232 protein-coding genes, 2 tRNA genes and 4 pseudogenes (1 of these 238 running past the window's edge) are annotated in these 220,106 nt (G+C 60.9%); 131 read left to right on the top strand and 107 right to left on the bottom strand.

Features of this window, described 5'->3' with window-relative positions; all coding sequences use genetic code 11:
- Positions 1-2,443: the 5' portion of a bifunctional diguanylate cyclase/phosphodiesterase gene (locus DMO26_RS04045; protein WP_117190742.1), read on the bottom strand. The gene continues 737 nt to the left of window position 1, outside the view; only the first 2,443 of its 3,180 coding nucleotides appear in the window; the start codon lies at positions 2,441-2,443; its stop codon lies beyond the left edge, outside the window.
- Positions 2,444-2,724: 281 nt separating this feature from the next.
- Between DMO26_RS04045 and DMO26_RS04040 the strand changes: the two genes are divergently transcribed.
- On the top strand, positions 2,725-2,985 hold the full coding sequence (locus DMO26_RS04040; protein ID WP_117191026.1) for a DUF1344 domain-containing protein: 261 nt from the start codon (positions 2,725-2,727) through the stop codon (positions 2,983-2,985).
- 67 nt (positions 2,986-3,052) lie between these two features.
- Here the strand turns inward: DMO26_RS04040 and DMO26_RS04035 are convergent, their stop codons facing one another.
- From DMO26_RS04035 to DMO26_RS04020, 4 genes are all read right to left on the bottom strand, one after another.
- Positions 3,053-3,640 (bottom strand): histidine phosphatase family protein, encoded by a 588-nt coding sequence (locus DMO26_RS04035; RefSeq protein ID WP_117190741.1) that lies wholly within the window; start codon positions 3,638-3,640, stop codon positions 3,053-3,055.
- Between the two features lie 22 nt (positions 3,641-3,662).
- Positions 3,663-4,481, bottom strand: a complete 819-nt coding sequence (gene fabI / locus DMO26_RS04030) for an enoyl-ACP reductase FabI (protein ID WP_117190740.1) — start codon at positions 4,479-4,481, stop codon at positions 3,663-3,665.
- Positions 4,482-4,632: 151 nt separating this feature from the next.
- Complete coding sequence (locus tag DMO26_RS04025) at positions 4,633-5,751, bottom strand: DnaJ C-terminal domain-containing protein (protein WP_117190739.1); 1,119 nt, start codon at positions 5,749-5,751, stop codon at positions 4,633-4,635.
- 201 nt (positions 5,752-5,952) lie between these two features.
- Entirely contained in the window at positions 5,953-6,411 is a 459-nt protein-coding gene (locus DMO26_RS04020; protein WP_117190738.1) for an RT0821/Lpp0805 family surface protein, read from the bottom strand.
- Positions 6,412-6,466: 55 nt separating this feature from the next.
- On the opposite strand from DMO26_RS04020, the gene pdxH reads away from it, so the two are divergent.
- Complete coding sequence (gene pdxH, locus DMO26_RS04015) at positions 6,467-7,087, top strand: pyridoxamine 5'-phosphate oxidase (protein WP_117190737.1); 621 nt, start codon at positions 6,467-6,469, stop codon at positions 7,085-7,087.
- 81 nt (positions 7,088-7,168) lie between these two features.
- Here pdxH and DMO26_RS04010 read toward each other — a convergent pair whose 3' ends face one another.
- Together DMO26_RS04010 and DMO26_RS04005 are read right to left on the bottom strand one after the other, a co-directional pair.
- Positions 7,169-8,209, bottom strand: a complete 1,041-nt coding sequence (locus DMO26_RS04010) for a polysaccharide deacetylase family protein (protein ID WP_117190736.1) — start codon at positions 8,207-8,209, stop codon at positions 7,169-7,171.
- A 110-nt stretch (positions 8,210-8,319) separates the two neighbouring features.
- Complete coding sequence (locus DMO26_RS04005) at positions 8,320-9,111, bottom strand: sulfite exporter TauE/SafE family protein (protein ID WP_117190735.1); 792 nt, start codon at positions 9,109-9,111, stop codon at positions 8,320-8,322.
- 129 nt (positions 9,112-9,240) lie between these two features.
- Here DMO26_RS04005 and DMO26_RS04000 point away from each other — a divergent pair, with 129 nt between their 5' ends.
- The gene (locus DMO26_RS04000; protein WP_117190734.1) at positions 9,241-9,549 is read left to right on the top strand and encodes a nucleoside triphosphate pyrophosphohydrolase family protein; all 309 of its coding nucleotides are present in this window, start codon (positions 9,241-9,243) and stop codon (positions 9,547-9,549) included.
- A 2-nt stretch (positions 9,550-9,551) separates the two neighbouring features.
- Here DMO26_RS04000 and maiA read toward each other — a convergent pair whose 3' ends face one another.
- The 4 genes from maiA to DMO26_RS03980 form a co-directional block, all read right to left on the bottom strand.
- Positions 9,552-10,205, bottom strand: coding sequence for a maleylacetoacetate isomerase (maiA, locus tag DMO26_RS03995; RefSeq protein ID WP_162894704.1), 654 nt, complete (start codon positions 10,203-10,205; stop codon positions 9,552-9,554).
- Positions 10,205-11,620 carry a metalloprotease TldD gene (gene tldD / locus DMO26_RS03990; RefSeq protein ID WP_117190733.1) on the bottom strand — a complete coding sequence of 472 codons (1,416 nt, stop codon included), beginning with the start codon at positions 11,618-11,620 and terminating at the stop codon, positions 10,205-10,207. The genes maiA and tldD overlap by 1 nt, the downstream gene beginning before the upstream one ends.
- Positions 11,621-11,706: 86 nt before the next feature.
- A complete protein-coding gene (locus DMO26_RS03985; RefSeq protein WP_117190732.1) occupies positions 11,707-12,195 on the bottom strand; it encodes a YcxB family protein in 489 nt (162 codons plus the stop codon).
- Positions 12,196-12,225: 30 nt separating this feature from the next.
- Complete coding sequence (locus DMO26_RS03980) at positions 12,226-12,867, bottom strand: invasion associated locus B family protein (RefSeq protein WP_226951185.1); 642 nt, start codon at positions 12,865-12,867, stop codon at positions 12,226-12,228.
- Positions 12,868-13,279: 412 nt separating this feature from the next.
- Here DMO26_RS03980 and coxB point away from each other — a divergent pair, with 412 nt between their 5' ends.
- From coxB to DMO26_RS03905, 15 genes are all read left to right on the top strand, one after another.
- Positions 13,280-14,164 (top strand): cytochrome c oxidase subunit II, encoded by an 885-nt coding sequence (gene coxB, locus DMO26_RS03975; protein WP_117190731.1) that lies wholly within the window; start codon positions 13,280-13,282, stop codon positions 14,162-14,164.
- 18 nt (positions 14,165-14,182) lie between these two features.
- On the top strand, positions 14,183-15,895 hold the full coding sequence (ctaD, locus tag DMO26_RS03970; protein WP_117190730.1) for a cytochrome c oxidase subunit I: 1,713 nt from the start codon (positions 14,183-14,185) through the stop codon (positions 15,893-15,895).
- A 162-nt stretch (positions 15,896-16,057) separates the two neighbouring features.
- On the top strand, positions 16,058-17,014 hold the full coding sequence (locus DMO26_RS03965) for a heme o synthase (protein ID WP_117190729.1): 957 nt from the start codon (positions 16,058-16,060) through the stop codon (positions 17,012-17,014).
- Positions 17,011-17,151, top strand: a complete 141-nt coding sequence (locus DMO26_RS03960; RefSeq protein WP_162894685.1) for a hypothetical protein — start codon at positions 17,011-17,013, stop codon at positions 17,149-17,151. Before DMO26_RS03965 ends, DMO26_RS03960 begins: the two co-directional genes overlap by 4 nt.
- 37 nt (positions 17,152-17,188) lie before the next feature.
- Positions 17,189-17,797: a cytochrome c oxidase assembly protein gene (locus tag DMO26_RS03955; RefSeq protein ID WP_117191022.1), complete on the top strand. Its 609-nt coding sequence runs from the start codon at positions 17,189-17,191 to the stop codon at positions 17,795-17,797.
- A gap of 51 nt (positions 17,798-17,848) precedes the next feature.
- A complete protein-coding gene (locus DMO26_RS03950) occupies positions 17,849-18,724 on the top strand; it encodes a cytochrome c oxidase subunit 3 (protein WP_117190728.1) in 876 nt (291 codons plus the stop codon).
- A 69-nt stretch (positions 18,725-18,793) separates the two neighbouring features.
- Positions 18,794-19,561, top strand: a complete 768-nt coding sequence (locus DMO26_RS03945; protein ID WP_117190727.1) for an SURF1 family protein — start codon at positions 18,794-18,796, stop codon at positions 19,559-19,561.
- Positions 19,562-19,625: 64 nt separating this feature from the next.
- Complete coding sequence (locus tag DMO26_RS03940; protein ID WP_117190726.1) at positions 19,626-19,991, top strand: DUF1304 domain-containing protein; 366 nt, start codon at positions 19,626-19,628, stop codon at positions 19,989-19,991.
- Positions 19,992-19,994: 3 nt separating this feature from the next.
- Complete coding sequence (gene ispH / locus DMO26_RS03935; protein ID WP_117190725.1) at positions 19,995-21,038, top strand: 4-hydroxy-3-methylbut-2-enyl diphosphate reductase; 1,044 nt, start codon at positions 19,995-19,997, stop codon at positions 21,036-21,038.
- A 273-nt stretch (positions 21,039-21,311) separates the two neighbouring features.
- Positions 21,312-22,277: a homoserine kinase gene (locus DMO26_RS03930; RefSeq protein WP_117190724.1), complete on the top strand. Its 966-nt coding sequence runs from the start codon at positions 21,312-21,314 to the stop codon at positions 22,275-22,277.
- Positions 22,274-22,714 carry a ribonuclease HI gene (gene rnhA, locus DMO26_RS03925; protein WP_117190723.1) on the top strand — a complete coding sequence of 147 codons (441 nt, stop codon included), beginning with the start codon at positions 22,274-22,276 and terminating at the stop codon, positions 22,712-22,714. The genes DMO26_RS03930 and rnhA overlap by 4 nt, the downstream gene beginning before the upstream one ends.
- Before the next feature lie 29 nt (positions 22,715-22,743).
- On the top strand, positions 22,744-23,472 hold the full coding sequence (locus DMO26_RS03920; RefSeq protein ID WP_117190722.1) for a class I SAM-dependent methyltransferase: 729 nt from the start codon (positions 22,744-22,746) through the stop codon (positions 23,470-23,472).
- 3 nt (positions 23,473-23,475) lie between these two features.
- The gene (locus tag DMO26_RS03915) at positions 23,476-24,285 is read left to right on the top strand and encodes an endonuclease/exonuclease/phosphatase family protein (RefSeq protein ID WP_117190721.1); all 810 of its coding nucleotides are present in this window, start codon (positions 23,476-23,478) and stop codon (positions 24,283-24,285) included.
- Positions 24,286-24,347: 62 nt separating this feature from the next.
- Positions 24,348-24,656: a Dabb family protein gene (locus DMO26_RS03910; RefSeq protein WP_117190720.1), complete on the top strand. Its 309-nt coding sequence runs from the start codon at positions 24,348-24,350 to the stop codon at positions 24,654-24,656.
- Between the two features lie 404 nt (positions 24,657-25,060).
- Complete coding sequence (locus DMO26_RS03905) at positions 25,061-25,993, top strand: HEPN domain-containing protein (RefSeq protein ID WP_117190719.1); 933 nt, start codon at positions 25,061-25,063, stop codon at positions 25,991-25,993.
- 114 nt (positions 25,994-26,107) lie between these two features.
- Here DMO26_RS03905 and DMO26_RS03900 read toward each other — a convergent pair whose 3' ends face one another.
- Both DMO26_RS03900 and DMO26_RS03895 read right to left on the bottom strand, forming a co-directional pair.
- Entirely contained in the window at positions 26,108-26,593 is a 486-nt protein-coding gene (locus DMO26_RS03900; protein WP_117190718.1) for a peroxiredoxin, read from the bottom strand.
- A 126-nt stretch (positions 26,594-26,719) separates the two neighbouring features.
- Positions 26,720-27,577 carry a protein-disulfide reductase DsbD domain-containing protein gene (locus tag DMO26_RS03895; protein ID WP_162894703.1) on the bottom strand — a complete coding sequence of 286 codons (858 nt, stop codon included), beginning with the start codon at positions 27,575-27,577 and terminating at the stop codon, positions 26,720-26,722.
- 164 nt (positions 27,578-27,741) lie between these two features.
- Between DMO26_RS03895 and DMO26_RS03890 the strand changes: the two genes are divergently transcribed.
- From DMO26_RS03890 to DMO26_RS03880, 3 genes are all read left to right on the top strand, one after another.
- Positions 27,742-28,347: a YqgE/AlgH family protein gene (locus DMO26_RS03890; protein WP_117190716.1), complete on the top strand. Its 606-nt coding sequence runs from the start codon at positions 27,742-27,744 to the stop codon at positions 28,345-28,347.
- Between the two features lie 95 nt (positions 28,348-28,442).
- Entirely contained in the window at positions 28,443-28,634 is a 192-nt protein-coding gene (locus DMO26_RS03885; RefSeq protein ID WP_117190714.1) for a CsbD family protein, read from the top strand.
- A gap of 101 nt (positions 28,635-28,735) precedes the next feature.
- The gene (locus tag DMO26_RS03880; RefSeq protein ID WP_117190712.1) at positions 28,736-29,803 is read left to right on the top strand and encodes a zinc-binding metallopeptidase family protein; all 1,068 of its coding nucleotides are present in this window, start codon (positions 28,736-28,738) and stop codon (positions 29,801-29,803) included.
- 199 nt (positions 29,804-30,002) lie between these two features.
- On the opposite strand, the pseudogene DMO26_RS03875 reads toward DMO26_RS03880, so the two are convergent.
- The 4 genes and pseudogenes from DMO26_RS03875 to thrC all read right to left on the bottom strand — a co-directional run.
- Positions 30,003-32,819: pseudogene (locus DMO26_RS03875) on the bottom strand (EAL domain-containing protein); the annotation flags it as partial.
- A gap of 92 nt (positions 32,820-32,911) precedes the next feature.
- The gene (locus DMO26_RS03870; protein WP_162894702.1) at positions 32,912-33,523 is read right to left on the bottom strand and encodes a GNAT family N-acetyltransferase; all 612 of its coding nucleotides are present in this window, start codon (positions 33,521-33,523) and stop codon (positions 32,912-32,914) included.
- A 30-nt stretch (positions 33,524-33,553) separates the two neighbouring features.
- On the bottom strand, positions 33,554-34,852 hold the full coding sequence (locus tag DMO26_RS03865) for a M16 family metallopeptidase (RefSeq protein WP_117190710.1): 1,299 nt from the start codon (positions 34,850-34,852) through the stop codon (positions 33,554-33,556).
- A gap of 37 nt (positions 34,853-34,889) precedes the next feature.
- Positions 34,890-36,281, bottom strand: coding sequence for a threonine synthase (gene thrC, locus DMO26_RS03860; protein ID WP_117191019.1), 1,392 nt, complete (start codon positions 36,279-36,281; stop codon positions 34,890-34,892).
- A 126-nt stretch (positions 36,282-36,407) separates the two neighbouring features.
- On the opposite strand from thrC, the gene DMO26_RS03855 reads away from it, so the two are divergent.
- The gene (locus DMO26_RS03855; protein ID WP_117190708.1) at positions 36,408-36,977 is read left to right on the top strand and encodes a PilZ domain-containing protein; all 570 of its coding nucleotides are present in this window, start codon (positions 36,408-36,410) and stop codon (positions 36,975-36,977) included.
- Positions 36,978-37,100: 123 nt separating this feature from the next.
- Here DMO26_RS03855 and DMO26_RS03850 read toward each other — a convergent pair whose 3' ends face one another.
- On the bottom strand, positions 37,101-37,790 hold the full coding sequence (locus DMO26_RS03850) for an HAD family hydrolase (RefSeq protein ID WP_117190707.1): 690 nt from the start codon (positions 37,788-37,790) through the stop codon (positions 37,101-37,103).
- A 139-nt stretch (positions 37,791-37,929) separates the two neighbouring features.
- Between DMO26_RS03850 and DMO26_RS03845 the strand changes: the two genes are divergently transcribed.
- Both DMO26_RS03845 and DMO26_RS03840 read left to right on the top strand, forming a co-directional pair.
- Positions 37,930-38,598 carry a GntR family transcriptional regulator gene (locus DMO26_RS03845; protein ID WP_117190705.1) on the top strand — a complete coding sequence of 223 codons (669 nt, stop codon included), beginning with the start codon at positions 37,930-37,932 and terminating at the stop codon, positions 38,596-38,598.
- A 189-nt stretch (positions 38,599-38,787) separates the two neighbouring features.
- On the top strand, positions 38,788-39,381 hold the full coding sequence (locus tag DMO26_RS03840; RefSeq protein ID WP_117190704.1) for a biotin transporter BioY: 594 nt from the start codon (positions 38,788-38,790) through the stop codon (positions 39,379-39,381).
- A gap of 12 nt (positions 39,382-39,393) precedes the next feature.
- Here DMO26_RS03840 and DMO26_RS03835 read toward each other — a convergent pair whose 3' ends face one another.
- Positions 39,394-40,074, bottom strand: coding sequence for an ArsR/SmtB family transcription factor (locus tag DMO26_RS03835; RefSeq protein WP_117190703.1), 681 nt, complete (start codon positions 40,072-40,074; stop codon positions 39,394-39,396).
- A gap of 128 nt (positions 40,075-40,202) precedes the next feature.
- Between DMO26_RS03835 and DMO26_RS03830 the strand changes: the two genes are divergently transcribed.
- From DMO26_RS03830 to DMO26_RS03815, 4 genes are all read left to right on the top strand, one after another.
- Complete coding sequence (locus DMO26_RS03830) at positions 40,203-40,532, top strand: NIPSNAP family protein (protein WP_117191018.1); 330 nt, start codon at positions 40,203-40,205, stop codon at positions 40,530-40,532.
- Positions 40,529-40,876 (top strand): antibiotic biosynthesis monooxygenase family protein, encoded by a 348-nt coding sequence (locus DMO26_RS03825; RefSeq protein ID WP_117190702.1) that lies wholly within the window; start codon positions 40,529-40,531, stop codon positions 40,874-40,876. Before DMO26_RS03830 ends, DMO26_RS03825 begins: the two co-directional genes overlap by 4 nt.
- 119 nt (positions 40,877-40,995) lie before the next feature.
- Positions 40,996-41,709, top strand: coding sequence for a transporter substrate-binding domain-containing protein (locus DMO26_RS03820; protein WP_117190701.1), 714 nt, complete (start codon positions 40,996-40,998; stop codon positions 41,707-41,709).
- A 138-nt stretch (positions 41,710-41,847) separates the two neighbouring features.
- Complete coding sequence (locus DMO26_RS03815; RefSeq protein WP_117190700.1) at positions 41,848-42,978, top strand: site-specific DNA-methyltransferase; 1,131 nt, start codon at positions 41,848-41,850, stop codon at positions 42,976-42,978.
- Positions 42,979-43,544: 566 nt separating this feature from the next.
- Here DMO26_RS03815 and DMO26_RS03810 read toward each other — a convergent pair.
- Both DMO26_RS03810 and mutY read right to left on the bottom strand, forming a co-directional pair.
- Entirely contained in the window at positions 43,545-44,156 is a 612-nt protein-coding gene (locus tag DMO26_RS03810; protein WP_117190699.1) for an HAD family hydrolase, read from the bottom strand.
- 22 nt (positions 44,157-44,178) lie between these two features.
- Positions 44,179-45,273 (bottom strand): A/G-specific adenine glycosylase, encoded by a 1,095-nt coding sequence (gene mutY / locus DMO26_RS03805; protein WP_117190698.1) that lies wholly within the window; start codon positions 45,271-45,273, stop codon positions 44,179-44,181.
- Positions 45,274-45,354: 81 nt separating this feature from the next.
- On the opposite strand from mutY, the gene DMO26_RS03800 reads away from it, so the two are divergent.
- The 6 genes and pseudogenes from DMO26_RS03800 (at position 45,355) to DMO26_RS34900 (ending at position 54,234) form a co-directional block, all read left to right on the top strand.
- Positions 45,355-45,888 carry a DUF721 domain-containing protein gene (locus DMO26_RS03800; RefSeq protein ID WP_226951184.1) on the top strand — a complete coding sequence of 178 codons (534 nt, stop codon included), beginning with the start codon at positions 45,355-45,357 and terminating at the stop codon, positions 45,886-45,888.
- A 144-nt stretch (positions 45,889-46,032) separates the two neighbouring features.
- Positions 46,033-46,737, top strand: a complete 705-nt coding sequence (locus DMO26_RS03795; RefSeq protein WP_117190697.1) for a DsbA family protein — start codon at positions 46,033-46,035, stop codon at positions 46,735-46,737.
- Positions 46,738-46,773: 36 nt separating this feature from the next.
- On the top strand, positions 46,774-50,235 hold the full coding sequence (locus DMO26_RS03790) for a chromosome segregation SMC family protein (RefSeq protein ID WP_117190696.1): 3,462 nt from the start codon (positions 46,774-46,776) through the stop codon (positions 50,233-50,235).
- A gap of 371 nt (positions 50,236-50,606) precedes the next feature.
- Positions 50,607-53,288, top strand: a complete 2,682-nt coding sequence (gene ppdK / locus DMO26_RS03785; RefSeq protein ID WP_117190695.1) for a pyruvate, phosphate dikinase — start codon at positions 50,607-50,609, stop codon at positions 53,286-53,288.
- Between the two features lie 83 nt (positions 53,289-53,371).
- Positions 53,372-53,806 (top strand): GNAT family N-acetyltransferase, encoded by a 435-nt coding sequence (locus DMO26_RS03780; RefSeq protein WP_404947015.1) that lies wholly within the window; start codon positions 53,372-53,374, stop codon positions 53,804-53,806.
- A 69-nt stretch (positions 53,807-53,875) separates the two neighbouring features.
- Positions 53,876-54,234, top strand: a pseudogene (locus DMO26_RS34900) (VOC family protein).
- A 58-nt stretch (positions 54,235-54,292) separates the two neighbouring features.
- On the opposite strand, the gene DMO26_RS03770 reads toward DMO26_RS34900, so the two are convergent.
- Complete coding sequence (locus DMO26_RS03770; RefSeq protein WP_117190693.1) at positions 54,293-54,559, bottom strand: hypothetical protein; 267 nt, start codon at positions 54,557-54,559, stop codon at positions 54,293-54,295.
- 106 nt (positions 54,560-54,665) lie between these two features.
- On the opposite strand from DMO26_RS03770, the gene DMO26_RS03765 reads away from it, so the two are divergent.
- Positions 54,666-55,559 (top strand): DUF1499 domain-containing protein, encoded by an 894-nt coding sequence (locus DMO26_RS03765; protein WP_117190692.1) that lies wholly within the window; start codon positions 54,666-54,668, stop codon positions 55,557-55,559.
- Between the two features lie 126 nt (positions 55,560-55,685).
- On the opposite strand, the gene DMO26_RS03760 is transcribed toward DMO26_RS03765, so the two are convergent.
- Entirely contained in the window at positions 55,686-56,597 is a 912-nt protein-coding gene (locus DMO26_RS03760) for an MBL fold metallo-hydrolase (RefSeq protein WP_117190691.1), read from the bottom strand.
- 269 nt (positions 56,598-56,866) lie between these two features.
- On the opposite strand from DMO26_RS03760, the gene DMO26_RS03755 reads away from it, so the two are divergent.
- The 11 genes from DMO26_RS03755 to cysN (DMO26_RS03700) all read left to right on the top strand — a co-directional run bounded on the left by DMO26_RS03755 (position 56,867) and on the right by cysN (DMO26_RS03700) (position 70,118).
- A tRNA-Gln gene (locus DMO26_RS03755) sits at positions 56,867-56,941 on the top strand.
- Positions 56,942-57,898: 957 nt separating this feature from the next.
- The gene (locus DMO26_RS03750) at positions 57,899-59,467 is read left to right on the top strand and encodes a DegT/DnrJ/EryC1/StrS family aminotransferase (protein ID WP_264319342.1); all 1,569 of its coding nucleotides are present in this window, start codon (positions 57,899-57,901) and stop codon (positions 59,465-59,467) included.
- Positions 59,468-59,478: 11 nt separating this feature from the next.
- Positions 59,479-60,249, top strand: coding sequence for a class I SAM-dependent methyltransferase (locus DMO26_RS03745; protein ID WP_162894701.1), 771 nt, complete (start codon positions 59,479-59,481; stop codon positions 60,247-60,249).
- A 1-nt stretch (position 60,250) separates the two neighbouring features.
- Positions 60,251-60,928, top strand: coding sequence for an acetyltransferase (locus tag DMO26_RS03740; RefSeq protein ID WP_117190688.1), 678 nt, complete (start codon positions 60,251-60,253; stop codon positions 60,926-60,928).
- Complete coding sequence (locus tag DMO26_RS03735) at positions 60,925-61,899, top strand: GNAT family N-acetyltransferase (protein ID WP_117190687.1); 975 nt, start codon at positions 60,925-60,927, stop codon at positions 61,897-61,899. The genes DMO26_RS03740 and DMO26_RS03735 overlap by 4 nt, the downstream gene beginning before the upstream one ends.
- A 1-nt stretch (position 61,900) precedes the next feature.
- Positions 61,901-62,818, top strand: a complete 918-nt coding sequence (locus DMO26_RS03730) for a glucosyl hydrolase (protein ID WP_117190686.1) — start codon at positions 61,901-61,903, stop codon at positions 62,816-62,818.
- Entirely contained in the window at positions 62,791-64,176 is a 1,386-nt protein-coding gene (locus tag DMO26_RS03725; protein WP_162894700.1) for a glycosyltransferase, read from the top strand. Before DMO26_RS03730 ends, DMO26_RS03725 begins: the two co-directional genes overlap by 28 nt.
- A gap of 9 nt (positions 64,177-64,185) precedes the next feature.
- Positions 64,186-65,094 (top strand): sulfotransferase family protein, encoded by a 909-nt coding sequence (locus DMO26_RS03720; protein WP_117190684.1) that lies wholly within the window; start codon positions 64,186-64,188, stop codon positions 65,092-65,094.
- 254 nt (positions 65,095-65,348) lie between these two features.
- A complete protein-coding gene (locus tag DMO26_RS03710; RefSeq protein WP_162894699.1) occupies positions 65,349-67,190 on the top strand; it encodes a glycosyltransferase family 61 protein in 1,842 nt (613 codons plus the stop codon).
- A gap of 114 nt (positions 67,191-67,304) precedes the next feature.
- A complete protein-coding gene (gene cysD, locus DMO26_RS03705; RefSeq protein ID WP_117190681.1) occupies positions 67,305-68,204 on the top strand; it encodes a sulfate adenylyltransferase subunit CysD in 900 nt (299 codons plus the stop codon).
- Positions 68,205-70,118: a sulfate adenylyltransferase subunit CysN gene (cysN, locus tag DMO26_RS03700; protein WP_117190680.1), complete on the top strand. Its 1,914-nt coding sequence runs from the start codon at positions 68,205-68,207 to the stop codon at positions 70,116-70,118.
- 126 nt (positions 70,119-70,244) lie between these two features.
- On the opposite strand, the gene DMO26_RS03695 is transcribed toward cysN (DMO26_RS03700), so the two are convergent.
- The 18 genes from DMO26_RS03695 to DMO26_RS03610 all read right to left on the bottom strand — a co-directional run bounded on the left by DMO26_RS03695 (position 70,245) and on the right by DMO26_RS03610 (position 91,700).
- The gene (locus DMO26_RS03695; RefSeq protein ID WP_205421171.1) at positions 70,245-71,132 is read right to left on the bottom strand and encodes a class I SAM-dependent methyltransferase; all 888 of its coding nucleotides are present in this window, start codon (positions 71,130-71,132) and stop codon (positions 70,245-70,247) included.
- Positions 71,133-71,266: 134 nt separating this feature from the next.
- A complete protein-coding gene (gene rfbA / locus DMO26_RS03690) occupies positions 71,267-72,136 on the bottom strand; it encodes a glucose-1-phosphate thymidylyltransferase RfbA (RefSeq protein WP_117190679.1) in 870 nt (289 codons plus the stop codon).
- 10 nt (positions 72,137-72,146) lie between these two features.
- The gene (rfbD, locus tag DMO26_RS03685) at positions 72,147-73,031 is read right to left on the bottom strand and encodes a dTDP-4-dehydrorhamnose reductase (RefSeq protein ID WP_117190678.1); all 885 of its coding nucleotides are present in this window, start codon (positions 73,029-73,031) and stop codon (positions 72,147-72,149) included.
- Entirely contained in the window at positions 73,028-74,092 is a 1,065-nt protein-coding gene (rfbB, locus tag DMO26_RS03680) for a dTDP-glucose 4,6-dehydratase (RefSeq protein ID WP_117190677.1), read from the bottom strand. Before rfbB ends, rfbD begins: the two co-directional genes overlap by 4 nt.
- A 16-nt stretch (positions 74,093-74,108) precedes the next feature.
- Positions 74,109-74,681, bottom strand: coding sequence for a dTDP-4-dehydrorhamnose 3,5-epimerase (gene rfbC / locus DMO26_RS03675; protein ID WP_117191015.1), 573 nt, complete (start codon positions 74,679-74,681; stop codon positions 74,109-74,111).
- 92 nt (positions 74,682-74,773) lie between these two features.
- Complete coding sequence (locus tag DMO26_RS03670; RefSeq protein WP_117190676.1) at positions 74,774-75,868, bottom strand: glycosyltransferase family protein; 1,095 nt, start codon at positions 75,866-75,868, stop codon at positions 74,774-74,776.
- Positions 75,868-77,553 (bottom strand): glycosyltransferase family 2 protein, encoded by a 1,686-nt coding sequence (locus DMO26_RS03665; protein WP_162894698.1) that lies wholly within the window; start codon positions 77,551-77,553, stop codon positions 75,868-75,870. Before DMO26_RS03665 ends, DMO26_RS03670 begins: the two co-directional genes overlap by 1 nt.
- A 291-nt stretch (positions 77,554-77,844) precedes the next feature.
- Positions 77,845-78,666: a sugar phosphate isomerase/epimerase family protein gene (locus DMO26_RS03660; RefSeq protein WP_117190674.1), complete on the bottom strand. Its 822-nt coding sequence runs from the start codon at positions 78,664-78,666 to the stop codon at positions 77,845-77,847.
- Position 78,667: 1 nt separating this feature from the next.
- Positions 78,668-79,435, bottom strand: coding sequence for an NAD-dependent epimerase/dehydratase family protein (locus DMO26_RS03655; RefSeq protein ID WP_117190673.1), 768 nt, complete (start codon positions 79,433-79,435; stop codon positions 78,668-78,670).
- 10 nt (positions 79,436-79,445) lie between these two features.
- On the bottom strand, positions 79,446-80,546 hold the full coding sequence (locus DMO26_RS03650; protein ID WP_162894697.1) for an FAD-dependent oxidoreductase: 1,101 nt from the start codon (positions 80,544-80,546) through the stop codon (positions 79,446-79,448).
- Positions 80,547-80,579: 33 nt separating this feature from the next.
- Entirely contained in the window at positions 80,580-82,418 is a 1,839-nt protein-coding gene (locus DMO26_RS03645) for a hypothetical protein (protein ID WP_117190671.1), read from the bottom strand.
- Positions 82,419-82,525: 107 nt separating this feature from the next.
- Positions 82,526-85,756, bottom strand: coding sequence for a rhamnan synthesis F family protein (locus DMO26_RS03640; RefSeq protein ID WP_162894696.1), 3,231 nt, complete (start codon positions 85,754-85,756; stop codon positions 82,526-82,528).
- A 63-nt stretch (positions 85,757-85,819) separates the two neighbouring features.
- Positions 85,820-87,007: a hypothetical protein gene (locus DMO26_RS03635; RefSeq protein ID WP_117190669.1), complete on the bottom strand. Its 1,188-nt coding sequence runs from the start codon at positions 87,005-87,007 to the stop codon at positions 85,820-85,822.
- Positions 87,008-87,052: 45 nt separating this feature from the next.
- Positions 87,053-88,135 carry a hypothetical protein gene (locus DMO26_RS03630; protein WP_117190668.1) on the bottom strand — a complete coding sequence of 361 codons (1,083 nt, stop codon included), beginning with the start codon at positions 88,133-88,135 and terminating at the stop codon, positions 87,053-87,055.
- Between the two features lie 7 nt (positions 88,136-88,142).
- Positions 88,143-89,372: a hypothetical protein gene (locus tag DMO26_RS03625; RefSeq protein WP_117190667.1), complete on the bottom strand. Its 1,230-nt coding sequence runs from the start codon at positions 89,370-89,372 to the stop codon at positions 88,143-88,145.
- 58 nt (positions 89,373-89,430) lie between these two features.
- Positions 89,431-90,084, bottom strand: coding sequence for an ABC transporter ATP-binding protein (locus DMO26_RS03620; protein WP_117190666.1), 654 nt, complete (start codon positions 90,082-90,084; stop codon positions 89,431-89,433).
- Positions 90,081-90,887, bottom strand: a complete 807-nt coding sequence (locus tag DMO26_RS03615) for an ABC transporter permease (RefSeq protein WP_117190665.1) — start codon at positions 90,885-90,887, stop codon at positions 90,081-90,083. Before DMO26_RS03615 ends, DMO26_RS03620 begins: the two co-directional genes overlap by 4 nt.
- 453 nt (positions 90,888-91,340) lie before the next feature.
- Positions 91,341-91,700, bottom strand: coding sequence for a hypothetical protein (locus DMO26_RS03610; RefSeq protein ID WP_117190664.1), 360 nt, complete (start codon positions 91,698-91,700; stop codon positions 91,341-91,343).
- A 255-nt stretch (positions 91,701-91,955) separates the two neighbouring features.
- Between DMO26_RS03610 and DMO26_RS03605 the strand changes: the two genes are divergently transcribed.
- Together DMO26_RS03605 and DMO26_RS03600 are read left to right on the top strand one after the other, a co-directional pair.
- Positions 91,956-92,032, top strand: a tRNA-Pro gene (locus tag DMO26_RS03605).
- A gap of 439 nt (positions 92,033-92,471) precedes the next feature.
- Positions 92,472-93,488 carry a hypothetical protein gene (locus tag DMO26_RS03600; RefSeq protein WP_162894695.1) on the top strand — a complete coding sequence of 339 codons (1,017 nt, stop codon included), beginning with the start codon at positions 92,472-92,474 and terminating at the stop codon, positions 93,486-93,488.
- Positions 93,489-93,570: 82 nt separating this feature from the next.
- Here DMO26_RS03600 and cysN (DMO26_RS03595) read toward each other — a convergent pair whose 3' ends face one another.
- From cysN (DMO26_RS03595) to DMO26_RS03585, 3 genes are read right to left on the bottom strand one after another with little or no spacing between them, the layout of a single operon-like run.
- A complete protein-coding gene (gene cysN / locus DMO26_RS03595) occupies positions 93,571-95,070 on the bottom strand; it encodes a sulfate adenylyltransferase subunit CysN (RefSeq protein ID WP_117190662.1) in 1,500 nt (499 codons plus the stop codon).
- Between the two features lies 1 nt (position 95,071).
- Positions 95,072-96,025 (bottom strand): sulfate adenylyltransferase subunit CysD, encoded by a 954-nt coding sequence (gene cysD / locus DMO26_RS03590; protein ID WP_117190661.1) that lies wholly within the window; start codon positions 96,023-96,025, stop codon positions 95,072-95,074.
- A gap of 39 nt (positions 96,026-96,064) precedes the next feature.
- On the bottom strand, positions 96,065-96,838 hold the full coding sequence (locus DMO26_RS03585; protein ID WP_117190660.1) for a phosphoadenylyl-sulfate reductase: 774 nt from the start codon (positions 96,836-96,838) through the stop codon (positions 96,065-96,067).
- A 361-nt stretch (positions 96,839-97,199) separates the two neighbouring features.
- Here DMO26_RS03585 and DMO26_RS03580 point away from each other — a divergent pair, with 361 nt between their 5' ends.
- Positions 97,200-97,655: an RrF2 family transcriptional regulator gene (locus tag DMO26_RS03580; RefSeq protein ID WP_117190659.1), complete on the top strand. Its 456-nt coding sequence runs from the start codon at positions 97,200-97,202 to the stop codon at positions 97,653-97,655.
- 33 nt (positions 97,656-97,688) lie between these two features.
- On the opposite strand, the gene DMO26_RS03575 is transcribed toward DMO26_RS03580, so the two are convergent.
- Entirely contained in the window at positions 97,689-98,444 is a 756-nt protein-coding gene (locus DMO26_RS03575; protein ID WP_117190658.1) for a carbon-nitrogen hydrolase family protein, read from the bottom strand.
- A 15-nt stretch (positions 98,445-98,459) separates the two neighbouring features.
- Positions 98,460-98,942, bottom strand: a complete 483-nt coding sequence (gene greA, locus DMO26_RS03570; protein ID WP_117190657.1) for a transcription elongation factor GreA — start codon at positions 98,940-98,942, stop codon at positions 98,460-98,462.
- A 325-nt stretch (positions 98,943-99,267) separates the two neighbouring features.
- On the opposite strand from greA, the gene DMO26_RS03565 reads away from it, so the two are divergent.
- The 8 genes from DMO26_RS03565 (at position 99,268) to DMO26_RS03530 (ending at position 107,059) form a co-directional block, all read left to right on the top strand.
- Entirely contained in the window at positions 99,268-100,317 is a 1,050-nt protein-coding gene (locus DMO26_RS03565) for a sulfate ABC transporter substrate-binding protein (RefSeq protein ID WP_117190656.1), read from the top strand.
- Between the two features lie 13 nt (positions 100,318-100,330).
- Positions 100,331-101,188 (top strand): sulfate ABC transporter permease subunit CysT, encoded by an 858-nt coding sequence (cysT, locus tag DMO26_RS03560; protein WP_117190655.1) that lies wholly within the window; start codon positions 100,331-100,333, stop codon positions 101,186-101,188.
- Complete coding sequence (gene cysW, locus DMO26_RS03555; protein WP_117190654.1) at positions 101,181-102,059, top strand: sulfate ABC transporter permease subunit CysW; 879 nt, start codon at positions 101,181-101,183, stop codon at positions 102,057-102,059. Before cysT ends, cysW begins: the two co-directional genes overlap by 8 nt.
- A 13-nt stretch (positions 102,060-102,072) precedes the next feature.
- On the top strand, positions 102,073-103,110 hold the full coding sequence (locus DMO26_RS03550; protein WP_117190653.1) for a sulfate/molybdate ABC transporter ATP-binding protein: 1,038 nt from the start codon (positions 102,073-102,075) through the stop codon (positions 103,108-103,110).
- A gap of 257 nt (positions 103,111-103,367) precedes the next feature.
- Positions 103,368-104,687 carry a phosphatidylglycerol lysyltransferase domain-containing protein gene (locus DMO26_RS03545; protein WP_117190652.1) on the top strand — a complete coding sequence of 440 codons (1,320 nt, stop codon included), beginning with the start codon at positions 103,368-103,370 and terminating at the stop codon, positions 104,685-104,687.
- Entirely contained in the window at positions 104,684-106,045 is a 1,362-nt protein-coding gene (locus DMO26_RS03540; RefSeq protein WP_117190651.1) for a virulence factor family protein, read from the top strand. The genes DMO26_RS03545 and DMO26_RS03540 overlap by 4 nt, the downstream gene beginning before the upstream one ends.
- A 110-nt stretch (positions 106,046-106,155) precedes the next feature.
- On the top strand, positions 106,156-106,569 hold the full coding sequence (locus tag DMO26_RS03535) for a DUF6152 family protein (protein ID WP_117190650.1): 414 nt from the start codon (positions 106,156-106,158) through the stop codon (positions 106,567-106,569).
- 19 nt (positions 106,570-106,588) lie between these two features.
- Positions 106,589-107,059, top strand: a complete 471-nt coding sequence (locus tag DMO26_RS03530; RefSeq protein WP_117190649.1) for a DUF6644 family protein — start codon at positions 106,589-106,591, stop codon at positions 107,057-107,059.
- Positions 107,060-107,151: 92 nt separating this feature from the next.
- Here DMO26_RS03530 and betA read toward each other — a convergent pair whose 3' ends face one another.
- From betA to betC, 3 genes are read right to left on the bottom strand one after another with little or no spacing between them, the layout of a single operon-like run.
- A complete protein-coding gene (gene betA / locus DMO26_RS03520) occupies positions 107,152-108,804 on the bottom strand; it encodes a choline dehydrogenase (protein ID WP_117190648.1) in 1,653 nt (550 codons plus the stop codon).
- Between the two features lie 28 nt (positions 108,805-108,832).
- Positions 108,833-110,296, bottom strand: coding sequence for a betaine-aldehyde dehydrogenase (betB, locus tag DMO26_RS03515; RefSeq protein ID WP_117190647.1), 1,464 nt, complete (start codon positions 110,294-110,296; stop codon positions 108,833-108,835).
- Between the two features lie 13 nt (positions 110,297-110,309).
- Positions 110,310-111,833: a choline-sulfatase gene (gene betC / locus DMO26_RS03510; protein WP_117190646.1), complete on the bottom strand. Its 1,524-nt coding sequence runs from the start codon at positions 111,831-111,833 to the stop codon at positions 110,310-110,312.
- A 181-nt stretch (positions 111,834-112,014) separates the two neighbouring features.
- Here betC and DMO26_RS03505 point away from each other — a divergent pair, with 181 nt between their 5' ends.
- The 4 genes from DMO26_RS03505 (at position 112,015) to DMO26_RS03490 (ending at position 116,342) form a co-directional block, all read left to right on the top strand.
- Positions 112,015-112,563, top strand: a complete 549-nt coding sequence (locus tag DMO26_RS03505; protein ID WP_117190645.1) for an HdeD family acid-resistance protein — start codon at positions 112,015-112,017, stop codon at positions 112,561-112,563.
- Positions 112,564-112,728: 165 nt separating this feature from the next.
- Positions 112,729-114,534: a bifunctional diguanylate cyclase/phosphodiesterase gene (locus tag DMO26_RS03500; protein WP_117190644.1), complete on the top strand. Its 1,806-nt coding sequence runs from the start codon at positions 112,729-112,731 to the stop codon at positions 114,532-114,534.
- Between the two features lie 91 nt (positions 114,535-114,625).
- The gene (locus DMO26_RS03495) at positions 114,626-115,624 is read left to right on the top strand and encodes an NAD(P)H-quinone oxidoreductase (RefSeq protein ID WP_117190643.1); all 999 of its coding nucleotides are present in this window, start codon (positions 114,626-114,628) and stop codon (positions 115,622-115,624) included.
- Positions 115,625-116,195: 571 nt separating this feature from the next.
- The gene (locus tag DMO26_RS03490; RefSeq protein ID WP_007751079.1) at positions 116,196-116,342 is read left to right on the top strand and encodes a DUF1127 domain-containing protein; all 147 of its coding nucleotides are present in this window, start codon (positions 116,196-116,198) and stop codon (positions 116,340-116,342) included.
- 73 nt (positions 116,343-116,415) lie between these two features.
- Here the strand turns inward: DMO26_RS03490 and DMO26_RS03485 are convergent, their stop codons facing one another.
- Positions 116,416-117,153: a DUF3750 domain-containing protein gene (locus DMO26_RS03485; RefSeq protein ID WP_117191014.1), complete on the bottom strand. Its 738-nt coding sequence runs from the start codon at positions 117,151-117,153 to the stop codon at positions 116,416-116,418.
- Positions 117,154-117,257: 104 nt separating this feature from the next.
- Here DMO26_RS03485 and DMO26_RS03480 point away from each other — a divergent pair, with 104 nt between their 5' ends.
- The 4 genes from DMO26_RS03480 to DMO26_RS03465 all read left to right on the top strand — a co-directional run bounded on the left by DMO26_RS03480 (position 117,258) and on the right by DMO26_RS03465 (position 120,471).
- Entirely contained in the window at positions 117,258-118,265 is a 1,008-nt protein-coding gene (locus tag DMO26_RS03480; protein WP_117190642.1) for an asparaginase, read from the top strand.
- Positions 118,266-118,550: 285 nt separating this feature from the next.
- Complete coding sequence (locus DMO26_RS03475; RefSeq protein WP_117190641.1) at positions 118,551-118,907, top strand: hypothetical protein; 357 nt, start codon at positions 118,551-118,553, stop codon at positions 118,905-118,907.
- Between the two features lie 21 nt (positions 118,908-118,928).
- Positions 118,929-119,390, top strand: a complete 462-nt coding sequence (locus tag DMO26_RS03470; RefSeq protein WP_117190640.1) for a PIN domain-containing protein — start codon at positions 118,929-118,931, stop codon at positions 119,388-119,390.
- Positions 119,391-119,628: 238 nt separating this feature from the next.
- Entirely contained in the window at positions 119,629-120,471 is an 843-nt protein-coding gene (locus tag DMO26_RS03465; RefSeq protein ID WP_117190639.1) for an SDR family NAD(P)-dependent oxidoreductase, read from the top strand.
- Between the two features lie 39 nt (positions 120,472-120,510).
- On the opposite strand, the gene DMO26_RS03460 is transcribed toward DMO26_RS03465, so the two are convergent.
- The gene (locus DMO26_RS03460; RefSeq protein ID WP_117190638.1) at positions 120,511-121,266 is read right to left on the bottom strand and encodes a DeoR/GlpR family DNA-binding transcription regulator; all 756 of its coding nucleotides are present in this window, start codon (positions 121,264-121,266) and stop codon (positions 120,511-120,513) included.
- A gap of 127 nt (positions 121,267-121,393) precedes the next feature.
- Between DMO26_RS03460 and DMO26_RS03455 the strand changes: the two genes are divergently transcribed.
- Positions 121,394-121,750: a DUF4406 domain-containing protein gene (locus DMO26_RS03455; protein WP_117190637.1), complete on the top strand. Its 357-nt coding sequence runs from the start codon at positions 121,394-121,396 to the stop codon at positions 121,748-121,750.
- An 85-nt stretch (positions 121,751-121,835) separates the two neighbouring features.
- Positions 121,836-122,462: a glutathione S-transferase family protein gene (locus DMO26_RS03450; protein WP_117190636.1), complete on the top strand. Its 627-nt coding sequence runs from the start codon at positions 121,836-121,838 to the stop codon at positions 122,460-122,462.
- Between the two features lie 31 nt (positions 122,463-122,493).
- Here the strand turns inward: DMO26_RS03450 and DMO26_RS03445 are convergent, their stop codons facing one another.
- The gene (locus tag DMO26_RS03445; protein WP_117190635.1) at positions 122,494-122,760 is read right to left on the bottom strand and encodes a hypothetical protein; all 267 of its coding nucleotides are present in this window, start codon (positions 122,758-122,760) and stop codon (positions 122,494-122,496) included.
- A 35-nt stretch (positions 122,761-122,795) separates the two neighbouring features.
- On the opposite strand from DMO26_RS03445, the gene DMO26_RS03440 reads away from it, so the two are divergent.
- Complete coding sequence (locus DMO26_RS03440; RefSeq protein ID WP_117190634.1) at positions 122,796-123,686, top strand: LysR substrate-binding domain-containing protein; 891 nt, start codon at positions 122,796-122,798, stop codon at positions 123,684-123,686.
- A gap of 53 nt (positions 123,687-123,739) precedes the next feature.
- On the opposite strand, the gene DMO26_RS03435 is transcribed toward DMO26_RS03440, so the two are convergent.
- On the bottom strand, positions 123,740-124,399 hold the full coding sequence (locus DMO26_RS03435; RefSeq protein ID WP_117190633.1) for a glutathione S-transferase family protein: 660 nt from the start codon (positions 124,397-124,399) through the stop codon (positions 123,740-123,742).
- A gap of 156 nt (positions 124,400-124,555) precedes the next feature.
- A complete protein-coding gene (locus tag DMO26_RS03430) occupies positions 124,556-125,944 on the bottom strand; it encodes a TIGR03808 family TAT-translocated repetitive protein (protein ID WP_117190632.1) in 1,389 nt (462 codons plus the stop codon).
- A 227-nt stretch (positions 125,945-126,171) separates the two neighbouring features.
- Here DMO26_RS03430 and DMO26_RS03425 point away from each other — a divergent pair, with 227 nt between their 5' ends.
- Positions 126,172-127,689: a sensor domain-containing protein gene (locus DMO26_RS03425; RefSeq protein ID WP_117190631.1), complete on the top strand. Its 1,518-nt coding sequence runs from the start codon at positions 126,172-126,174 to the stop codon at positions 127,687-127,689.
- A gap of 43 nt (positions 127,690-127,732) precedes the next feature.
- Here the strand turns inward: DMO26_RS03425 and DMO26_RS03420 are convergent, their stop codons facing one another.
- The gene (locus DMO26_RS03420) at positions 127,733-128,269 is read right to left on the bottom strand and encodes a MarR family winged helix-turn-helix transcriptional regulator (RefSeq protein ID WP_117190630.1); all 537 of its coding nucleotides are present in this window, start codon (positions 128,267-128,269) and stop codon (positions 127,733-127,735) included.
- A gap of 117 nt (positions 128,270-128,386) precedes the next feature.
- On the opposite strand from DMO26_RS03420, the gene DMO26_RS03415 reads away from it, so the two are divergent.
- From DMO26_RS03415 to DMO26_RS03395, 5 genes are all read left to right on the top strand, one after another.
- Positions 128,387-129,931: an MDR family MFS transporter gene (locus DMO26_RS03415; protein WP_162894694.1), complete on the top strand. Its 1,545-nt coding sequence runs from the start codon at positions 128,387-128,389 to the stop codon at positions 129,929-129,931.
- Between the two features lie 43 nt (positions 129,932-129,974).
- Positions 129,975-130,985 carry a ligase-associated DNA damage response exonuclease gene (locus DMO26_RS03410; protein ID WP_162894693.1) on the top strand — a complete coding sequence of 337 codons (1,011 nt, stop codon included), beginning with the start codon at positions 129,975-129,977 and terminating at the stop codon, positions 130,983-130,985.
- Between the two features lie 70 nt (positions 130,986-131,055).
- Positions 131,056-132,696, top strand: a complete 1,641-nt coding sequence (locus tag DMO26_RS03405) for a cisplatin damage response ATP-dependent DNA ligase (RefSeq protein WP_117190629.1) — start codon at positions 131,056-131,058, stop codon at positions 132,694-132,696.
- 61 nt (positions 132,697-132,757) lie between these two features.
- Positions 132,758-132,964 (top strand): hypothetical protein, encoded by a 207-nt coding sequence (locus DMO26_RS03400; RefSeq protein WP_117190628.1) that lies wholly within the window; start codon positions 132,758-132,760, stop codon positions 132,962-132,964.
- Between the two features lie 111 nt (positions 132,965-133,075).
- Positions 133,076-134,029 (top strand): alpha/beta hydrolase family protein, encoded by a 954-nt coding sequence (locus DMO26_RS03395; protein ID WP_117190627.1) that lies wholly within the window; start codon positions 133,076-133,078, stop codon positions 134,027-134,029.
- A gap of 7 nt (positions 134,030-134,036) precedes the next feature.
- Here the strand turns inward: DMO26_RS03395 and DMO26_RS03390 are convergent, their stop codons facing one another.
- Complete coding sequence (locus DMO26_RS03390) at positions 134,037-134,924, bottom strand: NAD(P)/FAD-dependent oxidoreductase (RefSeq protein ID WP_117190626.1); 888 nt, start codon at positions 134,922-134,924, stop codon at positions 134,037-134,039.
- A 138-nt stretch (positions 134,925-135,062) separates the two neighbouring features.
- Here DMO26_RS03390 and DMO26_RS03385 point away from each other — a divergent pair, with 138 nt between their 5' ends.
- The 3 genes from DMO26_RS03385 to DMO26_RS03375 all read left to right on the top strand — a co-directional run bounded on the left by DMO26_RS03385 (position 135,063) and on the right by DMO26_RS03375 (position 137,362).
- On the top strand, positions 135,063-135,527 hold the full coding sequence (locus DMO26_RS03385) for an Rrf2 family transcriptional regulator (RefSeq protein WP_117190625.1): 465 nt from the start codon (positions 135,063-135,065) through the stop codon (positions 135,525-135,527).
- 74 nt (positions 135,528-135,601) lie between these two features.
- The gene (locus DMO26_RS03380) at positions 135,602-136,426 is read left to right on the top strand and encodes a L,D-transpeptidase (RefSeq protein WP_117190624.1); all 825 of its coding nucleotides are present in this window, start codon (positions 135,602-135,604) and stop codon (positions 136,424-136,426) included.
- Positions 136,427-136,639: 213 nt separating this feature from the next.
- A complete protein-coding gene (locus DMO26_RS03375) occupies positions 136,640-137,362 on the top strand; it encodes a L,D-transpeptidase (RefSeq protein WP_117190623.1) in 723 nt (240 codons plus the stop codon).
- Positions 137,363-137,569: 207 nt separating this feature from the next.
- Here DMO26_RS03375 and DMO26_RS03370 read toward each other — a convergent pair whose 3' ends face one another.
- Positions 137,570-138,034 (bottom strand): carboxymuconolactone decarboxylase family protein, encoded by a 465-nt coding sequence (locus tag DMO26_RS03370; RefSeq protein WP_117190622.1) that lies wholly within the window; start codon positions 138,032-138,034, stop codon positions 137,570-137,572.
- Positions 138,035-138,298: 264 nt separating this feature from the next.
- Positions 138,299-139,366 carry an IS110 family RNA-guided transposase gene (locus DMO26_RS03360; RefSeq protein WP_117191011.1) on the bottom strand — a complete coding sequence of 356 codons (1,068 nt, stop codon included), beginning with the start codon at positions 139,364-139,366 and terminating at the stop codon, positions 138,299-138,301.
- A 288-nt stretch (positions 139,367-139,654) separates the two neighbouring features.
- On the opposite strand from DMO26_RS03360, the gene DMO26_RS03355 reads away from it, so the two are divergent.
- Both DMO26_RS03355 and DMO26_RS03350 read left to right on the top strand, forming a co-directional pair.
- Positions 139,655-140,539, top strand: a complete 885-nt coding sequence (locus DMO26_RS03355; protein ID WP_117190621.1) for an aminoglycoside phosphotransferase family protein — start codon at positions 139,655-139,657, stop codon at positions 140,537-140,539.
- Positions 140,540-140,599: 60 nt separating this feature from the next.
- The gene (locus DMO26_RS03350) at positions 140,600-141,007 is read left to right on the top strand and encodes a DUF6766 family protein (RefSeq protein ID WP_117190620.1); all 408 of its coding nucleotides are present in this window, start codon (positions 140,600-140,602) and stop codon (positions 141,005-141,007) included.
- Between the two features lie 59 nt (positions 141,008-141,066).
- Here DMO26_RS03350 and DMO26_RS03345 read toward each other — a convergent pair whose 3' ends face one another.
- Positions 141,067-141,846, bottom strand: coding sequence for a class I SAM-dependent methyltransferase (locus tag DMO26_RS03345; protein WP_117190619.1), 780 nt, complete (start codon positions 141,844-141,846; stop codon positions 141,067-141,069).
- Positions 141,847-141,920: 74 nt separating this feature from the next.
- Entirely contained in the window at positions 141,921-142,394 is a 474-nt protein-coding gene (locus DMO26_RS03340; protein WP_117190618.1) for a MarR family winged helix-turn-helix transcriptional regulator, read from the bottom strand.
- A 163-nt stretch (positions 142,395-142,557) separates the two neighbouring features.
- On the opposite strand from DMO26_RS03340, the gene DMO26_RS03335 reads away from it, so the two are divergent.
- Positions 142,558-142,980, top strand: coding sequence for an organic hydroperoxide resistance protein (locus DMO26_RS03335; RefSeq protein WP_117190617.1), 423 nt, complete (start codon positions 142,558-142,560; stop codon positions 142,978-142,980).
- 125 nt (positions 142,981-143,105) lie between these two features.
- Here DMO26_RS03335 and DMO26_RS03330 read toward each other — a convergent pair whose 3' ends face one another.
- The 3 genes from DMO26_RS03330 to DMO26_RS03320 all read right to left on the bottom strand — a co-directional run bounded on the left by DMO26_RS03330 (position 143,106) and on the right by DMO26_RS03320 (position 144,623).
- Positions 143,106-143,546: a hypothetical protein gene (locus DMO26_RS03330; protein WP_162894692.1), complete on the bottom strand. Its 441-nt coding sequence runs from the start codon at positions 143,544-143,546 to the stop codon at positions 143,106-143,108.
- Between the two features lie 210 nt (positions 143,547-143,756).
- A complete protein-coding gene (locus DMO26_RS03325; RefSeq protein WP_117190615.1) occupies positions 143,757-144,074 on the bottom strand; it encodes a hypothetical protein in 318 nt (105 codons plus the stop codon).
- A gap of 90 nt (positions 144,075-144,164) precedes the next feature.
- Positions 144,165-144,623, bottom strand: a complete 459-nt coding sequence (locus DMO26_RS03320) for a MarR family winged helix-turn-helix transcriptional regulator (RefSeq protein ID WP_117190614.1) — start codon at positions 144,621-144,623, stop codon at positions 144,165-144,167.
- A 54-nt stretch (positions 144,624-144,677) separates the two neighbouring features.
- Here DMO26_RS03320 and DMO26_RS03315 point away from each other — a divergent pair, with 54 nt between their 5' ends.
- From DMO26_RS03315 to DMO26_RS03290, 6 genes are all read left to right on the top strand, one after another.
- Positions 144,678-145,427 (top strand): DUF899 domain-containing protein, encoded by a 750-nt coding sequence (locus DMO26_RS03315; RefSeq protein WP_117190613.1) that lies wholly within the window; start codon positions 144,678-144,680, stop codon positions 145,425-145,427.
- A gap of 40 nt (positions 145,428-145,467) precedes the next feature.
- Positions 145,468-145,947, top strand: a complete 480-nt coding sequence (locus tag DMO26_RS03310) for a DUF1579 domain-containing protein (RefSeq protein ID WP_404947008.1) — start codon at positions 145,468-145,470, stop codon at positions 145,945-145,947.
- Between the two features lie 186 nt (positions 145,948-146,133).
- Positions 146,134-146,946: a VOC family protein gene (locus DMO26_RS03305; protein WP_117190612.1), complete on the top strand. Its 813-nt coding sequence runs from the start codon at positions 146,134-146,136 to the stop codon at positions 146,944-146,946.
- Positions 146,947-147,171: 225 nt separating this feature from the next.
- A complete protein-coding gene (locus DMO26_RS03300; protein WP_117190611.1) occupies positions 147,172-148,182 on the top strand; it encodes a M15 family metallopeptidase in 1,011 nt (336 codons plus the stop codon).
- Positions 148,183-148,327: 145 nt separating this feature from the next.
- Positions 148,328-149,020: a dihydrofolate reductase family protein gene (locus DMO26_RS03295; protein WP_117190610.1), complete on the top strand. Its 693-nt coding sequence runs from the start codon at positions 148,328-148,330 to the stop codon at positions 149,018-149,020.
- Positions 149,021-149,066: 46 nt separating this feature from the next.
- Entirely contained in the window at positions 149,067-149,684 is a 618-nt protein-coding gene (locus DMO26_RS03290; RefSeq protein ID WP_162894691.1) for a hypothetical protein, read from the top strand.
- 120 nt (positions 149,685-149,804) lie between these two features.
- Here the strand turns inward: DMO26_RS03290 and DMO26_RS03285 are convergent, their stop codons facing one another.
- Complete coding sequence (locus tag DMO26_RS03285; protein WP_117190608.1) at positions 149,805-151,325, bottom strand: ABC-F family ATP-binding cassette domain-containing protein; 1,521 nt, start codon at positions 151,323-151,325, stop codon at positions 149,805-149,807.
- 417 nt (positions 151,326-151,742) lie between these two features.
- On the opposite strand from DMO26_RS03285, the gene DMO26_RS03280 reads away from it, so the two are divergent.
- Positions 151,743-152,045: an alkylphosphonate utilization protein gene (locus DMO26_RS03280; RefSeq protein ID WP_117190607.1), complete on the top strand. Its 303-nt coding sequence runs from the start codon at positions 151,743-151,745 to the stop codon at positions 152,043-152,045.
- 63 nt (positions 152,046-152,108) lie between these two features.
- Here the strand turns inward: DMO26_RS03280 and DMO26_RS03275 are convergent, their stop codons facing one another.
- Positions 152,109-153,698, bottom strand: a complete 1,590-nt coding sequence (locus DMO26_RS03275) for a helicase HerA-like C-terminal domain-containing protein (protein ID WP_117190606.1) — start codon at positions 153,696-153,698, stop codon at positions 152,109-152,111.
- A 131-nt stretch (positions 153,699-153,829) separates the two neighbouring features.
- Here DMO26_RS03275 and DMO26_RS03270 point away from each other — a divergent pair, with 131 nt between their 5' ends.
- The 4 genes from DMO26_RS03270 to corA all read left to right on the top strand — a co-directional run bounded on the left by DMO26_RS03270 (position 153,830) and on the right by corA (position 157,072).
- Complete coding sequence (locus DMO26_RS03270; RefSeq protein WP_117190605.1) at positions 153,830-154,843, top strand: YihY/virulence factor BrkB family protein; 1,014 nt, start codon at positions 153,830-153,832, stop codon at positions 154,841-154,843.
- An 84-nt stretch (positions 154,844-154,927) separates the two neighbouring features.
- On the top strand, positions 154,928-155,317 hold the full coding sequence (locus tag DMO26_RS03265; protein ID WP_117190604.1) for a hypothetical protein: 390 nt from the start codon (positions 154,928-154,930) through the stop codon (positions 155,315-155,317).
- 114 nt (positions 155,318-155,431) lie between these two features.
- The gene (locus DMO26_RS03260; protein WP_117191009.1) at positions 155,432-155,716 is read left to right on the top strand and encodes an acylphosphatase; all 285 of its coding nucleotides are present in this window, start codon (positions 155,432-155,434) and stop codon (positions 155,714-155,716) included.
- Positions 155,717-156,037: 321 nt separating this feature from the next.
- Positions 156,038-157,072: a magnesium/cobalt transporter CorA gene (gene corA / locus DMO26_RS03255; RefSeq protein ID WP_117190603.1), complete on the top strand. Its 1,035-nt coding sequence runs from the start codon at positions 156,038-156,040 to the stop codon at positions 157,070-157,072.
- A gap of 40 nt (positions 157,073-157,112) precedes the next feature.
- On the opposite strand, the gene DMO26_RS03250 is transcribed toward corA, so the two are convergent.
- The 4 genes from DMO26_RS03250 to DMO26_RS03235 form a co-directional block, all read right to left on the bottom strand.
- Positions 157,113-158,414 carry a hypothetical protein gene (locus DMO26_RS03250; protein WP_117190602.1) on the bottom strand — a complete coding sequence of 434 codons (1,302 nt, stop codon included), beginning with the start codon at positions 158,412-158,414 and terminating at the stop codon, positions 157,113-157,115.
- A gap of 135 nt (positions 158,415-158,549) precedes the next feature.
- Positions 158,550-159,374: an aldo/keto reductase gene (locus DMO26_RS03245; RefSeq protein ID WP_117190601.1), complete on the bottom strand. Its 825-nt coding sequence runs from the start codon at positions 159,372-159,374 to the stop codon at positions 158,550-158,552.
- Between the two features lie 115 nt (positions 159,375-159,489).
- A complete protein-coding gene (locus DMO26_RS03240) occupies positions 159,490-160,527 on the bottom strand; it encodes an aldo/keto reductase (RefSeq protein WP_117190600.1) in 1,038 nt (345 codons plus the stop codon).
- 21 nt (positions 160,528-160,548) lie between these two features.
- Entirely contained in the window at positions 160,549-161,736 is a 1,188-nt protein-coding gene (locus tag DMO26_RS03235; protein WP_117190599.1) for an MFS transporter, read from the bottom strand.
- Between the two features lie 199 nt (positions 161,737-161,935).
- Between DMO26_RS03235 and DMO26_RS03230 the strand changes: the two genes are divergently transcribed.
- Together DMO26_RS03230 and DMO26_RS03225 are read left to right on the top strand one after the other, a co-directional pair.
- Positions 161,936-162,829 carry a LysR family transcriptional regulator gene (locus tag DMO26_RS03230; protein ID WP_117190598.1) on the top strand — a complete coding sequence of 298 codons (894 nt, stop codon included), beginning with the start codon at positions 161,936-161,938 and terminating at the stop codon, positions 162,827-162,829.
- A gap of 160 nt (positions 162,830-162,989) precedes the next feature.
- Positions 162,990-163,325 (top strand): hypothetical protein, encoded by a 336-nt coding sequence (locus DMO26_RS03225; RefSeq protein ID WP_117190597.1) that lies wholly within the window; start codon positions 162,990-162,992, stop codon positions 163,323-163,325.
- A 7-nt stretch (positions 163,326-163,332) separates the two neighbouring features.
- Here the strand turns inward: DMO26_RS03225 and DMO26_RS03220 are convergent, their stop codons facing one another.
- A complete protein-coding gene (locus DMO26_RS03220; protein WP_117190596.1) occupies positions 163,333-163,992 on the bottom strand; it encodes a glutathione S-transferase family protein in 660 nt (219 codons plus the stop codon).
- A gap of 156 nt (positions 163,993-164,148) precedes the next feature.
- Positions 164,149-164,889 (bottom strand): gamma-glutamylcyclotransferase, encoded by a 741-nt coding sequence (locus DMO26_RS03215; protein ID WP_117190595.1) that lies wholly within the window; start codon positions 164,887-164,889, stop codon positions 164,149-164,151.
- A gap of 255 nt (positions 164,890-165,144) precedes the next feature.
- Here DMO26_RS03215 and DMO26_RS03210 point away from each other — a divergent pair, with 255 nt between their 5' ends.
- Complete coding sequence (locus tag DMO26_RS03210; protein WP_117191008.1) at positions 165,145-166,038, top strand: alpha/beta fold hydrolase; 894 nt, start codon at positions 165,145-165,147, stop codon at positions 166,036-166,038.
- Between the two features lie 48 nt (positions 166,039-166,086).
- On the top strand, positions 166,087-166,239 hold the full coding sequence (locus tag DMO26_RS33525; protein WP_162894689.1) for a hypothetical protein: 153 nt from the start codon (positions 166,087-166,089) through the stop codon (positions 166,237-166,239).
- A 26-nt stretch (positions 166,240-166,265) separates the two neighbouring features.
- On the opposite strand, the gene tam is transcribed toward DMO26_RS33525, so the two are convergent.
- Positions 166,266-167,036: a trans-aconitate 2-methyltransferase gene (gene tam, locus DMO26_RS03205; protein ID WP_117190594.1), complete on the bottom strand. Its 771-nt coding sequence runs from the start codon at positions 167,034-167,036 to the stop codon at positions 166,266-166,268.
- 169 nt (positions 167,037-167,205) lie between these two features.
- Here tam and DMO26_RS03200 point away from each other — a divergent pair, with 169 nt between their 5' ends.
- Positions 167,206-168,093 (top strand): branched-chain amino acid aminotransferase, encoded by an 888-nt coding sequence (locus DMO26_RS03200; RefSeq protein WP_117191007.1) that lies wholly within the window; start codon positions 167,206-167,208, stop codon positions 168,091-168,093.
- Positions 168,094-168,096: 3 nt separating this feature from the next.
- On the opposite strand, the gene DMO26_RS03195 is transcribed toward DMO26_RS03200, so the two are convergent.
- The 6 genes from DMO26_RS03195 to DMO26_RS03170 form a co-directional block, all read right to left on the bottom strand.
- Positions 168,097-168,714 (bottom strand): alpha/beta hydrolase, encoded by a 618-nt coding sequence (locus DMO26_RS03195; RefSeq protein WP_117190593.1) that lies wholly within the window; start codon positions 168,712-168,714, stop codon positions 168,097-168,099.
- A gap of 107 nt (positions 168,715-168,821) precedes the next feature.
- The gene (locus DMO26_RS03190; RefSeq protein WP_117190592.1) at positions 168,822-169,145 is read right to left on the bottom strand and encodes a type II toxin-antitoxin system RelE/ParE family toxin; all 324 of its coding nucleotides are present in this window, start codon (positions 169,143-169,145) and stop codon (positions 168,822-168,824) included.
- Entirely contained in the window at positions 169,142-169,429 is a 288-nt protein-coding gene (locus DMO26_RS03185; protein ID WP_117190591.1) for a ribbon-helix-helix domain-containing protein, read from the bottom strand. Before DMO26_RS03185 ends, DMO26_RS03190 begins: the two co-directional genes overlap by 4 nt.
- Before the next feature lie 69 nt (positions 169,430-169,498).
- Complete coding sequence (locus DMO26_RS03180) at positions 169,499-170,245, bottom strand: sulfite exporter TauE/SafE family protein (protein ID WP_117190590.1); 747 nt, start codon at positions 170,243-170,245, stop codon at positions 169,499-169,501.
- A gap of 230 nt (positions 170,246-170,475) precedes the next feature.
- Positions 170,476-171,465, bottom strand: a complete 990-nt coding sequence (locus DMO26_RS03175) for a hypothetical protein (protein WP_117190589.1) — start codon at positions 171,463-171,465, stop codon at positions 170,476-170,478.
- Between the two features lie 140 nt (positions 171,466-171,605).
- Entirely contained in the window at positions 171,606-171,929 is a 324-nt protein-coding gene (locus DMO26_RS03170; protein WP_117190588.1) for a hypothetical protein, read from the bottom strand.
- Positions 171,930-172,102: 173 nt separating this feature from the next.
- Here DMO26_RS03170 and DMO26_RS03165 point away from each other — a divergent pair, with 173 nt between their 5' ends.
- From DMO26_RS03165 to DMO26_RS03155, 3 genes are all read left to right on the top strand, one after another.
- Entirely contained in the window at positions 172,103-172,705 is a 603-nt protein-coding gene (locus DMO26_RS03165) for a superoxide dismutase (protein ID WP_117190587.1), read from the top strand.
- Between the two features lie 95 nt (positions 172,706-172,800).
- Entirely contained in the window at positions 172,801-173,121 is a 321-nt protein-coding gene (locus DMO26_RS03160) for a DUF4440 domain-containing protein (RefSeq protein WP_226951181.1), read from the top strand.
- Positions 173,122-173,297: 176 nt separating this feature from the next.
- Positions 173,298-174,140 carry a metallophosphoesterase gene (locus DMO26_RS03155; RefSeq protein WP_117190586.1) on the top strand — a complete coding sequence of 281 codons (843 nt, stop codon included), beginning with the start codon at positions 173,298-173,300 and terminating at the stop codon, positions 174,138-174,140.
- A gap of 138 nt (positions 174,141-174,278) precedes the next feature.
- Here DMO26_RS03155 and DMO26_RS03150 read toward each other — a convergent pair whose 3' ends face one another.
- Entirely contained in the window at positions 174,279-174,992 is a 714-nt protein-coding gene (locus DMO26_RS03150; RefSeq protein WP_117190585.1) for a helix-turn-helix transcriptional regulator, read from the bottom strand.
- Positions 174,993-175,127: 135 nt separating this feature from the next.
- Between DMO26_RS03150 and DMO26_RS03145 the strand changes: the two genes are divergently transcribed.
- The 3 genes from DMO26_RS03145 to DMO26_RS03135 all read left to right on the top strand — a co-directional run bounded on the left by DMO26_RS03145 (position 175,128) and on the right by DMO26_RS03135 (position 177,358).
- Positions 175,128-175,769: a LysE family translocator gene (locus DMO26_RS03145; protein WP_117190584.1), complete on the top strand. Its 642-nt coding sequence runs from the start codon at positions 175,128-175,130 to the stop codon at positions 175,767-175,769.
- 155 nt (positions 175,770-175,924) lie between these two features.
- A complete protein-coding gene (locus DMO26_RS03140) occupies positions 175,925-176,365 on the top strand; it encodes a c-type cytochrome (protein WP_117190583.1) in 441 nt (146 codons plus the stop codon).
- A gap of 75 nt (positions 176,366-176,440) precedes the next feature.
- The gene (locus DMO26_RS03135; RefSeq protein ID WP_117190582.1) at positions 176,441-177,358 is read left to right on the top strand and encodes a c-type cytochrome; all 918 of its coding nucleotides are present in this window, start codon (positions 176,441-176,443) and stop codon (positions 177,356-177,358) included.
- Between the two features lie 90 nt (positions 177,359-177,448).
- Here DMO26_RS03135 and DMO26_RS03130 read toward each other — a convergent pair whose 3' ends face one another.
- The 5 genes from DMO26_RS03130 to DMO26_RS03110 form a co-directional block, all read right to left on the bottom strand.
- Positions 177,449-177,937, bottom strand: a complete 489-nt coding sequence (locus DMO26_RS03130) for a GNAT family N-acetyltransferase (RefSeq protein WP_404947007.1) — start codon at positions 177,935-177,937, stop codon at positions 177,449-177,451.
- Between the two features lie 187 nt (positions 177,938-178,124).
- Positions 178,125-179,087: a prolyl aminopeptidase gene (gene pip, locus DMO26_RS03125; protein ID WP_117190580.1), complete on the bottom strand. Its 963-nt coding sequence runs from the start codon at positions 179,085-179,087 to the stop codon at positions 178,125-178,127.
- A 64-nt stretch (positions 179,088-179,151) separates the two neighbouring features.
- Positions 179,152-179,460 carry a helix-turn-helix domain-containing protein gene (locus DMO26_RS03120; protein ID WP_117190579.1) on the bottom strand — a complete coding sequence of 103 codons (309 nt, stop codon included), beginning with the start codon at positions 179,458-179,460 and terminating at the stop codon, positions 179,152-179,154.
- 1 nt (position 179,461) lies between these two features.
- The gene (locus DMO26_RS03115; protein WP_264319341.1) at positions 179,462-179,653 is read right to left on the bottom strand and encodes a hypothetical protein; all 192 of its coding nucleotides are present in this window, start codon (positions 179,651-179,653) and stop codon (positions 179,462-179,464) included.
- 189 nt (positions 179,654-179,842) lie between these two features.
- Positions 179,843-180,259, bottom strand: a complete 417-nt coding sequence (locus DMO26_RS03110; RefSeq protein ID WP_117190578.1) for a MerR family transcriptional regulator — start codon at positions 180,257-180,259, stop codon at positions 179,843-179,845.
- A 120-nt stretch (positions 180,260-180,379) separates the two neighbouring features.
- On the opposite strand from DMO26_RS03110, the gene DMO26_RS03105 reads away from it, so the two are divergent.
- Positions 180,380-180,586, top strand: coding sequence for a hypothetical protein (locus DMO26_RS03105; RefSeq protein WP_117190577.1), 207 nt, complete (start codon positions 180,380-180,382; stop codon positions 180,584-180,586).
- Between the two features lie 50 nt (positions 180,587-180,636).
- On the opposite strand, the gene DMO26_RS03100 is transcribed toward DMO26_RS03105, so the two are convergent.
- Positions 180,637-181,212 (bottom strand): hypothetical protein, encoded by a 576-nt coding sequence (locus tag DMO26_RS03100; RefSeq protein ID WP_117190576.1) that lies wholly within the window; start codon positions 181,210-181,212, stop codon positions 180,637-180,639.
- Positions 181,213-181,355: 143 nt separating this feature from the next.
- Between DMO26_RS03100 and dmeR the strand changes: the two genes are divergently transcribed.
- Positions 181,356-181,628, top strand: coding sequence for a Ni(II)/Co(II)-sensing transcriptional repressor DmeR (dmeR, locus tag DMO26_RS03095; protein WP_117190575.1), 273 nt, complete (start codon positions 181,356-181,358; stop codon positions 181,626-181,628).
- 28 nt (positions 181,629-181,656) lie between these two features.
- Positions 181,657-182,670 carry a CDF family Co(II)/Ni(II) efflux transporter DmeF gene (gene dmeF, locus DMO26_RS03090; RefSeq protein WP_117190574.1) on the top strand — a complete coding sequence of 338 codons (1,014 nt, stop codon included), beginning with the start codon at positions 181,657-181,659 and terminating at the stop codon, positions 182,668-182,670.
- A gap of 7 nt (positions 182,671-182,677) precedes the next feature.
- Here dmeF and DMO26_RS03085 read toward each other — a convergent pair whose 3' ends face one another.
- From DMO26_RS03085 to DMO26_RS33520, 5 genes are all read right to left on the bottom strand, one after another.
- Positions 182,678-182,947 (bottom strand): hypothetical protein, encoded by a 270-nt coding sequence (locus DMO26_RS03085; protein WP_117190573.1) that lies wholly within the window; start codon positions 182,945-182,947, stop codon positions 182,678-182,680.
- A 135-nt stretch (positions 182,948-183,082) separates the two neighbouring features.
- Positions 183,083-183,634 carry a hypothetical protein gene (locus tag DMO26_RS03080; RefSeq protein WP_117190572.1) on the bottom strand — a complete coding sequence of 184 codons (552 nt, stop codon included), beginning with the start codon at positions 183,632-183,634 and terminating at the stop codon, positions 183,083-183,085.
- A 4-nt stretch (positions 183,635-183,638) separates the two neighbouring features.
- Positions 183,639-184,151, bottom strand: a complete 513-nt coding sequence (locus DMO26_RS03075; RefSeq protein WP_117190571.1) for a DUF1697 domain-containing protein — start codon at positions 184,149-184,151, stop codon at positions 183,639-183,641.
- A 42-nt stretch (positions 184,152-184,193) separates the two neighbouring features.
- Positions 184,194-186,302, bottom strand: coding sequence for a S9 family peptidase (locus DMO26_RS03070; protein WP_117190570.1), 2,109 nt, complete (start codon positions 186,300-186,302; stop codon positions 184,194-184,196).
- Positions 186,303-186,588: 286 nt separating this feature from the next.
- The gene (locus DMO26_RS33520) at positions 186,589-186,732 is read right to left on the bottom strand and encodes a hypothetical protein (RefSeq protein WP_162894688.1); all 144 of its coding nucleotides are present in this window, start codon (positions 186,730-186,732) and stop codon (positions 186,589-186,591) included.
- Between the two features lie 118 nt (positions 186,733-186,850).
- Here DMO26_RS33520 and DMO26_RS03065 point away from each other — a divergent pair, with 118 nt between their 5' ends.
- Positions 186,851-187,243: a DUF930 domain-containing protein gene (locus tag DMO26_RS03065; RefSeq protein ID WP_117190569.1), complete on the top strand. Its 393-nt coding sequence runs from the start codon at positions 186,851-186,853 to the stop codon at positions 187,241-187,243.
- Between the two features lie 103 nt (positions 187,244-187,346).
- Here the strand turns inward: DMO26_RS03065 and DMO26_RS03060 are convergent, their stop codons facing one another.
- Together DMO26_RS03060 and DMO26_RS03055 are read right to left on the bottom strand one after the other, a co-directional pair.
- Positions 187,347-188,507, bottom strand: a complete 1,161-nt coding sequence (locus DMO26_RS03060) for an AI-2E family transporter (RefSeq protein ID WP_117190568.1) — start codon at positions 188,505-188,507, stop codon at positions 187,347-187,349.
- A gap of 86 nt (positions 188,508-188,593) precedes the next feature.
- Positions 188,594-189,457 carry a VOC family protein gene (locus DMO26_RS03055; RefSeq protein ID WP_117190567.1) on the bottom strand — a complete coding sequence of 288 codons (864 nt, stop codon included), beginning with the start codon at positions 189,455-189,457 and terminating at the stop codon, positions 188,594-188,596.
- 201 nt (positions 189,458-189,658) lie between these two features.
- Between DMO26_RS03055 and DMO26_RS03050 the strand changes: the two genes are divergently transcribed.
- The 5 genes and pseudogenes from DMO26_RS03050 to DMO26_RS34310 all read left to right on the top strand — a co-directional run.
- The gene (locus DMO26_RS03050; protein WP_117190566.1) at positions 189,659-190,069 is read left to right on the top strand and encodes a universal stress protein; all 411 of its coding nucleotides are present in this window, start codon (positions 189,659-189,661) and stop codon (positions 190,067-190,069) included.
- 13 nt (positions 190,070-190,082) lie between these two features.
- The gene (locus tag DMO26_RS03045) at positions 190,083-190,415 is read left to right on the top strand and encodes a TraR/DksA family transcriptional regulator (protein WP_117190565.1); all 333 of its coding nucleotides are present in this window, start codon (positions 190,083-190,085) and stop codon (positions 190,413-190,415) included.
- Between the two features lie 84 nt (positions 190,416-190,499).
- On the top strand, positions 190,500-191,168 hold the full coding sequence (gene trhA, locus DMO26_RS03040) for a PAQR family membrane homeostasis protein TrhA (RefSeq protein WP_117190564.1): 669 nt from the start codon (positions 190,500-190,502) through the stop codon (positions 191,166-191,168).
- A 229-nt stretch (positions 191,169-191,397) separates the two neighbouring features.
- Positions 191,398-191,901 carry a GNAT family N-acetyltransferase gene (locus DMO26_RS03035; RefSeq protein ID WP_117190563.1) on the top strand — a complete coding sequence of 168 codons (504 nt, stop codon included), beginning with the start codon at positions 191,398-191,400 and terminating at the stop codon, positions 191,899-191,901.
- Between the two features lie 6 nt (positions 191,902-191,907).
- A pseudogene (locus DMO26_RS34310) lies at positions 191,908-192,033 on the top strand (short-chain dehydrogenase); the annotation flags it as partial.
- A 107-nt stretch (positions 192,034-192,140) separates the two neighbouring features.
- Here the strand turns inward: DMO26_RS34310 and DMO26_RS03025 are convergent.
- The 3 genes from DMO26_RS03025 to DMO26_RS03015 all read right to left on the bottom strand — a co-directional run bounded on the left by DMO26_RS03025 (position 192,141) and on the right by DMO26_RS03015 (position 193,764).
- Entirely contained in the window at positions 192,141-192,404 is a 264-nt protein-coding gene (locus DMO26_RS03025) for a hypothetical protein (protein ID WP_117190562.1), read from the bottom strand.
- A gap of 347 nt (positions 192,405-192,751) precedes the next feature.
- Positions 192,752-192,961 (bottom strand): hypothetical protein, encoded by a 210-nt coding sequence (locus DMO26_RS03020; protein WP_117190561.1) that lies wholly within the window; start codon positions 192,959-192,961, stop codon positions 192,752-192,754.
- Positions 192,962-193,137: 176 nt separating this feature from the next.
- Positions 193,138-193,764 carry a DUF1062 domain-containing protein gene (locus tag DMO26_RS03015; RefSeq protein ID WP_117190560.1) on the bottom strand — a complete coding sequence of 209 codons (627 nt, stop codon included), beginning with the start codon at positions 193,762-193,764 and terminating at the stop codon, positions 193,138-193,140.
- A gap of 524 nt (positions 193,765-194,288) precedes the next feature.
- On the opposite strand from DMO26_RS03015, the gene DMO26_RS03010 reads away from it, so the two are divergent.
- A complete protein-coding gene (locus DMO26_RS03010) occupies positions 194,289-194,699 on the top strand; it encodes a (R)-mandelonitrile lyase (protein WP_117190559.1) in 411 nt (136 codons plus the stop codon).
- Between the two features lie 4 nt (positions 194,700-194,703).
- Here the strand turns inward: DMO26_RS03010 and DMO26_RS03005 are convergent, their stop codons facing one another.
- Both DMO26_RS03005 and DMO26_RS03000 read right to left on the bottom strand, forming a co-directional pair.
- The gene (locus DMO26_RS03005; RefSeq protein WP_117190558.1) at positions 194,704-195,129 is read right to left on the bottom strand and encodes a GFA family protein; all 426 of its coding nucleotides are present in this window, start codon (positions 195,127-195,129) and stop codon (positions 194,704-194,706) included.
- Complete coding sequence (locus tag DMO26_RS03000; RefSeq protein ID WP_117190557.1) at positions 195,126-196,034, bottom strand: NAD(P)-dependent oxidoreductase; 909 nt, start codon at positions 196,032-196,034, stop codon at positions 195,126-195,128. Before DMO26_RS03000 ends, DMO26_RS03005 begins: the two co-directional genes overlap by 4 nt.
- A gap of 79 nt (positions 196,035-196,113) precedes the next feature.
- Between DMO26_RS03000 and DMO26_RS02995 the strand changes: the two genes are divergently transcribed.
- The 3 genes from DMO26_RS02995 (at position 196,114) to DMO26_RS02985 (ending at position 197,982) form a co-directional block, all read left to right on the top strand.
- Positions 196,114-196,482, top strand: coding sequence for a winged helix-turn-helix transcriptional regulator (locus DMO26_RS02995; RefSeq protein WP_117190556.1), 369 nt, complete (start codon positions 196,114-196,116; stop codon positions 196,480-196,482).
- Between the two features lie 124 nt (positions 196,483-196,606).
- Positions 196,607-197,485: an aldose 1-epimerase family protein gene (locus DMO26_RS02990; protein ID WP_117190555.1), complete on the top strand. Its 879-nt coding sequence runs from the start codon at positions 196,607-196,609 to the stop codon at positions 197,483-197,485.
- An 89-nt stretch (positions 197,486-197,574) separates the two neighbouring features.
- Positions 197,575-197,982: a GFA family protein gene (locus tag DMO26_RS02985; RefSeq protein ID WP_117190554.1), complete on the top strand. Its 408-nt coding sequence runs from the start codon at positions 197,575-197,577 to the stop codon at positions 197,980-197,982.
- A gap of 9 nt (positions 197,983-197,991) precedes the next feature.
- Here DMO26_RS02985 and DMO26_RS02980 read toward each other — a convergent pair whose 3' ends face one another.
- Complete coding sequence (locus DMO26_RS02980; RefSeq protein ID WP_117190553.1) at positions 197,992-198,897, bottom strand: LysR family transcriptional regulator ArgP; 906 nt, start codon at positions 198,895-198,897, stop codon at positions 197,992-197,994.
- A gap of 100 nt (positions 198,898-198,997) precedes the next feature.
- Here DMO26_RS02980 and DMO26_RS02975 point away from each other — a divergent pair, with 100 nt between their 5' ends.
- Positions 198,998-199,606 carry a LysE/ArgO family amino acid transporter gene (locus DMO26_RS02975; protein WP_117190552.1) on the top strand — a complete coding sequence of 203 codons (609 nt, stop codon included), beginning with the start codon at positions 198,998-199,000 and terminating at the stop codon, positions 199,604-199,606.
- Positions 199,607-199,688: 82 nt separating this feature from the next.
- On the opposite strand, the gene msrB is transcribed toward DMO26_RS02975, so the two are convergent.
- Complete coding sequence (msrB, locus tag DMO26_RS02970; protein WP_117190551.1) at positions 199,689-200,099, bottom strand: peptide-methionine (R)-S-oxide reductase MsrB; 411 nt, start codon at positions 200,097-200,099, stop codon at positions 199,689-199,691.
- A gap of 171 nt (positions 200,100-200,270) precedes the next feature.
- Between msrB and DMO26_RS02965 the strand changes: the two genes are divergently transcribed.
- The 10 genes from DMO26_RS02965 (at position 200,271) to DMO26_RS02915 (ending at position 209,085) form a co-directional block, all read left to right on the top strand.
- On the top strand, positions 200,271-202,616 hold the full coding sequence (locus tag DMO26_RS02965; protein ID WP_117190550.1) for a putative monovalent cation/H+ antiporter subunit A: 2,346 nt from the start codon (positions 200,271-200,273) through the stop codon (positions 202,614-202,616).
- 85 nt (positions 202,617-202,701) lie between these two features.
- Positions 202,702-203,157 (top strand): Na+/H+ antiporter subunit B, encoded by a 456-nt coding sequence (locus DMO26_RS02960; protein WP_117190549.1) that lies wholly within the window; start codon positions 202,702-202,704, stop codon positions 203,155-203,157.
- Complete coding sequence (locus DMO26_RS02955) at positions 203,157-203,534, top strand: Na+/H+ antiporter subunit C (protein WP_117190548.1); 378 nt, start codon at positions 203,157-203,159, stop codon at positions 203,532-203,534. Before DMO26_RS02960 ends, DMO26_RS02955 begins: the two co-directional genes overlap by 1 nt.
- Before the next feature lie 282 nt (positions 203,535-203,816).
- Positions 203,817-205,406 carry a Na+/H+ antiporter subunit D gene (locus DMO26_RS02945; RefSeq protein ID WP_117190546.1) on the top strand — a complete coding sequence of 530 codons (1,590 nt, stop codon included), beginning with the start codon at positions 203,817-203,819 and terminating at the stop codon, positions 205,404-205,406.
- Positions 205,403-205,876, top strand: coding sequence for a Na+/H+ antiporter subunit E (locus tag DMO26_RS02940; protein WP_117190545.1), 474 nt, complete (start codon positions 205,403-205,405; stop codon positions 205,874-205,876). Before DMO26_RS02945 ends, DMO26_RS02940 begins: the two co-directional genes overlap by 4 nt.
- A complete protein-coding gene (locus tag DMO26_RS02935; protein ID WP_117190544.1) occupies positions 205,873-206,280 on the top strand; it encodes a cation:proton antiporter in 408 nt (135 codons plus the stop codon). Before DMO26_RS02940 ends, DMO26_RS02935 begins: the two co-directional genes overlap by 4 nt.
- Positions 206,277-206,615, top strand: coding sequence for a monovalent cation/H(+) antiporter subunit G (gene mnhG / locus DMO26_RS02930; protein ID WP_117190543.1), 339 nt, complete (start codon positions 206,277-206,279; stop codon positions 206,613-206,615). The genes DMO26_RS02935 and mnhG overlap by 4 nt, the downstream gene beginning before the upstream one ends.
- 431 nt (positions 206,616-207,046) lie before the next feature.
- Positions 207,047-207,478, top strand: a complete 432-nt coding sequence (locus DMO26_RS02925) for a MucR family transcriptional regulator (protein WP_117190542.1) — start codon at positions 207,047-207,049, stop codon at positions 207,476-207,478.
- A gap of 358 nt (positions 207,479-207,836) precedes the next feature.
- A complete protein-coding gene (locus DMO26_RS02920; RefSeq protein WP_117190541.1) occupies positions 207,837-208,259 on the top strand; it encodes a helix-turn-helix domain-containing protein in 423 nt (140 codons plus the stop codon).
- Between the two features lie 4 nt (positions 208,260-208,263).
- Positions 208,264-209,085, top strand: a complete 822-nt coding sequence (locus DMO26_RS02915; RefSeq protein WP_117191006.1) for a DUF6456 domain-containing protein — start codon at positions 208,264-208,266, stop codon at positions 209,083-209,085.
- 210 nt (positions 209,086-209,295) lie between these two features.
- Here DMO26_RS02915 and DMO26_RS02910 read toward each other — a convergent pair whose 3' ends face one another.
- Both DMO26_RS02910 and DMO26_RS02905 read right to left on the bottom strand, forming a co-directional pair.
- Positions 209,296-209,718, bottom strand: coding sequence for a SufE family protein (locus tag DMO26_RS02910; RefSeq protein WP_117190540.1), 423 nt, complete (start codon positions 209,716-209,718; stop codon positions 209,296-209,298).
- Between the two features lie 299 nt (positions 209,719-210,017).
- A complete protein-coding gene (locus DMO26_RS02905; RefSeq protein ID WP_117190539.1) occupies positions 210,018-210,449 on the bottom strand; it encodes a DUF5330 domain-containing protein in 432 nt (143 codons plus the stop codon).
- 461 nt (positions 210,450-210,910) lie between these two features.
- Here DMO26_RS02905 and DMO26_RS02900 point away from each other — a divergent pair, with 461 nt between their 5' ends.
- Together DMO26_RS02900 and DMO26_RS02895 are read left to right on the top strand one after the other, a co-directional pair.
- Positions 210,911-212,461 carry a sensor histidine kinase gene (locus tag DMO26_RS02900; RefSeq protein WP_404947006.1) on the top strand — a complete coding sequence of 517 codons (1,551 nt, stop codon included), beginning with the start codon at positions 210,911-210,913 and terminating at the stop codon, positions 212,459-212,461.
- Complete coding sequence (locus DMO26_RS02895) at positions 212,433-213,407, top strand: peptidoglycan-binding domain-containing protein (protein WP_162894687.1); 975 nt, start codon at positions 212,433-212,435, stop codon at positions 213,405-213,407. The genes DMO26_RS02900 and DMO26_RS02895 overlap by 29 nt, the downstream gene beginning before the upstream one ends.
- A 76-nt stretch (positions 213,408-213,483) precedes the next feature.
- Here the strand turns inward: DMO26_RS02895 and DMO26_RS33515 are convergent, their stop codons facing one another.
- Positions 213,484-213,651 (bottom strand): Thivi_2564 family membrane protein, encoded by a 168-nt coding sequence (locus DMO26_RS33515; protein WP_162894686.1) that lies wholly within the window; start codon positions 213,649-213,651, stop codon positions 213,484-213,486.
- Between the two features lie 389 nt (positions 213,652-214,040).
- Positions 214,041-215,474 carry an IS1182 family transposase gene (locus tag DMO26_RS02890; RefSeq protein ID WP_117190537.1) on the bottom strand — a complete coding sequence of 478 codons (1,434 nt, stop codon included), beginning with the start codon at positions 215,472-215,474 and terminating at the stop codon, positions 214,041-214,043.
- Here DMO26_RS02890 and DMO26_RS02885 point away from each other — a divergent pair.
- Positions 215,473-216,060, top strand: coding sequence for a nucleoside deaminase (locus tag DMO26_RS02885; protein WP_226951178.1), 588 nt, complete (start codon positions 215,473-215,475; stop codon positions 216,058-216,060). The two genes, DMO26_RS02890 and DMO26_RS02885, sit on opposite strands and share 2 nt — an antisense overlap.
- A 335-nt stretch (positions 216,061-216,395) precedes the next feature.
- Here DMO26_RS02885 and DMO26_RS02880 read toward each other — a convergent pair whose 3' ends face one another.
- Entirely contained in the window at positions 216,396-217,262 is an 867-nt protein-coding gene (locus DMO26_RS02880; RefSeq protein ID WP_226951177.1) for a LysR substrate-binding domain-containing protein, read from the bottom strand.
- Between the two features lie 136 nt (positions 217,263-217,398).
- Here DMO26_RS02880 and DMO26_RS02875 point away from each other — a divergent pair, with 136 nt between their 5' ends.
- The gene (locus tag DMO26_RS02875) at positions 217,399-217,791 is read left to right on the top strand and encodes a tautomerase family protein (protein WP_117190535.1); all 393 of its coding nucleotides are present in this window, start codon (positions 217,399-217,401) and stop codon (positions 217,789-217,791) included.
- A 27-nt stretch (positions 217,792-217,818) separates the two neighbouring features.
- Here the strand turns inward: DMO26_RS02875 and DMO26_RS02870 are convergent, their stop codons facing one another.
- Entirely contained in the window at positions 217,819-218,154 is a 336-nt protein-coding gene (locus DMO26_RS02870) for a GIY-YIG nuclease family protein (protein WP_117190534.1), read from the bottom strand.
- A gap of 117 nt (positions 218,155-218,271) precedes the next feature.
- On the opposite strand from DMO26_RS02870, the gene DMO26_RS02865 reads away from it, so the two are divergent.
- On the top strand, positions 218,272-218,616 hold the full coding sequence (locus DMO26_RS02865; RefSeq protein ID WP_117190533.1) for a DUF1491 family protein: 345 nt from the start codon (positions 218,272-218,274) through the stop codon (positions 218,614-218,616).
- A 164-nt stretch (positions 218,617-218,780) separates the two neighbouring features.
- Here DMO26_RS02865 and DMO26_RS02860 read toward each other — a convergent pair.
- Positions 218,781-218,921: pseudogene (locus DMO26_RS02860) on the bottom strand (ATP-binding protein); the annotation flags it as partial.
- A 28-nt stretch (positions 218,922-218,949) separates the two neighbouring features.
- Positions 218,950-220,106: zinc ribbon domain-containing protein (locus DMO26_RS02855; RefSeq protein WP_205421169.1), on the bottom strand; the 1,157-nt coding region annotated here is incomplete at its 5' end.

The following is a 220,106-nucleotide window of genomic DNA, read 5'->3' as shown; positions in this document are numbered from 1 at the left end:
TGTCGATGCCCGTCAGCACCTCGTCGGCGGTGCGCTTCTGGCTGACGATCTCGGCCTGCAGGTTCTGCGTGAAGAACTCGTAGCGGTTGCGGCCAAGTCCCTTCGCCCGATAAAGGGCGATATCCGCGTTGACCAGGGTGCGGCGAGCGTCGACATTCAGGCCGCTTCCCTGGGCGATGCCGATCGACACCCCGCAACGACAGGAAAAGCCTTCGAAATCGATCGGCTGATGGAATTCCGCGATGATCCGCTGAGCGAGTTGGGCCATCTGCTCGGCACTGGAATTGCCGGTGGCGAGGATCACGAATTCGTCGCCGCCGATGCGGGCGACGATATCGGAGTTGCGGACGTTGCGGGACAGGATCCTTGAGGCATGCACGAGCATCGCATCCCCGGCCGCATGGCCGAGCGTGTCATTGATCTGCTTGAAGCGGTCGAGATCGAGGTGCAGGATCGAGAATTTCTGCCGTTCGTACTGACTTGAGCGGGACAGGCGATCGAGCTCGATGTCGAGCTTGCGGCGGTTGGCGAGCAGCGTCAGCGGATCGTGCAGCGAATTGTGCTCGATGCGGCTCTTGGCAAGCTCCAGCTCGGCGTTCTTGGCGTCCGCTTCGTCCTTGGCGGCCTTCAGTTCCTGGGTGAGGATCGCATCCTGGGTTACGTCGAAGGCGATGCCGACGACCTTTTTCGACCCGTCGCGTATCGTGTGAACCTTGCCGATGGAGCGAATATAGCGGATGGAACCGTCAGGCTGCGGGACGCGGACGACGAGCGGACCTGGCAGGAAGTTCTCGGTGAAGTGGTAGGAGCTGAGCTTGGCGAGCGCGCGGTCTTCGGGATGGATGAGCTCGATCCACTCATCCGCGGTGATCCTGCCGTCGGTATAGGCGATCCCGTGCAGCTGGCACATGCGCGGATCCCAGGTCTCGACATGCGTTTGCGGGTTGGATTCCCAGATGCCGCAATTGTAGGAGTCCAGCGCAAGGTCGAGCTTGGTTGACAATTCTTCGAGATCCTGCTCGCGGTTCGACAATTCGTCGAGCGCAAGTTCCAGCTCGGCATTCTTGATGTCGGTGTGTTCCTTGGCGTTTCTGAGCGTCTGCGCCATCGCCATGTCGCCCGTCACGTCCCAGACGATGCCGGTCGTGCGGTGGGTGCCATCGGCATTGCGGTAATTGGCACCGGCCGACCGCAGATATCTGAGGGCGCCGTTGGGCAGTTGCACGCGATAGATCTCGCTGCACGGCGCATTGCTGCAGGTACAGTTAAAGAAATGCTTCTCCGCTGCAGCGCGGTCTTCCGGATAGATCGATTTCAGCCAGTCGTCGAGACGATTGCCTTTACCGGCTGGCGGTTTGCCATGCAGCCCGGCGGCGCGTTTGTCCCAGTAGAGATGGTTGTCGCCGGTCACCTCCCAGATGCCCATGTTGGAGGCCTCCATGGCAAGATTGAAGCGCTGGGAGAGCTCGACGAGGTTGAGTTCGCGAAGCTTCAACACGGCGATATTGTGATTGCGCTCGGAAATCAGCGACGTCGCCATGAAGATCGGGATGAGGACCGCCAGAGCACCAAGCGCGATGCCGAACCGAAAACGCCATTGATCGGGTGGGGTCACGTCCCACCCCGATTGCGGAGCCGCAAGCAGCGTCCAGTTCGCGCCGCGAGGCGTGACTGACGATTGCATGGGGGACTGTCTCTCGATCTTGTCGTCGCCATAAAAGGCAAAGAATTCAGGTCTGTTCACATCACGCAATGCGACGTTGAGCCAATTCAGGTTGATGAAGTTCTGGTTTTCGGCCTGTTGCAGGGAGAACGTGACGCCGGAGGCTTCCATCAGTCCTTTTTCGTCGATCAGGACGGCCATCGCGCCCCAGGGTTTCTCTACGGCCTCCTCGTTGAGAATTGGCATGACCAGCGTCAGATGCTCCTCCTGGGTGCCGGTCAGGATCGACGGCCTGTTCCCGTTGCGGATGGAGATAAGATCGTTGGCGAGCCGGCCGAGATTGATCTCCCCGATGGCGCCGGCGGTGCCATGTCGTATGCCATCGCGGGTGATCACGCTGTCGAGCTGAAAGTCCGGCGCAATCGCCACGGCATGGAAATGGGGATTGTCATTGAACTCCTTGTCGACGAAACGCTTGAACATCTCCGTCGAACCGGCGGAGTCTTCCTGAAATGCGTGAAGGAGATGTTCTGCCGCGCGAATATCCACGTTGACGCGCGTCGCGATGCGCCGGTTGAGCAGTCCTGCGACCCGTTCGGTCGTGGCCCGCAATTCGCGGCGGTGGTTTTCCGTGTGGTTCAGATCGAGGAACACGCCGATGCAAATCACCAGCAGTGCAATCACGGACGCGATCGCGCTGGGGATGCCCCCCCGGCGGAAAAGGCGCAAAGACCTGGAAACGGACGGCAGCCGGATTTTCAATCGCGCAGGCCTTTTCATTAATACGTATGGCGTGAGAAAAAGCTTAGGTGATGGCGGTTAATTTACGATTGCACAGCAATCAACAAACTCATTGACCACTTGTTGTGCGGAAATACTTGGGGAGGTTTATGAGGAAACGCGAAACACAACCACAGGGTTTGTTTACTTTTCTGAAAATCGTTAATGATCAAGTCACTACTTGTACCGAAAATGTCATTCTCACGGGCGATTTTCGCCACAATCGGAAGGCTATCCTTGCGCCGGAACGAGACAATATCGATCTCATCAAAGGCCTCGAAATGCGTATTCTGATTGCCGCCCTGCTCGCCACGGCCAGCGTGTTCTCCCCGCTCAACAGCTGGGCGCAGAGTGCCGATGTGGAGGCCACCATCAAGTCCGTGGACGTCAGGGCGCTGAGCCTGACGCTGGACGACGGGAAGACCTACAAGGTGCCCGAGGAGTTCAATTTCGAAGGGCTGAAGAGTGGCGTTAAGGTGCTGGTCTTCTACACGGTCGTCGACGGCAGCCGTCTGGTGGACGACCTCGAAATTGTGCAGTAGTCTTCGGGAATTCGAATAGTATAATTTAAGAACATCCGATGAGACGGATGCCGGCGGAAGATGCCGCCTACAGCCATTCCATGTAGCTTCGATCCGTATCGATCTTGAGGATACGATCCTGGGGTGTGGGGGCGGCAGCCGCTTCCTCTTCCTCGATGTTCCCGATCAGCCGGAATAGCGACCGGATCACCCCGCCGTGGCTGATGCAGACCGTCGGGCCCTGGAGGGATTGCAGCCATGCGCCGATCCGCCAGCAGAGGATCTCGTAACTCTCGGCGGCTTCTCCGGGCGGAATGAAACTCCATTTTTCGAGTGCCCGGGCTGCCAGCCGGTCAGGCGAGAGGCGGCTGATCTCTTCCAGCGTATGACCTTCCCAATCGCCGAAAGAGAGTTCCACCAGCCGTTCGTCGGTGCGATAGGCAAGGGGATCGAGGCCCATCGCGCTGCGCAGCCGTTCCATGGTTTCGCGGGTCCGCGAGAGCGGACTGGCGATGAAGGTGAAATCCTCAGATGTGCCGATCATGTCGCGCAGGCGCTCGCCGTTTCTGGTGGCCTGGGAGCGGCCGAGCGCATTGAGCGGGATGTCCTTCTGGCCCTGCAACCGGCCCTCGGCATTCCAGTCCGTCTGTCCGTGGCGGATCATGTAGATGAGCACGGCGACGTTCCTGAAAAATCGATCAGTCCTTGATGACCGAAATGTCCGGCGCGTCCACGGCCTTCATGCCGACGACATGATAGCCGCTGTCGGCGTGATGGGTTTCGCCGGTGACCGAGCGCGACAGATCCGACAGCATGTAAAGGCCGACATCGCCCACTTCCTCGATCGTCACGGTGCGACGCAGCGGCGCATTGTATTCGTTCCACTTGAGGATATAACGGAAGTCGCCGATGCCGGAGGCCGCGAGCGTCTTGATCGGGCCGGCGGAAATCGCGTTGACGCGAATGTTCTTCGGGCCGAGATCGACGGCCAGGTATTTCACGCTCGCCTCGAGCGCGGCCTTGGCGACGCCCATGACGTTGTAGTTCGGCATGACCTTTTCCGCGCCGTAATAGGTCAGCGTCAGCATCGAGCCGCCATCGGTCATCAGCTTTTCCGCCCGTCTTGCGACCGAGGTGAAGGAATAGACCGAGATCTGCATCGTCTTGGCGAAATTTTCGGCCGAGGTGTCGACATAGCGGCCGGTCAATTCGTCCTTGTCGGAAAAGCCGATCGCATGCACGAGAAAGTCGATCTTGCCCCAGTGCTTTTCGAGGTTTTCGAAGACCGCATCGATCGTGGCCTCGTCACCGACGTCGCAATGGCCCGCCATGAAGGCGCCGAGTTCTGCTGCGAGCGGTTCGACACGCTTCTTCAGCGCATCGCCCTGATAGGTGAATGCTACTTCGCCGCCATGCTGGTGAATGGCCTTGGCAATGCCCCATGCGATGGAACGGTTGTTGGCAACACCCATGATGAGACCGCGTTTGCCTGCCATGAGGCCGGAAGCCTGAACCATACATAGTCCCCTGAAATTCTAGACGAATGCTGCCTATGACATAGGCAGCCCAAGGGTTCAAGCAGACTTGGATCATCTCGTGTTAGTGGACGTAACAAAGGGTGCGTAACGGTGAAAACCGACGCAAAACTGTCATATTCGAAGGTTTTTCTCAGACATAGAGCCCGTGGCGCATGTGCCGCATCAGGTCGGTGACCTTCTCGTTCGGTTTTTCCCACAGAACTACACGCAGTTCGATGATCAGGTCTCCGCGGCCGCCGGCGTCGTCGTAGAGGCCGAGACCGCCGAGCGTGACCGTCTGATCCGAGCCGGACCAGGCCGGAACGGTAACCGTGCGGTTGCCCTCCGGCGTCTCGACGGTCGCGTCGGTGCCGAGGACTGCGTCTTCGAGCGAGATCGGCAGGCTCGTACGCAAGTTGAAGCCGTCGATCCGGAACTGCGCTCCGCGCGCCATCTTCAGCGTGACAAGCAGGTCGCCGGGCTTCATGCCGGTCACCTTGATGCCCTGGCCCTTGAGCCGCACCACCTGGCCCTCGGTCATCCCCTTTTCGAGCGCGAAACGAACCTCGCGCTCATCGGCGAGCTTCACCGTGATCCAGTTCTGTTTCAGCAGGTCCTCGACCGTGACGGTGGCGTCCATGGAGACATCCGGCGCCTTTTCCGGAGTGGGTGCCGTGCCGCGAAAACGGCGCACCAGCGAGGCGATCAGGTCGACGGCCATGGCGGGCAGGGGCGGTTTTTCGGATGCGGTGTCGTTCTTGCCCGTCTCGGCCGAACCGCTCGCCGCCTGCGCCGAGGCTTTCGCCTGGGCCTGGGTCTGGGCTTTCGCGTGATCGCCGGCGGCAGCGCCGAAGATACGTTCAATCATGTCTTCCGGGGTTTCCCCGGCCTGGCCCGACTGGTTGGTCGCCTGGCCCTGAGCCTGACCTCCCTGCGACTGGGCGCGCTGCGCATTGGCGCGTGCAAGTTCTTCCATGACCTTCTCGGCATTGGCCTTGGCGGCCTTGGCGCGTTCCGCCGCCTCGCGAGCCGCGTGGCGTTGCTCCATGATCGTCTTGTGCATCTCCGCGGCGCGGTCGTAGCGCTTGCGGCGCTCGGGGTCCTTCAGGACCTCGTAGGCCTGGCCGATCTCGGCAAAACGGCTTGTCGCGGATGGGTCGTCCCGATTGTGGTCAGGATGGACTGTCTTCGCCTTGGAGCGCCAGGCCGCCTTGATTTCGTCGGCATCGGCGTTGCTTTTGACGCCGAGAACGGAATAGGGATCACGCATTGTCGGACCACCGGTTACCTGAAGCGGCGGGTCTCTGCATGGTCATCGAGCCCTCCGATACGCGTCACAATTTCGACAATCGGCCACCGGCTCCTCATGCTCCGGCCCGCGGATTGCCTGTTTTGAGCGAGCCTAGGTCAGGACTTCTGAATCAGAAGTTACAGGCGGAACAATCGCATTGGTTAAGGTAAACAAATCGTTTTATTGGCGGTCGAAGGCGGTCAGCAGCCAGTCGCCGCTGCCGGTCAGGCAGGCCTTGCCGGAAAACATCGCGATGCCTTCATAGGAATGCCGCGTCGTCGTGAAGTCGCGGCAAATCTGCCCCGCATTGCGGGCTTCGCGGATCTGTGAGACGACCCCGGCGCTGCCGGTCGCGGCATTTGCCCAGGGAACGGACGCGGCACCGACCTTGGCAAGATCGACCGAGGTCACTGCATTGCGCACCGTCGCTTCGTCCGAGAGCGTCGCGCCCGTGTGACGTGTTGCGCTGGGCACGGTGCCCGTGGCAATCGTTCGATCGATTTTCTCCGAACTGCCGAAGAGATCCATGCTGCTGGTGCAGCCGCCAAGCGAAAAAGCGGCAAGGCAGACGGCCGCCGTGCGGCGACCGAGGACGAACGACCTCTTTGTGCGGCTCTTCGACTTTGCTATCACTTCCACCAGGCGTCCTGTTCGAGAGAAATTTCGGGCACTCTTAGGGAGTATTTTAGTCAATATGTCTGAAAGCGGGTTAACAACCGGTGACTTTACGCAGGAGAACGAGCCATTTGCGCTCTTCGGAGCCTGGCTGAAGGAAGCCGAGGGCACAGAACCGAACGATCCGAATGCTGTAGCCGTGGCGACCGTCGACGAACACGGCATGCCCAATGTGCGCATGGTTCTGTTGAAGGGCTATGACGAAAACGGCTTTGTTTTCTACACGAATTTCGAAAGCCAGAAGGGCCGCGAAATCCTCGGCCAAAAAAAGGCCGCCATGTGTTTCCATTGGAAATCGCTGCGCCGCCAGGTACGTCTGCGCGGCGAGGTGGAGGTGGTGAGCGACGCGGAAGCCGATGCCTATTACGCGTCCCGCGCCCGCGGCAGCCGCATCGGCGCCTGGGCATCGAAGCAGTCCCGGCCGCTCGAAGGCCGTTTCGCGCTGGAAAAATCGGTGGCCGAATATACTGCCCGCTACGCGATCGGCGACATTCCCCGCCCGCCCTATTGGTCCGGCTTCCGCATCAGGCCGGTCTCGATCGAGTTCTGGCACGACCGCCAGTTCCGCCTGCATGATCGTGTCGAATTCCGTCGCGCGGTGCCGGACGGTCCGTGGGAAAAGGTGCGGATGTATCCTTGATGTGAGATGCCGAAGCTTGCTTTTCACCCTAACCCTTTCCCCGCGGGCGGGGAGAGGGTGGGGCAGGCGGAGATTAAATAGTCATCGCGCCAGCGTGAACGGAATGCCCGAAGCCAGCGCCGAAACATACCGCGGCTGCTGGTAGTAGCCGTTGAGTGAAATCCGCGGCAAGCCGGTCAGCCGGTTCGCCGATTTTTCGCAAAGCGTGCCGGGCTGGGTGGTGACCGCGACGGAAAAGCCGAGTTCGCGGGCGATCGCATAATCCCGTTCGGAAACCGCATGGCGGGTGCCGTAGGGGAAGGCGATCGTCTTCGGACGCTGGCCGATCAGCGCCTCGACCCAGTCGGCCGATTCCCGCATTTCGGCGCGCGCCTCCTGCGCCGGAAGCCGGGCGACGGCCCGGTGGCTGGTCGTATGCGCGCCGAGCGAGGCGAGCGGATGGGCCGCAACCGCTCTCAGCTCCTCGGCCGTCATGGTGAGATCGGCGGTAATCTGCAGCGGATCGACGCCGTATTTCCGCGAAAGGGCATCGATGCGCGAAACGGCGACCGCTTCGTCGATCTCGCCGACATAGGTGGAAAAGCGGTCGAAGGCGTCGAACCTGCGCGCCTCGGAGGTCAGGTCCAGGATTTCCGGCCCGTCGCCGAAATCGAAGCTGATCTCCCGTTCCCGGCCGAGCAGTTCGCCGAGTGTTTCCCACCATAGTGAATGGGTGCGTTCGGCAAATCCCCGCGTCACGAAGATGGTGAACGGCACGCCATGGCGCGCGAAGACGGGCAGGGCATGGTCCGCATTGTTACGGTAGCCGTCGTCGAGCGTGAAAGCCGCGAAAGGCTGCCGCGTCGGATTGGCGAGCCGCGACGGGATCTCGGCGAGCGGAATGAATTCGTATCCTTCCGCATAAAGACGTTCGATCGCGTCGTTCAGGAAATCCGGCGTGATTTCGAGATGGGCGCTGGTCTGCAGCGCGCGGATCTTTTTCGGCCGGACGTGATGAAGCGTGAAGATCGCGCCGCGGCCGCGCGCATTCGGCATCATTCCGGCCCGGGCGAGTGCTGCAGCCATGTCGAGCCCACCGGCCACCAGCCGGCGCTTGACATCGCGGCGCCAGAGCGCCTGCAATCTACCCTTCGCGTTCCCCACAACGATCACGCCTGCGTTACTTCCCGAGTGGCGCGACCCTACTCCCAAGTCTCTTAAACCTTGCTGAAGAAAACCGGCAGGAATCCGGATCAGGGCCGTAGCGTATCGAAAAGAGGCAATCCGAACAGCGCCGCCATGGCGATCAGGGTAAAACAGATGCGGCGGAAGGTGACTTCGCTGGCGACGCCGAACAGCCGGGAACCGAAGAACAGACCGATGCCGTAGCCCGGGCCGGCGACAAGCGCGATCAGCAGCACTTCGGCGGTCAGGATGCCGCTGATCAGATAGGAAACCGCCGAGATCACGGTGGATAGGGCGAAGTAGAGAATGAGATTGGCGCGCACCGTCAGCGGCGGAATGGCGCCGCCCAGCCAGTAGGCGACCACCGGCGGGCCGGAAAGCTGGGCCGCGCCGCCGAAAAGCCCGGCCAGCGCCCCGACGCCGATCGTCAGCGGCGCCTTCGGCCTGCCGTGGTACCGCCAGCCGGAAATCAGGAAGACGAGCAGGCAGAGCACCACGCCCGAGACCAGCCAGCGCAGCGTCACCGGGGGAAGGACCGCGAGCAACGCGGTTCCGGTCGGCACGCCGACCAGTGTGCCGATCAGCATCGTGCCCACCTCGCGCCGGTTCGCCCGCCGCCAGCCGTCCGGCAGCATCCCGAGCGTCATCAGGCCATCGATGACGAGCAGCAGGGCCGGAGCGATCTTTGGCCCCACTGAAGCACCGGCCAGCGGCACGAAGATCAGCGCTCCGCCGAAGCCGGAAAATCCGCGCGCCAGCCCCGCAATGAGGGCCGCGAAGAAGACGAAGGTAAGCTCGGCCGGCGAATGCCCCGGAAGCCATGCTTCGAGGAAGGCGGAAATCGGATCGGGGGAGGTCATGACACGGCCGTGATGCGGAATTGAGCGACGCCCGCACCTGCCGGAATTCGAGAGGGAGTGTCAAGCCGATCACACTGGACATCGGCATGGGAATCGTCGTTCTTCTATGGATACAAAAGGAGAACGAAGATGCTGAAGAAACTTGCCGAACAGTTCGAGGCCGCGTCACGCGCCTATGCCGAAAACCATGGAATGGTCCGCGATCCAGACTGGTTTCTCCTGAAACTGCAGGAGGAAATGGGAGAACTGACTCAGGCCTGGAACCGCAAGACCGGACGCGGCCGCAGGAAGGGCCGGACCGACGAAGATGTCGAGCGCGATCTTGCCGACGAAACCGCTGATCTCCTCGGCCACATCCTGCTTTTCGCTTACCAGAACCATCTCGACCTCGCGGTGGCGGTCGAGCGGAAATGGATGTTCAGGCCGGCGGTCGATTGATTTCAGCCTGCGTCGGAGCCTGGAAAATCCGGCTGGGCTTCGGGCCTGGCCCGGCGAAACGCTTCGAGCCCGACGCATTTCTCCTCGACCGCGAGCAGTTGCGGATAGGCGGAAAGATCGCAGCCGAGCCTGCGCGCATTGGCGAGCTGCGGGATGAGATGCAGATCCGCCCATCCCGGTTCTTCTCCAAAACAGAAGGTGAAACGCTCGTTTCTGGCCTGCAATGTTTCTTCGAGCCCGTCGAGGCCGAGCTTCAACCAGTGCACAACCCAGTGCTGCACCTGCGTGTCATCGAGATCGAAATCGGATTGCAGGAAGCGTCGCACGCGCTGGACGGTAATGGAGTGCATTTCAGAGGCGATCAGACCGGCAAAGCCGCGCGCCTGCGCCCGAAGCACCGGATCTGCCGGCAGAAGCGAGGGAAAGGGATAGGTCTCCTCCAGATAAGCGAGGATTGCCGAGGACTGCGGAATGATGCGTCCACCGATATCGAGCGCTGGCAGCAGCCCTTGCGGATTGAGGCGCCGGTACGTGCCCGGCGGCAGTGAGCCGACAGGCACGTAGGTGTAAGGAATGTCCTTGAGATTGAGGGCGATGCGCACCCGCTCGCCCGCCGAGTTTTTCCATCGCGACAGGAGGCGGATAGAGGCGGACATCAAGCCTTCGTCCCGCCCACCGTCACCTGGTCCATTCGGAGATGCGGCTGACCGACGCCGACCGGGACCCACTGGCCGCCCTTGCCGCAATTGCCGATGCCGGTGTCGAGCTTCATGTCGTTGCCGACCATGGAGACGCGCTTCATCGCTTCCGGGCCGTTGCCGATCAGCATGGCGCCCTTGATCGCAGGGCCGATCCTGCCGTTCTCGATCATATAAGCCTCGGTGCAGCCGAACACGAACTTGCCGGAGGTGATGTCCACCTGGCCGCCGCCGAAGGAAACGGCATAGATGCCCTTCTTCACCGAAGCGATGATCTCTTCCGGCGTCTTGTCCCCGCCGAGCATGTAGGTATTGGTCATGCGCGGCATCGGCGTATAGGCATAGCCCTGGCGACGGCCGTTGCCGGTCGGCGCCACACCCATCAGCCGGGCGTTCTGCCGGTCCTGCATGTAGCCGACCAGTTTGCCATTCTCGATCAACACGTTATAGGCCGAGGGCGTACCCTCGTCGTCGATGGTGATCGACCCACGACGGTTGTCGATCGTGCCGTCGTCGACCACAGTGACGCCGGGAGCCGCGACCATCTCGCCCATCAGGCCGGCAAAGGCCGAAGTCTTCTTCCGGTTGAAATCGCCTTCCAGACCGTGGCCGACGGCCTCGTGCAGCATCACGCCCGGCCAGCCGGAGCCGAGCACGACATCCATCGTGCCGGCCGGCGCGTCGATCGCGGAAAGATTGACGAGCGCCTGGCGCAATGCCTCGTCTGCACCGGTCTGCCAGTTGCCTTCCGTCACGAAATCGCCGAAGCCGATGCGGCCGCCGGTGCCGAAGGACCCGCTCTCCTGGCGGTCGCCTTCGCCGACGACGACGGAAATATTGATGCGCGTCATCGGGCGGACGTCCTGCACCCGGTGGCCGTCGGCGCGCAGGATGTCGACCACCTGCCAGCTTGCGGAAACAGTGGCGGTCACCTGCCGCACATGCTCGTCCTTGTTGCGCAGATAGGCGTCGATATCGGTGAGCAGCTTGACCTTCTCCTCGAAGCTCGGGCTGCCGATCGGGTTCTCGTCGCCGTAATATTTCTTGTTGGTGCGCTGAGGGGCGGCCGCATACGAGCCGGAATGACCGGCGGTGACGGCGCGCACCGCATCCGAGGCGCGGGAAAGGGCGGCTGCGGAAAGTTCGCCCGCATGTGCATAACCCACCGCTTCGCCGGCAACGGCACGCAGGCCAAAACCCTGGTCGGTGTTGAAGGAGCCGCCCTTCAGCCGGCCGTTGTCGAATGTCAGCGATTCCGCTTGGGCGTGCTCCACGAACAGCTCGCCGTCATCTGCTCCGGAAAGGGCTTGCGCCAGCATCGAGCGCAGCTTCGTCTCGTCGCTGTCGAAAAGGGAAAGAAGATCGCTATTCATGAGAGGCTCCTTGTCGTGCGGCCGCGCAGTCGGCGGCGCACCGGCTTATCCAACCGATGTAGGTCCAGGGAGGTGCCGAAGCAAGCCTATCGCGCGGAGGCGCGTGCACTGAGAAAGGCCTCGGCGTCTCGCGGCATGTTTTTGCGCGGCAGGACGTTGAAGGCGTTCGCGCCGCTGAACAGCATGAAGGATTTCGGCCGTTCCCAGATATCCGTCACGTTGTTCCAGTTGAGCCGGCCCTGGCCGAGGCTGGAATCGATACCGAAGCCTTCCGGATCGACGGTGATCAGGGCGCTCCGGTCGGCCATGCGCTTGTAACGACCGAATGTGCCGGCGGAATGGGCGCGCCAGACGATCAGACTGTAAAGCGCGGGGAAGCAGGCGATGATCAGCGCCAGGCCGGCCATGGTGAAATTGCCCTGGATGAGCAGGGCCAGACAGGCGACCAGCATCAGCCCGCCGGCAGCCCAAATCATCTTCTGTTCCACGATGGTGCGCTGCACGACGAAGGTAAGGACCGCTTCGCGCAGCACGTCGTCGTCGAAGCGCGCGGTGAACTGATGGCTGCCCTGCATGACGCCGCCTCCCTCTTTATAAGATGGCAGTCAGGGGAGGGCGTCGTAGCCCGGGCCGAAGCCCGTAAGTTCGATCGGAATGCCGACCCGGTCTTGGTCGGCGGATTCGCGCAGCGCGAAGACGGCGTTCTTGCCGGCGCGCAGGATCCGCATCAGCTCGTCGTCGATCTCCACTTCCACATAGCAGCCTTCCGAGAAGCAGCGTGTAAAATAGGCGCGGCCGATATTGTTGTTGTCGACATAGAGTTCCATGCCGTCCTTCAGGAGCACGCCGAGCGGTGCGAGGATGCGCAGGATCCTCGCCTTGCGGTCGGCGGTCTTCAGGATGACGACCGACAGCCCGACTTCCGGCCGGTCTTCGGCAATGACGTTCTGCATCAGCGCGCATTGCTCGGCCGTCGCACCAGCGGGCCGATCGCAGATGATCGACCAGGCGCCGTGATTCTCGCGGACATTGCCCGGCGGCTGGGAGGCAGGCTGCTGGGCCTGGACGCCCGGCGTGGTGGGCCGGGGCGGCTGGGGAACCGGCCTCTGTGTTGTTCCTGCCCCCGGTTGAGGCGCCGGTCTCGGGCCGGATTGCTGCGCGGCGGCCGGAAACGACGCGGCTGCCGTAAGCATGACGGCCAGACTGGCGTGGACCAATTGAGCGCGGATCGGAGAGGGACGGCCCATAAAAACCTCTGGAAGACGAATCAATGCGGCTATTCTTGTCGTCCGCCAGACGAAATGAAAAGCCCCGCCCTCTTTCCAGCCGAGTACGGCGAAAATGGGACCCCACTCCGGCAGGCCGTGCCGACATCGCTATAATGAAGAAATTGCCGGATTTCAGGGCCGGAACGGTCTATAGTCGCGGCGGTGCATGCGTCGGGAAGGCCGGAAATGCGTCGAAACGCCGAAAAAACCGCACGAGCGCAATTGAACATTCTGCCACGAATTCGGGGCTCGCCGCGAGGCGCAAAAATGCCGCATGGGCTTTTCCCGCCAGATATTGCGGCGGCAGGCAAACTGTGATTGAAGCAGACCATATATAGCTTGGATTCTGCGTTCGGTTTGTTCCAGATCAAACGCATGGGGAGAATTAGTGATGAACAGAGCTTATGCAGTGATGACGGCGCTCATCTGTCTGCTCTTTGCTTCCGCCGGTTATGCGGACCAGCCGCATCCATGGCAGCTTGACCTTCAGGCGCCCGCCACGCCGATCATGCACCAGATTCGCTGGTTCGAGCACTATACGCTCTGGTTCATCGTGCCGGTCACGCTTCTGGTTCTCGTTTTGCTCGTCGTCGTGGTGGTGAAGTTCCGCGCCAGCGCCAACCCGGTGCCATCGCGCACCAGCCATAATACGGCGATCGAGATCATCTGGACGCTCGGCCCGGTTTTGGTTCTCTTTTTCCTCGCCATTCCCTCCTTCAATCTTCTGAATGCCCAGCTCGAACTTCCCGAGGCCGACATGACGGTGAAGGCCACCGCCACCCAATGGCAGTGGAACTACGAGTATGAGGGGACGCCGGCTCCGGTCGCCTTCGACTCCTTCATGCTGAAGGAGGCCGACCGTGCTGCCGCCGGCAAGACGGATACCGCCGTCTATCCGCGCCTTCTTGCCGTCGACAACGAAATGATCGTTCCGGTCAACAAGACGGTCCGCGTTCTCGTCACCGCCGCGCCCTCCGACGTCATCCACGCTTTCGCGATGCCCGCCTTCGGCCTGAAGATCGACGCCGTGCCGGGTCGTCTGAACGAGACCTGGTTCAAGGCCGAGAGGGAAGGTCTCTATTACGGCCAGTGTTCCGAACTCTGCGGCAAGGACCATGCCTTTATGCCGATCGCCATTCGCGTCGTCACCGAAGACAAATACAAGTCATGGCTGGCGCAGGCCGCGACCGATCTTCCGGGCGCTTATAAGGCCTTGGTCGCCCAGGCCGACAAGCCGGTCGACGGCGTCGCCGTTGCCGCAAACGTATCCAAGTAATCAAGAGGAGTGAGGACAATGGCCGGACACTCGACAGACCAACATTCCGCTCACGACGATCACGCTCATGCCCGCACCTCTCATGACGATGCGCATGCTCACGACGATCACCATCACACGCCGACCTTCGCTCAGCGTTGGCTGTTCTCGACCAATCACAAGGACATCGGCACGCTCTATCTGATCTTCGCGATCATGGCGGGCATCGTCGGCGGCCTCATGTCGGTCGCCATGCGCATGGAGCTGCAGGAGCCGGGCATCCAGATCTTCCACGGTCTGGCTTCCATGGTCTACGGTTTCGAAGGTGATGCCGCGATCGACGGCGGCAAACATATGTTCAACGTCTTCACCACCGGCCACGCGCTGATCATGATCTTCTTCATGGTCATGCCGGCGATGATCGGCGGGTTCGCCAACTGGATGGTGCCGATCATGATCGGCGCGCCGGACATGGCTTTCCCGCGCCTCAACAACATCTCGTTTTGGCTGATCGTCCCGGCTTTCCTGCTGCTCGTCCTGTCGATGTTCGTCGAAGGTCCGGCAGGCGCCTTTGGCGTGGGTGGCGGCTGGACCATGTATCCGCCGCTTGCGACGATGGGCCATCCGGGGCCGGCCGTGGATCTCGCGATCTTCTCGCTGCACGTCGCCGGCGCGTCCTCGATCCTTGGCGCGATCAACTTCATCACCACGATCCTCAACATGCGCGCTCCGGGCATGACGCTGCACAAGATGCCGCTCTTCGCCTGGGCCGTTCTGATCACCGCTTTCCTGCTGCTGCTCTCGCTGCCTGTTCTGGCAGGCGGCATTACCATGCTGCTCACCGACCGCAACTTCGGCACGACCTTCTTTGCCCCGGAAGGCGGCGGCGATCCGATCCTCTATCAGCACCTGTTCTGGTTCTTCGGTCATCCGGAAGTCTATATCCTCATCCTGCCCGGCTTCGGCATCGTCAGCCACATCGTCTCGACCTTCTCGAAGAAGCCGGTCTTCGGTTACCTCGGCATGGCCTATGCCATGGTCGCGATCGGCGCCGTCGGTTTCATCGTCTGGGCCCACCATATGTATACGGTCGGCCTGTCGCTCGATGCTCAGCGTTACTTCGTCTTCGCGACGATGGTCATCGCGGTTCCGACCGGCATCAAGATCTTCTCCTGGATCGCGACAATGTGGGGCGGCTCGCTGACCTTCACGACCCCGATGGTCTGGGCGATCGGCTTCATCTTCCTGTTCACCGTCGGCGGCGTCACGGGTGTCCAGCTTGCCAATGCCGGCCTCGACCGCTCTCTGCACGACACCTATTACGTCGTGGCTCACTTCCACTACGTTCTGTCGCTCGGCGCCGTCTTCGCCATCTTCGCGGCCTGGTATTACTGGTTCCCGAAGATGTTCGGCTACATGTACTCCGAAGCCATCGGCAAGCTGCATTTCTGGGTTATGTTCGTCGGCGTGAACCTCGTGTTCTTCCCGCAGCACTTCCTGGGCCTGGCCGGCATGCCGCGCCGCTACATCGATTATCCGGATGCCTATGCCGGCTGGAACTATGTTTCCTCCGTCGGTTCCTACATCTCCTTCGTCGGCGTTCTGATCTTCCTCTTCGGCGTTTGGGAAGCCTTCGCTAAGAAGCGCGTCGCCGGCGACAATCCGTGGGGCGAAGGTGCGACCACGCTGGAATGGCAGATCTCCTCGCCGCCGCCGTACCACCAGTGGGAACAGCTGCCGCGCATCCGCTGAGCGGCGGGATTTCAAATGAGGGCATCGCGATGAGCGCGGTGCCCTGAAATACAGTGCAGCGTCCGGCACCGAAGTCGATTTGGAACGAACGATGCGCACTCGAAGTTACGGCGTTCTTTGCGTGTCGGGTTTGGCGCGCCGCGCTGTCTGCAGGACGGTTCAATGACGGTTATCGACAATCACGACGCTCTCGGCTCCGATGGAGGCGTCCGCCTCTCGGAAGCGAATGCGCGCGATTTCTTCGAACTCCTGAAGCCGCGGGTGATGTCCCTCGTGGTCTTCACCGCGTTTGCCGGCCTGATGCTCGCGCCCGGGCATATCAATCCGGTGCTCGGCGTGATCTCCATCCTCTGCATCGCGGTCGGCGCCGGTGCTTCCGGCGCGCTCAACATGTGGTATGACGCCGATATTGACGCGGTCATGACCCGCACCGCCAAGCGGCCGATCCCCGCTGGTCGTGTTCTGCCGCAGGAGGCGCTTGCCTTCGGCCTGACGCTTTCGGTCTTCTCGGTGGTGATCCTCGGCCTCGCGGTCAACTGGTTCGCTGCCGGCCTGCTCGCCTTCACCATCTTCTTCTACGCCGTCGTCTACACGATGTGGCTGAAGCGCTCGACGCCGCAGAACATCGTCATAGGCGGTGCCTCCGGCGCCTTCCCGCCGATGATCGGCTGGGCCTGCGTCACGGGTGGCGTGTCGCTCGACAGCATTCTTCTCTTCCTGATCATCTTCCTGTGGACGCCGGCGCATTTTTGGGCGCTCGCCCTCTTCAAGATGCGCGATTATGGTTCGGTCGGCGTGCCGATGATGCCGAACGTGGCGGGCGAAGCCTCCACCAAGAACCAGATCGTCGTTTATGCGGTGCTGACCGCGCTGAGCGCCGTCGCCCCGACTTTCACCGGTCTTTCGGGGATCGGTTACGGCATGTTTGCGGCAGTCCTTGGCATCCTCTTCGTCATCTGTTCCATCACCGTCTGGCGCATGCCGGACGGCGACGAGAAGATGGTGCCGGCAAAGAAGATGTTCGCCTATTCGATCTTCTATCTCTTCGCGATCTTTTCTGCGCTTCTGGCCGACCGGCTGCTGGCGGGATTGCCGAACCTTCTCGGAGGTGCGCTGTGATCGAGACCGTCAAGCTCAGCGAAGCGCAGAGGAAGTCGCGCCGCAACCGGAATATCGCGCTTGGCCTCGTGCTGGCCGGGCTCGTGGTCCTCTTCTACATCATGACGCTGGTGAAAATCGGCGGTCTCGGGCACTAAGGGGGTAGCGGTGACGGAGACGATTGAGAACGGCCAAATTCAGAACGGTCAGGCAAAGCGGGTCAGCAACAGCGCGATCTTCGCCGGATGCGTGGTTTTCGTCGCCGGCATGGTCGGCGCGGCATATGCTTCCGTGCCCCTCTATCGCCTGTTTTGCCAGGTGACCGGCTATAACGGCACGATCCAGCGCGTCGAGCAATATTCCGACAAGATCCTGGAGAAGCCGATCCAGGTGACCTTCGACGCCAATATCTCTCCCGGCCTCAACTGGGATTTCAAGGCAGCCAAGGCCGTCAACCCGAAGATCGGCGAGACCGTGCAGATCGAATATACGGCGACCAACCGTTCGTCGAAGCCGACGACGGGCACCGCAGTCTTCAACGTGACGCCGATGGAGGCTGGTGCCTATTTCAACAAGGTTGAGTGCTTCTGCTTCACCGAGCAGACGCTTCAGCCCGGCCAGTCGGTTCAGATGCCAGTGGTGTTCTTCGTGGATCCGGAGATCGCCAGGGCCGAAGAGACGAAGAAAATCAAGACCATCACCCTGTCCTACACCTTCTATCCGAGCGAGCCGGGCAAACCGGTTGCCGCTCTGCCGGAAGGCCAGAAGGCAGGCGCCCCGAAGACGGGCACAGGCAAACTTTAAGAGGGTTCGCCGGTTTTCCGGCGAAGCAGGCATTCATCCGGGGATTCTGACATGGCCGACGCGCATCAGAAAAATCACGACTACCACATCATCGATCCGAGCCCGTGGCCGATTCTTGCCTCATTCGGGGCTTTCGTGCTGACCTTCGGCGGAGTCGGCTACATGCGTTATCTGCATGGGGGCCAGTTCCATATCTTCGGTCTGGATCTTGCGACCCCGTGGCTGTTCTTCATCGGCCTCGCCATCGTGGTCTACACGATGATCGGCTGGTGGTCGGACACGATCAAGGAAGGCAATTCGGGGGCCCACACGCGCGTCGTCTCGCTGCACCTGCGTTACGGCATGATCATGTTCATCGCTTCGGAAGTGATGTTCTTCGCCGCCTGGTTCTGGGCCTTCTTCGACGCGAGCCTTTATCCCAACGAGGCGATCCAGGCGACCCGCGTGGAGTTCATGGGTGGCCAATGGCCGCCGAAGGGTGTCGAGGTTCTCGACCCCTGGCACCTGCCGCTCTACAACACCGTCATCCTGCTGCTCTCCGGCACCTGCGTGACCTGGGCTCACCATGCCCTGTTGCACAACGACCGCAAGGGCCTGGTGAGCGGTCTGGCGCTTACCGTTGCGCTCGGCATCCTGTTCTCCGCCGTCCAGGCTTATGAGTATATCCACGCTCCGTTCGCTTTCTCGAACTCGATCTACGGTGCGACCTTCTTCATGGCGACCGGCTTCCACGGCTTCCACGTGCTGATCGGCACGATCTTCCTGGCTGTCTGCCTGCTGCGTGCGATGGCCGGCGGCTTTACGCCGAAGCAACATTTCGGTTTCGAAGCCGCTGCCTGGTACTGGCACTTCGTCGACGTGGTCTGGCTCTTCCTCTTCTTCGCCATCTATATCTGGGGCGGTTGGGGTGCGCCGCTCGCTCATTGAGCAGGCGATACGGATCAAGGGGAGGGCGGCGAAAGCCGCCCTTCTGCATTTCAGGAACTGGATATCCCCATGCCGACCAAAGCCGTGCCGCAAGAGAATTCACCGGAAAAGTCCCGCAGCCGCGCCAGAACCGTCGCGACGGCTATCTTGGTGCTCCTGGCACTCGCTATTCTCATGTCGCTCGGCACCTGGCAGGTGGAACGGCTGCACTGGAAAGAAGACCTGCTGGCGGATATCGCTGAGCGCCGGGCCGCGGCACCGGTCGCGCTTTCCGAGATTGCGGCGATCGAGAAGTCCGGCGGGGATATCGAGTATCGGCGCGCGTCGATCACCGGCACCTTCGACCACGCGAAGGAGCGGCATTTCTTCGCGACCTTCCAGGGGCAGACCGGCTTTTACGTCTATACGCCGATGACGCTGGCGGATGGCCGCATTCTGTTCGTCAACCGCGGCTTCGTGCCCTACGAAATGAAGGACGCGGTTAAGCGACAATCCGGCCAGGTGACAGGCGAGCAGACGGTGTTCGGTTATGCCCGTGCGCGGCTTGCCGAAAAGCCGTCATTCATGGTGCCGGAGAACGATCTTTCCAAGAACATCTTCTACTGGAAGGATTTGGCCGCCATGACTTCGACCACCGGTCTCGATGCCGCGAAAATCGTGCCCTTTTTCGTTGATGTCGATGCCTCTGTCGTCAATCCCGGCGGCTGGCCGAAAGGCGGCGTGACCCAGTTCGACCTGCCGAACAGCCACCTGCAATATGCCATCACCTGGTACGGACTGGCCGCGGCCCTGATTGCGGTAGTGGCGGGCATGTGGTTTCGTCGGCGCCGGGCGTAATCGGCATGGCGTGGGCACCGGAGCCGGGCTATGTTTGCCGCCGGCAAGCAAGCGGGGTAGGACAATGGCCATTCTGGCGACGATCTTTGTAGCACTGACGGCGCTCTTGCATCTCGGCTTCCTGGTGCTGGAGATGTTTCTGTGGACCGGGCCGACGGGCCGCAGGGTGTTCCGCATGTCGCCGGAACAGGCGGAGACGACGAAGGTTCTGGCCGCCAATCAGGGCCTCTATAACGGCTTTCTTGCGGCCGGGCTTTTCTGGTCGCTTCTCCAGCCGGATGCCGTCTTTGCCTTCCAACTGAAGCTCTTCTTCCTTGTGTGCGTCATCATTGCCGCTATATATGGCGCGTGGTCGGTCAAGCCGCGCATCCTGCTCATTCAGGGCGGCCCGGCCATTCTCGCTCTCGTGCTGATATTGCTGGCGTTCTGATTGATGGCATCATCCCTTTCTGAAAAAAGCCCGCTGACCATTCGTCTCTGCGGCCCGCGCGGTTTTTGTGCCGGCGTCGACCGGGCGATCCAGATCGTCGTTCTGGCGCTGAAATCCTATGGCGCTCCAGTCTATGTCCGCCACGAGATCGTCCACAACCGATATGTGGTCGAAGGGCTTGAGGCAAAAGGAGCGATCTTTGTCGAGGAGCTCGACGAGATTCCCGCCGAGCATCGTCGGCAGCCCGTCGTGTTTTCCGCCCATGGCGTGCCGAAATCGGTTCCGGAGGATGCTCAGGCCCGCAATCTCTTCTATCTCGATGCGACATGTCCGCTGGTTTCCAAGGTTCACAAGCAAGCGATGCGCCATCAGCGGCTCGGCCGCCATGTTATTCTCATCGGCCATGCCGGCCATCCGGAGGTGATCGGCACCATGGGCCAATTGCCGCTGGGAACGGTCTCGCTGATCGACACGATCGCCGATGCCGAAGCCTATATGCCGGAAGACCCGGACAATCTCGGCTACGTCACCCAGACCACGCTTTCGGTCGATGACACCGCCGGCGTGATCGCCAAGCTGCAGGAGCGCTTTCCAAACCTCTCCGCGCCTGCCGCCGACAGCATCTGCTACGCCACCACCAATCGCCAGGAAGCGGTGAAGGAAGCGGCGCCCGGCTGTGATCTCTTCATTGTCGTCGGCGCACCGAACTCGTCGAATTCAAAGCGGCTGGTGGAGGTCGCGCTGAGGGCCGGCGCCAAGCGCTCGCTCCTGGTGCAGCGCGCCTCGGAGCTGAACTGGGAAGAGATCGGCGAAATCCGTACGCTCGGACTTTCCGCCGGTGCCTCCGCCCCGGAAGTCATCGTCGATGAGATCATCGCGGCCTTCAAGGAGCACTTCGATGCGGGGATCGAACTCGCCATCACTGCGGAGGAAACCGAAAACTTCCTCGTTAACCGCGAGCTTCGCGGTGTGCCGCTGACCCAAGAGGATATGGAATGGGTCAATGGGCGAGGACCGGTCGGCGCAGCCGGCGGGACGATCCAGTGAACCTTTCCGAGGGACGGGCGCCCTGCATCTTGGCGGACGGCCGCAACCTGAAGCCGATCAGAACCGCTCACCTTCTTCTGACTTGCCGGGCATCTTCCCAACAGGAAGGGAGACCAGCAAGACGCTCCGGTTTCCCGCCTATATCGACCCCTCCAGGCCGCAAGACGTTGCCCTTCCGTGATCTGCCCTCTTGTGGGATCGCGGCCCGGTGGGGCAAAGGGGAATACAGTTTCCGGCAGATGATTCTGCCTTCCTCCGGACTGTGAGACCATCTTGGCCGTTTACACCGATATCACCGAAGACGACCTCAAACGTTTCCTGACCGAATACGATGTCGGCGAGCTGACCTCCTATAAAGGCATTGCCGAGGGCGTCGAGAACTCCAATTTCCTGCTGCATACGACGCGCGATCCGCTGATCCTGACGCTTTACGAAAAGCGCGTCGAGAAGGCCGACCTGCCGTTCTTTCTCGGTTTGATGCAGCATCTTTCGGCGCGAGGCCTGTCCTGCCCGCTGCCTCTGCCGCGCCGCGACGGCGAGCTGCTCGGCGAGCTTTCCGGCCGGCCGGCGGCGTTGATCTCCTTTCTGGAAGGCATGTGGCTACGCAAGCCCGAAGCGAAACATTGCCGCGAAGTCGGCCGGGCGCTCGCCGGGATGCACCTCGCCGGCGAAGGTTTTGGGCTCAATCGCCCGAACGCCCTGTCGCTCGAGGGCTGGAAGACCCTTTGGGCGAAAGCCGCCGACCGCGCCGACGAGGTCGAAAAAGGGCTGCAGGACGAGATTTCCTCGGAACTGGAGTTCCTGGGCACCAACTGGCCGAAGGACCTGCCAGCCGGCGTCATCCATGCGGATCTCTTCCAGGACAATGTCTTTTTCCTCGGTGATGCGCTCTCGGGGCTGATCGATTTCTATTTCGCCTGCAACGACCTGCTCGCCTATGACGTGTCGATCTGCCTGAATGCCTGGTGCTTCGAGAAGGATGGTGCCTACAACCTCACCAAGGGTATGGCGATGCTGGAAGGTTATCGCAGCGTTCGGCCGCTTTCGGACGACGAGATTGCCGCCCTGCCGGTTCTGTCGCGCGGCTCGGCGCTGCGCTTCTTCCTGACAAGGCTCTATGACTGGCTGACGACGCCGCCGGGCGCGCTGGTGGTGAAGAAGGACCCGCTCGAATATCTGAGGAAGTTGCGTTTCCACCGGCAGGTTTCCTCGGCTGCGGAATATGGATTGGCGGCATGAAACAGGTCGAGATCTTTACCGACGGCGCCTGCTCCGGCAATCCGGGCCCTGGCGGTTGGGGTGCCATCCTGCGTTATGGCGAGACCGAGAAGGAAATGTTCGGCGGCGAGGCCGAGACGACCAACAATCGCATGGAACTGATGGCGGCGATCCAGGCGCTCAACGCGCTGAAGACGCCCTGCGAGGTCGAGCTTTACACCGACAGCGCCTATGTGAAGGACGGCATCTCCAAGTGGATCTTCGGCTGGAAGAAAAACGGCTGGAAGACCGCCGACAAGAAGCCGGTGAAGAATGCCGAACTCTGGCAGCAGCTGGAGGAGGCCCGCAACCGGCACAAGGTGACGCTACATTGGATCAAGGGCCATGCTGGGCATCCGGAAAACGAGCGGGCCGACGAACTGGCACGCCTGGGCATGGCGCCGTTCAAGAAGAGATAGGCTGCCGAACGGGCAGGCGAGAGGGTTTGATGGCCCAGAACATCTACGACACGCCGGACTTTTTCGAGGGTTACAGCCAGCTCGGCCGCTCTCTGCATGGTTTGGCTGGGGCTGCCGAATGGCCGCAGATCCGCTCCCTGCTGCCCGATCTGAAGGGGCTTCGCATCGTCGATCTCGGCTGCGGCTTCGGCTGGTTTTCGCGCTTTGCCGCCGGTGAGGGGGCGGCGTCGGTGCTTGGCCTCGATCTTTCGGAGAACATGATCGCGCGCGCCAATGCGCAGAACGCTCACCCGGTCATCACCTATGGCATCGCCGATCTCGAACAGGTCGAATTGCCAAAAGCCGATTTCGACCTCGCTTATAGTTCGCTCGCCTTCCATTACCTGGAAGATTTCGGCCGGTTATTGAGGCAGGTCCACGCAGCGCTGGTGCCGGGCGGCAAATTCGTCTTCACCATCGAACATCCGATCTACATGGCCTCCTTCCGCGCCGGCTGGCGGACCGACGAAACCGGCCAACGGTTTTGGCCGGTGGACCATTATTCCGTCGAAGGCAAACGCAGTACCGACTGGCTTGCGAAAGGGGTCCTCAAGTATCACCGGACCATCGCCACCACGTTGAACGCGCTGACCGATGCCAGCTTTACCACGCGCCGGCTTGTCGAATGGGCTCCTTCGCAGGCGCAGATCGTCGCCAACCCCGCCCTTGCCGAAGAAATGGACCGGCCGATGATTCTCATGATTTCCGCGGAGCGCTGAACGATGTCTCTTCGCCTCATTTCCCTCAATGCCTGGGGCGGGCGCGTCCATGCGCCGCTGATGGATTATCTGAGACAGGCCGATCCGGATGTGTTGTGCCTTCAGGAGGTCACCCACGTAGCGGGTTACGACGGCGACTGGTTGACCTTTCGGGAAGGTGCCTTCGAGCTGCCGCAACGCTCCAGCCTGCTTAATGACGTGGCATCGGTCCTCCCCGGACATAGTGCCTTTTTCGCCCCCGCCGCCTGTGGCCCGCTCTATGACGGCGACCGCGAAGTGATGTCCGAATGGGGGATCGCGACCTTCGTGCGCCAGGGCATGCCGGTCATCGGTCAGGCGCAAGGCTTCATCCACGGGGACTTTCCTGTCGTAGGTTTCGGTGAACATCCGCGCCCCCGCAATGCCCATGGTGTCCGCGTTTTCCGGCACGAGACCGTCTCGGCGGTGACGATCGTGCAGATGCACGGCCTTCGCGACCTCGCCGGCAAGGGCGATACACCGGCCAGGCTTGCGCAGGTGCACACTCTCGTGGCGCTTGTCGAAAAGGTTTGGCGCAAGGGCGAGCCTCTGGTCGTCTGCGGCGACTTCAACCTCCTGCCGGGCAGCGAGACTTTCGCGGTCCTCGGCGAGCTCGGTCTCACGGATCTCGTCACCACGCGGGGCTTCACCGATACCCGCACCTCCTGGTATCCCAAGGAGGGACGTTATGCTGACTATCTCCTGGTGACGCCCGAGGTAAAGGTTGCAAGGTTCGATGTCGTTGCCGAGCCGGAAGTGTCGGACCATCGGGCATTGCTGCTGGAAATCGCCTAAGCGTTATTGCGCTGAAATCCTTTCCCTCTATTCTGCCGCAAAACACAACGGGAGGCCGGTTCATGATCCTGCATTGCGTATTCGCGCGCTTTAAGGCGGCGCTTCAACCGGCGGACAAGCAGGCGCTTTATGACGCCGTCGCGGCCCTGAAGGAGGTGACGCCCGGCATCATCGACGTCAAATACGGTCCGAACGTCTCGCCGGAAGGGCTGAACGGCGGCTTTCTCGATGGTTTTGTGGTGACCTTCGAAAGCCCCGAGGCGCGTGATGCCTATCTCGTCCATCCCGAGCATATGGCCGTTGGTGAGCGTATCGTCGCTTCCACCGATGGCGGATTGTCGGGCCTGATGGTCTTCGATCTGGCAATCTGAGGCCGTGATACAGCCCTCGTGGCGCCTTAGGCGACTGATAACCCTCAGGGAGGGACGAGCTTCTCGAACGTTCCCCAGTTCGGAAGAATAACGGATCCGCCTGACGTGCGGGATACGATGTTCGTGAAGCTGCTTGCGGACTTGCGCTGTTTGCACATCGCTTTTGCCAAGGCTTAAACTGAACAAGACGGGACGACTGGCTCCGAGCCCGTGCAAGTTGGGTGAGGGAGTGTCTCACGGCACGGCCCGACGCCAAAATCTCGGCAGTGGTACCAGCTCCGGCTGCTAGCGAGCGCGACCTTAAGGTTGTATATCATTGAAGGAAAAGTTGACGATGGTTCAGCCTTCACCAATTCTGAACGCTCGCTTTCTGGCGTGAGGCGCGCGAGCCGCGGAAGGTAACAATGGACACAGGTGTTGGGGTGACTGACAACGAGGCCCTTGGGCATCTTCCAGACCGCAAGCAGCGGGAGCTTTCGCGCGCCTTGAAAATCATCTTCGAGGAGTTCGAAGCCGCCCAACAGACCAAGCTTTCGGAAAAACAACGCGCCGGCCGGATCTTAAAGGTTATCCTCTTTGGTTCATATGGCCGGGGCGATTGGGTTGAGGACCACAAGAGCGGTTACCGGTCCGACTACGACATCCTGGTTGTCGTCAACATCAAAAGCGTCGGCGAGGAAAATGAGCTGTGGCACGACGTTTCGGATCATTTTTTGCGGGAGCTGTTGGTTACGAAGACGATCGAGACGCCGGTCAACGTCATCGTCCATACGCTGCAGGACGTGAATGACCAGTTGGCGCGCGGAAGGCCGTTTTTCATCGATATCGTCCGCGACGGCGTCATCCTCTATGAAAAGGAAGGCCATCCGTTTGTTTCGCCGAAGCCTCTCTCGCTGCACGACGCGGTTGTGGAAGCCAAAGGTTATTTTGATCATTGGTACCCAAGCGCCGCAAGGCGTCTAGAGGTAGCAAAAGAAGAGTTTCGAAGGCGCTATTGGAATGATGCGGCCTTTGATCTCCATCAGGCGGCTGAACGCCTTTACCACTGCGTCTTGCTCGTCCTGACCCTGTACAGCCCGAAATCACATCGGCTTAAATCACTTCGCTCCTCGGCGGAGCGCATCGAACCGCGATTGATCGAGGTTTGGCCGCGGGACACGAAATTTGCCCGTCGTTGCTTCGAAAGACTCGATCGCGCATACGTGGATGCCAGATATTCACCCCATTACGAGATCACCGAGGAGGAGCTTCGGTGGCTGATCGAACGCATAGAAGTACTGCAGGAGCTCGTGGAACGCATCTGCAGAGAGAAGCTAGCGGGAGAGGCTAATTCGTGATTTCGGCTCGGCACTCAACTGCGCCGAGCCGTTTCCGCCGTGAACATCGATGTTAAAAATATCCAAGGGTTTGAGGCGCCTCAACGCCCTTTTCCAAAGCGGAACGCAAACGGGTCAGAGCTGTTCCAGCATTGCCGCGGCACCCGAAACGGTTGCCTGTCCGGGGCTTTCTTCGATGTTCAACGATTTCACCACGCCGTCTTCGACGAGCATCGAATAGCGTTTCGAGCGGATGCCGAGCCCACCGGCCGAAAGGTCCATATCGAGGCCAAGCGATTTGGTGAAGGCCCCGTCCCAGTCGGCAAGGAAGTGGATTTTGCCCATGCCGCCGGTCTGGCTCGCCCAGGCGCCCATGACATGCCAGTCATTGACGGCGATGACGGCGATGTCGTCGACGCCCTTCGCCAGGATCGCGTCGCGGTTTTCGAGATAACCAGGCAGATGGTTCAGCGTGCAGGTGGGTGTGAATGCGCCCGGAACGGCGAAAACTACGACCTTCTTGCCGTCAAAAAGCTGTTCGGTGGTGATTTCAACTGGGCCGTCGGCGGTCTTTTCCTTGAACTTGGCTGCAGGCAGTCTGTCGCCGATCGTGATGGTCATGAGAGATCTCCTCGGTTCTCGCGGGCACATGCCTCCGGCCCGCCTTTCGCGGCGCACTATAGACCTGACTTGTCATAAGACAAGCCAGAGAACAGGCCCTGCCGGCCTGTTTGGCGAGAGACCGGTCTATTCAAAGGCGAGCGAGGTTTCCATGGCGCGATTGCCGGCGACCACGAGAATGCCCCAGCGTTTGCCCTTGATATCATAACCCTTGGGAAGCTTTCCCACCGGCATGTCGAGCGAATAGCCGTCGCCATCTTGGCGGCCATTGACGCCGTCGAACAACACGTGTCCCTGAGGCCCGGTGACGATCACCTGCGGCGGGGCAAAGGTTCCCAACGGCAGCTTCAGCTTGAGGCTCAGCACTTCGCGCCCGTGTGTCATGGCATAGTGGGTGACGGCGAAATCGTCCGAAGGCGGTTCCGGCAGTTTCGAGGCGGCAGCATTCAGGATCATCGCCTCTTCGACCGGCGTGCCGTTGACGGGAGCGAGCTTCAGTGAAAATTCCGCCTGGAAGGGGATGCAGATATTGCGGCAGAGCCCGACGAATGCGGAAGCGCCAAGGTTCAGCGGTTTGCCGAATTGCTCGACCTGGAGCTCGAAGGGCAATGCCACCGGATGATCGTAGCCGATGTCCCGCAGCTTGCCGTTGTCTATCCGCTTCGGCACGGGATAGCCGATATGCGACAGCGTCACGCCGCCCGCCTTGGAAAACACCATTTGTGGCGGAATGCCGGCATCGCCCGGTTCCTTCCAATAGGTGATCCAGCCGGGCTTCGGTTCGATCTGCAACGCGCCGCGCACCGTCCCGTCAGGTTCCGGCGGCATGGCGACGATGCGCATGCGGCCGCCCTCGTTGATGGCCCAGGGCGTGGTCTCCGCACAGCTGATATTTGCCACGCCGAGAACCGCGCCCGCAGTAATACAGGCGGCGAGCGCGAGAGGTGCGCGGGTCGGAAGGCTTCGCAGCGAAATTGTCGTCATCGGCCAGACATTTAATCGATCAGACGGGTTCGGACCAGTCACGACCCCGCGAAAGCCGATCATTTTCGGTTGATTGATAGGCCGGACTGCCCCATCTTGATCAAATGGTAGGATCTAAAGCTCTCCCGCCCGGAGGCCGGGCCGGAAGGCAGGCCGGAGGCGTCATGGTTTTTTCGACCCTGAAAGACAAGCGCGAACGCGGCTTTCTGGACGGCCAGTTCCTGATCGCAATGCCCGGCATGCGTGACGGCAATTTCACCCGCGCCGTGGTTTATGTCTGCGCCCATTCGCCAGCCGGTGCCATGGGCTTCATCATCAATCGGTCCCAGCAGATCTCCTTTACCGACGTTCTGTTGCATCTGAAGCTCATGGATCAGAACGAGGCGATCATGCTGCCCGGCTCTACCCGTGATTTTCCCATCCTGTCGGGTGGTCCGGTGGAGACGGGCCGCGGTTTCGTGCTGCATTCGGATGATTTCACGAGCGAATCCTCCATTCCCGTCAGCGACGACATCTCGCTCACCGCCACGCTCGACATTATCCGCGCCATCTGCGACGGACGCGGGCCGGCGCGAGCCACGATGTTGCTCGGTTATGCCGGGTGGGGTCCCGGCCAGCTCGAGGCGGAGATCGTCAACAATGGCTGGCTGAACTGCCCTGCCACCGAGGACCTGATCTTCGACCGCATGCTGGACGGCAAATACGAAAAGGCTCTGGCCTTGATGGGCGTCAGCCCGGAAATGTTATCGAGCGAAGCCGGGCACGCTTAAAAACATTAAATCTTCAAATGGCTTGGAACGAAGCCCGCGCCGCCTGCGTTTTCTCCCCCGCAGGACGATGAATGTCCGCGGCGAGGAGAAAGAAGATGGGCAGCACCAGCGACAAGATGGCCGGCAAGGCCAATGAAATGTCCGGCAAGGTCAAGCAGGCCGCCGGCGATATGACCGACAATCCGAAACTCAAGGCCAAGGGCGGCGCCCAGGAAACCAAGGGCCACGCGCAGCAGGCCAAAGGCAAACTCAAGGACGCTGCCAAGGGCGTCGTCGATCGTATGTAAGGTCTCTCGGCCTCATTCGGCCTCATGTAGACTCAAGCCTGTTCCGGCTTCGGCCGGGGCAGGTTTTCTGTATCAGCTCCTCATGCGACGGGACCGTCCCCATGCGCCTCTACGACTGCGATCACTGCGGCCAGCCAATCCATTTCGACAATCGCTCCTGCGTCAACTGCGGCCATCGGCTGGCCTTCGTGCCGGAAATGATGGCCATGCATGCGCTTGAGGAAGAGGAGGACGGCACCTGGCGCCTCGTCGCTGTACCGGCCCACAAGGTGCGGCTCTGCGCCAACGAGTCGATGGACATCTGCAACTGGACGGTCCTTGCGAACGATCCCCATAGTTTCTGCCCCGCCTGCCGGCACAACCGGCTGGTCCCAGACGCCTCGACCGAGGTGGGCCTCAGCCAGTGGCGCCGCATCAGCCAGGCGCAGCGGCACCTCTTCTATTCGCTCTTGCGCTGGGACCTGCCGCGCACCAACCGCGCGGAAGATCCGGAAGGCGGGCTCGTCTTCGATTTCCTGGTGGACGAGGTCAAAAACGACGGCACCGTCGTGCCGGCCATGACCGGCCACGAGGATGGCCTGATCGCCATCCGCGCGGCGGAGGCGGATGACGTCACCCGCGAACAGGTGCGTGTTTCGATGAACGAGCCCTATCGCACCATGCTCGGCCATTTCCGGCATGAGACCGGTCATTATATCTGGGACAAGCTGGTGCGCGACCGCAGCAGGATCGCTGAATTCCGGGCCGTCTTCGGCGATGAGACGTTCGACTATGCGGAGGCGCTGAAACGCAATTACGAAGAGGGGCCGCCGCCGGATTGGCAAGACTTCTTTATCAGCACTTATGCAAGCTCGCATCCCTGGGAGGATTTTGCCGAATGCTTTGCGCATTACCTCCACATCGTCGATACGCTGGAGACCGCACACGCCTATGGCATGACCATCGAACCGCGGCGGCATGAGGAATTGGCTGCCGAAGTCGCCTTCAATCCCTATAATGCCCAGAGCGCCGAGCAGCTTGTCTCCGCCTGGATCCCCTTCAGCGTCGCGATCAACAGTCTGCACCGGTCGATGGGCGTGCCGGACCTCTATCCGTTCATCCTGTCGCCGGCGGTGGTGGCCAAACTGGAATTCGTCCACCGGCTTATCCACGACCATCTCAAAAAGTAAAACCCGCCTTTCGGTGGATCGAAAGGCGGGGGATAGTTTTGGGGCGCATTCAGAAACCCCATTAAATTAAGGGGTAAAATCACGGTTTCGTCAACCCGGAATATGCATTTTCATATTTTTGAAGATGCTTTCATATCCATCGTCTCGAAATATGCACCTTTGGTTGCAAATGCTGCCCTCGCCCTGATCCCTACGCAAGTCAGGCCCGTTTGGTCAGCGGAAAACGTTCTTTGAGGAGCTTCAGTACCGCATCGGCCGGGGCGGGCGGCCCGAACAGATAGCTCTGGCCGAAATGGCAGCCCATCTTGCCAAGTTCGGCGGCGTCCTCGTCCGTCTCCACCCCTTCGGCAACGACCGACATCTCCAGCGCGCGGGCCATCGCGATGACCGAGCGCAACAGGATGGCGCGTTTTTCCGCCGTATTTCGAACTAGCGCCTTGTCGAGCTTGATGGTGTCGAAGGGAAATTGCGTCAGATAGGCGAGCGACGAATAACCCGTGCCGAAGTCATCGAGCGCGAGGCTCAGCCCGGTCTCCTTCAGCTTGCCGAGAACAAGCCGCGCCTGTTCCGGATTTTCCATCATCAGCGATTCGGTAAGTTCTAGCTTGAGCTGACTCGGATTGACCTGCGTCTTCTGGAGAAGCGCCCGCACGTCGTTGTAGAGGTCAGCGTTGAGAAGCTGGGCACTCGAAAGGTTCACCGAAACGAACACTGGCAGGTCGCCGGTCTGGCCCTGCCAGGTCATCAGGTCGGACGCGGCGCGATCCATGGCAAAGAGACCGAGAGGTCCGATGAGATCGGAGGTCTCCGCGATCGGAATAAATTCCGATGGTGGAATAGGGCCGCGTTTGGGATGGTCCCAACGCATCAGCGCTTCGAAGCCGGCAAGTTCGCCGTCCTTCAACCGGATGATCGGCTGGTAGGCGAGCGACAGTTCCTTGCGTTCGATGGCGCGGCGCAGATCCGTCTCGATCTGCAGCTTGTCGGTGCCCGAAGCCCGGAAGGCCGGACGGAAGGGCTCCACACGATTGCCGCCGGCGCGTTTCGCCCGGTACATGGCAAGTTCCGCATCGGCGAGCATGCCAGTCGCGCTCTCCTGCTGATCGACCCATGAGGCAAGCCCGATCGAGGCCGTCAGGATGATTTCCCGATTGGCGAAGTTGATCGGCACCATGATCGCCTTGGAGACCGCGTCGGCGAAATCCGCCACCTTGGCCGGATCGCGCTCGGATACGAGGATCAGGCCGAACTGGTCGCCGGAAAGCCTCGCCAGCGTATCTTGTGGCTTCAGGAGGCGGCGCAGGCGGCGGGTCAGCGCGATTAAGATATTGTCTCCGGCGGCGATCCCGAGACTGTCGTTCACCTGCTTGTAGCGGTCGATATCGATCGCCATTACGGTCGGGCGCACGGTATCGCCGCTCGGCGCTAGCGTCAGCACCGATTGCAGGCGGTCGAGGAAGACCTGTCGGTTTGGCAGGCCGGTCAGGTTGTCGTGCAGCGCGTCCTGCAGCAGGCGTTCGACGGAATTCTTCTGTTCGGTGACGTCGATGATCGTGCCGACGCAGCGGATGATCTCGCCGTTGGAGCCAAGCACCGGCCGGGCGCGGATCTGCAGCCAGTGGAAATGCCCGTCTTCGGCGCGGATGCGGAATTCATGGTTCAGCCGCCCGCGACGATGCTCAAGGAGAACATCCAAGGTAGCGCGAAACCGATCGCGGTCGTCCGGATGCAGCCGCGGCACCCAGTTGCGGACCGGACCATGAATGGCGCCCGCATCGAGCCCGAGCCTCAGCGAAATATCGGGCGTAGTGACCACCCGGTCGCGCGCCACGTCCCAGTCCCAGACGGTATCGCCGCTGCCGGTCAGCGCCAGCGACTGACGCTCCAGATCGGAGAACAGGCCCTGCTGATAGGCGCCGCCGGCAAAGGCGTGCTGCATGACCGTGAAGCCGATCAGCAGCACGATCAACACCAAGCCGCCGCCGAGCGCCGGCTGGATGATGTCGTTGTCGAGCTTGCCGGTGACCGTCAGCCAGCCACCGAACAGCCAGACGAGAATGAGCGCCCAGGTCGGCACCAGGAGAATGGCGCGGTCGTAGCGGTTGAAGCCGAGATAGATGATCAGCAGAATGCCAACCGTGCCGGTGAGCGCGAAGGAAAGCCTGGCAATGCCCGAGGCGACGGAAGGGTCGTAGATCGCGACACCGCCGAGCAAAACCAGGCCGACGATCCAGGCAAGCGTCGCATAGCCCAGATGCACGTGCCAACGGTTGAGATTGAGGTAGGTGAAGAGGAAGATGACGAGCGAGGAGGCAAGCGCCACTTCCGCGCCGGCGCGCCATATGCGCTGATCGCCGGAAGTGATGGTGATCAGCTTATCGAGGAAGCCGAAGTCGACGCAGATATAGGCAAGCACCGCCCAGGCGAGCGCGGCGGATGCCGGCAGCATGGACGTGCCCTTGACGACGAAGAGGATGGTGAGAAACACTGCAAGCAGACCGGCGATGCCGAGCACGATGCCGCGATAGAGCGTGAACGAGTTGACCGTGTCCTTGTAGGCGTCCGGCTGCCAGAGATAGATCTGCGGCAGCGATGGTGTCGCGAGTTCGGCGACGAAGGTGATGGTCGAGCCGGGGTTCAGCGTGATGCGGAACCCGTCGGCGTCCGGGCTCGGAATGCGGTCGAGCGCGAAACCTTCCGAGGGCGTGATCGAGATGATGCGCTGCGAGCCGAGGTCCGGCCAGAACATCTTGGAATTGGCGAGCCGGAAATGCGGCGCGACGATCACCCGTTCGAGCTGCTCTTCGGAAACGTTGGAAAGCGCAAAGACGGCCCAGTCTCCTTGGTGCCCTGGAGAACTGGCTCGCACCTCGATGCGACGGCGGATGCCGTCGGAGCCGGCGGCTGTTGAGACCTGAAAGGCTTCGCCCTGATTGGTGTAGATATCCGTCGTCCGGGTCAGATCGAGCGCGGTGTCGTCTCGCGAAATCTTTACCGGCTCGGCAGCCCGGGCAACCGGGGCGGCAGCGATGATGATGGCTGCGACAAACATCAAGACCAGCGTCGGAAACCAGCGGATCAACGAGGCGATAGGCAATCTCCGGCCGCTCATGGTTTCAGCATCTTCCCGAATTCACCGTCTTCCGGTAACCGGGAGAACATCAGATGGTCGCGCCATTCGCCGTTGATTTTGAGGTATTTGCGCAAAAGACCTTCCCGCTCGAAGCCGGCCTTTTCAAGAAGCCGGACGCTTTTCCAGTTTTCCGGAATACAGGCTGCCTCGATCCGGTGCAACTGAAGTCCGTGGTAGATATACGGGATAGCCACGTTCAATGCGGCCAACATATGGCCTTGGCCGGCATGTTTTTCGCCCATCCAGTAACCGATCATGCAGCTTTGCGCCGCTCCCCGGCGGATGTAACCGATCGTCAGCCCGCCGAGCAGGACCTCGTCCCCTCGCCGGAACAGAAGGAGCGGCATGGCGAGCCCCGCGGCATATTCCTGTCCGCTCCTGACGACGCGCGCCCGAAACGAGCCCTCGGTCAGCTCGTCCGGCCGCCAGATGGGTTCCCAAGGCTGCAGAAAACCGCGGCTTTCCGAACGCAGCCGTTGCCACTGCTTGTAATCGGAATAGCGAGGCAGGCGCAGAAGATGGTTCTCGCCATAAAGCTCTGGTGTGTCCGGCTGTCGCGACAGGAACCGAAACACCGACTTCGCCATTATTATTCTGCTCCGGGCAGGGGGGCCGGCTTAGCCGGCAACCTTCTTGGTTTGAAACCCAGGCGAGGAAAGCGCCGCGGTGATATCGGTCATGGATGCGAGTTGATCAATCGGACCGACGGCCGACAGCGTGGGGACTGTATCGAAAAACAGCCGCCCCGCAAGATCGGTCAGCCGTTCGGTGGTGATGCCGGCGAGCCGTTCCATCATTTCCGGGTTGGGGATCGGCCGGCCGTAAAGCATCATCTGCCTGGCGATCTGGCCGGCACGGGCAGCCGGGCTTTCTTGGCCCATCAGCAGTTGGGCACGGATCTGGGCGCGAGCGCGGTCGATCTCCTGCTGTTCGATCGTCTCCGAGGCCTTGCGCAGTTCGTCGATGACGACCGGCACCAGTTTCGGCAGGTCGTCGCCACCGGTTGCGGCATGGATGCCGAAGATGCCCGTGTCGGAAAAGCCCCAGTGGAAGGCATAGACCGAATAGCAAAGGCCACGATGTTCGCGCACTTCTTGGAAGAGGCGCGACGACATGCCGCCGCCGAGGATGTTCGCAAGGATCTGCGAACAGTAGAAGTCGCGCATGTGATAGGCCTTGCCCTCAAAGCCGATCAGCAACTGCGCATCCATGAGATCGCGGGTCTCGCGGACGTCGCCGCCGATATAGCGGGCCGTATCGAAAATGGGCGGTGTGCTCGGCGTCAGCGGCAGGTTGGCGAAGCGCTCCTCCACCTGTTTGACGAATGCGTCGTGATCGACGGCGCCGGCGGCGACCACGAACATCCGATCGGTGGTATAATTGCGAGAGAGGTATCTGCGGATCTGGTCGGGCGTGAAGCTTTTGACCGTTTCCGGCGTGCCGAGGATCGGTCGGCCGAGCGTCTGGCCGCGATAGGCAGCTTCCGAGAAGCGGTCGAAAATCACGTCGTCCGGCGTGTCGTTGGCGGCCCCGATTTCCTGCAGGATGACATGCTTTTCGCGGCGGAGTTCTTCCTCATCGAACTCCGATTCCGTTAGGATATCGGCGAGGATGTCGACCGCAAGCGGCACATGGTCCTTCAGCACGCGGGCATAATAGGAGGTGGTTTCGGTGGAGGTGGCGGCGTTCAATTCGCCGCCGACATTTTCGATCTCCTCGGCGATGTCGCGGGCGCTGCGCCGGGCCGTGCCCTTGAAGGCCATGTGTTCGAGAAGGTGGGCGATGCCGTGTTCATCCTCGGTCTCGTTGCGTGACCCGGACTTGATCCAGACACCCAGTGCGACGCTCTCCAGATGCGGCATGTTCTCGGTGACGACGGTCAGACCGGAGGCGAGCCGGGTGATTTCTACATTCATATCCAAGTCTTTCCGGCGCCGCCGATACTCTTAGCACTCAAGCGCGGGCATGCTGGCCGATGAAGGTTTCGACGGCCTTAAGCGCAGGCTCCAAGATATCGAAGCGCTCCTCCCTTTGCATTAGATCAGCAAGCCATGATGGAAGCGCCGGATCAATTCCGCAAGCGGATTTTACCGCGGCCGGGAATTTGGCCGGATGCGCAGTCGCAAGCGTCACCATCGGGCTCGCCGGCTTTGCATTCTTCTTTGCGACGAAAACGCCGGTTGCCGTATGCGGGTCGAGGAGGTAGCCGGAGGCCGACAGCGTCTCGCGGATCGTCGCCGCGACCTGGCGTTCGGTGGCGCGTCCGGCGCGGAATTCGCGCTTGATGCTTTTAAGCGCATCCGGCTTGATCTCGAAAGCCCCGGACTGTTTCAGGCCGGCCATGGAAGAACGCACAGCACTTGCATCGCGGCCGTAGGATTCAAACAGCAGCCGCTCGAAATTCGACGAGATCTGGATGTCCATCGAGGGAGAGGTCGTCGCCTTGACGCCCTTCATCTCGTAGCGGCCGGTCTTCAGCGTGCGGGCCAGGATGTCGTTGTCATTGGTGGCGATCACCAGGCGGTCGATCGGCAGGCCCATCCTCTTGGCCACGTAACCGGCAAAGATATCCCCGAAATTCCCGGTCGGCACGGTGAAGGAGATTTTCCGATCCGGACCGCCGAGCGAGACAGCTGCGGTGAAATAATAGACCACCTGCGCCATGATACGCGCCCAGTTGATCGAATTGACCCCGGAAAGCTTCATGCGGTCACGGAAGGCCACGTCGTTGAACATTTCCTTCACCAGGTTCTGGCAGTCGTCGAAATTCCCCTTCACCGCAATAGCATGCACGTTGGCGGCGGCGGACGTCGTCATCTGCCGCTGCTGCACCGGCGAAACCTTGCCGTGCGGGAAGAGGATGAAAATGTCGGTGCGCTCGCGCCCGGCAAAGGCGTCGATCGCAGCCCCACCGGTATCCCCCGATGTTGCGCCGACGATCGTCGCGCGTTCGCCGCGTTCGGCCAGGACATAATCCATTAGCCGCGCGAGAAGCTGCATCGCCACGTCCTTGAAGGCGAGCGTCGTGCCGTGGAAGAGTTCGAGCACGAAATCGTTCGGGCCGGTCTGGACGAGCGGCACGACGGCCGGATGTCGGAAGGTGGCATAGGCTTCGCCGATCATCGCCTGCAGCCTGTCTGCCGGAATTTCGCCATCAACGAAGTGTTTCAGGACCTCGAAGGCGATGTCCTGGTAGGACTTGCCGCGCAGGGCCCGGATCTCCTTTTTGGTGAGGCTCGGCCATTCGCGCGGCACGTAAAGACCGCCGTCGCGGGCAAGGCCGGCCATCAGCGCGTCACGAAATCCGAGAGCAGGAGCTTCGCCCCGGGTAGAAATGTAGTCCACGACCGTCAATCCCCAATCGATTTTTATTCGCGCCGCTGATATAGACCATCGAAATCAGCGGTGAAAGACTGGAAAATGACATGTCCGGTCGCCAGCAATGTGATGGGATGGAAGAGGTTGAGTAACGTGTTTGGCAAGATTTCGCGTGGTCTTCTGGCGGTTTCCCTGGCGGCTCTCGCAGGCTGCAATTCCTCGTCGCCGACCGAAGGCTTGACGCCGACCGCCCAGGCAGCACCGCCTCAACAGGCCATAACGCCGGTCGTGCAGGCCTTTTGCCCGCCGGTGGTCATGCTGGAGCAGACGGCCATCCACCAGGTCTATGCCCGCGGCGGCGACAAGAACCCCGAAAAGCTTCTCTACCAGGCCTCGCTCGCCGATGCGACGCGCCAGTGCACCGCCAACGAAACGACCTTGACGATCAACGTCGTGGCCCAGGGGCGCCTCGTCCAGGGGCCGGCCGGCACACCCGGCAAGATCACCTTGCCGATCCTCGTCGAAGTGGTCGACGGCGACAACATCATCTATTCACAGAAAGTGGCGTTCCCGGTCGATATGCCTGCCGGCGGCACCCAGTTCATCTTCAACAAGCCGGACGTGCAGATCCCCAATGCCCAGGGCGGCGCCTCGCGCTTCACCCGCGTTCGGCTGGGATACGATACCGGCGCCCCGACGAAGAAGCCGACCCGCCGGAGCTGATTTCACCGAAAGCGGCGAAACAGCGGCCCGTAGAGCGGTCGGGGCGAATGTCCCGATCGAAGAGCTCCTACCCGTTGCCTCAATGCCCTAAGGCATTGAAATACGCACAGGGAAACCCCTTGTTCAGAACGCGCCCGCCCATTCGGTCAATGCGGCGATGACCGCCGGCAGGTCCATCATGCGGGAAATCACCGTCTCGGCGCCGGCATCCGTCAGCCGGTCTGCATGGCTCGGATAGGTGTGCGATGCGCCTGTGAAGCCAATGACCCGCATGCCGGCCGCCTTGGCGCCATGGATGCCGTGGGTGGAATCCTCGATCACCAGGCATTTGTCCGGCGACACGCCGAACTGCTTCGCCGCATGTAGGAAGATGTCCGGCTTCGGCTTGACGCGGTCGGGCCCGAGATCCTTGGCGGAATAGATATGCGGCGCGAAATAGGGCTTGAGGCCGACTTTTTCGAGCATCATGTCGAGCCGGTGGCTGCTGGAATTGGAGCAGATGCAGCGCTGCGTGGTGATCCGGGCGAGTGCGAACTTCACGCCGTCGATGATCTTCACGTCGCGGGCGAGGCGCGCGTCGAGCAGTTGTTCCGACTTGTCGAGCAAGGAAGCGGAAAGCGGGATATTGGCCTCCTGCTCCACCTGCAGCAAGATGTTCTTCCATGTCATCCCGGCGAAACGCTCGCCCATTTCCTCGACGCTGATGGGATAGCCGGCCTCCGTCAGCAGTCTCGATTCGACCTGCGCCGCGATGATTTCGGAATCGACGAGCACGCCGTCGCAATCGAAAATGATGAGGTCGAAACCGCTCATGATGGAAGGCCCTGTAGGTGAAGTGAGGGGCGCCTTTTATACCCGTCTTGCCAAAAGCTCAATCGATACTCCTGCATGGCAGCTGGAAGCGGAGCGGGCGGCTCTCGACAAGCCTCCGACAGCCATCTAAGGAACGCTTATGGGCAAGGAGCCGGAAGATACCATCGCCAGCCGCATCAGCCGGGTGCTCGCCGATCGCATCGTGCGCGGCGAACTTGCGCCGGGCGCCCGTCTTCGTCAGGATCACGTCGCCGAGGAATTTCGGACCAGCCACGTGCCCGTGCGGGAGGCCTTCCGCCGGCTGGAGGCGCAGGGGCTGGCGATCAGCGAACCGCGCCGCGGCGTGCGCGTCGCTTCCTTCGATCTCGCCGAAGTGCGCGAAGTGGCCGAGATGCGTGCCGCGCTGGAAGGGCTGGCATTACGCCACGCCGCCCGCCACCTGACGCCCGCCATTCTGGATGCTGCCGAAGAGGCGACCCGCGAGGGTGACGCCGCCGCCGATGTTCATGCCTGGGAGGAGGCAAACCGCCGCTTCCACCGGCTGATCCTCGCGCCCTGCGGCATGAAGCGCCTGCTCGCCTCGATCGACGATCTGCACGCCGCAAGCGCCCGTTTCCTGTTCTCCGCCTGGCAGACCGGCTGGGAAAAGCGCACCGACCACGATCATCGCGCCATCCTTGCCGCTCTGCGTCAGGGCAAGGCGGAAGAGGCGGCCGTTATTCTCCAGAAACACGTGCAATGGATCGGCCGCGGCCCGCAACCGACCCCTGCGGGCGTTGCTCGTGAGACTTTCGCCATCGTCGGCTGATCGCAATCAAAATTATAGATAAAATTTCCGCCGCGAAACCTCTCGGATATATGGGATTTCGGCAAATGCCTCCGTGCGATAACTGCCTCCTGCCCTTGATATTGGCTGTGGGTGGCTTGCTTTCTTCAAAAAAACACGCATAAAATAGATTGTAATAGAAATTATCTATAATATTGAAAGGAGAGCTTGATGTCCCTGAACAATTCCCGCCAAACGCTTGCATTCGATCCCTTTCGCCTTGCGGATCGATCTGTCCTGATGAAGGCGCTTTTCGTGCTGGCCGGCACGCTGGGATTGGCGATTGCCTCGCGCATCGCGGTACCCATGTATCCCGTGCCTGTCACCATGCAGACCTTCGCGGTGACGATGATCGGCGCTCTCTACGGCTGGCGCCTCGGGGGTTTCACCGTGTTGGCCTGGATCGCCGAAGGCATGATCGGCCTGCCCGTCTGGGCGAATGGCGCAAGCGGCATTCCCTATTTCATGGGGCCGACCGGTGGCTATCTCGTGTCTTTCCCCATCATCGCGGTGTTGACCGGCTGGCTGGCGGAAAGGGGCTGGACGGGCGAGCAGGTGATGGCGAGCTTTATTGCGCATCTTGCCGCCAACATCCTCTGCCTTGCGATCGGCGGCGTTTGGCTCGGGGCGATGATCGGTGCGGAAAAGGCATGGCTGCTCGGCGTCATGCCCTTCTTCATCGGCGCTGCGCTGAAATCTGCCCTGGCGGCGGCGGTGCTGAAGGGCGTCGCCATCTATGGCGGCAAGCTGCGGATCGAGGCCTGAAGGCGATGATGCTCAGACCGGAAACAGCGACAGGAATTTCCGCTCGCCTTCCGGCGTAAACAGCACGGCGCGGCTTTCCTCGCTGCGCCGTGCCCAGCCCTTTTCCATGAAATGCTGGAGCAGTGCCTTGCCGAGCGTGCCGGCCAGATGCGAGCGCCGTTCGCTCCAGTCGAGGCAGGACTTGCAGAGCGGCCGGCGGCTGGAGGCGAGTTTCGAAAGATCGATGCCGAGCTTGCCGAGTTCGGCGCGGCCTTCCTCGGTCATCGTCAGGTTCTCTCCGTCCGTCTCGATCGCGCCGCGCGCCACGAAACTGTCGAGCATCCTGACACCGTAGTCGCCGGCCAGATGGTCGTAGCAGACGCGCGCCTTGCGCAGCGCCGGATCCTTCGGTCCCGGCCGGTGGCGCAGATGGCCTCTGCTTGCCGCAAATCCCATCAGGCTTTCGAGGAGGGCGCCGACGGCGGCATCGGCCAGCGTGAAGTAGCGATGCCGGCCCTGCTTGCGTTGCGAAATCAGCCCGCCATCTTCGAGTTTCGACAGATGCGAACTTGCCGTCTGCAGCGTCACGCCTGCCGCCTGCGCCAACTCGGTCGCCGTTAATGCCTGGCCGCCGCTGAGGACGGTCAGCATGTTGGCGCGGGCGGGATCGCCGATCAGGGTGCCGATTCTGGCTATGTCCGGACCTTCTTTCATACTTCGACCATAACCGAAGCATCCTGGCTGCGCAACATGGCAAAACACTTCCGTCACCCGAGCGACGCCCGGAAAAGCATAAAGCGGTTTTCCGCCCGGAATTGCTTCAGAACGAAATGGAGAAGGCCATGATCACCTGTTTCATCCGTTACGAAATCGACCCTTTCAAGAAGGACGAATTCGCCGAATATGCCCGCAACTGGGGTCAAGCGATCCCGCGCTGCGGCGCCGACCTGATCGGTTATTTCGGTCCGCACGAAGGTTCGGCGACAACCGCCTACGGGGTCTATAACATCGAGAGCCTTGCTGCTTATGAAGCCTATCGGGCCCGTCTTGCGGCCGATCCGTCCGGCCGGGAAAATTATGCGTTCGCCAAACGCCAGCGCTTCATCCTGAAGGAAGACCGCATCTTCCTGACGAACGTGTCCGCACCCCACGGAGCTTTGGTTACGCCATGATCGCCGTCATTTTCGAAGTCGTGCCCTATATGGGCGAACGTCACAAATATCTGGATCTTGCGGGCGAACTGCGGGTCGAGCTCGAAAGGATCGACGGGTTCATCTCGATCGAACGTTTCGAGAGCCTCACCATGCGCGGCAAGCTTTTGTCGCTCTCCTTCTGGCGCGATGAGGAGGCGGTGCGTCAGTGGCGCAATCTCGAAGCCCATCGGGCAGCCCAGCAGGCCGGCCGCAACGGTATCTTCGCCGATTATCGCCTGCGCATAGGCCATGTCCTGCGCGATTACGGCATGTTCGAACGCGCCGAGGCGCCTGCCGACAGCCGCGAGGTGCATGCGGCCTGATGGCAGCACAACGTACCCTTTGAAAGGCCTGCCGCGACCTGTAGCGGCAGGCCTGACATTTTGGGAGGGGAAGGAAACTTAACGGAGCGTCTTCCGATGTTCCATGCTATACGCCATCCATGGCCGATTTCGCTTTTCTCATTGAACCTCCCTTCAACTATCGCCGACCGGATGGAAGCGTCACCGGCTGCGATGTCGAGCTTGCGCGGACGGTGCTTGCGACCATCGGCATTGACGATGTGGACATGGCCGAGACGGAATTCGCACAGCTCCTTCCTGGACTGGCGGACGGCCGCTGGCGGATGACGACCGGGCTTTTCGCGACCGAGGAGCGCCGAAGGATTGTGGGTTTCAGCCGGCCGATCTGGGCCCTGCCGGACGGGCTGCTGGTGCGGCGGGGCAATCCTCTGCATCTCGCCGGCTACAGATCCGCGGCGAAGGTGAAGGACTGCAGGCTTGCCGTCATCCGCGACCAGTTCCAGCATCGCTCCGCCGTCGAATTCGGCATGCCGGACGATCGCATCCTGGTCTTCGAAACCTATGCGGATGCCGCGACCGCCGTGCTTGAGGGACGTGCGGACGCCTATGCAAGTGTGGCGCGGGCGCATGCCGGTTACCTCGAACAGAACCGGGATCTGGCCCTGGAGATCGTGACCGTCGGGAGAGACGAGAAGGAACCGGCTTTCGGGTCATTCGCCTTTCACAGATCGGCTGATTCATTCAGGCAAGCGGTCGACGATGCTTTGCTTTCTTATCTCGGTTCTGCCGATCATCGGGTCATGATGAAGACGTTCGGCTTTAGCGATGCCGAGATCGATCTGGTCGCCCGCTGAAGAAACACCGGCATTGTCCAATTCGCTCGCCTCGGAAATTTTTCTCAAAATCGTGCAGCGCTTTCAGTGTTTGGTAACCAAAATAGGTAACCATAACAGTCAGTAAAGTCGTACCGAGTAAAGCGTAGCGAGTATCAAATGGCAGCAGTTCTTCCGCTGGCCGACCTGAAGCAACAGGCGCGTCCAGGCACATGGATCAACAGCATCATTAAGGGCGATTGTGTCGCCGCACTTGAGGCTCTGCCGGATCACTCCGTCGACGCCATCTTTGCCGATCCTCCGTACAATCTTCAGCTTGGCGGCACACTGCATCGCCCCGACCAGTCGCTGGTCGACGCCGTCGATGACGAATGGGACCAGTTTGCTTCGTTCGAAGCCTATGATGCCTTCACCCGCGCCTGGCTGCTTGCTTGCCGCCGTGTCCTGAAGCCGGCCGGCACCATCTGGGTCATCGGCTCCTACCACAATATCTTCCGCGTCGGCGCGATGATGCAAGACTTGAATTTCTGGCTGCTGAACGACATCGTCTGGCGCAAGACCAACCCGATGCCGAACTTCAAGGGCCGCCGCTTCCAAAACGCCCACGAGACGATGATCTGGGCGAGCCGTGATGCCAAGGCCAAGGGCTACACGTTCAATTACGATGCGCTGAAGGCTTCCAACGACGACGTGCAGATGCGCTCCGACTGGTTGTTTCCGATCTGCTCGGGCCACGAGCGGCTGAAGGACGATGACGGCAGGAAGGTCCATCCGACCCAGAAACCGGAGGCCCTTTTGGCGCGCGTCATCATGGCGTCGACCAAGCCCGGCGACGTGATCCTCGATCCCTTCTTCGGCTCGGGCACCACCGGTGCGGTCGCCAAGCGCCTCGGCCGCAACTTCGTCGGCATTGAGCGCGAACAGGACTATATCGATGCGGCCTCCACCCGCATCACCGCCGTTGAGCCGCTCGGCAAGGCGGAACTGACGGTCATGACCGGCAAGAAGGCCGAACCTCGCGTCGCCTTCAACACGCTGGTCGAAAGTGGTCTCGTAAAGCCTGGTCAGGTCCTGACCGACGCGAAGCGCCGGCACAGCGCGATCATCCGCGCCGACGGCACGCTCGCGGCAAACGGCGAGGCCGGTTCCATTCATCGCCTGGGCGCGAAAGTGCAGGGCCTTGATGCATGCAACGGATGGACGTTCTGGCATTTCGACGACGGGCAGTCTCTGAAGCCCATCGACGAACTGAGGGCGGTCGTCCGCAACGATCTGGCGAAATTGGACTGATCCACCTGTCCCTGCCAGATTGAATGGAATTCCTTGTCCGGTTTGTACCTCTAGTCCCGGACGAGGATAATTGACGCCCGGGGAGGCTGACCCCGGGCGTCATTTCTTTTTGGTTTAGGTTCGATCTCGACCGAAGCAGCGCTTAGCTCCCGATTTGGCGAGTCCGACACCTCGGCGGCCACGGTATTGTATTCCTGGTTCAAAAAGCCATTTGCGGATCGATCCTGGGCATGTCTTGGCCCTGGCGCCAGGGGAGATGCCATGGGTTAAGCCATCGCGGATGGGAACCCCCGGTCTTCATTGACATAAGCGATCGCGCATTGAGCGATGGACACGTTTAGGTCTTCAAGCTCGATGGTGATTTCCGATTCGCAGGGTTCAGAAACTGGCCGATGGCGGCATAGAGTTGGTCAGCGGCAATGGGCGCTTTATCCGCCTCAGAAAATCAAAAAGTCAAAATTATTGGACCTGCAGCCCGTCGGGCGGTCCGGTTTCCGCCGGCGCCCTGATCGACAGTTCGCTTCCTGAGCGAGGGCGCCGGCGCTGCTTCCCGAGGGTTCCACTCCTTACATTTCCACCCCATGTGCGATCAGATCCTGCCTCAGCGTTTCCGGGTCCTTGAAATGCACCGCCTGCCAGCCGGCGGCACGCGCGCCTTCCACATTCGGGTAGCTGTCGTCGATGAATATCGTCGCCTCCGGCACAAGGCCGAAATCGTGGGTATGCTTATCGTAGATCGCCACGTCCGGCTTGATCAGACCGATCTCGCCGGAAACGGTCACGCCGCGCGGCTTGTTCAGGAAGGGGAAGATCTTCCTGGCGTCGACAAAAGTGTCGGCTGCGAAATTGGTGAGCATGGTGACGTCGCGGCCCTTGTCGATCAGATCTTCCATGATGGCGACCGAGCCTTCATAGGCATGCGGCACCATTTCGTGCCAGTATTTGCGAAAGGCGCGGATCTGCTCCTCGCGCTCCGGATGCACGGCGATCAATACTGCCTCGGCATCTTCCCATGTGCGGCCGCGATCCTGCTCCAGGTTCCATTCATGGGTGCAGACGTTTTCGAAGAACCATTTCCGTTCCTCCGCGTTGGGAATGATGCGGCTGAAGGGAAGGGTGGGGTCGTAATGGATCAATACCTTGCCGATGTCGAAAACGATGTGGTCGATTTTGGCCACTGTCAGAAATCCTTCGAGAGAATCAGTTGGGGCTTGTTGCGAAGGCGAGTGGAATAGCCTGCGTGATCGCTTTTTTCATGACAGTCGGAAGCGCCTGCGTCCCAAGATTTGCCACGGGCTCCCACCACCCGTCCGTGACAGCTTTTTCAACCTTCGCGCGGAAGACTGAGAGTCGAAGTTCGAAATGGGTGAAGACATGCGTAACCGTACCGCAAGCCTCCCAATCCGCCGGGAGGGGGGCGTGATCCACGGTTAAGCCGCCATCGAGCCGTGAGGTCCAGGCGGTTGTCGGCACCTCCGTCATGCCGCCAAGCAGTCCACTGTCAATCCGACGTCTGAGCAGGATCTCGCCAGCCGGCGTCACGGCGATAAAGGCGGCTCCTAGCCGTACCGGCTTGTCCTTCTTGGCGGCTTTTACCGGAAAGCATTCCGGATCGTGTGCGGCAAAGGCGAGGCAGTCGTTGCGGAAGGGACAGAGTGCGCAGGCCGGCCGTTTCGGCGTGCAGATCGTGGCGCCGAGATCCATCATCGCCTGGGCGAAATCCCCCGGCCGGGCTGCGGGCGTAAGTTCGACGACCCTGGCCTTTATCGTCGGTTTCGAGCCGGGAAGCGGCGCATCGATGGCGTAGAGCCGTGAAACGACCCGCTCGACATTGCCGTCCATCACTGCCGATTGGCGATCAAAGGCGATCGCTGCAACTGCCGCGGACGTATAGTCTCCGATACCGGGAAGCGCCCTCAGGCCGTCCTCCGTGTCTGGAAAGACACCGCCGTGTTCGGTTGCCACCGCCTCGGCGCATTTCTTCAGATTGCGGGCGCGGGCGTAATATCCAAGACCGGCCCACGCGGCCATGACATCGTCGACGGGAGCCGCGGCAAGGTCGGTCACCGTCGGCCAGAGCTTCAGGAATTTCGCAAAATATGGTTTGACCGCCTGCACCGTCGTCTGCTGCAGCATCACTTCCGAAAGCCAGATGTGGTAGGGGTCGGCGCGTTTTCCCGTCTTCGCCGCAGCCGGGCTCACCCGCCACGGCAGTTCCCGGTGATGCCGGTCGTACCAGGAGAGCAGTTTTTCGGCATGCGCCGATCTGGCTATTTCCGGAAGCGTATGGAGCATTGTTTGCCGTTGCGGGATGAGATGCCATATACTTGTGAGAAGTATGCGCCGCCATCAAGGATGGCAGCCAGGAAAACGGCCATGAACATGTCGAAAACAACAGGTTATCCCAAGAAAGGTGGCCGCCGGGGTGAAATGCAGATTGCCGAAGTGGCAAACGGTATCCTCGATCCGGTATTGGCTCGCCGCGCCGGCATTTCGACGGCGCTGCTCGGCTCTTGGGACGAGATCGCCGGCGAGGATTTCGCCGATTGCACCCGGCCGGAAAAGATCGCCTGGCCGCGTCGCGATGAAGGTTCCGGCGCGGGCGGCGGCCATCAGCCGGGCGTCCTGACGGTTGCCTGCGAAGGCGCGCGCGCGCTTTTTCTCACCCATGCTCAGGGCGAGCTGATTTCCCGTATCAACGGCTTTTTCGGTTTTCCTGCTGTGCGCCAGATTCGTATCGTTCAAAAGCCGGTGTCGCAGGCCTTCAAACACCCGAGAAAGCCACCGCCGCTGCGAGGCGAGGCGGCAAAGCGTCTGGAAACGATGGTCGAAGGCATCGAAAGCGAGGCCTTGAAAAAGGCGGTGGAGCGGCTCGGCACCGCCGTACTGCAGAAAAAGCCCCGGTCCTGAAAAGCAAAGCTTCGCGAGCGGCCTGATAGACCTCGGATTTGTCACAATTCTTTGAAGAGATTTGCCTATCGACAGCTTGTTCGCGTTCGGGCGCCGCGATACGGAAAATCGATCTATTCAAGACCTCTCGAACACGGGTGTTTTATGCAGATGAACGATATGACCATGACCAGGCGCGCGCTCCTCGGCGGAGTGGCGGTTACTGCCCTTTGCCTGGCGCTGCCGCTCGGCGCTTCCGAGGCCTTTGCGCAGGAGATGCCGGAAGCCCAGGGCGATGTGGACATGGCTGCTGCTCTAAAGCCCGGAGCCCTGCCGGAGATGGCGCTCGGCGACGAGAAGGCTCCGGTCCAAGTCATCGAATACATGTCGATGACTTGTCCGCACTGCGCCAATTTCCACAACAAGACCTTCGATACGATCAAGACCAAATATATCGACACCGGCAAGGTCCGCTTCATCATCCGCGAGTTCCCCTTCGATCCGGTCGCGACGGCTGCTTTCATGTTGGCTCGCTGCAACCCGCAGGATCCGAAGCAGCTGTCGACGCCGGCGCAATATTTCCCGATGGTGTCGATGCTCTTCAAGCAGCAGCGTGCCTGGGCAGCTCCGGCGAACGGCGACGTGCGCGGTTCGCTGCTTCAGAGCGTCAAGCTTGCCGGTTACTCACAGCAGAGTTTTGAAGCCTGCTTGACGAACCAGAAGCTTCTCGATGATGTGAATGCCGTGACCAAGCGCGGGGCGGATGAATTCGGCGTGAATTCCACGCCGACCTTCCTGATCAACGGCAAGAAGTATTCGGGAGACATGTCGGTTGAATCCATGTCGAAGCTTTTCGACAGTCTATTGTGAGCACATCCTTCCTGACGGGAAGGTGAGGGGCGCGGCATGAAATTCAACAAGCTGCGCCTCGTCGGGTTCAAGTCCTTCGTCGAGCCGACGGAATTCATCATCGAGCGCGGGTTGACCGGCGTGGTCGGCCCGAACGGCTGCGGCAAGTCGAACCTTGTCGAAGCGCTTCGCTGGGTGATGGGAGAGAATTCCTACAAGAACATGCGCGCGTCCGGCATGGACGATGTGATCTTTTCCGGTTCCGGCAATCGGCCGGCCCGCAATACGGCGGAAGTCGGCCTTTATCTCGACAATGCCGATCGCACGGCGCCCGCTGCCTTCAACGATGCCGATGAGATCCAGGTGACCCGCCGCATCGAGCGCGAGTCGGGCTCGATCTACCGCATCAACGGCAAAGAGGCGCGCGCCAAGGACGTGCAGCTCCTGTTCGCCGACGCCTCGACCGGCGCAAGGTCGCCATCGATGGTCGGACAGGGCCGGATCGGCGAACTGATCCAGGCAAAACCGCAGGCGCGCCGCCAGTTGCTCGAAGAGGCTGCCGGCATTTCGGGCCTGCATTCCCGCCGCCACGAGGCTGAACTGCGCCTGCGCGCCGCCGAAAGCAATCTCGAACGTCTGGACGATGTGCTGACCCAGCTCGAAAGCCAGATCGAGAGCCTGAAGCGCCAGGCCCGCCAGGCGAATCGCTTCAAGATGCTGTCGGCCGATATCCGCGCTCGTGAGGCGCTGCTCTTGCATATCCGCTGGGTGCAGGCGAAGGAGGCGGAAGCCGAGGCCGAGAGTGCGCTCAATCAGGCGACCGTCGTCGTCGCCGAAAAGGCGCAGGCTCAGATGGAGGCCGCCAAGAGCCAGGCGATCGCCGGTTTCAGGCTGCCCGAACTGCGCGAGGAGGAGGCGCGTGCCGGAGCGACCTTGCAGCGTCTGCAGATCGCCCGCGGCCAATTGGAGGAGGAGGCGGGCCGACTCCTGAAGCGTCGCGACGAGCTGACCCGTCGGCTGAACCAGCTTGGCGAAGACATTCGTCGCGAGGAGCAACTCGCCGCCGACAATGCCGCCTTTCTCGAGAAGCTGGCTGAGGAAGAAGCGGAGCTCAACGAGATGCTCGCCGATTCCGGCTCGAAAGCCGATGAACTGCGTGAAGCCTTCGAGGCCGCGGCCGCCACACTTGCGGCAAGCGAAAAACTGTTTGCGACGATCACCGCCGAACGTGCCGAGGCCGCCGCCGGCCGTAATCAGCTCGAACGGTTGATCCGCGACGTGGCCGAGCGCCGCCAGCGCCTCGATCGTCAGCTTGCCGAAGCAAATGGCGAACTCGACGCTCTGGACGAGCGGTTGGCGGGGCTCGATGATCCGGCTGAGAAGCGCGAGGCGGTGGAGGCGGCGGAAATCGCCGTCGAGGACGCCGTCGTGATCGCCGAAGAGGTCGAAGCCGCGCTTTCGTTGGCGCGTTCCAATGAGCAGATGGCCCGTGCACCCGTGGAAGCAGCCCGTTCGGCGCTTAACGCGCTGGAAACGGAAGCTCGAACCATTCGAAAAATGCTGGCGGCCGGCGCCGCCCTCGGCGATTTCGTGGCCGTTGCGGAAATGATCCGGGTCGATCGCGGTTACGAGGCGGCGCTCGGAGCAGCGCTGGGTGACGATCTCGAAAGCCCCGTCGACAGCACGGCTCCCAGTTACTGGTCTCTGAACGGCGATGGAGCAGATGATCCTGGCCTGCCGCAAGGCGTGAAGCCTTTGAGCGCCCACGTAACGGCGCCACCCGAGCTTGCCCGCCGGCTCGGCCAGATCGGCATCGTCGCGGCCGCCGATGCGGCGCGCCTCATGGCGCTGCTGAAACCCGGCCAGCGGCTGGTGACCAGGGAAGGCGCCGTCCATCGCTGGGATGGCCATGTCACCGGCTCCGAGGCGCCCGGCGCTGCCGCATTGCGGCTTTCCCAGAAGAACCGGCTTTCTGAACTCGAAGCGGAAATCGATGAAGCGCGGATCGTGCTCTCCGAGAGCGAGGCGGAGCTTGCCGAAGCGGCGTCCAACATCACTGCTCGGGAACGGCAGCTTTCCGAGGCGCGGGACCGCGGCCGGATGGCTGCTCGCCAGCTTGCGGAAGCCCGTGACGCGCTGGCCGCCGCCGAACGGGCGTCCGGCGACCTCACGCGTCGCCGCGACGTGGCGGCAGAGGCGCTGAACCAGATCAGCGCCCAGATCGATGAACTCGGCATCCAGGAAGAGAATGCCCGTGCCGAATTGGAAAATGCGCCAGATATTTCCGGCCTCGACAACCGCCTGCGCGAGCAGCAGATGGCGGTCGCGACCGATCGCGGTCTTCTGGCCGAGGCTCGCGCAGGTTACGAAGGATTGAGCCGGGAGGCCGAGGCGCGCAAGCGTAGGCTTGCCGCGATCGCGCAGGAGCGAGGTTCCTGGACCGCGCGCGCCGCGAGTGCCGCCGGCCATATCGCCAATCTTCGCGAACGCGAGGAGGAAGCCCGCGAGGAGATCGCGGACCTCGAAGCCGCGCCGGAAGAGTTCGACGACAAGCGCCGCGCGCTTTTGAACGAACTGCAGAAGGCCGAGGAAATGCGCCGCGACGCGGCCGACCGTCTGGCCGAGGCCGAAACTCGTCAGCGCGAGACGGACCGGATTGCCGCAACCGCACTGTCGGAACTGGCGGAGGCGCGGGAAAAGCGTGGCCGTGCCGAGGAGCGTCTGGTTTCTGCCGCCGAGAAACGGCATGAGGGCGAAGAGCGCATCCGCGAGGCGCTCGGGGTGCCTCCCCATGAGGTCCTGCGCTTGGGCGGCCTGAAGCCCGATGCGACCGTTCCGGATATCCGCGAGATAGAGCGCGAGGTCGATCGGCTGCGCATGGAGCGAGAACGGCTCGGCGCCGTCAACCTGCGCGCCGACGAAGAGCAGAAGGAACTTTCCGACAAGCTCGATCTTTTGATGCGCGAACGCGCCGACGTGATCGATGCGATCCGCAAGCTGCGCGGCGCTATCCAAAGCCTGAACCGCGAGGGGCGTGAGCGCCTGCTTGCCGCCTTCGATGTGGTCAATACCGAATTCCAGCGGCTCTTCACCCACCTTTTTGGCGGCGGTACGGCGGAGCTGCAGTTGATCGAGTCGGACGACCCGCTAGAAGCAGGCCTCGAAATCCTCGCCCGTCCGCCTGGCAAGAAGCCGCAGACCATGACGCTTCTTTCCGGCGGCGAGCAGGCGCTTACCGCGATGGCGCTGATCTTTGCCGTCTTCCTCACCAATCCGGCGCCGATCTGTGTGCTGGACGAAGTGGATGCACCGCTCGACGACCATAATGTGGAACGCTATTGCAATCTCATGGATGAAATGGCGGCGTCCACCGAGACCCGTTTTATCATCATCACCCACAACCCGATCACCATGGCCCGGATGAACCGGCTTTTCGGCGTCACCATGGCCGAACAGGGAGTGTCTCAACTGGTCTCAGTTGATCTTCAGACGGCCGAACTGTTGCGGGAGGCAAGCTGAGCAATTTTTTACATGGCGTAAAAATGCTCGCTCCTTACGTAGAATCACCCATATGGGGGATGCAATTTTTAGGCTATTAGTGTCTTCTCGATTGTGAAATGGAACGCGTTTTCGCGTCAGCCATCGCGCGATGGCTCGTGTCAGGCGTTTTCCCACCCCCCGTTCGGGTTTCCTGTCCCGGACGGAAAGCTTTGCGGGGCCGCCTGTGATCCGGCCCCGCAAAGCTTTGCTTAGATCGCCTCCGACGATTTTTTAACCTTGCGGTCGAGGATTATGTTGCGATGCAACATAATCCTGCCTTCATCCGTTCCCAAACCGTCACAAAAGCTATAATCATTCGGAAAACAGACTGCGTCGGGGTGGAGAGCAGCATGTCGAAATGGGTCTATCGCTTCGGCGGCGGCGAGGCGGAGGGCCGCGCGGCCGATGTCGTGCGGCTTGGCGGAAAGGGCGCCAATTTGGCCGAGATGGCAGCGCTCGGCCTACCGGTGCCGCCGGGCCTTACCATCGTCGCCGATGCCTGCGCCGTTTATTTCAAAGATGAAAAGACGTTACCTGCCGATCTGAAGAGCGAGGTTCTGGACGGAATAACCGCGATGGAAGGGCTGACGGGCCGCGTCTTCGGCGGCAAGGTCAAGCCGCTTCTTCTCTCCGTCCGTTCTGGCGCGCGTGCCTCGATGCCCGGCATGATGGATACGGTCCTGAACCTTGGTTTGAATGACGAGACCGTGCAGGCGCTCGGCCACGATGCGGGCGACGCTCGTTTCGCCTGGGACAGCTACCGCCGCTTCATCCAAATGTATGCCGACGTGGTCATGGGGCTGGACCACGAGATCTTCGAGGAAATCCTCGAGGACGAGAAGGCGCGTCTCGGCCATGATTACGACACCGATCTTTCCTCCGTCGAATGGCAGCATGTGGTGGGCCTCTACAAGCAGACGATCGAGGAGGAGCTCGGAAAGGGATTTCCGCAGGATCCGCATGTGCAGCTCTGGGGCGCCATCTCCGCCGTGTTTTCGAGCTGGATGAACCCGCGCGCCGTGACTTACCGCATCCTTCACCGCATACCGGAGGAATGGGGAACGGCGGTTAACGTCCAGGCCATGGTCTTCGGCAATCTCGGGTCGTCTTCCGCCACTGGTGTCGCGTTTACCCGTAACCCGTCGACCGGGGAAAAGGCGCTCTATGGCGAGTTCCTCGTCAATGCGCAGGGCGAGGATGTCGTGGCTGGCATCCGCACGCCGCAATCCATCACCGAAGAGGGCCGGCTTGCCTCTGGTTCGGAAAAGCCGTCGATGGAAAAGCTGATGCCGGAGGCTTTTGCCGAGTTCAAGGCGATTTGCGGCCGGCTGGAGGCTCATTACCGCGACATGCAGGATCTCGAATTTACCGTCGAGCGCGGCAAGCTGTGGATGCTGCAGACGCGATCCGGCAAGCGCACGACGCGCGCGGCGATGAAGATCGCCGTCGACATGGTCGAGGAGCGGCTGATCTCAGAGGAAGAGGCCGTCTGCCGCATCGAGCCGTCATCGCTGGACCAGCTTCTCCATCCGACCATCGATCCACGTGTCGAGCGCCATGTGCTCGGCTCCGGCCTACCGGCATCGCCGGGTGCCGCGACCGGCGAGATCGTTTTCACGGCCGAGGAGGCGGTGGAGGCGGAATCCGAGGGCCGCAAGGTCATCCTGGTTCGTATCGAGACGAGTCCGGAAGACATCCATGGCATGCATGCGGCCGAAGGCATTCTCACCACCCGTGGCGGGATGACCAGCCATGCGGCGGTGGTTGCCCGCGGCATGGGCATCCCTTGCGTCGTGGGCGCCGGTTCGATGCGCGTCGACACGCGCAACGAAATGCTGATCGGCGCCGGTGGGGTAACACTGAAGCGCGGCGATGTCGTCACCATCGACGGTTCGTCCGGCCAGGTATTGAAGGGTGCCGTGCCGATGATCCAGCCGGAACTTTCCGGTGACTTCGGCAAGCTGATGTTGTGGGCCGACAAGGCGCGGCATATGGCCGTGCGCACCAACGCCGATACGCCGCAGGATGCCCGCGCCGCCCGTTCTTTTGGAGCCGAGGGCATCGGCCTCTGCCGCACCGAACACATGTTCTTCGAGGGCGACCGCATTCACGTCATGCGCGAGATGATCCTCGCCGAGGACGAGAAGGGCAGGCGGGCGGCACTCGCCAAGCTCTTGCCGATGCAACGCTCGGATTTCACGGAACTGTTTGAGATCATGCACGGCCTGCCGGTGACGATCCGTCTTCTCGATCCGCCGCTGCACGAATTCCTGCCGAAGAGTGAGACGGAGATTGCCGAAGTGGCGAAGGCTATGGGTATGCCGCCTTCCTTCCTCGCCCGTCGCATCGATGCGATCCACGAATTCAACCCCATGCTCGGGCATCGCGGTTGCCGGCTGGCGATCTCCTACCCCGAGATCGCTGAAATGCAGGCACGCGCGATCTTCGAGGCGGCGGTCGCGGCAGGCAGGCAGACCGGCGAGCCGGTCGAACTCGAGATTATGGTGCCGCTCGTCAGTCTCCGCAAGGAACTGGACTATGTGAAAGGCGTCATCGACCGTGTCGCCGAGGACGTGGCGAGGGAAACCGGTGTGCCGATCGCTTACCTCGCCGGCACGATGATCGAACTGCCGCGCGCAGCGATCCGGGCCCATGTGATCGCCGAGACCGCCGAGTTCTTTTCCTTCGGCACCAACGACCTCACCCAGACGACCTTCGGCATCTCGCGCGACGATGCGGCCGCTTTCATTCCGACCTATCAGAAGAAGGGTATCATCGAGCACGATCCGTTCATCTCGCTCGATTTCGAAGGCGTCGGCGAACTGATCCAGATGGCCGCCGAGCGTGGCCGGCGCACCCGCAACGACCTGAAGCTCGGCATTTGCGGCGAACACGGCGGCGATCCGGCTTCGATCCGCTTCTGCGAGGCGGCGGGACTGGATTACGTCTCCTGCTCGCCCTTCCGCGTGCCCATCGCAAGGCTGGCGGCAGCCCAGGCGGCAATCGAAAAGAGGGTTGTGGTAAAGGTTTGAACCGATCCCTCCCTGCAGTTTCGAACACTCAACTGGCGTTAGATGTTGATTTTGGGTGATGGGATAATTTACGAACCGGAACGATCATGACCGCCATAACCGTTCTCACTGTCCCAGTCTTCAGCACGCTCTGCAACGAGGCATTCCGCCTGCGCCGGGAAGTCTTCATCATTGAGCAGAATGTGCCGCCGGAAGAAGAGTTCGATGCCGATGACCTGAGCGCCTACCATGTGGTCGCCATCAAATCCGGTGATGTCTGCGGCACGCTGCGGGTCATCCTGGCCAAGGACTATGTGAAGATCGGTCGCGTCGTCACCGGCATCGCCTGGCGCGGACAGGGCGTGGCGAGCGCCATGCTGCGCCACGCGATGGAAGAGCACAAGAACGTCCGCGACGGTCGTTTCCACCTTGCCGCCCAGAGCGACAAGATGGCGCTTTACGAACGTTTTGGTTTCAAGGCTTATGACGGAGAATTCCTCGACGTAGGCATTCCCCATTTCAATATGAAGAACTTCTGAAAACCACGTCCTCACGCATCCGCTCACCGTGTTATGATCACCTTAGCCGAGGAGAAGAGGGAGGCTCATATGCCCCGTCTGGACCACGTGAATATCCACACCCACGATGCCGGGCCGATGATTGCATTCCTGGAAACGGTGCTGGGTGCCAGGTAAGGCTTCTGGCCGCCCTTTCCCTTTCCCGGCCACTGGCTCTACCTCGACGAACATCCCTTCATTCATCTCAATATCGTCGAGCGGGATGGCGATCCCCCGCCGGCATGATCAACCACGTGGCCTTCGCCTTTTATGAACGCGATGTGGTGTTGAAGCACATCGAGACGACGGGATACCGCTTCGAACACGATACCATCCCCGCGACCGATATCGGCCAGATCTTCGTCTACGGCCCGGGAGGGATCAGGATCGAGCTTCAATACCGCTGCTGACATGGCTCCCGGCGGCCGATGAACCTTGCCCGCCGCCGGCCGAAACGCAGCGATCTGCCTATCGCCGCTCCACGATGACCCGCCGCTCGACCACCATGGGCGGCCACATCATGCGGTCGGCGCGGGTTTGGAGTGCGCGCGAATCGGCACGCCGGTCAAGCTCCAGATCCAGCATACAGCGGGCCATCGCATCCGTACCCCGGCGAAAACCATATCCGGCGCAGGTGTTTTCGTCCGCCGCCCGTCGCTCCTCCGCGGTCATGGTCTGGCAGGCGGCGAGCGGTGCGGCCAGGGCGGCGAGGATAAGAAGTCGGTGAAGGCGCATGGTCTTAATCCTTTGCTTCCGCGGATGAGAATCCGTGAATTCCATTCCAGGCGAAGCTGTTTTACACATGGGCGGTTAAATTCGCCACGGAGCCTGTTCCGATCCGATGACCGTCCGTTTCGTCCGCCCCGTTTCCCATTCGGCCTATGCCGCAAGGCGGCTTGGTTTTTCGGCGCTGGCGCTTTTTCTGATCGCCACGGCGGCGCATCGGTTCGGCCCGCTGACGACACCCGATTTCCTGGCGCTTCTCTTTCTTTCGGCTGTCATTGCCGCCGTTTCCGTGCCTCTGTCGCTGATCGGCCTGATGCGCCTTTGGCAGGTCGGGGCTGAAGGCGGCGCCGCTGCGGCCAAAGGCCTGTTTTATGCTGCGATCCCGCTCGGCGTGGTGGCGACAGGCGCCTTCTATTATTACACCCTGCCGGCGCTTTACGATGTGTCCACCGATCTTTCAGATCCCGCGCCGTGGATTGCCGAGCCGCAGGTGAACCAGCAATGGCTGCCGCGGCCTCTCTTCATCAGCCCCGTGGGTCGGCGTGCCCAGTTCGTCGCCTATCCCGGTTTGACCGGCAGACGTTACGAAGGCGCGCTCGACCGGGTCTATGAGGGCGTGACCAAGGCGGCACTCTCCGCCCGGATCGCAATCACCAGGAAGGAAGGCGTGGAGCTCGTGGCGCCGGATATTTCCGAACGTCCCGCCCGCCAGGACGAGCAGGCGCCGGTGCCCGACGTCGCACCGATCCCCCTGCCGCGGCCCGACCCCACCCCGGTGCCGATTTTCGGCAATAGCGGCGATGTTCTTCTGCAGGGGCAAACCCGCACGCTGATCCTCGGCCTGCGCTTCGATCTCGTCATCCGGTTGCGCGAGGATGCGGACACGACGTCGGTCGACATACGCGTCGCCTCCCGCTACGGATCGCACGATCTCGGCATCGGCGAAGCGATCGCCGAGGACTTTCTTGACCGGCTGGATACGGAACTGCTGGGCATTGCCGGCGGCTGATCGCCGTCGGCTGGGGTTATTGCGGAAATGCCGGCGGCACGGCGAATATCCGCCAGCGGCAGGTGAAAACGGAATTCCAGGCATGGCATGTGGATCGGAGGGACCACGGCACCTGCCAGGATCCCATCAGGTCAGCCAGTAGGCTCCTGCCAGCGAGGGTGGACCTTCGGTGAGGACGAGGCCTTTTTCCACGAGATCTTCCAGATGGGCTAGCACCGAGAGCGCCGCTGCACCGTGCAGGCGCGGGTCGGTGTTGGCATAGATCACCTTCACCATGTCGGGGATCAACCGGTCGCCGACGCGGATGCGCTCCAACACGGCGCGCTCGCGCATGCGCCGGTGGGTTCTCAAGCCTCTCAGGAAAGCAGCCGGCTCTCTCACCGGCCCACCATGTCCCGGCAGAAAAATACGGTCTTCGCGGAGCAGTAGCTTCCCGATCGATTCCATAAAGTCCGCCATCGATCCATCCGGCGGGGCCACGATCGTCGTCGCCCAGGCCATCACGTGATCGGCGGAAAACAGCACGCCGGTGCCCTCCAGCGCGAAGGCGCAATGATTGGCGGTATGTCCCGGCGTGTGAACGGCCGAAATCGCCCATCCATTACCTTCGAGGGTTTCGCCATCGGCAAGTGCGATGTCGGGAACGAAGCCGGTATCCGAACTTTCTGCGAAAGGATTGGCTTCGCCGGCATGCAGCGGCCGCGACGGCCGATGCGGGCCTTCGGCGACCGTGAGCGCTCCAGTCGCTTCCTTCAGACGGCGGGCTAGAGGGGAATGGTCGCGATGCGTGTGGCTGACGAAAATATGGCTGACCTCGCGCCCTTGAAGTGCCGCCATCAGCGCTTCGAAATGCTGATCGTCCTCCGGCCCCGGATCGACCACGGCAACCGCCGAGCGGCCGACGATATAGGTATTGGTGCCATGGAAGGTGAAAGGGGAGGGGTTGTTGGCGGTGAGCCTCTGAACGTGCTCCGTCACCTGAACGGGGGTGCAATAGTCTGGCGAGAATTGAAGGTCGAAGGTGAGATCCTCTGCCATGTGGGGGCTCGGCGTTTTCATTCTGTCAGGGAATATTGATGATAGGTCTAGCATTGCTGCTTGCGCAGCGCATGTGAAAACTGCCTTAAGAAAATGGGAAAGTCGCCAGGCCGACCCCCCGAACTGGCCCGGCCGGCTGATGCATCCAATACAAGCCGCCGGAAAATCGGAAAAAAGTAAAGTTAGGCGTTGAGACGAAAGGAAAGCTTTGCTAGAGCAGGCCGCACCTGCCGGGACGACAGATTCCATCGCCGCTGTCCGTCCTTCGTTGGGGCGTAGCCAAGCGGTAAGGCAGCGGTTTTTGGTACCGCCATCCCCTGGTTCGAATCCAGGCGCCCCAGCCAATTGTCATTTCCCGTTTGGAAACGGATAGGAGCTTGCTATGGCCTCTGTTGTGGCATCGAGCTGCTATCTATACAGTGTCGAAAAGCTTGCGGTTATCGTCATCGAAGTGGCAGGCGGGAAAACGCGGGGATAAATTAGATTTCACGCTGGGATGTTATAGTTTGAAGGAGGGTTCATTATTATATTTATTGATGAAATTCAAAATATATTCATGAGTACGCGCCGAGTATCAATGTTAATTCGAATTTACCGCAAACATTAATGAATATATACTTATTTTTACATCTAATTTATAAAAAAATACTGGAGGAATTGACAAAAATCATGAGTGGGATGCGGCATCCCTTCTCCGCAAGCAATTTTCCCGTCGCAAAGTTTTTTTTGAATTTCCACCATAGTAATATTTTCTCGCCAAAAAAATCCACTGAATATCTTCGAAAAATAGTAGGATATTTCGCGTTTCGGGGTTGGTGTTTCTTGCTCTGGGCGTCGTTATTAAAACACATCGCTGCCGACTTTTTCGGCATTGTCGTAAAGTCATTGCTTACTTAGGGCTGCATTAAGCTGCAAATAAGATAATGCCTAGATAACCTATCTGGAGCGCGCGGCAGTTTTAGCCGTGAGGCGCGACAGTATGCTTTATAATCTATCCGATATAAATTGCCTATTTCTAAGCACATATGGTCGATTTCTCCATTATATTTTGTAAAACAGTATGTATATATTGAGAAATATAAGCTGTGTATATGTATTAATTGCATATTATCTGATGAACGATAGAGGTTTACTTAAAACTCCTAGCGTTATTCACGGGCTTAATTTCTGGAATAGGGTCCGATGTGCCCGCTGTTGCAGACTGCGCCCTTGCTATCAAAAATGGTATCTCCTATAACCCAAAAAAAGTGCAAAGGATGGCTCTGTCAGGGCAAACGGACTTCGTAGGTAGGTAACCAAACGTGACAAGCAACCAAATTCCACGACTAGTTCCGATACAGATGATTGCAGACGAGAGCGGGACGTTGGGGGTTGTCGAGGATATTGGGGGCGAGCCCATTTCCTTTGAGCGCTTTTATTTCTTTGCCAGCCTGCAGCCCGGAGCGCGACGCGGTGGACATGCGCACAAGAAACTTAGGCAAGTGTTTGTCGTGTTTCGAGGCTCGGTAAAGATTGATATCAAAAGCAGCACGGAATCGTATAGCTTTCATCTGATATCGAATGATCAGGCTCTTGTCTTACCTGCAGGCTATTGGCGAGACTTGTACGACTTTAGCCCGGACGCGCTGGTTGGAGTTATCGCCTCCGACAAGTTTGATGAGGCCGACTACATTCGCGACTGGGATGCTTTCGTCGATTGGGATCGGGCTCAAAGGCATACAGATATCCCCTATCTCGACCTTTCGCGCTACTCCTCGATCATTGGCACTCGGGTGATTAATGCGATCAGCGAGGTGGTGTCCTCGGGGCCGCTCATCGGTGGTCCGGAAGTGGAGCGTTTCGAGGCGGCATTTGCGGCTTATTGCGGGGTTTCCGACGCAGTAGGCATCGGCAACGGGCTTCAGGCGCTGACCCTCGCGCTTCGAGCGGCCGATATAGGTGAGGGGCGAGAGGTAATTCTCCCGGCCAATACCTTTATCGCCACGGCGTTGGCCGTAATCGAGGCTGGCGCCAAACCTGTGCTCGTTGATGTCGAGGAAACCACTGGCCTTATCGATATGACCGCCGTGGAAATGGCCATTAACGACAGCACGGGCGCCATCATTCCGGTACATCTATACGGCCACCCTTGCGATATGGACCGTCTGTCCGAGATCGTCGGCACTCGTCCCATCTTGATTTTGGAAGACGCCGCCCAGGCACATGGTGCGCTTTATAAAGGCAGGCGTTGCGGAGCGCTTGGTCACGCCGCTGCATTCAGCTTCTATCCTACCAAAAACCTTGGTGCGGTTGGGGATGCGGGCTGCGTGACCACCAATGATCCGGCCCTTGCGGCCCGGATTCGCCTGTTGGGGAATTATGGCACACGGCGGAAATACGAGCATTTGGAGATCGGGACAAACTCGCGCCTCGACCCGGTGCAGGCCGCGGCCTTGAATGTAAAACTGCCCTATCTCGAGAACTTCAACGCGCGGCGCGTGGAACACGCAGATATTTATCTGCGTAGATTGCAGAACCTACCCGGCCTGAGCTTGCCCCATGTCCATGAATGGGCGCGGCCGGTCTGGCATGTATTCCCGGTCAGGGTAGCTGCCGATATTCGTCAGGATTTCTTGTCCTACCTAGCCAGCAATGGTATCGGCACGAACATACACTATCCCACACCTATTCACTTGCAGCCCTGTTTCAGCTCGATGGGCCTCGGCCAAGGTAGCTTCCCGATATCTGAAAAGCTTTCAGAGCAACTAGTTAGCTTGCCACTCGATGCGACCCACACTACCGCCGAGATTGAACGTGTGGTCGAAGTCGTACGTACGTTCTGCCTTGGCGTCCGGCGATCGGAGTCGGGGCCTTTGGTCTTGACGATGTAAGGACCATAATCATGACCGATTTGGCATCGGATGCAAAAATTGATTTCGCCCAGGTTGAACTTTCCTACGAAGGCTTTCGAAGCCTTGCTCGTAACCCGCATCTTTCGGTTCACGGGCGAATTGGCTTTCCCGACAGCTATAGAGAAAGCCACGAGCCCAATATTTTTGCCGACATCCGCGCAAAGCTGCCTGCGTTGGACGCTCGCCAGAAACGGATCCTAGACATCGGGCCGGGGTGTGCCAATCTCCCGCGGATGCTGATGGCGCTCTGCGAAGAACAGGGCCACGAACTCAGGCTGATTGATAGCCCCGAAATGCTGTCCCAGTTGCCCGATGCCGGGCATGTGCGAAAGCACGAAGGAGCGTTCCCAGGCTGCATGGCGCGGGCCGGCATCGCCGACGTGCAATTTGACGCTATTCTTTGTTACAGCGTCCTGCACTATATGTTTATTGAGACCAATCTGTTTTCGGTTGTCGATGCAACCGTTCGCGCTTTGGCTCCGGGTGGTCGCGCGTTGTTTGGAGATATTCCAAATCTTTCCAAGCGCCGCCGTTTCTTTGCAAGTGAAGCCGGCCACGCCTATCACAAGGCTTATACAGGCAAAGATGAAGCTCCCGAAGTTCAGATTTTCGAGGATGCCACCGGTCGCATCGACGATAGTGTTCTTCTGGCTATGATGCAGCGGGCTCAACAGGCGGGCTGCGACGCTTACCTCGTCCCTCAATCGCGCGACTTGCCGATGGCCAATCGTCGGGACGACCTCATTATAGGAAAACCGTGACATGAAAGTCGGTGGAAAGCTGCTAATCGTAGGCACCAGCGAGATCGGTGCGATGGCGCATCAATACTTCCTGCATGATTCCCCCTACGAGCCTGTGGCCTTCACTGTCGATGAGCAATATTTGAACAGCGACAGTTTCGAGGGCTTGCCGGTCGTCGGCCTTTCTCAGATAGCTGATTTATACCCACCTCAGGACGTTAAGGTGTTTGTCGCTGTCGGTGATGGCCAGCTGAATCGAATCCGTATGTCCCTTTATGCTCGGTTGGCGGCGCTCGGATACGACTTCGCCTCCTATGTCAGCTCCAAGGCCTTCGTCTGGCCCAATGTCCAGATAGGACGTAACTGTTTCATCCTTGAGCACAACGTTTTACAGCCGTTTGTTACCATCGGTAATAATGTCACGTTATGGAGCGGCAATCACATTGGTCACCGCAGCGTGATTGAAGATGACGTGTTTATAAGTTCGCATGTGGTGGTATCGGGCTTCTGCACAGTGGGGGCGCGATCATTTATCGGTGTCAATGCCGCCATGGGCAATGGCGTAAAGGTGGCGCCGGATAATTTTATTGCCATGTCCAGTAGTATCCATGCGTCTACCGAAGCGGATGGGATATACAAAGGAAATCCGGCTGAACGGCAGAGTGTCTCGGCCAAGCGGTTTTGCAGGGTTCGCGAATGAACGCAATCACTGTCGCGCCCTATGATGCGATGATGAAGCAGGCATGGAATGCTTTCAACCGTGATGCCGTGAATGGACATTTCCTGTTTGATCGCAATTTCATGGAGTATCACGCTGACAGATTTGATGACGCCTCCCTCGTGCTTTTGAAGCAGGGGGTCGTTGCCGGCATTTTTCCGGCCAGTCGGGCCGGAACGCACTTATACTCTCACCAGGGCCTGACCTTCGGTGGCCTCGTCCATTCTCAGGACCTCCGGATAGACGAAGTCCTTGAGATGTTTAATGCGCTCGGCGAGCATGCGAAGGAAATGGGTGTCGATTCGATCGTGTATAAGGCCATGCCGACGATCTACAATCGTGCCCCTGCCGAGGGCAGCATCTATGCTCTTTTTCGGAACGATGCCATTTGCAGAAGGCGCGATACGTCGGCTACGATTGATTATCGTGCCCCGGGCCAACGGTCACGCAGACGTGCACGCGCCCTTCGCAAGAGCCAGGCAGCCGATCTCCAGCTGGTATGGGACAAGGACGGTTGGGAGGAGTACTGGCAGGTCCTCGCGGAAGTGCTGGCTCGGCGCCATTCTCGTTCACCGGTCCACACTTGCAGCGAAATCCGCATGTTGGCGGACCGGTTTCCCGACAATATCAAGCTGTTCGTCGCCAAGAAAGACGATGCGACAGTCGCCGGCGTGGTCATGTTCGAAACTGAGCATGTAGCGCACGCCCAATATATCGCCGCCGGTTCCCGTGGTCAGGAATTGGCGGCGCTCGATGCGATTTTCGATCATCTCATCGGCCATTATGCTGGTTCGAAGCGCTATTTTGATTTCGGCATCTCGACGGAGCAAGAGGGGCGGCATCTCAACACCGGTCTCGCCGACTACAAGCACGAATGGGGTGCCGGCTGTGTCGTCTACGATACATATCAATGGCCTCTGTCGTCGTGGCCATCTACCAAAAGCGGATATTGACATGGGTAACTGGCAGGACCTGGGGCTGGTATTCCCGGTGGGCGGCCAAACGCCCTGGATGGCATCGCACGGCTACGTACCAACCGCATGCGTGCAACAAGACCGGATACGCGTTTTTGCCGCCTTCTGGGATGCCGAGCAAGTTGGCCGCATCGGATATGTGGATTTCTCCCGCCAGGATCCGTCGAAGGTGATTGGTTTTTCCGAGAAGCCGGTCCTCGATGTCGGCATCCCTGGTGCCTTCGATGAGCACGGGGTGACGCCGATGTCGGTGGTCGCGTATGCCGGAGAACTGAGGCTATACTACGCGGGCTGGCAACGGTCACCGACCGTGCGCTATTTTTTGTTTACCGGCCTGGCTAGCAGCAGGGACGGCGGCGAAACATTCACGCGCTATGCGGACACGCCCGTACTTGACCGCGTGCCGGATCACCATCTCGTTAGAACCGGGTTCTTCGACCATCAGGACGGGCTCTGGAAAGCCTGGATTGCCCAGTCGGATGGCATGATAGATGTCCAGGGAAAACCGACGCCTACCTACAGTCTCTCCTATACGCAGAGCGATGATGGCATCTCCTGGCCCAAAAAGGCGATGCCTTGCTTCAAACAGGGAGAAGACGGCATATTTGGTTTTGGCCGGTCGGCCATGTGGCGGGACGATCACGGTTATCACGTGATGCTCTCAGTTCGGCGTCTGAACGGTTACCGGATAGAATACGCCCGTTCGTCGAATGGAATTGATTGGAGTGCGCCTGACGACAGCGGCTACGGCCTGTCCCCTGAGGACACGAACACCGGTGAGCGCGAGACGATGTTTCCGAGCGTCATCAAGGTCGATGGCGAGATGTATGTTTTCTACAATGGCGACAGGTTTGGCGAGGCAGGCATCCGATGCGCCCGCTGGAGGACGAACTTTTGATGGAATTGGCTTCGAATTTGCGCGAGTTGGTTAAAAGGGGCCAGTTGAACGACGCGCTGGACCGGTTGATTAATTTTTTCCGCGATATGGAAACCAACCTTCAGTTCGCCGGAATGTCTTTTCCGTTCCCGGTCTATGACGATATATGTGCGTCAATCGGCGAAGCATCGGCCTTTCGTTTGCTGGCGCCCGGGCGGACCCTGACAGAGATGGATCATGACGTCGTGGTCGTCACGGAAGGTATCTTCCAGGGCGGCCATGTCGAGTTGATACGCGATATTGCCGATGCCTGCGAGCGAAAGCTGCTGATTGTCGCGACCAACCTTCACAATCATTCCGGGAGCGTCGTCGTCGTCCGCGCCCTGCGGGCGCATCCCAACGTAATAGATGTGATAACGCTTGATTCATCGAAGCTGATCACGCGCGTTCAATCGCTTCAGGCCTTAATCGCCAATCCCAGCGCGAATAGAATCATGGCGATGTGCCATAGTTACGATGCGGTAGCAATTTCCGCCATTGCACCGGTAAAGGACAAGCCGGTACTATTCTTTCATCACTGCGATCACACCCCGTGCCTGGGGTGCTACATGTCGCATGCCGAGCATATCGATCTGCACAATGTCGCTTTTCAGCAATGCCAGCACGAACTGGGCCTTGATCCGGGTTACATCTGCATGACCTCCCGCGAGAGCGGAACCCGCCGCGACGGTTCATCTTTTGCAAAACCTGTTTTCAAAAGTATTTCGTGCGGAGGAGAACACAAGCTCTTGAATTTTAAATATCCCATCAGCTATCCGGATGTCGTTGTCGAAATAATTCGCAGCAAAGGCGGAACCCATTTCCATGTGGGAAGGATATCTGGTGATTTCGTCGAACATGTGCGCGGTGCGCTCTTCGCGGCGGGTATGCCGCCGGAATCTTTTGTGCATATCGGCCATGTGAGTGGATTCCGCGAAATTATCCATACCTTGGAAATCGATCTTTATGTTCCTACTTTACCGCAAGGTGGAGGTAAGGCATCGATCGACGCGATGTCCGCAGGCACGCCAGTTCTCGTCCATGAGAATGCACTTAGCCGCCTGTGGGGAGGGCGTGATCTAGTCTATCCGGAAGCGCCGAACTGGAACGATCTTGGGACCTTGAAAGACTGTTTGCGTAAATTCGACGACGAGTCCTATTGGCGAGATCAGGTAAGGGCAAGTCGCGCTTATTTTGAAGCCAATCATTCCAACGAGCTTTTCCAGAAGATGTTGGAGGCGAATGGGCGGCTTCCGGGAGCAGTGCCTCCGCCCCTTAAGCCTTATCGGCCGAGCTATCACGTAAGATTGAATGCGGCTATTCTTCCCGCTAGAAATTAGGAGCATGTTATGAAACGAATTTTCATAGGCGGACTTGGGCGTTCCGGCACGACGATTACGCTGAGTGCTCTCTATCATCATCATGAAGTGCTGGCTTTCCCGGTGGAAACAAAATTCCTTGTCGAAGAAGATGGGTTCGCCGCAGTTATTGATGCTTTAACTTGCAACTTTTCAGTCGCATGGGCAATGGCTGCCGTTGATCGGTTCGAAACGCTTATGAGGCGGCAGGTAACTGGGCTCGACGATAGCAAATTTAAGCATCAAGAGGTGCTTCCCATCATAAAATTCACCAATTATGAAGAGGCGCTGAACGAGTTTACTCAACTCATTCGAGCGCGGTCATATTTTGATGATCCCGCACCGCTCTTGGCCGCAACCCGTAAATTTGTAGATCAAACATTTGATGATGCGGCAAGAAGAGAAAACTATGGAGCATGGGTTGAAAAAACGCCATCAAATATATGGCGAATAGATTTGCTCCGTACACTTTGGCCGGATTGTTACATTGTTCATTGCATACGTGACCCGCGTGATATCATGCTTTCCTTGTTGGAACGCCGATGGTTGCCCACTAATATAGTGCAAGCTTTGACCATCTTCGAAAGCCATCTTGCAGCCTTAATCAAGGTCCGCCGCATACATATGAATAATCCTAAATGGCTGGAGTTACGATTGGAAGACTTGGTTGAGCATACTGAGCCGACATTGGCTAAGTTAGCGGAGTTTGTTGGTCTGGCTCCCTACCATAATGAGAAAGTGGCATCGGTTTCTGGGTTGATGAACGCCTATTACGAGAAGAAGGGACCATCGAGTATCCATCTGACGCCCGAAAACCGTGACTTGATCGTTAGTTGGTTGCGCCCTGCAGTGGTCGAACTGGGATATCCAGCAACTTGGGGAGCCGTCAGCGAGCCTTGATTGCAGTAGCTTCTGCGCCATTGGCAAAACCGCCCAAGCATGATGTTTATCTTGTGGCCGACTGGATATGCTTGTTTTGAGCATTGGCGAAGCTGCTGTTAGCTCATGTTTTGAGTTCCATACCAACTAATCCTGAAAAGCGATCCATTGAAAGCAGGTTTGTCACAAGGTGCACGATGCGCGCGATTTCGTATTTGTTACTGGTCCAAGATTCTTTTCTTCCGGGGAAGGATTAGATAACGGGAGTAATAAAATTGAAAGCTGCTGACAATTCTCTTGCGCGGATATTCGATACAACAGCATATACCTCTGCAGAGATGGAGGAAATAGAGTATATAATTGGGTTCGATCGGGCGTTTTACCGAGAAAAATATCCTGATGTAAATGAAGCGGGCATGGATGTCCTGGATCACTATCTGCGATACGGAGTAAATGAAGGTCGTAAACCTGCTGAGGAAAGCGCAATACGTATTCCTGGCGGAAATAGAACCTGGTTGGAAGACATAATCGGTTTCGATCAATCTTTTTACGCTCGAACTTATCCTGATGTTGATTCCCGCTATCCCGATCACCTAGTACGGTATGGCCTGCGTGAAGGGCGGATTCCGTTTGACTTTCATGATAACTTGCTCCCCGAACAGGTTCTTTGGAGTATCATGGACCAACTGCATTTGAATCGTGCAGTACCGCTGGAACACTGTGCTCAATTAGACGCGACCGCTTGGAAGCCGTTGGTGAAAGCGCTGACAGCGTCTGCAGCACAATTAAGCTTCAGGCCGAAGCCTAATCGCAATAATTATTGGCTCGCTCTGGCAATAGGTTATCTGGCTCGTGGCGAGCTAGGCGCTTCTGCTTGTTGTTATAATTTCTTTTTCAACGCCTATATTCCAAATCATTGGCTGGGTAATGCGCGTCAGCGAATGGTCGGAACTGGCCGTATCGTAAAAGTTGCGGAAGCGGTCGCTTCATTTGGAGATGTTCTTGCTACGCCAAAAGTTGCTACCTCGACAATTGTTCAAGATCCGGTTTTCCTAAACCGACCTTTAACGACGCTCGCAACTGTTGATCTCCCTCTGCCAGAACCGGTGTATGGCACTCTTTCGAACGTGGAAGTGATTGGTGCAACCAGTTTGATTGTTCAATCGGCACACAATGTTTTCTATGATTACACCGAAACTGGCCCACGCGCTCGCGAACTTCAATGCCCAAATATTATCCATCTGATAGAGGATAGATGTTCGTATTATCTGCCTGTGAAATCCTGGTCTGTGGATGAAGCCTATTGGATGCTGCATGATCACGGCAGTAATTATCATCATTGGCTATTGGAAGTATTGCCGCGTTATTTGCTTGCAAGGGAGAACGGACTGTCGCCTTCGGTGCCGTTATTGGTGGACAACAACATGCCGGCGCAATTAAAGGAAATCTTGGCTGCGGTATTTGGTGGTCCACCCCCTCTTATTGAAGTTACGCGAGACGCGGCCGTTAAGGTCGGTTGCCTTCACGTCGCTACGGACATCTGCGTCACCGCCGTCCACACTGAGCGGGAGCCGCTTCCGGGCGACATGCTTATATCATCAACTGCGATCAAAATGTTGAGAGCGTTGGCAAAGCCGTACTTCAGGGATGTCGACGGAACGTTCGAAAACGTTCACATCATCAGGCGCAATGTTACACACCGTCGTCTTGTAAATCGCCAGAACGTCGAAGCAGCTATGAATGAGGCGGGACTTTGGGGCTTTGATCCAGGTGAAGCAAGTTGGGCTCAGCAAGTAGCGGTATTCTCAAATGCTCGTCTGATCGTGGCGGAAGCTGGTGCGTCACTTGCCAATCTCGTATTCTGCCATCCCGGCGCGACGGTGATTGTGCTTGTGTCGGGACATCCTTACAGCAACTTCTTCTACCTTTGTCAGCTCGCGAAGCTTACTAACGTACGGCTGTTCTTCCTGGAATGCTTAAGGCTGGATAATACCCATCCGGTCGGCGTTCAAGAAGATATGATCGCGCCCTTGGGTGTTTTAAACACGTGGGTGAAGCGGTTCCTCGCGGACCCAAACTACGACCCCGCGGACGACATCAATGAACCGGTGCGGTAACGCATGATTGTGCGACATTGGGTCGAACCTCTCCGTGAAGGTAATGGTTTGTAATCGTGCCCAAACCATGTAGAGACAGACATATCCTGATCTTGTAATTTAGAATGATTTACTATGCATCTCTCACATCTGGATCGGCTTGAAGCCGAAGCGATTCATATTTTCCGCGAGGTGGCGGCGACATTTTCTAAGCCGGTGATGCTCTATTCCGTCGGCAAGGATTCGTCCGTCATGCTGCATCTGGCGCGAAAGGCTTTTTATCCGGCTAAGCCGCCATTTCCGTTCCTGCATATCGATACGACCTGGAAGTTCAGAGAAATGATCGACTTCCGCGATCGTACGGCGGCCGAACTAAACTTGAACTTGCTTGTCCATATCAACCGTGAGGGTCTCGAACAGGGCATGTCGCCTTTTGCTCATGGCACGAGTATGTATACGCACGTCATGAAGACGGTGGCCTTGCGTCAGGCGTTGGATAAGTTCGGTTTCGACGCCGCGTTCGGAGGGGGGAGGCGGGACGAAGAAAAGTCCCGTGCAAAGGAACGGATTTTTTCGTTCCGTAATGCCTCCCATTCCTGGGATCCGAAGAGCCAGCGGCCGGAGATGTGGAAGACCTATAATACGCTAGTAACTCCGGGGGAATCGATTCGGGTTTTTCCACTGTCGAATTGGACGGAAATCGATATCTGGCAGTACATTCTTCGGGAGAAGATAAAGATCGTTCCGCTCTATTTTGCTGCCAAACGGCCCGTGGTCGAGCGGGACGGCATGCTGATCATGGTCGATGACCACCGTATGCCGATCGGACCTGACGAGATCGTGGAGGAGAGAATGATCCGTTTCCGGACATTGGGATGTTATCCATTGACCGGTGCGATCAGCTCTAGTGCGTCGACGCTGGAAGATATCGTGCGCGAAATGTCGGTTGCGCGGACCTCCGAACGTACAGGCCGACTAATCGACAAGGACGAAAACGGCTCGATGGAGAGAAAGAAGAGGGAAGGATATTTCTGAATGCAGGCTGGCGTAGCGGATTTTCTCCGCACCAAAAAGGGTGAGTTTCCCGACCAAGAAGGAAATAAGTCGCTCCTCCGGTTTCTGACCTGCGGTTCAGTGGACGACGGCAAGTCGACGCTTATAGGGCGTTTGCTTTACGACACAAAACTTCTTTTCGAGGACCAGATCGTCGCGCTTGAGAACGACAGCAGGCGGCATGGCACCGCCGGCGACGATATCGATTTCGCTCTTCTGGTTGACGGGTTGGAAGCCGAGCGCGAGCAAGGCATCACAATCGATGTCGCCTATCGTTTTTTCACCACCAAACGTCGCAAGTTCATTGTTGCGGATACGCCCGGTCACGAAGAGTATACGCGCAATATGGCAACTGGCGCCTCGACGGCAGACCTTGCCGTCGTGCTGATCGATGCCCGCAAAGGTGTTTTGCAGCAGAGCCGGCGACATTCTTACATCGCGTCCCTGCTGGGCATAAAGCACATCGTTCTGGCGGTGAACAAGATAGATCTCATCGGTTACGAAAAGGTGGTTTTCAGTCAGATAACGGATGACTATCTCCGGTTCGCCGCGGACCTGGATTTTGCAACGATCCAGCCGATTCCTCTTTCGGCCCGGTATGGCGATAACGTCATCGCGCGGTCGGCGAATACCCCATGGTACGATGGTCCGAGCTTGCTTGATCATCTTGAAACGGTGTCGATAGAGAACCTTTTCGCCGGAAAATCCTTTCGGTTCCCGGTACAATATGTGTCGCGGCCCAATCTCGATTTTCGTGGATTTTCGGGCCAGATCGCTTCCGGTCGAATACATATCGGTGACAGAGTAACCGTTGCCAAATCCGGCCAGTCGTCAAGCATCAAGGAGATTGTAACTTTCGACGGCCTGCTCGAGGAGGCGGTCGAGGGGCAGGCGGTCACTCTTGTATTGGAGGATCAACTCGAGGTTTCGCGGGGAAACGTGCTGGTCGCCTCCGATGACCGCCCGAATGTGGCGGATCAGTTTCAGGCCCACATTATCTGGTTCGACGCCGATCCGATGATTCCCGGAAGAAGCTATATATTGCGAACCGAGACCGATAGTGTCGGGGTAACGGTTACAGCGCTCAAATATTGCGTCGATATCAATACTCTTGCGCATCTGGCGGCGAAATCGTCACAGATGAACGAGATTTCGGTTTGCAATCTCGCGACGCAGACGCCGATTGTTTTTGATCGTTATGCTGACAACCGGGTGATGGGGAACTTCATCCTGATAGATCGCTTGTCCAAGCGAACGATGGGCGCAGGCATGATCGATTTCCCGCTGCGTCGCGCCGAGAATGTGCACTGGCAGTCGCTGGAGGTTACCCGCGGTGCAAGGGCGGCCATCAAACATCAGGAGCCTGCGGTAATCTGGTTTACGGGTTTGTCCGGCTCCGGAAAATCTACCGTCGCAAACTGGCTTGAAAAACTTCTTTTGGCAAAGGGCCGGCACACCTATATCCTCGATGGCGACAATGTGCGTCATGGCCTGAACAAGGATCTCGGTTTTACGGAAGAAGATCGGGTGGAGAATATCCGCCGCGTTGCCGAAGTCGCCAAGTTGATGGCGGATGCGGGTTTGATTGTGCTGGTTTCCTTTATTTCCCCGTTCCGGTCCGAGCGGCAGCTTGCGCGTGAGCTTTTCGAAAATGGGGAGTTCATGGAGGTATTCATCGACACGCCGATCGAGGAGTGTGCCCGGCGCGACCCTAAAGGCCTTTATAAGAAGGCGATGCGCGGAGAGATACAGAATTTCACGGGCATCAGCTCTCCCTACGAGCCGCCAATGAATCCGGAGCTTCATCTCAACACAATGGATGAAACTCCGGCTAACCTGGCGCGGAAAATCGAGGCTCACTTGGAAAGCCGAACAACCGGCCCTCGCTCTCGCTGATCTATCCGGAATAAGGGTATTCTGAATCGTGCGTCGACAGGGAGTCCCATCGACGGCGTGATTTCGGAACAGCTGCTCGGGAACACAAATTCACTAACCTCGACCTGAACCGTAGGACCGCGCAGCTTATTTCGTTGCTGTGAAAACGAAAAACGGCGAGCCGAGGTGGCCGAAAGTCGGCCCCCAGTAGTTATGTGCAGCGGCCTGAGAAAAACCGGCAGCGCGCAGATCATCAAGCATGCTCCAGCCGAAATGCTGGAAGCAGAGCGAGCCGCCCGAGGACATTGGGTTGCCATGATACTCGAGCGGAAAATCCGAGTGCACGCTTCCATCAGGAAGCAGGATTGCCCTGATTTCCGTCATCTTCTGATCCGGGAAAAATGGTACGGTGAATAATAGTTTTCCTCCTTTTCGAAGGACGCGGCAGCATTCCGCGAAGGACGACCGAAAATCTGGGATATGCTCAAAGACATCCTGGCTAATGATGAGGTCGAAACTGTCGTCTGCAAAAGAAAGTTGCGTTAAATCCTCATGCCGCACATTTGAGAAGGTGCCAACGGCATGCAAAGAGCCGGCGGGAACATCCGGCGAAACATATTCGCTTCCAACGGCGCTTGGAAAACGCCTCTTCCATTGCTGAAATCCCGGTGTAATCGCCTCCGGCAGATAAATCTTGGCACCGGGCGGAAGTTCGAGCTTGTTGGCGACGAAATCCCACACCGCCCTCATACGGCTATTCATGCCGCAGACCTGACATAATAATAGTTCGGTCCACGCGATATACAGGTTGCCGTTGCCTGCGAAAGTCAGCGACCAGTCGAAGGTCATATCGCGGTGCTCGGAACAGCAGGAGCAAAAAGCGCGCAGGCTGAATCTTTTCGGCTTATGGATATGGAGATAGTCCTCCTCATTCAGCAGGAGGCTGTTGGCCGCAACATCCGCCCGCACTGAATCCCATTCGCCCCATGATGAATAATCCTCGAGCCAGATCGATGGTAAGCCCGATTTGCTCATGATCTCTGATCTCCCCTAAGTGTTAAAAGGTTAAACACGCTTTCGGTAATGTTTTGCGCGCAAGTGCGCGCAGTGAACACTAAAAGCGTCATCATTTCTCAAGTTTTTGTCGCGTAGTCGGAAGTATTGAGATGTTACTCGTCGGCAGCTATTTTCAATAGATATTTCCCATAGGCCGTCTTCGAGTACAGGTTTCCGTATTCAATCAATTTCTCGAGCGTAATCAGGCCGTTCAGATAGGCGATTTCCTCGATGCAGGCTATATTCGTTCCCTGGCGATGTTGAATCACTCGAACGAATTCCGAGGCCTCCAAAAGGCTGTCATGCGTGCCGGTATCCAGCCATGCAAAACCGCGCGACATGCGCTCCACAAATAGCGAGCCTTTCTCCATGTAGATGCGGTTCAAGTCGGTAATTTCATATTCCCCGCGCGCCGAAGGCTTGAGTTGCTTTGCATATCCCACCACATTGTTGTCGTAGAAATAGAGGCCTGTCACGGCGAAGCGGGATCTGGGTTGCGCCGGTTTTTCTTCGATGCTTATTGCGTGACCATCAGTTGCCAGTTCCACGACGCCGTAACGTTCCGGGTCGTCGACCTCGTAGGCGAAGACCGTAGCCCCGGTTTTGCGATTTCGCGCAGATGAGAGAAGTTCGCTCAATCCGGCTCCGAAGAAAATGTTGTCGCCGAGGATCAGCGCCACATTATCAGAACCAATAAAACTTTCGCCAATTGTAAAAGCCTGTGCAAGCCCGTCCGGACTGGGCTGTATCGCGTAGGAGATCTTGAGTCCCCATTTGGATCCATCCCCGAAGAGTATTTCATAGCTGCCAATATGCTCTGGGGAGGAAATGATCAGAATGTCACGGATCCCCGCCAGCATAAGCACCGACAGCGGATAGTAGATCATTGGCTTGTCATAAACAGGAATAAGCTGCTTGTTGACCGCGAGAGTGGCTGGATGAAGGCGCGTGCCGGAACCACCTGCGAGAATAATACCCTTCATCGTTTCCTCTTTATTTTTCGCTTTTGTGCAGCTGCTTCAGGGTTTCACTCAAACTTTCCCGCCAACCTCGTGGGGTTATTCCGTAGTCCCGTGTTATCTTGTCTGTCGCAAGGCAGGAATATTTCGGCCTCTTGGCCGGTGTAGGATATTCTTCCGTCGTGATCGCTTCAAGCGCCGGCACGTTGCCGCCGTAAGCCGCACTCAGATTGAATATCTCGCGTGCAAAGCCGCACCAGGTGGTGCGCCCCTCGTTGACGAAGTGATAGGTTCCCGTGGGGGTGTCGCGGTCGGCGACCTGATTGAGGGTCACTTTGGCAAGCACGTCTGCGATATCCTTCGCGGATGTGGGAGAGCCGTGTTGGTCATCAACCACGCGAACAAAAGACTTTTCTTTGCCCAAGCGCAGCATAGTCTTTACGAAATTGTTCCCGTGACTGCTGAATACCCAGGCAGTTCGCAGAATTAGATGTCGGCTATTGCCGGTTCTTACGGCCTGTTCACCGGCTTCTTTTGATGCTCCGTAAATGCCGAGCGGCGAGACCCGATCGTCTTCGCCATAAGGAAATACGGCTGTTCCATCGAAAACATAGTCGGTGGAGACGTGGATTAATGGAATGCCCGCTTCGGAAGTCGCGGCGGCAAGAGCGGCGGGTGCAAGCGCATTGACCTTCCAGGCGGTGAGGACATCACTTTCTGCCTTGTCGACTGCAGTGTAAGCTCCGGCGTTGATCACGGCATCGAAGCGGTTGGCCAAAACATAGGCGGCCAGCGAGTCGCTGTTGGACAGATCGAGTTCCGCGCGATTTGGCAATACAAGTCGCACGTCCTCCGGCCAGGCATAGCGAGCCAGCTCTCCACCTACCTGGCCGCTGCCGCCGGTCACCAGGATCTTCATGGCTTCGATCCGCTCAGCCCACGGCGAGCTGCCGCCTGGGTCTCGGCCAGAATATCGCCCCACCATTTGGTGTTGGCCAGATACCATGCAACGGTCTTTTCAATGCCGCTCTCGAATGTCTCGGTTGGCGACCATCCGAGCTCGGTCCGTATTTTCGTAGCATCGATGGCATAGCGCTGATCATGACCAGGGCGATCGGCGACGAATGTGATCTGAGTTCTGTAGGACAAGCCATCTGAACGGGGTTGCAGCTTATCCAGAATATCGCATATCGTTTCCACGACATCGATATTGCGGCGCTCCGAGTTGCCGCCGATATTGTAGCTGCTATGCGGCCGCCCCGTTTCAAAGACCACTTGCAGCGCTCTCACGTGATCCTCGACGAAAAGCCAGTCTCTGACGTTCGACCCATTGCCATAGACCGGCAAGCTTTCTCCTGCCAGCGCCTTGACGACCATCAGAGGTATGAGCTTTTCGGGAAAATGGTACGGGCCGTAGTTGTTCGAGCAGTTCGTAATCAGAACCGGCAACCCGAACGTATGTCCCCAGGCCGAAACGAGATGATCCGCACCGGCTTTGGTGGCTGAATAGGGCGAACGCGGATCGTACGGGGTCGTTTCGACAAAATATCCCGTGTCGCCCAGCGATCCGAAAACCTCGTCTGTGGATATGTGATGAAAGCGGAAGCGTTCCCTGCCGTCTCCGTCGAGGTTGCGCCAGTATTCAAGAGAAGCAGCCAGCAAATTATAGGTACCGACAATATTGGTCTGCACAAACGCTTTGGGCCCGTCGATGGAACGGTCGACGTGGGATTCGGCAGCCAGATGCGTGACAATATCGGGCCGAAAGTTCGTCAAGGCGGCGCGTACCGCCTCTTCATCGCAGATGTCACCCTTGACGAAGCTAAAGCGGGAGGACTTGTCTACCGGTTCGAGTGAGCTAAGCCTGCCGGCATAGGTCAGTGCATCGAAGACGAATACCTCGTGAGGAGTGTTCTGCACGAGATGACGTACCAGAGCCGATCCGATGAACCCGGCTCCACCGGTCACAAAAACACGCATGGATTTTCTCCCGAATCTATACTTCTACCAGCTCTAATGGAGCGCCATCGTATTCAAAAGGGCTCTCGAACTGGGAAAGAAAGGGCTGGACGTCGTCTTTCTTGCTCAACGTCGGAATTATGCCGTCGGGAATTGGCCAATCGATTCCAATGTCCGGATCGTTCCATCTGATCCCGCCATCATTGGCGGGGGCATAAACGTTCGAGACTTTGTAAATCACTTCCGTGTTTGGCTCGAGCGTCAGGAATCCGTGGGCAAATCCGATGGGAACGGACAGCTGACGGCCGTTCTCGGCAGAAAGCTCTGCACCCACCCACTTTCCGTAAGTAGGAGAGCCTCGGCGGATATCGACTGCGACGTCGAAAATCCGGCCCCGAATGCAGCGCATCAGTTTGGCCTGCCCAAAGGGGGGAGTTTGGAAATGTAGACCCCTTAAGGTACCCGTCGGCGCGGAAAAAGAATGATTGTCCTGAACATACCGCGTCGCGATACCGAAATTCTGAAAGGTTGCCTCACTATATACTTCAGTAAACCAGCCCCTGTCATCACCATGACGCTTCGGATTTATCAGCACAACTTTGGAACTCATGTCATTTTGCCAAATCATCTGCAGTAAACTTCTGCCTCTGTCACCGTTTCATACGCAGCCGATCTGGCGGAAATGCCCGGAAGAACTGCGGGTCAATCAACCCCAGACGCCGAAAAGAAGTCAATGCTCTTTTTGGCTATTTCAGACATTTCCGAGACCGCCATTCGAGTCGCCTGTGCGATTTTCGATCGCTCATGGGGATCATCGATGAGTGCTATGAGCCTAGAATACCAGAGTGCCGGGTCATTCGGCAAACGGATCTCATCCCCATCGGTCGCCCCGTAAGCCGGGCACGCAGAAAAGATCGCGGCCGCTCCATATCTTGCCACGTCGATTTTTTTTGTAGATGCTCGGCAATCGTTGGTTCTGGACGGGAGGAGGGGTACGAGAAAGATGTCGATCGACCGGGATGAGGCTTCGGCCAGATATTCCGGCCACGAAACCTGCCGGCGGACAGATACCCGTTCCATGTTTCGCCAGACGGCTTTGCTCCTAGAATTCACGAATACCTCAAAACGCGCTTGCGGCCGATCTTGCAGGACACGTTCGATGATTGGTTTCAGAAAGAAGTGCTCGCGTATATGGATTGAGGTCCCGTGATAGCCGATTGTGACGATATCGGAATCCGTGCTGCTCCCGCCGTTTAACCTGTTGCTTGAGGAATGTTCAAGCAACGGAGCCGGCGGCAGGACAGTGGCATGCCGATGCCTGGAAGCCAGGACCTCCGTCGAGGTCCACAAAATGTCGAGATGCTGGTTCAATCGCCGTATTGGCCAAATCGCCCGGATGAAAAGCCGCCAGCGATAACCCAGGGAGGCTTCTTGGTCGGCAAGCAGGGCAGGAATGTCGTCGTCGATGAATAGGCAGACCGCTGCTAGTTCCCTGGCATTTTCTTCGATCCAGTCCAGAATTGGACCGGACATATAGCGGCAGATGATGACCGCGGCTCCAACCGGGTCGAGGACGGGCATGGGTCGGTCGCGGATATCGACAACAAGAATTTCGCTTACGTCGGTTTCGGCAAGACGAGCCGCGAAATAATAGTCGTAAGTGGGGTTGGGGAACTGTCCGAAAACGATAATCCTCGCAACGCGCCTCGGAGCAGCGTACTTTCGCTTCCTCGGCATCGGGCGAAGTAACCGATGCTCCAGCCAAGATAGCAGCGTTTCCCGGCGGTCGCCTGCCATCAGGCTTTTCTCCCCGAGAGATCGCGGGGAAACGGTTCAAGCGTATGGCTTTCGGCGTGAAGCGTCAGGTTTGGATTATAATAGGGATCTCGAAGGAGGAGGGTGCCCCATCTTTCGTGCATGACCCTTTCCTCGTGGGCAAACCTGCTGAGTTTCGCCGCGCTGTCGTCGGAACCTCTGGAAACCGATTCCCGATGTATCAGCTTAGCTCTCGGCGTCCAGATGATGCGCTTGCCCATCCGACGAAGTTTCAGGCAATAATCTACGTCGTTGAAGGCAACCGTTAAATCCTCCTCGTCCATTCCGCCGACCGCGCTCCACAGGGACTTAGTCGTTAGCAGGCACGCGGCCGTTACCGCCGATACATCCCGTCTCTGTGCGAGCAGCCCGTTGTCCTCACCGCCTTCGGGGTCGATGAAATGATAGCTGTGGCGGGCGACCGAGCCCATGCCGAGAGTGACGCCGCCATGCTGAACAAACCCGTCGGGGAAAAGCAAGAGCGCTCCAACGGCCCCGATATCAGGGTCGCGCAGTTCTGCAATCATATGGGACAGCCACGAGGTCGTCGGGCTTTCGATATCGTTGTTGAGCAATAGGATGTTTTCATATCGTGCTTCGCGCACACCCAGATTGCAGGCCTTCGAGAAATTGAACGCGCCTGGCATTGAGATGACTTTGCAGTCCTTCTCCGTCGAGAGCTTTTTCAAATAGGTGATCGCATCGTCTTCATTGCTGTCGTTGTCGATGACGATGATCTCGACGGAGTTCCTGTCGTTGTTGCGCGGGATGCTGTCGATGCACTTCCTGAGCAGGTCGGCCCTGTTTCTCGTTGGAATAACGATGCTCACCGGTGCGGGCATGCCGTCGTATTTTTCCGGTAGCTTCGGCTGGCGGGGCGCAATCCGCTTCGTCATGCGATGCAGGAGAATTTCGGGGAGGTGGATGACCGATGGTTTGCCGCCTGCGGAGTTGATCAGAATTTCACCAATCGGCGCCGTCCTGAGATTCATATCGGCGCGAATGCTGGAGAGGCGAATCAACGCCCCTTCGAGAGGTAGCCAGCCGGACAGAGCAAGGGGCGGGTTCCATGCCGGTTTGAAGAATGGAGCAGTCGGCAGTCCTTTTCCATCGATGTCGTCCTCGTCGCAATAGACGGCGGTCAAACCGGGATTGTCTTGGAATGGCGTTGCCAATTTTCGTAGGGCGTCGTCTTCAAGATACATCCCGGCCGGCAGCCGCATCCAAAGAAGCGCACGATGTTCCACGCCGAGGGGATCGAGCTGCGCCATGTCTGAATCTGACCACATAAGGATATGACAGTCTTTCTGGCTCGCCAGAGATGCCAGGGTCTTTCGCCTCAGATGTTCTGGGCCATCTTCGACATAGACAGCAACCGATGGACGGTTCTGCCCGGACAGGGTAAGATCCGCCTCTTTTGCCGCGAGGCGATGCGCGGGTAGCCACTCCTGGTAAGAAGGCGACGAAATGGTATCGTAAAGCCTTGCGAACCGGAACAGGACGCCTTTTATATTGCCTTTCAGAAGCAGCTTGGTGATGCGTGCTATCGCGCGCGGAAATACTGCATACGTCGAAATTACGGCGCGGAATAGGGAAATAGGCCTCATTTCGGCAGTAAACGAAACCTTACCGGCCGAAGGGTCGAGCGCCTCGACTGCGATCGACATGGCTTCGACATGCCGGGGTGCCCAGACGTAAAGTTTCCGAGGGCCGTTCGATGGCAAAAGGAATGATCGATAAAGAGTGGACGGAACTCTGTTGTTGCGATTGAATGCGACACGTATCCTGAGCGCCACTTTTCTTGGATCGGAGTGGATCGTGACAAGGAGTGGCTTGCTCGCGATACTTTTACATGCCGATTTATTGGGCCATATCGGCATATAAGTCGGAATCACATCATTACCTTGTTGGTTCGAAAATAACCGTGCTTTCTTTTGAATCGGCCATTGGAACGTTTATCACTGCCGCTGACGCGGAACGTCGTATGTCCGTAGAGAAAACTGGATTGCCGAAGTGACTGCCCTCCTCCAGTCCGGTGCCTGAAACATTTCGATGGCTAGCCATTTGTTGTAACCCATCAAAGCTAGGCTACTGGCGGCGCGGTCGTGTTCGGCTTTGGGTTCGTTGAATTCAGCCAGTTTAGGCTCGGCTATGTGGAAATGAGCCAGAACGTCACTACCTTGGGCAATCGCATCCGCGATGTCATCGCTGCCCAGCAGGGCGCAACCGGTATCCAAATGCAGCCTGATATTGGGTGAATTTACCTTTCTCACGATCCGGGTCGCAGTTTCGGCATTCAAAATGAAATCGCAGCCATAAAATGCAGGCACCGGCTCAATCCCGATGATCAGGCCGTTTTCTGCGCACAATTCCCCCAGACGGGCAAAGCGGTCGATCGCATACCCGACGGCGACATCTTCCGTAAGACCGTTGCGCTGGCGGTTTTTGGGCGCGCCAAAGACCGCCACGGAACAGCCGAGCGTCATTGCAATTTCTGAAATGCGGCGAATGTGAGCGCACAATTCATTGAAGCTTTCTTCCGCCCCCAGCAGTTCCAGTTGCGGCTTGTCAAAAACAATCGCTTGCAGTGAACTCGCCCGAAGTCCGAAATCGTCGAGGATCGATGCTTCTTCCGCAAACGTCTCGACGGTCATCGCATCCCAGCCGGCAAGCCGCGTAGGTGCAATCTCAACCCCTTTTGCCCCGAGCTTTGCGATCAAGGCATAGGCTCGCAACTTCTCCTCTCTGGGAAAACTGAGATTTGAAATCGATAAATTCATATCATGATTTCCCGGTGGCGGAGATGAAGTCGGCTAGACGATCCATTGTCTGCTCCTTGGTCGCTAGGAAACCATCGCGGCCACCGAAGAATTTATCAAAGCGAGTTTTCATCCGATAGTGGACCGTGGGTGGCGCATTCTCCCCAATTGTCATTTCCGGGAAAAACCGTTGCCTGATCTCCTCCGTTGTTATCGGCTCGACAGCGAAGTTCACCAAAGGCAAATCTAGTTCCTCGACCTTGGCAAGGTCCATCGAAAGCTGAGCAAGATCGTACCATTGGAACGACGATTCCGGATTGATATACGCGACCCGGTTGTCGTTTAGCATATCGTAGATGACGTTCTTCTTGAGGCCCGTGCCGAACAAGCCCGGCAGGCGAACGATTTGGACGCGCTCGAACAGGCTCCTGACGGTATCCTCGAAAAATAGGCGATTTCGCCCGTATGCCTCGGCCGCATCGCGTGCGAAAACGGTGTCTTCATCCACATCGAACGGTTTCGGATAGACATCGACGGTCGAAATCAGCGTGAAGGTCTTCGCTTTGACCGTCTCAAGGATGTGGGCAAGTGCGGCAATCTCGGCGAGATCTTTTTCCGGCTCCGCATTCGCCAGCCATTTGACCGCCCGAACGCCCGCGCAAACGATCCGATCGAACGATCGGCCCTTCATTTCGGTAATATTCGAGGAATTGAACAACGCGTCGAATTGGGTCTGTCGTGTCAGATTCGAACCGACAAAGCCCGTATGCCCAATGAGAGCTGATGTCATTTGGTGCTCCTCACAGACCTATGACCGCCCGTTGCCGCAGGATATCACCCCGCAAGGACGAGGGAACTTCCGGTGCGCGCAGGTCATTTCCGGCCTCCAGGAATGACAGGATCCGCTCCACGGCGAAAAACACGGTGTCAATTTTTCCGGATAGTACCGAAAAGATCCGCCCTCTTTTCCAGACATGACAACTTCTGTCGTCGTAGGCACCAATAGGTTTGGTCTTGATCGAGAGCTGTGGCCCCATGAAACGGAAGCCATCCCGAAACTCGGGGACATACTGGCTGACCTGCCGCGTCATCTGCTCGACTTTTTCGATGACGACTTCGTTGGTAACGCTGTCGCGGCCACGCCGTGCCTCGCCTGCAGTCGCGTATCGGCCAAGCGGCGTATGAGGAACGCTTGAAAGGGTGAAAATCTCGGGCTCTTCCGTTGGATAAATGGAGCAAAGAGGACCGTCAACCAGGGTGATCGCGGGAAAGTCCGCGGGGCCTTCGAAATAAAGAAGCATTGTGGGTTCATAAAAGACATCCATACCCGGTGAGCTGAAATGGCCCCAGGTCGCATCGATGACAAAGTCAAACCGACGCCCATTGACCGTAACGTGCTCTCCGAGGTCCTTTATCTCTTTCACCTTCGAAGACAGGTTAAGGTGGCCCTCGAGCTGCTTGCGGAAATACTCTCGAGCCTTCTCGATAAGAAGAACTCGCTCAGGAGCAAACAAAAAACCCTCGATATTGCTGATTTCTATCGGAACGCTCTCTCCCTCCCGGAAATCTAGGCCGGTTGACGTCATGATCATCCGATAGGTCTGGAAGTCGATCAGTGAATCGGTCTGAGGAACTGCGTAGACGTTCTGCAAAACCGCCTTGCTGAGGTCGCTATAACGCTCCATGAAACGGAAATAACCGTCTCGCGATTGAAGTCGGGTGTTGTGATGCCGGGCGTAGTGGAATCCTAGATGGAGCCGGAACTGATTGTTTCCGGAGGCTTCGCTCAGAAGCCGGTCGCTTTGTTCGAACAATTCGACAGAGAAACCGAGGGCAAGCAGAGACGATGCGATGTGGCAGCCATACCAACCGCCACCGATAATCGCTACTTGAAAACTCAACGTCCCCTCCATTCGCTATTAATAATAGGGCTTCTATTGTTCAAAGGATTTTTTTAGATAGTCGCGGATGAATGAAAGATCCGAACTTAACCTAAAATTGGCGTAGCTTTCATGGCTCTGATCTGTCGGAAACTTCATCAGCGGTTCCGCTGTCAGATCATCTGCGAACAGCGCAGGATCGGCGAAATCTATCTCCTCTGGATCTTCCATATAACGTTCTGAGGAGTAGATCCTCAAGTCCGCGCGATAGGTAAGATTCCAGCGGCTGCTGATGACCAGGCCTGGTCTATTGGCCACCCAACGATATTTGGCCAAGCCCGCGCCCCAGATGGTTATGAAGCGGTCAGCGTTCAAACTCCAAAACAACGAGTGGTCGATGGTCTGGCCGATCGTGCTGATGATATGGACTGACGAGTGCTGTGCTCGATCCTGCATCGCCAGAACGATCTCTCTTTCCACGTCGATGGGCGCGCGGCGGGCGGACCATTGCCCATGGCTGTGAATGATGGACTTTTCTCCTTCGCCTCCCTGGCTGTTATGTCCGTCCAGCACGATCACGCAGCCTGGGAAATCCTTCTCGCAGAGTTCGAGGAAGTCCAGGCAGAACTTGTCGAGGTCGATGAGTGTCCGGTTTTCCACCCTCAGACCCAGCAGGATGATTTTCCTGTTGTCTTTTCTGAATATCTCCAGCCTTGCTCTCTCATTTGCGAGTGCAGCGTTCGTCGTGACCCTTATCGCGATTCGAACCCTGAGTTCCCGGCTGACGAAATCATCGGAAAAACGAAGCAGCGTCAGGCTGTTCTTCAGCGCCGTACGACGGTAGTCCTCCTGTCCGGACTGCCGGATGATCTTAGAGTTGAACTCCGGAAACAGTTCCTCGGTCGGCCCGAATATCTCCGTGCCCCTTTGCGCCTCCGGTACGATGATAGGAGGCAGGAAGTCTCTTCGGCAATTATTGGCAAGAAGCTGCAGGCCTGAGAGTTCGTTCCAAAGCTGATGACCCATGTGGTTGGCGATCGGCGGACGAAGATAGGCGGCCAAGCCTTCCGGTTCCGACTTGAGATAGGGTTCGAGCACGTCTCCAAGTTCGGCCCCCGCGATCTCGAAATCATATTCGATATTGCTGAAAATATGCGCGGCGATGGATGCCTCCCCGTCCGATAGGACGAGGAGTTCCCTGGAGGCAGGGTCATAAAGGCCGATGACCCGGCAGCAATGTATATAATCGGCGACACAGAGATAGAAGGTTCGACCATCTGCTGCCACGAACGGCAGAGCGAACCGGAAACTTGCAAGGGGAATGCTTTTGGTCAGTAGGAGTTCTTCCCCATTGACCGGATCTATCAAACTGACGGCTTTCTGCTGGATTCCCCGCTTGACGCCCTCGAAGAAATTGGCGCTCAGCATTTCACACAGATGCGGCAGGCTGGATGCCTTATTCCCCTCCGCGACGCGAATCACGGTCCTGGTACCGTTTGTGCCGCAGTGATGAGCGAGGAGGCGGCGGGTCTGCTGGTTCAATCTGAAAAATGGCGCCAGTCGACCGAAATCCGTTGCCGACGGAGGATAAGAAGTCGTTTGCTTCGCCATCTTGAGCAGAGGAAGAAAATAGCTTCTGTAAGGGTCGAACACTTCACTTGGAACGACGTTTTGCGCGTCACCGAGATTCTGGAGATCCGAGCCCATCACCCAGGTCGCCGCCTGACTGCCATTCCTTAATTCCACCAGGGAAAAATCGCGGGCCACCCGCCAAATGCCGATCGGCAGCCAGCCCTGGTGAAGCGTGTTGTTGTGGGCAAACGCTCTCCAAGTATTCGTCTCCTCATCAGTAAATCCATGGAAGCCATCTTTACTGATTATTTCCAACCACATTATGCTCTCCGGCCCCTATGCGAATAAGCAATTGCCCACTGATTGTCATGTGCAGACTTGAATTGCATTTGTCTTCTGATCAATCAATCTTGCGAGAGGCCATCAGCTTAACTCACTACACCCCGTCCACAATAATCGTCGTCCAGGCTGACCCTGGAGAGGAAATCGCGCGCCTCGGCGGGAAATTCACTTGTGAGAGTGTTGAAGAATACGAGAGCGTCTTCCGGAGCGAACCGCAATCCGGGCATAATCTCATCTCGTAGGCGTCCAGCATCCGCAACGAAATCAAGGGCGCCCCTTTGAACTTCGTGCCGGACTTCTCTTGCATCCAGTTCGGCCGGCCTGAGCTCGCGGAAGACCGGTTTTCCGGCTTGGTATTTCAGGACCTGCGGATCGTCCGCGCTCAGCATTTTCTCAAGCAGGAAGCTATGGAGGAAAACGGGAGGAGCGTGAGGGGATTTCTTTATGTTCTCGGCGAAATAGCCTTCGATCGAGACGTTGTTTTCCGCGGCCACTCGCGCTGCAGTTTGTTCGGTCGCGAAATAGAGGCCATCGACCTTTTGGGAGGTCATTCTCATGATGAATTTCTGGATAGTCGCGCTATAGCCGACATCCACGACAGCCTGACGCTCGGAAGTGCAGAGGCCCGAGGCGTTGAGATATGCCAACATATCGCTCCGTTCGAGCGACGCGTTCTTCATGATCTCGGGTTCCAGCTCATTGAGGATCGACGTGACGGACGAGATGTCGCCGTCCCGAATGGAGACGAGCTTCTCCTTTGACCACAGGCCTTTTTCGACCAGTTTCGCCTCCATCTCGACGTCGAGTGTCAGGCCGTATCGCTCCAGGAGGAAGACCTTCAGCGTATTGTCGTAGAAGTTGTTGGAGGAGGCGATCGACAGAATATCGTCCATCGAGCGAATTGCAGGTACCGACACCGCTCGCCGCGATACGATCAGATAGTTGCTTTTAGGAGCGTCAACGGCTTTGGCGGTCCAGGTATCGAAAGCGGTTTTGAGAAACTTCCCTTCACGGGCAAGAAAATGCAATGTCGACAACTGCTTGGCGGTGCTGTTCTCCAACAGCCATTGGGAAAAGGATGTAACGAGGGGGCCAAGCACCGCATACCCGATCTCGTAGGCCGTCCTGCCGAACCCGTCTGTCGGTCGCCAATCTCTGTAGCTGATGTCCGAATATAACTTGTGAGCGATGAGGCCGAAAATCGTCTGAGAGCTGTTGTTGGCGTCGTGGCGCGCCGGAAGCTTTCTTGCAATAATCGGAAGGCCGCGCATAAAAGCGACCGGGCTCATCAGATGGATCGCGCCAAAGCCTAGATCGATGGGGATCTGGAAATCGGAGCGCTCATTGTCCCCGATCATCAGCACCTCGGACGCTTTCAGGCCTTCCTTTTCCAGGAGATAGGAATAGAGCTTGCCGCTATCCTTGCGCCCCCCGATTTCCGACGAAAGATACAATTCGTCCCATCCGGCAATGCCGGAGAGGGTAAGCATGGTTTCAATTGCCTCACGGGGCAGGAACATGTCGCTGGCGAGGACAACCCTCTTGGACCGCTTCTTGGCGAAGTCGAGCAACTCTGCGACTTGCGAACGCTTGCGGACGGAATATGTCTCGAGCGAAATCTCGCGTTCCGCGGTTATCGGCAGACCGGGTTCACGCAATCGCATCTCATGATAAATTTCATGGATGCTGACGTCCGACCCCTTGGCCCTACGTGCATCCTGCTCGGCGGCGGTGCGCAGGGGCCGAAAACCGTCAAAGCCTTGCGCGTGCGCCTCATCGGCGAGAACGGATTTCACGAAATCGGGGTCGAGATGAGGGCGTATCAAAAGCGTATCGAATATATCGAAGGCTATCAGCTTCCGCTTGGGGTCTGCAATTTGCGACTTGATGTCCTCAAGCGTTCTGTTGGTGAACTGTTCAAGTCGCCATTTCGACCAGCTGGGATGGTCAAGATCCGGCAATATTCCCAGCGCGAAACCCCGAGATGCTGGAACCACGCCCAGCATTCGTTCTATGCAATGCGCCAGTGTCCCGTCTGTCTGCGCTTCTTCTTTCGGGAAATCTTCCAAGGAGATCCCGGCGCTCAAAAGCGGATCGATCGCGTCCCGCCGCGCCCAGAACATGGATCCCACCGGAAAATCGAAATATCCAGCCGGGATCTGCTCGAGGCCAAGGCGCTCCATCCATGCGTGCGCTATTCCAAGATTGGCCAGCCACGTATTGGCGACATAAGGCACTCTCGGGAAGCACTGGGGGTAGACCATCCCGAATTGCTTACTTTCAAGAAGAGAGAATATCTTTTCGATGCTTTGGCTGGATTCAAACAGGCTATTTAGGATATATTCTCGCCAGCCGGTGGTCGCTCCATCATTATAGAGAGATTTCTTGGTTTGAATATGGCCGACGATGTCGAACTGTCTCAGTTCACTAGCAAATTCCACGACAAAGGGCGCGATGTCTCGACCTCTGTTTGGGAGGATACGAATATCCAGCCGCGAAATATTTGTGAGCTTTGAAAAAGCGTCTTTGGCAAGCTGTTCCGCTTCGGCGTTGGGAACCGAAACATAAAGAGAGAAATCCCGCGGAACCCGCGAAAGATAATTTGCGAATTCTTTTGCAAGATCCGGATAATAAAGATGAACATGCACGCCGACGCTGCCCGATGACGGTTGGGACGGCAGGTCTATCTTGTCGAGGAAGATGAAATCCGCATCGTTGACATGCAATCTGAGGTCCGCGGATTGGGGGGTGGCCGGCAAGCCGTATCCGTTCAGATCTTTGGCGATGCCCGAAAAGCCACTCTTCCTGTAAGTGTTCCAAACGTATCTCGCGAGCTGGGCATTGCTGCCGAGAGGCTTCTCCCTCAAAATTTCAAGCGTTGTTCCGATATATATTTCAAGCCCGCTGAGCTTGGAGAGCTTGATTTTAGGACGAAGAAAGAAAATTCCCGCTTCGGACGTCGGATCAAATCGGATTTCTCTGCAGTTCTTCTTGAGCTGAAATTTGGCTACCGCCTTTCCGCCATACCGTGGCTTAAACGAAAGCGTAATCGCGTTCCGTTCGGAAAATCCTTCCCCGTAATCGAAATAGAGCTTCGGCCGGACCATCGGCGCGATAATTCCTGCAACATCCAACTCGACCTCGTAGCGGCCCGGCATAAGGTTGGATCTCGGGCGCAATACGAATTGCGGATCTCCCACTTTGCTTTGCCAGACGGAGTAGGAATTTATCCGTCCAAGCAGCTGAGCATCGTAGGTCGGAACAATCCTCACTCTTCTGCGAAAAATACTCAGCATGCTGGCAGCCTTCATCATCATTGTCCTGTCAATAATCGCTCTGCGAATATCAGATTTTCCGGATAGCATCCGATTCAGCCTTTTTCAATTTATACTATCCCGAATTGAGGCGGATATCAGAGACATAATTGACCAGAGTACAAAGCAGATGACAAAGACAAGCAGAGTCTGAGAAATGATCTCGGGATATGCCGCTTTTTCGGGCAGGGATGGTGGCACCACTACTGCGAGATACAATTCCTGTCTATCCAACTGGCGCCGTGCCTCTTCATAGGAACTTCTCGCCAGCGAGTAGATGTGTTCATCGAACTCAATTTTTAGTTTAAGAAGTTCGAAATCTTTAAGCTGGGCGGAGAGGGAGCCGGGGTTCTCATGCCCGACCAGCTGCTTTTGGTACTTGTCTATTTGCTCCTCGAGCGCATTTATCCGGCTCTTCAAATCCAGCTGACCCGGTTTGTTCGCGACGCCAAGCTGCTCCGTCCTCGCGAGCTGAGCCTCATAAGCGACCTTCTGGCGAGACAGTGTCGTGAGCAGCTCAGTTACTGTCTTCGCAGTTTCGACGGGATCGACGGATTGAATCTTCTGCTGAAAATTCAGCATTTCGACCCGGGAGCTGGCGACGTCCGTCGCAGCCTTGTCCACCTCCTCCTTGGCGCGTGCCAACGTATCTTCTCGGCTGCGGCGAGAAACGTGATTGATGAGTTTTTCGCTTGCGCGTAACACGTCCTGATTGAGGACGAGCGCGTCGTTGCGGTCGTAAGCCTTGATACGAAGCGTGATTATGCCGGAGAGGGTGTCGAGACCTACGGTGACATGGTCCTTCCAATAGCTCCAGATATCTTCGAGCGGCTCCGAGGAATCGAGCCGGGAGAGCCAGTCAATTGTGGGAACGTCGTATAGGGCGCGCAAACGCTCGGTCCCGCCGACGTCGTTGATGACGCTCCGGCTCTTGATGTAGTCGAGAACGATCATGCCGTCCTGCGCGGTGCCGGTATTTGCCCCGACCCCAAGGCTGCTCAGAAGCGAGTCGGTGCTGCGGCCCTTTTCGCCATATGTGCTTTTCCTGACGACGATCTTGGCTTCCGCGACATAGGCTTCTGTTGCCACCAACCCGTAATAGAAAAGAGCGAGAAAAGTGGGAAGCGCGACCAGCAAGGCAAACGAACGAAGCAGCCGGAATCCGCCGCCGAAAGCGCCATTCTCGTCGGACACAGTCTGGGCGCCCGCGGGAGCGCCGCTTCTGGTCAAATCGATCAAGCTCGTATCTGCCATAGAATATCCAATATCCCCCAAAGCCGATTGGCGGCCCTGGTAAATTTATGCAACCTGATCAGGTTTTTGCGGCTGCGTCGGCGTGGAGAACGCATGCGGTACGGCCCGGAGTGCTTCGACAGCAAATGAATGCAGCGCAATATCTTCGTCAAGCAGGTCGGCGACGAGGCCGATCCGCTTCAGTCGGGTTGCGAGACGGGGAACATCCGGGAAAAAATCCTGCTGTTGGTCAGAGATGACATCGACCCCGGCAAGACTGTTCGCCATCCAGCGCACCCTCTCATAATCCTCCCGCAGGCCGACCACGTCGAATTGCGCCAAGTTATCGAGAGCAAAGCTGACGTTGCGCCTCTGCAGAATCTCATCCGGTGTCGCCCCGAAAAGCGCCGTCATAGGAGACCGGATCGCGCTTTTGTGTTCGGGCTTCAATTCGCGAAATGCTTTGAGAAGGGAACGATCATCATCGAGATTTGTCTCGGCGACCATCGGAATGATCTTGGCGAAGTGTTCCATGAGAAACTCACGCCCTTGCATATCGCGTTTTTCAAGGACGTATTTGACGAAAATCAATCTCTCGGCGAGTTCGGTGAACGGATCACGCAGGACTGCGATGCACAGGAACTTCTTCTCCTTTGCCAATTCGCCATGGCGAAGCCAGTTGAGCTGACCGGCAAGAAAAATCGAATTCGAATAGTTGTTGCCGAGAATGGATGTGATGGTGTCGAGCGAATACCGGTCGATCATCAAATACGGAAGAAGAAAGGCTCTCGCGGATGCTCTGTATCGTATCTGCGGAATTGCGCTGACTTCACAGACCAGCACTTTTTGCTCCAGCAGCGAGATTTCCGTCTCCCGCCTATAGATGATCAGGCCGGAGGAGGTTTCCTGAATGACGAGACGCTCGAAACCGCCGAGGCCCGGCATCATATATTCATCAATCTCGAACCCGACCAGGCCGCTGACGTGCAGGCCCAGGTCGCGAAGATCCGTCCTGAGGACATTCGCCTTCAACGTCGTCCCCCCATGTCCGGGAACGACAACAGAAAACTCGGGCACCTCGGCCGGATTGTCCAGTATCATCCAGCCTGAAATCGTATGCCCAATGTCACGATCGATATGAAAATGCATGTATCGCTCATTTCGCCATGTTGTCTCGGACGACAAAAGCCAAGCCGGCGAACAGGGCCCAGACAAAAAACGAGCCGATGAAAATCGCGCCGGACATCATGCCCCTTTGCGGATAAAGCGAGTCTTCCGCAAGGTGCGGCTCGACATAGGTTAACAGATATGAACGCTGACGCTCGGCAGTGATACGTGCCAGTTCATACTCGGCAAAGGCTTTCTGATATTCCTTGCGGGCTACTTCGACATGGATTTCCGCCTGCCTCAAGCCCACCGCCTGCGCGGCGAGATTTGGGCCGTGGCCCGGATTGCCTGCAGTCTGGCCCGCGATCTTGTTCTCGTAGTCCGAGATCTGACCCTTGAGAATGTCGATCTCCTTGTTGAGGACACCGACTTCGGGTGATTGCCCCGCATTCATCGCGGAAAGCGTTGCAAGCCTCTGCTCCTTTCTTGAAAGATCGAGGCGCAGCGAAGTTATGATGGCGTTGAAGCCTTTCTCGGCGGCATCCACGTCCAGGATTCCTGCGCGGTCGCGCTCCTCCCGCATTTCGTTGACGGAAGCGTCAAGGGAGCTTTTGGCCCGCCCGAGTTCGAGCTTGGTTTCATTGACCGCATCGATCTCGTTTCTGCGGGTAAGCTCATTGACCATTCGTTCGGAAATCGAAACGACTGAGCTCGTGAGCGCCAGGCTGTCCTGCGGCGTGAATGCCCTGATCTTCAACGAAAGAAGGCCGGAATTGCGGTCAACGTTTACATCGACCTGGCGCTTCCAGTATTTGACCAGATCCTCGATGGGAAGGCTGTCACCGAGGCGGGCGATCAGATCCGGCGTCGCGGGCCTGAACATTGCCCTTAGGTCATGGGTCTTCAACAACTCCTCAACCATCGGACGGCTCGTGACATAGTCCGCCACGATCAGGCCGTCGCGAGCCTGGCCACTATCGATGAAGGCGGAGAGGCTGCCAAGGTTTCCAAGCCCTGCGCTCGTTTCTCCCGATCTGATGGTAAACCTTGCTTCCGTTATGAATTGGTCGGCGGCAATCCAGCCGTAATATATCCCCCCCGCGATCGACGGAATGATCCAAAGGAGGATGGTGCTGACAATCAGAAGATGCCTGAAGCGACGATCGTTGCGCCTTTGCTGAAAACCGCCGCCGCCGGTCGTCATCGGCCTCGGTGTACGTGCTTTCCGGGCGACCTTCTTCAGCTCGATGGCAACGAGCTCCGCCGAGGAGCGTGCCAAGGCCGGGTCCTTCGCGATCGCACGTCTGGGGGTGGTTAACGTTTCCAAGATTGTCCTGCTATCGATTCAATTTGCGATAAAGCTCGATTGCATCGTCCACGTTGGAAAACTCGTGGAAAAGGCCGTGAGCCAAGACAAGAGCCCGTCCGCAATACTGGCGAACCATGTCCATGTTATGTGATACCATGATAATGTCTGAATGTGCACGACGCTTTGAGAACTCCTCGGCGCATCGATCCTGGAAGCGGTTGTCGCCGACAGCCATGACTTCGTCGATCAGATAACATTCAAAATCGATGGCCATAGACAAGCCGAAGGCCAGGCGCTGAGCCATGCCCGATGAATAGGTTTTGTAAGGTTCGTCGATATATGCGCCGATTTCCGCAAAATCTTCTACGAACTCCATAACCTTCCGCGGGTTCTGCCGATAGATTCGTGCGACGAAATGAACATTTTCCCGTCCGGTCATCTCGGGGTGCAGTCCCCCTGCAAAGCCGAGAGGCCAGGATACTCTTGCGGTTCGCTTGACCCTTCCCGCATTCGGCAGCTCCGTTCCGGCAATGACGCGTATGGTGGTGGATTTGCCGGCGCCGTTGATCCCGAGGATCGCATAGGATGATCCCGCCCTGAAGTTCACGGACACCCCATCTAGCACGACCTTAATGGTGCCTTTGGTTTTGTAGAATTTCAGAACGTTTGACAATTCTATCATTGGAATAGCAACTTGCCCCGAATGAAGCGCTCACCGAGCAGGCCCAGAAATAGCAGGCATGTGGCAAAAGAAAGAAGATAAAATTGCGACAGATTGCCGTCGCCATATCCTTCGAAGTAGGACGATCTTATCCATTCGACGCAATGGAATAGCGGATTGTACCACATGGCGTTTTGCGTGCTTTGTGGAAGGTTGCTCGGCAGGACGAACGCGCCGGACGAAGAATACATTCCAAACATTATAACGAGAAAGAAGACGTGCCAGAATTTGAAAATGGAGCCGATGACGGTATTGATGAGTCCCATTGAAATTGAAAAATATATAGTTGACAATACTGAGACAAGCCATGTGGAATAGTTTGCCGGTAAGACGTTTACACCTAATATGCTGGCGCCGATAAAAAAGAGTATAACCACTAGGGCAGCGGTCAGGAACTCGATGATGCCGCGTGCGATGATCACGTTGATAGGCGTAACGGCCGGGAACAGAAACAGCAGGCGATTGGTCTCGATGGACAACCCCATCGTGCGGGCAGGATAGAGGCAAAGGATATACGGCAATACGCCGCTGGATATAAATACGGCTGGTTCCGTGCCGATGGGCACCACCCTATTTGCGATGCTCATGATCGTTGTGATGGTGATAAGATGCGTCAGCGGCCAGGCAACCGCGAGCAGATAGCCCAGATGCGAGCGCCCGAAGCGGGTTCGCATGTCTCTGAGTATGAGAGCCCCTATAACGTCGACGCGCGCATCGAGCACATCCCAGTCAAATCCGTTTATTTTACCAGGCGCGTTTCGCATTTCACACCTAAATATCAGGGCTGCGGCACAAATATGGCACTCGCAAACGAGGTCATCGGCAGCAGATACTCTATCTTACCGCCATGTTAAATGGGAGGCGATTTCCCCTCCGGGATATGCATAGCATATACTGTTGCCCGCTGCGGCTCACGTTTTTTCCCATATGTCGTCAGCGGCATAATGGCTCAACCCACCGGCCCGCCGAGGGCGGCGTTGCCTGGCTTCGGTTTCCGAGGATCTTTCGTATATCTGCGAGCTCTCTCGCTTTGGCCGCGAAGATCCTCAATGCGTCAATGCCTGAATGCCTCGATACGACGAGGCCAGATAAGGAGCGGCGAAGGGAAAATCAAATGAGATATCGAAGCATGCTCTCCGGCGTCTCCCGCTTTCAGATCACTGGGGCGGGCATGCTGTCCTGCGTCCGATCCCTCTCCGTTGAGGCGTGAAGGGACGTTAGTTGGCAGCGAGCAGTTCCGCACAATAGCTCGGCCCATTTGCCCCCGGACGGTCGGAAACAATGGCAATATCGCGGATGATGTAATTGTCGGAAACCGTGATCTTTGCCGAGCAGCTGACGCTTGCGGTGCGGCCGTTCTGTTGTTTGATTCGGTTATATCCGCCGCGCCAGTTATAGATCGTGGACGAACCTTCGCCGCTGTCGCTGATCGGTGGGCTGTATTTCGCGAAGAACTCTCCCGCGGAACGGCCCACCCAGCGTGCCTCGATCGGATTGCTGCCAACGCCGCCCGCCGTCGTGCAGGCGGAAAGGGCGAGAGCGAGAAGGGTTGTCGATGCGGCGACGCGGCGGCTCATGATTTCAAATATCCTTATATCCTCTGAGGGCCGTGGAATCTGCGGCCCCGATGACGGCAGGTAGCAGATTTTTCGTCGGCTCCGCGAGCCGTCATGGTGTGGAAAACGTCAAAATCTCTCTGCGCCGCTTTTTTGCAACGCCTTTGTTTCCAAGCTTGCGAAACCGCATACACAACGATTGTCGCTTGTCGCAAATTTTTCATGCCAAGCGCTTGTGGAATGAAAAATGCTGGTCTATAGAGGCGCCGCTGGTCACGGAGTGTAGCGCAGTCTGGTAGCGCACCACGTTCGGGACGTGGGGGTCGAGTGTTCGAATCACTCCACTCCGACCAGTCGTAAATCTCTATTTCTCCGAATTAAAACCGAATATTCCCAAATCCTCGCGGATTGGCTGCCGCGGATATGGCGTGTTCAGATCATCGCGATCTCGCTTGCCGAGCTTCATCGTACGAGAGTTGACTGTTGCTGAGGCCGATGCTTCGGCTCAGCGCTCATAGCGCCAAGCTTTAGGTGCCCTCCCAAAACCATGCGGTCCACTCGTTAAAGGCGGATCGATGGAAAATACAGGGATGGGATCACCATCCTCCCGGAGAACCTTCCGGCAAATCGTTCGAATGGGAAATCGCAGGCAGCCGGGGCGATCCCGTCAAATCATTCGGCGCCCCTTACCCTTCAAGAAGATTGGCCGGAAACGCCCGTCTGAAGAGCGTGCCGAAGCCGGAGTTCTGTGAGAGGATACGTGCAGTTTCCGTCTACACGTCAGGAGCAGACATGACCCCAATCCTCAGTTTCCGCCGCAGTTTACCACTGAGCTTGACCGCGTTTGTCGCGGCATTGGTGATTACGACGTTTCCCGCCGGGTCGGATATGGCCCCGCGTGGCCAACCTGAGGCCGAGGAGACGGTGCGGTTCTCCGCCGATACCAGGACGTCGCCTTACGCAACGCAGCGGGTCCGCATCGGTGCAAATGATGCTCGTATAGAAAAAGTAATTCCTGGGTCGGAGAACAACGGCTGGTTCAACTCCATAAGTCCGATAGGTCGGGCGGGGGCGATCTTCGGCTCCCGCTCCTCGGACAACCCGACGGCAGGAGACAGCGGCACTTATGGCAGCGGGAATTTTGTTATCCACGACAGCGATAAAAGCGCCTGGGCCGGGTATGACGAGATCCGGGTCGCCAACGGTGCCGGCGGCGGCTCGGGCCGCGAGATCAATCCGATCAGCCAGAAACCCCTCGTACCCAACGATCCGGTCAATATCTACGCTGCCGGGCAGGTCTCCGCGTTGACCTTGAGTTCGGGCCGCCCGGACGTTCGTGGATCCCGAACAATCACGGCATATCTCAATCTTCAGGCAAACGGCGCTGACGCCGACAAGGGCATCAACGTCGGTTACAACGCCGTAGTCGTCAAGAACGGGCAGGCGGATGCGATTAACCTTTTCCGTCAGCACGCCATCCAGCAGTGGTCGGATACAGGTATAAGGGGTTCACGCATCCGCTTCGATACCACGACGGCTGCCGGCGGCATGGGCATCGTGTTCAACGACGGTGCCATCAATTTCCAAGAGGCGACGCCGGTTACGCTGTTTACAATCTCAAGCCAGATAGTGGCGTCAGCCAAGCCCATCAAGTTTCCGAGTTCCCCGATTCGCGCGCTTCCACCTGCCGCGGCTGTCGGAGCGGGTGCGACCATCTATGTCACCGACGATCCGAAACATCGCGGTCTTGCTTCATCCGATGGCAGGAACTGGCGTTTCATGGATGGTACGATAGCCGGTTTCGATTGACGGCGGAAAAGGGGACAGCTCCTGAACAGGTCAAGCGGAAAGGGCCTGACGACCCTTCCTGTTATCGGTCCTGGAAGATGTCTCAGATATCGCAGGCGGCATCCCGGAAGACTTCCGCCGCCTGCCTGGCCGTCATGCGCTTGATTTCCGTCTCGTCGCGGCGGGCCGCGAACAATTCGCTCGCCATGATCTGTTCGGCGAGATCGGCCGGCAACGAGAGGAGGACGCGCTGGCCTTCGCCCTCCTGGCTCTGGTGGATGCCGCCTATTTCGCCGCGTTTGGCGGTGATCATGCCGCCGGCCACCGTGTTCAACGTATCGGGATCGATTAGGATGAAGGCGCCGGTCGAGCGGTTCTGGTCGTAGGGGTCGAAGATCGCCTGTTCCTCGAAGGCGAGCCGCACCTTGCCGATCGCGTTCATATGAAGCGTCGAGGCGTGCGGCTGCCATATGCCGGTCGAAAGCTCCAGTTGTGAGACCGGTTCCACCGATACGCGCTGGCGGCGCGAGCTGCTTTTCAGCCAGTAACGCTTGCCGGGCTCGATGCCCCCCGGCTGCAATGAGACGACCTGCGCGTCAAAATGACGGCCGGTCATCGGCTGTCCGTCGAGCGATACGATCATGTCGCCGCGCGCCACGTCCACCTGCCGGTCGAGCACGAGCGTGATCGCATCGCCCGCCACCGCCGCGTTGCGAACCAGATCGAAGGTGACGATCTGCTTGACATTGGCCACGGTTCCGGAGGGCAGGATAACGACGCTGTCACCCGGTTTTACCGAGCCGCCGGCAACCGTGCCCTGATAGCCGCGAAAGCTTTCGCCCGGCCGCACGACGCGCTGCACCGGCAGACGGAATCCGCCGGCCTGAGTCGAGCGCACGGTTGCAAGCTCCAGTGCCTCGATCAGCGTCGGGCCGTCATACCACGGCATGGCGGTGTCGGCTGCGTAGACGACGTTTTCGCCTTTCAGCGCCGACATCGGGATGGCGGTCACCTGGCGTACGCCGAGCGACAGCGCCAGTTCGCGGAAGTCGTGGGAAATCTTGTCGAAGACGGCCCTGTCATAGCCGACGAGGTCGAACTTGTTCACCGCCAGCACGAACTGGCGGATGCCCATCAATGCGGCGATGGTGGCATGCCGCCGGGTCTGTTCCAGAAGTCCGGCGCGGGCGTCGGTCAGCAGGATGGCGAGATCGGCAGTCGAGGCGCCGGTCGCCATGTTGCGGGTATATTGCTCGTGGCCGGGCGTATCAGCGACGATGAATGAGCGCCGGTCGGTCGAGAAATAACGGTAGGCGACGTCGATCGTGATGCCCTGTTCGCGCTCGGCCTGCAGGCCGTCGAGCAAAAGGGCGAAGTCCGGCAGGCCGAGATCGTTCTGCTGGCCCGAGTCGCGGGCAAGCGTCACAGCCTGGTCTTCCTTCACCGCCTTGGTGTCCCAGAGCAGGCGACCGATCAGGGTGGACTTTCCGTCATCGACGGAGCCGCAGGTGATGAGGCGCAGCGGCCGCGTATCGCGCGCCGCCTTGGCGGGTTCGGCGAAAGGCAGGATGGTCGCAGAGGTCGACGTTGCTGTTGCGGTCATCTCAGAAATATCCTTCGCGCTTCTTCTTTTCCATCGAGCCGGACTGGTCGCGGTCGATCGCACGGCCCTGGCGTTCGGAAACGGTGGCGATCTCGAGCTCGGCGATCACCTCTTCGAGGTTGGATGCGGTGGAGCGGATCGCGCCGGTGAGCGGAAAGCAGCCGAGCGTGCGGAAACGGATCATGCCGCGCCGGATCGTCTCGCCAGGCAGCAATTTCAGTCGCGGGTCCTCGGCGAGGATCATCATGCCGTCCCGTTCCACGTAAGGCCGTTCGGCGGCGTAATAGAGCGGTACGAGCGGGATGTCTTCAGCTTGGATGTAACGCCAGATATCGACTTCCGTCCAGTTGGAAAGCGGGAAGGCGCGCACGCTCTCGCCCTTTTTGATCATGCCGTTATAGACATTCCAGAGCTCCGGGCGCTGGTTGCGCGGGTCCCATTTGTGGTCTGGCGTGCGAAAGGAATAGATGCGTTCCTTGGCGCGGCTTGCTTCCTCGTCGCGCCGGGCGCCGCCGAAGGCCGCGTCGTAGCCGCCGGCGTCGAGCGCCTGGCGCAGCGCCTCGGTCTTCATGATGTCGGTATAAAGTGCCGAGCCGTGGGTGAAGGGCGTAATGCCCTCCGCCTTGCCGCGCGGATTAGTATGGACCACGAGGTCGAGATCGTATTTTTCGGCGATCTCGTCGCGGAACCGGATCATCTCCTTGAACTTCCAGGTCGTATCGACGTGCAGGAGCGGGAAGGGGACGCGGCCGGGATAAAAGGCCTTGCGGGCGAGATGCAGCAGGACGGACGAATCCTTGCCGATCGAATAGAGCATGACCGGCTTTTCGAATTCCGCCGCCACTTCGCGGAAGATATGGATCGCTTCGTTTTCCAGGGCCTTCAGATGCGGATCGAGCGGCGGGCGGGAAACGGGCGGGTTCTTCACTTCCGTTTCCTGGACTGACAGGGGCATTTCGGTCTCCGGGTATTCGGTCTCAAACAAACACAAAGTTCAGCGCGCGATCTGGGAACTCGCCTGCGGAACGGATTCAACAGCGCTTTCCGGCACGTGCAGACCGCATTCGCGTTTCTCGTCGTTTTCCCACCACCAGCGGCCGGCGCGTTCCGGCTCGCCGGGCTTGATGGCGCGTGTACAGGGCTCGCAGCCGATCGAGGGATAACCGCGGGCATGCAGCGGATTGACCGGGATCGCTTCGGCCGCCACATGCGCGCGGATCGTCTCGATGTCCCAGTCGGCAAGCGGGTTCACCTTGATGAGGTTACGTTCTGCGTCATATTCGGCGAACGGCGTCGTGGCGCGATTGCCGGACTGGCCGCGGCGCAGCCCGGTGATCCAGACGCCGGCGCCGGCCAAGGCCCGGGCGAGCGGCTTCAGCTTGCGCACATGACAGCAGGCGTGGCGGGCCTCCACGCTGTCGTAGAAGCCGTTGAGGCCGTATTTTTCGGCATAAGCGTCGATATCGTCCTGCTCGGGCACGAAGCGGCGAATCTCCATGCCGTAACGCTCTTCCGTCTCGCCGATCAGATCGACCGTTTCCTTGAAGAGACGCCCGGTTTCGAGCGTGGAGACTTCGACCGGAAGGCGATGCGTGCCGATCGCCGCGGTGATGACCTGGTCCTCGATGCCGAGCGAGGTGGTGAAGACGGCCGGCCCGAGCGTCGCGGCAAGCGCGAGCCGGCCCGGGAGATCGAGGTTTTCCAGTTCGGAATTCAGCGTCGTCGCCAGTGTGGCGGGGTCTTGCCCGGCAGGAAGGTGAAGCGTCATGAAGCGTCTTTCTTAGCAGATGCTCGAATTATCCATTGCGCGCCCGCGAAAGGACAGGAAAACCCGTTTCTTCCCATGGGCATGCGGAGCAAATATCTCTCCAAAGCCTGCCTCACACAGAAAACCTGCCGCCTTAACCAAAAGTGACCGATTTTATCTCCGGAAATGCCCGCAGCGGTTTGTAATTTCTCAAGTTTTGAGCTATCCCCGATGTATGACCATAAGGCAGGATTTCCGCTTGTGGTCATGCACCCCCTGAGCGCTTTCCGGCGAACCCGTGGATGCCCATGAATTGAGCTGATTTGAACGGCGTTGTGAGGTATCCCGCCTCGCGACGGCGCTGTTGTCTAATGGTTGCGTGATGATATCCCAGAAAGCGAAATACGCGCTCAGGGCGCTTGCTGCCCTGGCGCAGTCCGATCCCGACGCGCCGATGCTGATCTCCGAGATCGCCGTCCAGCAGAGCATCCCGAAGAAGTTTCTGGAACAGATCCTGCTCGACCTGAAGCGCTCCGGCATCGTCGTCAGCCGCCGCGGCAAGCAGGGCGGATATCTTCTCCTGAAGCCCGCCGACGCCATCACTTTCGGCGAGGTGCTGCGTCTGGTGGATGGGCCGATCGCGCCGCTGCCGTGCCTGTCCCAGACCGCCTACCGCAAGTGCGAGGATTGCGACGGCGAGCATCTCTGTGAAATCCGCCACGTCTTCGCCCGCGTCGCCGACGCCACCCGCGACGTGCTGTTCAACACGACGATCGCCGATGCGGTCGAAGGGGCAGGCGAAACCAAGGCTCCGGTCCGCGAACTCTTGACGGCGTAAGCCCTCCTGCTTCCATTCGGCAAGGAATCCTTGCTAATCAGACACCGGCGGGCCGACAACCGGCATGTCGAAAACCGGCAATCCCGGCTTCTCCAGCGGAAGCTGTGCTGCAACCCGGCCTTCGGGACTGAGTACCGCCGTCGGTCCCCAGGCGATGCGGCCATCCCTTTCGCCGGTGACGTCCGAGGATATCAGCCACAGGCCGGTCTCGCGGCATCGTTCGCCGCGCACCGCATTGTGGACATCCCTGAAGATCTCAGCCTTCGGCCGCGGCATCATATTGTTGGTCGGGCAGACGATCAGCGACGCGCCGAGATCGGCGATCCGCCGCGCCGCCTCCGGAAAGTTCGTATCGTAGCAGATATTGATCCCGAAACGCAGGCCGTCGGCCTCGAAGACGGCCTGATCGCGGCCGGCGTCGAAGATCTTTTCCCCGGGAAGCAGGTGGACCTTCCGATAGCGGCCGACGAGCGCACCTTGCGATATCACCAGGGCCGTATTGAAGAGCCGGCCGTCAGCCGCCTCGATCATCCCGACGACGATCGTTGGCCCGGTTTTGGGAAACCGCTGCAGCATCGCCGCAAATTCCGGCGAGGAAAGGTTCAGCGCGACGCGGCGTGCAATCGCCTCGTCCAGAAGATAGCCTTGAAGGAAAGCTTCGGGAAAACACAGGAGGCTCGCGCCCTCGGTCTCGGCTTGCGCTGAGAAATCATTAAGGCAGGCAAGCGCCTGATCTATGTCGTTGCGGAATTCCGGCGTCTGGGCGGCGGCGATCCTGACGGTCTTCATGGGTTTGCAGCCGCCTCACGCTATCGCCGTTATTTCCAGTTCCTGCCCTGCGACAGTCACCACATCTCCGACAGCCTTGCCGGTGAGCGCGCGAGCGACCGGCGAAACATAAGAAATCGATCCCGTCTTGGGATCGGCCTCGTCCTCTCCCACAATGCGATAGGTCTGTACTCGTCCGTCTTCGCGGCTGAAAGTGACCGTGCTGCCAAAAGCGACGGTCTCGAAGGAGACGGGGTCCGGAACGACCTGAGCCGTACGGACCCTTTCCGAAAAATACCGCACATCGCGCAGCGGCCCTCCCACCTGCCGCCGCCGTTCATTCACGTCGTCGATGGTGCTTGCGGTCTCGTAGGCCTCGCGAGCTTCCCGCAGCTGCAATTCCAGAGCCCTCAACCCGGCCTCGGTGACGAGGTTCGGGTGAGGGGAAATCGGACGGTCGGGCAGCAGGGTTTCCGAAGCGGTTTCGGCACTTTCTTCCTTGGTAAAGGCAACGCTCAATCTCGAACTCCGTTCAGGCGCAGCGGAATGTCTTGTCGGTGACGCGGTGGCGCCCGGCCGTCCAAACCCTATATAGGCAACCGGCGGCGACGAAGAATATCCAAAAATCTATTTCGCAACGACGGGAAATTCCCATTGTGGCCGGATTGTGTTTTTGCAAAGCGGCATTTTCCCGACGCTTGCGTTCTGCTGCACCGCTCACGGTTAATGCTTTCTTTGCTGCCCGTGCCCTGAAGAGGGAAACAGTTTTGCCTTCCTTTCGGCCTTGATTGACTAAGACGACTTAACCGATAGAGTTTTGGACGAAACTACAGGAGGGAACGTCATGTTCAATTTTGTCCCGGAAATCGCGCGGGGACTGGCGAAGCAGCTAGGCGCCATCGCGCTGGGCGTGTCTCTGGCGGTCGGAACCGTTGCGCCGGCTTTTGCTGCCACCCAGCTCCTCAACGTGTCCTACGATCCGACCCGCGAACTCTATAAGGATTTCAACGCGGCCTTCGCAAAATACTGGAAGGCGCAGGGTGGCGATGACGTCACCGTCCGCCAGTCGCATGGCGGCTCCGGCGCACAGGCCCGTTCGGTCATCGACGGGCTGGAAGCCGATGTCGTGACACTGGCGCTCGAAAGCGACATCAACGCCATCGAGAAGTCCGGCAAGATCAAGGCCGGCTGGCGCGACCGCCTGCCGAACCATGCCTCGCCCTACACCTCGACGATCGTCTTCCTCGTCCGCAAGGGCAATCCCAAAGGTATCAGGAGCTGGGGCGACCTGGTGAAGGGCGACGTGCAGATCGTGACGCCGAACCCGAAGACGTCCGGCGGCGCCCGCTGGAACTATCTTGCCGCCTGGGCCTGGGCGAACGAGGAGTACAAGGGCGATCAGGCGAAGATCAAGGCCTATGTCGCCGAACTCTACAAGCGCGCCCCGGTGCTCGATACGGGCGCCCGCGGCTCGACCGTCACCTTCGCGCAGCGCCAGATCGGCGATGTTCTGCTTGCCTGGGAAAACGAGGCTTATCTTGCCGGCGAGGAATTCGGTAAGGATGCATTCGAGATCGTCGTCCCGCCGCTCTCCATCCTCGCCGAGCCGCCGGTCGCTATCGTCGATGCCAATGTCGATGCCAAGGGTACCCGCAAGGTGGCGGCGGCCTATCTGCAGTATCTCTATTCTGACGAAGGCCAGAACATCGCGGCTAAGCACTTCTATCGTCCTTCGAAGCCGGATGTGGTAAAGCCTGAACTTCTGAAGGCGCTGCCGAACATCAAGCTCGTCACCATCGACGATCCGATCTTCGGCGGTTGGAAAAAGGCGCAGCCGGAGCACTTCGGTGACGGCGGAATTTTCGACCAGATCTACAAGCCTGCTGGGAAGTAAGTCGGGATATTAAATGACTGATACCGCCGCCGTCGCGTCCGCGCGTTGGCGACTGAAACGGCCGAGCATCATCCCGGGTTTCGGGTTGACGCTCGGCTTTTCGCTCGTCTACCTGTCGCTGATCATTCTTATACCCATCGCCGGTCTGTTCTGGCGAAGTGCTGCGCTCGGATGGAGCGGCTTTTTTGCCGTTCTGACGGACGAACGAACGCTTCGTGCACTTTATGTCTCTTTCGGCACCGCCTTCGTCGCCGCCCTGGTCAACGTCGTCTTCGGCGTCATCACCGCCTGGATGCTGACGCGCTACGATTTCCCGGGTCGCCGGTTGATCGATGCCATGGTCGATCTGCCGTTTGCGCTGCCGACCGCCGTCGCCGGCATCGCATTGACCGCGCTTTATGCGCCGCAGGGCTGGATCGGCTCGCTCTTCATGCCCTTCCGCATCGCGTTTACCCCGCTCGGCATCGTCGTCGCGCTGATCTTCATCGGCCTGCCTTTCGTGGTGCGCACGGTGCAGCCCGTCATGGAGGAGATCGACCGCGAAGTGGAGGAGGCGGCCGCGACGCTCGGCGCCAACCGCTTTCAGACGGTGAGCCGGGTCATCCTGCCGGGGCTGGCGCCGGCGATCCTGACCGGCTTCGCGCTCGCCTTCGCCCGCGGAGTGGGGGAATACGGTTCGGTCATCTTCATCGCCGGCAACATTCCTTACGTCTCGGAAATCGCGCCCCTCCTCATCGTCATCAAGCTCGAGGAATTCAACTATGCGGGCGCGACCGCGATTGCCACGATCATGCTCCTGATCTCGTTTGCCATGCTCTTCGTCATCAACCTTATCCAGGCGTGGAGCCGCAGGAGGTATGGCAATGCCTGACCCCCTCCGCACCGCGTCCGGACGCTCGCGCGCGTTTCGAAATCCCGCCGATGAGGGGTTGGGGGCAAAGATCATCCTCATCCTTCTGGCCCTGGCTTTCCTGGGCTTCTTCCTTGTCCTGCCGCTGGTCTCGGTTTTCGTGGAGGCCTTCCGCAAGGGCTGGATGGAATATTACGAAGCGCTGGTCGAGCCAGATGCAGCCGCCTCGATCCACCTGACGCTGATGGTCGCCGCGATCGCCGTTCCCCTCAATCTCGTCTTCGGCCTCTGTGCTTCCTGGGCGATCGCCAAGTTCGAGTTCAAGGGCAAGGCTTTCCTGATTACCCTTATCGACCTGCCGTTCTCGATTTCGCCGGTCATTTCAGGCCTCGTCTACGTGCTGCTCTTCGGCAGCGGCAGCCTGCTCGGCCCGCTTCTGAAGAGCTGGGGCATCGAGATCTTGTTTGCGGTGCCCGGCATCGTGCTGGCGACGGTGTTCGTCACCTTTCCTTTCGTGGCGCGCGAGCTCATCCCGCTGATGGAGGACCAGGGCACCGGCGACGAGGAGGCGGCGCTGTCGCTCGGCGCCTCCGGATGGCAGACCTTCTGGTACGTTACACTCCCGAATATAAAGTGGGGCCTGCTCTACGGCGTGCTTCTTTGCAATGCCCGTGCCATGGGCGAGTTCGGCGCCGTTTCGGTCGTTTCCGGCCGCATCCGCGGCGTCACCACCACCATGCCGCTGCATGTCGAGATACTCTATAATGAGTACAACATGGTCGCGGCCTTTGCGGTGGCCTCGCTGCTCACTTTCCTGGCACTCGTCACGCTCGCGCTCAAAACCCTTCTCGAACTTCGGTTCGGTGCCGGCAATGCCGGCGGCAGACATTAAGAGGTCCAGTCCTTTGGAAGTCACCATCAACAACATCCGCAAGGAATTCGACCGCTTCCCGGCGCTGAACGACGTGTCGCTGAAAATCGCGTCAGGCGAGCTCATCGCGCTGCTCGGCCCTTCCGGCTCCGGCAAGACGACGCTTCTCCGTTTGATCGCCGGCCTCGATTTTCCGACTGCCGGCAAGATTTTCTTCGGCGAGGAAGACGCTTCGCACCATTCGGTGCAGGAACGCAATGTCGGCTTCGTCTTCCAGCATTATGCGCTGTTCCGGCATATGACGGTGGCGGAAAACATCGGTTTCGGCCTCAAGGTGCGACCGGCTTCGACCCGGCCCGCAAAGGCCGAAATCCGCCGCCGCGTCTTGGAACTTCTCGATATGGTGCAGCTCGGAGGGCTGGAAAAGCGTTATCCGAACCAGCTTTCCGGCGGCCAGCGCCAACGCGTCGCGCTTGCCCGCGCCATGGCGATCGAGCCGCGCATCCTGTTGCTCGACGAGCCCTTCGGCGCTCTCGACGCGAAGGTCAGGAAGGAGCTGCGCCGCTGGCTGCGCGAATTCCACGACCGCACCGGCCACACGACGGTTTTTGTCACCCACGATCAGGAAGAAGCACTGGAACTTGCCGACCGGGTCGTGGTCATGAGTCAGGGCAGAATAGAGCAGGTCGGCTCGGCGGACGACGTTTATGACCGTCCCGGTTCGCCCTTCGTCTTCTCCTTCATCGGCGAATCCTCCCAACTGCCGGTCGAGGTGAAGGAGGGCGCCGTCCTCTTCCAGGGGCAGCCGATCGGCATTTCCGAGCCGGCAGGCGGGGTAGGGGAGCTGTTCTTCCGCCCCGAGGACGTGGCGCTCGTGGATGCGCCGGATGCGCTTTTTGGCAAGGTGACCGCATGCCGACGGCTCGCCGGCACGCGCATCGCCGAGATCGACATCGCCAATGACGGTCATGCGCCCTATCACGTCGAGATCGAGGTGCCGCTTCACGCGCCGATCGAACTCGGCAGTGAAGCGCGATTCCGTCCGACCCGCTGGAAGGTGTTCCGCAAATAGGTTAAAATCCCAACTGCCCGTCGCCCGCGCCTCGCAGGGCCGGGAGAGAAGGGGTGCATCCACGCGTTTCGCGATGCACAAAACTCCCGCAGCCCTTGTTGCGTGGCGTTTTGGGCGCAATCACGAAAAGTTTTTCAAAATTGATATGCGTCAATTTTTGCTTTGCAAAAACCAGATAAATAGACCGCGGACGCAAGCTTCGGTCAATTACCGATGGCTAATATAATGCGTAACGATTGTTCCGTAGCGGGTAACCTATGGCAGATATTGCCCATCTAGACGACGCATCTGAGCCGATAAGCGATGCGCCGGCCAAGCGGTCGGCGAATTTTGCGCTGGCGGTTGCAAAAATCCTGCTCAATCGCCTCATTCCGGACCGCGATGCTATTCTGTCCTTCAGCGTCGCCTTGTTCGTGCTGTTCCTGTCTGTGTCGCTTCTCCTGGAGGAAACGCTTGCCAGTCTCGGCTGGGGTCTCGTTCTGTCGGGCTACGGCATTCACGCGCCGACGGGCCTTGCCATGTTCCTGCTGGTCGGCACCCTTGCGACCAACCGGCTGCGCCGTCCCGCGCCCTGCCGCCGGCCGCCGTCGCGCGAGGACCTTGATCGCGCCGTGGAAATTCTCGACACTCAGCCGAATGCCAGCGCCGGCCTCGTGCGTCTCGGCGACAAGAAAGTCCTGTTTTCCGATTGCGGTACGGCCTTCATCATGTATGCGCAGCAGGGCCGATCCTGGGTGGCGCTCTTCGATCCCGTCGGTCCGCGCAAGGCCTGGGCCGGCCTGGTGGTGAAATTCATGGAAGCCGCCCGCAAGGTCGGCTGTCGCGCGGTCTTTTATCAGGTTTCCCCCGATTTCCTGCCCTACACGGTCGAGGCGGGCCTGAAGCCGTATAAGCTCGGCGAGCAGGCGGTCGTCGACCTGACGAAATTCGATCTCAAGGGCGGCGCGTGGCTGAAGTTGCGCCGTTCGATCAACCGCGCCGTCCGCGACGGGCTCGAATTCTCGATGATCAAGGCCGACGACGTGCCGGGCATTCTCGACGAACTGCTCTCGGTCTCCCGTATCTGGCTCGAGGCGCAGAATGCAGCGGAAAAGGGCTTTTCGCTCGGAACGTTCCAGCCTGCCTACGTCGCGACCGGCCCTGTGGCGGTGATCCGTCTCGAAGGCCGTATCGTCGCCTTCGCCAACATCCTCTGCGCTTCGTCCCATGGCGACGCCTTCATCGACCTCATGCGCCACATTCCCCATACCCATCGCGGCATGATGGACCTGCTCTTCGTGCGGATCATGGAACACATGAAGGTCGAGGGCTTCAAGACGCTCAATCTGGGCATGGCGCCGCTTGCAGGGCTTTCCACCCACAGCAAGGCGCCGCTCTGGAACCATGTGGGCGAGCGTATCTTCATGCATGGCGAGCGCTTTTATAATTTCCGGGGCGTGCTTGCCTTCAAGGAAAAGTTCGATCCGGAATGGCATCCGCGTTATCTCGCCGTTGCCGGTGGCGGCATGCCGGTCGTCTCTATCCTCGACGTCACCATGCTGATTGGCGGCGGGCTGAAGGGCCTTTTGCGTAGATGAAGGTCCTGCCGATCATCCTGGCAGGCATTACGCTCTTCGCGGCGATCGTGAATCTCGTTTCGGATCCGGATCTCGATACCAAAAGCCTGCCGACATCGCGCATTTCCTATCCGGAAGGCAAGGCGACCGGGGTCGTCGTGCTCCTGTCGGATGGCGAAGGCTGGTCCGACCGGGAAGAGCAGACGTCGCACGCCCTGACGAAAGGCGGCGCCCTCGTGGTCGGGGTCGATCTGCCGGAATATTATTCCGCGCTCGAAGCGGAGCAGGATGATTGTCTTTATCTCGTCTCCGACATCGAGAACCTGAGCCAGCAGCTTCACCGCTCGGCGGAAATTTCCACCTATCATCCGCCCGTTGTGGCGGGCATCGGCGACGGCGCCACGCTGGCCCTTGCCATCGCCGCCCAGACGCCGGACAGCACCATTGCGGAGACATTGGCGGTCGATCCCGAGACCACAATCCCGCTGTCGACCATTCTCTGCACCCCCGCGCCGAAGACGCCGGTGCCGGGCGGCACCGTCTACGGATTGACGGAAGGCGACCTGCCGAACCCGGTCCGGGTGATCTTCAGCGCTGGGGCCGCCGCCGCAGGCCGGGTGCATGCGGAGGATCTGCAGGACACCCATCCGGCGATCGAGATCGATGATGCCGCGGAAGGCGCCGACGCCGCCCTTCTGCGAAACCTGTCGGCGGTGGTGGACCGGCTCTCGCGGGCTGCGTCGCCGCTCAACCTGCCGATCGTGCCGATCGAGACCAGGCCACGCCACAACATGATGGCCGTCATCTATTCCGGCGACGGCGGCTGGCGCGATATCGACCAGCAGCTCGGCGCCTATATGAAGGAAGAGGGCATCCCCGTCGTCGGCATCGATGCGCTGCGCTATTTCTGGAGCGAGAAGACGCCGGAGCAGACGGCGGCCGACCTCTCCCGCATCATCAAGGCCTATCGCGCCCGGTGGAAGGTCGATAACGTTCTGCTCATCGGTTATTCCTTCGGTGCCAATATTCTGCCGGCCACCTACCGGCTTCTGCCTGAGCCGGACAAGCAGACCGTCTCGCTGGTTTCGCTCCTGGCGCTTTCGCATCAGGCGGATTTCGAGATCGACGTCAGCGGCTGGCTGGGCTTTGCCGGCGCCGGCAAATATGGCGATCCGGTCGAAGATCTCGCCGGGATCGAACCCTTCAAGATCCAATGCGTCTACGGCCTCGAGGAAGAGGACAGCGGCTGCCCGGCGGTGAAGGAGATCAAAAGCGCCCAGGTGCTGGCCCGCGAAGGAGGCCATCATTTCGACGGCGACTACCGGGCGCTTAACCGGCTGATCATCGACCGCGCCATGGCGCTGACGGCCACCAACTGACGGCTCTTCAACAAGGCGTGAAACCTCTGGTCATCGACCGGAGGCCTCCACATTTTCCGGCATATGATCCGGAACAGAGGAGAGCTGTCCCCATGTCCCCGTTTGCCCCTATGTCCCTGTCTGCAAGATTCCCGTCTGCGAATTATCCGCACACGCTAACCCGCATTCTTGCCGGAACCGCAACCGCCGCAGCCCTTGCCGGCACGGCCGCCGCTCATCACGGCTGGTCCTGGGCCGAGGTCGATCAGATCGACCTCAAGGGCACCATCCATTCGATTTCCTTTGCCCCGCCGCATCCGACGCTCGAAGTCCGGGCCGAGGACGGCATATGGCGTGTCGAACTCGGCAATCCGAACCAGACCCAGCGCTCAGGCTTCGTGGAAGGGCAGGCCAAGGTCGGAGACCGGATCACCGCCACCGGCAACCGTTCCGAGGATCGCAACGAAAAACGCATGAAAGCGGTGCGCATCGTCGTCGCCGGCAAGACCTTCGACATCTATCCGGAACGCATCAGGACGAACTGAGCAAGCCGGGGAACTCGAGATGGAGTTTCTCGCGCCGCTCGCCGAAACACCGCTCGCGCGGGCGCTGATCGCCTCCTCGACACTCTATCTGCTGGTCAACGCCGTACATATTCTCGGCATCGCGATGCTGTTCGGCGCAATTCTGGCGCTCGACCTCCGCCTCCTCGGCCTTGCCCCCACGGTGCCGCTGGCCGAGGTGGCGCGCTTTCTCTCGCGACTTGCAGGGGTGGGTGTCGCGCTGGCTATCCTGACGGGCTTCTGTCTCTTTACCGTCCGGCCAGTGGAATATGCTCAGAATTCCGCGTTCCTGGCTAAACTCGGTCTCATCGCGCTTGCCCTGATCAACGTCGCAGTCGTCCATTTCGGCAGCGGATGGCGGCACGTGTTGGCCGGCGGTGTGCCAAATCCGGCGATCCGTATGTCCGCTATTGTTTCGATAGCCATATGGATTGCGACCGTAGTCGCTGGAAGATGGATTGGGTTTTTGTAGATTGGATTTCATTCCATGCTTCTGGTGACCCGCAATACCAAGGATTTCCCCGCTGAAGCCCCCGGCATTCGAATTCCATACGTGCTCTGATATTACCGGTCGCTCACCGCAGCCCGCGGATTGATCCAAGGCTCCTGGTTGCTGCGCGGCAGCGGTGGCTTGCCGAGGATGTGGTCGGCGGCCTTTTCGCCGGTCATGATCGACGGGCCGTTGAGATTGCCGTAGGTGACATGCGGGAAGATCGACGAATCCGCGACGCGCAGTCCGTCGATACCGATCACCCGGCATTCCGGGTCGACCACGGCGAGCGGGTCGTCGGCGCGGCCCATGCGGCAGGTGCCGCAGGGATGGTAGGCGCTTTCCAGATGCTGTTTGAGGAAGGCATCGATTTCCTCGTCCGTCTGCACCGCTTCGCCCGGCTGGATTTCCGGCCCGCGATAGTCGTCGAACGCCTTCTGGCTGAAGATCTCGCGGGTCAGTCGCACGCAATGGCGGAATTTTTCCCAGTCCTCGGGATGGCTCATGTAGTTGAAGCGCAGCACCGGCTCCGCCTTCGGATCCGCGGAACGCAGGGTCACCGAGCCGCGCGATTTCGACAGGTTGTAGCCGACATGCACCTGAAAACCATGACTTTTCGCCGCCGCGCGCCCATCGTAGGAGATCGCCACCGGCAGGAAATGATACTGGATATCCGGCTGTTTCAGGCCCGGGGCCGAGCGCAGGAAGGCGCAGGCTTCGAACTGATTGGAGGCTCCGAGCCCGCCCTTCGACAGCACCCATTGCGCGCCGGCCACGCCCTGCCAGAACCAGGGCAGCCAGGAATAGAGCGATACCGGTTTCGTGGAGACCTGCTGGAAATAGAATTCCATATGGTCCTGCAGATTGGCGCCGACTCCCGGCCGGTCGGCTTTCACCTCGATGCCCACCGCCTTCAAGTGTTCGGCAGGGCCGATGCCGGAGAGCATCAGCAGTTTCGGCGAGTTGAAGGCGGAGGCGGCGACGATCACTTCGCGGTTCGCCTTGACGATTTCCTTGACGCCACGCCGCTCGACTTCGACGCCCGCCGCCCGGCCATTCTCGATCACCACTCTGTTGGCGAAGCCATAAACCAGTTCGACATTCGGCCGTTTCAGCGCCGGCTTCAGATAGGCGTTCGCAGCCGACCAGCGCCGGCCGCGATAGATCGTCTGCTCCATCAGCCCGAAACCTTCCTGCTTCGAGCCGTTATAGTCCTCGGTCATTTCGAAACCGGCCTGCCTTCCCGCGTGGATGAAAGCGTGGAAGAGCGGGTTGGTCACCGGCCCGCGCTGCACATGCAGTGGCCCGTCCGTGCCGCGCCAGCCTTCCTCGCCGCCGTGGGAATGTTCCATGCGTTTGAAATAGGGCAGCACGTCCGCATAGGCCCAGCCGGTTGCGCCGAGGTCCGCCCAGCGATTGTAGTCTTCCGCGTGTCCCCGCACATAAACGAGCCCGTTGATCGACGAAGATCCGCCGATCACCTTGCCGCGCGGTGCGGTGATGCGGCGGTTGTTGAGGTTCGGCTCGGGCTCGGAGAGATAACCCCAATTGTAGCGCTTCATGCTCATCGGCCAGGCAAGCGCACCCGGCATCTGGATGAACGGCCCGAAATCCGTACCTCCTGCCTCGATGACGATCACCGAATGTTTTCCATCCTCCGACAGGCGATAGGCCATGGCCGAACCTGCGGAACCGGAACCGATGATGACGAAATCTGCCTGAAGCATGTTTAATGTCCTCGAGACCTGACCGCCCTCAATACGGCGCCTCGACCGGCCCCATGCCGACATAGACGGTCTTCAGCTCCGAATAATGCTCCAGCGCGGCCAGCGAATTCTCTCGCCCAAAACCTGATTGCTTCGACCCGCCGAAGGGAATTTCCACCGGGCAGAGATTGTACGTATTGATCCACAGCGTGCCGGCCTCAAGCCGATCCGCCACCCGGTGCCCGCGCGTCAGGTCGGCGGTGAAGACGCCGGCCGAGAGGCCGAATTCCGTAGCGTTGGCGCGGGCGATCACCTCGTCCTCGCCGTCGAAATCGAGCACGCACATGACAGGTCCGAAAATCTCCTCCCGCGCGATGGTCATGTTGTCGGTGACGTCGGCGAACACGGTCGGCTGGATGTAGTAGCCTTCACCGGTGACATGGTTCGGAATGCCGCCGCCGGTAATCAGCGCGGCACCTTCCGCCTTGCCCTTGTCGATATAGGACAGCACTTTCTGCCGCTGGTCGAAGGAGACCATCGGGCCGAGCTGGGTGGCCTCGTCCAGCGGATCGCCGATGACGATCTTTTCCGTCCGTGTCTTGAGCCGCGAGAGGAACGTGTCCTTGATCTTCCTCTGAACGAAAACGCGTGTCCCGTTGGAGCAGACCTGGCCCGTCGAATAGAAATTGCCGAGCATCGCCCCGCCGATGGCGCTGTCGATATCCGCATCGTCGAAGACGATCAGCGGCGACTTGCCGCCGAGTTCCATCGTCACATGCTTGAGATTGCCGGCGGCTGAGGCCGCCACCTTGCGGCCGGTCGGCACCGAACCGGTCAGCGAAACCTTGGCGACGTCCGGATGGTTGACGAGCAGCGGCCCGGTGTTCCGGTCGCCCTGGATGACGTTGTAGAGCCCCTTCGGCAGGCCGGCTTCGATCAGGATCTCGGCGATCTTCAACGCGCCGAGCGGTGTGTTTTCCGATGGCTTGAAGACCATCGCATTGCCGGCGGCGAGCGCCGGCGCGCCTTTCCAGCAGGCGATCTGCTGGGGATAGTTCCAGGCGCCGATGCCGACGCAGACGCCGAGAGGCACCCGCTTCGTATAGGCGAAATCCCGCCCGAGCGGGATGTGGGAACCATTGAGGCCGGCGGCGATCACGCCCCCGAAGAATTCGAAACTGTCCGCCCCGGACGTCGGGTCGGCGACGATCGTCTCCTGGATCGGCTTGCCGGTATCGAGCGTCTCAAGCTCGGAGAGTTCGCGGTTACTTTCGCGCATGATCTCGGCGGCGCGCTTCAGGATGCGGCCGCGCGCCGTCGGGCTTAATCCCGCCCATTCCGGCTGGGCGCGCTTGGCGGCGGCGATCGCCCTCTCGACGATCGCCGGTGTCGCCGCGTGCAGCCGGGCGATCACTTCGCCGGTTGCCGGGTAAAGGCTTTCGATGACGGCGCCTTCGGTGTCCTCGACATATTCGCCGTCGATGAAATGACTGGCGATCGGTTGGGCTTTCATCTCGTTCTCCCCGTTATTCCCCTCTAGGATAACGCTTTGATTCTTCAAGAATATCAAGGTTCATATGGTTGCGCATGTAGCGCTCCGAGGCATCCCGTAGCGGCTGGTGGTCCCAAGGGTAATAGGCGCCGTTCCTCAACGCCTCGTAGACCACCCAGCGCCGCGCCTGGCTTTCGCGCACCGCGGCGTCGAAGGCGGTCATGTCCCATTGTGCCTTCCGCCTGGTCCGAAAGCCTTCGAGAATATCGGCATGCGCCGGATCGCCGGCAAGGTTCGTGAGTTCCTTCGGGTCGGCCTCGAGATCGAAGAGCTGTTCCGGGTCCAGCTCGCAATGGATATATTTCCACTTGCCCTCGCGGATGCCGACCAGCGGCGCATAGGAACCTTCCGCCGCATATTCCATCAGCACCGGGGTTACGCGCGGCGCGCCATCCATCATCGGTTTGAGGCTTTCGCCATCCGTCCAGGGTTTTATCTCTTCCATGGAAATCCCCGCGAGATCGCAGAGCGTCGGGGTGACGTCGAGGTTGGAAACCGGCGCCATATGCAGGGCGGGGGCAACACCCGGCCCGGCGATCATCAGCGGCACGCGCGCCGAACCTTCGAAGAAGTTCATCTTGAACCACAGCCCGCGCTCGCCCAGCATATCGCCGTGGTCGGAGCAGAAGACGATCAGTGTGTCGTCCAGCATCCGGGTGCGGGAAAGCGTGTCGATCAGCTCGCCGACCTTCTCGTCGATATAGGAAATGTTGGCGAAATAACCGCGGCGGGCGCGGCGGATATGCTCCTCGCTCACCTCAAAGTTCCTGTAGTCGCAGGAAAAGATGATCCGCTGCGAATGCGGATCCTGTTCCCCCAGCGGGATCTCGCCGATCTCCGGCAGAAGGTGTTTGCAATCCTCGTAGAGATCCCAGAACTTCCGGCGCGCCACGTAAGGGTCGTGCGGATGGGTGAAGGAGACGGTGAGGCACCACGGCCGCCGGCCGGCGTCGTCGCGCTCGCGGGCGAGATGATAGAGCTTCTGGTTGGCGAGGAAGGCCACCTCGTCGTCATATTCCATCTGGTTGGTGATCTCGGCCACCCCTGCGCCGGTGACGGAGCCCAGATTGTGATACCACCAGTCGATCCGCTCGCCGGGCTTGCGGTAGTCCGGCGTCCAACCGAAATCGGCCGGATAGATGTCGGTCGTCAGCCGCTCCTCGAACCCGTGCAACTGGTCCGGCCCGACGAAATGCATCTTGCCGGAAAGCGCCGTGTAGTAGCCCGCGCGGCGCAGGTGATGCGCGAAGGTCGGTATCGAGGAAACGTATTCCGCCGCATTGTCGTAGACCCGCGTCCGGCTCGGCAATTGCCCGGCCATGAACGAGGCGCGGGCCGGCGCGCAGAGCGGCGAGGACGTGTAGTTGTTGGCAAACCGCGCCGAGCGGGCCGCGAGCGCTTTCAGGTGCGGCGCATGCAGCCAGTCCGCCGGCCCGTCGGGAAACAGCGTGCCGTTCAACTGGTCGACCATGACGATGAGGATGTTGGGCTTGTTCATGGCGGGTCTGGCTTTCTGCTGTTCGGAATGAACGTCCAAGTGAGTTATTTTTGATCCCGCCGCCAATCAAGAAACGATTGCGAACCTTCCTGTCTCAAAAGCGCGCCGTTGACCTTGCTCAAACCCGCTCCACATCTTTTCTCTTAGACTTGAACAAGATATTCGAAAAAAGGGGGTGAGCATGGCATTCGGTCTCGATACACCATCGGCTTCGACGCTCCGCAACAAATGGGGCTGGTTCCTCGCCCTCGGCATCCTCCTTCTCGTCTTTGGCTTCGTGGCGCTCGCCAATCTCTTCGTGGCGACTGTCGCCTCGGTTTTCTACATCGGCATGATGATGCTGGTGGGCGGCATCGCCTATCTCGTCCATGCCTTCCAGGTGAGGGGCTGGGACCACATCCTGTATTGGGCGCTGAGCGGCCTCCTCTACACCGTTGCCGGCTTGCTCGCCTTCTGGAACCCGGCACTCACGGCCGCCATCCTGACCTTCTTCATGGCGGTGGCGCTCCTCGTCGCCGGTCTGTTCCGCATCTGGATCGGTTTTCGCATGCGGCCGATGCGCGGTTCCGGCTGGGTCGTCGCGGGCGGCGTCATCACTGCGCTTGCGGGCCTGATCATCGCCATCGGCTGGCCGGTCAACAGTCTCTGGATTCTCGGCCTTTTCCTCGGCATCGACCTGATGATGCAGGGCTGGGCGCTGATTGCCCTGGCGCTTGCCGCGCGGGCATGATTCAGCTTCGGGTTGCTGCGTTAACTCGTTATAATATTGTATTAAATTGCTTTTTCATGTCACTGAAATTTCATCCAACCGTCATGTTCGGGAAAGGGATTCTTGACGAATTGCTGGGACCCTTACATTCGTGTTTGAGGCCATTGCGCAGTGGAGTAATGAGTAATGTCGTCTGCGGCCATTTTGGAACCGGGCGTTTTCCGTCGATACGCGAGCGATCAGCTCGTCACCCTTTCGAAACTCGTTCTCGAAAATGCCTTCCAGCCGATCGTCGAAGTGGGGACCGGTTCGGTCTTCGGATATGAATCGCTGCTGCGCGGCCAGGAGCGGATCGGCTTCTCTTCTCCCCTCGAACTGCTCGATCAGGCTCAGGAAACCGGCCAGCTTCTGGCACTGGAACAGATGATGGCGAGCCGCGCGCTTGCAAAGTTCGCCAGCCTGCCGGATTTCTCCTCCGCGACGCTTTTCCTCAATCTCGATGTGCGGCTGATCCGCCACGGCGAATATTTCATCGAAAAACTGGTCCAGCACCTGCGCAAGGCCAATATCGCGCCGTCTTCCGTCTGCTTCGAGTTTTCCGAACGCTTCGACAATACCAGCGTGCCGGAATTCGCCGACGTGGCGACCCGCATGCGCAAGGAGGGTTTCAAGCTGGCGATCGACGATTTCGGAGTCGGTCATGGTGAGATGAAGCTGCTTTGCGATCATCCGGTCGACTACCTGAAGATCGACCGGCATTTCGTCGCCGGCATCGACAAGAGCCCACGCAAGCGCCATCTCGTCAAGAACATCGTCAACATCGCCCATGTGCTCGGCATCCGCGTCATTGCCGAAGGCATCGAGACCGAGGCGGAGTTTCTCGCCTGCCGCGAATACGGCGTCGATCTCGTGCAGGGCTGGTTCATCGCCCGCCCCACTACCTTCGTCACCGAACTGCAGTCCTCTTTCCCATATCTTGCCGATATCGGCCGTTCGCGCCGCTCCAGCCAGTCGCTCGACGAAATCCTCATCCGCAAGCAGATCGAGCATCTGCCGACGGTCTACGAGAACGAGAGCATCGACAGCGTGTTCGAGCTTTTTCACCGAAACCCGCGCCAGGCCTTTTTCCCGGTCCTCAACGCCAATGGCGAGCCGCGCGGCGTCATCAACGAATACCACCTGAAGGAATACATCTATCAGCCCTTCGGCCGTGACCTTCTGAAGAACAAGGTCTATGAGCGCTCCATCTCGCATTTCGTCGACCGCGCGCCGATCATCGGGCTCGATGCCGAGGCGGAGGAGCTGATGAGCCTCTTCGCCAACATGGACAACAGCGCCTGCGTGATCCTGACCGAGAACATGCGTTACGCGGGCGTCGTCTCCGCCGCGTCGCTCATCAAGGTCATCAACGAAAAGCAGTTGAAGATCGCCCAGGACCAGAATCCGCTGACCGGATTGCCGGGCAATCGCGCCATCCGCGATTTCATGCAGGAGGTAGGGCGGGACGACGACCAGACGCGCTTCTTCTGCTATTGCGACTTCGACAACTTCAAGCCGTTCAACGATCATTACGGTTTCCAGATGGGCGACCATGCCATCTCGTTGTTTGCCGCCTTGATGAAGCGCTATTTCTTCTCCGAAGGTGATTTCCTCGGCCATGTCGGCGGCGACGACTTCTTCATCGGCGTACGCGACTGGACCCGCGACGAACTGAACGAAATCCTCGAACGCCTGCTCTCGGATTTCCATGACGACGTCGCCCAGCTCTATTCCCCGGAGGAGCGCGCCGCCGGCAAGATCCGCGGCCACGACCGCTCCGGTGCCGAGCGCGATTTCCCCCTGCTGCGCTGCTCGATCGGCGTCCTGGAACTGCCGCAGGGCCTGCTTCTCGACGATGTCGGCCGCATCGGTTCGGAAATCGCCGCCGTCAAGGCCGAGGCCAAGGACAATGAAGGCGGCCTCGTCTTTGCGAGTTTCGGCGAGACAAAATGACCGCGTGGCGGAACGCCGCCTTCCTAACCTGATCGGACTGTCCTAAGTCAGAGGCCAAATCAGTGGCCAATACTGTGAGGAGAGTCCCACCATGCCGCTTCCCGTCGAAATGCGTTTCATCGACCTGCCGTCCTTCGGAGAACCGGAGGTCATGACCATCGCCAAGGGGCCGCTGCCAGCGGTCCGGCCGGGCGAAATCCTGGTGAAGGTCGAGGCGGCCGGCATCAACCGCCCGGATGTGCAGCAGCGCAAGGGCGCCTATCCGCCGCCCAAGGATGCAAGCCCCATCCTTGGCCTTGAGATCGCCGGCGAAGTGGCCGCGCTCGGCGAAGGCGTTTCGGAATTCAGGCTCGGCGACAAGGTCTGCGCGCTGGCGAATGGCGGCGGTTATGCGGAATACTGCGTTGTGCCGGCCGGCCAAGCGCTTTTCTGGCCGAAGGACTATGACGCCGTCAGGGCGGCAGCGCTGCCGGAAACCTTCTTCACGGTCTGGGCGAACCTCTTCCAGATGGCCGGCCTCACGGAGGGCGAAAGCGTGCTGATCCACGGCGGCACGAGCGGCATCGGCACGACGGCGATCCAGCTTGCCAAGGCCTTCGGCGCGACGATCTACGCCACTGCCGGCTCCAGGGAAAAATGCGAGGCCTGCGAAAGGCTCGGTGCGACGCGCGGCATCGACTACAAGACGGAAGATTTCACCGCCGTGATCAGGGAGGTGACCGGCGGAAAAGGCGTCGACGTCGTGCTCGACATGATCGGCGCCGCCTATCTGGAAAAGAACCTTTCGGTTCTCGCCAAGGACGGCTGCCTGTCAATCATCGCCTTCCTCGGCGGCAACGTGGCTGAAAATGTCAATCTCTCGCCGATCATGGTGAAGCGCCTGACGGTGACCGGCTCCACCATGCGCCCGCGCACCGCGGACGAAAAACGCGCCATCCGCGATGACCTCCAGGCAGAGGTCTGGCCGCTCCTGGGGGAGGGAGCCGTCGCACCGGTCATCCACACGGTCCTGCCCTTCGAACAGGTCGTCGAGGCGCACCGGCTGATGGAGACCAGCACCCATATCGGCAAGATCGTGGTGACGCTTTAGCAGCGGCATCGCGGTTGCGGAAGATATGATGGAGCGGGACGTGGAACGCCTCGATTGAAGCTCGCGAATGATAGAGCCGGTCCGGTGCTTTCGCAACTCAATTAAATCCGCGATCGTTCATATAACGTGCCTTGCGGATTCGACCTTTCGCACTTACCTTTTAGTCATCGTCAACGCAATGAAAGGAAGGTGATCCAATGTCTAATGAGATTTCGGTCTGCGTAACGGGCAATGGAAAGGTGATGGTCTTGACGGGGCAGCCCTCGGCCTGAACCTCATCTTCCTTCGGGCCGCTGTGAAGCGCCTCGGGTTCGTTCAACCGGACCAAACTCATGGAAGGGTCGCCTCGAGCGGCCCTTTTCCGTTTCTGGCCTTTTCATTTCCAGCGGCGACTGTTCTTCGTTTTCATTAAGTCTAATATGAGAAGACCCATGCACATACTGCATGGGTGGCCTGCTAAGTGGGCGCTTTCTGTGCACGTTTGATAAGCTTATATAAGCGTCATCGAAGCAAACGAGAGCGCCAAGGACTGGCAGCTGGGCTTCGAAAATCCCAGGAAAGGGGAACCATCATGAACGTCGCACGCACTCTCAACAATTGGCGCAAGTACCGTCAGACGGTTGCCGAACTGGGCCGTATGACACCGCGTGAACTCAACGATCTCGGCATCGCCCAGGGCGATATCCGCCGCGTTGCACGCCAGGCCGTCGGCTTCTGATCGCCATCTGACAGCATGCATGTCGAACGCCCGCCTTCCGCGGGCGTTTTGCATTTTATGCATGGCTGCCATCTCAAATCCCGATTCGGCCGAGCGCCGGAACCTTGATGCCCGGATTGGCGAGGTCGAGGCCCGCGACCAGTCCTAAAAAATGCAGTTCGAAGCCGCTGCGCACCCCGGCCGAAACGCCGACCAGCCCGCGCAGCGTCAGGTGCACGTCCCGCCAGTCGTCGTCGATATGGAAGAATTCGCCATCCGGCAGGTAGTCGCGGCCGACTGCATGCGGCGGCAGCACGGCGCCGAGTTCCGGCACGGTGCGCAGCACATAGGCGACGAACGTATTGGAATTCGGCCCCGGCCAGATCGTATAGCCGCCAGGCTCCGCGTAGGGATAGGCGGCGATCGCCCCTTCGACTTTCGGAACCAGCAGTTCGGCTTTCGAGCCGGTCACCGATGTCACCAGCTGCGGCGCGTTGGAATACCAGTAGGCGTCCGGCTCCCGGTGGTTGCGGCGGATCGGCGAACCCCAGCCCACTTTGTCGAAGCGCGTATAGGTTTTGGCGCCCTTTTCCTTAAAGACGATCCAGGCATGACTTGCGATCGCACCCTTGAACCCGCCGGTCATGGCGGAAAAGACGTAGATCGCCGCTTCGCTGCTTTCTTCCGGTTTCGGCAGGATGCCGGCCGACGACCAGCGCGCCTCGCTCCAGCGGGACGGCCGGTCCTTGATCGCCCAGAGCCCGGCTGAGGCGAATGTCGGCAGCAGATAAACGATGAAGATGACCAGAAACAGCCGCTTAACCGATTTCATGCAAGGTGCCCCCTGGAGAATCAAGGCGTGAAAATGGCGCCGGAACCGGCTATGACCCGTCAGCGCCATAGGCATCATCAAAAACAGCAATTTCAGGACCGACCATGCAAAATCCTGTGACCGTCGAAGTGACCCGAGGCAAACTGGTGGAAAGCCGTCATCGCGGCTTCGGCGTGGTCGTCGACGGCGACGGCAGGACCGTCTTCTCTTTCGGTGAAGCGGAGGCGGGTGTTTTCCCGCGTTCGGCCTGCAAGGCCATGCAGGCGCTGCCGCTGATCGAAAGCGGTGCCGCGGATGCCTATGGTTTCGGCAATGTCGAGCTGGCGCTCGCCTGCTCCTCCCATTCGGGCGAGGACGCTCACGTGGCGACAGCCGCCGCGATGCTCGCCAGTGCCGGCCGCGACGAGGCCGCGCTTGAATGCGGCGCCCATTGGGCCTCCGACCAGACCGTGCTGATCCACCAAGCCCGCACCATCGAAAAGCCGACGCAGCTTCATAACAACTGCTCCGGTAAACATTCCGGCTTCGTCTGCACCTGTGTCCACGCGGGCATGGATGTCAAAGGCTACGTGGAATACGACCACCCGCTGCAGGCCGAAATCCGCGGCACGATGGAAGGGCTGACCGGCGCTATCCTCGGCCACCAGAACTGCGGCACGGACGGCTGCTCGATCCCGAGCTATGCGGTGCCGCTGAAGGGGCTTGCCCATGGTTTTGCCAAGATGGCGACTGGAAACACGCTATCGCCGGAGCGCGCCAGAGCCTCGCGCCGGCTGATGGAAGCCTGCATGGCCGAACCTTTCTACGTCGCCGGCACCAACCGTGCCTGCACTACGCTGATGCAGGCTGCGCCCGGCAGGATCTTTGCCAAGACCGGCGCCGAAGGCGTCTTCGTCGCGGCGCTGCCGGATCAGGGCCTCGCCATGGCCGTCAAATGCGAGGATGGCACGACGCGCGCTGCCGAAGCGATGATCTTCGCGCTCATTTCCCGCTATTTCGAAAAGGGCGGCGAAGTGCAGCAAAAGCTGCTGTCGATGGCCAACAAGTCGATGAGCAACTGGAACGGCATGCATGTGGGTGACGTCAAGGTCACGGACGTGATGTTTGCATAGATAACACTCATCCGGCAACCGCCGCATTCTCCTCGCCTCTGGCAGAGAGGAGGGCTTTAGCCGGATTGCTCCGCGGGATTGAATTTGACTGTTCCCTGGTTTTTATGTGGCGAGTCTTCTTTGCCGCAGCGAAATTTTCGGAATTAGGTAGCAACTGCCACCAACGAAGCGGGTCTTCAGGCGTAACGATGTGAGATGTGTCTTGGACGGTGTGCACGGACTCACCTTCTAAAATCGCTGCTTTTGCAGGTATATAGAAATGACGTATTTCTATAGGAGCTCGTGATGTCCTCTACAGTCTCGGCGAATGTCGATGGCAGAACGGCCACGAAATTGAAGATGGTGGCTTCGATGGAAAACAGGTCCGTATCGAACGCGGTTTCCAGCGCGATCACCGTATTCGTTGGGCTTCCCAAGGGTGTCCGCGATTTCTTGCTCGAGTTGAACGCACAGAACGACCAGGACACCATCACCAGACTTGGCCGCGAAATGATGGCAGCGGCGGCGCGGGTTCGTCTTGAGAAGGCAACCACCGACCTGGCATCCGAGCACCGGTTCGGGGGGCCAGAAGAGGCGTCCAGCGAGATCGACATGTTGGAAGAAGCGACGGCCCTCACCCGTGCCGCCGCGCTCCGGAAGTAGGCCATAGATCGTCCTGCCCGGGTGCTGCTCGACGTCGATGTCAACGTCGTCGTCGGCAGCATAATGGCGCACGACCGTGGTCATAAGGGAACTGCAACCCAGACCTTGGTGTCGATGGTGAGCAGCCAAAAGTGGGGCATAGATGATAGAGCTCAGCTAGTCATCTCGTTCGAGATGATCGAAACCCTCGAGACGGTTCTCCGGCGACTGCAATTCACAGAAGACCGCATCAAAGCATATACCGGCTCCATCATCGATATTATGAAATATGGGCCGGATTCGCTCGATCCCTATCTGATTTTGGGCGGAGAAGAGCGCTTCGCCATGTCTGACGTAGAGGATGCAGGCGTGTTAGCTACGGCCTTCGGTGCCGAGGCCGACATTCTTGTTACGGACAATCTGAGGGATTTCGCCGCCAAGGATGCTTCTGTCGTGGACACGCAAGTGGTGAACACTACTTCTTCGGGACAGCGAACCCTATAGGCTTTAAGATATGAGATCGGTAGAGCGGATCTCATTGTCGCGCACCCGTTTGATGTGATGCAATGGATGCGCTTGGGCTATGATTTTACGCCGGGCAGCCTCTGGAACGCCATTCAGAAGCCCGGCAATGAACCTGGCCCCTGATCTTATTTTTCGCAGTCCTGGTGGCACTTGCTACATATTTCGGAAATTTTTGAGGTCCCCGCCTTTAACAGCCGTCTAAGGGAGGCCAGCCAGTATGAAAGACGTCATCGCGTTGGTTACGGGCGCAAGCCGCGGTGTCGGCCGAGGGATCGCGCTCGCGCTCGCTGCGGAGGGCGCCACGGTTCACGTGACCGGTCGCACCCGTTCCGAGGCGGAGACAAGCCTGGAGGGTAAGCGCGCAGGATCTCTGGAGGGGCTGGAGCGCGAGGCTGGAGGATTGCCCGGTCGCATTGTCATTCACCATTGCGACCACAGCAATGACGCCGAAACCGAAGGCGTGGCCGCGGAGATCAGAGCCGGCAACAGGCTGGATATTCTGGTGAACAATGCCTGGCCCGGTTATGAAAATATGGTCGAGGACGGGGATTTTACTTGGCCTCGTCCCTTCTGGGAGCAACCCGCCTGGCGATGGGACGCAATGATCGGCACGGCCCTCAAGGCGGCTTTCATGATGTCGCGTGCGGTGGCGCCGATGATGATTTCGACGCGGCGTGGTCTGATCGTCAATATTTCATTCTGGGCAGCGCAATTTTACGACGGGAACGCGATCTACGGCATGGCCAAAGCGGCAGCCGATAAGATGGCCGCAGACTTCGCGCACGAACTGCGTCCGCACAATGTCGCCGCCGTTGCACTCTATCCCGGCCTGGTACGCACCGAAGCCGTCATGCAGAATGCCGAATATTTCGACTTGTCCAATTCTGAATCCCCGAGGTTCATCGGCCACGTCCTGAGCGGACTCTGGCGAGATCCTTTGCTGATGTCGAAATCCGGTCGCGTTCTGGTCGCGGCGGAACTGGGTCGGGAATATGATATCGCCGATGTCGACGGCTACAGGCCTGTTCCTCTCACTGCGGCGAACTTCCTGAAAGGCTGATTCCGCCGGCTTTGCGACCGATTGCCAGACGTGGCGGCCTCACGCCTCCACCACATTCACACCCAGCGCCCTATACGACGTCAACCGGTCCTCATCGATTCCGTTTTGCACGATCATGCACGTCAGCTCCGAAACCGGCATGATCGTGCAGGGCGACGATCTGTCCAGCTTCTCCTCCGTGATCAGCACAAACGTCTCCGCTGCACGCGAAGCGATATGCCGCTTGATCGCCGCTTCCTCCATATCCCCGGTCGAAAGCCCTTGGGACGGATGGACGGCGGTGACGCCGAGAAAAAAAACATCCGGGCGGATCAGCGAAATCTGGCTCATTGCCGCCGCACCCACCGCCACCATGGAATGTTTGTAGAGCCGCCCGCCGATCAGGATCACCTCCGCTGCCGGATGATGCTCCAGTTCGGCGGCGATCGTCGGGCTGTGGGTCGCGACGGTGAACCCGAAATCGCGGGGAAGCGCGCGGGCGATCTCCGCGGTCGATGTGCCGCCGTCGAGAAAGATCATCTGCCCCGGCTTCACCAGCTTCGCGGCCGCCGCACCCAGCCTCCGCTTCACGTCGGATGAAATCGTCTGCCGCGCGGAAAAATCCGGCAGGTCCGGTGCGACCGGCATCGCTCCGCCATGTACCCGCCGGAGCAGGCCTTCCGCCGCCATCTCGCGGAGGTCGCGGCGGATCGTATCTTCCGAAAGCGAAAACTCCTCGGCCGCCCGTTTGGCGATCACCTGCCCCTCGCGACGCAGCATGTCGAGAATGAGGCTCTTGCGTTGGCTTGTCAGCATGGTCTTGACTCTGCACGAAATTGCATGAATAAGCGTGAAAATGCCTGAAAATCTGGATTAAGTAAAGCAATTCAGGCAAATTCGTGCGGTTCCGCGATGGGTGCGGATAAATTCTGGAGAAACGAAGATGTTGATTTTGATCGCCGGCCCCTATCGGTCCGGCACGGACGATGACCCCAAGAAGATGGCGGAAAACCTCAAGCGGCTGGAAGCGCCGTCCTATGCGCTGTTCAAGGCCGGTCATGTGCCGATGATCGGTGAATGGGTGGCGCTGCCCGTCTGGCATGCGGCGGGCGGCAAACATCCCGGCGACGATCTCTACGAGGAGATTTTCCACCCGACGGCCGGCCGGCTGCTGCAGCTTTGTGAAGGTGTGCTGAGGCTCCCGGGCGCATCTAAGGGCGCCGACAACGACGTTCGGATCGCCACCGAGCGTGGCATTCCGGTTTGGTACCGGTTGGAGGATGTGCCGGGTGTCGTCTGAGCCGGGGCACGAAAATTTCGGCTGCGGGGCGTTTCCATTCAGGTGAGAAACGCCCTACAACATCCCGGCCAACCGGAGGATCCCCATGTACACGCTGTTCTTTTCGCCCAATGCCTGTTCGCTTGCCAGCCACATCGCGCTCGCCGAATCCGGCCTGCCCTATGAGGTCAGGCGGGTGAAATTCGCCGAAAACGAACAGCAGTCGGAAGCCTATCTGAAGATCAACCCGAAGGGGCGCGTGCCGGCGCTGGTGACGGATCGCGGCGTGATCACCGAATCCGTCGCCATCCTCGCCTTCATCGCCCAGGCGGCACCGGAAGCGAAGCTTGCCCCGCTGGATGATCCCTTCCTGTTCGGCAAGATGCAGGCCTTCAATGCCTATATCGCCTCGACGGTGCATGTCGCCTATGCGCATTACCGCCGTTATTATCGCTGGGCGGACAGCCAGGCCTCGTTCGACGACATGATGGCCAAGGCGCCGAAGAATTTTCACGATTGCTTCCAGCTCATCGAGGACGATTTCCTCGAAGGCCCTTATGTGCTCGGCGAAACCTATTCGGTTGCCGATCCCTATCTCTACCTGATGACCAGTTGGCTGCCGAACCTGAAGCTCGATCGTGCCGATTTCCCGAAGGTCAATGCGCATTTCGAGCGCATGAAAGCTCGACCAGGCGTCCAGCGCGCGGAGGCAGAGCAGGCCGCCGCACCCTAACCGCAACCGCGGCGGAAGGATCATCGGCCGTTCATGCACATTTCGCGAGAAGCGGCTTTTCATGATGCGCCGCAGGGTGGAAATGGCCGGGGAAGGGCAGGTCGGCCAGTTGCCGGAGGTTCATCGAGCGCACCTCGGGATGCTGTAAAGGATCGTCCGGCTGAATGTCCGTCAGGGCTTCCTCGGCCAGCAGCCGATCCTTCAGGTTCAAGAAAATCTTTAGCGGTGTCATGTCGTCACCTCGCAAACGTATGTTCATTTGCAGGAAGAATATCGGCGAGGTGAGGCCGCTTTTCAATTGAGTTCTTCAGCATGCGGCTTTAGAAAATCTATATGAAGAACCTGAACCTCGTGCATCTCAACGGTTTACGGGCGCTGGAGGCAGTCGGCCGGCTCGGCTCCCTGCAGGCGGCGGCGGAAGAGCTCGGCGTCTCGATCGGCGCCGTCAGCCAGCAGGTCATCAAGGCGGAGGCGCAGTTGGGCCAGCCGGTCTTTCATCGCCTGCCGAAGGGCATGGCGCCGACCGATGCGGCGCGGCCCATGCTGGCGCGGCTGACGGACGGTTTCCAGTCGCTCTCGGAAGCCGTCGGCCTCGGCCGGCAGCGCGACGATACGCTGCTGACCATTTCCGTCGCCCCGGTCTTCGCCGCGCGTTTCCTCGTCCACCGGCTGGATCGGTTCACGTCGCTGCATCCGGAGATCCGGCTGCGGATTGAGGCGACGACCGCCATGGCGGATTTCGTCACCGACGGGGTGGATCTCGGCATCCGGGTGGGAGCCGGCAAATGGCCGGGAGTCGACGCGGAACTGCTCCTCTCGCAGCTTGTCTTTCCGGTCTGCGCGCCCGCACTCGCCGAACGGCTGAAGGAACCCGCCGATATCCTTAGACTGCCGGCGATCGTCGATGGGCGGGCGATGTTTTCCTGGGAGGTCTGGTTCAGGGCGGCTGGGCTGGAGCCGGTGCCGATGACGGTCCGCCATGTCTTCAACGAGGCCTCGCTCTGTCTCGATGCGACCATAGCGGGCGAGGGGGTGATGCTCGCCTGGCAGACGCTGGCGGCCTACGCGCTGGAGCAGGGCAGGCTGGTCGAGCCTTTCGATATCCGGGCGGCGACCGGCTTCGGGCACTATTTCGTCACCCGCGCCGGGTCCCGCCCGCCGCCGAAGGTCAGGGCCTTCCATGCCTGGCTGAGAGGTGAACTCGCCGTGCTGGAAGAACCCTGACGACTTCGACTAAGCCGGCTTCGGACCAAGCCGGCTCGATCAGGCCGGCTCGATCAGGCCGGTTCGGCGGTGCGCTTGTCCCACATGGCTTTGAAGCCCGGGCGGGCCTGGCATGTTTCGAGCCAGGCCTTCAGTGCCGGGCGGCCGTCGAAGACCGGGGCGTGGCCTTGCGCATACCGCACCACTTCCGCGACATTGATATCCGCCACCGTGAAACGGCCGCCGACCATGTGGCCGTTCTGGGAAAGGTGCTTTTCGAGCACGTCGAACGGACGTTTCAGAAGGCGGGCGGAAACGTCGATATCCGTCCTGCCTTCTTCCGTATCCTGCTTGCCGCCGGCGATCGTCGAGGAAATCTTCAGGGCCGGCGTCTCGATGCTGGTGGCGCCGAACAGCGACCACTGCACCATCTGTGCCTCTTCATTGATGTCCTTCGGGCCGAGATCGCCGCCATATTTGCGGGCGAGATAGAGCGTGATGGCGAGCGATTCGTGCAGCACGAAGCCGTCGTCGTCCATCGAGGGGATCGAGCCCATCGGGTTGACGGCCAGGAATTCCGGCGACAGCGTGTTGACCGGCGCACCGGCCGCCATCGGCTCCTTCAGGCGATAGGCCTGGATGACCGGCACGATCTCGAACGGAATTCCGAGTTCTTCGATCAGCCAGAGCGGCCGCGTGGCGCGCGAGCGATAGACACCATGGATTTTCAGCATTCAACGTCCCTCCTTGCGCATGCCGCCCGAAAGGGGAAACCGGTTTCGGAACAACGGCATGCGAAAACAATGCGGCCGCAAGCTAGGGGTAGGCACGCCAAAACGGAAGATCAATCCGCGTTGGACGGCAATGAAAGTTTTCGATGGGTCGATCAATCAGGCGATCCGGTTGCTCCCGATCGTCAGGTGCCTGAAACTCTGCTCGTCGCCGCGGCCGAGTTCGGCTGTGGCGGGGGCCTTCCAGCGGTAGCCGATGACCGCCCCGTCCTTCATGCCTTCGAAGACGTTGTTCGTGATCAGCGCGCTGCCGGCTCCTTCGACGACGGTGACCGCACAGCCGACTTTCGCCTGCCGCACGATATTGTTGTTCGCAAGTACGTTGCGCAGATAAGGGCCGAAGCCGAGTGCCATCCCCCAGAGCGGCACGTTTTCGATGATATTGCCTGTCACCGCCGTATCCGCCTCGACGCTGACGCCGACCCCGAAAATCGCCTCCTCGAGCACATAGGGACCGGTGGATTTGAGGTTTCGGACGATGTTGTTGGCGACGGTCGCCAGCCGGCCGCCCTCGTTGAAGTTGACGACCGAGATGCCGTTGGCCGCCCCGTCGACGATATTGCCGGAGATCATCGCTCCCTCGAAGGCGAATTCGGCGTAGATCGCCGTCTCGCCGGAACCGAGGCAGTGGTTGTTGGCGATCTGCGCATTCGATGCGCTGTTGGCGCGGATGGCGGAAAAGGCCGATTGCGAGATGTGGTTGCCCGTCACCATCACATTGTCGGCCCGGAAAAGATTGATCGCATTGCCGTACTGGCCGGTTCCGCCATGCGTGGCGCCGATCCGGAAGATGCGGTTGCCGGAAACCATCGTGCCGTCCGCGCCCTTGGTCCAGCGATGGATGAGTATGCCGCCATTGCCGCAGTCGAAGACCTGGTTGCCGGTCACCGAAAGCCCCGTGCTTTCGACGGCATAAAGACCGTATTCCGCCGCGCCTGAAATGCGGCTGCGCTCGATCCGTCCGCCCGAACGTTCGAATTGCACCGCTGTCTTGCGCGAGCCGATGATCTCGCAATTGTCCACCGTCACGCCGCCGATGCCGCGCATGTGGACAAGCGCCGGCGTCTGGTCGTCCAGCCAGCGGTTGGCGCCGTCGATGACGAGGTTTGAAAGTTCGATACGCCGCGCGCCATCGGCACGAATGAGATGCCCGTCGCCGGAATAGACGAGCCGCGAGGCGCCCGGCACGCCGGTGATCCGCGTCCCGTCCGGCAGGTCGAGATTGGAGACCGGGTAATTCCCCGGCGGCAGGAAGACGGGCATGTTCTGCCGCGCCGCCTTGGCGATGACCTCCTTGAACTTGCGGCTCTGCCTGTCGCCGCCATCCGGCGTCACGCCGTGCTGGCCGGCATCGATCGAGCCGCGCAGGCCGGCCGCCGAAACATCGGTCGAAAAATCCGAAGGCGCGGCATGAAGCGCGCGCCGCGGCAGCCCGCCGGCGGCAGCTGCCGCGGCGATCATCGTCAAGGCGGACCGTCTCGAAATCATCCAGCTTTTCTCCCTGCCGTCAACGAAGCATTTTCCATGCCAATCCTTTGTATTGTCGTAACGCCAATTAGTACTGGATGACTTAGTAGAAAAGACTTCTGTACTCCGCTCAACCGTGGCAATTTCGCGATGTTTTTAAGCAAGGATAAGGAATTTTCCGCCATGCTGTCGGCAGATCAGATGGCGGGGTCTCGGATATTTTCTGGACTGGAAGAGGATAGACAAGGATGGTGAACCCCGCATCATACGGCGTTCCTTCAGCGTTCACCACAGATCCTCTGGAGGAGCTTTGTAGCCGGCTCCTTCGCATCTCGACGGAAAGCGATGTCGATCTCGAAGTCGCGCTCGTGGCGCGTGAGATCGAAACGCGCACCCTTCTCGATCAATTGCCGGATTTCATTTATGTGAAGGATCGTCGCGGCCGTTTCGTGTTCGCCAACGCCGCCGCCGGCCGTAACAGCAAGTTCCATAACGGTCGCGACCTGGTCGGCAAGACCGATTTCGACATTCTCGATAAGGAGACTGCGGCGGAACTGTTCGCCGTCGAGCAGCAGGTGATGTCGACCGGCGAGGCCGTCGAGGGACGCGAGGAACGCATCAAGCTCACCGACGGTCGGATCCTCTGGCTGACCACGTCGAAGATGCCGCTGCGCAATACGGATGGCCAGATCGTCGGACTTGTCGGCATTTCCCGCGACATCACCGAGCGCAAACGGCAGGACGACCGGCGGCACGGGCATGCCCGGCTTCTCGAAATGATCGCCCGCGGCCAGCCGCTCCAGTCGGTTCTGGATGCATTGGTTCGCACCGTGGAGGAAGAGCTAGACGATGTCATCGCCTCCGTCCTCTTTCTCGAAGAAGGCACCAATCGCTTGCGGCACGGCTCGGCGACCCGCATGCCGGAGGCCTATGTCCGCCTGATCGACGGCATCGAGATCGGCCCGAAAGTCGGCTCCTGTGGCACGGCCGCGTGGCGGCGCTCGCCGGTCTTCGTCAAGGATGTGCTGACTGATCCCTTGTGGGACGATTATCGCGAGCTTGCGATCACTTTCGGTTTCCGTTCCTGCTGGTCGACACCGATCATGGGGGCCGACGGGCGCGTGCTCGGCACGTTCGGGCTTTATTCGAACAGCCCGCGTGAACCCACCGTGCTGGAACTCGAATTGACCGCGATGGCAACCGATATCGCCGGCATCGCCATCGACCGCGCCCGTGCCGAAGAGCGCATCCAGCACATGGCGCATCACGATCCGCTGACGGGCCTGCCGAACCGCGCGCTGTTCTGGACCCAGTTCGGCCGCGCCCTGCATGAGGGACGCCGCGAAGGCCGCAAGATCACGGTCGCCTATATCGATCTCGACAACTTCAAGCAGATCAACGACACGCTCGGCCATGCCGCGGGCGACGAGGTTTTGAGGACGCTGGCCTCGCGCATGTCCAACTGCATTCGCGTCAGCGACCTCCTGGTGCGTCTCGGAGGCGATGAATTCGCGATCGTCTTCAGCAATCTCAATCACGACGAACTGGGCGTCTTGCGCCGCCTGCAGGAATTGCGGAGCGCGATCTCGCGCCCGATCGTCGTCGAGGAAACCAGCGTTACCGCCACCTGCAGCATGGGCGTCGCCTTTTTCCCGCAGGACGGCGACACGCCCGAAGCGCTGCTCGCCCGCGCCGACCGCGCCATGTACGAAGCGAAGGACCAGGGCCGCGACAGGCTGCGCGTCGCAGGCGGGGAGGGGATTTAATCCTCTTCGTTCGGGTCGGCCGCAGGCTTCCGCTTTTGCAGGTTCAGGGGGCAGGCGAGAGCTTTTCTTCCTGCGCCTTTTCCGCCGTCAGATAGACCGACTCGAAATCCGTCACGAATTTTTCGAACAGGATGGAAAACGCGTTGAGTTCGTCTGCCTCCCAGTTGTCCAGCACACGGGCGAGCAGCGAACGTTTTACCGCGCGGATTTCGGCGAGCAGGCTGTCGCCGAATTCGGTGCGAACGACGAGTGACCGTCGGCCGTCGGCCTGGGAAGCATCGCGCCGCAGGATGCCGCGTGCGACGAGATCCGCCACCAGCCGGCTGCCGCGGGAGGGATCGATACGCATCACCTCGGCGATCGCCCCGACCGTGACCTCGCCATCGACCCGCCGCATCGCGTCGAGCACGTCGAGATGCGAAATGTCGAGCCCCGGCGCGATGTTGGCAATCGCCGTGCGGCCGATGATACGCCGCCCGATCAGGAGGCGCATACGGGTAATGGTCTCGCTGACGCGGGCCACGTCCTCGGGGGAGGGGGCCTCGTCTGCCAACGGTTTCACAAGGGTCTTGGTCGTCATCCGCCGAACATATCAAAGGGTCGTCGGCTTTCCAACTGTTCTCTGCGCAGCGCATCAAAGTGCGGTTGACAATTATATGCTGGAGGCACATAAATTTCGGACACTTTGGATTGACCCATGGATATGACCCGCCCGGCGCATCTGCCGCTCGTCGCCAGCCACCGCCAGCGGCTGGTGATTTTCTGCTTCCTGCTGACGGCGCTGTTCATGGCGACGCTCGACAACCAGATCGTCTCCACCGCGCTGCCCACCATCATCGGCGAATTCGGCGAACTGGAACGTTTCGGCTGGGTCGGTTCCGCCTATCTTCTGGCCAGCAGTGCCTCGATGCCGATCTACGGCAAGCTCGGCGATCTCTTCGGCCGCAAATACGTCATGCTTGCCGCGATCGTCATCTTCACCATCGGCTCGCTCACCTGCGGACTTGCCTGGTCGATGGATTCGCTGATCGCCTCGCGCATCCTCCAGGGGCTTGGCGGTGGCGGCATCATGGTGTCGATCTTCTCCATCAATGCCGATCTGTTCGAGCCGCGCGAACGGGCGAAATACCAGAGTTATTCGAGCCTCGTCATCATGGCCTCCGGCAGCCTCGGGCCGCTGCTCGGCGGAACGATGAGCGAGCTTTTCGGCTGGCGGTCGATCTTCCTGATCAACCTGCCGGTCGGCATCATTGCCTTTACCGGCATCTCGCTCCTGCTTCCCTATCGCCGCCCCGTCCGTAAACCGAAGATCGATTATCTCGGCGCGCTGCTTCTGGCCGGCACGGTGGCGAGCATCGTAGTCTGGGCCGACAGCGTGACGCTTTTCGGTTCGCTGGTCGCCTGGCAGTCCATGGTCGTCGTGGCGATCGGCGCCCTCTGCGCCATTTTCTGGGTTTTCGTCGAAAGCCGCGTCCCGGAGCCGATCGTGCCCCTGAAGCTCTTCCGCGATTCGACCTTCTCGCTTTTCCTCGTCGTCGCCTTCTGCACCGGGGGCGTGGCGATCGGCATGGCAAATTACTTCGCGCTCTTCCTGCAGACGACGACCGGGCTTTCGCCGACGATCGCAAGCTTCTGTTTTGTCGCCACCACGAGCGGCATCGTCATCGGTTCGATCTTAACCGGCCGGCTGATTTCGGTCAGCGGGCGCTACAAGCCGTTCACGCTGATCGGCCTCGGATTGAACATCGCGGCGCTGTTCATCTTCTCGCAGCTTCCGGTCGGCACGCCGATCTACTTCATCCTCGGCTTCATGCTGATGCAGGGCCTGGCGATCGGCTTCGGTCAGCAGGCGCCGATCATCGGCGTGCAGAACTCCGCCCCGCGCGAGGATGTCGGTGCGGCGACCGGCGCCGTCACGCTGATGCGGATGGCCGGTGCCTCGATCGCCATCTCGATCTACGGCGCGATCGTGGCCGCCGGCATTCGCGGCGTCGGCACCAGCATCCCTGGGGTCGACGACATCGGCTCCTTGACGCCGACGATGATGCTGGCGCTTCCCGAAGCCTCGCGCATGGCGGTGCACGCCCTCTATGCTCACGCCTTCGTGCCGGTCTTCATCGCCGGCAGCATCATCGCGGTGGTCGGCTTCATCGCCGGCTGCATGCTGAAGCCGGTGCGCCTGCCTTCGATGCAGGTGGCGGAAAAGAGGACGGCGCCCGAAAACAAGCCGGACGCTGCCTGAGATTGCTCTGGCGCGGCGCCGATTTCACCCTATCTTCAGGGGCATGAAACCCGAGGCGCTGCTTCATCCCACCCCGGCCGGGCTGTTCTGCCCCATCGGCCGCTTCCATGTCGATCCGGTGCGCCCCGTCGGGCGGGCACTGATCACCCATGGCCATTCCGATCATGCCCGCGCCGGCCATGAAAAGGTTCTTGCGACACGCCAGACGCTCGACATCATGCGGCTGCGTTACGGCGAGGATTTCTGTGGCTCCGAACAGGCCGCCGCCTTCGGGGAGGAGTTCGATCTCGACGGCGTGCGTGTGAGTTTCCATCCCGCCGGCCATGTGCTCGGCTCGGCCCAGATCGCCATCGAGAAGGACGGGCTCAGGATCGTCGTTTCGGGCGACTACAAGCGCGGCACGGATCCCACCTGCGCCCCCTTCGTGCCGGTCGCCTGCGATGTCTTCATCACCGAGGCGACCTTCGGCCTGCCGGTCTTTCACCATCCTGATCCGAAGGCCGAGATCGGAAAGCTGTTCACGTCGCTCGAACAGTTTCCCGAACGCAGCCATCTCGTCGGCGCCTACGCGCTCGGCAAGGCCCAGCGCGTCATCCGCCTCATCCGCGATTGCGGGTATTCCGATCCGATCTACATCCACGGCGCGCTGGCGAAACTCTGCGACTATTATGTCGGCCAGGGCATCGATCTCGGCGATATCCGCCCCGCGACCATCGAAAAGAGCGATCCCGAGGCGTTCAAGGGAGCAGTCATCGTCGGCCCGCCGTCTGCTTTCCAGGAGCGCTGGGCGCGGCGCTTCAACGAGCCGCTGGTTGCCTTCGCCTCCGGCTGGATGATGGTCCGCCAGCGCGCCAAACAGGGCGGCGTCGAACTGCCGCTGGTGATTTCCGATCATTGCGACTGGCCGGAACTGCTCGCCACCATAGAGGAGATCGGCCCGTCCGAAGTTTGGGTCACCCACGGTCGTGAGGAGGCCCTGGTGCGCTGGTGCGAGCTGAAGGCTATCCCCGCCCGGCCGCTGCATCTGGTTGGCTATGAGGACGAGGGGGATTGATGGTGGAACGTTTGCGGCCGTGCAAATGGCATGTTGCAGGCGCGGCCTTCACCGGGGGCATTGCCCGCCTATGAAACCCTTCGCCACCCTTTTGGACCGCCTCGTGCTGACCCCGTCGCGCAACGGCAAGCTCAAACTCCTTGCCGACTATTTCCGCGACACTCCTGACCCCGACCGCGGTTACGGCCTCGCCGCGCTCGCCGGCGCTCTCGACCTGAAGAGCATCAAGCCCGCCATGCTGCGCGAACTGGTGCTGGAGCGCATGGACCCGATCCTCTTTCAGTATTCTTACGACTATGTCGGCGACCTTGCAGAGACCATTTCGCTGGTCTGGGACGGCGGCCGGAAGGACATGATCGACGACGACCATCAGCCGCGGCTTGGCGAGGTGGTGACGAAGATGAACTCGCTCGGCCGGCTGGAGGTCCGTTCCGCCGTCCGCGACCTACTCGACCGCCTCGATACGTCGAGTCGTTTCGCCTTTCTCAAGCTCGTCACCGGCGCCTTGCGCATCGGCGTTTCCGCGCGGCTCGCCAAACAGGCGCTCTCGGATATGAGCGGCCCGGGGGAAAACAGAAAGGATGTCACCGAGATCGAAACCCTTTGGCACGGCCTGACCCCGCCCTATGAGCCACTCTTCGCCTGGCTTGAGGGCCGCGCCGAAAAGCCGGTTCTGGCGACACCGGCCATCTTCCATTCCGTCATGCTGGCCAATCCGGTGGAGGAGGGCGATCTCGAAAAGCTCGATCCTGCCGATTACGCCGCCGAGTGGAAATGGGACGGCATCCGCGTCCAGATGTCCAGCTACGGCGGCACGAAGAAGCTTTATTCCCGCTCCGGCGACGATATTACCGGCGCCTTTCCGGATATCGTCGAGGCGATCAATTTCGAAGGCGTCATCGATGGCGAACTTCTGGTCGGCGGCACGGCGCGTTCCAACAATCCGACCCGCACGTTTTCCGACCTGCAGCAGCGGCTGAACCGCAAGACGGTGACCGGCAGGATGCTCGATGACTATCCCGCCTTCGTGCGCGCCTACGACCTTCTCTTCGAACGCGCCAGGGATATCCGCGCGGAAACCTTCTTCGAGCGTCGCAAGCGCCTCGGCGATGTCATCGAACACGCTCCGCACGACCGTTTCGACCTTTCGCAGCTGGTACCCTTCGCCACCTGGGACGAACTCGATCGCCTCAGGGTCGCCCCGCCCGATCCGGTCATCGAAGGAGTGATGATCAAGCGCAAGGACAGCCCTTATCAGGCCGGGCGCCTCAAGGGGCCGTGGTTCAAGTGGAAGCGCGATCCCTATAATATCGATGCGGTGATGCTCTATGCCCAGCGCGGCCACGGCAAGCGGTCCAGCTATTATTCCGACTTCACCTTCGGGGTCTGGGCCGAAACGCCGGACGGCGAGGAACTGGTGCCGGTCGGCAAGGCTTATTTCGGCTTTACGGATGCCGAACTCGAAGTGCTCGACAAGTTCGTGCGCGACAACACGACCGATCGTTTCGGTCCGGTGCGGGCGGTGCGCGCAGAACCGGATTTCGGTTTCGTGCTGGAAGTCGCCTTCGAGGGCATCAACCGCTCCACCCGCCACAAATCCGGCGTCGCCATGCGTTTTCCGCGCATCGCGCGGCTGCGGCAGGACAAGCTCCCCCGCGATGCCGACCGGCTTTCGACGCTGACGGCCATGGTGGAGGCGCGCGAGGCTTGAATATCGCAGCTTGCGCCTATCTAAGCTTCGGCGATCGCCGGTCGAACAGAGGGGTAATAGAATGACCAAACCTGCCTTCATCATCAAGGGCATTGTCGCGCTGGTCGGCTGTTTTGCCGCCGCCTATGTCGGCCAGGAACTGCTTGGCGGGGAGTTGCTCGGCTTCGTGGTCGGCGGAGCCATTCTCGGCGTAACGGCCGGACCTTTTCTTCACGCGATCATTCGCTGGCGCAAGGAAAAGGACGCCACGCGTGCAAGGACGCCATAACTATTCCGCCGTAGATTAAGTTTTCTCCATGATGTTCGCGAATGATTGAATGGACAGCATTTCTGCCGGATGTTGAAATCGAAATCGTACAACTTCACAGGCTCGGCAGACATGGCGGCAGACCGCATCCTTTCTTCGAAAATTTTCTCGGAAGATGGCGGCCTGACCCGCCGCACCTTCTTGGCAGGGGCAATAGGGCTTTCCGCCGCGGCGCTGGTCGCAAGACCGGCGTCGGCCGGAGACTTCCCGGTCCCCGAGGTCCTGCCGCTTGAGATGGAAGACTATGCCGAAGCGCGCAGGCGCTTCCACACCAACCTCCTGCGCAAGGGCCCGTCGCCGGAAAAATCCGAGCCGCTCGGTACGCCGGCCGGCTCCAGACGGGTCACCTATCCCGGCGGCCCGGAGGGCTCGATCGAGCTGATCGCCTGGCTCTCCCATTACGAACCGACCGGCAAGCCGAAGCCGGCGGTCCTTTTCCTGCATGGCGGCAACGCCACCGGCGACGGCCATTGGGAGCTGATGAAGGGCTATTGGGAGGCGGGCTTCGTCGTCCTTCATCCCTCCTTCCGCGGCGAGAACGGCCAGCAGGGCAATTATTCCGGCTTCTATGACGAGACCGCGGATGCGCTGGCCGCCGCCGCGTATCTTGAAAACCTGCCCGGCATCGACAGGAACCGTTTCTTCCTGGCCGGCCATTCGAACGGCGGCACGCTGGCGCTGCTCGCCTCGATGACGCGGAAATTCCGCGCCTCGGCCCCAATTTCCGCCGGCGTCAACTCCTGGCGTTATTTCGGCCGTTTCGAGCGCGAGGTCCGCTTCGACGAGAGCGATCCGAAGGAATTCATCATGCGCTCGTCCGTCTGTTTCGGCCCGAGCCTCAAATGCCCGACGCTGCTTTTGCGCGGCACCGAGGAACGTCCGTTCGACGCGGATCATCAGCTCCTCATGGAGCGCGCCAAATCGGCCCATGTGCAGATCGAAGCAAAGCTTCTCCCCGGCAACCACAACGGCGTCGTTCCCGGCGCCGTCCAGGAAAGCATCCGCTTCTTCAACCAGTTTTCTTGAACCGCGCTCAGGGCGCACCGAACATCAGGTAACGGTGCGCCGCTGCTCCCGCCATCGCGCCGTCGCCGACCGAGAGGGCCACGGAGCCGGCGGCGCGGGCGGCGTCTCCGCAGGCGAGAACGCCGGCAATGCTGGTCTGCTTCATCGCATCCGTCCGGATGAATTGTCCCATCGGTCCGTCCTCCAGCGCGCAGCCCAGTTGCTCGGGGATCGGGCTCGCGATCTCGGTGCGCGGCGCGGTGAAGAGGCCGGCGAAGGAAAGCCGGCGACCGTCCAGAAGGGCGACATCCGCATGGCCTTCGATTGCCTGGATCGGGGTCGCCTCGATTACGGCGCCTCGCCGGGCCAGGTCTTTCATCGCATTCTCGTCAGGTTCGAAAACGCCGTTCAGCAGCAACGTGGTCGGTCCCCAGTCCGGCAGCATCAGCGCATGGTGCAGGGAGAGGGGCGAGACGGCGATCACGCCGACCGGCCCCTGGTCGAGTTCATAACCGTGGCAATAGGGACAATGAAAAACGCTTCTGCCCCACCGCTCCCCAAGGCCGGAAATATCCGGCAGGTGGTCCTTCACGCCCGTCGCCAACACCAGAGCCTTTCCGGCAAACGACCTGCCTGCCACCGAAACGGCAAAACCGCCTTCGTCGCCTGCCGCCCCGTCTGCCCGTCCGTCAAGCCACTCGACCGTCGGATAGGCCATCAGCTGCGCGCGGGCCTTGGTCGCGATCGCGGCGGGGTCCTCGCCATCCTGCGTCAGGAACCCGTGCGAATGTTCGGCGAACCGGTTGCGGCGCAGGCCCTCGTCAATGACGAGGACGCGCCGCCGGGCGCGCGCCAGCTGCAGGGCGGCGGAGAGGCCGGCATAGCTGCCGCCGATGACGATCGCTTCGTAATCCATCTGGAAATCCTTCTTCCGAGTCTCGAAACAACATAAGTTACATGATTACTTGCGGTCAATAGATTTGTAACTTATGTTGTTGCGAATGAGCGGGCATGTTAGGAATGGCGGGATCGGAATCGCCGAAGGAACGCCGCGATGAGACATGACAGCCGCCTGTCCCGCATGCTGCACGTGCTGATCCACATGGATCGCCACGAGGGCGCGGCCACGTCGGAAACCATCGCCGCGATGCTCAACACCAATCCCGTCGTCGTCCGCCGCACCATGGCGGGCCTGCGGGAAAAAGGTTATGTGCGCTCCGAAAAGGGCCATGGCGGCGGCTGGACGCTTGGTCGTCCGTTGTCGGAAATGACGCTGCTCGATATCTACGAAGCGGTCGGGGAGCCGCCGGTCTTTGCGGTCGGCCCGGCCTGCGACCAGCCGGCATGCCTGGTGGAACAGGCGGTCAACGCCGCTCTTTCGGACGCTTTCGAGGAGGCGGAGAGGTTGCTTCTCAAGCGCTTCGGGCGGGTGACGCTGGCCGATATCGCGCTGGATTTCGACGCGCGCATGATGCGGCACGCAGCGCAGGCCCATGTCGCGTCAGGCTGTCATTCCTGAACCGTTTCACCAGCTTCGCGCCAGCCGGGTCTGTCATTCGTAATGGTGACATCATCTGCCGGAAGCGGGTTCCCATGCCATTTTCTCCTCGATCTTTCCGCCGAATCGCTGGCCTCTCCCTCGTCGTCGCTGCGTCTGCGACACTGGCCGGCTGCCAGATTCCCCTGGTCACCGATACGAGCCGCATGAACCCGGATGTCTTCGTTCAGGAGACGGCACCGGTGTTTTACGTGCCGCCATATGCCGATCCGCCATCGAACCAGCCGCCCCCAATGCCGGGCGCGATCCCGCAAAAACGCCAGCTCTATCCGTCCGATTTCCATCAGACCTATGGCCTGCCGGTCTCCAATCCCGTGCACCGCACCATGTACGGCGTGATCCGCGACGACGACCACACATTGCCGGCCATTCCCTATTCGCGGATCGACGCGCGCTTTCTTCGCCAGGAAGTGGATTATCGCACCAACGAACCCGTCGGCACGATCGTCGTCGATACCAGGGCGCACTACCTTTATTTCGTCCAGCCGGGCGGCAAGGCGATCCGCTACGGCGTCGGCCTCGGCAAGGCGGGTTTTGCCTGGCATGGCCGGGGCGTGATCCAGCGCAAGGCGAAGTGGCCGCGCTGGACGCCGTCGGATGAGATGGTCGCGCGCCAGCCGAACCTGCGCCAGTTCGCCGCCTCCGAAGGCGGTGCCGAACCCGGCCTCAATAATCCGCTCGGCGCCCGTGCGCTCTATATCTTCCAGGATGGCAAGGATACGCTCTACCGCGTGCACGGCACGCCCGATTGGCAATCGGTCGGCAAGGCGACCTCGTCCGGTTGCGTACGCATGCTGAACCAGGATGTCATCGATCTCTTCGACCGGGTCCCCTCGGGCACAGCGATCGTCGTCATCTGATCCTTCGGCGTCATTCCGCAAGCGAGCGGCTTCGGCCGCTCTTTTCGTTGCCATGCCGAGCCTGTGAAACCACGTGTCCCGGTTGTGAATAGTTGCTTAATTACCGCAGCCCTATGTTTTGAGGAGGCGGGGAGCGAATCGGAACCTTCCGGCTCTCGCCTCGTTGAAGTATGCTTTTGACCGTCCTTGCGTATTCTGTGTGGTCCTCCCAAAATGATCTTCGATACTTGTTATTCTCGCCGGGGCTTCCTGTCTCTCATGGGCGTGGGCGCAGCCTCGACGCTCTCTGGCTGTGCTTCGACCGTGCCCGGACCGGGTGACACGATCATCAGCTATCGCGATTCGGGAAGTGTCGGCCGGCCGGCGGTCATGTCGGGCGGTTCGCCGGAACTGGATCAGATGTATGGCACCGTCGTCGACGGCGGCTTCGTCATCCCGGCCATTCCCTATGAGCAGATCAACCCGCGCTATTATCGCCAGCGGGTGGTTGATCCAACCGGCGAGCGCCCCGGCACCGTCGTCGTCGATACGCCGTCGCGCTTCCTCTATCTGGTTGAGCCGGGCGGCTCCGCGATGCGTTACGGCGTCGGCATCGGCCGCCAAGGTTTTGCCTGGTCCGGAGACGGTGTCATCCAGTGGCGCCAGCAATGGCCGAAATGGACGCCGCCGAACGAAATGATCGCCCGTCAGCCGGAACTTGCTAAATATTCGGCCGACAACGGCGGCATGCCGCCCGGCCTCAATAATCCGCTCGGCGCCCGCGCCCTTTATATCTTCCAGAACGGCCAGGACACGCTCTACCGCCTGCACGGCTCGCCGGAATGGAATTCCATCGGCAAGGCGGTCTCGTCCGGCTGCGTGCGCCTGATGAACCAGGACATTATCGACCTCTACGACCGCGTGCCCAACAAAGCCCGCATCGTCGTCTGGCAGTGAGGAGGGGTGCCGCGCAAGCGGCAACAATCGATCCAGTGAATCGATTGTACCGACGAACGCGCTGAGCCAAAGCGAAGCGCCACAGGGGGGCCGCGCAAGCGGCAACAATCGATCCAGCCGCCGAACGCTCCGAACCGAAGCGAGCGTCTGTCCGCATGCTCCGGCGGCGGGCGGATGGCCGCCCACCGCCTTACACGACCGCCAGCGTCAGGCTGCCGCAGCCGCCTTCCGGTCGGCGGGGTGGGACCTGCGGAACCCGATATTGATCCGGTTCCAGGCATTGGTCTGCGCGATCAGCAAGGTGAGAGCCACCTGTTCTTCCTGGCTGAAATGCGCCTGGACGGCTTCGTAAGCCTCGTCGGGTGCGTGGGTTTCGGAGACCAGTGTCAGAGCCTCCGTCCATCCGAGCGCGGCCCGTTCGCGGTCCGAATAAAGCGTCGATTCGCGCCAGGCGCTCAGAAGATGCAGTCGGTCCTCGCTTTCTCCATGTTTGCGGGCATCGGCGACGTGGTGGTGGATACAGAAGGTGCAGCTGTTGATCTGCGCCGATCGCATCATCACCAGTTCCCGCAGCAGAGGTTCGAGACCGTTGGTCTGGATCGTCTTTCCAAGCTCGATCCATGGCTGCATCGCGGCGGGGCTGGTGGAAAAGGGGTTCAATCGCTGTGTCATTGTCATCTCCAATGAAAGAACACAAGGGGCAAAACACCTTGAACTGGCGGCGTTTCCTTGGGTTCGGTTTCGTTTTGATCGGCATTTTCGCCGATCGGCTAAATCTCTTCCTTCCGCGCGACAGGCTCTGCCGTTCGGTTCTCGAACCAATCTCCAATGCGTGACCTGATGCGTTAGCTTCGGTCACAGAGTGACGTTCGGCTCCCGGTTTCCCATTCTCCTTGAGGAGCGCAGCCCGGACCTGCCGGGCTCGCTAACAAACAATCAGGACAACCGGGATGTCGTCGACGCGCCTTCCATGGGGCTCTCACCGCGCGGCTCGTAAGCGCGCTGGTCCCGCAGGATCTGGAAGGCGATCGTCAAAAGCTTGCGCGCGATCGCAACACGCGCCTTGTTCACTCCTCTGATCTTCAATTGCTCGTACTGGGCGCGAAGCTGCGCATCGCTGGCGATGGCGGGCGTGACCGCCTCGACGAAAGCCCAGCGCAGCCACTTGTTGCCCTGCTTGATGATCTTGCCGTGAAAGGTCTTGCCGCCGGAGGAATAGGTCGACGGCACCAAGCCGGCATAGGCGGCAAATTTCTTCGGGTTGCGGAACCGCGCTATGTCGTCGATCTGCGCATCGATCAGGCGGGCGAAGAACTCGCCGATGCCGGGGATCGTCTTCAACAGCTTGACGTTGGCATTGGCCTTGGTCATCGCCCGGATCGTCGCCTCCGACTGCTTGATCCGCACATCGATGTCGCCGATGAAGGCAAGACCTCGGTCGATCTGAATGCGGTCGATCTCCGAGACCTTGACCTGCGCCAGTTGGAGGCGGCCGGCCTTGCCGAACAGATCGCCGAGCTTCTTCAACTGCGCCGTCTGCTCCGGATAACGATCGAACACCGTGACGATACGGTTCTTCGTCATCGTCCGCAGCCGCACGTAAAACATCCCCTCACGCAGGGCGACACGCAGTTCTCTTGCTCGTTCGCCAGGTGCCCAGGCCTCCGGCACCAGGTCGGCTCTGAGCAGATGCGCCAGCACCGTCGCGTCGATCTTGTCCGTCTTGATCTTGGCGTCGGCGATCGCCTTGACCTTCAACGGATGGGCGAGAACGACATCATCACAAATGTCGTCGAGCCAGTCGTACATCACCATCCAGTTGCGGGTCGCCTCGACAACCGCATGGCTGTTCTCGCGATATCGCTCCAGAAACCCGCCAAGCGACTGGCGGTCGTTCTTAACCCGACCGGATCTCAGCGTCTTGCCACTGCTGTCCTGCACCACCAGGTGGCTGTAGGATTTGTGGTAGTCGACCCCGATGTGGTATTCATAAGAGGCAGTCATGCTTCCAACTCCCTTATTGAGATCTTCAAAACCCCAATAGGATAAGCCGAAAGGCTGGAAGTGTGACTGTCCCTCGATCATCATCTGCATCTCAGTGATCCGCTCTATCGGTGGAGGCGCCGTCTTTCATGTCACCTCCTTGTTGGGGTTTCCGGAGCATGACGGGCAAGATCTGCCCATTTTGACATGCGGGGCGGATTTTTTCATTTGGCACCGATGCCGGATGCCCGACAAGGTCCCTATGCTGAAACAACAACCCAGCCTCGTTTCCCCCGAAGAGGGTCGCGCATGGTCGAGATTGATACTGTTCTTGTGCAACGTCTGGTCGCCGCCCAGTTTCCGCAATGGGCGGATCTTGCCGTCCGGCCTGTCGATCAGGGCGGGTGGGACAATCGCACCTTCCATCTCGGCGACGAGATGTCCGTGCGGCTGCCGAGTGCGGAACGTTACGTCGCGCAGGTCGAAAAGGAACACCGCTGGCTGCCGGTGCTGGCGCCGCGCCTGCCGCTGCCCATCCCCGTACCGCTCGGGCTCGGACGGCCGGGCGAAGGTTACCCATGGCCATGGTCGGTCTACAAATGGATCGGCGGAGAACGCTCCGGACCCGGCACGATTTCCGATCTCGCGACCTTTGCCGAAGACCTAGCGGATTTCCTGCTTGCGCTCTGGGCGATCGACGCCTCGGCAGGACCGCCCGCCGGCGCTCACAATTTCCACCGCGGTGGCTCACTGCATGTCTATGACGAGGAGACCCGCCGCTCGGTCGAGGCTCTTGCGGGAGAGGTGGATGTGCCGCTGATCACCGAAATCTGGGAGAGGGCGCTTGCATCCCGATGGGAGCGCAAGCCCGTCTGGGTGCATGGCGATATCGCAGAAGGCAACCTTCTGGTTCGCGGCGGCCGGCTGTCCGCGGTCATCGATTTCGGCAGTTCCGGCGTGGGCGATCCGTCATCCGATCTCGTCATCGCCTGGACCCTGCTCGATGAACCCGCCGCACAGGCGTTTCGCGCCCGCGTGGCGCTCGATCCCCAAACCTGGGAGCGGGCGCGCGGCTGGTGCCTCTGGAAGGCGCTGATCACCATCGTCGAAAAACGCCACGGGGATATCGCCGGCGCCGACCTGCACCGCCGCTGGATCGCCCGCATCGTGGCGGATCATCTGGCCGCCCGCTGAGCCCGGGGCGGAACCAGCGCCCGGTTTCTCCGTTGAGTCGATCACCATCGGAGGGAAGTCATGAAAGAGAACTCGTTGTGGCGAGCCTACAGCTACGCCTGGATCACGCTCGGATTGTTTGCCTTCAGCCTTGTGGGACATTGGCTGTTCGGCTGGTTCGCATTTGTCGAGGAGCAGGTCGAGCACGGCCAGCCGGTGGAAGTGTCCGCCTATCTGGTCGAGATGCTGAGGGATACGTTCGAGAACTGGCAGTCGGAATTCCTGCAATTGCTCTGGCAGGTGGGCGGCCTGGCATTCTTCCTGTTTCTCGGCTCGCCGCAATCGAAGGAGGGATCGGACCGCCTGGAGGCGAAGATCGACGTCATCCTGCGCAAGGTGGATCCAACCGATGGGGAAGGCGTCATCCGCGAATTGGACGAGCGTTATTCCGGGCGCCATACGGATGAGCCGGATGCCCACAGGACCTGACTGCATTCCCAGCATAAGGGCCGTTCGCTGGCCGGGACGTTCCTTGCGCGCCGGTCGGCTCAGCCCGCCCTGACGGTGCCCCAGACGAGCGTGCTCCGGACGGTGAACGAAAGCAGGCCGTTCCTGGCGTAAGGCTTCAGGATGTCCGCAAGCTCCGCATCGAACGCTTCGATTAGCGAACCGAGCTTATGCGGTGCGAACGTATCGCGCGAATGCTGGCAGCGGATGAAATCGCCGATGCTCTGTTCGATCGCATCCGACAGGAAGCATTCGCGCGCCTCGACATCGAGATGGCTCTGGTAACCTGCCCATTCCCCCGCCTTGGCATCATGATCGAAGGGTTTGCCGGTCAGTCTCGGAACCCATTTCCCGAGAAAACCAAACCAGTCCGCCTCCCAGGCCGGTTCGAATGGCGCGTCACCGGAGACGGCTGCAAAAATATGGCCGGGACGGGCGTGCGCTGCAAGCCGCGGGAAGAGGCGGGAATGGTCCATCCAGTGGATGCTGGCGGCCGCGACCGTCAGGTCGAAGCGCGCTTCGCCGATCGGGAAGTCTTCCGCAAAACCTTCCACCCAGCGCAGGTTCGGGCTGTCTCCTCCGGGAAGTGACTGCCCGAGCGCGATCATGTGCCGCGAGGGATCGACCGCCACGACGTTTTCGAACCGGCTCGCCATCGGCCGGGAAATCTTGCCCGGCCCGCAGCCGAGATCGAGAAGCGAGCCCGGCCGCGGCGCGATCTCGACCAGCCTTTCGAGAAGAAGGTCGGGATAGGGCGGCCGGTAGGGATAGTTTTCGACGACATCGGCTTCCTCGAAGGAAGCTCCGGGACGCTCGCCCATGAAGGCTCCGCTTGATCGGTTGCAGTCGAGGACCATCCACTAATCGGGCAGTTTGTCAGCCGGATGACGAAGGCTCACCCCTCCGCCTGCATCAGCCTTTTGCGGAGCGCGATCAGGCTGTCGCGCATGGCGACCGCTTCATCGAGGCTGCAGCCGATCGCCTTGCCGATCTGCGCATGGACATCCTCGGCCTGGGTCTTCAGCTCCCTGCCTGCATCGGTGAGCGTGATCATCACCTGCCGCTCGTCGTCGCGGTCGCGCTTGCGGGCGACGAGGCCGGAGTGTTCGAGCCGCTTCAGGAGGGGGGAGAGCGTGCCGGAATCGAGTCCCAATCGTTCTCCGATCGTTTTCACCGGTTGCCCGTCTTCCTCCCAGAGCACCAGCATGACCAGATATTGCGGGTAGGTGAGGCCGAGCGGATCGAGCAGCGGCTTGTAGGTGCGGTTGAAGGCATGCGCCGCGCCATAGATCGCAAAGCATAGCTGGGCATCGAGCTGGATCTCGACACCCTTCGGCCCATCCTTCCGGTTCGGCGCCTTTTTCTGCATGGCCAATCCTGACTTCACGGTTTCGTGCGCTATCTTTTTTCGTGCCGGCATTGTCGCAGGCTTGACGCGGATTTGCAATGCGCGTAATTGGATTGCGCACAATTTAATTGTGAGCAATTTTGTGCCCGGCGAGACCGGGCTTTCAACCAAGGGAGTTAGACCCATGCCGATTCTCTACACCACCAAGGCTTCCGCCACCGGCGGCCGCGCCGGCCACGGCGTTTCCGAAGACGGCGTCCTCGACGTGACGCTGACCGTTCCGAAGGAGCTCGGCGGCGATGGCGCCCGGGGCACCAATCCGGAACAGCTTTTCGCGACCGGTTACTCCGCCTGCTTCCTCGGCGCGCTGAAATTCGTGGCCGGCAAGGAAAAGGTAAAGATCCCGGATGACGCCAAGGTGACGGCGACCGTCGGCATCGGCCCGCGCGAGGATGGCGGCGGCTTCGGCATCGAAGTGTCGCTCTCGGTCAGCATCCCCGGCGTCGAAAGGTCGGTCGCCGAAGACCTTGCTGCCAAGGCGCATATCGTCTGCCCCTACAGCCACGCCATGCGCACCTCGACTGAGGTTTCGGTTTCCGTTGAATAATCGCCGGTAAAACGCTTTGCGGACCGGTTTCGTTGTCCAGCAATAGGTTACCGGTTTGTCAGGCCTCAAGCCGCTCGCAGCCCGCCGCTGCGGGCGGTTTTGTTTTGTCGCGAATGTCGGGCATCTCAACGGGATTGCGGCAAATCTTTCGTCAGGTTTTGGATGCTCCTGGCCCGCTCGATCAGTGCTTCATAATCCCAACCGGCCTGATCGTCCGAGACCGCGCGTTCAAGATCGGGACGCCGCGGGTCCGGCTTGCGCTCATCCATTTCCTTCTTCTTCATCTCGTTGATCTTCTGACGAAAAGTCTTTTCAAAGGCGGCCTTCACCTGCCCGGAGGGCCAGAGTTTTCCTGTTGGCGCCTTGGCATTGTCGAGCCACAAGGCGGCGATCAAGGCGTTGAGCGCGCCGACCAGGACTTTCTCGATCTCGTTCGCTTTGGTCGACGCCCTCCCATTGTCGGCGGCAAGCCAATCCGGCAAGTTTTTCAGCCAGCCGTTTATTTCGAACGAGATATAAGTGGTTGCATAAGTGGTGGTGGCGATGATGGCGACCGGTGCAAGCACCGACCATTGCCAAATCTTGACGGCGCGGACTGGCTTCTCCGACAGTTTCGATTCGGCATAGGATTGGCATAATCGGCCGATCGCGTAGAGGATCGCCAGGATTGCCGCCGCCCCCGCGATTTCGAAGCCGGCTATGAGCAGATAAACGCCGAATATGACGCCGATGAAGACCGGGGCGGCGGTGCGTAGGGAACCCATGGCGGCGCGGCCTCAGACGTCGATTTCGAATTCATGCGTCGGCGAGTGATAGCAGCGGAAAACGACCTTCCCGCCGCGATAGACCGCCTGCATCTTCGAAGGTTTTTCCGTGGCGCTTTCGTCGCAGGTGATGTCGCTCAGCGCAAGGCTCTGGGTGATGGAAGCCATCGCCTTCTGCGTCCGAAAGCCGACGACGCTTTCCTGCAGGTCGAAGGGCGTGGAGAGGCTTCGTATCTGGGCGCCTATGCCCTCAAGCTCCGCCTGATCGGAGGGGGGGACTTTGAAAAGGAGTCTGAGATCTTCCAACTTTACTGTCTTGGTCTGCGGCATTGCGACAACCTCATACGACAATAACCGGCAGACACTCGCATAGCGGGTTTATATTGTAAATGTATATTTTAAGTATTATTGCCGTGCGCCTCAACGGACGAGGGACAATGTCGCCCGCAGCCGCCCCGGTTCGCCGTCTCCCAGTTCCGCATCGACCTCCGCATGGACCCGCGTCCAGATCGGCAGGGCCGCGGTGAGCATGGTCATGCCGTCATCGGTGAGCCTGAGAAGTCTGCCGCGCCGGTCTTTCGGGTCCACGTTGGTTTCCACCAGCCCCCGCCGCTCCAGCACCTTCAATGCCGCCGTCAGTGTGGTGCGATCCATGGCGAGCAGGTTGGCGACCGAACTCATGGTCGCCGGCTGCGGCCGGTTCAGCGACATCATCAGCGAAAATTGCCCGTTGGTGATTCCGATCGGCTTCATCGCATTGTCGAACCGCCGGGCAAGAGCCCGCGCCGCGCGCTGCACATGCAGGCAAAGGCAGGTATCCCGCACATGCAGGGTGGTGGAGAAGGGAATCACTTCGATAGGGAGCGGGTTTGACAGCATGGGAATAGTATGTTGATATCAACGTATTCTGTCAAGGATATGAGGAGGCCTGTCATGGATGTCACCGCAACTCCGAAAAACCCTGTCGTGTCCCGCGAGGAGTGGCTGGCGCGCCGCAGGGAACTGCTGGCGCTGGAAAAGGAAGAGACCCGTCTACGCGACAAGGTGCGTGCCGAGCGCCGGGCGCTGCCCTGGGTGAAGGTCGACAAGGATTATGTCTTCGACACGCCGAAGGGTAAAAAGACGCTTGCCGAACTCTTCGACGGCCGCAGCCAGCTGATGGTCTACCATTTCATGCTCGGTCCGGACTGGGATGCCGGCTGCACCGGCTGCTCTTTCCTCTCCGACCATGTGGATGGGGCGCTGCCGCATCTCAACAATCACGATGTCACTTACGTCGCGGTCTCCCGCGCGCCGCTCGACAAGATCGAGGCCTACAGGAGGCGCATGGGCTGGAGATTCCCCTGGGTCTCGTCCTTCGGCTCGGATTTCAATTTCGATTACCACGTTTCCTTCACCAGGGAAGACCTCGCCGGGGACAAGGTTTATTACAATTTCCGCGAGGTTCCGCCGTCCGAGGCGCATGACGAACTTCCCGGCCTTTCCGCCTTCTACAAGAACGAGGCGGGTGAGGTCTTCCACACCTATTCGAGCTACGCTCGCGGCGGTGAGGAGATGATCGGCACGCTGATGATCCTCGACCGCGCGCCGCTCGGCCGCAACGAGAGTTCGACGATGAACTTCGTCAAGCGCCACGACGAATATGAGCAGAAGCCGAAGGAGGGTTCATCCTGCTGCCATTAAGCAGGTCCATCCTTTTGTAAAAGCGTGAGGAGGAAAGACGATGAGCGCGATGGAAATGCCGAAGCCGCAGGCGGAGCACGGCTTTCTCGAAAGAATGGTGGGCACCTGGGAGGTGACCTCGACAAGCATGGATAATGCCGAAACGTGGACCGAGGTTTGCCGTTCGCTGAACGGCATCTGGTTCGTCGCCGAAGGCAATGGCGAGATGCCGGGCGGCGGCGGCCCCGCCACCACGATGCTGACGCTGGGTTATGATCCGGCCAAGGGCAAATATGTCGGCAGCTGGCTCGGCACGATGATGACCTATCTCTGGGTCTATGAAGGCGAGCTGTCCGCGGATGGCAATACGCTCAGCCTCTACACGACCGGCCCGGACTTCGCCGAAGAAGGCAAGATGGGCGATTATCGCGAGCAGATCACCTTCACGGACATTGACCACCGCACCTTCACCTCCAGCGCCAGACAGCCGGACGGCAGCTGGAAACAGTTCATGCAGGCGGATTATGCCCGCAAGCGCTGAGTCCGTATAACCGCCCCTCATCCGGCTACCGCCACCTTCTCCCCGTCTTGAGGGGGAGAAGGCTTTGCCGCACCGGTTTTCCGTCAGCGGTGCCGCGGTGCCGCGTCTCCTCTCCCCCATGCTGGGAGAGGGTTAGGATGAGGGGCTTCGTCATCGAATAGACACCCATTTTCGAGGAGAAAAATCATGCTGCAGACCAACCCCCAGTCTCGTTCGGAGACGCACGGCAAGTTCATCTGGGTCGAACTGATGACGCCGGACACTAAGGCGGGTGGCGTATTCTATTCGTCCGTCGTCGGCTGGAAGGTGAAGGAGATGTGCATGCCGGACCTGCCGGCCTATTTCCTGTTCGAGATGGGCGAGGGCGACAACTGCCCCGGCATCGGCGGCATGATGGACTTCCCGCCGGAACTCGAAGGCAAGATCCCGCCGAACTGGACGGGTTACGTCGCGGTCGACGACGTCGACCAGACGGCCAGGGATTTCGCCGCACTCGGCGGCCGCGTGCAGCGCGAGCCGGAGGATATCCCGGGCATCGGCCGTTTTGCGGTCGTCGCCGATCCGCATGGCGCCGTGCTGTGCATCATGACGCCGGCCCCGATGGATACGCCGCCGGCCGAACTCGCCTGGGACGCGGTCGGCAATGTCGGCTGGCGCGAGCTTTATGCCGGCAACGGCAAGGAAGCCATGGACTTCTACGGCAAGGTCTTCGGCTGGACGCTCGACCAGGATTTCGACATGGGGCCGATGGGCGTCTATCACATCTTCTCCCATAATGGTCGGCAGATCGGCGGCATGATGACGAGGCCCGAGCAGGTGCCGGTCCCCTGCTGGTGCTACTATTTCATCGTCGAGGCGATCGATGCCGCCATCGAACGCATCAAGGCTGGCGGCGGCGAGATCCTCATGGGGCCGATGGAAGTGCCCGGCGGCAGCTGGATCGTCCAGGCCAAGGACCCGCAGGGCGCCTTCTTCTGCCTGACCGCCGCCAGGCGCTGAACCGGAAACATCGTTCAGCCCTCGTTCACCACTCGCGACGGGGGCTTTTTACGACCGGCGAACCGCCTCCCGCGCGGCCGTTCATGCGGCCACGATTGGCCTGCCGGATGAGCTGACGCCGCCGATCGGATCGGGCACGTACAACGTGTATTTCGCCACCTCTTCGTATTGCGAAAATGCCTGGCCCGAATATGATTTGGACATAGTCGATGGTGGGGGACGGTGATGAGCGACGTGGCAGATGGAAAACCGGCAGTTCCCGCGCCGCCGCTTCAAAGTCAGCTGGATCTGGAACTGCTGAGAGAGAAGTATTCCTACAAGAAATTCATCTGGGGAAGCGTGGTGACCGCGATCGTGGTCGCACTTTTGCCGCCGTTGTTCCAGCTCGCCAGCGCCGTGCTCGAATATACGAAGGGCCAGCGGGAGCTGACCATAAATCGCGAGACGGCCTACCAGAATTACGTCAAGGGATTCATGGACAAGGCGATCGATCAGGATATCGAGCTCCGGATCAGACTGGCGCGTTATTATTCAAGCGTTCTGGAAGGTCAGTACAAGGCGGATTGGGATGCCTATCGGGGCCTCCTGGAGGGTGATCGAGAAAGGATCAAGGCCTCCATCGACATGAAGGAGCGGGAACTCTACGCGTTGATGGCTGATCGCGAGGAGAACGAGCCCGACATCCGGGAGCTCGAGCGCAATCTCGAATGGGCCTATAACGAAGTCGGTTATACCCAGAGGGATCGAAGCGTCGTCGTAAATCCGCGGGTTTCGGAAGCGGGCGCTGGCATTTCGAGCTCTTGGATCGAGCAGAATATCGTCCTTGTGAAAGTTCCCGAACTCATCGGCGTTACGGATTTCCCGCAATCGGGAGAGATCAGGTTGCACCGCCTTGCCGTGGGGCCTTTCACTAACGCCATCCGCGACATAAAGGCGGCGGGATTGCTTGATCGTATAGTGGAATGGGGCGGTTCTTATGCAAATCGCAATGTGCGCGGCACCCAGCGACTATCCATTCATGCCTTGGGCCTGGCTTTCGATATAAATTGGAAATCGAACAGGTTGGGCGCTCCCCCGATTCGCGCCGGGATCAAAGGTTCGGTTGAGGAACTGGTGCCGATCTTCAGGAAATACGGGTTCAAATGGGGAGGTGAATCCGCACGGCCGGAAGCCGCCCATTTCGAACTTGTCACCGCGCCGGACGGCGAAACTCTTCCGAAAGTAACCGACTTCTAGCTGTCCGAAAACGTCGCGGGAAGTTGAGGCCATCTCCACCGTCGGCCTATATCGCGGGATTTCAGATTTTTTTGCTCGTCGGTGTCGGCTGGGCGGCGATGCCTTCGTCCTGTGGGCATCAAAACCCGAAATGGAGGATAACAGCATGCGCAGGATTGTAGTTTCGGCTTTCGTCAGCCTCGATGGCGTCATGCAGGCGCCGGGCGGCCCGGAAGAGGACACGACCGGAGGTTTCGCCCACGGCGGCTGGCTGGCGGCCCGCTGGGAGGAGGAGATCGGCAAGGTGATCGACGAGGTGTTCGAAAAACCGTTCGATCTTCTGCTCGGCCGGCGGACCTATGATATCTTCGCCGCCCACTGGCCGCATGTGGAGAAGGATCCCTCTGCGGAAGGGTATGACGAGGGCGGCGCCAGGATCGGCGAACTGTTCGACCGGATCACCAAATTCGTCGCCACGCATCGCCCCGACACGCTCGCCTGGGCGAACAGCCGGGCGCTGGGAGAGGACGTCGCCGGCGCGCTGCGCGCCTTGAAACAGGAGGAAGGTCCGGATCTTCTCGTGCAGGGCTCGACGGAGGTCATCCAGATCCTGCTGCAGAACGGCTTGCTCGACGAACTGACGCTGATCATCGCGCCGCTGCTGCTCGGCAAGGGCAAGCGCCTGTTCGGCTCGGGCACCGTCCCCGCCGGCCTGGAACTCCTCAAGAGCAGCACGACGCCGAAGGGCACCATCATCGCCCGATACCGGCCCGCCGGCGAGGTCGAGACCGCGTCCTTCGCCCTGGAAAACCCGACGGCGGAGGAGCTGGAACGGCGTGAGAAGATGGCGAAGTCCTGACCCATCGGGCCCTCGACCCTGCCTGGGCGGAAAGGAGGCGGCGCTGTTGTCTTGCGCCGCGATGCAGCCGGCCGAAGGTGATTTGCGGCATGCGGCCATTGAAGGCGACGGCAGGCGCTCTAATCTGTTGAACGGCGAGGCGGCGCACCGCCGTCACAGGCGTTCGCGCTCGCCGGTACACGGAGAAACCATGGTCAGGAGCTTGTACGAAGGCGAAATTTTCGCCGACTATTTTCAGATATATCTCCGCGATGAAGATCATCCGGACCTGCCGGACGATTACTCGGAAGAAAGCCTTGAGCGCTACCTGATGGCCGGGTCCTACGCAGTCATTGTGCGCACGGCGCGCAACATGACCGTACCTGTTTGCGTCACATGGCACGATCGGAAGCCGGAGCCCGATCTGAACGCCTTTCAACACATAGCCGAGGCCGGTTTCGGCTGTCCCACGGGTCGGCTCATACTCGCCGGCTTGACCGATGACGAACAGGCCTCCCCGCGCTTTTCGGTGAAGGCGGGGCAGCTCGGCCTGCGGATAAACCTGTCGGGACTGGATACCCTCACCGAAGATGGGCTTGACGGCGGTGACCGTTACCTTTTGCAGCTTTGGCCTGCTGCCGGACCCGCAGACGTGCGCGTTTTGAAGGCGTGGCAATCGGCATGAAGCGGTAGCGGGATGATCAAGCTGCCCCGCGGTGGGCTTGCTGTTGTTGCAGCTCGACGGCATTTACGAGGATCAGACCCGGAACCCCGCCGGGCAGGGCGGGCGGGGTTCTTCGCGCCGTCACGGCTTCGCTGAAGCAAAGAACGCCTCCGGTTCGTCGACTTCCACGAGCCGCTTCCGCTCGATCAGCCAGAAGCGATTGCCGACGGCCCGCACGAAGCTGCGGTCGTGGGAGACCAGAAGGCAGCTCGCCTGATGCTTGAGAAGCTCGCCTTCCAGCGCTTCCTGCCCGTCGATGTCGAGATGGTTGGTCGGCTCGTCGAGAAGGTAGAAATTCGGCTCGCGGAGCCTCAGCACCAGAAGTCCGAGTCGCGCCTTCTGCCCGCCGGAAAGTTCCCCCACAGGCCGTGCCTGCATCTCGATCGACATGCCGGCGCCGGCGAGCAGCGAACGCGCCCGCTGGTCGCCGATGTCGAAACGGCGGATGATCGTCTGGTGCGGTGTTGACCGGTCGTCGAGATCGGCCAGCGCCTGATCCCCGTAACCGAGCACCAGCGAAGGCGTCGCCTTGATCCCGTCGATTGAAGCCGCCGGCTCGGCGATCGCCCGCCGCAGCATGCCGATAAGCCGCGTCTTGCCGGTACCGTTGCGGCCGAGCAGCACGATCCGGTCGCCCTGGCAGATGAACTGCCGGCCGGTCGAAAACAGCAGCGTACCGTCCGGCGTCGTGACCCCGGCATCTTCGAGCGTCACGAGAACCTTGGCATGCGTACCGCGATTGATAAGCCGGATCGCGCCGGCGGATCGCTCCAGATGCGCGGGCTTGGCAGCATCCTCCAGCTTTTCGGCCCGTTCCTTCAATTGCTTGGTCTTGACGACCAGGAGGTCGCTGCCGGAATTGACGCCGATGTTGTTGAGCTTGGCCGCCTGCCGGCGCAATTGCTCCGCCGTTTTCATGTCCCGTTCGTAGCGTCTGGCGTCCGCCGCGTCGGCTTCGTTCAGGGCGGCCCGTGCCCGGCTGTAGGGCAGGGCGAAGGCCTGGGAATTCTCCGGCCGGAGAAACAGCGTTCTGTTGGTGACGGCGTCGAGAAAGGCACGGTCGTGGCTTGCGAGGATCACCGGCACGTCGCGCGGCAGCGCGTTCAGCCAGTCTTCCAGAAGCGCGATCCTGGCGAGGTCGAGATGGTTGGTCGGTTCGTCGAGCAGGAGCACGTCCGGCTCGTTGACCCAGGCACGGGCGATCAGCGCCAGCCTCTGCCAGCCGCCGCTCAGCGCGACGAGCGGCCGCCCGCGCAATTCTTCCGGCACCTCCATGCCTTCCAGCACGACATCGGCGCGCCAGCTCTCGCTTTCGATCTGATCGGCGGGCAGCGCCTGCAGCACGGCATCGCGAAAAGTCGCATGGGTGAGGGTAGGTGGCACGTTCTGCTCCACCATCCCGACGGTCAGGCCGCGGGTGCGGAAAATCTCGCCTTCGGTCGGATCGAGCCTGCCGGCAATGCAGTTCAGAAGCGTGGACTTGCCGCGCCCGTTGGCCGCGACGATGCCGATCCGGTCGCCGGCATTGACGGTGAGGTTGAGCCCGGAAAACAGCGGGCTGGAGAGGGTTACCCCAAGATTGCGGAGGTTGATGAGGCTCATTGTGCTTCTCTGGTCTTGCCGCGGCTGAGACGGCATCGCGGGCGCTCGGCCTTCAACGATGTCGGCTGCGGCTGTTACAGATCGCGGGCATGCACGAGCGGATGCTCGGTCGCCGCGGGCCACGAAGGGCGGACCAGAAAGGTGGTGACGAGAAAACGGCCTCTGGTCAGCCCTGCAAACGCATCTGCAGGGCGTCGACTGGGCCACGCTGCCGGTAGAACCGGAAATAGAAATTATGCACGCGACCCTCCTTTCTCCTTGAGCACGAAACCGGATTATCACTGCGCCGGATGGAATGCAATCAAGCGAGCGCAACCAGCAACGCCGGGGCGGGCAGAGGCGGAGCCGGCCTTGCAGAGGCGGGACAGCTGTTATAAGGCCCGATCACGGAGGTATCCGGTTTCAGGAGAGACATCGATGGCGGATGGTGACGACGACTACGTTTACGACGAAGTGACGGGCGAATGGCGTCCGGCATCCGAACTTGCCGCCGCAGCCCAGGCGGCGGCCGAGGTGCGCGACGCTTCCGGCAATTTCCTGAAGGACGGCGATTCGGTCACCCTCATCAAGGACCTCAAGGTTAAGGGCGCCGGCCAGACCCTGAAGCAGGGCACGGTGATCCGCTCGATCCGCCTGACCGACAACCCCGAGGAAATCGACTGCCGCCACGACACGATCAAGGGCCTCGTGCTCAGGACGGAATTCGTCCGCAAGCGGTGAGCCGCAGTTCGGTTCTGCTCTGTCGGGATCGGCGCGGGCGGAGTGGCGGTGCGACGCCCCCCGCTACCGCTTCAAACTCCCTAAAATCCCCCGCACGATCGCCCGTCCCACCTGGGTCGCGACGGTACGCGTGACGCTCTTCATGGCCGCTTCGATGATCGTTTCGCGCTGGTAGCCGGAACGGCGCGGCTGGGCGCGGCCGCGATCCTCGTCGTCATCCTTACCGCCGCCGAAGCCCGGCAGCGTCCAGCCCGTCGTCTCGCCGGAGCCGGCGGGCGGAGCGGCCTGCAGCTCGTCCTGCGCCTTCTTCGCGGCTGCGGCGTCAGCCGCCTGCTTGGCGCGGGCGGCGAGAATTTCGAAGGCGGATTCCCGGTCCATGTCCTCGTCGTAGACGCCGAGGACCGGGCTCCTGTCCATCACCGTCTGCCGCTCGCCGTCGTTGAGCGGGCCGATGCGGCCGGACGGCGGGCGGATCAGCGTGCGTTCCACGATCGACGGCGCCCCCTTGCCTTCGAGCGTCGAGACCAGCGCCTCGCCGGTGCCGAGATTGGTGATCGCGGTGGCGCAGTCGAAGGCCGGATTGGGGCGGAACGTATCGGCCGCCGTCTTCACCGCCTTCTGCTCGCGCGGCGTATAGGCCCTGAGCGCATGCTGCACGCGGTTGCCGAGCTGGGCGAGCACGGTTTCCGGCACGTCGAGCGGGTTCTGGGTGACGAAGTAGACGCCGACGCCCTTCGAGCGGATCAGCCGTACGACCTGCTCGACGCGCTCGATCAGCACTTTCGGCGCATCGTTGAAGAGGAGGTGCGCCTCGTCGAAGAAGAAGACGAGCTTAGGCTGTTCCGGATCGCCGACCTCCGGCAGTTCCTCGAAAAGTTCCGAAAGCAGCCACAGCAGGAAGGTCGCATAAAGCCTGGGGTTCATCATCAGCTTGTCGGCGGCGAGCACCGAGATCTGCCCGTAGCCGTTGTTCGGGTGTGTCCGCATGATGTCGGTGATCTTCAAGGCCGGTTCGCCGAAGAAGTGCTCGGCGCCCTGCTGTTCGAGCACCAGCAGTGCCCGCTGGATCGAGGCGACGGAAGCCCTGGAGATCAGCCCGAACTGGCTCGAAAGCTCGCTTGCATTCTCCGCCATGTAGTTGAGCAGAGAGGCGAAATCCTTGAGATCGAGCAGCGGCAGGTTCGCCTTGTCGGCGATCTTGAAGGCGATGTTGATGACGCCTTCCTGCGGCTCGGAGGCATCCATCAGGCGCGAGAGAAGCAGCGGCCCCATCTCGGCGATCGTGGTGCGCACCCGATGGCCCTTCTCGCCGAAGAGATCCCAGAAGATGACCGGAAACTGTTCGAAATCGTAGTCCTGAAAGCCGATCTGCTCGGCGCGCTTCAAAAGAAAATCCTTGGCCTCGCCCTTGGCGGCGATGCCGGACAGGTCGCCCTTGATGTCGGCGGCGAAGACCGGCACGCCGGCCTTCGAAAAGCCTTCGGCGAGCACCTGCAGGGTGACGGTCTTGCCGGTGCCGGTGGCGCCGGTCACGAGGCCGTGACGGTTGCCGAATTTCAGCTCCAGGTACTCGGCCTTGTTGAGCGTGTCGTCCGGCTTGCGGCTGCCGCCGATGAAGAGCTTGCCTGTATCGTCCCCGCTCGTATTAGTCATGCAACCTGCGCTCCCTGACCGCGTTCTCTGCCGAATGCTTTTGGTGACATGCTTATAGGATGAGCGGAGGCGCCGGGCAACGGCAACGACAGTGCCGGCCGGTGCACGATGCCGAAAGGCGGGAGGGTCCCTTGGCGATCGGTGATGCGGCGTCTTCATTGCAGAAATTGCAGAAGGAGAGGGGGCGCGATGCGGATACCCCTTCCCAAATTCCCGCCCGCGGCCTGAAGGATGTCTTCTGGCGCATCTATGCGGGCGTGATCGAAGACCGGATCACGCTGATCGCCGCGGGCGTCACCTATTATCTGCTGCTCGCCCTCTTTCCCGCCGCCAGCGCGCTCGTGTCGATCTACGGCTTCGTCTCCGACCCGGCGGCGATCGTCGACCGCATCGCCTTCCTGAGCTCCGTCATGCCGGCGGATGCGCTGGAGATATTCCTGAACCAGCTCCGCGCCCTGACCTCGGAACGCAGCGCGACGCTGTCGGTCGGCCTGGTCGGCGGTCTCGCGCTGGCGCTCTGGAGCGCCAATAACGGCATGAAGGCCCTGTTCGAGGCGATGAACGTCGCTTATGCGGAGGAGGAGAAACGCAGCCTGCTGCGGCTCAACCTGATTTCGCTGCTGTTCACGCTCGGCGCGCTGCTGCTCGCCATCGTCATTCTCTTCGCCATGGGCGTCGCGCCGGCAGTCATGAAATATCTGTGGCTCGACAGATGGACGGAAATCATCATCCGCTTGGCACGCTGGCCCGTCATGATACTGTTCGTCGCGGGCGGCATCGCGATGCTCTACCGTTTCGGGCCGAGCCGCGAGCCGGCCAAGGTCCGGTGGCTCACCTGGGGCGCGGCATTCGCGACGGTCGCCTGGCTCATCGCCTCGATTGCGGTTTCCTGGTATCTGGGGAATATTGCAGATTACAATGCCACTTACGGCACGCTTGGCGCCCTGATCGGTTTCATGGTCTGGACATGGATAGCGGTCATCATCGTCATCGTCGGGGCGGAGATCAACGCGGAACTGGAGCACCAGACGGCGCGCGATTCGACCACCGGTCCGCCGCAGCCGCTGGGTGCCCGGGGGGCCTACATGGCCGATACGGTCGGCAAGGCGTCGGGCGGCGAGGGGGCAGATGGGAACCAAGGCTGAGGATCGGCCATGCAAACTCTGTTGGCTTCCACGGCGACTATGTGTATTACCTTGACGTGAACGTCAAAACCCGAGGAGAGATTGATGAACGAACTGGTTTCCCGCGTCGCCGAGAATGTCGGCATTGCTCCCGACGTCGCCGAGAAGGCGATCGGCATGATGCTCGGTTTCCTGCAGCGCGAGGCAGATGACGGCGCGGTCGCCAGGATGATCGAGGCGATCCCCGGCGCGCCGGAACTGGTCGCCCAGTTCAACGGCGAAGGTTCGGGCGGCGGCGGCCTGCTCGGCGGCTTGATGGCGAGCTTCGGCGGCGGCGTCATGGCGCTTGGCCAGCAGCTGATGAGCCAGGGCCTCGGCATGGGCGAGATCACCGGCCTTGCCAAGGAAACCATGGCCGTTGCCCGTGAACACGCCGGCGACGAAGTGGTCGATACGGTGGTGGCCTCGGTTCCGGGGCTCTCCCAGTTCGTTTGATCGAACCGTTCGGATTGCAGGAAGCCGCTGGCCGCAGGGCCGGCGGCTTTTTTTGTGCCCCTTGCCCTGCGTTTGGAATTTCCCATGTCTGTCGGAGCGGAATGGGAGGCTGCCATGCTCCATGATGACGAAACCGTCCTGGTGCGGATAACCGGAAGGGTTCAGGGCGTCGGCTTTCGCGCCTGGACGCAGGGCGAGGCCTTGCGGCTCGGCCTGAAGGGCTGGGTCCGCAACGAGCCGGATGGAAGCGTCCTCGCCTTGATCGCAGGCCCTGGTATGCTGGTCTCCCGAATGCTCGATCGCCTATCGCAGGGCCCACCCGGCGCAGTGGTTTCCAGCGTGGAAAAGCTGCCGGCCGCCCCGACGGAAATACCGGCGGATTTCGGCATCACGCGATAAACGGGTCTTCGGTTTTCCGGCGCGCGGCGACCGAATCTTCCGCCCTGCAGTCCTGCGGGAAATGCCCGGAACGGGGCCTGTCGAATTCTTTGGTTTCCGACCGCGTACTGCAACAGAAAAGCATTGACTTTTCGCTGCTTGAAGCACATTTCAGGTGGCGAAGGGGCACCTGTTCAGGCGGCCCTATTTCAAAGGACAAAAGAGATGAACCCCGACAGTCGAAGTTCGACGTCAATATACCGACCCGTCCGTTCGGGGCTCTGATCCTTCTCTTTCAAGGATACGCGCTCCGGGGGACCGATGGTCCGAAAAGGAGCCGTCATGCTGCGTATCCATGCCTACGACCTTGATCGCCTTGTTCCGGTCGCTGCCAATCTGCCTGTGCTCACCGATGTCGCGGACATGCCGGCCGAAGCCGTGTCTGCTCCCGCTGAGCCGGCCGTCGTCTGGTACGACCTCGTCAATCCGACGCCGGATGAGGAGCGCACCGTCGGCGAACGCCTTGGCATCGTGGTGCCGACCATGGATGAAATGGAGGATATCGAACTCTCTGCCCGCCTCTACCAGGAGGACGGGGCCGAGTTCATGACCATGACCGTGTTGACGCGGCCGGATGCCGGCACGCCGCGCAAGGTGCCCGTCACCTTCATCGTCAAGGGCCAGGTGCTCGTCACGGTCCGCTACGCCGAGCCGCGTCCCTTCGACGCGTTCATGGCGCGCGCCCGCAAGCCGAACGGGGCCGGCCTGCATTGCGGATATGGCGAACTCATCATGACCGGGCTGATCGAGGCCGTCATCGACCGCATGGCCGATACGCTGGAACGGCTCGGCACCGAGATCGACCAGATTTCCCAGGAAGTCTTTTCCGCCAAGCGGACGAAGGCCAACAAGAAGACCCGCGACCTGCAGGAGCTGATCCGCGAGGTCGGTACCAAGGGCGAGTTCATCACCGTGGTGCGCGAAAGCCTCGTCAGCGTCTCCCGCGTCGTCGCCTATTATGGGGCGCTCGACGGCGTCGACCGCAAGCTTTCGAAGGAACTGCGCCAGCGGCTGAAGCTCCTGCAGCGGGACGCCACCTCGCTCGGCGATCACTCGGCGTTCCTTTCGGGCAAGATCAACTTCCTGCTCGATGCGACGCTGGGGCTGATCAACCTGGAGCAGAACCAGATCATCAAGATCTTCTCGGTCGCCTCGGTGGTCTTCCTGCCGCCGACCCTGGTCGCGTCGATCTACGGCATGAACTTCGCCTTCCAGCCGGAACTGCAATGGCACTACGGCTACCACATGGCAATCGCCATGATGATCGTCTCCATGGCGCTGCCCTATCTCTACTTCAAGCGGAGAGGGTGGCTGTGACGCACGCCCCCGGGCGGCGGTCACGAACCCCGTGCCGCCGCTACTTGCCCTTATCCTTCAGGTAGTTGCTGCCGTTGATCACCAGCAGTTCGTCGGAACCGATGTCGGGCTCGAAAATACTCATGCTTTCCGTCATCCCGTTCGCGTGGTTGAGATCCAGCCGATAGCCGGACAGCGTATAGCGGCCGGTTTCCGCGGCACGATCGCCCGTCGTGGTGAGGCCGCTGCGCGAGCCGCCGATCTCGTTCGTCGCCGAGGCGCCGTGCCAGCCGGTGCGCCGGAACGTGCCATCGGGTTTCAGGGTAAGCGTCCGGCTGGAGGCGATCGATCCCGAGGATGTCGCCGTCATGCCGCTCGAGGCGAAGGTGTAGGTCCACTGGCCGTTGAGCGTCGCGCCGTTCTTAAACGGCGGGATGGCGCGATACTTTCGCTCGCCGATCCGCAGGTCGCCGCCGTCCTTCGCGAATGCCTGCGTCTCGATCTCAATCGTTCCGTAGTCGGACGTGACGCTGCGCATCTCGATCTTTCCAGCGGAAAAGAAACCGCCGCCGTTCACGTCATAGGTGCCGCAGTCGGTCGGGTTTTCCCTGCAATGTTCGGCGATCGTCCTGCCGCCCTTCGGCAATTCGGTGGAAAACAGGCCCCGGTTGTCGAACACCCGGATCAGGCTGTCGGAGTAGAAATCCATGCCGCCGAAGACGTTCGGTCGAAGCCCGGTATCCAGGTAGGTGAAGACGCCGTCGATTCCGCCGTCGCCGCTGGCAGGCACGATCTCGAATTCCCTGTCGGAGGCGTCGAGCTTCACGGAGCGTACCAGGGTTTCGAAATCCCTCTCCACCTCCTGGCTGCGCTCGTCGCGCATGTTGAACTGAACGAGCTGCAGATAGGCCTGCCGCTTGTCGCCGGCGATGCCGACGACGATCTGGCTGACCGACACGCCCTTGATGTGGGCGCAGCAGCGTTCTTCCACGCGCATGTCGTGGCCGTTCACCGTCACGCCGTAGTGCTTGATGAAAGGGTCTTCTTTGACCATGTCCGGCAGCGTGGCGACGAAGGTCTTGAGCCCTGCCTGGAGGGAGTTGCGCGGTGCCGAGATCGGCTTGGAGATCTGGATCAGCGCCGAACCCCGCTTTTCCTTGTCCGTCTCGGGAAAATCCCGCTGCAGCATGAAGAGCTCGCCCTTGCCGGTCTTTTTCCAGACGGGCGCCGGCAAGGTTACGGTGAGGCCGCCGATATCGGTTGTCTGCGCCCCGGCAGGGGAGGAAAGAAGCAGCGAAAAGGGAATGATCAAAGCAAGGGCAAACCAGCTCATGCCGGTTCGGTCGATAAACGTGTAAAACATTCCGCCCGCCCGCGTTGTTTCAACTGTCGCCGACGGGAAATGGCGTAGGTAGCGGGCAAATCAAGTCTTGCCTGCGCGTGCCGCAGGCCCTTCTCCCCTTGCGGGGAAAAGGGAGCGCCGATCAATGCTGCCCGATCAATCCCATTTCGGCGCTAGATGCCCGGGGCTGACGATGCGGCCGTTCGGCTTGGCGAGGGCGTAGATCGCTTCCATTTCTTCGAGCGACAACGCGAAGTCGAAGACGTCGAAGTTTTCGGCCAGGCGCGAGACGGTCGCGGTTTTGGAGAGCGCGATCACGTCCTTCTGCTGGATCGCCCAGCGCAGCGCCACTTGCGCGGCCGTCTTGCCGTGCTTGGCGCCGATGTCCTTCAGCACCTCGTCCTTCGGCACAGCCCCGTTCGCCATCAGGTAATAGGAGGTCAGCGACATGCCGTGCTTGCGGAGCTCCAGCAGAACCTTGGTCTGGTCGAGATAGGGATGGTATTCCACCTGATTGGTGGCAAGCGGCGCGTCGGAAAGCTTCACGGCTTCGTCAATCAGCGCGACGGAAAAGTTGGAGACGCCGATATTTCTCGCCTTGCCGGCTTTCTTCAGCTCGTTGAGAGCGCCGATCCGGTCGGCAAGCGGCATCTCGCTCTGCGGCCAGTGGAGCAGCAGCAGATCGAGATAATCGGTCTTCAGCTTTGTGAGGCTCTCGTCGACGGAAGCGAGGAAATCCCTGTGGCCGACGCGATCGACCCACACCTTGGTGGTGAGGAAGATGTCGGCGCGCGGAACTCCGGAATTGGCGAGGACTTCGCCGACCGCCGCCTCGTTCTTGTAGATCTGCGCCGTATCGACATGGCGGAAGCCGAGTTTGAGCGCCTCCGGCAGCACCCGGGCGACGTCTTCGTCGGGCATGCGGAACGTGCCGAAACCGAGTGCGGGAATATTGGCGCCATTGGCGCTGACTGTGAACATCGTGAACTCCTGTGGGAAGCCCGGCCGGATTGCGTAAATGCCGACCGAGCGAAATGAGGCCCTTACTACATGGACCGATTCTGCAACGGATCAACTCCGTTTTTTAAGCTGCCGGTCACCCGGCGATCGGCGGGTTGAGGCGGGCGAAACCCTCTTGTCGGCGATAGGGGAAATGCGGATAGGGCGCGGTGACCGCGCTTGCCGCGTCGAGCCTGCCGATCTGCTCTTGCGTCAGCGACCAGCCGACCGCCCCAAGGTTCTGGCGAAGCTGCTCCTCGTTGCGCGCACCGATGATGACAGAAGAGACCGTCGGACGGCTGACAAGCCAGTTGATCGCCACCTGCGGCACGCTTCTGCCGGTTTCCGCCGCGATGTCTTCCAGCGCATCGACGACCTTGTAGAGCAATTCGTTTTCCACCGGCGGACCGAAATCGGCGGTCCCGTGCAGGCGGCTCTCGGCGGGTATGGGCTTGCTCCTGCTGATCTTGCCGGTCAGCCGTCCCCAGCCGAGGGGGCTCCAGACCAGCGCGCCGAGCCCCTGGTCCCGACCCAGAGGCATCAGCTCCCATTCGTAGTCGCGGCCGACCAGCGAATAATAGACCTGGTTCGCCACGTAACGCGTCCAGCCGTGCCGCTCGGCGGCAGCGAGCGATTTCATGATCTGCCAGCCGGAAAAATTGGAGACGCCGATGTAGCGCAGCTTGCCGTCCTGCACCAGCCGGTCGAGCGTTGAGACCACCTCCTCGACGGGCGTCGAGGCATCGAATGCGTGCAGCTGGAAGATGTCGATATGGTCGGTGCCGAGCCGCTTCAGCGCTGCCTCGACGGAGGCGATCAGCCGCGAGCGGGACGAACCCCACTCGTTGGGGCCGTCGCCCGTCGGCAGGCTGGCCTTGGTGGAGATCAGCACCCTGTTGCGGCGGCCCTTGATCGCCTCGCCCAGCACCTCTTCCGAGGCGCCGGCCGAATAAACGTCGGCCGTGTCGAACAGATAAACGCCGGCTTCGAGGCAGATGTCGACGAGGCGGCGGGCCTCCTCGACATCGGTCGTGCCCCAGTGGCTGAAGAGCGGCCCGGAGCCGCCGAACGTGCCGGCGCCGAAGCTCAGGACCGGTACCTTGAGGCCGGATGCGCCGAGATTGCGATAGTCCATGATGATCGTCCTTCTTTGCAGTTATTCGGCCGGGCAGGCGAGGGCGGCGGTGTCCGCCCGGCGCCGGTCGATCCGGATGGCGACAATCGCCACGGCGAGCGCTGCGAGCGGCACCAGGCCGGCGACGAAGGTGACCGAGCCGAGGCCGGGGCCATGGTCGATGACCGCGCCGCCGAGCCAGGCGCCGATCGCATTGCCGAGGTTGAAGGCGGCGATGTTGAAGGAGGAAGCGAGGCCCTGGCCCGCCCCTTCCGCCTTCTGCAGCACCCACATCTGCAGCGGCGAGACGGTGGCGAAGGCGGCTGCCCCGAACAGGCCGATGGCGATCACGGCCAGCACGGGCTGGTGGATGGCGGCGGTCATGGCGAGAAGCACGGCCGACAGCGCCAGCAGGCTGCCGATCATGGTCGGCAGCAGGCGCCGGTCGGCCAGCCAGCCGCCGGCGAGATTGCCGACGACGAGACCGCCGCCGAAGACGAGCAGGATCGGCGAAACGGCCGCCTCCGAAAACCCGGTGATCTCGGTCAGGATCGGCGCGATATAGGTGAAGCCCGCAAATACGCCGACCCAGGAGAGCACCGTGGTGAGAAGGCCGAGCATGACCGCCCGGCGGCCGAACACGGCCAGCACGCCTCGGGATGCTTCCTGCCTGTCGTCGGCCGGGTTGTCCTTCGGCACGAGCAAGCCGATCACGGCAAAGGCGACGATGCCGATCAGCGTGACGGCGAAGAAGGTCGAGCGCCAGCCATAGGCCTGGCCGAGCCAGGTGCCGAAGGGTACGCCGAGAATGTTGGCGACGGTGAGGCCCGTGAACATGATGGCGATCGCGGAGGCCTTTCTGTTGGGCGCGACGAGGCTGGTGGCGACCACCGAGCCGACGCCGAAGAAGGAGGCATGCGCGAATGCCGTCAGCACCCGGGCGGCCATCAGCGTCCAGTAGTCGGGCGCGACCGCACAGGCGAGATTGCCGATGGTGAACACCACCATCAGCGCCATCAGCAGCGTCTTCTTCGACCATTTGCCGGAGATCGCGCCGAGGATCGGCGCGCCGATCACGACGCCGAGCGCGTAGCCGGAAATCAGCAGGCCGGCGGCCGAGATCGACACGCCGAGATCGGCGCTGACGTCGAGAAGCAGGCCCATGATGACGAATTCCGTGACGCCGATCCCGAAGGCGCCCGCCGTCAGGGCATAGAGTGCAAGTGGCATGGAAGGAGTCCTTGTCCTGGAAGGAATTGATGCGGCGCAATATCATCGCGAGGGACTTGTATGGGTAGCGGGATAGGTGGATAATCATTTGTGAAATCAAATCACAGATAGTGCGCGTTTCATGGCGCTTGCCCCTCTCCCTGCTTGTGGTGGAGGGAGGGAGCAGTGCCGAAAGCCGGCAGCTATCGGAGAGGCATCCATGGACAACCGCGCCGGAGAAATGGAAGTCTTCGCGCTTGCCGCCGAGCTGAAGAGCTTCTCCGCCGCTGGGCGGAAGCTGAAGCTCTCGCCGTCCGCCGTCAGCAAGCTCGTCACCCGCCTGGAGAACCGGCTCGGCACCCGGCTCGTCGTGCGCTCCACCCGCCTGCTGCAATTGACGCCGGAGGGTGAGACCTATCTCGCCCGCGCCCGGCGCATCCTCGCGGAAATCGCCGATACGGAGGAGGTCGTTTCCGGCGGCGGCAGGATGCGCCCGCGCGGCCCGCTCACCATCAACGCCTCGGTCGGCTTCGGCGAGCGTTACGTCCTGCCGCTCACCTGCGAGTTCCAGACACTTTATCCCGACGTGCAGCTCGACATCACGCTCACCGACGACACCGTCGACCTCATCCGCGAGCGGGTGGATATCGCGATCCGCCATGGGCCGCTGCGCGATTCGTCTCTGATGGCGCGAAAGCTCGGCGAGAGCCGTCAGGTGGTGATCGCCTCGCCGCATTATCTGGAACGGCACGGCATCCCGAAGGCCCCGGCTGAACTCATCCATCACAACTGCATCAATTTCAACTTCCGCCGGTCGGTCGAAGGCTGGCCTTTTCGTGATCCGGAAACGGGCCGGCGTGACCTGCTGCCCGTTTCCGGAAACCTCAAGGCAAGCAGCGGCTCGATCATCCGGCAGTTCTGCCTGGAAGGGCTCGGCATCGGCCGCGTGGGGCGTTTTCATGTGGAGCCGGACATCCAGGCAGGCCGTCTCGTGCCGGTCCTGGAGGATTTCAACCCGGAAGACATCGAGCAGATCCACGCCGTTTATGCGGGCCATGAGCACCTCGCAGTGCGCATCCGTGCCTATATCGATTTCCTGGCCGAGCGGCTTTAGACCGCATCGCGCAATGAGCGAGCGGTATTGCGGTAGCGATATGCGAAAACAAAGACCACAATCCCGATCACTTTGATCGTGAAACGTGTCTTCTGCGCCACAGATTCGCCTTGCTTTGGCCGGTTTCCGCACCCAAATCCTGGGTTCAGGAGAATCCCACATGAGTGAACAACTGAACGACATCATCGTCCGTCTGCGGGCGGAGATCATCGCCGAGGCGTCCGAGCGCCCGCATGTGAGCGTGCCGATGGAAGACCTGCGGCTCATCGTCCAGAGCTTCGAAATCCTTCATGCGGAGAAGGAAGCGCTGCGCCGCCGGGCGGAGCAGCACGCGGAAATTGTCGAAGCCGTCGAAGTCTTCATCGCAGCTTATCGTGACAAGTATAAGAACTACGGCAGCGGCGGCATTCGCCCCAGCGCCGTGCTTCGCCGCGAGGTGCGAATGATCTGGGCCGCCATGAACGGCCACGTTCTGGCGACCGAGAGCACGTTTTAGACCGTGCTCAATCCCGATCCGGCGCGCCGAGCGGGAAGAACGGCCGGTAGGGGCGGGCCTCGTCCACGGCGCGGGCGAAGGACGGACGGGCGAGCAGCCGGTTGCGATAGGCCGTGACGTTCGGGAAGCGGCCGCCGATCGGATGCGTCCAGTCGGCATAAAAGAGGGCGGGCGCGGCGGCGCAGTCGGCAAGGCTGAAACCGTCGCCGGCCGCCCATTCGCGCGTCTTCATCCGCTCGTCGAGCCAGCCATAGGCGGCGTCGAGCATGTCGCGCGCTTCCTTGACGCCGTAGGGGTCGCGGTTCTCTTCCGGCCGCAGGGCGTTGAACACCACCTTCTGCTGCGGGGTGGAAATGTAATTGTCGAAGAAACGGTCGAGCATCCGCACCTCGATCGCCTTGTCGGGATCCGCCGGGATCAGCTTCACCGACCCCGGATAATGAACGTCCAGATATTCGATGATGATCGTCGCCTCGAAGACCGGCCGTCCGTCGTCCATCAGCATCGGGAAGCGCTTCACCGGCCAGAGGCTGCAGAGCTCCTCCCAGGCGGCCGGATCGTCCGGACCCAGCATGCGGGTGTCGAAGCCGGTATCGTTGTCGTAAAGCGCCGTCAGCACTTTCTGGCAGTAGGACGAGAACGGATGCGAATAGAGGATCGGACGCATGGCAGGAAGCCTCCTAGACTGATTGCAAATTGAAATCGGTTTATTGATAGGTCAACTGATTTAATTCTGCAACTGGTTTGTCGCCGCGTTCGCCACATCCATCCCACGGGGCGGGCGGCAGGACGAAAGAGAGCGGCGGCTATGGGGCGTGCCGGTTCACGCTTCGACCTTCTCAACCGCCCGCGCATGCAGTGCCCGGATTTCGTCGGCCACCATCTCCTGCAACCGCCAGAGATTGCGGTCGCGGATGCCGAATTCGGCGAGATGCACGACGGTATTGTAGAGATATTCGGCGCAGGAGCCGCGGTGCCCGCAGGCGCGCGCCAGGATCGGCGCCACCTGATCGAGCGGCAGGAGCGGCTTGACGATCCGCTGGCTGGTGCCGCCGACCCAGAAGACCAGCGCCCGCACCGTCTCGCCCGCCGGCGTGCGCACCTGCAGCCAGCGCATCGACGACAGGCTGTCGCGGTTGCTCACCTCGCGGCGCAGCGCCTTTTCGATCTGCTCGCGCTTTTCCCCGTCCGCGACGCGATAGATCACCCCGTCGCAGCGGCCGCCGCGCGACAGCATCATCATCAGGCCGGGCTGGGCCGGGGAGCCGCGGCCGCGCTCGATCCTCAGGGAAAAGGACCGATGCCAGCCGTAGATGGTCGCTCGCCGCGAATCGACGGAATCGAAACCCGGTTTCCAGATCAACGAACCATAGGCGAAGATCCACAGCGGCTCGTCGCCGATCTCGGCGGTCAGCCGGTCGGTCAGCCGCACGTAATCCTCTTCGGTCATCGGCGTCCAGGACGGCGGCGGGCCGGGATCGGCCTCCTCGCGAAAGCAAAGATCGACCAGTTCCTGCGTGAGCGACAGTTGCGCGGATCTCCATGTCCTTTGCGATTTCGGCATGATGCGGTCCAGTGGCGACACGGTTCGATGGCAGGCATAAAGAGTGCGAAACGGACCTGGCGAGTCAACCCGCTCCGGCAGGTCGCAGCGAGAATATCGTGGCCTTGTCCAATTCCGCAAACCGGCACTGCGTCGCCGAGCGGGCGGCAGCCGTCCGGCTGTCCGCTCCGCCATGCCAAGAAATGGTCACGGATCATTTCCAAGCTGAAATCATTCTTGAGGTCATGATGGCTCGGCGTTCAAGGAGGCATGATCATGGATTCGACGGGGAATGCCTGCTGGGGTCTCACTCGGGTGAAGCATAGATGGCTCGATCTCGGCGGCATGAAAGTATTTTATCGCGAGGCGGGCAGGGTCGGCGCGCCGGTATTGCTCCTGCCCCACGGTTATCCCTGCTCCTCCTATGAATTCCGCGAACTGATGCCGCTGCTTGCCGACCGGTGGCATCTCCTGGCGCCGGATTTTCCAGGCAGCGGCTACACCGACACGCCCGACGGCTTCCGTTATACATTCGACGGTTTCGCGGATTTCCTGGACGCCTTTCTCGAAAGGCTCGGCGTCCAGCGGTTTGCCCTCTACCTGCATGATTTCGGTTCGCAGATCGGCCTTCGCCTGGCGATCCGGCACCCGCGGCGGGTTGCGGCTCTGGTCATTCAGAACGGTGACATTTACGAGGATGCGCTGGGCCCGAAATATGCCGGACTGCAGGAATACTGGCGCAACCCCTCGGAGGGGAATCGTCAGAAGATCGCCGATGCGGTGAGCGAGGAGGGTTTCCGGGAGGAATTCCTCAACGAAGTGCGACCGGAAATCGCCGAACGCATCTCACCCGACCTATGGAAGCTGCATTGGTCGTTGATGGACGACCGCCGGCGCGCGATCGCCGTGGATGTGATCGCACGTCTCAGCGAAAACGTCGCGTGGTTTCCGCGCTACCAGCAATATCTGCGTGACTACCAGCCCCCGGCATTGATCGTCTGGGGGCCGCAGGACGGCTACATGCCGGAAGAATCCGCCCGCGCCTTTCTGCGTGACCTGCCGAAGGCGGAACTGCATCTTCTCGATGGCGGCCATTGGCTGCTGGAAACCCATCTTGACCAGGTGGCGTCGCTGATGCGCGACTTCCTCGGTCGCGTCCATGCGGCCTGAGCGGTGATGGGTTTCGCGTAACCGGTCAGCGAAGGAGATCAAGAAGCGATGCGTTGGCTTTTTATCGGCATTCTGCTGATCCTCATCGGCTGCGTGCTCAGCATCATATGGCTCAATGATCCCGGCGACAGCCGGCTCGACGGGGCCGGGCCGCCGCAGGAACAGCAGGCGCCGCTGACCTCGCCGCCCGGCACTCCGTGAGAACCGCGGCTTGGGCAGTACGGCTCTCAAGCCTTTACCGCAACGACGAAAAGCCGTGGGAAACGCAGGAGCACGCGGCCGTCCGCCATGGGCGGATAGGCATGCGCCAGCCGCGCCGTGTAGTCTGCCGTGAAGGCCTCCGCGTATTTCGAGCCGGCCGCATCGAGATAGGGCCGGAGCCCGGTTGCCTTGACCCATTCGGCGATTGCCGGCGCATCGGCGAGCGGATGGTAATAGACGGTGTGCCACACCTCGACGCGGACGGATTTCGGCATCAGGCGGTCGAAATAGACGGAAGGCGCCGGCAGCAGCGGCCGGCGCACCCGCCCGCCGGCGAAAGCCGGCGCCCAGGGGCCGGCCGCTCCGGTCTCCTCCATCAGCGTGTGGCTCGGTTCGGAAAGGTTGTCGGGCATCTGCACCGCCAGCACGCCGCCGGGCTCCAGATGATCCATCAGCCGGGCAAGCACCGAAACATGGTCCGGCACCCATTGGAACACCGCGTTGGCGTAAAGCAGATCAGCCGGTTCCTCCGGCACCCATGTGTCGAGATTGGCCTTGATGAACTGCGTGCCGGGCAGGCGCTTGGCCGCCGCCGTCAGCATGTTGTCGTCGCTGTCGAGCCCGATCACGCTGCCTTCGCCGAAGCGCTCCACCAGAAGCTCGGTGGAATTGCCGGGCCCGCAGCCGAGGTCATAGGCCCGGATGGCTGAGGCTAGCGGCACCTGGGCGATCAGATCGCGGGCAGGCCGCGTCCGCTCGTCCTCAAACTTCACATATTGTTCTGCAGACCATGCCATGTCGCGCGCTCCCGCCTGTTCCGATGGCAGGAAAATGCCACTCCTTCGATCCGGTCTCCACGCATAAAAACATCAAATTTTGTGATGACTCATCTCATATTATCGCTTGACCTGCAGGAGCGAGCAGGACTTCACTCACCGCAAAATCATCGAGAACGAGGAGACCGTCATGGCCGTCGATACCGCCGCCCGCACCAACACCTGGACTTTCGTGGATGGCGAATGGCTTGAGGGCAATCCTAAGCTCGTCGGCCCCACATCGCATGCCATGTGGCTCGGCTCGACCGTCTTTGACGGCGCCCGCTGGTTCGACGGCATCGCCCCGGATCTCGATCTGCATTGCCAGCGCGTCAACCGCTCGGCGAAGAATATGGGCATGCAGCCGGTCATGAAGGCGGAGGAGATCGAGGCGCTCGCCTGGGAAGGCGTCAAGAAATTCGACGGCAAGACGGCGATCTACATCAAGCCGATGTACTGGGCCGAGCACGGCATGCCCTACAGCGTCGTCACCGCCGATCCGGAATCGACCCGTTTCGCGCTCTGCCTCTTCGAGGCGCCGATGCATACCGCACGGCCCTCGTCCCTCACCGTGTCTCCCTATCGCCGCCCGAACCCGGAAGTGGCGATGACCGGCGCCAAGACCGGCAGCCTTTACCCGAACAGCGGGCGCATGATCATGGAAGCGCGAGGCCGCGGCTTCGACAATGCGCTTGCCCGCGACATGAACGGCAATGTCGCCGAGACCGCCTCGTCCAACATCTTCATGGTCAAGGACGGCGTGGTGATGACGCCGATCGCCAACGGCACCTTCCTCGCCGGCATCACCCGCTCGCGCGTCATCGGCCTGCTTCGCCAGGCCGGCTTCGACGTACGCGAGACGACGCTGACGGTGGGCGATTTCATGGATGCCGACGAGATCTTCACCTCCGGCAACTATTCCAAGATCGTGCCGGTGAACAGGTTCGAGGATCGCCAGATGCAGGAAGGCCCCGTCGCCCGCAAGGCGCTGGAAGCCTACATGGACTGGGCCCGCTCGAGGACCGGCGACGACGTCTGAGCCTCAGCGAAGCAGCGCCTTCGCCAGAAACTTCCCGGCATAGGCAGCACCGCTGCCGGAGATCGTGTGGCCGAGGCCCGGCTCGATCCGGATGTCTATCGGCAGGCCGAGCGCCGCCAGCCGCTCGGCGGCGCTTTCAGTTTCCTCGACCGGAATGACCTGATCGTCGGTGCCGTGGACCAGCAGTACCGGCGTCGTGCCTTTCGGCGCATGCGGCTGAGGCGCCGCCAGCCTGCCGGAAAAGCCGGCCACCGCCCCGACCGGCCAGCGCCCGCTGGCGACCGCATCGAGCGACATGATCGTCCCCTGCGAGAAGCCGACGAAGGCCACGCGGTCGAGCCGCCCCGCAAAGCCGTTCTCCTCGACGATCGCCGACACCGTGGCATCGAAGCCCGGCCGCGCCGCAGCGATCCGGCCCGGCCGACTTTCGGTGGTGATGCCCGCGGTGCTGAACCACTGCCGGCCCTGGCCGAGGCTCGAAGCTTCCGGCGCATCGGGCGCTGCGAAGACCGCGCCGGGCAGGACGGCTGCCAGCCGCTTGCCGACCGATGCCAGGCTCGCCCCGTTCGAACCGACCCCGTGCAGCAGGATCACAAGAATCTTCGGGAGGGGGTCTGCCATGGAGAGGGGGCCTTTGCGGAAGGGAAAATGACGGCCGTTCTGTTACGGCATGTCAGGCGTGGAGGCCAGATGAGGAAGGGTGACCGGAGCGTTCAATATTGGGAGGCTTAGAAGAAGTCGTCATCGTCTTCCATGTCATCCGATCCGCCAAGGCTTTTGCCGCCATAGAGGACTCGCGTAATGACAACGGTGTCGTGATCAATACGAAAAGCGATCGTCGCCTTTCGGCGATAGCCCACAAGCCGAAGGCCCGGTTCTATGTCGTCTCGTAATGTCCCGCGCTTTGGGAAGAGATCGAAGCGGTTGCAGTGATCCATGATCTTACGGATGTAATCGCCCGCAAAATCTTCGCCTCTCTTGCCAGCATTGTATTCGAACAGGTCCGCGAGATCCAAGCGCGCTTCGAGAGCGTAGACAATGGTGTAGGTCATGCGCCGATCGACTTGCGATCGCGCGTCCGCATATATTCCTCAAGCTCCCGCCGCGTTTCATCGGCGGTCTTGGCGCTGGAAGGGTCGGCGTCATAGGCACGAAGCGTCGGCACGACCTCTTTCCGCAGCCACTCTTCGATCTCGGCATCATGATCGGCCAGATAACGCAACCCCTCCTCAACGACTTCGCTCTCGGTGGCGAATTCGCCAGACGCGATCTTCTTCTCGACGAGTTCGGCCATGTCTTCGGAAAGCGAGATGGTGATCGATCGGTTCGGGCGCATGGAGAAGCTCCTGTTCAGCCTATACTAGCATGAGCGGCAGTCGATCCGATAGACATTCCCAACCGCTGCTCACGCGAACCGCACGGCCGCAGTCCCTATGATGATCATCGAAACGGCGATCATCAGAGGCTTGACCGGCAGCCTTTTGACGATCAGCGCCCCGAACGGGGCGGCCAGCACGCCGCCGAGGATGAGCCCTATGGCGGAGGAAAGCTCCGACCAGCCGAGCGCGGCGATGAAGGTCGCGGAAATGACCGTGGTGACGGTGAATTCCGTGAGATTGGTCGAGCCGATCACCTTCTTGGGATCGTGGCCGCGGCCAAGCAGCGAACTGGTGACGATCGGTCCCCATCCGCCGCCGCCCATCGCGTCGAGCAGGCCGCCGGCGCCGCCCACATAGGGCACGATCCAATCATGCACGTCGCGCGGCCATTTCGGCCTGAACGCCTTGTAGAGGATGAACAGCCCGACGGCGATCAGATAGGCCGACACGAAGGGTTCGATCGCCTTGCCGTCGATATTGGACAGCGCGTAGGCGCCGATCGCCCCGCCGAGCATGCCCGCCGGCGCAAGCCGGACGACGAGGCGCCAGTCGACGTTCCGGTGGTAGACATGCGAGAGCCCCGATGCGGCGGTGGTGAAACATTCGGTGACATGCGTCATGGCGCTCGCGGCCGCGGGGGGCACGCCGACGGTAAGGAGGCTGGTGGTGGTGAGCACTCCGAATGCCATGCCGAGCGCCCCGTCGACGATCTGGGCCAGGAAACCTATGGCGACGAAGACCAGGAATTCGGACGTCGGAAAGTCGAGCGACATTGAGCCTCCTCTTTGCCGATGGCGCTCGCTTTCAATTCTCGGCTGCGGAGAAAGGTTCCGCGGCCGTCGGCCGATAACGGCGGCGGGAGGGCATGGCTGGTCTCCGCCGTCACCCCGTCCGCCGAACATGATCCTCGTCGCGATCGCGGTTGCCAGTTTCGGCAGGACTGATGCCAAGGCCCATTGCGCCGCCGGCGCAGGCCGGCAGGCGGACGGTATCTCCGGCTGGGTTATGACCCGGCGCCTGCGCTGTTCTGCGCCAGCACACGGGACAGCATTTCCGACATGGCCGCGTCCGGCAATTGCTGGAGCGGAGGGAGGGACGGCATGTGATGGATGTCGAGGTCCGTCGTGCCGCCGTCGGCGAACTTGACGGTGAGCGTGCTCTTGCCGCGGATCGTGATCGTATCGTCCGGATTGCCGGCAAAGCGAATGACGGTCTCGCCGTCTTCGGCCGACACCGTCATGTCCTCGGCTTTCAGGCCGGAGCCAAGCTCCAGCACCGTGTCACCGAGCACCGTGAGGGAATCCTGTCCGTCGCCGGCGTTGAAACGGACGGTCGAGCCGAGGCCGACGCGAATCTGGTCGGCACCCTTGCCCCCGGAAACCACGCTGTGGGTATGGGTATCGATCCAGTCGTCGCCTTCGCCGCCGTCGACGCGGCTGTCGGACCAGGCCTTGATGACGTCGTCACCCTTTCCGCCGTTGACGGTGGTTTCCGACCAAGCCTGGATCGTGTCGTCTCCGTCTCCGCCGTCCACGTGGCTGTTGGACCAGGCGTTGATATCGTCGTCACCGCTGCCGCCATCGACATGGCTGTCGGACCACGCATCGATCTGGTCGTTGCCGTTGCCGCCGTGCACGCGGCTGCCCGACCAGCTGTAGATCTTGTCGTCGCCGTCACCCGCATCGACGATGCTGTCGGACCAGACGCTGATCGTATCGTTGCCGCTGCCCGCGTCGACGAGGCTGCTTGTCCAGCCCTCGATCGTATCGTCTCCATCCGTGCCGGATTGCAGCTGCATGGCAAGCTCCAGCCGTTTCAGCACGTCCTGGATCAGCGGCGAAGTGCCGATGCTGCCGGTGGTGGGCGACGCCTTCTGCCCGGCGTCGCCGGAACCGGGATTGTTTGTCGCCCCGCCCTCGGCGTCCGGCCGATAGGGCGTTCTGCGTGATTGATAGAAATAGCTGACCCGGCCGTTGATGTTGTCGACGCTCACGAGCCTATCCTTTCATCGGTCAAAATCTGAAATCGCAAACGAAATCGAAACAATGACCGGACGCTAGAAGCGGAACCCTGCGTCAACCTGATCGGGAATCGGATTTCTGGCTGCACGCCGCACGGCGGCAGGCCGTCGGCCTATTTGCCGGTCTTGACCAGCAGTTCGCCGGCGGAAATCTCGCCGCCGATCTCGGCCTTTTTCGTCTTCTTGTCGAAGACGCAGATGGTGCTGACCGTTGCCTTGGCGCCCGCTGCCCTGCCTGAGACGACCGCCAGGCCATAATTTTCGCTGCCGAAGGGATCGACCAGCGCCTTGCCGTTCTGGATCAGCCCCTTTGCGGCGGCGATGCAGGCTTTGGAGACTTCGGCCCGGAACCCGCTCCAGGCGTCGTCCGACGAAGCGTGCGCGACGGTGAAGCCGGATGCGGCAAGGAGTGCGGCGAATGCAAAGGCGGTCTTCATGAGGCGGTCTCCGAATCAGTAATCTGGCCCGTTTCTTGTATGCCCGAAAATCAGCAAGTTCTTGACCCTATCGGCTTGATTTTTGGCAAGTTCACCGTTGCCTCTTGGCCGGTCCCCTCCTATGTTCCCGCTCAACCTTTCACCCAAGGTGTTTGCTGAAAAGGAGTAGACCTATGGCTTTCGAACTTCCCGAACTTCCCTACGACTACGAAGCCCTTGCCCCCTTCATGTCGAAGGAGACGCTCGAATATCATCACGACAAGCACCACAAGGCCTACGTCGACAACGGCAACAAGCTTGCCGCCGAAGCCGGCATGGGTGACCTGTCGGTAGAGGACGTGGTCAAGAAGTCCTTCGGTACCAACCAGGGCCTCTTCAACAACGCTGCCCAGCACTACAATCACATTCATTTCTGGAAGTGGATGAAGAAGGGCGGCGGCGGCAGCAAGCTGCCGGGCAAGCTGGAAAGCGCGGTCGCTTCCGACCTTGGCGGCTACGACAAGTTCAAGGCCGATTTCATCGCCGCCGGCACCACCCAGTTCGGCTCCGGCTGGGCCTGGCTCTCGGTCAAGGACGGCAAGCTCGTCATTTCCAAGACCCCGAACGGCGAGAACCCGCTGGTTCACGGCGCGGACCCGATCCTCGGCGTCGACGTGTGGGAACACTCCTATTACATCGACTACCGCAACGCCCGGCCGAAATATCTCGAAGCCTTCGTCGACAGCCTGATCAACTGGGATTACGTTCTCGAACGTTACGAAGCCGCCACCAAGTAATTCGCGGTTTCGTTGAATTTTCGAAGCGCCCGGTGTCGGAAGACGCCGGGTGTTTTTGTCTGGAATGGCCGCAGGCCGGAACGGAGGGAAGCGCAATGAATGATGCCTCGATCGAGACCGTCCTGGCGGACCTTGCCGTCCGCGAGCCGATCTTTCATCGCCGCGAATTCGGTACCAGCCGGGAGGCGCTGGAGGCGATGACGGAGGAGAATTTCTGGGAGATCGGCGCGAGCGGCCGGATCTACCATCGCGATTTCGTCATCAACAACCTTCTCGAGCACTACAAGCAACCCGAGCCGCATGACTGGCCGTGCCGGGAGTTCTCAATCCGTCTCCTGGCCGAAGGTCTCTACCAGCTGTCCTACGTCCTGGACGAACCCGGCGTCCGACGCGGCGGACGACGCTCTGGAGGATGACGCCGGCCGGCTGGAAGATCGTCTTCCACCAGGGCACGTTGATTGCGTAGGTGCCCGGCCTTCCGAGAGCGAAAAGCTGCGCTTGTGATATCGATAGGACCATGATCTGAATTGCAGAATCAGACGCCTGCGCCCGTCGTCACGTTCCTGTCATCTCGCCCGCATATCTGCACGCCATGCCCTCTGGAAAGCCGCTTCTCCGCTTCGGCGTTTTGACCGATCCGCAATATGCCGATGCCGAGCCGTGGCTCGAGATGGACCGCCATTACCGGAACAGCCTCGATAAGCTGCGTGAGGCGATTGTCGTGCTGAACGGCGAGGACCTTGCCTTCGTCGTCACGCTCGGCGATCTCGTCGACCGCGGCTGGGAGAGTTTCGATCCCGTGCTTTCCGTCTATGGGAGCCTGCGCCACGAAAGCATCCTGATGCCCGGCAACCACGATTTCCTCGTGTCGCCGGAACGGCTGGACGATGTGCGCGGGAAGCTCGGCATGCCCGCCGCCTGGCACGATTTTTCCCGCGGCGGGGTGCGCTTCGTGGTGGTCGACGGCAACGAGGTCAGCCTGTTTTCGACGCCGGACGACCATCCGCGCCATGCCGAGGCGCAGAATCGGCTGGATGCGCTCGTTGCCGCCGGCGCGATCAATGCCAGAGAGTGGAACGGCGGCATCGGCGAAGAACAGTTCGCCTGGCTCTCATCCGTGCTGGAGCGGGCAAGGGCGGCGGATGAAAAGGTGGTCGTCATGGGTCACTATCCACTCCATCCGGAAAATGAGCACAATCTGTGGGATGGCGAGCGGCTGACGGAACTCTTCGAGCACTCCGGCAATGTCATCGCCTACCTGAATGGCCACAACCACGCCGGCAATCTCGGCAGGCATGGTTCGACCTGGTACGTGAACTTCAGGGGCATGGTCGATACGGAACGGCAGAACACCTTCGCCGTCGTCGAACTGCATGCCGACCGCATCGAGATCGTCGGCCATGGCCGCGAGGAAAGCCGCACCCTGCCGCTTTGAACGGGCTACGGAGGCCCGGCTAATTCTCTTCCGTCAGCCCGGTCTTGTCGTTCTGACGGGGAGGGGGACGTGCTCCGTCACCGGATGAGGGGCACGCCGCTTCACATTTGGAGCGACCGTAAACAATAGCCGCATCAATCATGACGCCGCCGGTTGCGCTGCCGCCCGCGCATTTGCCGCCCAACCTTCCACCCACAGCCCGCGCAGCCTTTCGCCCTCGCCGAGGAAGAAGTCGTCGACCGGCTCGCAATGCTCCACCCGGTCGGCGCGGAAATTGCGGATCGCCTGACGAAGCTCGCACCAAGCGACGATATTGGCGGTCTGCGAGTAATAGACGAGCGCGACCGGCCGGATCACCCGTTCGGTGGCGCGGGCATATTCGTCTCGATAGTCGAGGACCAGCTTCTGCTCGTCGCGGATCGCCCGGCGCACCATGGCGAGATCCACCGCATCCGGTGCGGGCGCGGCACTCCCCCAGGCATGCAGGGCATTGTCGGAGAACAGGCGGGCGAGCGGCTGCGGCAAGGCGGCGGCGACCTTGCGGTTCACCTGTTTGGCGGCCTGCTTGAGGCCCGTGTCGCCGGTGCGTTCGAGGAGCGCCAGCGCCAGCACGATCGCCTCCGTCTCCTCGATCGACAGCATCAGCGGCGGCAGCGTGAAGCCCGGCCTCAGGATATAGCCGATACCGCGCCCGCCTTCGATCGGCACCCGCATCGCCTGCAGCGCCGCGATGTCCCGATAGATGGAGCGCGGCGTCACCTCGAGCTGCCGGGCGATGTCCGCCGCCGTCACCGGCTTCTTGGCGAGCCGGACGATCTGGATGATCTCGAACAGGCGCGAGGCCTTGCGCATGCCGTTTCCCCAAGCTCGATACGATCGCTACTGACACTACGCTGTCAGTTGGTCTGCCGTATAGGACCGCATATCCGGTTGAAAAACAAGGCTTCGAACGGTCGAAGCCCGATATTGCGAGGCTCGCGAACTGACATGACCTATACGGAAAACCTCTGGCTCTTCTTCACGCTTCTATTCGGCATCATCGTGGTGCCGGGCATGGACATGATCTTCGTTCTGGCCAACTCGCTGACCCGCGGCCGCGCGGCGGGGCTTGCCGCCACCGCCGGCATCATCGCGGGCGGTCTCGTGCATTCCCTTTATGGAGCGGTCGGCGTCGGCCTGCTTGCCAGTCTGGTGCCGGTGCTGTTCACGCCGCTTCTGGTCGTCGGTGCGCTCTACATGGCCTGGATCGGAATAAGCCTGATGCGCAGCTCGATCACCGTCGATCACGTCGGCCCCGCCGACACGCGCTCCAATTGGGAAGCCTTCCGCCGCGGCATGACGACCTGCCTGATCAATCCTAAGGCCTATCTCTTTATGCTGGCGGTCTATCCGCAGTTCCTGCGCCCGGATTTCGGTCCGCTCGCCCCGCAGGCGGCAATCATGGCGGCGATGACCGCCGCAACCCAGCTTGCCGTCTACGGCGGGCTGGCGGCAGCGGCCGGCCGGGCGCGCGAACTCCTCGTCGGCAATGGTACCGCGACGATCTGGGTCGGGCGCATCGCCGGCCTGCTTCTCATCCTCGTTTCGCTGGTGACCCTGTGGGAGGGCGTTTCCGGATGGAGTTTGTGACAGGGATTGTGTCACCGTATTGAACACTGTGTTCACTTCCGTGCCTGCTCTGCTCGCGGTCTTCTGACAAAAACGTTACTTTTTTCAAGCGTATAAGCTGGCAAACATGCGCGGGCAACAAATCGCCGGTTTCCCGGCTCAACAGGAGAGGTTGGATGAAGTTTCAAACGATCGCCGCAGCGGCGGCCATTCTCTGTCTCGGCTTCACTGGCGTGACCGCGCAGGAAACGCCGATCGCCAAGCGCCAGGCGCTGATGAAGGGCATCGGCGGGGCGGCCGGCGCGCTAGGCGCCATCGCCAAGGGTGAAAAACCTTACGATCAGGCTACCGTCCGTACCGCACTGACCACGATCAGCACCAATATCAAGGCCTTCCCGGATCAGTTCCCAGCGGGTTCCGAGACCGGCGACAAGACCAAGGCTGCGCCGGCGATCTGGGAAAAGAACGCCGATTTCCGCGCCGAAGCCCAGAAACTGGCTTCCGCCTCCGATACCGCTCTCGCTTCGCTCCCGGCTGATCAGGCGGCTGTGGGCGCCGCCCTGAAGACCCTTGGCGGCGAGTGCAGCACCTGCCACCAGAACTTCCGTCTGCGGTAATCAAACCCCTCGGGTTGGGACGGCCGCAGCCCCTGCGGTCGTTCTTGTCGTTTATGATCGAACGGGAAAAAGGCTATGGCCTCGATGTGGTCCAAAATTCTGCTGGCAGGTGTCGTGGTGGTAGCCGCCGGCGCAGCCACGGCCTGGGCGCTGACCAGGCCTGATCCTCACCCCGCCGGCTATTGGGCCAGTCCCGGCACCCCTGATCTTGCAAAGGGCGAGCAACTCTTCTGGGCCGGCGGCTGCGCAAGCTGTCATGCGGCGCAGGGCGCCGAAGGCGATGCCCTCAAGGTTCTGTCCGGTGGCCGGGCGCTGCCGAGCCCCTTCGGCACCTTCCATATCCCGAACATCTCCCCGGACCCGAATGCAGGCATCGGCAGGTGGACGCTCGCCCAGTTCGGCGACGCCATGACCCGCGGCGTCGGCGCCGATGGCGAGCATCTCTATCCTTCCTTCCCCTACGGCTCCTATACCAGGCTTTCGGCCAAAGACGTCGGCGATCTCTTCGGCTACCTGAAGACATTGCCGGCAAGCGCCAATGTCGCACCGCCGCACGAACTGCGGTTCCCTTACAACGTCCGGCTCGGCGTCGGCGTCTGGAAATATCTCTATCTGAACGACCGGCCGCGGGTGCAGCTCGCATCCGCCGACGAAAAGGTGAAGCGCGGCCAGTTCCTGGTGGAAGGGCCGGGCCATTGCGGCGAATGCCACACTCCGCGTGACCAGATGGGCGGCTTCCAGCCGGGCAGATGGCTCGCCGGTGGTCCGAATCCGGAAGGCAAGGGCACGATCCCGAACATCACCCCCGGCTCCGCGGATATCGGCTCCTGGAGCGAGGCGGATATCGCCGGCTATCTCGAAACGGGCTTCACCCCGGACTTCGATTCCGCTGGCGGTTCGATGGTCGAGGTGCAGCAGAATATCGCGCATCTGCCGAAGAGCGACCTGGAGGCGATCGCTGCCTATCTGAAGGCGGTGCCTTCGGTGAAGTGAACCGCCTGCAAGATTGCCGGCATGCCCCGGATTGCAGGGAGAGGTTTTGGCCAGGCCGCCGGATAGGCCTTGGCCGTCCGCCTCACATCCTCAAGCCAGGGCCTGCGTGTAGCGCATGCCGGTGACCGGGCGCGGCACGAAATCCATCTGTTCGTAGAAGCGGTGGGCGGCGAAGTTGCCGGTGGCGGCGCTGACCGAGAGATAGTCGCAGCCGGCCTTGCGGGCGATCTCGCGGGCACGCGTGACGAGATGCTGGCCGATGCCGTGGCCGCGATGGCCGTCGCGCACGAAGAGATGGTGCAGGTCCATGCCGCGCCTGCCTTCCTGTACCCGGTAGACCGGCACGAGGATGGCATAGCCGATCAGCTCCGGGCCGCTATCGGCGACGAGAGTGGTGATCCGCGGCATCGGTCCGAAAAGGTCGCGCTCCAGCTTTTCCGGCGTCGTGCCGGCGGGATCGTTGTGATGCGCCGCGAGCAGCGCGATCATCTCGTTCAATTCCGGCAGGTCGCGCGGTTTGGCGCTGCGGATCGTCACGACGGGCGGGCGGGGAAGGGTAATCTCGGTATCTTCGGTCATTTCCGGCATCCTTGTTTCGGTCTTGGGTGCCGTCAGGTGCCGTCTAAACAACTAAGCCGCCTGACGGCGGCTTGTTGACATGAAGAACTGTCGGGCCGCCTCTTAGAGGTAGGCCCAAAAATACGAGCAGGCGGTGGTGGTGCGCGTGTTCATCATGGCGTTTAGATGCTCCCGATCTTTTGCCTTGTCAAGCGCGATTTACGAATCGATTCGTAGCCGCAACGATCACCTCGGCCATGCCCTGATCACCGGTCGAATGGCCGGCATCGTCGATCATGACCAGCTCGCTGCCCGGCCACGCTTTCGACAGTGCATAAGCCGTGGCGGGCGGTCCCTGCAGGTCGAGCCGCCCCTGGATCAGCACGCCGGGAATGCCTTCCAGCCGATAGGCGTCGCGCAGCAGTTGCCCGTCTTCCAGCCAGGCGCGGTGGTGGAAGTAGTGGGCGCAGAGCCGTGCCCGGGCGAGCGCGAAATGCGGATCCTGCCATCGCGCCGGCATATCCGTCTTGGGATCGGCGGAAACCGAGCCGGCCTCCCAGGCATGCCAGTCGAAGGCCGCCTTCTGCCGTATCCCGGGATCGGGATCATCGAGCAGCGCGCGATAGGCCTCGACGGGATGCCTGGTGCGCAGATCCCCGGGGAGCGCCGCGACAAACCGCTCGTGAGCCTCGGGCAGGAAAAGCGCCAAGCCGCTGTAGAGCCAGTCGATTTCGCTCCAACGCGTCGTGGTGACGCCGGCGAGGACCATCGCGTCCACGCGCTCGGGAAACTCCTCGGCATAGGCCAGCGCCAGCGTCGCGCCCCAGGACGAACCGAATACCAGCCATGTCCCGATGCCGAGCAGCACCCGCAACGCTTCGATATCGCCGATCAGGTGGCGGGTCGTGTTGTCGGCAAGCGTATTTTCGAACTCCGCCGCGCTCGGCGTGCTCTTTCCGCAACCCCGCTGATCGAACTGGATGATCCGCCAGACAGTTGGATCGAAATGCCGCCGCGCACTCTCCGACATTCCCGATCCCGGCCCGCCATGCAGCAGAAGCGCCGGACGCCCCGCGGGATTGCCGGAGAGCGCAAAGAAGATACGATTGCCGTCGCCGGTATCGAGGAAGCCGGTTTCGTGGGGTGCGAAGGGAGGGAAGAGAGAGGCCATGTCGATTCCCGCTAATAAACGCACAGGTCCGCCGCGCCCAAGCGCCATCAGAAGGCCTTGAATACTACGCGGCAGAGAGAGCCCGTAACACAGCTTCGGGTTCCTTCTCCATCACGCGCAGAAGATTTGCCGCCGGCCCGCTCATCCGCCGGTGTCCCTGTTCCCATTTCCGATAGCCGTACACGCTGATGCCAAGCACCCTCGCCATCTGGTCCTGGGTAAGTTCCAGCCGTCGGCGAATCTGCTTCGGATCGGGAGTGTCCACTTCAATCTCACGAACGATGGTCGCACCTGCACTCTCGCCGTCGGCATGCGCAAGCGCTTCGGACATGGCTTGGATCAATTCGGCACCAAAATTGGATTTCTTCGGCATGTTACCTCGTCCTTGTCCTGTAGCGATCCTTGATCGCCCTTGCCAGGGCCGCAACCGTTTTCGCCGCACCGGAGGAAAGATCGATCTTCTGGTTCTTGGCGTATACCAGCAGTGCGTAAAGCGGGGCATCCTCGCTGTACCAGTAATAGATCACCCGCGCGCCGCCGCGTTTGCCTCTGCCTTTGGCCGCCACACGGACCTTTCGTACCCCACCGGTGCCCGGAATCTCGTCGCCTGCCAACGGATTGGACGCGAGGAAGGAAATAACGTCTTCCTTCTCTTCCGGTGAGAAAATAGCAGCCGCTTGATTTGTAAATGTCGGCAGTTCGGGACCGTCTGCAGCTTCTTCATGGGAGAAAACCAACCCATTGGGTCAGTGGCGTCAATGCTCCCCTTCGCACAGCCTATGGTCCGAGAGTGCCCGGATCACGTAGCATTCCTCGATCGAATGGCCGCCGTCGCAGTGGGAGACGATGCGTTCGAGTTCCTGTTCGAGTTTCTTCAGCCTCTGGATCTTTTCGCGCACCGCCGCAAGATGGTCGGCGGCGATCCGGTCGGCATCGGCGCAGGGTTCGCTCGGGTGCTGGCTGAGCGCGATCAGCTCACGGATCGCCGGAATGTCGAGGCCAAGGTCGCGGGCGTGGCGGATGAAGGCGAGCCGTTCGAGATCGTCCCGTTCGTAGCGCCGCTGGTTGCCCTCGGAACGTTCCGCGGCCTCGATCAGGCCCATCTGCTCGTAATAGCGGATGGTCGGCACCTTGACGCCGGTGCGCCGCGAAAGATCGCCGATCGACAGCATGGCTGAAGATTCTCCTTGAAGCTCTAGTAACTAGAGCATTTATCTAATGCGTCATCGGACAGGAAACAAGCGGCCAGGTAATCGCACAAGGTCGCGGGGTAGCGAGAGGAAGATGACGTCATGCGTGCATATTGCGGCCATTGCCACGATGGGTTCGATGCGAATTCAGGCACTATCAGGGAACTCTTCTGGACAGCCGTCGCGCTTGTCGCCCGCCTGTGGCTGGCGGTGGCGCTGGAAATGCTGAGACGGTCAGGTCCGGAGTGGAAGCGCGAGGCGGAACCGAAGGGCCGCGCTTCCATCCCGATCGCCAACGACAACGGTTGATGTTGCCGGCGAAGGATGGCTGCGGCCGGCGGGGCCGCAGCCGGTAAGGCTTACATGGAGAGCAGGGGATCGTCCTTGCCGTTCTTCCGCCCGGCGGTGCCGGCCGGTGCGCCACCCGTCTGGCCGCCATCCGTCTGACCGCCGGCGGCGGCCGGATCGCCGCCCATGGTCATGGCGGTTTCCTGCTTTTGGCCGTTGACGCCCATGGCCTCCAGGATCGCCTTGCGGATTTCCGCCTCGATCGCCTCGCGATCTTCCGGCGACATTGCCTTGAGGTCCTCCTCGGTCAGGCCGTGCGCGTCGAGATACTGTTCACGGATGCGTTCGGCGTACGTCTTCTTGGCGAGAGCCATGAACTCGTCCTCGACCGCGGTCGAGGGAGGCTCGCCGAGCCATGTGTCGCCGGTATTCTGATCGATCTCGACGCCCTGGCTTTCCATCGACCAGAGGGCGTCGGCAAGCTTGGCGCCGAACACCGTGCCGCTGCCGGTCATGCCGCCCGATTGGGTCTGGCGCGGCAAGGTCGTATCGCCGCCGGTCCCGGTGTCGCCCTTGTCGCCGCCGTTCCTGCCGTAGATGGTATGGAGGGATGCATAATATGGTTTGGTGCTGCCAATCGTCGTCATCGCGACTCTCCTCGTTATGAGACCGGATCCGGCTTAGGTTTGGAAACCTGTCCGGAGCTTTCGGTTTGGCCTGCGTCAAATCCGCCTTTGCAGAGGATTGACGGTTCATATAGCATACCCCCCTATGGTAAATCGAGGCGGATATGGCGCATACGATACGGGAAAAGGCCAAGCTTCTGGCGCGGGTGCGCCGGCTGAAGGGGCAGATGGAGGCGGTTGAGCGGGCGCTGGAGGCGGAAGCGCCCTGCGGCGAGGTCCTGCAGCTTCTCGCCTCGATCCGCGGCGCGCTTGCCGGGCTTACCGGCGAGGTCATGGAGGATCACCTCCATGAACACGTGCTGCATGCCGAGGATGAGAAGCAAAGGGCGCAGGCGGTGGACGAGCTCGCCGAAGCGCTCAGGACCTATATCCGCTGAGCGATTCGGCAGTCGAAGGAGAAGAACCATGATGGATGTCGTCGAAGAGCTGAAGCACGACCACGTTTTCCTCGGGACCGATCATGAGCGCAACGAGCGCAGGGTCTGGCTGGTGATCGCGCTCACCACGGCGATGATGGTGGCGGAGATCGTCGCCGGATCCCTCTTCGGCTCGATGGCGCTGACGGCGGACGGCTGGCATATGTCTACCCATGCGGGCGCCATGCTGATCGCGGCCTTCGCCTATCTTTATGCCCGGCGGCAGGCGCACAATCCGCGCTACACGTTCGGCACCGGCAAGCTCGGCGACCTTGCGGGTTTTGCAAGCGCCATCGTGCTGGCGCTGATCGCGTTGCTGATCGGCTGGGAAAGCGTCCTGCGCCTCGCCAATCCTGTGGCGATCGATTTCGATCAGGCAATTCTTGTTGCGGTGCTGGGACTGGCGGTCAACCTGTTGAGCGCCTGGCTGCTGCGGGAAGATCATCATCATCACGGCGGCCATCATGGTCATCACGGCGCCCATGCGCATCACGGCTCGCATTCCCATGACGGCGGCCATCATGCGGCGGAGCATTCCGGGCACCATGGCGGACACGACGATGCCCGTCCCGCAGAGGATCACAATCTGCGCGCCGCCTATCTGCATGTTCTGGCCGATGCGCTGACTTCGGTTCTGGCCATTTTCGCCCTGCTGCTCGGCCGCGTCTATGGCTGGAATGCGCTCGACCCCCTCATGGGCGTGATCGGTGGCCTGGTGATCGCCCGCTGGTCCTTTGGGTTGATTCGCGCCACGGCGACCGTGCTTCTGGATGCGCAGGCCGCCGACGGCGACCTCGCCCTGCGGATTCGGCAGGAAATGGAGGCGGACGGGGACCGGATTTCCGACCTGCATGTCTGGCAGCTCGGGCCGGGGCATCACGCGGCGATCGTGGCGTTGGTCACGTCAAAACCCCGCGCGCCGTCCTTCTACAAGGAAAAGCTGCAGGGCATCGGCAATCTGTCGCATGTCACGGTGGAGGTCACGCCGGCAGAGGCGGCGTAGCGTCATCTCAGAATTCGGCGAATTCCTGGTAGCGGTCTTCGACCCAGTCCTGTGAAAGGGTGGGCATCGAGACTTCGGAGGATGCCGTGTCGCCGGCTTCCACCGCCCAGAGCGCATTGGCGAGCGAAGACGAGAGCAGGGTGCTGCTGCCCGTCAGCGCATTGGGGGAACGCTGAAACCTCGGGGTTTCGCGCTGCTGCGTTTCTTCGGTCTTCCGGTCCGGTTCCTGGGTCCGGTTCGGGTAATGATAGCCGTTGAGGCCGCTGTCGATCTTCATGGGAGCACGCCCGTCCTCAAAATAGTTAACAAATGGTTAACGCCCGAACCTTGCGCGAAGCTTGCGTCGCGCATGTCGGTTTGATGACGGGGGCTTGACAAAAACCCGGATTGATCAAGGCCTTGTTGCCGTTCCTTATCCGTTCTTGTCGGAGATAAAACGGTCCATAAGGGCGGCGGTGAGCCGCTGGTTGTCGCGATACCAGCTGTCTTCCGTGAAAAAGACCGGCTCGTCCGGATCCCAGCCGCTCATCGAAAAGTCGCTCTGCCGGGAGAAGAAGGCGACGAATGCCGCTTCCGTCGCCCAGGTTGCGATCGCAGCGCCGGGATGAAAACCGTCCAGGATATCGCAGAGGATCACGCCGTCTGCCGTGCGGATCAGGCCGTGGCCGCAGAAATCCCGGTGGAACTGATGGATCAGGCCTTCGCCGATCTTGGCCCGCTGCAGTTTTTCCCAGAGCCGCCGCGCCCGCTCGGCACCGAGCGCATCGTGCGAAAGCCTGCCGCGCAGTTCTTCGTGCCGTCGCACCATCTCCGCCTCGGTGGCGTTGATGAGGGGGTAGGGCGGTCCTGCGGCCTTGCCCCGGTTGCGGCGCTCCCGCCAGATCGACCACGAAAGCCGGCCGATCAGGGCGATGATAATGGCGTAGCAGACGATCGGAATGATGATGCCCGCCATCTCCGCCATCTGGCTATTCCATCGCCCGCGCCATCTCGGCGAGTTTGCGAACGGTATTGAGGTTGCGCGACGTGCCGGGCTTCAACGCCGGCAGTTTCAGCTTCGATTTTCCGGAACCGATCGGATAATGCACATAGATCTCGCGCCCGGCGACGACGGCCTCCTCGCCATCCGGCGCCACCATGCCGTCAAGCGCCTCGGCGGGCGCTTCGTCCGGCAGGAAATGGACCAGCAGGAAATTCGGCTTGGCATCGGGGAAGGGCACCCTGGCGGCGATCTCTTCCAGTTCCTGCGTCCTGCGCACCATCACGCCCGGCTTGCTGCCGAACTTCCTGGCGAGCGCCTCGTCGATCCTCTCCGCGATTGCCTGCTCCTCGCCATCTGAACGGAACAAGACGTTGCCGCTCTGGATATAGGTCTTCACATCGGCAAAGCCTAACCTTTCGCAGATGCTCTTCAGCTCGCTCATCGGCAATGCGGTGCCGGCGACGTTCACGGCGCGGAGCAGCGCGATGTAAACGGTCATCGTTTCATCCTCTCGGGCCGTACCATGCAAGCCCCCGGCATCTCACATCTTCCCCGCCACCTTGATCGCGAACGCATATTCGAAGGCGATCTCTTCCAGCCGCTGGAAGCGTCCCGATTTTCCGCCGTGACCCGCCGCCATGTTGGTTTTGAGGAGATACGGTCCGGCCTCGGGCGAGGTCTCCCGCAGCTTGGCGATCCACTTGGTCGGTTCCCAATAGGTGACGCGCGGATCGGTGAGGCCGGAGATGGCGAGGATCGGCGGATAGGGCTTGGCCGCGATATTGTCGTAGGGCGAGTAGGCGGCGATCCACCGGTATTCTTCGAGGCTTTCGATCGGGTTGCCCCATTCCGGCCATTCCGGCGGGGTGAGCGGCAGCGTGTCGTCGAGCATGGTGTTGAGCACGTCGACGAAGGGCACGGCGGCAATGATGCCGGCGAATTTTTCCGGCGCCATGTTGGCGATGCCGCCCATCAGCATGCCGCCCGCCGAGCCGCCCTCGGCGATGATCTTCGCGTATGACGTGAACTTCTCCTGATTCAGATAGTCGGCCGCCGCGATGAAGTCCTTGAACGTGTTCGGCTTGTGCTCCATCTTGCCGCTTTCGTACCAGGCGAACCCCTTGTCCTTGCCGCCGCGGATATGCGCGATGGCATAGACGAAACCGCGGTCGGCGAGCGACAGGTTGTTGGTGGAGAACGAGGCCGGGATGGTGATGCCGTAGGCGCCGTAGCCATAGAGGAGGCAGGGTGCCGACCCGTCGAGCGGCGTGTCCTTCCGGTAGAGCAGCGAGACCGGCACCAGTTCGCCGTCATGCGCCGGCGCCATTACTCGGCGGGTGACGTAGTCGTCGGGATTGTGGCCGGACGGCACTTCCTGGGTCTTCAGCAGCACCCGCTCGCGGGTCGCCATGTCGTAGTCGAAGAGCTGCGACGGCGTCGTCATCGACGAATAGGAGAAGCGGATGACGTCGGTGTCGTATTCCGCCGCTCCCGAAAGACCGAGCGAATAGGCTTCTTCGGCAAAGGCGATCGCGTGTTCCTCTCCCGTCCTGCGGTCGCGGATGATGATCTGCGGCAGGCCGTCCTTGCGCTGCAGCCACACGAGATGCCTGGCAAACGCCATGTGGGAGATGATCAGCCGGCCCGGCTCGTGCGCCACGACCTGCCGCCAGTTCTCCTTGCCCGGCGCGGTGACGGGCGCCTCGACGATCTTGAAATCCTTGGCGCCGCCGTCATTGGTGAGGATGTAGAAGACGTCGCCGCCCTCGGTCATCGAATATTCGATGCCTTCCTGGCGCTCCGCGACGAGCATCGGCTCGGCCGTCAGGTCCTTCGTCGAGATGAGCCGGTATTCCGACGTCTCGTGGTCATGGATGTCGATATAGATGAAGTCGTCGAGCAGCGAGCCGCCGACGCCCATGAAGAAGCCCGGATCCTCTTCTTCGTAAACCAGTCGATCTTCCGATTGCGGCGTGCCGACAATATGGTGGAAGACCTTGGAGGGCCGGTGGTTTTCGTCCTGCAGCGTATAGAAGAAGCTCTTGCCGTCCGGCGCCCAGACACCGCCGCCGCCGGTATTTTCCACCACGTCCGCGAGGTCCTCGCCGGTCACGAGGTCGCGGATCCGCAGCGTGAAATATTCCGACCCCTTGTCGTCGTAACCCCAGATGCCTGTGGAGTGGTCGGTCGTATGGTCGATGCCGGACAGGCGGAAATAATCCTTGCCGGCCGCTTCCTTGTCGCCGTCGAGCAGCACCTGCTTGTCCCCGCCGTCGCGCGGGGTGCGGAAATAATGCGGCTGCTCGCCGCCCGTCACGTAGAGCGTGCCGTAGGCGAAGGGGCCGTCCTTCACCGGCACGGAACTGTCGTCCTCCTTGATGCGTCCGCGCATCTCGGCAAACAGCGTCTTCTGCAGCCCGGCGGTATCGCCCATCGCCGCTTCCATATAGGCGTTTTCGGCCTCCAGATGGGCGCGAATTTCCGGATCGAGGAGCGTCGGGTCCTTGAACATCGCCTGCCAGTTGTCGGCCCGGAACCAGGCATAGTCGTCGGTGCGGGTGATGCCGTGACGGGTGTCCGTCATCGGTTTTCTGGCAGCGACGGGAGCGGCGGGAAGATCGGCGAATGGCGGCTTGCGGGAGGGGGCCAAGGAAGCACTCCGGGAACAATGAGAGGAGTGCCAGAGATAGGCGGCGCTTGGGCCGGAGGCAAGCGGGAGAGGCGGTTACTTCCTATCGTTATGTGGTCGCGTGTCTCGTTCGTTCTGCCACCAGACGAAGGCGACGACCATTGCCAATCCAATGACCGGCGTCAGGGCAATGATGATTTCCTCGGTCATTTGCCAAGCTTTCCTAGCAACCTCGTTGCCACAAAATGTAATGCTACACCTAATGGAAACAACCCATCGGCGAACCGATAAACCAAAAGCTGCTGATCTATGCGTTGATATCGCCATATATCAACCGGGTAACCGGCGTAAAAACGCCGATTAATATCACCCCGATCGCGATATTGTTGACGAACGTCGCTCGCAGCTTAATTTGCTCTTTCTTCGCATCCGAAAGCGTCGCGTCCGCCATGGTCCGATCTTTTACCCCACCCGATCACATCATCCTATTTCCCGTTGTGGTAGGTGGTCAATTGTCCGACCATCTCCTAGTTATCGCCCTCCCTTGAGTCATCTTGGATGGGAACGACATGAAGAAAACGCTGCCGCTGGTGGTTTTCGCGCTGATTTCCGTTTCAACCGCGCATGCGCTCGACGCCCGCATCGTCAAGCAGCTCGATGCACTCGCACCCGATGAGCGGCGCGAGCAGCGTTGCGATATCGAGGCGATGGACCGCATCAAGGAGGATGCAAAGGGCGAGTTCAAGCCGGACAAGGTGATCGCCTACACCTTCGCCGATCCGATCGAGGCCGGCAACGAGATCCGCGCGCCGGGCGCCGTCTTCCGGTCCGGCGGCGATTGGTATCGTCTCAAATACCAGTGCGAGACCGGCGACAAGGGCCTGAAGATCATGTCCTTCGACTACAAGATCGGCTCGAAAGTGCCGAAGGAGCAGTGGGAGAAATATTATCTCTACGACTGACGCCCGCGTTCCGGCCGGCCGGCGGCAGGCCGTCGACCGTTCTTCATCCCGGTTCGGCGGCGCCTGAGGCCGGAAGATGCGATGTCCGCCCCCCGGACTCCGTTCAGCCGGGCAGGTGCGGCGTGGCTTTTCGTTCGGGGAAGAGCTCGGAAAGCACGGTCATCATGATCAGCGACAGCGGCAGCGCCAGCATCGCGCCGACCGCACCCCACATCCACGTCCAGAACAGGATGGCAATGAAGACGATGAAGGGATTGATCTCCCACTGCCGTCCCATGATCGCCGGGAAGACCAGGTTCTCCATGACGAGGTGCACCGAAAAGAAGACGACGGCCGGGATGAGGCCGAGGATCAGCGCATCATGGGTGAGGATGCCGGCGGCCGCCACCGAGATCGTCATCAGCGTGATGCCGAGAAAGGGAATGAAGCTCGACAGGAAGGCGAACAGGCCCCAGAGCACCGGCATGGCGAGGCCGCCGAAATAGGCGATCAGCGTCATGATGACGCCCAGCCCGAAATAGAGCACGCTGGCGGTCGCGAAATAATAGCCGAGCACCCGATCGATCGAATTGAGGACGCGGATCGTCATCAGCCGCTGGCGCCTGGTCGGGAAGGCGAGGATGATGGTGCGCCGCAGCCTCAGGCGCCCGTAGAGGAAAAGCAGCAGGGCGGCGAAGAAGATCATCCCCTGGATGATCGCCGGGGTCAGGTTGGCGGTGACGACCCCGAGGATATTGCCGGAATTCTCGATCAGCGACTGCATCGACATCGGCCCGGTCTCGAAGGTGGCGGGCGAGATGTTGAGCCAGTGCTGGCTTTCGAGGAAGGGCATGATGCGGTCGATCGTCCGCTCGATGAAGTTCGGCGCTTCCTTGACCAGGGTGGCGACCGGTTCGGCGAGCGCGTTGACGATCAGGAAGAGGGTCGCGAAGACCAGTGCCGACAGGGCAAGCGCGATGCCGAAGCGCGGGACCCCGGCTTGGCCGAGCCGGTCGGCGAGCAGCCCGAGGATGAGGCCCACCACCACCGCCAATGTCACCGGGATGAGGATCAGCGACATGGTGTGGACGATGGCGAAAAACGCGATCGCGAAAATGCCGATCACCGCCCAGGCCATGGCGACGTCGAGCGCCTCCCGCCCCAGGATATGGGGTTCGCCGAGCTCCAACTCCTCGGCATTCGGTGCGGCCTCCTTGCGGGGCGTGGCGATGTCGATCAGGCGTTTCTTCGGCTTGTCGCTTGCGCGGGCGCTCATACTGGCCATGTGTCAGGGGTCCCCGTGATGCCTCTCAACGCGAAAGCGGCGCTCCGGTTCCGGAACGCCGCCCTGGCGGGGAGACTTGAGGGAGATCAGGCGGCGAGTGTCAGGCCGATGCCCCACGGATCCTTGAGGGAGATGCCTTCGGCGGTCTTGCGCGTGGCGATCTCCTGGGCGTCCAGTGCGCTCACCGCCCTGTCGAGCGCCGCCTTGTCGTTGAACCGCACCGTGTAGTCCGAAAGGCCGGTCAAATTGCCTTCGCGGGCACGGGCGCCGCGGCTGTTCCAGATATTGGCGGCGATGTGGTGATGGTAGTCGCCGGTGGCAAAGAAGCTCGCGCCGGGATAGCGCGCCATCACCTTGAGGCCCAGCACGTCGCGGTAGAAGGCGTCCGCCTGCGGAATGTCGCCGACCTGGAGGTGGATGTGGCCGACGGCCGTGCCCTCCGCCATGCCGTTCCAGTTCGTCTGCGGCGCGCTGCCGTAGAGCTCCTGCAGGTTCAGCCGTTCGGTTGCCATGCTGACGGTCCCGTCGGGACGGTAGTTCCATTCCTCCGGCCTGCGGTCGCGATAGATCTCGATGCCGTTGCCTTCCGGATCGGAAAGATAGATCGCCTCGCTGACCAGATGATCGGAAGCGCCGTCGAGCCGGATGTCGTTATGGGCGGCATGGGCAAGCCAGTGGGCAAGTTCCTGCCGGTTCGGCACCAGGAAAGCGGTGTGGAACAGGCCGGCGGCATTGCGCGGCGCGCGGGCGACATTGTTGCCGGTCGTCAGCATCAGGAGCGGCTGTCCTCCGACGCCCAGCACTTCGCCGCTCGCCGTCTTCTCGATCACCTGCAGGCCGATGATCTTCTGGTAGAAGCCGGACACCAGCGGCAGGTCGCCAACGATGAGATGGGCACCGCGCACATGGGCGGGGCGGGTGAGTGCGAAAGGTTGGGCAGCGGCGGACATTGGGAATCCTCTTGGCTCGTGGGCGTCCTGATCGGCACCTGTTGCCGTGTATATGAGCTCGCCGCGTCGTTCACGAAAGACCCCGAAACGGCGATGGATTGTTTCATATCCGTTGACGGTGGATTTGTGCCGGCTTGACCGCGATCAAGGCCGGCAAAAGCCTGCCGGCCTAGGAAGGGCCGAAAAGGGAAAGGGTAGACCATGTACAGGAAGATTATCGTCGCGGTGGACACGGCCCAGCTGGAAAAGGGCGAGCGGATATACCGCAAGGCGGTCACACTGCTCGATCAGGGTGGCACGCTCCTGCTCCTGAACGTCGTCGAGGACCTGCCGGGATACCTCGTCTCCGACCTTGCCGTGGACATGATCGTCAAGGCACGCCAGGAGGCGGAGCAGATCCTCGTCGGCCTCATGGAGAAGGTCGGCGCCGCCGCGGAGATCGAGATCCGTCAGGGGTCTCCGGCGCGGGAAATCCTCGCCGCCTCGCTGGAGCGGGAGGCGGACCTCATCGTCATCGCCTCGCATGTACCCGATCTTTCGAACTATTTTATCGGCGCCACGGCAGACCGCATCGTCAGGCATGCGACCTGTTCAGTGCTGATCGACCGCTGAGGAGGAAATCATCATGAATACGGCGAGATACGAAACCATCCTCCGGGCCCGCAAGGACGAGCTCGAAATCCGCCTGAACCGCATCGAGCAGGATTTCACCGCTCCCCGCAATCCCGACGACGACGACCGCGCCATCGAGCGCAACAATGACGAAGTGCTGGAAGAGCTTGGAGAAACCGGCGAACGCGAGCTCGTGGCGATCGACGCGGCACTTGGCCGCATCGCCGCCGGCACGTTCGGCACCTGCACCCGCTGCGGCGCGCCGATCGCCGAAAAACGCCTCGAAACCGTGCCGCATGCACCGCTCTGCCAAGCCTGCGCGGAAGAGGTTTCCCGCCGAGGTTAACGCGGGAAACCGAATGTGAATCGCGGCTCTCTTGTCTTCCGTCGCGGCTGGTCCCATTCTGGAACGATCAGGCGGGAAGGCAGAATGAGCGAACTTTTCAAATTCGGGCGCAGATACGATTTCCACGAGATCGTCGCGGATGGCATCGTCAACGGTGTCGGCATTGTGTTTGCGCTGGTCGGCGCGACCGCGCTGATCTTTTATGCCACCGTCTGGTCGAGCCACGGAGGCATCGCCGCTGCCTGGATCTACGGTCTGGGCCTGGTCCTCTGCCTGTCCATCTCCTTCACCTACAATATCTGGCCGCATTCCCGCACCAAGTGGATCCTGAGGCGGCTGGACCATTCGGCGATCTTCATCCTCATCGCCGCCACCTACACGCCGTTCCTGGAACGGGGCGCCGACGACCCGTGGATCTTCGGCATGCTGATCGCGATGTGGGCCACAGCCGTCTTCGGCATCGTGCTGAAATGCCTGTTTCCCGGCCGGTACGACCGGCTGGCGATCCTGCTCTACCTGGCCATGGGCTGGAGCGGCGTGATGGTCATGGGGCCGGTATCGCAATATCTGCCGGGCGTCACCGTCTGGCTGATCGTCATCGGCGGGCTGATCTACTCGCTCGGCGTCATCTTCCATGTCTGGGAAAGGCTGCGTTTCCAGAACGCCATCTGGCACGGTTTCGTGGTTGCCGCGGCAGCCGTGCATTACAGCGCTGTGATCACCTGTTTCAGCCTGCCCGGCAGCAGCCTGTGATCCCGCTTCCCGTCATGGTGCACATGCCGCGGATTTGAGCTTCCGACCAGCCGCTTGACGATCGCGTAGACCTTCAGCTCCGTTCTGCGGGATTCCAGCATCATGAAGCCCGACGCGTCGTGCAGAGCCGGATGGCCCGAACGTAGAGAATAATGCTGCCTTTGGTACTTCTGGACAGCGCCTTGCCGTCTGCTATAGTAGACGAAGTAGCATGATAGTGGACACCCCTATGACCGAAATTCGCGTTCGCGACGCAACCGAAGCCGATCTGCCGATCATCATGGAGATCTATAATGATGCGGTCGCCAACACGACGGCAATCTGGAACGAGGTTATGGTCGATCTGGCGAACCGCAGGGACTGGTTCGCGGCCCGCACGGCCCGCGGCTTTCCGGTGCTGGCGGCCGAAATCGACGGCCGGGTAGCCGGTTACGCCTCCTATGGTGACTGGCGCGCCTTCGACGGCTATCGCCACACGGTCGAACATTCGGTCTATGTTCACCGCGAAGCCCGCGGCGGCGGCATCGGCCGGCTGCTGATGCAGGAACTGATTGCCCGCGCCGCCTCGAACGGCGTGCATGTGATGATCGCCGCGATCGAATCGGAAAACGCGGCCTCCATCCGGCTCCACGAAAAGCTCGGCTTCCGCATCGCCGGCAGGTTTTCCGAGGTCGGTACCAAGTTCGGCCGCTGGCTCGACCTCACCTGCATGGAGCTGAAGGTCTCGGGCTAAGCCGGACTGTCGAGCGGCGGGCTTGCCGAGGTTTACGAGCTTGACGACGTGGAGGGCTCCCGGCCGGATTGCTGGCGGTATCTGGAGGAGGTGCAGGAAGCGGGCCGGCCGGCCGATGCCAAAGGATACCGATACGCCGCCTTGCCCCTCACCCTTTCTCCGCATGCGGGCTCGCGCCGGTCCGCCAAGGCGCGAGCCCAGCCGTACGACAGACTTCCCGGCAAAAGGGGCTTTGATATTTAAAGGACGCGGTCTAAACGCTCGGCCGGTATCTGGCCCCGAGGAGGCGCCAGATCTTCTATCACCAAGCGGCGCATCACTCGAAACAGTGCGTATTCGAGCGGGCCATCTTCAATGAGATCCGGATTGTCGCCAATCATCGCGATCGTCCGCTTGATTAGCATTTGCTGGCATCGTTCGTCGGCGCTGAACCTACCGGCCCACGTCAGAAGGACATGCAGGTCTGAATTCAGTGAAATAGATGATTGCGAGAGAACGGGCACGACGGCACCTCCTGGCGTTCAGCAGGCGGGAGCACGTAATAACCCTCAGCCGTCACCGCTCACGGGTTAACTGGGTGACGATGGGGTAAGCATACTCTTTGATGGGGTAAGCATACTCTTTAAGGGAGCGGAGTCCAGCTAAAACAGCCGTGGCTTGGGTAAGGTGTCTGAAGCTGAGCCTGGATGAAGCCAATCATCATGCTTGATATGAATGACCCGATGACCAGCAGGATCAGCCCGGCAGCCGCCCCGACCAAAGTCAGCTTTTGGGTTCCGGCTGGTTAAAGTCTTCCCGCACGTGACGATGGTGCAATGCGAAGGGATCGCACTCTGTTGCTGGTCGATCCTCAGCCGCGGATCAGCTTTTCCCCGGTAAGGATGATCCGAAAGGTGTCATCTGATATACGCTCCACGAGGTAACCATCGGAGGTATAGTAGACAACCGAAGGTTCTTCACCGGTAAGAGGTCTGTCAGGTTGGCGCGAAGCCCTGATAACCGTCACCACCGTTCCCTTTTCGTTCACACAGCTGATCAGTTGCTGATAGGGAACTATCATCCTCGCCCCTCCTATTGTCCGCCGAGGAAAATCCTAGAGGGTGACAGGGCAAGGGGCAAGTGCGGCACCGAGGCAAGGCTGTGGCGGGTTGAAGGCCCCGCCCGCCCGACATCGGGGAGAAGCTGTCCGGCAGGGCGCGGATGAGGCGTTGCGAAAAGTCGGCCGGCGAACGATCTTTAGCCACCCATCGCCATCCGTCCGACCGCCATCCGCTCTGCCTCGTCTGAGAGGTCGAGGGTGATCGCCGCCCCGTCACGCACCGTGCGTTTCAACACGTCCTTCCGCTCCGGCCGGGCCCTGATCTCGCCCGCCTCGAACAGTTTCTGCAGCCGGCTGCGGGAAAGCCCGAGTTCGGCCGCGAGCAGCCGGTCGAGCCGCAGGGTTGTCGGGTAGGGGAGGACGAATGCGATCTCGATCCGCCGCCAGCCCGACATCGAGGAGACCATTCGCTTGCGGACCTCCAATTCCGGGTCTTCCTCGACCCGTCCCGCCCTGGCCTTCAGCGCCTCGGCGTCGAATTCGAGCCGGGCGACGAAATCCGGCGTGCTCGCCTGCACCGCCTCCAGCACGGCCGGATCGAGCGAGCGGACGCTCTGCCGTTCGAAGATCGTGCGGTTCCAGGTGCCGTCGCAGGTCGTGCATTTGTAGATGAGCCAGGCGTCGAGCCTTTTGCCGTTGGCGTTGAGGCGGATGCGCCCGGCGGAGCGATAGGGTTTCTGTCCGCCGCAGCCGCTGCAGGCAAGGATCGGTCTGGGCGGGTTTTTGGGTGTGAGGGTCCATTCGATATGCAGGATGTCGCACATGCCGTTTTGATCTTCCGGTCAGGAAGTTCATGCGGGAAACGGCACTTGAAGAAGCCCGATAGGGGCGCGCGGCGTGGCGAAGGTCCGGACGTGAAAGGGGCAAGCGAAGCGTCGGATGGTTCAGGGCGGTTTCAGGCACGCTGAGGCCGCACTGGCACGGTCCGCACTGGCACGGTCAATGCCAAACCGGTCTCAAGCCGCCACCCCGATGAACAGATGTCTCCACACGGGGGCACTGCCTCTCCGCGTGGAAGGGTGAACCTGTCGAGACCGGGGATTACTTAGGCAAAATGAACCTCAAGAGCCGACGCTTGTGAGTGCAATGGATAACCAGGCTGGCAAGAAAAGCAAGGGCCTGCCACTCGTTTGAGACGATTGCGGCCTATACGAGCAATTCCAGCAAAAGTGGGAACCGGTTTTGCGTCCGGAATTGCGTCGACAAAGAGATGGAGCATTGGAGGCGACTCCGTTTTCGCCGGAAATGCTCTATGAAGGAAAATCATCGGAACACGAGGAGCAGGCCCATGGAAATCAAGCCCAGCGGATCGCAGCCGTCCCGCACGCCAACGCAATATTTTACCGGCAGGGTCAGGCTCGATCCGCTGATCGAGGACGCGCCGGAGCCGGCCCGCGTGCGGGCGCTGTCCGTCACCTTCGAGCCGGGTGCCCGTACCGACTGGCACACCCATCCGCTCGGCCAGACGCTGGTCGTCACCGCCGGCCTCGGGCTCGCCCAGGTTTGGGGCGAGCCGATCCGGGTCATCCGCCCCGGCGACGTCGTCTGGTTCCCGCCGGGCGAAAAACACTGGCACGGCGCTTCGGCCACCACCGCCATGACCCATATCGCCATCCAGGAATCGCTGAACGGCACGACCGCCGAATGGTTCGGCCCGGTGACCGACCTGCAATATGCGGGCGAGACCGCCGGCGACTGAGCGCCTAATCCAACAGCCGGATCTCCGCATCCGGCTCGTACCATCCATGGCGGCGCCGCGACCAGAAGATCGCGGCCGGCGGCGCGAAATCCGGTTCGCCGAAACAGCCGACCGAAACGACGATCTGCGCGCCCAGCACCTCCGCCTCCATGTAGACGAGCGTGCCACAAGTCGGGCAGAAGACCTGGTCCATCCAACGCCCTGCCTCGGTGATGCGCCGGAAGCGCCGTCTTTCGCCCTCGTCGGCGACGATCGACTGTTTGAGATATCGCGCCCGGTAGGAAAAGGCCGATCCCGTTGCCTTCTGGCATTCCAGGCAGGCGCAGGCATAGACCCGCTCCGGGGCGCCCTCGAGCGTCAGCTTCAGGCAGCCGCAGGAACATGCGGCGGTGCGGGCCTTTTGTATGCCTCGCGCTTCCGCCCCGTTCATCGCGTCACCATGAAGCGCGCCAGCGCCGCGAAATCGTCCTCTGCATGACCGTTCTGGATGGCGGCGGCAAAGAGCGTGCCGAAGGCATCGGCGATCGTCGGGTTGAGGCCCCGTTCGGCGTTGATATGCTTCAGATGCTGGAAGGCGGCGTTGTGGGCGGCGATCGTCGCGAAGGTTTCCGCGTCGCCTCCGTCGCGTCCGTCCCGCACCCGCCGCATCAGGTCCTGTTCGGCCAGGTCGATGACCGGCTGCACCAGCCTGAGATAGGCCGCATAGGTTTCGGCATCGATATCTTCCGCCTCGATGACGGCGAGCGCCTGGAGCGTGCCGAACAGCGTGCCCCACATCTGGCTCAGAAGCGCGCTGTCGAGCGCGGAGGCGGCGCCGAAATCCTCGTTGACGAAGGCGGATTTGCCGCCAAGCGCCGCAAACACCGTCTCGTATTTCCGGTAAGCCGTGCGCGATCCGCTGTAGAGGATCAGCGTGTCGGGCTCGCCGATGAAGTTCGGCGTCGCCATGATCGCCCCGTCCAGATAGGCGATTCCTTCCGCCGCCGCCCAGGCGCCGGTATCGCGTGCCGTCTTCGGCGAACCGGAGGTAAGCTGTACCAGAAGCTTGCCCTGCAGCGCGCTGGCGACCTCGGGCCGCCTCAGCTGCGCGTCGGAAGCGTCGTAGTCGAGCAGGTTGACGATCACGATCTCTGCTCTGGCTGACGCCGCCTCGGGCGTCGGCTGCGGTTGCGCTCCGAAAGCGCCGAGCGCCTGCGCCTTTTCCGCCGTCCTGTTCCAGACATGCACGTCGTGGCCGTTCTTCAAAAGTGTGCGGACGAGCGCGGTTCCCATCCGGCCGGCGCCGAAAAATCCTATTGCGGTCATCGATTTGAACTCCGATATCTGAGACGCCATGTGATAGAATGAGCGATCGGAGACGGTAAATTACGCACCTTTGGGTAAGCGGTTGCTCTGCGGTAAGGGGAGAACGAAAATGAAGCGCCTGCCGGACGACGATTGCGGTTTCGCGAGTGCCCTCAATGTGATCGGCGGAAAATGGAAGACCGATATCCTCTGGGAGATCAACATCGCGCCGCGCCGGTTCGGGGAATTGCGGCGCATCCTGGCCGGCGTCAGCGAGAAGGTGCTTGCCCAGCAGCTTCGCGAGATGGAGGCCGACGATCTCATCCGCCGCGAGGTGTTTCCGGGCAGGGTGCAGCGGGTGGAATATTCCGCCACCGAATTCGGCCGCAGCCTCAACCATGCCGTCACCGTCATGGCGGACTGGGGCAAGGCCTATGAGATCCGCATGGCGGAAAAGACTGAAGAGGCAGCATATCGGGCGGTCGCCCTGCGCGCCTGACGCCGATGCGGCCTTGCCGGCCGCGAAAATTTCGCGGTCTCGGAGCGGCATTCCCGCTTTGGTCATCGAATGGCAATGCTTGTGACGGAAGCTTGCCGCCGCAGCCATTTCAGGAGGACACCCGGTGCCAGAGATCACCCGTATTTCGAACCAGCAGCTCACCGCCGAAATCTCCTCGCTCGGCGCCGAGATGCAGGCGCTCACCTCGGCGGATGGAAAGGCATGGCTGTGGAATGGCGACGCCGCCTTCTGGAACGGCCGTTCGCCGGTTCTCTTCCCGATGGTCGGCAAGGCGCCGGACAACCGCATCGCCGTCGATGGCCGGTCCTATGAGATGGGGCAGCACGGTTTTGCCCGCCGCAGCGAATTTTCGCTCGCCGCATCGAGCGAGACCATGTGCCGTTACGAACTTCGGGCTTCCGACACCACCCGGGCCGTCTATCCCTTCGAATTCCTCCTGGCGTTGACGCATTCGCTCGATGGCGGCCGGCTCACGGTCGCCGCAGACGTCGAAAATCGCGATGAAAAGCCCATGCCCTTCGGCCTCGGTTTCCACCCGGCCTTCCTCTGGCCGTTGCCGGGCGCGGAAGGCCGCGCCCATACCGTGACCCTCGATAACGGCGCCGAACCGGCGCTGACCCGCCTGGAAGGCGGGCTCGTGAAGCCGCAAAGGCTTGCCTCGCCCTTCAAGGCGGGCAGGCTGACGCTCGACCGTTCGATGTTCGAGGAAGATGCGATGATCTTCGCCGAAGGCGCCGGCACCGGCCTGACCTATGCCGCCGAAGGCGGGCCAAGCCTGAAGTTCTCCTTCGAGAACCTGCCGAACCTCGCGCTCTGGCAGAAACCCGGCGCGCCCTTCGTCTGCATCGAGCCCTGGCACGGCACGGCCGCCGAACTCGGTGGTTCCGCCGAGCTGACGCAACGCCCTTATGGCCTCGTCCTGCAGCCGGGCGGGACGGCGCGTTTCGCCTTTGCCGTCGAGCTTCCGGTTCAGGTCCTATGACGAAGGTCATGCTGGCCAGGCGGCGGCTGCCGGCCTAACCTGTCCGCAAACACGGCCTGCCTGCCGGCCCCTATGTCGCGAGGTCCCGCATGTCGTCCAGAATAGCCTCCTGCTGCTGCGGCCAGCTGTCGATCGAAGTCAGCGGCGCGCCGCTCGGCGTCGGCGTTTGCCACTGCCTTGCCTGCCAACGCCGCACCGGCAGCGTGTTCGCCGCGCTCGCCGCCTTTGCCGCTCCTTACAAAGTCTCCGGCCTCGCCACCGAATATGTCCGGGAAGGGGATCAGGGCGCCCGCTTCCGGTTTCGCTTCTGTCCCGTCTGCGGCTCGACGGTCTTCCATACCGAAGACGGTTACGAGCAATTGTCGGTTGCCGTCGCGGTCGGCGCCTTCGCCGATCCGGACTTCCCGCCGCCGCAGGATTCGGTTTATGACTGTCGCCGTCACCCCTGGGTCGAACTGCCGGCGGGAGTGACGGTTTACGACCGGGACCCCGCCTGAGGAAACACTCTAAGCCGGCGGCACGAGTTCACGTTTGGCCACCTCGACGATCTGGCGGGTGAGGTTTGACAGCCGGTCCGCGGTCAGCCGGTTGATTTGCCAGAAGAGCGGGATGTCGAGCGGCGTATCCGGCAGGAGTTCCAGCAGCCGGCCGGAGCGAAGGTGGTCCCGCACGAGGTTGATCGGATTCATGCCCCAGCCCATGCCGGCAAGGCTTGCGTCCACGAAGGCCTGTGTCGAGGGCAGCCAATGGGTCGGATGGCGTGTCGTGCGGCCGAAATTCTGGCGCACCCACTGAGCCTGCAGCTGGTCCTTCTGGTTGAAGGTGATCGCCGGCGCCCGGGCGAGCGCTTCCAGCGTCACGCCGTCCCGAAAATACCGCGCGAAGAAATCCGGGCTGGCGGTGGCGTGATAACGCAGCGCCCCGAGGCTCGAGACCCGGCAGCCCTGCACCGCCTTGCCGAGGCCGGTCACCGCCGCCGTCACGCGTCCCTGCCGCAGCCAGTCCGCCGTATGGTCCTGGTCGTCCACCGCCACGTGCAGCATGTAGTTCGAACTGCGGGCAAAGCTGGCGATTGCTTCCAGGAACCACGTGCCGAGGCTGTCGGCATTGGCGGCGATATGCAGCGTCACGGTCTGTTCGGCGGCTCCCGTCTCGGCAAGCGCCGGCAGGTGGGTGAAAAGCTCGGCCTCCAGCATGCCGACATGTTCGATGTGGCGGCACAGCCATTCTCCCTTCTCGGTCGCGGCACACGGACTGCCGCGGGCGATCAGCACCGTGCCCAGCCGCTCCTCGAGCTGTTTTACCCGCTGCGAGACGGCCGATGGCGTCACGTTCAGCCTTGCGGCGGCCTTTTCGAAACTGCCAGTCTCGACGACGGCGGCGACGGCTTTCAGCGCGGCATAGTCCAACATAATTTAGCCTGACTTAACCGGTAGGAGGAAAATTAACTGGTCTAATTCGCTTTATGGCATTAGCGAAAACCCTGCAAGTCTTCTCCCGGCAGGTTGGATCATGGATTTTTCGGTTTACGCGGCGGGCCTCACCATGGGGCTCAGCCTGATCGTGGCGATCGGCGCCCAGAATGCCTTCGTGTTGAGGCAGGGCATCCGCAGGGAGCACGTCTTCGCCGTCTGCCTCACCTGCGCTCTGTCGGATGCGATTCTGATCGCGCTTGGCGTCAGCAGTTTTCGCCAGGTGGCTGACCTCTTGCCCTGGCTCGATCCGGTGATGCGTTACGGCGGGGCGGCCTTCCTCGCCTGGTACGGCTTGCGCAGCCTGCGTTCCGCCTTCCTTTCCTCGCAGACGCTTGTCGTCGGGGAAGCGGGAGGCGAGGGCTTTCGCCGCACGCTCTTCACCTGCCTGGCGCTCACCTGGCTCAACCCGCATGTCTATCTCGATACGGTCGTGCTGCTCGGCACCGTCTCCACCCAGTTTCCGGGCGGTCGGGTGTCGTTCGCCGCAGGCGCGGTAACGGGCTCGTTCCTGTTCTTCTTCTCGCTGGGTTATGGCGCCCGGTGGCTGCGGCCGCTTTTTGCAAGGCCGGTCTCCTGGCGCATCCTGGAAACGCTGATCGGCATCATGATGGGCGGGCTGGCGATCGGGCTCGTGGCGGGGAAATAGGAACGGTCTCCCCGCATCCGGCTGCGCCCTGCGGACCCTCTTCCCGCGTGCGGGGAGAGGGCTTGAGACAAGGGGCGGATGTTTACTTCAGCGGCTCGAAGGTCATCGAATGGCCGTTGATGCAGTAGCGCAAGCCGGTGGGCGGCGGGCCGTCCGGGAAGACGTGGCCGAGATGGCCGCCGCAATTGGCGCAGCGCACCTCGGTGCGGATCATGCCGTGGGTCATGTCGCGGTGTTCGGTCACCGCGCCGGGTTTCACCGGCTCGAAATAGCTCGGCCAGCCGCAGCCCGAATCGAACTTGGTATCGGAGATGAAAAGCTCCTCGCCGCAGCCGGCGCAGCGATAGAGGCCCTTTTCCTTGCTGTTCCAGAAAGGCCCGGTAAAGGCGCGTTCCGTGCCGGCCTGGCGCAGGATGCGGTACTGTTCGGGCGAAAGCTCTTCGCGCCATTGCGCATCGGATTTCTGGATTTTCGGGGTGACGACTTCGGACATCGCGGGATTCCTTTCGTTTTTCCCATAGATAGGCATGCGGCCTGCGGAGGAAAAGTCGCGTTTCTGTGCACTTCGGCCACTTTTGCTTGAGGCGGGGGGTTCTTTCCCATAGAAAGGCCACTTCCTTGCGAAAGGCGGGGGCGGTTCCGGTTCTAGAAACGAGGAGGTGACATGTCTGCCAATGCGCCGGCATTGACGTTCGTTGCGCTCTTCCTGCCGTTCCTCGGCGCGGTGCTCGCACCGGCTCTCACACGCCGGCTCGGCGACAAGGCGGCCTGGATTCTGGCGCTGGCGCCGACACTCGTCTTCCTGCATTTCTGCGGCTTTCTCCCAGAAGTCGCCGCGGGCGAAGCGGTGACCGGCGGTTATGCCTGGGCGCCGAGCTTCAACCTCTCCTTTTCCTGGTTCCTCGACGGCCTGTCGCTCAGCTTCGCGCTGCTGATCACTGGCATGGGCGCGCTGATCGTCGTTTATTCCGGCAGTTATATGAAGGGCCATCCGGGGCAGGGGCGGTTCCTCGCCTTCATCCTTCTCTTCATGGGCGCCATGCTCGGCCTCGTCGTTTCCGACAGTTTCCTGATGCTGTTCGTCTATTGGGAGCTCACCTCCATAACCTCCTTCCTGCTGATCGGCTTTGATCACGAGCGGGAGGCGGCGCGGCGCGCGGCGCTGCAGGCGCTGGTGGTGACGGGCGCAGGCGGGCTTGCGCTTCTCGCCGGCCTCATCTTCATCTGGAACATCACCGGCGTCACCCAGCTTTCGCTGCTGGTGCATTTGGAAGGGAGCTTGCGCGAAAGCCCGTTCTATCTTGCGGTGCTCGTTCTGGTTCTCGGCGGTGCCTTCACCAAGTCGGCGCAGTTTCCCTTCCATTTCTGGCTGCCGAATGCCATGGAGGCGCCGGCGCCGGTTTCCGCCTACCTGCATTCGGCGACCATGGTGAAGGCCGGCGTCTATCTGCTGATGCGGCTGAACCCGGTCATGGGGAATACCCCTGCCTGGGAAATCCTGCTGCCCTTCTTCGGCGGCATCACGCTGATTGCCGGCACCCTGCTCGGGCTGCGCCAGACGGATATGAAGCTGATTCTCGCCTATACGACCATGGCGTCGCTCGGCCTGCTCGTTTTGCTGACCGGCTTCGGCACCGCGCATGCGGTGGAGGCGGCGGTGCTTTATCTCATCGCCCACTGCCTCTTCAAGGGCGCGCTCTTCATGGTGGCCGGCGCCGTCGATCACGAGGCCGGCATCCGCGACGTGACGCAGATCGGCGGGCTGCGCACCGCCATGCCGATCACCTTCGGCGCGGCGCTGCTCTCTGCCCTGTCGATGGGCGGCCTGCCGCTCTTTTTCGGGTTCCTCGCCAAGGAAGAGGTCTATGCCGCGCTCCTTGCCGGCAATCCGCGTGCCGTCTTCTTCACCATCCTGGCGGTGACCGGCAACGCGCTGATGTTCGCGCTCGCCTTCGCCGTGGCGCTGAAGCCGTTCCTGGGGCCGCGAACCGAGGCGGTGAGGCATGTGCACGAAGGACCGGTCGTGCTGCTGCTCGGCCCCGTCTATCTCGCCGTCCTCGGCCTGCTCGGCGGGCTGTTTCCCGGCATCGCCCATCGTTACGTCTCTTCGCCCATGGCAAGCGCCATCGCCGACGAGAGGGTCGTGATCGACATCACCGCCGTGCCGCATCCCGGCATGCCGCTGCTGCTTTCGGTCGCCACCATGGCGCTCGGCGCGCTCGTCTACTGGCGGCTCGACGCCGCCCGTGCGCTGGTCGCGCGCTTCCTGGAAAATCTCGGTCCCGGTCCAGACCGCGGTTTCGACCATTTCGTCGCGGGCCTCGTGCGGCTGTCCGCCGCCGTGACCCGTCTCGTACAGCCGGGCCGGCTGGAGGTCTATCTCACCGCCACCTTCGTTCTGCTTGGCACGACCCTGCTCCTGCCGCCCTTCCTGTTCGGCGAACTGCCCGCCATTCCCGTCTGGCCGGACGGCGTGCTGGTGCAGGAGGCCGCGTTCCTGATCATCGCCGCGATCGGCATAGCGGCCGTGCTGCGCGCCAGGGACCGGCTGACGGCGATCGTCTCGCTCGGCATCCAGGGTTTCGCGGTCGCGGTGATCTTCCTGCTCCTCGGCGCCCCGGACCTGTCTTTCACCCAGTTTATGGTGGAGACGCTTTCCGTCGTCATCCTGACGCTGGTCATGACGCGGCTGAGGCTTTCCAATCGCGACCACCGCCTGCTCGGGCAAAAACTTCTCGACGGCACCATCGCCGTGGCCTGCGGTCTGGGTTTCACCGCCCTCCTGCTGAAATCCGTCGAGACGCCCTTCGACCCCGTGCTGACCGATTTCTTCAACGCCTATTCCAAGGTGGTTGCCCACGGCGCCAACGTGGTGAACGTCATCATCGTCGATTTCCGCGGCACCGATACGCTGGGCGAGATCGCCGTGGTGATGATCACCGGGCTCGCGGTTCTGGCGCTGATCCGGGTGCGGGCGGGGAAAAAGACCGTTGGGGAGGAGGGGCAGTGATGATGGCATTTGACGCAAGCACTCCTCTGGCCTGCCGGCCATCTCACCCACAGGCGATGCCGTGCGCAACGCAAGGGGGCCGCTTATGAACACTCTCATCCTGCGCACCGTCGCCCCCGTCCTCACCGCCCTGATGCTGCTCTTCTCGGTCTTCGTTCTGCTGCGCGGCCATAACGAGCCGGGCGGCGGGTTCATCGGCGGGCTGATCGCCGCGTCGGCGCTGGCGATCTACGGCATCGCCTTCGGGGTCGGCGCGGTGCGCCGGGCGCTGCGCTTCCATCCGATGGCGATCGCCGGATGCGGCCTGATGCTCGCCACCGTCTCCGGCCTCGTATCGATCCTTTTCGGCGTGCCCTTCATGACGGGACTGTGGATCTATCCGGAAATCCTCGGCGTCGAGGTGCCGCTCGCCACCGTCATGTCCTTCGATGTCGGGGTCTATCTCGTGGTGGTCGGCGCCATCATCTCGATCGCTCTCGCCCTCGAGCAGGAACCGGGGCTGCCGGAACGGTCGGATGGAAAAACAGGAGGCGAAGACTGATGGAAACGCTGTTCGCCATCCTGATTGGCCTGTTCTTCGCCGCCGCCGTCTATCTCATGCTGTCGAAATACACGGTGCGCATCCTGCTCGGCGTGGCGCTGCTCGGCAATGCGGTGAACCTGCTCCTCTTCACCGCCGGCAGGCTGACGCGCGAAGTGCCGCCGATCATCCCGGCGGGCATGCAGGCCTTGCCCGCCGGCGCCGCCAATCCGCTGCCGCAGGCGCTGATCCTGACGGCGATCGTCATCTCCTTTTCCTTCTTCGCCTTTCTCCTGGTGCTGACCTATCGCGCCTACCAGGAGCTCGGCACCGACGACACCGACGGGATGCGGCTGGCGGAGCCGCGGGACGAACCGCTTCCGCCTGTGGGATATTGAGGGAATGGTCTTGGGTTTCAGAAAGAGCACCCCCCTCTGCCCTGCCGGGCATCTCGCGCCCAAGGGGGGAGAGCGGATGGGGCAGGCGCGCTGCCCGGATCGACGCGGAAAGTTGGACGAAGACCGGCTCGTGCGCCGCCGCAAGAGCCGGGACATGTCGCTTGCCGAGAGGCGAGGAGCATGCTTCCTGCCGATCTCCCCGCTTGTGGGGGAGACGCCCGGCAGGGCAGAGGAGGTTATCTCGGCCCAGGCGGCTGCGTTGCGGTCAGGAGGCCTTCTCTGATGGCCGCCCCGTCCTCCACCCCCGCAGACCTCTCCGCCGCCCTCGTCCTCACGCCGCCGCCGCTGGCAGACTGGCTGGTCGTGCTTCCCGTCGCCCTGATGATCGCTCTCGGCGCGGCTCTGATGATGATCCGCAAGTCCGTCCGCTGGCACGGGCCGATCGCCATCTCCGGCCTCGTCCTTCTCGTCCTCCTCGATCTGGGCCTTCTGTGGCGCGTCTCGGTGCACGGTCCGGTGACCATGGTCATGGGCCGCTGGCTGCCGCCGTTCGGCATTGCCTTCACCGCCGATCTTCTCGGCGCGGCGATGGCGCTTGCCGCAGCCGTCGCGGCGCTTGCGGCCGGCATCTTCGCGCTCGCCGACATCGATGCCGGCGGTCGCCGCTACGGCTTCTTTCCCTTTCTCATGCTGCTGATGGCCGGGGTCTCCGGCGCCTTCCTGACGGGGGACATCTTCAACCTCTACGTCTGGTTCGAGGTGCTGCTGATCTCCTCCTTCGGGCTGATCATCCTCGGCTCCGAGCCGGAACAGATCGACGGCGCGCTGAAATATGCGATCCTCAACCTTGTCGGCACGACGCTCTTCCTGATCGCGATCGGTTATCTCTATGCCGTGTTCGGCACGCTCAACATGGCCGATATCGCCCGAAAGGCGGTGGGCCTGCGCGACACCGCGCCGCTCGTGACGCTGACGGCGCTGTTCGTCCTCGCTTTCGCCATGAAGGCCGCCGCCTTCCCGGTGAATTTCTGGCTGCCCGCCTCCTACCACACGCCGCGCATCGTCGTTTCGGCGCTGTTCGGCGGCCTGCTGACCAAGGTCGGCATCTATGCGCTCATCCGCGTCGCGATCATGCTCTTTCCGGTCGAGCGCGAGGCGCTGAGCCTGGTGATCGCGGTTTCCGCGGCGCTCACCATGATGGCGGGCGCGCTCGGCGCCCTGGCGCAGGACGATATCCGCCGTCTCGTCGGCTACCTGGTGATCGCCGGCATCGGCAACATGCTCGCCGGCGTCGCGATCGGCACGCCGGCCGCCGTCAGCGGCGCGATCCTCTATGCGCTGCATTCCATGGCGACGATGACGGCGCTCTATTTCGTCGCCGGCGAAGCGGCGCGGCTTGGCGGCGGTTCCTGGTCGCTCGCCGCGCTCGGCGGGATCTATCGCCGGGCGCCGTGGTTTTCGGCCGCATCCTTCCTGCTGTTTCTCGCCGCCGCCGGCCTCCCGCCGCTGTCCGGCCTCTGGCCCAAGGTGGCGCTGCTCAAGGCCTCGCTCGATATCGGCGCCTGGTGGCTCGGTGCGGCGATCCTCGTTTCCGCCTTCCTCGTCACCGTCTCGCTCGCCCGCGTCTTCCTGCTGGCCTATTGGCGGCCGCAGCCCGGCCTGACCGGTGCCGGCGCCGACGGGAGTGCCGCGGCCGGCGGCTGGCGGATGTCTCTTCCGCTCGGCCTTCTGACGGCGCTCGTGGTTTTCTTCGGCCTCATGCCCGAACCGCTCCTCGATCTTACCCAGCGCGCCGCGACGGGGCTTGCCGATCCGGCCGCCTACGTGCAGTCGGTCTTTCCGACCTCGGCGCAAAAGGGAGGCGTGCCATGATCACCTTCATCCTGTCGCTTGTCTTCGCCGTCATCTGGGTCGCCGTCACCGGCAGCGCCACGCCGCACAACCTGATCTTCGGCTTCGCGCTCTCGACGCTGTCGCTGTGGATCGTCCGCGGTGAGATGAACGCCCGAGGATACTGGCGGCGGCTCGGCCGCATCCTGTCGCTGCTCATCCTGTTCTTCAGGGAACTGGCGCTGTCGGCCTGGAAGGTGGCGGTGCTGGTCACCAGCCCGCGCATGGACTTGAAGCCGGGCATCTTCGCCTTTCCGCTGACCGTCGACCGGGATTTCGAGATCACGCTTCTCGCCAACCTGATCACGCTGACGCCGGGAACGCTTTCCGTCGACGTTTCGGAGGACCGCAGGATGCTGTTCGTGCATGCGATCGACTGCTCGGACATCGAGGCCACCAGACGCGACATCGCCCAGGGTTTCGAACGCAAGATCATGGAGGCGTTTCGATGACGGCGGCTGACGTGATTCTCTCCTCGGCGATCTGGCTGGCCTTCGTCATCCTCGGCATCGCCTTCCTGATGACCGTCTGGCGGGTCATCAAGGGGCCGACGCTCGCCGACCGGGTCGTGGCGCTCGACATGCTCACCGGCATCGTCATCGGGTTCATCGCGCTCATCGCGATTCGCACCGGCTTCACGCTTTATATCGATATCGCCATTTCGCTCGGCCTCGTCGGTTTCCTGGCGACCGTCGCCTTTGCCCGCTTCATCCTGTCGGACGGCGATGGCGGCAAGGCCCCGAAGCCGGATATCGCCAGGGCGCTTCTGACCCCGCCGCCCGGTCCCCGCCGCAAGCAGGCGGGCAGGCGGTCGGCCGGCAGCAGGCCGGCCGTGCGGCGAAAGGCGGGAAAATGATGGACATTCTCGTCGCCGTCCTCACCGCATGCCTGATCCTTGCCGGCGCCGGCTTCGCGCTCGTGGCCGCGATCGGCCTCAACCGGCTCCCGGACATCTATACGCGCATGCATGCGGCATCCAAGGCCGGCACCGTCGGATCGGGCCTGCTGCTGCTCGCCGTCGGCCTGCATGCCGGCGATCTTTCGATCTTCGCGCGGGCGATCGCCGGCTTCTTTTTCTTCGTTCTGACGGCGCCGATATCGGCACACCTCCTCGCCATGGCGGCCCACAAGGTGGGTTACCGGCTTTCCAGCCATTCCACGCGGGACGAGTTGAAGGATTACGAAAGCTGAATATAGCCTTCAAAAACGAGTTATAAGCTTGTCACAATTGAGGAAATTTTCTTTTATTCATCAGTAACGCTGAGATGGCTTTCCTATAGCCGCCAGAAAGGTTGATGATTATCAAAATTCGCACTTGGACATTCAGCGAAGCGGTGGTACTTCATTGCAAGTAGAGTGCAGATGTTGTTCTAGATTAAGTGTTCTCCCGCCAATTCAATAAATCGGCATGTTTTTCAGCAGAAGAACGATGCATGATTCCCGGGAGAAGGTTCGATCGAGCCGGCATCCGGTAAAAACTGCTTTTCTCCCGTGTGAAGCTTAGGGGTAGGCTTCGGTCCAAGGACGGCACGGGTTTCGAGGGTTTTATCCGGCAGACTCTACAAATGGACGGGTGCCGCGGAGGTCGCGGGCTCGCCATGCAGTCGAACAGGAGACAGGAAATGACAGAAATCGCATTGGGCAAAGGCCAGGATCTGCTGGTGGAACTGACCGCAGATATCGTGGCAGCCTATGTGAGCAACCACGTGGTTCCCGTCGGCGATCTTTCCAATCTGATCGCGGACGTGCATTCGGCGCTGAGCAATACATCGTCGCCGGCCCCGGTCGTTACGACGATCGAAAAGCCGAAGCCGCCGGTTCCGATCAAGAAGTCGATCGAAGACGACTATCTGATCTGCCTGGAGGACGGCCAGAAGTTCAAGTCGCTGAAGCGGCACCTGATGACCCATTACAACATGACGCCGGAAGAATATCGCGAGAAGTGGGGCCTGCCGGCCGACTATCCGATGGTGGCCCCCGCCTATGCGGAAGCCCGTTCGCGGCTCGCCAAGGAAATGGGTCTCGGACAGCGTCGCAAGCGCGGCAAGGCGTAAAGCCGGTTGCGGCAAGACGCGCCGCGCGCAGATCAGTGCCGGTTTGCAAGCACAGACTCGCGAGACGGGCCAGGACGATCAGAATGAACCGATCGCGAAAGCGGCGGGAGCTTGGTCTTTTGCTCTGAAACGCTGGTCTTTTGCACTGAAAGAATGTGAATGTGGACAAGAACCGGGCCTGGTGCCCGGTTTTCTCTTTTCCACAGTGGAGATGATATAGGAAAAAAATCCTTTGATTTTTCCGTAACTTGTCAAATTCTCCAACATTTTCAGCGAAAAATTGATGACAGCGGGCTTCTTGCGTCGCCCTTCATGCTCTATGGTATGTGAATTAATTCCTATCTATTGAGGAGTTGTCATGCCGTTCCAACGTCATTTCGAGCCCTTCGCTCTGCCGCTGCTCCAACTGCCGGTCCTATACGAGGAATCCCGCCCCGGCCGGCTTCCCGCCGGCCTGCCGCTCAGGATGGCCTGCCGCATCGTTCGCCAGATGGTGTACGAACTCGTCCTGCTTTTCGATGACCGGGTGATGCTGCGGCGCGACCGCCGGCGGCTGGCCTGTCATGTGCGGCAGATCGCCATGTATGTCTGCCACGTATCGCTGCAGATATCGATGAGCGATATCGGCGACGCGCTCGGCCGCGACCGCACCACGGTCGGCCATACCTGCCACGTCGTCGAGGATCGCCGCGACGACGTGACCTTCGACGATTTCGTTTCCGCGGTGGAGCGCATCGTCATCGCCGTCTTCGGCCTGTCGGAGGTCTCGGCTCATGAATAGCGGCATGAATGACAGGAAACCTCAGGCGCCGAGAAGGCACCTCCTGCGGCTGATCCGCCAGCTGGCGCGGGGCGAATGTTCGGCGACGCGCGTGGGGGGCGATGCGATCCGCCTCACCGGTCTCGCGGTCGGTGCCGGGGAGCGCACCTATCCGGAAGCCGTCATCGCCGAGGCGCAGGCGCTTGGGCTGGTGCGTCTCGCCGACGGCCGGGTCACGGCGAGCGCCGAGGCCTCCGCCTTCCTGCGCCGGGCTCTGGTGGAGGGCGAGGAGGGGTTCGCCGAGCAGCATGGAGAAATCGTCGTCACGACGGCCGAGGTGGAAGGCGAACGCCGGCCGGTGCGCCGCAATCTCGCCGAATCGCCGCTCGGCGCCGTTGCCCGCATGAAGGACCGGGACGGCAAGGCTTTCCTGCCGCTCGAAGCGCTGGAGGCGGGCGAGCGGCTTGCCGCCGATTTCACCCGCGGCCAGTTGCAGCCGCGCGTCACCGCCTCCTGGGAGCCTCGCCTCGCAAGTCGCGCCAGGGGGCAGGGCTGGGGTCACGCCGGCGGTCAGGCGGAGATCGCCGACAGCGCCATGGCCGCCCGCAGACGCTTTTCGAATGCCGTCGAGGCCATGGGGCCGGAACTTGCCGGCGTGGCAGTGGACGTCTGCTGCTTTTCGAAGGGTCTGGAGACGGTGGAGCGCGAACGGCAATGGCCGGCGCGTTCGGCCAAGCTCATGCTGCGCACGGCGCTGATGGCACTGGCACGGCATTATGCGCCGCCACCGGCAAGAGGACGCCGCAGCCATCATTGGGGCGCCGAGGATTATCGGCCGGTATTGTGATCCGTTGCCTGAATGGCCTTGCCGTGACCCTTTGCCGGGGTTGGGCCGTTTGTCTCAACCCGTCCTCCGGCCCCGTGGATGGGCGAGGGGACGTGCCTAACGCAACGTCCGCCGGGGAGGAAACCGGGCGCGGCATGTTTCCTTCTCCCCGCCCGCGGGGAGAAGGTGCCCGGCAGGGCGGATGAGGGGCGTAGTCGCGAACCTGGATTTTTACGCAGCCACCCGCAGGCTTGCTTCCGCCCGGATACGCTTCACCATCGAGCGCAGCCCGTTGGCGCGCTGCGAGGAAAGGTGCTCGACGAGCCCGATGCGGTCGAAGATCTCGATCGCGTCGGTGGCGGCGATTTCCGAGGCGCGTTTGCCGGAATAGGTGGCGAGGACGATGGCGACGAGACCGCGCACGATATGCGCGTCCGAATCACCTTCGAAGGTCATCACCGGATCGGCGCCGCCGTCCTCGATGTGGCTGACCAGCCAGACCTGGCTTGCACAGCCCTGCACCTTGTTTTCGGCGGTCTTCTTGTCGTCTGGCAGGTCGGGCAGCGCCTTGCCGAGCTCGATCACATAACGGTAGCGATCCTCCCATTCGTCGAGGAAGGCGAAATCGTCGATGATCTGGTCGAGGTTGGCCATAGGCGCTCCATGGAGCATGCCGCGCAAACGTGTTCCGGGCTTTGCGATGGCGACATGCGAGAAAGTTTGGACACGAACCGCGGCCGGCACATCCAGGGGATTGCTGCGCGCGGCGTATCTCCTTGCGCTCCATATAGGCACTTGCGGCCGCGATAAAAGCAAAAAAATCGCCGTGAGGACTTCATTCCTCACGGCGTCAGCAGATGCTGAATGGCAGGGCAGGCAGTCCGGCGCCGGGAACCGAGGCAATCGGGCCTGGCGCAAGCTTTTGAATTCCGTGGGCAGGCGGGAGCGCAGGCTCAGTGGGCGGGCCGCTTCTGCGGCACCGGCACAGTGCCGGTGAAGATCGTGTCGGAGGCGGCGGTGCCGGCGGTTTCGGCCTGTCTGGCCGGGAAAGGGGCCGGGAAAGGGGTAGGATTCGGGTCGGCGCGCACGGCGGTCTCCGCCTCCTTCGCGCCGAACTGCCTGTCGAGCAGTTCGAAGGCGACACGGGCGCCGTCCTTGGCCCTGACACCGAGTGCGGAGAAGGTTTCGGCGCCCTTTTCACAGACTTCCGGCTTTTCCGAGCAGATGGCGCTCACATATTGATAGGCTTCGGTCGCCGCGGAAAAGGCGCTCGCGACTTCCAGCGCCGAGGCGCCGTCGTTCTGCGCTGCGGGCTTGGCGCCGAAATAGGAGAGCACCACCAGCACGGCCGCGAACCAGAATGTTCCCTTGATGAGAAACCACATCGTCCTGTCCACCTGTTTTTTCCCGCGGTCATTCTGCGGGCCGCCGGGTCTGTGCCGGTCTTGAACATGGTTGTACCGGGCGGAAGCGAACGCCGCTTTGACGCGTCCGCTCGGATTTTCGGAAAATTTGCATCAAATTTGAATGATCCCGATTTGGGACGACTGCTTCAGGGCATTTGCATCGAATTTTAGCGGTCGATGTTAAGCATAATTGCGGCAGCGTGCCCGAATGCGTTGGGTTTCTTGCGGGGCGTCCTGCCACATTGGTTAATGGTTTTCGAAAAATTCAAGTAATTCCGTCGCTTACGCGCCATTAACCACAAGCGGAGATGGCGCCCGGATTATGTCTCAAACCCGGATTTTGGGGTCTTGCGAGGGTTCTCCGGGAGGTTCTTTTATCCTTTCTTTAAGCCGCGGGGGCCTATTGTCGGCCCCGTAAACGAGTTTGTTCAGGGTCTCGCGTGCACGTATTGAGTCACATTGCCGGTAAGGCGGTTCAGGTGGTCGACGAGACCGCCGGCCGCTGGCTGTTCCGCCTTGGAGAAGGCGAGATGGCGCGTGCCGGCGAGATCGCGCTCTTCCGCCGCCTTGCCTTCGCCTTCTTCGCAGCGCTCGTCCTCGTGCCTGCGGCGCTGGCCGCCGTCTTCACGCCGGCGCTGGCTTTGCCGGTCGGTGCCGCACTCGTCGTCTCCTTCTTCCTGCTCGTGACGGCCGCCTTCTTCGCCCTGCCGCGCCGCGCCGCCGCTCCTGCGGCGATGCCGCAGCCGGAGGATCAGGCATTTCACGCCTGCCCGGGCCTGTCGCTCATCCTCGATCCGCTCGGTCAGGTGGTGAAGACCGGCGGGCGCGATCGCGACGCCTTTCCTGCAAGCCTCGGCGCCTGCGCCGGCGAGCCGCTGGCCGAGATCGTCCACGTGTCGGACCGGATCGGCCTCGTCCAGGCCCTCGACGTCCTGCGCCAGGGCGCCGTGAGCGCCACCGTCGATATCCGCATCGAGCGGCCGTTTTCGGCGGCCGGCCGGCAGTTCATGCCGATCCGCCTCGACATGACCCCGATCCGCGATGCTGAAGGCGAACTCGTCTCCGTCTTCGCCCAGGCGCGCGACTTGTCCGAGGAGCAGGAACTGCGTTCCGAGGCCGCCGCGCATCTGGCCGAGGCCCGCTCCGCCCATGAGGCGAAGTCGCGCTTCCTCGCCGCTGTCAGCCATGAGCTGCGCACGCCGCTCAACGCCATTCTGGGTTTTTCCGACGTGCTCGCCGGCGAATATTTCGGCAAGCTCGAAAACGATCGCCAGCGGGAATATGTCGGGCTGATCCGCCAGTCGGGCGCCCATCTTCTCTCCGTCGTCAACACCATGCTCGACATGTCGAAGATCGAGGCGGGCCGTTACGAACTTCTGGCCGAGCCCTTCCAGATCGCCGAGGCGATGGAGGCCTGCCGCGCCATGCTCGACCTCACCGCCCGCGAAAAGGGGATAACGCTGACGAGCCGCGCCTCGCGCGGTTTGGGGGAGGTGGTCGCCGACCGCCGCGCCGTGCAGCAGATCCTCATCAATCTCGCCGGCAACGCCATCAAGTTCACGGAAGCCGGCGGTGTCGTCTCGATCGACGCCATGCTGTCGGGCGACGACCTGGTGATCTCGGTCAGCGACACCGGCATCGGCATTGCCGCTGAAAAGCTGCAATTCATTGGTCAGCCTTTCATGCAGGTGGAGAATGCCTATACTCGCTCCTACGAGGGCACCGGCCTCGGCCTTTCGCTGGTCAAGGGGCTGGTGGCGCTGCATGGCGGCCATTTTGCCATTTCCAGCCGTCCGGGCGAGGGGACGGTGGTGACGATCTCGCTCCCGGCCGACGGGTCGGGGGTGGGGAATGGACGGGATGAAACCCGGGAGGAAAAAGTCGAATTCCCGCCGCGGCTCAAATCGGCCCGGCAAACCGCCATGATGGGCGAACAGGCCATGGGCCAGCAGGACTATGTCGATGACCGCGCGGAAGCGAAAATCGCCTGACAGGAAGAAGAATGTCAGGCAGCCGGGCCTTGTATCGAGCCTCGCAATGGGCGCGGGGCGTGCGGCTGCGCGCCATCCGAAAACCCTGTTCGGCGTCGCGACCTTCGGCATCGTCTTCAGTTTCGTGGCCGCCAATGCGCTCTGGTACCAGCCGGGCGGCCATCCTTCGCCCTTCCTCGCGACGCGTGACGCCACCGACCCGAACCGTATCGCCGGCTATCGCCCGATGCGCCGCATCGCCCCCGACGACGTGACGACTTTCCGCATCGAGCGCGCCGCCCCTGCGGCCGCGCCGCCCGCGGTGACGCCGGCCCCGGTTTCGCCGCCCGCCGCAGCGCCGCTGCCGGCGGGTATCCCGGCTGCGTCGCCGGCGCAGCGCCCCGCGCCGCCGCAAGCGGCGCCCCAGCAGACGGCCGCCCATCCGGCTCCGGCGCCCGCGCCTTCGGCCGCTCCGCCGGCCGCGCCTCCGGTATCGAAACCTGTTCAGGCCGAGACGGCGAGGACCGCTCCCTCCGCTCCGGCAAGGGGCGCGCAGCCCATGCCGCCCAAGCCGGTTCCGGCAAGCCGCCCGGTGGAAAATGCCAGCGCGCGTGGCGAAGACGCCGTCGCGGCGGCAATCCGCGCCGCCGACCGCAAGCCGTTCATGACGCCGCCGGCCGATATCCCGAACAGCACGGGCTCGAACCCCGGCCGTTCCGTGCCGCCTTCCGCACAGAAGCCCGCCGCGCCCCTGTCGTCTGCGCCGGATGCCAAGCCTTCCAGCCTCGTGCTGCAGATCCAGCGCGGTCTCTCCAACATCGCCTATGCGGATGTCGAGGTCGACGGCGTCGCCGGCAGCCAGACGAAGGCGGCGATCCGCCGGTTCCAGAAGCACTATCGCCTGCCCGAAACCGGCGAGCCGGACGAGATGGTGTTGAAGAAGCTGAAATCGATCGGCGCGTTGTAACCTGCGCCATGCCGCCGGATCGGCCCGTGCATCCGATCGGGCGCACGGGCTTTCGTGACCGGCCGGGAGCCGGATTTCAGAACACGGCGAGATATTTCAGGAGCGATACGATGCCGATGATAATGATGATGATCCGCGCGATCTGTTTGGCGCGAGCATCGATCGGCAGGCGGGCGACGAGATAGAGAACCAGGACGATCACCAGGAAGGTGATCAGAATGCTGACCAAGACGGAAGTACCCAAAGCCCCAACTCCTTTTTCACAGGCGATATGCCGTGCGGCACCTGACGGTAATTATGCGGGCGCGGGAGAAAGGAAAGGGAGGGAGCGCTCCGCCAGCCCTAACTTAAAAGTGGAATATTTTCTGTCGCAAATATCTGTCGCGAAACTGCGACTTTTGCGAATGAGTTTCGCGACAGATATTCCCCTGAAAAGTCGGTGTTCCCGATTTTGTCGCGAAACTCAGGGAGACTGTCCCAAAATTCTGAAGACCCGCGCTCCTGAACATATTAGTGCTCGATCGATGAGGGTTTTTCCGAAGATTTTCCTATCATCGCACTCTGGGCGGTATGTGGCCTCAACAGGACGCTTCCAGACGGCTTTTGTACGCCTATAAGGCGCATTTTCGTCGGTCACGCCCTCAGCGCGGCGATGAGGCCCTGCACGCCGATAAGGGTGATGGCCCTTTTGATGTTGTAGGCGAGCGCGGTCAGGCTGAACTCGCCGCGGACGTTGTCGAGCCCGCGCATCAGGAAAGCGCCCTGGTTCATCCACTGCTTGATGGTGCCGAAGGGATGCTCGACGCTCTCGCGCCGTCGGTCGAGGATGTCGGGCCGGGCATCGAGGCGGGCGGCCATGCGGTCAAGGATCGCCTCGTTCTCCAGCCGCGAGACCCGACGATAGGTGTTGCCGGTGCAGCGCGGCTTGAGAGCGCATTCCTTACAGGCCGCGCGGTCGCAATATTCGATCTTGCGGTTGTCGCGCACCTTGCCCTCGTAGCGCGGATAAAGCGTCGCGCCGCTGGGGCAGACATAAACGTCCTTGTCCGGATCGTAGCGGAACAACTCCTTGGCGAAGTATCCCTCACGGACCGCCAGTCCTCGGATCGGCCGCGGCACATAGGCGGTGATGCCGGCCGCCTCGCAGGCTTCGATGTCCTCTATCTTGAAGTAACCTCGGTCGGCGACAGCCTCGATCCGCTCGACGCCGAGCGTCTCCATCGCCGCCTCGACCGTAGGGGTCAGAAGGCCAAGGTCGATTACCTGATTGCAAACCTCCTGCTCGGCGATCATTTTGTGCATTGTGTCCACGGCAAGCTGGACGTTGTAGCCGACACCTACCTTCGTCATGCGCGCCATGGCGCGAGCATCCGGATCGGTCAGCGATATCTGGTCCTCGCCGGTGCGATCCAGTTCTTCCAGCAGCGCCTTGTGGCGGGCGCGCTTGTCCCTGATCGCCGCGATCTTCTCGGCGAGCTTGCCACCGTCGCTGTTGCCGCCAACGCGCTCCTCCTCGGCATCGCCATCGTCGAGACGCTTCATGTAGTCGGCCAGTTTATCGTCGGCCTCGCGGATGAACTTCGACAGCGCAGCGCGGGTGAAGTTGCGGTCCTTGTTGTTCACCGCCTTGATGCGCGTGCCGTCCACCGCTAGCAGTTCGCGGCCGAATAGGTCGAGTTGCCGGCACAAGATGACGAACTCGCGGAATACCTTCCTGAAGGCCGAGCGGTTCACCCTCCGAAAGGCGGCTATGGTACGGAAGTCTGGCTTCAGGTTCCTTAGCAGCCAGATCGCCTCGATGTTGCGATGCGCCTCGACCTCCAGACGGCGGCTGGAGCGCACCCGGTTGACGTATCCATAGATGTAGAGCTTCAGCATGTCGGCCGGATCGAAGCCCGGTCGCCCCGTCTCCTTCGCCGCCACCCGCTCGAAGCCGGCGGCGGCAAGATCGAGGCCGTTGACAAAAGCCTCGATGAAGCGAACTGGGTTGTCCGGCCCCACATAGTCGTCAACCGCCTCGGGCAGAAGCAGCAGTTGCGAACGATCCGTTCCTGAAAGATGTGCCATGGCAGAAATCTATCATGTAAGATCGCCATCAGGAATCGCCCAGAGAGATTTTGGATGGTCTCCGGGGTTTTACGAAAAGCTCTGCGAAGGGAATAATTCGATGCCCTGCTGGACTGATGAGAACGATGCACGAGATCTTCGCAAGGCATTTGGACTTGCACGCACGTCAAGAGAAAAGGGAAATCACCCGTTCGGAGCGGTCTTGATTTCCGTCACTGGAGAGTTGCTTCTGGAAGCTGAAAACACAGTCGTTCTCTCCGGCGATCTGACTGCTCATGCAGAGAGAAATCTCCTGTCGCTTGCCTCAACGCGTTTTGATCAAGAAATGTTGTCGAAGGCGACCATGTATGCCAGTACCGAGCCATGCTCGATGTGTGCGACCGCCGCGCGTTGGGTCGGAGTGGGACGGATCGTCTATGGCCTTTCGCAGGCAAGGCTGCGGAATACCGGCAACGGAGGTCCGAGATTGCCTCCGAATGATTTCTCTTGCCGTGAAATGTTCAAGCTTGCCAGCCGCGCAGTCGAAATCGTTGGTCCTTTGCTTGAGGACGAAGCTGCGCAGGTGCATGAGGGATTTTGGCGGTAACTACTCGCCAGTGATGCACGATCCGTTCCTAAAGCCGGCCGATCGGTCGCGAAATTCCCTGCACGCGCTAAGTCGCGTGTTTTGAGACGGTCTGCCCAATTAAAGCGACAGTTTTGCGACTAAATTTTTCGACGTCGCAAAAACCAACGTTTCGCGACAGGTGAGTGCGCAGAATGCTTCACGAAGATATTTCCGGCAAGATAAACCACCCCAGACACCCATGCCGCAAGGGGGGGTCGGCACCAGTATCTACTTGGATTCCACATTTCGGTTAGGGGCTGGGAGCGCTTCGGGCTTAGTTTTCTTCGTCTTATCATATGCTTCATGCGCAAGCCTCACCGCATGAGCGCAGCCTCCGTGACGAGACGCTTCAATTCTTCCGCCGGCGGGGTGAGGCGGTTTTCGGCGGCATGCAGCGCGAGTTCGATCGCTCCGAGCGGCGGCAGGCCGGTGTCCCTCGGATCGAGTAGGGCGAGGTGCTCCGGCTTGCCTTCGGCGATGCGGGGCGTGACGCCGAGCCCGGCGGTGACGGCGGCCCAGAGCCCGGCGAGGCTGGGGCTGGCGAAAGCGTGCCGCCAGGCGATGCCCTGCCGGTCGAGCGCCTCGATCGCCGCCTTCCGGAAAGCGCAGGGCGCATCGAAGGCGATGATCGGCAGCGGTTCGCCCGCGTCCCGCTGAAAATCCGGCAAGCCGATCCAGGCGACTTCGCGGCGGGCGATGATCTCGGCCCGTGGGTTGCCGAACGACCCCCAGGCGAGCGCCACGTCGAGTTCTCCGCGCCCGACTGCCTGGACCATCTCGTTGCCCCGGTCGACATGGGCTTCCACCCTCACTTTCGGATGGACCCTGGAAAACCGTCCCAGCAGGCCGGGCAGCCAGGTCTCGGCGAAATCCTGCGGCACGCCGATCCGCACCCAGCCCTCGAGCTTCGCCGCCCCGCGCACCGCCGTCCGCGCCTCGTCGTTGAGTTCCAGGATGCGCCGGGCATAACCCAGCAGGATCTCCCCGGCTTCGGTCAGCACCAGCCCGCGGCCCTGTTTCTGCAGCAGCGTTTCGCCGACCTGCTCTTCGAGCTTCTTCAATTGCAGGCTGACGGCCGAAGGCGATCGGCCGAGCCGGTCTGCGGCGCGCGCGAAACTGCCGAGTTCCATGCCGAGCGCGAAGCTGCGCAGCAGATCCATGTCGAGATTCATGTGCAGCATAATCGTTGAGTTCTGCAAAAGTATCCGTTTTAAACTTCGCGATTTTCAAAACGATTGTGACGGAGGATGATCTGCTCGTCAACCCGCGGCCTCGGGAGCTTGAAAAGCTGCCGGCCTTGCTCGAAGGAGATTTTCCATGCCTTTTGTTCACGTCATCATCGCCGGCGCCAGGTTGGAACCGGCGTCCAGGTGCCGCCTGCAGCAGGAGACCACGACGCTGATGAACACCATCATGCGCAAGCGTCGCGAAGTCACCGCGGTGCTGGTGGAGGAAGTCGATCTCTCCGGCTGGACGGTCGGCGGCGAACCGCTCGCTGCCGCCGCGCATGTGGAAGCGAGCGTCACTACCGGCACCAATACGCACGAGGAAAAACAGCGCTTCATCGCCGCGATGAATGCGGCGCTCAAGGAGAACCTGGGAGACCTGTCGATCGCCACCTATGTCGTCATCCGCGAAGTGCAGGCGGAGGCCTGGGGTTATGACGGCGTGACGCAGGAATACCGCCGCAACGCCGATCTGGCACTGTGATCCGCCGTCCCGTGCAGAAGGCCGGCGTCAGACTGCTTCCGCCCCGAGTTCCCAGGCCCAGTGGAGGAGGCGGTCCTTCAGCGTCCGGTCGCGCAGGTAGCCGGTCAGGTCCTCGTCGATCGCCTCCAGCCGCTCCAGTGCGAAATCCTCCGGCACGCCGCCGCTCCAGGCCGCCTGCAGCGTCGTGCTGACATGGCTGCCGTGGCGCAGCGTGAACCAGATGCGGTTCTGGATCTTGTCGAGATCCGGCGCGCGGCCGACCCATCGCTGCCCCGTCGAAAGGCGGCGGATCACATAGATGCCGGCCGGTGCCTTGCGTTCCTTGTAGGCGGCGATCGCCGCCTTTCTGTCGATCGTCTGCATGGTGATGTCCTCGTTCGGTGAGAGGCAAATATCATCCGGGTAATATTATGGCAAGGATTTTATCCGGATATAATGGGTGACCCTTTGCGCTCCGCCACGAAGCGCGTATGAGGGACCATGCGCCTCAAGTCCGATATCTTCGTTTCCGCCCTGATCCGCCGCGTCTTTGGGCTCGGCGGTTTTGCCGCGATTGAAAGAAAGGGTTCGGATACCGCCGGGGCGATCTTCATCCGCCAGCGGTTCCGCGATGGGCTGGAGACGCTTTATGGCCCGGCCCCCCAGAGCTTTTTCGGCGAGGAGGAGGGCGGCCGCAAGTTCGAGGCGAGGGTGGAAAGGGCGGAGCCGGATGCGGTCCGCGATCTGCTTGCCCGCGAACTGCGCTTCGATCCGGATCTGTGGCTCGTCGAACTGGAAACCGACGACGTGACCGGCCTTTTCGAGGTCGTCGGGCCGTCTGCCTAGCATACCGCAAGATCGGTCGAGCGCGTCAGGTCTGCATGCGCTTAGCTGGTGCTGCCACGGAGGACGGAATGATGAAGGCGGCGCTTCAAAACTACCATGCCCGGATGCAGTGTCAAGCGACACGAGGAATTGACCCCTTTGCCGACATCAGGAATTGACCCCTTTCACTGGTTTGTCGTTTCGTTGGTTTCAAGCGCCGCTCCGGCCTTCTGCAGAAGGCCGGAGCGGCGCTTTTCGCGAAGCCGGTAGCTGTCGCCGCGGATGGTAATCACCGTCGAGTGGTGAAGCAGGCGGTCCAATATTGCCGTGGCGACGACGGGGTCACCAATGATTTCATGATGCCTGTTTCCTCGATCGTCTATTACGTTGAGCGCGAGCGCGCAGAATGTCGATCTGGTCCTGCGTCAAATCGATCTGCCACGGCTGACCCTTGGCGAGTTGGTGTCCGTTAAGCCATCCGCGGGCGAGATAATCAAAGATGACCTGAGGTGTAATGCCTAGGGCTGCTGCGGCACCTTGAACGGAGTATGTTCCGTCCGACCACCTGGCGGGATTGGAGCTCGTGCCGTTGATTTTGACGGTTGGAATGCCCCACCGTCTACGCAAGAGCCAGACATTTTCACCCTTGAAGGCGCAATTCCTTGCCGCAAGAAAGCCTTCCGCGTTCAGCGCCAAGGCAATTTCCTTATCCATTTTGCCAGCGGCGTTCAGCTCCGTCACGCGCGCTCGTAGCCTATCGACATCGATATAGTCACCGTAGGTGTGAACGCGCCTTTGGACAGAGTGCTCGCTTGTCGCGCCTGTTTGCCACAGGATCTTGACCCAGACCTGGCCCCGCAGCCGCTTTTGGTCGAGAACGACTTCGCAGATGATGAGGCGCAGGATGCTCTTTCGTTCGGGAGACGAAGTCGATGAGGCATGCCAGATGCGGGGCAGGTCTTCCCCGAGTGCCAGTAGCCCGTCGCGATCTGCCTCACTGAGAACGAGGGGTTCGTCAGCCCGCCATCGCTCGTAATCCTGCTCGATGGCCTCAGCTGCACGCAGCTTCTCTTCCCATCCCCGCTCCAGCGACCGGGCCACCAGGCGGTTCTCGGGCTCGACTACGTCGTATTGGCGTCGTGCCCTTTCCGCCTCGTAGCGCGCCCGTTCACGCCGCAATGCCCATTGACGCTCAAGTTGACGTGCTTCCTCTTCGATCTGGCCCAGTGCGGCGATGGCGATAGCGATCCTATCCGGCGTCAGAGCCTCAAGTAGAATGCCTTCGATGCGTGCGTCGACGGGCAGAGCGCGCACCTCCTGGCATAACGGCCCTCCATCGTGACCGCGATCAGCACGGCAGGTGTAGACGGGATAGTTCCCTGCCGGGCCGCTATAGCGCAAGCTCATCCGCCGGCCGCACCGCCCGCAGACAGCGATGCCCTGCAGCAATGCAGCGCCCTTACGCGGCGCTCCCGTATGGCCGGCTTCGTAGTGGTTGATGTTGTTTTCCA

It is taken from the genome of Rhizobium terrae, assembly GCF_003425685.1.
GTDB classification, from domain to species: domain Bacteria; phylum Pseudomonadota; class Alphaproteobacteria; order Rhizobiales; family Rhizobiaceae; genus Neorhizobium; species Neorhizobium terrae.
Note: the sequence above shows the minus strand (reverse complement) of the source record. Positions and strands in the feature narration are given on the sequence as shown.

Bases quoted from the DNA above. Each gene is read 5' to 3' on its own strand.
- DMO26_RS04040 (WP_117191026.1), top strand. From the start codon at position 2,725: ATGCGTATTCTGATTGCCGCCCTGCTCGCCACGGCCAGCGTGTTCTCC.
- fabI (WP_117190740.1), bottom strand. From the start codon at position 4,481: ATGGTTCAGGCTTCCGGCCTCATGGCAGGCAAACGCGGTCTCATCATG.
- DMO26_RS04025 (WP_117190739.1), bottom strand. From the start codon at position 5,751: ATGCGTGATCCCTATTCCGTTCTCGGCGTCAAAAGCAACGCCGATGCC.
- pdxH (WP_117190737.1), top strand. From the start codon at position 6,467: ATGTCTGAAAGCGGGTTAACAACCGGTGACTTTACGCAGGAGAACGAG.
- DMO26_RS04005 (WP_117190735.1), bottom strand. From the start codon at position 9,111: ATGACCTCCCCCGATCCGATTTCCGCCTTCCTCGAAGCATGGCTTCCG.
- DMO26_RS04000 (WP_117190734.1), top strand. From the start codon at position 9,241: ATGCTGAAGAAACTTGCCGAACAGTTCGAGGCCGCGTCACGCGCCTAT.
- maiA (WP_162894704.1), bottom strand. From the start codon at position 10,205: ATGTCCGCCTCTATCCGCCTCCTGTCGCGATGGAAAAACTCGGCGGGC.
- tldD (WP_117190733.1), bottom strand. From the start codon at position 11,620: ATGAATAGCGATCTTCTTTCCCTTTTCGACAGCGACGAGACGAAGCTG.
- DMO26_RS03985 (WP_117190732.1), bottom strand. From the start codon at position 12,195: ATGCAGGGCAGCCATCAGTTCACCGCGCGCTTCGACGACGACGTGCTG.
- DMO26_RS03980 (WP_226951185.1), bottom strand. From the start codon at position 12,867: ATGGGCCGTCCCTCTCCGATCCGCGCTCAATTGGTCCACGCCAGTCTG.
- coxB (WP_117190731.1), top strand. From the start codon at position 13,280: ATGAACAGAGCTTATGCAGTGATGACGGCGCTCATCTGTCTGCTCTTT.
- ctaD (WP_117190730.1), top strand. From the start codon at position 14,183: ATGGCCGGACACTCGACAGACCAACATTCCGCTCACGACGATCACGCT.
- DMO26_RS03965 (WP_117190729.1), top strand. From the start codon at position 16,058: ATGACGGTTATCGACAATCACGACGCTCTCGGCTCCGATGGAGGCGTC.
- DMO26_RS03950 (WP_117190728.1), top strand. From the start codon at position 17,849: ATGGCCGACGCGCATCAGAAAAATCACGACTACCACATCATCGATCCG.
- DMO26_RS03945 (WP_117190727.1), top strand. From the start codon at position 18,794: ATGCCGACCAAAGCCGTGCCGCAAGAGAATTCACCGGAAAAGTCCCGC.
- DMO26_RS03940 (WP_117190726.1), top strand. From the start codon at position 19,626: ATGGCCATTCTGGCGACGATCTTTGTAGCACTGACGGCGCTCTTGCAT.
- ispH (WP_117190725.1), top strand. From the start codon at position 19,995: ATGGCATCATCCCTTTCTGAAAAAAGCCCGCTGACCATTCGTCTCTGC.
- rnhA (WP_117190723.1), top strand. From the start codon at position 22,274: ATGAAACAGGTCGAGATCTTTACCGACGGCGCCTGCTCCGGCAATCCG.
- DMO26_RS03920 (WP_117190722.1), top strand. From the start codon at position 22,744: ATGGCCCAGAACATCTACGACACGCCGGACTTTTTCGAGGGTTACAGC.
- DMO26_RS03915 (WP_117190721.1), top strand. From the start codon at position 23,476: ATGTCTCTTCGCCTCATTTCCCTCAATGCCTGGGGCGGGCGCGTCCAT.
- DMO26_RS03910 (WP_117190720.1), top strand. From the start codon at position 24,348: ATGATCCTGCATTGCGTATTCGCGCGCTTTAAGGCGGCGCTTCAACCG.
- DMO26_RS03905 (WP_117190719.1), top strand. From the start codon at position 25,061: ATGGACACAGGTGTTGGGGTGACTGACAACGAGGCCCTTGGGCATCTT.
- DMO26_RS03900 (WP_117190718.1), bottom strand. From the start codon at position 26,593: ATGACCATCACGATCGGCGACAGACTGCCTGCAGCCAAGTTCAAGGAA.
- DMO26_RS03895 (WP_162894703.1), bottom strand. From the start codon at position 27,577: ATGACGACAATTTCGCTGCGAAGCCTTCCGACCCGCGCACCTCTCGCG.
- DMO26_RS03890 (WP_117190716.1), top strand. From the start codon at position 27,742: ATGGTTTTTTCGACCCTGAAAGACAAGCGCGAACGCGGCTTTCTGGAC.
- DMO26_RS03885 (WP_117190714.1), top strand. From the start codon at position 28,443: ATGGGCAGCACCAGCGACAAGATGGCCGGCAAGGCCAATGAAATGTCC.
- DMO26_RS03880 (WP_117190712.1), top strand. From the start codon at position 28,736: ATGCGCCTCTACGACTGCGATCACTGCGGCCAGCCAATCCATTTCGAC.
- DMO26_RS03870 (WP_162894702.1), bottom strand. From the start codon at position 33,523: ATGGCGAAGTCGGTGTTTCGGTTCCTGTCGCGACAGCCGGACACACCA.
- DMO26_RS03865 (WP_117190710.1), bottom strand. From the start codon at position 34,852: ATGAATGTAGAAATCACCCGGCTCGCCTCCGGTCTGACCGTCGTCACC.
- DMO26_RS03850 (WP_117190707.1), bottom strand. From the start codon at position 37,790: ATGAGCGGTTTCGACCTCATCATTTTCGATTGCGACGGCGTGCTCGTC.
- DMO26_RS03845 (WP_117190705.1), top strand. From the start codon at position 37,930: ATGGGCAAGGAGCCGGAAGATACCATCGCCAGCCGCATCAGCCGGGTG.
- DMO26_RS03840 (WP_117190704.1), top strand. From the start codon at position 38,788: ATGTCCCTGAACAATTCCCGCCAAACGCTTGCATTCGATCCCTTTCGC.
- DMO26_RS03835 (WP_117190703.1), bottom strand. From the start codon at position 40,074: ATGAAAGAAGGTCCGGACATAGCCAGAATCGGCACCCTGATCGGCGAT.
- DMO26_RS03830 (WP_117191018.1), top strand. From the start codon at position 40,203: ATGATCACCTGTTTCATCCGTTACGAAATCGACCCTTTCAAGAAGGAC.
- DMO26_RS03825 (WP_117190702.1), top strand. From the start codon at position 40,529: ATGATCGCCGTCATTTTCGAAGTCGTGCCCTATATGGGCGAACGTCAC.
- DMO26_RS03820 (WP_117190701.1), top strand. From the start codon at position 40,996: ATGGCCGATTTCGCTTTTCTCATTGAACCTCCCTTCAACTATCGCCGA.
- DMO26_RS03815 (WP_117190700.1), top strand. From the start codon at position 41,848: ATGGCAGCAGTTCTTCCGCTGGCCGACCTGAAGCAACAGGCGCGTCCA.
- mutY (WP_117190698.1), bottom strand. From the start codon at position 45,273: ATGCTCCATACGCTTCCGGAAATAGCCAGATCGGCGCATGCCGAAAAA.
- DMO26_RS03800 (WP_226951184.1), top strand. From the start codon at position 45,355: ATGAACATGTCGAAAACAACAGGTTATCCCAAGAAAGGTGGCCGCCGG.
- DMO26_RS03795 (WP_117190697.1), top strand. From the start codon at position 46,033: ATGCAGATGAACGATATGACCATGACCAGGCGCGCGCTCCTCGGCGGA.
- DMO26_RS03790 (WP_117190696.1), top strand. From the start codon at position 46,774: ATGAAATTCAACAAGCTGCGCCTCGTCGGGTTCAAGTCCTTCGTCGAG.
- ppdK (WP_117190695.1), top strand. From the start codon at position 50,607: ATGTCGAAATGGGTCTATCGCTTCGGCGGCGGCGAGGCGGAGGGCCGC.
- DMO26_RS03770 (WP_117190693.1), bottom strand. From the start codon at position 54,559: ATGCGCCTTCACCGACTTCTTATCCTCGCCGCCCTGGCCGCACCGCTC.
- DMO26_RS03765 (WP_117190692.1), top strand. From the start codon at position 54,666: ATGACCGTCCGTTTCGTCCGCCCCGTTTCCCATTCGGCCTATGCCGCA.
- DMO26_RS03760 (WP_117190691.1), bottom strand. From the start codon at position 56,597: ATGGCAGAGGATCTCACCTTCGACCTTCAATTCTCGCCAGACTATTGC.
- DMO26_RS03745 (WP_162894701.1), top strand. From the start codon at position 59,479: ATGACCGATTTGGCATCGGATGCAAAAATTGATTTCGCCCAGGTTGAA.
- DMO26_RS03740 (WP_117190688.1), top strand. From the start codon at position 60,251: ATGAAAGTCGGTGGAAAGCTGCTAATCGTAGGCACCAGCGAGATCGGT.
- DMO26_RS03735 (WP_117190687.1), top strand. From the start codon at position 60,925: ATGAACGCAATCACTGTCGCGCCCTATGATGCGATGATGAAGCAGGCA.
- DMO26_RS03730 (WP_117190686.1), top strand. From the start codon at position 61,901: ATGGGTAACTGGCAGGACCTGGGGCTGGTATTCCCGGTGGGCGGCCAA.
- DMO26_RS03725 (WP_162894700.1), top strand. From the start codon at position 62,791: ATGCGCCCGCTGGAGGACGAACTTTTGATGGAATTGGCTTCGAATTTG.
- DMO26_RS03720 (WP_117190684.1), top strand. From the start codon at position 64,186: ATGAAACGAATTTTCATAGGCGGACTTGGGCGTTCCGGCACGACGATT.
- cysD (WP_117190681.1), top strand. From the start codon at position 67,305: ATGCATCTCTCACATCTGGATCGGCTTGAAGCCGAAGCGATTCATATT.
- cysN (WP_117190680.1), top strand. From the start codon at position 68,205: ATGCAGGCTGGCGTAGCGGATTTTCTCCGCACCAAAAAGGGTGAGTTT.
- DMO26_RS03695 (WP_205421171.1), bottom strand. From the start codon at position 71,132: ATGAGCAAATCGGGCTTACCATCGATCTGGCTCGAGGATTATTCATCA.
- rfbA (WP_117190679.1), bottom strand. From the start codon at position 72,136: ATGAAGGGTATTATTCTCGCAGGTGGTTCCGGCACGCGCCTTCATCCA.
- rfbD (WP_117190678.1), bottom strand. From the start codon at position 73,031: ATGAAGATCCTGGTGACCGGCGGCAGCGGCCAGGTAGGTGGAGAGCTG.
- rfbB (WP_117190677.1), bottom strand. From the start codon at position 74,092: ATGCGTGTTTTTGTGACCGGTGGAGCCGGGTTCATCGGATCGGCTCTG.
- rfbC (WP_117191015.1), bottom strand. From the start codon at position 74,681: ATGAGTTCCAAAGTTGTGCTGATAAATCCGAAGCGTCATGGTGATGAC.
- DMO26_RS03670 (WP_117190676.1), bottom strand. From the start codon at position 75,868: ATGGCAGGCGACCGCCGGGAAACGCTGCTATCTTGGCTGGAGCATCGG.
- DMO26_RS03665 (WP_162894698.1), bottom strand. From the start codon at position 77,553: ATGTCGATCGCAGTCGAGGCGCTCGACCCTTCGGCCGGTAAGGTTTCG.
- DMO26_RS03660 (WP_117190674.1), bottom strand. From the start codon at position 78,666: ATGAATTTATCGATTTCAAATCTCAGTTTTCCCAGAGAGGAGAAGTTG.
- DMO26_RS03655 (WP_117190673.1), bottom strand. From the start codon at position 79,435: ATGACATCAGCTCTCATTGGGCATACGGGCTTTGTCGGTTCGAATCTG.
- DMO26_RS03645 (WP_117190671.1), bottom strand. From the start codon at position 82,418: ATGTGGTTGGAAATAATCAGTAAAGATGGCTTCCATGGATTTACTGAT.
- DMO26_RS03640 (WP_162894696.1), bottom strand. From the start codon at position 85,756: ATGATGATGAAGGCTGCCAGCATGCTGAGTATTTTTCGCAGAAGAGTG.
- DMO26_RS03635 (WP_117190669.1), bottom strand. From the start codon at position 87,007: ATGGCAGATACGAGCTTGATCGATTTGACCAGAAGCGGCGCTCCCGCG.
- DMO26_RS03630 (WP_117190668.1), bottom strand. From the start codon at position 88,135: ATGCATTTTCATATCGATCGTGACATTGGGCATACGATTTCAGGCTGG.
- DMO26_RS03620 (WP_117190666.1), bottom strand. From the start codon at position 90,084: ATGATAGAATTGTCAAACGTTCTGAAATTCTACAAAACCAAAGGCACC.
- DMO26_RS03615 (WP_117190665.1), bottom strand. From the start codon at position 90,887: ATGCGAAACGCGCCTGGTAAAATAAACGGATTTGACTGGGATGTGCTC.
- DMO26_RS03610 (WP_117190664.1), bottom strand. From the start codon at position 91,700: ATGAGCCGCCGCGTCGCCGCATCGACAACCCTTCTCGCTCTCGCCCTT.
- DMO26_RS03600 (WP_162894695.1), top strand. From the start codon at position 92,472: ATGACCCCAATCCTCAGTTTCCGCCGCAGTTTACCACTGAGCTTGACC.
- cysN (WP_117190662.1), bottom strand. From the start codon at position 95,070: ATGACCGCAACAGCAACGTCGACCTCTGCGACCATCCTGCCTTTCGCC.
- cysD (WP_117190661.1), bottom strand. From the start codon at position 96,025: ATGCCCCTGTCAGTCCAGGAAACGGAAGTGAAGAACCCGCCCGTTTCC.
- DMO26_RS03585 (WP_117190660.1), bottom strand. From the start codon at position 96,838: ATGACGCTTCACCTTCCTGCCGGGCAAGACCCCGCCACACTGGCGACG.
- DMO26_RS03580 (WP_117190659.1), top strand. From the start codon at position 97,200: ATGATATCCCAGAAAGCGAAATACGCGCTCAGGGCGCTTGCTGCCCTG.
- DMO26_RS03575 (WP_117190658.1), bottom strand. From the start codon at position 98,444: ATGAAGACCGTCAGGATCGCCGCCGCCCAGACGCCGGAATTCCGCAAC.
- DMO26_RS03565 (WP_117190656.1), top strand. From the start codon at position 99,268: ATGTTCAATTTTGTCCCGGAAATCGCGCGGGGACTGGCGAAGCAGCTA.
- cysT (WP_117190655.1), top strand. From the start codon at position 100,331: ATGACTGATACCGCCGCCGTCGCGTCCGCGCGTTGGCGACTGAAACGG.
- cysW (WP_117190654.1), top strand. From the start codon at position 101,181: ATGCCTGACCCCCTCCGCACCGCGTCCGGACGCTCGCGCGCGTTTCGA.
- DMO26_RS03545 (WP_117190652.1), top strand. From the start codon at position 103,368: ATGGCAGATATTGCCCATCTAGACGACGCATCTGAGCCGATAAGCGAT.
- DMO26_RS03540 (WP_117190651.1), top strand. From the start codon at position 104,684: ATGAAGGTCCTGCCGATCATCCTGGCAGGCATTACGCTCTTCGCGGCG.
- DMO26_RS03535 (WP_117190650.1), top strand. From the start codon at position 106,156: ATGTCCCTGTCTGCAAGATTCCCGTCTGCGAATTATCCGCACACGCTA.
- DMO26_RS03530 (WP_117190649.1), top strand. From the start codon at position 106,589: ATGGAGTTTCTCGCGCCGCTCGCCGAAACACCGCTCGCGCGGGCGCTG.
- betA (WP_117190648.1), bottom strand. From the start codon at position 108,804: ATGCTTCAGGCAGATTTCGTCATCATCGGTTCCGGTTCCGCAGGTTCG.
- betB (WP_117190647.1), bottom strand. From the start codon at position 110,296: ATGAAAGCCCAACCGATCGCCAGTCATTTCATCGACGGCGAATATGTC.
- betC (WP_117190646.1), bottom strand. From the start codon at position 111,833: ATGAACAAGCCCAACATCCTCATCGTCATGGTCGACCAGTTGAACGGC.
- DMO26_RS03505 (WP_117190645.1), top strand. From the start codon at position 112,015: ATGGCATTCGGTCTCGATACACCATCGGCTTCGACGCTCCGCAACAAA.
- DMO26_RS03500 (WP_117190644.1), top strand. From the start codon at position 112,729: ATGTCGTCTGCGGCCATTTTGGAACCGGGCGTTTTCCGTCGATACGCG.
- DMO26_RS03495 (WP_117190643.1), top strand. From the start codon at position 114,626: ATGCCGCTTCCCGTCGAAATGCGTTTCATCGACCTGCCGTCCTTCGGA.
- DMO26_RS03490 (WP_007751079.1), top strand. From the start codon at position 116,196: ATGAACGTCGCACGCACTCTCAACAATTGGCGCAAGTACCGTCAGACG.
- DMO26_RS03485 (WP_117191014.1), bottom strand. From the start codon at position 117,153: ATGAAATCGGTTAAGCGGCTGTTTCTGGTCATCTTCATCGTTTATCTG.
- DMO26_RS03480 (WP_117190642.1), top strand. From the start codon at position 117,258: ATGCAAAATCCTGTGACCGTCGAAGTGACCCGAGGCAAACTGGTGGAA.
- DMO26_RS03475 (WP_117190641.1), top strand. From the start codon at position 118,551: ATGTCCTCTACAGTCTCGGCGAATGTCGATGGCAGAACGGCCACGAAA.
- DMO26_RS03465 (WP_117190639.1), top strand. From the start codon at position 119,629: ATGAAAGACGTCATCGCGTTGGTTACGGGCGCAAGCCGCGGTGTCGGC.
- DMO26_RS03460 (WP_117190638.1), bottom strand. From the start codon at position 121,266: ATGCTGACAAGCCAACGCAAGAGCCTCATTCTCGACATGCTGCGTCGC.
- DMO26_RS03455 (WP_117190637.1), top strand. From the start codon at position 121,394: ATGTTGATTTTGATCGCCGGCCCCTATCGGTCCGGCACGGACGATGAC.
- DMO26_RS03450 (WP_117190636.1), top strand. From the start codon at position 121,836: ATGTACACGCTGTTCTTTTCGCCCAATGCCTGTTCGCTTGCCAGCCAC.
- DMO26_RS03440 (WP_117190634.1), top strand. From the start codon at position 122,796: ATGAAGAACCTGAACCTCGTGCATCTCAACGGTTTACGGGCGCTGGAG.
- DMO26_RS03435 (WP_117190633.1), bottom strand. From the start codon at position 124,399: ATGCTGAAAATCCATGGTGTCTATCGCTCGCGCGCCACGCGGCCGCTC.
- DMO26_RS03430 (WP_117190632.1), bottom strand. From the start codon at position 125,944: ATGATTTCGAGACGGTCCGCCTTGACGATGATCGCCGCGGCAGCTGCC.
- DMO26_RS03425 (WP_117190631.1), top strand. From the start codon at position 126,172: ATGGTGAACCCCGCATCATACGGCGTTCCTTCAGCGTTCACCACAGAT.
- DMO26_RS03420 (WP_117190630.1), bottom strand. From the start codon at position 128,269: ATGACGACCAAGACCCTTGTGAAACCGTTGGCAGACGAGGCCCCCTCC.
- DMO26_RS03415 (WP_162894694.1), top strand. From the start codon at position 128,387: ATGGATATGACCCGCCCGGCGCATCTGCCGCTCGTCGCCAGCCACCGC.
- DMO26_RS03410 (WP_162894693.1), top strand. From the start codon at position 129,975: ATGAAACCCGAGGCGCTGCTTCATCCCACCCCGGCCGGGCTGTTCTGC.
- DMO26_RS03405 (WP_117190629.1), top strand. From the start codon at position 131,056: ATGAAACCCTTCGCCACCCTTTTGGACCGCCTCGTGCTGACCCCGTCG.
- DMO26_RS03400 (WP_117190628.1), top strand. From the start codon at position 132,758: ATGACCAAACCTGCCTTCATCATCAAGGGCATTGTCGCGCTGGTCGGC.
- DMO26_RS03395 (WP_117190627.1), top strand. From the start codon at position 133,076: ATGGCGGCAGACCGCATCCTTTCTTCGAAAATTTTCTCGGAAGATGGC.
- DMO26_RS03390 (WP_117190626.1), bottom strand. From the start codon at position 134,924: ATGGATTACGAAGCGATCGTCATCGGCGGCAGCTATGCCGGCCTCTCC.
- DMO26_RS03385 (WP_117190625.1), top strand. From the start codon at position 135,063: ATGAGACATGACAGCCGCCTGTCCCGCATGCTGCACGTGCTGATCCAC.
- DMO26_RS03380 (WP_117190624.1), top strand. From the start codon at position 135,602: ATGCCATTTTCTCCTCGATCTTTCCGCCGAATCGCTGGCCTCTCCCTC.
- DMO26_RS03375 (WP_117190623.1), top strand. From the start codon at position 136,640: ATGATCTTCGATACTTGTTATTCTCGCCGGGGCTTCCTGTCTCTCATG.
- DMO26_RS03370 (WP_117190622.1), bottom strand. From the start codon at position 138,034: ATGACACAGCGATTGAACCCCTTTTCCACCAGCCCCGCCGCGATGCAG.
- DMO26_RS03360 (WP_117191011.1), bottom strand. From the start codon at position 139,366: ATGACTGCCTCTTATGAATACCACATCGGGGTCGACTACCACAAATCC.
- DMO26_RS03355 (WP_117190621.1), top strand. From the start codon at position 139,655: ATGGTCGAGATTGATACTGTTCTTGTGCAACGTCTGGTCGCCGCCCAG.
- DMO26_RS03350 (WP_117190620.1), top strand. From the start codon at position 140,600: ATGAAAGAGAACTCGTTGTGGCGAGCCTACAGCTACGCCTGGATCACG.
- DMO26_RS03345 (WP_117190619.1), bottom strand. From the start codon at position 141,846: ATGGGCGAGCGTCCCGGAGCTTCCTTCGAGGAAGCCGATGTCGTCGAA.
- DMO26_RS03340 (WP_117190618.1), bottom strand. From the start codon at position 142,394: ATGCAGAAAAAGGCGCCGAACCGGAAGGATGGGCCGAAGGGTGTCGAG.
- DMO26_RS03335 (WP_117190617.1), top strand. From the start codon at position 142,558: ATGCCGATTCTCTACACCACCAAGGCTTCCGCCACCGGCGGCCGCGCC.
- DMO26_RS03325 (WP_117190615.1), bottom strand. From the start codon at position 144,074: ATGCCGCAGACCAAGACAGTAAAGTTGGAAGATCTCAGACTCCTTTTC.
- DMO26_RS03320 (WP_117190614.1), bottom strand. From the start codon at position 144,623: ATGCTGTCAAACCCGCTCCCTATCGAAGTGATTCCCTTCTCCACCACC.
- DMO26_RS03315 (WP_117190613.1), top strand. From the start codon at position 144,678: ATGGATGTCACCGCAACTCCGAAAAACCCTGTCGTGTCCCGCGAGGAG.
- DMO26_RS03310 (WP_404947008.1), top strand. From the start codon at position 145,468: ATGAGCGCGATGGAAATGCCGAAGCCGCAGGCGGAGCACGGCTTTCTC.
- DMO26_RS03305 (WP_117190612.1), top strand. From the start codon at position 146,134: ATGCTGCAGACCAACCCCCAGTCTCGTTCGGAGACGCACGGCAAGTTC.
- DMO26_RS03300 (WP_117190611.1), top strand. From the start codon at position 147,172: ATGAGCGACGTGGCAGATGGAAAACCGGCAGTTCCCGCGCCGCCGCTT.
- DMO26_RS03295 (WP_117190610.1), top strand. From the start codon at position 148,328: ATGCGCAGGATTGTAGTTTCGGCTTTCGTCAGCCTCGATGGCGTCATG.
- DMO26_RS03285 (WP_117190608.1), bottom strand. From the start codon at position 151,325: ATGAGCCTCATCAACCTCCGCAATCTTGGGGTAACCCTCTCCAGCCCG.
- DMO26_RS03280 (WP_117190607.1), top strand. From the start codon at position 151,743: ATGGCGGATGGTGACGACGACTACGTTTACGACGAAGTGACGGGCGAA.
- DMO26_RS03275 (WP_117190606.1), bottom strand. From the start codon at position 153,698: ATGACTAATACGAGCGGGGACGATACAGGCAAGCTCTTCATCGGCGGC.
- DMO26_RS03265 (WP_117190604.1), top strand. From the start codon at position 154,928: ATGAACGAACTGGTTTCCCGCGTCGCCGAGAATGTCGGCATTGCTCCC.
- DMO26_RS03260 (WP_117191009.1), top strand. From the start codon at position 155,432: ATGCTCCATGATGACGAAACCGTCCTGGTGCGGATAACCGGAAGGGTT.
- corA (WP_117190603.1), top strand. From the start codon at position 156,038: ATGCTGCGTATCCATGCCTACGACCTTGATCGCCTTGTTCCGGTCGCT.
- DMO26_RS03250 (WP_117190602.1), bottom strand. From the start codon at position 158,414: ATGTTTTACACGTTTATCGACCGAACCGGCATGAGCTGGTTTGCCCTT.
- DMO26_RS03245 (WP_117190601.1), bottom strand. From the start codon at position 159,374: ATGTTCACAGTCAGCGCCAATGGCGCCAATATTCCCGCACTCGGTTTC.
- DMO26_RS03240 (WP_117190600.1), bottom strand. From the start codon at position 160,527: ATGGACTATCGCAATCTCGGCGCATCCGGCCTCAAGGTACCGGTCCTG.
- DMO26_RS03235 (WP_117190599.1), bottom strand. From the start codon at position 161,736: ATGCCACTTGCACTCTATGCCCTGACGGCGGGCGCCTTCGGGATCGGC.
- DMO26_RS03230 (WP_117190598.1), top strand. From the start codon at position 161,936: ATGGACAACCGCGCCGGAGAAATGGAAGTCTTCGCGCTTGCCGCCGAG.
- DMO26_RS03225 (WP_117190597.1), top strand. From the start codon at position 162,990: ATGAGTGAACAACTGAACGACATCATCGTCCGTCTGCGGGCGGAGATC.
- DMO26_RS03220 (WP_117190596.1), bottom strand. From the start codon at position 163,992: ATGCGTCCGATCCTCTATTCGCATCCGTTCTCGTCCTACTGCCAGAAA.
- DMO26_RS03215 (WP_117190595.1), bottom strand. From the start codon at position 164,889: ATGCCGAAATCGCAAAGGACATGGAGATCCGCGCAACTGTCGCTCACG.
- DMO26_RS03210 (WP_117191008.1), top strand. From the start codon at position 165,145: ATGGATTCGACGGGGAATGCCTGCTGGGGTCTCACTCGGGTGAAGCAT.
- DMO26_RS33525 (WP_162894689.1), top strand. From the start codon at position 166,087: ATGCGTTGGCTTTTTATCGGCATTCTGCTGATCCTCATCGGCTGCGTG.
- tam (WP_117190594.1), bottom strand. From the start codon at position 167,036: ATGGCATGGTCTGCAGAACAATATGTGAAGTTTGAGGACGAGCGGACG.
- DMO26_RS03200 (WP_117191007.1), top strand. From the start codon at position 167,206: ATGGCCGTCGATACCGCCGCCCGCACCAACACCTGGACTTTCGTGGAT.
- DMO26_RS03195 (WP_117190593.1), bottom strand. From the start codon at position 168,714: ATGGCAGACCCCCTCCCGAAGATTCTTGTGATCCTGCTGCACGGGGTC.
- DMO26_RS03190 (WP_117190592.1), bottom strand. From the start codon at position 169,145: ATGACCTACACCATTGTCTACGCTCTCGAAGCGCGCTTGGATCTCGCG.
- DMO26_RS03185 (WP_117190591.1), bottom strand. From the start codon at position 169,429: ATGCGCCCGAACCGATCGATCACCATCTCGCTTTCCGAAGACATGGCC.
- DMO26_RS03180 (WP_117190590.1), bottom strand. From the start codon at position 170,245: ATGTCGCTCGACTTTCCGACGTCCGAATTCCTGGTCTTCGTCGCCATA.
- DMO26_RS03170 (WP_117190588.1), bottom strand. From the start codon at position 171,929: ATGAAGACCGCCTTTGCATTCGCCGCACTCCTTGCCGCATCCGGCTTC.
- DMO26_RS03165 (WP_117190587.1), top strand. From the start codon at position 172,103: ATGGCTTTCGAACTTCCCGAACTTCCCTACGACTACGAAGCCCTTGCC.
- DMO26_RS03160 (WP_226951181.1), top strand. From the start codon at position 172,801: ATGAATGATGCCTCGATCGAGACCGTCCTGGCGGACCTTGCCGTCCGC.
- DMO26_RS03155 (WP_117190586.1), top strand. From the start codon at position 173,298: ATGCCCTCTGGAAAGCCGCTTCTCCGCTTCGGCGTTTTGACCGATCCG.
- DMO26_RS03150 (WP_117190585.1), bottom strand. From the start codon at position 174,992: ATGCGCAAGGCCTCGCGCCTGTTCGAGATCATCCAGATCGTCCGGCTC.
- DMO26_RS03145 (WP_117190584.1), top strand. From the start codon at position 175,128: ATGACCTATACGGAAAACCTCTGGCTCTTCTTCACGCTTCTATTCGGC.
- DMO26_RS03140 (WP_117190583.1), top strand. From the start codon at position 175,925: ATGAAGTTTCAAACGATCGCCGCAGCGGCGGCCATTCTCTGTCTCGGC.
- DMO26_RS03135 (WP_117190582.1), top strand. From the start codon at position 176,441: ATGGCCTCGATGTGGTCCAAAATTCTGCTGGCAGGTGTCGTGGTGGTA.
- DMO26_RS03130 (WP_404947007.1), bottom strand. From the start codon at position 177,937: ATGACCGAAGATACCGAGATTACCCTTCCCCGCCCGCCCGTCGTGACG.
- pip (WP_117190580.1), bottom strand. From the start codon at position 179,087: ATGGCCTCTCTCTTCCCTCCCTTCGCACCCCACGAAACCGGCTTCCTC.
- DMO26_RS03120 (WP_117190579.1), bottom strand. From the start codon at position 179,460: ATGCCGAAGAAATCCAATTTTGGTGCCGAATTGATCCAAGCCATGTCC.
- DMO26_RS03110 (WP_117190578.1), bottom strand. From the start codon at position 180,259: ATGCTGTCGATCGGCGATCTTTCGCGGCGCACCGGCGTCAAGGTGCCG.
- DMO26_RS03105 (WP_117190577.1), top strand. From the start codon at position 180,380: ATGCGTGCATATTGCGGCCATTGCCACGATGGGTTCGATGCGAATTCA.
- DMO26_RS03100 (WP_117190576.1), bottom strand. From the start codon at position 181,212: ATGACGACGATTGGCAGCACCAAACCATATTATGCATCCCTCCATACC.
- dmeR (WP_117190575.1), top strand. From the start codon at position 181,356: ATGGCGCATACGATACGGGAAAAGGCCAAGCTTCTGGCGCGGGTGCGC.
- dmeF (WP_117190574.1), top strand. From the start codon at position 181,657: ATGATGGATGTCGTCGAAGAGCTGAAGCACGACCACGTTTTCCTCGGG.
- DMO26_RS03085 (WP_117190573.1), bottom strand. From the start codon at position 182,947: ATGAAGATCGACAGCGGCCTCAACGGCTATCATTACCCGAACCGGACC.
- DMO26_RS03080 (WP_117190572.1), bottom strand. From the start codon at position 183,634: ATGGCGGAGATGGCGGGCATCATCATTCCGATCGTCTGCTACGCCATT.
- DMO26_RS03075 (WP_117190571.1), bottom strand. From the start codon at position 184,151: ATGACCGTTTACATCGCGCTGCTCCGCGCCGTGAACGTCGCCGGCACC.
- DMO26_RS33520 (WP_162894688.1), bottom strand. From the start codon at position 186,732: ATGGCGGACGCGACGCTTTCGGATGCGAAGAAAGAGCAAATTAAGCTG.
- DMO26_RS03065 (WP_117190569.1), top strand. From the start codon at position 186,851: ATGAAGAAAACGCTGCCGCTGGTGGTTTTCGCGCTGATTTCCGTTTCA.
- DMO26_RS03060 (WP_117190568.1), bottom strand. From the start codon at position 188,507: ATGGCCAGTATGAGCGCCCGCGCAAGCGACAAGCCGAAGAAACGCCTG.
- DMO26_RS03055 (WP_117190567.1), bottom strand. From the start codon at position 189,457: ATGTCCGCCGCTGCCCAACCTTTCGCACTCACCCGCCCCGCCCATGTG.
- DMO26_RS03050 (WP_117190566.1), top strand. From the start codon at position 189,659: ATGTACAGGAAGATTATCGTCGCGGTGGACACGGCCCAGCTGGAAAAG.
- DMO26_RS03045 (WP_117190565.1), top strand. From the start codon at position 190,083: ATGAATACGGCGAGATACGAAACCATCCTCCGGGCCCGCAAGGACGAG.
- trhA (WP_117190564.1), top strand. From the start codon at position 190,500: ATGAGCGAACTTTTCAAATTCGGGCGCAGATACGATTTCCACGAGATC.
- DMO26_RS03035 (WP_117190563.1), top strand. From the start codon at position 191,398: ATGACCGAAATTCGCGTTCGCGACGCAACCGAAGCCGATCTGCCGATC.
- DMO26_RS03020 (WP_117190561.1), bottom strand. From the start codon at position 192,961: ATGATAGTTCCCTATCAGCAACTGATCAGCTGTGTGAACGAAAAGGGA.
- DMO26_RS03015 (WP_117190560.1), bottom strand. From the start codon at position 193,764: ATGTGCGACATCCTGCATATCGAATGGACCCTCACACCCAAAAACCCG.
- DMO26_RS03010 (WP_117190559.1), top strand. From the start codon at position 194,289: ATGGAAATCAAGCCCAGCGGATCGCAGCCGTCCCGCACGCCAACGCAA.
- DMO26_RS03005 (WP_117190558.1), bottom strand. From the start codon at position 195,129: ATGAACGGGGCGGAAGCGCGAGGCATACAAAAGGCCCGCACCGCCGCA.
- DMO26_RS03000 (WP_117190557.1), bottom strand. From the start codon at position 196,034: ATGGCGTCTCAGATATCGGAGTTCAAATCGATGACCGCAATAGGATTT.
- DMO26_RS02995 (WP_117190556.1), top strand. From the start codon at position 196,114: ATGAAGCGCCTGCCGGACGACGATTGCGGTTTCGCGAGTGCCCTCAAT.
- DMO26_RS02985 (WP_117190554.1), top strand. From the start codon at position 197,575: ATGTCGTCCAGAATAGCCTCCTGCTGCTGCGGCCAGCTGTCGATCGAA.
- DMO26_RS02980 (WP_117190553.1), bottom strand. From the start codon at position 198,897: ATGTTGGACTATGCCGCGCTGAAAGCCGTCGCCGCCGTCGTCGAGACT.
- DMO26_RS02975 (WP_117190552.1), top strand. From the start codon at position 198,998: ATGGATTTTTCGGTTTACGCGGCGGGCCTCACCATGGGGCTCAGCCTG.
- msrB (WP_117190551.1), bottom strand. From the start codon at position 200,099: ATGTCCGAAGTCGTCACCCCGAAAATCCAGAAATCCGATGCGCAATGG.
- DMO26_RS02965 (WP_117190550.1), top strand. From the start codon at position 200,271: ATGTCTGCCAATGCGCCGGCATTGACGTTCGTTGCGCTCTTCCTGCCG.
- DMO26_RS02960 (WP_117190549.1), top strand. From the start codon at position 202,702: ATGAACACTCTCATCCTGCGCACCGTCGCCCCCGTCCTCACCGCCCTG.
- DMO26_RS02955 (WP_117190548.1), top strand. From the start codon at position 203,157: ATGGAAACGCTGTTCGCCATCCTGATTGGCCTGTTCTTCGCCGCCGCC.
- DMO26_RS02945 (WP_117190546.1), top strand. From the start codon at position 203,817: ATGGCCGCCCCGTCCTCCACCCCCGCAGACCTCTCCGCCGCCCTCGTC.
- DMO26_RS02940 (WP_117190545.1), top strand. From the start codon at position 205,403: ATGATCACCTTCATCCTGTCGCTTGTCTTCGCCGTCATCTGGGTCGCC.
- DMO26_RS02935 (WP_117190544.1), top strand. From the start codon at position 205,873: ATGACGGCGGCTGACGTGATTCTCTCCTCGGCGATCTGGCTGGCCTTC.
- mnhG (WP_117190543.1), top strand. From the start codon at position 206,277: ATGATGGACATTCTCGTCGCCGTCCTCACCGCATGCCTGATCCTTGCC.
- DMO26_RS02925 (WP_117190542.1), top strand. From the start codon at position 207,047: ATGACAGAAATCGCATTGGGCAAAGGCCAGGATCTGCTGGTGGAACTG.
- DMO26_RS02920 (WP_117190541.1), top strand. From the start codon at position 207,837: ATGCCGTTCCAACGTCATTTCGAGCCCTTCGCTCTGCCGCTGCTCCAA.
- DMO26_RS02915 (WP_117191006.1), top strand. From the start codon at position 208,264: ATGAATGACAGGAAACCTCAGGCGCCGAGAAGGCACCTCCTGCGGCTG.
- DMO26_RS02910 (WP_117190540.1), bottom strand. From the start codon at position 209,718: ATGGCCAACCTCGACCAGATCATCGACGATTTCGCCTTCCTCGACGAA.
- DMO26_RS02905 (WP_117190539.1), bottom strand. From the start codon at position 210,449: ATGTGGTTTCTCATCAAGGGAACATTCTGGTTCGCGGCCGTGCTGGTG.
- DMO26_RS02895 (WP_162894687.1), top strand. From the start codon at position 212,433: ATGACCGCGCGGAAGCGAAAATCGCCTGACAGGAAGAAGAATGTCAGG.
- DMO26_RS02885 (WP_226951178.1), top strand. From the start codon at position 215,473: ATGGCAGAAATCTATCATGTAAGATCGCCATCAGGAATCGCCCAGAGA.
- DMO26_RS02890 (WP_117190537.1), bottom strand. From the start codon at position 215,474: ATGGCACATCTTTCAGGAACGGATCGTTCGCAACTGCTGCTTCTGCCC.
- DMO26_RS02880 (WP_226951177.1), bottom strand. From the start codon at position 217,262: ATGCTGCACATGAATCTCGACATGGATCTGCTGCGCAGCTTCGCGCTC.
- DMO26_RS02875 (WP_117190535.1), top strand. From the start codon at position 217,399: ATGCCTTTTGTTCACGTCATCATCGCCGGCGCCAGGTTGGAACCGGCG.
- DMO26_RS02870 (WP_117190534.1), bottom strand. From the start codon at position 218,154: ATGCAGACGATCGACAGAAAGGCGGCGATCGCCGCCTACAAGGAACGC.
- DMO26_RS02865 (WP_117190533.1), top strand. From the start codon at position 218,272: ATGCGCCTCAAGTCCGATATCTTCGTTTCCGCCCTGATCCGCCGCGTC.